Annotated in this window: 220 protein-coding genes, 1 tRNA gene, 2 pseudogenes, 1 riboswitch and 1 other annotated feature (2 of these 225 only partly in view); of the genes and pseudogenes, 76 read left to right on the forward strand and 147 right to left on the reverse strand. The window is 39.7% G+C overall.

The features are described 5' to 3' along the window. The 8 genes from SNAG_RS04875 to SNAG_RS04910 all read left to right on the forward strand — a co-directional run. On the forward strand, positions 1-740 hold the 3' portion of the coding sequence (locus SNAG_RS04875) for an NAD kinase (RefSeq protein ID WP_096407068.1). Its footprint begins 79 nt before the window's first position; only the last 740 of its 819 coding nucleotides appear in the window; its start codon lies off the left edge, out of view; it ends in the stop codon at positions 738-740. Next, a complete protein-coding gene (locus SNAG_RS04880) occupies positions 737-1,633 on the forward strand; it encodes an RluA family pseudouridine synthase (protein ID WP_096407070.1) in 897 nt (298 codons plus the stop codon). The genes SNAG_RS04875 and SNAG_RS04880 overlap by 4 nt, the downstream gene beginning before the upstream one ends. 43 nt (positions 1,634-1,676) lie before the next feature. Further along, positions 1,677-2,651, forward strand: a complete 975-nt coding sequence (gene pta / locus SNAG_RS04885; RefSeq protein WP_096407073.1) for a phosphate acetyltransferase — start codon at positions 1,677-1,679, stop codon at positions 2,649-2,651. Positions 2,652-2,733: 82 nt separating this feature from the next. Then, positions 2,734-3,912 (forward strand): A/G-specific adenine glycosylase, encoded by a 1,179-nt coding sequence (gene mutY, locus SNAG_RS04890; protein ID WP_096407076.1) that lies wholly within the window; start codon positions 2,734-2,736, stop codon positions 3,910-3,912. Between the two features lie 57 nt (positions 3,913-3,969). Continuing rightward, positions 3,970-4,674: a response regulator YycF gene (gene yycF, locus SNAG_RS04895; RefSeq protein WP_096407079.1), complete on the forward strand. Its 705-nt coding sequence runs from the start codon at positions 3,970-3,972 to the stop codon at positions 4,672-4,674. Further along, a complete protein-coding gene (gene vicK / locus SNAG_RS04900; RefSeq protein ID WP_096407081.1) occupies positions 4,667-6,016 on the forward strand; it encodes a cell wall metabolism sensor histidine kinase VicK in 1,350 nt (449 codons plus the stop codon). The genes yycF and vicK overlap by 8 nt, the downstream gene beginning before the upstream one ends. A gap of 1 nt (position 6,017) precedes the next feature. After that, the gene (locus tag SNAG_RS04905; protein WP_096407084.1) at positions 6,018-6,827 is read left to right on the forward strand and encodes an MBL fold metallo-hydrolase; all 810 of its coding nucleotides are present in this window, start codon (positions 6,018-6,020) and stop codon (positions 6,825-6,827) included. Positions 6,828-6,921: 94 nt separating this feature from the next. Next, positions 6,922-7,695, forward strand: coding sequence for a potassium channel family protein (locus SNAG_RS04910; protein WP_096407086.1), 774 nt, complete (start codon positions 6,922-6,924; stop codon positions 7,693-7,695). Positions 7,696-7,732: 37 nt separating this feature from the next. Here the strand turns inward: SNAG_RS04910 and SNAG_RS04915 are convergent, their stop codons facing one another. Beyond that, positions 7,733-8,080 (reverse strand): PedC/BrcD family bacteriocin maturation disulfide isomerase, encoded by a 348-nt coding sequence (locus tag SNAG_RS04915; RefSeq protein ID WP_096407089.1) that lies wholly within the window; start codon positions 8,078-8,080, stop codon positions 7,733-7,735. Positions 8,081-8,190: 110 nt separating this feature from the next. Further along, the gene (locus tag SNAG_RS04920; protein ID WP_096407092.1) at positions 8,191-9,909 is read right to left on the reverse strand and encodes a phospho-sugar mutase; all 1,719 of its coding nucleotides are present in this window, start codon (positions 9,907-9,909) and stop codon (positions 8,191-8,193) included. A 386-nt stretch (positions 9,910-10,295) separates the two neighbouring features. Here SNAG_RS04920 and SNAG_RS04925 point away from each other — a divergent pair, with 386 nt between their 5' ends. The 13 genes from SNAG_RS04925 (at position 10,296) to SNAG_RS04985 (ending at position 29,526) form a co-directional block, all read left to right on the forward strand. Beyond that, a complete protein-coding gene (locus tag SNAG_RS04925) occupies positions 10,296-11,450 on the forward strand; it encodes a DUF4352 domain-containing protein (RefSeq protein ID WP_096407094.1) in 1,155 nt (384 codons plus the stop codon). A gap of 77 nt (positions 11,451-11,527) precedes the next feature. Then, positions 11,528-13,429 (forward strand): ABC transporter ATP-binding protein, encoded by a 1,902-nt coding sequence (locus SNAG_RS04930; RefSeq protein WP_096407097.1) that lies wholly within the window; start codon positions 11,528-11,530, stop codon positions 13,427-13,429. Between the two features lie 3 nt (positions 13,430-13,432). Next, on the forward strand, positions 13,433-14,296 hold the full coding sequence (locus SNAG_RS04935) for an Rgg family transcriptional regulator (RefSeq protein WP_096407100.1): 864 nt from the start codon (positions 13,433-13,435) through the stop codon (positions 14,294-14,296). A gap of 80 nt (positions 14,297-14,376) precedes the next feature. Then, positions 14,377-15,555, forward strand: a complete 1,179-nt coding sequence (locus SNAG_RS04940; RefSeq protein WP_096407103.1) for an MFS transporter — start codon at positions 14,377-14,379, stop codon at positions 15,553-15,555. An 89-nt stretch (positions 15,556-15,644) separates the two neighbouring features. Continuing rightward, the gene (ligA, locus tag SNAG_RS04945; RefSeq protein WP_096407105.1) at positions 15,645-17,603 is read left to right on the forward strand and encodes an NAD-dependent DNA ligase LigA; all 1,959 of its coding nucleotides are present in this window, start codon (positions 15,645-15,647) and stop codon (positions 17,601-17,603) included. Between the two features lie 153 nt (positions 17,604-17,756). Further along, complete coding sequence (gene pulA, locus SNAG_RS04950) at positions 17,757-20,042, forward strand: type I pullulanase (protein WP_096407108.1); 2,286 nt, start codon at positions 17,757-17,759, stop codon at positions 20,040-20,042. Between the two features lie 195 nt (positions 20,043-20,237). After that, on the forward strand, positions 20,238-21,662 hold the full coding sequence (locus SNAG_RS04955; protein ID WP_096407110.1) for an NADP-dependent glyceraldehyde-3-phosphate dehydrogenase: 1,425 nt from the start codon (positions 20,238-20,240) through the stop codon (positions 21,660-21,662). A 274-nt stretch (positions 21,663-21,936) separates the two neighbouring features. Then, positions 21,937-23,832, forward strand: coding sequence for a 1,4-alpha-glucan branching protein GlgB (glgB, locus tag SNAG_RS04960; protein ID WP_096407113.1), 1,896 nt, complete (start codon positions 21,937-21,939; stop codon positions 23,830-23,832). Between the two features lie 161 nt (positions 23,833-23,993). After that, a complete protein-coding gene (locus tag SNAG_RS04965; protein WP_049536437.1) occupies positions 23,994-25,136 on the forward strand; it encodes a glucose-1-phosphate adenylyltransferase in 1,143 nt (380 codons plus the stop codon). Beyond that, positions 25,126-26,265 (forward strand): glucose-1-phosphate adenylyltransferase subunit GlgD, encoded by a 1,140-nt coding sequence (gene glgD, locus SNAG_RS04970; protein WP_096407115.1) that lies wholly within the window; start codon positions 25,126-25,128, stop codon positions 26,263-26,265. The genes SNAG_RS04965 and glgD overlap by 11 nt, the downstream gene beginning before the upstream one ends. Beyond that, positions 26,262-27,695, forward strand: coding sequence for a glycogen synthase GlgA (glgA, locus tag SNAG_RS04975; RefSeq protein ID WP_096407118.1), 1,434 nt, complete (start codon positions 26,262-26,264; stop codon positions 27,693-27,695). Before glgD ends, glgA begins: the two co-directional genes overlap by 4 nt. A gap of 61 nt (positions 27,696-27,756) precedes the next feature. Further along, positions 27,757-28,401, forward strand: coding sequence for a phosphoserine phosphatase SerB (gene serB, locus SNAG_RS04980; RefSeq protein ID WP_096407119.1), 645 nt, complete (start codon positions 27,757-27,759; stop codon positions 28,399-28,401). Positions 28,402-28,410: 9 nt separating this feature from the next. Then, positions 28,411-29,526: a glycerate kinase gene (locus SNAG_RS04985; RefSeq protein WP_096407122.1), complete on the forward strand. Its 1,116-nt coding sequence runs from the start codon at positions 28,411-28,413 to the stop codon at positions 29,524-29,526. On the opposite strand, the gene SNAG_RS04990 is transcribed toward SNAG_RS04985, so the two are convergent. Next, positions 29,523-29,969: a DUF1694 domain-containing protein gene (locus SNAG_RS04990; protein WP_096407125.1), complete on the reverse strand. Its 447-nt coding sequence runs from the start codon at positions 29,967-29,969 to the stop codon at positions 29,523-29,525. The genes SNAG_RS04985 and SNAG_RS04990 overlap by 4 nt on opposite strands. A gap of 76 nt (positions 29,970-30,045) precedes the next feature. Next, entirely contained in the window at positions 30,046-30,516 is a 471-nt protein-coding gene (locus SNAG_RS04995) for a hypothetical protein (protein ID WP_096407127.1), read from the reverse strand. 308 nt (positions 30,517-30,824) lie between these two features. Here SNAG_RS04995 and eno point away from each other — a divergent pair, with 308 nt between their 5' ends. The 21 genes from eno (at position 30,825) to SNAG_RS05100 (ending at position 50,345) form a co-directional block, all read left to right on the forward strand. Further along, on the forward strand, positions 30,825-32,129 hold the full coding sequence (eno, locus tag SNAG_RS05000; RefSeq protein ID WP_006151137.1) for a surface-displayed alpha-enolase: 1,305 nt from the start codon (positions 30,825-30,827) through the stop codon (positions 32,127-32,129). 124 nt (positions 32,130-32,253) lie between these two features. Beyond that, positions 32,254-32,748, forward strand: a complete 495-nt coding sequence (locus SNAG_RS05005; protein ID WP_000031471.1) for a YkgJ family cysteine cluster protein — start codon at positions 32,254-32,256, stop codon at positions 32,746-32,748. Between the two features lie 202 nt (positions 32,749-32,950). After that, entirely contained in the window at positions 32,951-33,787 is an 837-nt protein-coding gene (locus tag SNAG_RS05010; RefSeq protein WP_096407130.1) for an AraC family transcriptional regulator, read from the forward strand. Between the two features lie 183 nt (positions 33,788-33,970). Next, positions 33,971-34,885, forward strand: coding sequence for a peptidase (locus tag SNAG_RS05015; protein WP_096407133.1), 915 nt, complete (start codon positions 33,971-33,973; stop codon positions 34,883-34,885). A 127-nt stretch (positions 34,886-35,012) separates the two neighbouring features. Then, complete coding sequence (locus tag SNAG_RS05020; RefSeq protein ID WP_096407136.1) at positions 35,013-35,555, forward strand: ClbS/DfsB family four-helix bundle protein; 543 nt, start codon at positions 35,013-35,015, stop codon at positions 35,553-35,555. Positions 35,556-35,838: 283 nt separating this feature from the next. Then, positions 35,839-36,342 carry a hypothetical protein gene (locus SNAG_RS05025; RefSeq protein ID WP_096407138.1) on the forward strand — a complete coding sequence of 168 codons (504 nt, stop codon included), beginning with the start codon at positions 35,839-35,841 and terminating at the stop codon, positions 36,340-36,342. A 23-nt stretch (positions 36,343-36,365) separates the two neighbouring features. Then, complete coding sequence (locus SNAG_RS05030; protein ID WP_231906656.1) at positions 36,366-36,665, forward strand: hypothetical protein; 300 nt, start codon at positions 36,366-36,368, stop codon at positions 36,663-36,665. A 251-nt stretch (positions 36,666-36,916) separates the two neighbouring features. Then, complete coding sequence (gene imm40 / locus SNAG_RS05035; RefSeq protein WP_096407141.1) at positions 36,917-37,234, forward strand: Imm40 family immunity protein; 318 nt, start codon at positions 36,917-36,919, stop codon at positions 37,232-37,234. A gap of 155 nt (positions 37,235-37,389) precedes the next feature. Further along, complete coding sequence (locus tag SNAG_RS05040; RefSeq protein WP_096407143.1) at positions 37,390-37,812, forward strand: SMI1/KNR4 family protein; 423 nt, start codon at positions 37,390-37,392, stop codon at positions 37,810-37,812. A gap of 143 nt (positions 37,813-37,955) precedes the next feature. After that, entirely contained in the window at positions 37,956-38,648 is a 693-nt protein-coding gene (locus SNAG_RS05045; protein WP_096407146.1) for a YjjG family noncanonical pyrimidine nucleotidase, read from the forward strand. Positions 38,649-38,671: 23 nt separating this feature from the next. Further along, positions 38,672-38,965: a hypothetical protein gene (locus SNAG_RS05050; RefSeq protein ID WP_000448760.1), complete on the forward strand. Its 294-nt coding sequence runs from the start codon at positions 38,672-38,674 to the stop codon at positions 38,963-38,965. A gap of 122 nt (positions 38,966-39,087) precedes the next feature. After that, positions 39,088-39,843 (forward strand): DUF4336 domain-containing protein, encoded by a 756-nt coding sequence (locus SNAG_RS05055; RefSeq protein ID WP_096407149.1) that lies wholly within the window; start codon positions 39,088-39,090, stop codon positions 39,841-39,843. 11 nt (positions 39,844-39,854) lie between these two features. Then, entirely contained in the window at positions 39,855-40,508 is a 654-nt protein-coding gene (locus SNAG_RS05060; RefSeq protein WP_096407152.1) for a uracil-DNA glycosylase, read from the forward strand. Between the two features lie 9 nt (positions 40,509-40,517). Continuing rightward, positions 40,518-40,982 (forward strand): NUDIX hydrolase, encoded by a 465-nt coding sequence (locus tag SNAG_RS05065; RefSeq protein WP_001135757.1) that lies wholly within the window; start codon positions 40,518-40,520, stop codon positions 40,980-40,982. A gap of 12 nt (positions 40,983-40,994) precedes the next feature. Beyond that, positions 40,995-42,263 (forward strand): dihydroorotase, encoded by a 1,269-nt coding sequence (locus SNAG_RS05070; protein WP_096407154.1) that lies wholly within the window; start codon positions 40,995-40,997, stop codon positions 42,261-42,263. 41 nt (positions 42,264-42,304) lie between these two features. Next, positions 42,305-43,645 (forward strand): MATE family efflux transporter, encoded by a 1,341-nt coding sequence (locus SNAG_RS05075; protein ID WP_096407157.1) that lies wholly within the window; start codon positions 42,305-42,307, stop codon positions 43,643-43,645. Positions 43,646-43,824: 179 nt separating this feature from the next. Continuing rightward, entirely contained in the window at positions 43,825-44,793 is a 969-nt protein-coding gene (locus tag SNAG_RS05080; RefSeq protein WP_096407160.1) for a thiamine pyrophosphate-dependent dehydrogenase E1 component subunit alpha, read from the forward strand. Positions 44,794-44,809: 16 nt separating this feature from the next. After that, on the forward strand, positions 44,810-45,802 hold the full coding sequence (locus SNAG_RS05085) for an alpha-ketoacid dehydrogenase subunit beta (RefSeq protein ID WP_096407162.1): 993 nt from the start codon (positions 44,810-44,812) through the stop codon (positions 45,800-45,802). Positions 45,803-46,503: 701 nt separating this feature from the next. Continuing rightward, complete coding sequence (locus tag SNAG_RS05090) at positions 46,504-47,547, forward strand: dihydrolipoamide acetyltransferase (RefSeq protein ID WP_096407165.1); 1,044 nt, start codon at positions 46,504-46,506, stop codon at positions 47,545-47,547. A 45-nt stretch (positions 47,548-47,592) separates the two neighbouring features. Further along, positions 47,593-49,296, forward strand: a complete 1,704-nt coding sequence (gene lpdA, locus SNAG_RS05095; RefSeq protein WP_096407168.1) for a dihydrolipoyl dehydrogenase — start codon at positions 47,593-47,595, stop codon at positions 49,294-49,296. Between the two features lie 59 nt (positions 49,297-49,355). After that, positions 49,356-50,345, forward strand: coding sequence for a lipoate--protein ligase (locus SNAG_RS05100; RefSeq protein WP_096407170.1), 990 nt, complete (start codon positions 49,356-49,358; stop codon positions 50,343-50,345). Positions 50,346-50,421: 76 nt separating this feature from the next. Here SNAG_RS05100 and xerS read toward each other — a convergent pair whose 3' ends face one another. From xerS to SNAG_RS05145, 9 genes are all read right to left on the reverse strand, one after another. After that, positions 50,422-51,492 (reverse strand): tyrosine recombinase XerS, encoded by a 1,071-nt coding sequence (gene xerS, locus SNAG_RS05105; protein ID WP_096407173.1) that lies wholly within the window; start codon positions 51,490-51,492, stop codon positions 50,422-50,424. Between the two features lie 576 nt (positions 51,493-52,068). After that, complete coding sequence (locus tag SNAG_RS05110) at positions 52,069-53,619, reverse strand: ClC family H(+)/Cl(-) exchange transporter (RefSeq protein WP_096408849.1); 1,551 nt, start codon at positions 53,617-53,619, stop codon at positions 52,069-52,071. Between the two features lie 16 nt (positions 53,620-53,635). Further along, positions 53,636-54,415: a ribonuclease HII gene (locus tag SNAG_RS05115; RefSeq protein WP_096407175.1), complete on the reverse strand. Its 780-nt coding sequence runs from the start codon at positions 54,413-54,415 to the stop codon at positions 53,636-53,638. Then, a complete protein-coding gene (ylqF, locus tag SNAG_RS05120; protein WP_096407178.1) occupies positions 54,402-55,253 on the reverse strand; it encodes a ribosome biogenesis GTPase YlqF in 852 nt (283 codons plus the stop codon). The genes SNAG_RS05115 and ylqF overlap by 14 nt, the downstream gene beginning before the upstream one ends. Before the next feature lie 202 nt (positions 55,254-55,455). Then, positions 55,456-56,640 carry a hypothetical protein gene (locus tag SNAG_RS05125; RefSeq protein ID WP_096407181.1) on the reverse strand — a complete coding sequence of 395 codons (1,185 nt, stop codon included), beginning with the start codon at positions 56,638-56,640 and terminating at the stop codon, positions 55,456-55,458. A gap of 123 nt (positions 56,641-56,763) precedes the next feature. Beyond that, positions 56,764-60,417: a helicase-exonuclease AddAB subunit AddA gene (gene addA, locus SNAG_RS05130; protein ID WP_096407183.1), complete on the reverse strand. Its 3,654-nt coding sequence runs from the start codon at positions 60,415-60,417 to the stop codon at positions 56,764-56,766. Next, complete coding sequence (gene rexB, locus SNAG_RS05135; RefSeq protein ID WP_096407186.1) at positions 60,414-63,689, reverse strand: ATP-dependent nuclease subunit B; 3,276 nt, start codon at positions 63,687-63,689, stop codon at positions 60,414-60,416. Before rexB ends, addA begins: the two co-directional genes overlap by 4 nt. 106 nt (positions 63,690-63,795) lie before the next feature. Further along, a complete protein-coding gene (locus SNAG_RS05140) occupies positions 63,796-64,215 on the reverse strand; it encodes an EVE domain-containing protein (RefSeq protein WP_096407189.1) in 420 nt (139 codons plus the stop codon). Then, a complete protein-coding gene (locus SNAG_RS05145; RefSeq protein ID WP_096407191.1) occupies positions 64,208-64,669 on the reverse strand; it encodes a MarR family winged helix-turn-helix transcriptional regulator in 462 nt (153 codons plus the stop codon). Before SNAG_RS05145 ends, SNAG_RS05140 begins: the two co-directional genes overlap by 8 nt. Before the next feature lie 146 nt (positions 64,670-64,815). Here SNAG_RS05145 and SNAG_RS05150 point away from each other — a divergent pair, with 146 nt between their 5' ends. From SNAG_RS05150 to SNAG_RS05160, 3 genes are all read left to right on the forward strand, one after another. After that, positions 64,816-65,625 carry a Cof-type HAD-IIB family hydrolase gene (locus SNAG_RS05150; RefSeq protein ID WP_096407194.1) on the forward strand — a complete coding sequence of 270 codons (810 nt, stop codon included), beginning with the start codon at positions 64,816-64,818 and terminating at the stop codon, positions 65,623-65,625. A 143-nt stretch (positions 65,626-65,768) separates the two neighbouring features. Then, a complete protein-coding gene (locus tag SNAG_RS05155; RefSeq protein WP_096407197.1) occupies positions 65,769-66,677 on the forward strand; it encodes an ATP-binding cassette domain-containing protein in 909 nt (302 codons plus the stop codon). Between the two features lie 10 nt (positions 66,678-66,687). Beyond that, positions 66,688-67,440 carry an ABC transporter permease gene (locus SNAG_RS05160; protein ID WP_096407199.1) on the forward strand — a complete coding sequence of 251 codons (753 nt, stop codon included), beginning with the start codon at positions 66,688-66,690 and terminating at the stop codon, positions 67,438-67,440. A gap of 40 nt (positions 67,441-67,480) precedes the next feature. Here the strand turns inward: SNAG_RS05160 and SNAG_RS05165 are convergent, their stop codons facing one another. The 11 genes and pseudogenes from SNAG_RS05165 to SNAG_RS05215 form a co-directional block, all read right to left on the reverse strand. Further along, positions 67,481-68,359, reverse strand: coding sequence for a sensor histidine kinase (locus SNAG_RS05165; RefSeq protein ID WP_096407202.1), 879 nt, complete (start codon positions 68,357-68,359; stop codon positions 67,481-67,483). Further along, entirely contained in the window at positions 68,359-69,057 is a 699-nt protein-coding gene (locus SNAG_RS05170; RefSeq protein WP_096407204.1) for a response regulator transcription factor, read from the reverse strand. Before SNAG_RS05170 ends, SNAG_RS05165 begins: the two co-directional genes overlap by 1 nt. A 106-nt stretch (positions 69,058-69,163) precedes the next feature. Continuing rightward, positions 69,164-69,901: a TraX family protein gene (locus SNAG_RS05175; RefSeq protein ID WP_096407207.1), complete on the reverse strand. Its 738-nt coding sequence runs from the start codon at positions 69,899-69,901 to the stop codon at positions 69,164-69,166. 144 nt (positions 69,902-70,045) lie between these two features. After that, entirely contained in the window at positions 70,046-70,921 is an 876-nt protein-coding gene (gene aguB, locus SNAG_RS05180) for an N-carbamoylputrescine amidase (RefSeq protein WP_096407209.1), read from the reverse strand. A 9-nt stretch (positions 70,922-70,930) separates the two neighbouring features. Further along, positions 70,931-72,016, reverse strand: coding sequence for an agmatine deiminase (gene aguA, locus SNAG_RS05185; RefSeq protein ID WP_096407212.1), 1,086 nt, complete (start codon positions 72,014-72,016; stop codon positions 70,931-70,933). Continuing rightward, on the reverse strand, positions 72,013-73,140 hold the full coding sequence (nspC, locus tag SNAG_RS05190; RefSeq protein ID WP_096407215.1) for a carboxynorspermidine decarboxylase: 1,128 nt from the start codon (positions 73,138-73,140) through the stop codon (positions 72,013-72,015). The genes aguA and nspC overlap by 4 nt, the downstream gene beginning before the upstream one ends. Beyond that, positions 73,140-74,399 (reverse strand): saccharopine dehydrogenase family protein, encoded by a 1,260-nt coding sequence (locus SNAG_RS05195; RefSeq protein ID WP_000088775.1) that lies wholly within the window; start codon positions 74,397-74,399, stop codon positions 73,140-73,142. Before SNAG_RS05195 ends, nspC begins: the two co-directional genes overlap by 1 nt. Next, complete coding sequence (gene speE / locus SNAG_RS05200) at positions 74,396-75,256, reverse strand: polyamine aminopropyltransferase (protein ID WP_000366713.1); 861 nt, start codon at positions 75,254-75,256, stop codon at positions 74,396-74,398. The genes SNAG_RS05195 and speE overlap by 4 nt, the downstream gene beginning before the upstream one ends. Further along, on the reverse strand, positions 75,257-76,717 hold the full coding sequence (locus SNAG_RS05205; protein WP_096407217.1) for an aminotransferase class I/II-fold pyridoxal phosphate-dependent enzyme: 1,461 nt from the start codon (positions 76,715-76,717) through the stop codon (positions 75,257-75,259). 692 nt (positions 76,718-77,409) lie between these two features. Next, positions 77,410-78,262, reverse strand: a pseudogene (locus SNAG_RS05210) (CbrC family protein). 31 nt (positions 78,263-78,293) lie between these two features. Then, a complete protein-coding gene (locus SNAG_RS05215) occupies positions 78,294-78,800 on the reverse strand; it encodes a YfbM family protein (protein ID WP_096407220.1) in 507 nt (168 codons plus the stop codon). A gap of 120 nt (positions 78,801-78,920) precedes the next feature. On the opposite strand from SNAG_RS05215, the gene SNAG_RS05220 reads away from it, so the two are divergent. Continuing rightward, positions 78,921-79,940 carry a hypothetical protein gene (locus SNAG_RS05220; protein WP_096407223.1) on the forward strand — a complete coding sequence of 340 codons (1,020 nt, stop codon included), beginning with the start codon at positions 78,921-78,923 and terminating at the stop codon, positions 79,938-79,940. A gap of 32 nt (positions 79,941-79,972) precedes the next feature. Here the strand turns inward: SNAG_RS05220 and SNAG_RS05225 are convergent, their stop codons facing one another. The 12 genes from SNAG_RS05225 to SNAG_RS05280 all read right to left on the reverse strand — a co-directional run bounded on the left by SNAG_RS05225 (position 79,973) and on the right by SNAG_RS05280 (position 89,638). Then, positions 79,973-80,779, reverse strand: a complete 807-nt coding sequence (locus SNAG_RS05225; protein ID WP_096407225.1) for a hypothetical protein — start codon at positions 80,777-80,779, stop codon at positions 79,973-79,975. 33 nt (positions 80,780-80,812) lie between these two features. Continuing rightward, positions 80,813-81,124, reverse strand: coding sequence for a hypothetical protein (locus SNAG_RS05230; protein WP_096407228.1), 312 nt, complete (start codon positions 81,122-81,124; stop codon positions 80,813-80,815). 4 nt (positions 81,125-81,128) lie between these two features. Beyond that, positions 81,129-81,311 carry a hypothetical protein gene (locus tag SNAG_RS05235; protein WP_096407231.1) on the reverse strand — a complete coding sequence of 61 codons (183 nt, stop codon included), beginning with the start codon at positions 81,309-81,311 and terminating at the stop codon, positions 81,129-81,131. Between the two features lie 14 nt (positions 81,312-81,325). Further along, positions 81,326-82,198, reverse strand: coding sequence for a DUF4300 family protein (locus SNAG_RS05240; protein ID WP_096407233.1), 873 nt, complete (start codon positions 82,196-82,198; stop codon positions 81,326-81,328). A gap of 156 nt (positions 82,199-82,354) precedes the next feature. Beyond that, on the reverse strand, positions 82,355-84,094 hold the full coding sequence (locus tag SNAG_RS05245) for a glycoside hydrolase family 13 protein (RefSeq protein ID WP_096407236.1): 1,740 nt from the start codon (positions 84,092-84,094) through the stop codon (positions 82,355-82,357). Between the two features lie 176 nt (positions 84,095-84,270). After that, positions 84,271-84,762 carry a phosphoribosylanthranilate isomerase gene (locus tag SNAG_RS05250; RefSeq protein WP_096407239.1) on the reverse strand — a complete coding sequence of 164 codons (492 nt, stop codon included), beginning with the start codon at positions 84,760-84,762 and terminating at the stop codon, positions 84,271-84,273. A gap of 63 nt (positions 84,763-84,825) precedes the next feature. Beyond that, a complete protein-coding gene (locus tag SNAG_RS05255) occupies positions 84,826-85,707 on the reverse strand; it encodes a diacylglycerol/lipid kinase family protein (protein ID WP_000710098.1) in 882 nt (293 codons plus the stop codon). A 170-nt stretch (positions 85,708-85,877) separates the two neighbouring features. Beyond that, positions 85,878-86,237: a hypothetical protein gene (locus tag SNAG_RS05260; protein ID WP_000841611.1), complete on the reverse strand. Its 360-nt coding sequence runs from the start codon at positions 86,235-86,237 to the stop codon at positions 85,878-85,880. A gap of 29 nt (positions 86,238-86,266) precedes the next feature. Beyond that, positions 86,267-87,028, reverse strand: a complete 762-nt coding sequence (locus SNAG_RS05265) for a hypothetical protein (protein WP_096407241.1) — start codon at positions 87,026-87,028, stop codon at positions 86,267-86,269. A 173-nt stretch (positions 87,029-87,201) separates the two neighbouring features. Then, positions 87,202-87,864, reverse strand: a complete 663-nt coding sequence (locus SNAG_RS05270) for a DUF443 family protein (RefSeq protein ID WP_096407244.1) — start codon at positions 87,862-87,864, stop codon at positions 87,202-87,204. A gap of 59 nt (positions 87,865-87,923) precedes the next feature. Then, positions 87,924-88,595, reverse strand: coding sequence for a hypothetical protein (locus SNAG_RS05275; protein WP_096407246.1), 672 nt, complete (start codon positions 88,593-88,595; stop codon positions 87,924-87,926). Between the two features lie 71 nt (positions 88,596-88,666). Beyond that, entirely contained in the window at positions 88,667-89,638 is a 972-nt protein-coding gene (locus SNAG_RS05280; RefSeq protein WP_096407249.1) for a DUF6892 domain-containing protein, read from the reverse strand. A gap of 416 nt (positions 89,639-90,054) precedes the next feature. Between SNAG_RS05280 and SNAG_RS05290 the strand changes: the two genes are divergently transcribed. Genes SNAG_RS05290 through SNAG_RS05305 form a run of 4 tightly spaced genes read left to right on the forward strand, consistent with a single transcriptional unit; the run spans position 90,055 to position 91,299 of the window. Then, on the forward strand, positions 90,055-90,300 hold the full coding sequence (locus SNAG_RS05290) for a hypothetical protein (protein WP_001813542.1): 246 nt from the start codon (positions 90,055-90,057) through the stop codon (positions 90,298-90,300). After that, a complete protein-coding gene (locus SNAG_RS05295; RefSeq protein WP_000806926.1) occupies positions 90,297-90,632 on the forward strand; it encodes a DinB/UmuC family translesion DNA polymerase in 336 nt (111 codons plus the stop codon). The genes SNAG_RS05290 and SNAG_RS05295 overlap by 4 nt, the downstream gene beginning before the upstream one ends. 12 nt (positions 90,633-90,644) lie before the next feature. Further along, positions 90,645-91,013, forward strand: a complete 369-nt coding sequence (locus SNAG_RS05300) for a hypothetical protein (protein ID WP_000567222.1) — start codon at positions 90,645-90,647, stop codon at positions 91,011-91,013. Further along, entirely contained in the window at positions 91,000-91,299 is a 300-nt protein-coding gene (locus SNAG_RS05305; RefSeq protein WP_001072467.1) for a DUF5960 family protein, read from the forward strand. The genes SNAG_RS05300 and SNAG_RS05305 overlap by 14 nt, the downstream gene beginning before the upstream one ends. 117 nt (positions 91,300-91,416) lie before the next feature. On the opposite strand, the gene msr(D) is transcribed toward SNAG_RS05305, so the two are convergent. The 11 genes and pseudogenes from msr(D) to aac(6') form a co-directional block, all read right to left on the reverse strand. Then, positions 91,417-92,880 carry an ABC-F type ribosomal protection protein Msr(D) gene (gene msr(D) / locus SNAG_RS05310; protein ID WP_000420313.1) on the reverse strand — a complete coding sequence of 488 codons (1,464 nt, stop codon included), beginning with the start codon at positions 92,878-92,880 and terminating at the stop codon, positions 91,417-91,419. A gap of 119 nt (positions 92,881-92,999) precedes the next feature. Beyond that, a complete protein-coding gene (gene mef(A), locus SNAG_RS05315; protein ID WP_000417519.1) occupies positions 93,000-94,217 on the reverse strand; it encodes a macrolide efflux MFS transporter Mef(A) in 1,218 nt (405 codons plus the stop codon). Positions 94,218-94,602: 385 nt separating this feature from the next. Continuing rightward, positions 94,603-94,773 (reverse strand): hypothetical protein, encoded by a 171-nt coding sequence (locus SNAG_RS05320; RefSeq protein ID WP_000873143.1) that lies wholly within the window; start codon positions 94,771-94,773, stop codon positions 94,603-94,605. Positions 94,774-95,674: 901 nt separating this feature from the next. Then, entirely contained in the window at positions 95,675-96,085 is a 411-nt protein-coding gene (locus SNAG_RS05325) for a DUF7668 domain-containing protein (RefSeq protein WP_096407252.1), read from the reverse strand. A 77-nt stretch (positions 96,086-96,162) separates the two neighbouring features. After that, positions 96,163-96,291 carry an ADP-ribosylglycohydrolase gene (locus tag SNAG_RS05330; RefSeq protein WP_096407254.1) on the reverse strand — a complete coding sequence of 43 codons (129 nt, stop codon included), beginning with the start codon at positions 96,289-96,291 and terminating at the stop codon, positions 96,163-96,165. Positions 96,292-96,331: 40 nt separating this feature from the next. Next, entirely contained in the window at positions 96,332-96,949 is a 618-nt protein-coding gene (locus SNAG_RS05335) for an SAP domain-containing protein (RefSeq protein WP_096407257.1), read from the reverse strand. Between the two features lie 119 nt (positions 96,950-97,068). After that, positions 97,069-97,182 (reverse strand): annotated as a pseudogene (locus SNAG_RS05340) (ADP-ribosylglycohydrolase); the annotation flags it as partial. 11 nt (positions 97,183-97,193) lie between these two features. Continuing rightward, positions 97,194-98,000 (reverse strand): alpha/beta fold hydrolase, encoded by an 807-nt coding sequence (locus tag SNAG_RS05345; protein WP_096407260.1) that lies wholly within the window; start codon positions 97,998-98,000, stop codon positions 97,194-97,196. A 154-nt stretch (positions 98,001-98,154) separates the two neighbouring features. Next, positions 98,155-98,898, reverse strand: coding sequence for a CPBP family intramembrane glutamic endopeptidase (locus SNAG_RS05350; protein ID WP_096407262.1), 744 nt, complete (start codon positions 98,896-98,898; stop codon positions 98,155-98,157). A 178-nt stretch (positions 98,899-99,076) separates the two neighbouring features. Next, positions 99,077-99,685 (reverse strand): Type 1 glutamine amidotransferase-like domain-containing protein, encoded by a 609-nt coding sequence (locus tag SNAG_RS05355; protein WP_096407265.1) that lies wholly within the window; start codon positions 99,683-99,685, stop codon positions 99,077-99,079. A gap of 57 nt (positions 99,686-99,742) precedes the next feature. Beyond that, positions 99,743-100,171 (reverse strand): aminoglycoside 6'-N-acetyltransferase, encoded by a 429-nt coding sequence (aac(6'), locus tag SNAG_RS05360; protein WP_049479811.1) that lies wholly within the window; start codon positions 100,169-100,171, stop codon positions 99,743-99,745. Positions 100,172-100,212: 41 nt separating this feature from the next. Between aac(6') and SNAG_RS09765 the strand changes: the two genes are divergently transcribed. After that, positions 100,213-100,437, forward strand: a complete 225-nt coding sequence (locus SNAG_RS09765; RefSeq protein WP_157740116.1) for a hypothetical protein — start codon at positions 100,213-100,215, stop codon at positions 100,435-100,437. Between the two features lie 43 nt (positions 100,438-100,480). Here SNAG_RS09765 and rlmD read toward each other — a convergent pair whose 3' ends face one another. From rlmD to SNAG_RS05410, 10 genes are all read right to left on the reverse strand, one after another. Further along, on the reverse strand, positions 100,481-101,839 hold the full coding sequence (gene rlmD / locus SNAG_RS05365; RefSeq protein ID WP_096407267.1) for a 23S rRNA (uracil(1939)-C(5))-methyltransferase RlmD: 1,359 nt from the start codon (positions 101,837-101,839) through the stop codon (positions 100,481-100,483). Between the two features lie 74 nt (positions 101,840-101,913). Beyond that, the gene (locus SNAG_RS05370) at positions 101,914-102,888 is read right to left on the reverse strand and encodes a DUF1002 domain-containing protein (RefSeq protein ID WP_096407270.1); all 975 of its coding nucleotides are present in this window, start codon (positions 102,886-102,888) and stop codon (positions 101,914-101,916) included. An 86-nt stretch (positions 102,889-102,974) separates the two neighbouring features. Next, the gene (locus SNAG_RS05375) at positions 102,975-103,577 is read right to left on the reverse strand and encodes a lysozyme family protein (protein ID WP_096407273.1); all 603 of its coding nucleotides are present in this window, start codon (positions 103,575-103,577) and stop codon (positions 102,975-102,977) included. Continuing rightward, positions 103,577-104,551 (reverse strand): nucleoid-associated protein, encoded by a 975-nt coding sequence (locus tag SNAG_RS05380; protein WP_000356115.1) that lies wholly within the window; start codon positions 104,549-104,551, stop codon positions 103,577-103,579. Before SNAG_RS05380 ends, SNAG_RS05375 begins: the two co-directional genes overlap by 1 nt. 7 nt (positions 104,552-104,558) lie before the next feature. Beyond that, positions 104,559-105,815 carry a serine hydroxymethyltransferase gene (gene glyA, locus SNAG_RS05385; protein ID WP_096407275.1) on the reverse strand — a complete coding sequence of 419 codons (1,257 nt, stop codon included), beginning with the start codon at positions 105,813-105,815 and terminating at the stop codon, positions 104,559-104,561. Positions 105,816-105,876: 61 nt separating this feature from the next. Further along, positions 105,877-106,308 carry a GNAT family N-acetyltransferase gene (locus tag SNAG_RS05390; protein WP_096407278.1) on the reverse strand — a complete coding sequence of 144 codons (432 nt, stop codon included), beginning with the start codon at positions 106,306-106,308 and terminating at the stop codon, positions 105,877-105,879. Position 106,309: 1 nt separating this feature from the next. Then, the gene (locus SNAG_RS05395) at positions 106,310-106,912 is read right to left on the reverse strand and encodes an L-threonylcarbamoyladenylate synthase (RefSeq protein WP_096407280.1); all 603 of its coding nucleotides are present in this window, start codon (positions 106,910-106,912) and stop codon (positions 106,310-106,312) included. Continuing rightward, positions 106,896-107,732, reverse strand: a complete 837-nt coding sequence (gene prmC / locus SNAG_RS05400) for a peptide chain release factor N(5)-glutamine methyltransferase (RefSeq protein WP_096407283.1) — start codon at positions 107,730-107,732, stop codon at positions 106,896-106,898. The genes SNAG_RS05395 and prmC overlap by 17 nt, the downstream gene beginning before the upstream one ends. Continuing rightward, complete coding sequence (prfA, locus tag SNAG_RS05405; protein ID WP_001028810.1) at positions 107,732-108,811, reverse strand: peptide chain release factor 1; 1,080 nt, start codon at positions 108,809-108,811, stop codon at positions 107,732-107,734. The genes prmC and prfA overlap by 1 nt, the downstream gene beginning before the upstream one ends. Beyond that, the gene (locus SNAG_RS05410) at positions 108,808-109,398 is read right to left on the reverse strand and encodes a thymidine kinase (RefSeq protein ID WP_096407285.1); all 591 of its coding nucleotides are present in this window, start codon (positions 109,396-109,398) and stop codon (positions 108,808-108,810) included. Before SNAG_RS05410 ends, prfA begins: the two co-directional genes overlap by 4 nt. Positions 109,399-109,520: 122 nt before the next feature. Here SNAG_RS05410 and SNAG_RS05415 point away from each other — a divergent pair, with 122 nt between their 5' ends. Then, positions 109,521-109,703, forward strand: a complete 183-nt coding sequence (locus SNAG_RS05415; RefSeq protein WP_001117401.1) for a 4-oxalocrotonate tautomerase — start codon at positions 109,521-109,523, stop codon at positions 109,701-109,703. Between the two features lie 134 nt (positions 109,704-109,837). Then, positions 109,838-111,211: a tRNA uridine-5-carboxymethylaminomethyl(34) synthesis GTPase MnmE gene (gene mnmE / locus SNAG_RS05420; RefSeq protein WP_096407288.1), complete on the forward strand. Its 1,374-nt coding sequence runs from the start codon at positions 109,838-109,840 to the stop codon at positions 111,209-111,211. Between the two features lie 44 nt (positions 111,212-111,255). On the opposite strand, the gene dapA is transcribed toward mnmE, so the two are convergent. The 4 genes from dapA to SNAG_RS05440 all read right to left on the reverse strand — a co-directional run bounded on the left by dapA (position 111,256) and on the right by SNAG_RS05440 (position 114,346). Further along, entirely contained in the window at positions 111,256-112,191 is a 936-nt protein-coding gene (gene dapA / locus SNAG_RS05425) for a 4-hydroxy-tetrahydrodipicolinate synthase (RefSeq protein WP_096407290.1), read from the reverse strand. 51 nt (positions 112,192-112,242) lie between these two features. Beyond that, positions 112,243-113,319, reverse strand: a complete 1,077-nt coding sequence (locus SNAG_RS05430; protein ID WP_096407293.1) for an aspartate-semialdehyde dehydrogenase — start codon at positions 113,317-113,319, stop codon at positions 112,243-112,245. A gap of 339 nt (positions 113,320-113,658) precedes the next feature. After that, positions 113,659-113,731 (reverse strand) — tRNA-Thr (locus SNAG_RS05435). 105 nt (positions 113,732-113,836) lie between these two features. Next, positions 113,837-114,346, reverse strand: a complete 510-nt coding sequence (locus SNAG_RS05440; RefSeq protein WP_049489682.1) for a QueT transporter family protein — start codon at positions 114,344-114,346, stop codon at positions 113,837-113,839. Then, positions 114,344-114,440, reverse strand: a riboswitch (PreQ1 riboswitch). (Overlaps the previous gene by 3 nt.) Positions 114,441-114,468: 28 nt before the next feature. On the opposite strand from SNAG_RS05440, the gene SNAG_RS05445 reads away from it, so the two are divergent. Together SNAG_RS05445 and mscL are read left to right on the forward strand one after the other, a co-directional pair. Further along, positions 114,469-114,906 (forward strand): GtrA family protein, encoded by a 438-nt coding sequence (locus SNAG_RS05445; RefSeq protein WP_096407295.1) that lies wholly within the window; start codon positions 114,469-114,471, stop codon positions 114,904-114,906. Between the two features lie 79 nt (positions 114,907-114,985). Continuing rightward, positions 114,986-115,366 carry a large conductance mechanosensitive channel protein MscL gene (gene mscL, locus SNAG_RS05450; RefSeq protein WP_000910206.1) on the forward strand — a complete coding sequence of 127 codons (381 nt, stop codon included), beginning with the start codon at positions 114,986-114,988 and terminating at the stop codon, positions 115,364-115,366. A gap of 41 nt (positions 115,367-115,407) precedes the next feature. Here the strand turns inward: mscL and hemH are convergent, their stop codons facing one another. The 6 genes from hemH to pitA all read right to left on the reverse strand — a co-directional run bounded on the left by hemH (position 115,408) and on the right by pitA (position 122,959). Further along, a complete protein-coding gene (gene hemH / locus SNAG_RS05455; RefSeq protein WP_096407298.1) occupies positions 115,408-116,502 on the reverse strand; it encodes a ferrochelatase in 1,095 nt (364 codons plus the stop codon). A gap of 77 nt (positions 116,503-116,579) precedes the next feature. Next, positions 116,580-117,452 (reverse strand): class B sortase, encoded by an 873-nt coding sequence (gene srtB, locus SNAG_RS05460; protein ID WP_096407300.1) that lies wholly within the window; start codon positions 117,450-117,452, stop codon positions 116,580-116,582. A gap of 75 nt (positions 117,453-117,527) precedes the next feature. After that, positions 117,528-118,526: a class B sortase gene (gene srtB, locus SNAG_RS05465; RefSeq protein WP_096407303.1), complete on the reverse strand. Its 999-nt coding sequence runs from the start codon at positions 118,524-118,526 to the stop codon at positions 117,528-117,530. A gap of 16 nt (positions 118,527-118,542) precedes the next feature. Further along, on the reverse strand, positions 118,543-119,814 hold the full coding sequence (locus tag SNAG_RS05470) for a DUF7601 domain-containing protein (RefSeq protein WP_096407305.1): 1,272 nt from the start codon (positions 119,812-119,814) through the stop codon (positions 118,543-118,545). Continuing rightward, positions 119,814-120,365, reverse strand: a complete 552-nt coding sequence (gene sipA, locus SNAG_RS05475) for a PI-2 pilus system signal peptidase SipA (protein WP_061421058.1) — start codon at positions 120,363-120,365, stop codon at positions 119,814-119,816. Before sipA ends, SNAG_RS05470 begins: the two co-directional genes overlap by 1 nt. Continuing rightward, positions 120,365-122,959 carry a PI-2 pilus tip adhesin PitA gene (gene pitA / locus SNAG_RS05480; RefSeq protein WP_096407308.1) on the reverse strand — a complete coding sequence of 865 codons (2,595 nt, stop codon included), beginning with the start codon at positions 122,957-122,959 and terminating at the stop codon, positions 120,365-120,367. Before pitA ends, sipA begins: the two co-directional genes overlap by 1 nt. A gap of 358 nt (positions 122,960-123,317) precedes the next feature. Here pitA and pepT point away from each other — a divergent pair, with 358 nt between their 5' ends. Continuing rightward, on the forward strand, positions 123,318-124,541 hold the full coding sequence (gene pepT / locus SNAG_RS05485) for a peptidase T (RefSeq protein WP_096407310.1): 1,224 nt from the start codon (positions 123,318-123,320) through the stop codon (positions 124,539-124,541). A 36-nt stretch (positions 124,542-124,577) separates the two neighbouring features. On the opposite strand, the gene SNAG_RS05490 is transcribed toward pepT, so the two are convergent. The 5 genes from SNAG_RS05490 to SNAG_RS05510 all read right to left on the reverse strand — a co-directional run bounded on the left by SNAG_RS05490 (position 124,578) and on the right by SNAG_RS05510 (position 134,025). Continuing rightward, positions 124,578-128,123, reverse strand: a complete 3,546-nt coding sequence (locus tag SNAG_RS05490; protein WP_096407313.1) for a pneumococcal-type histidine triad protein — start codon at positions 128,121-128,123, stop codon at positions 124,578-124,580. A gap of 7 nt (positions 128,124-128,130) precedes the next feature. After that, positions 128,131-129,048: a metal ABC transporter solute-binding protein, Zn/Mn family gene (locus SNAG_RS05495; RefSeq protein ID WP_096407315.1), complete on the reverse strand. Its 918-nt coding sequence runs from the start codon at positions 129,046-129,048 to the stop codon at positions 128,131-128,133. 196 nt (positions 129,049-129,244) lie between these two features. Beyond that, on the reverse strand, positions 129,245-131,767 hold the full coding sequence (locus SNAG_RS05500; protein ID WP_096407318.1) for a pneumococcal-type histidine triad protein: 2,523 nt from the start codon (positions 131,765-131,767) through the stop codon (positions 129,245-129,247). Between the two features lie 255 nt (positions 131,768-132,022). Further along, positions 132,023-133,756, reverse strand: coding sequence for a phosphoenolpyruvate--protein phosphotransferase (gene ptsP, locus SNAG_RS05505; protein ID WP_096407322.1), 1,734 nt, complete (start codon positions 133,754-133,756; stop codon positions 132,023-132,025). A 5-nt stretch (positions 133,757-133,761) separates the two neighbouring features. After that, positions 133,762-134,025, reverse strand: a complete 264-nt coding sequence (locus SNAG_RS05510) for a phosphocarrier protein HPr (protein ID WP_000146948.1) — start codon at positions 134,023-134,025, stop codon at positions 133,762-133,764. A 362-nt stretch (positions 134,026-134,387) separates the two neighbouring features. On the opposite strand from SNAG_RS05510, the gene nrdH reads away from it, so the two are divergent. The 5 genes from nrdH (at position 134,388) to SNAG_RS05535 (ending at position 139,149) form a co-directional block, all read left to right on the forward strand. Next, positions 134,388-134,606, forward strand: a complete 219-nt coding sequence (gene nrdH, locus SNAG_RS05515; protein ID WP_000259239.1) for a glutaredoxin-like protein NrdH — start codon at positions 134,388-134,390, stop codon at positions 134,604-134,606. Positions 134,607-134,686: 80 nt separating this feature from the next. Further along, on the forward strand, positions 134,687-136,846 hold the full coding sequence (gene nrdE / locus SNAG_RS05520; RefSeq protein ID WP_096407324.1) for a class 1b ribonucleoside-diphosphate reductase subunit alpha: 2,160 nt from the start codon (positions 134,687-134,689) through the stop codon (positions 136,844-136,846). A gap of 24 nt (positions 136,847-136,870) precedes the next feature. Next, the gene (locus tag SNAG_RS05525; RefSeq protein ID WP_096407327.1) at positions 136,871-137,248 is read left to right on the forward strand and encodes a hypothetical protein; all 378 of its coding nucleotides are present in this window, start codon (positions 136,871-136,873) and stop codon (positions 137,246-137,248) included. Positions 137,249-137,278: 30 nt separating this feature from the next. Then, the gene (nrdF, locus tag SNAG_RS05530; RefSeq protein ID WP_000451379.1) at positions 137,279-138,241 is read left to right on the forward strand and encodes a class 1b ribonucleoside-diphosphate reductase subunit beta; all 963 of its coding nucleotides are present in this window, start codon (positions 137,279-137,281) and stop codon (positions 138,239-138,241) included. Between the two features lie 140 nt (positions 138,242-138,381). After that, a complete protein-coding gene (locus tag SNAG_RS05535) occupies positions 138,382-139,149 on the forward strand; it encodes a DeoR/GlpR family DNA-binding transcription regulator (protein WP_000917584.1) in 768 nt (255 codons plus the stop codon). A 64-nt stretch (positions 139,150-139,213) separates the two neighbouring features. Here SNAG_RS05535 and lacD read toward each other — a convergent pair whose 3' ends face one another. The 18 genes from lacD to efeO form a co-directional block, all read right to left on the reverse strand. After that, positions 139,214-140,194, reverse strand: coding sequence for a tagatose-bisphosphate aldolase (gene lacD / locus SNAG_RS05540; RefSeq protein WP_096407329.1), 981 nt, complete (start codon positions 140,192-140,194; stop codon positions 139,214-139,216). A 1-nt stretch (position 140,195) separates the two neighbouring features. Next, entirely contained in the window at positions 140,196-141,125 is a 930-nt protein-coding gene (locus SNAG_RS05545; RefSeq protein WP_096407332.1) for a tagatose-6-phosphate kinase, read from the reverse strand. 10 nt (positions 141,126-141,135) lie between these two features. After that, a complete protein-coding gene (gene lacB / locus SNAG_RS05550; protein ID WP_096407335.1) occupies positions 141,136-141,651 on the reverse strand; it encodes a galactose-6-phosphate isomerase subunit LacB in 516 nt (171 codons plus the stop codon). Positions 141,652-141,680: 29 nt separating this feature from the next. Beyond that, on the reverse strand, positions 141,681-142,106 hold the full coding sequence (gene lacA, locus SNAG_RS05555; RefSeq protein WP_096407338.1) for a galactose-6-phosphate isomerase subunit LacA: 426 nt from the start codon (positions 142,104-142,106) through the stop codon (positions 141,681-141,683). Positions 142,107-142,398: 292 nt separating this feature from the next. Next, positions 142,399-143,295, reverse strand: coding sequence for an aldose 1-epimerase family protein (locus SNAG_RS05560; protein ID WP_096407340.1), 897 nt, complete (start codon positions 143,293-143,295; stop codon positions 142,399-142,401). A gap of 107 nt (positions 143,296-143,402) precedes the next feature. Beyond that, the gene (locus tag SNAG_RS05565; RefSeq protein ID WP_044020842.1) at positions 143,403-144,878 is read right to left on the reverse strand and encodes a PTS galactitol transporter subunit IIC; all 1,476 of its coding nucleotides are present in this window, start codon (positions 144,876-144,878) and stop codon (positions 143,403-143,405) included. Between the two features lie 55 nt (positions 144,879-144,933). Continuing rightward, positions 144,934-145,239, reverse strand: coding sequence for a PTS sugar transporter subunit IIB (locus tag SNAG_RS05570; protein WP_000590577.1), 306 nt, complete (start codon positions 145,237-145,239; stop codon positions 144,934-144,936). Between the two features lie 37 nt (positions 145,240-145,276). Then, positions 145,277-145,753 carry a PTS sugar transporter subunit IIA gene (locus SNAG_RS05575; protein WP_172842390.1) on the reverse strand — a complete coding sequence of 159 codons (477 nt, stop codon included), beginning with the start codon at positions 145,751-145,753 and terminating at the stop codon, positions 145,277-145,279. 193 nt (positions 145,754-145,946) lie between these two features. After that, positions 145,947-146,636, reverse strand: coding sequence for a sugar phosphate nucleotidyltransferase (locus tag SNAG_RS05580; RefSeq protein WP_096407346.1), 690 nt, complete (start codon positions 146,634-146,636; stop codon positions 145,947-145,949). A gap of 11 nt (positions 146,637-146,647) precedes the next feature. Next, positions 146,648-147,526, reverse strand: coding sequence for a DMT family transporter (locus tag SNAG_RS05585; protein ID WP_096407348.1), 879 nt, complete (start codon positions 147,524-147,526; stop codon positions 146,648-146,650). Between the two features lies 1 nt (position 147,527). After that, a complete protein-coding gene (locus SNAG_RS05590) occupies positions 147,528-148,385 on the reverse strand; it encodes a phosphotransferase family protein (protein WP_096407351.1) in 858 nt (285 codons plus the stop codon). A gap of 16 nt (positions 148,386-148,401) precedes the next feature. After that, positions 148,402-149,424: a ribitol-5-phosphate dehydrogenase gene (locus tag SNAG_RS05595; RefSeq protein ID WP_096407353.1), complete on the reverse strand. Its 1,023-nt coding sequence runs from the start codon at positions 149,422-149,424 to the stop codon at positions 148,402-148,404. A 4-nt stretch (positions 149,425-149,428) separates the two neighbouring features. After that, complete coding sequence (locus SNAG_RS05600; protein WP_000638514.1) at positions 149,429-150,136, reverse strand: IspD/TarI family cytidylyltransferase; 708 nt, start codon at positions 150,134-150,136, stop codon at positions 149,429-149,431. Between the two features lie 363 nt (positions 150,137-150,499). Next, positions 150,500-150,670, reverse strand: coding sequence for a twin-arginine translocase TatA/TatE family subunit (locus SNAG_RS05605; RefSeq protein WP_096407356.1), 171 nt, complete (start codon positions 150,668-150,670; stop codon positions 150,500-150,502). Continuing rightward, positions 150,654-151,385, reverse strand: coding sequence for a twin-arginine translocase subunit TatC (gene tatC / locus SNAG_RS05610; protein WP_096407359.1), 732 nt, complete (start codon positions 151,383-151,385; stop codon positions 150,654-150,656). The genes SNAG_RS05605 and tatC overlap by 17 nt, the downstream gene beginning before the upstream one ends. After that, complete coding sequence (locus tag SNAG_RS05615) at positions 151,386-153,074, reverse strand: FTR1 family iron permease (RefSeq protein ID WP_096407361.1); 1,689 nt, start codon at positions 153,072-153,074, stop codon at positions 151,386-151,388. After that, a complete protein-coding gene (gene efeB, locus SNAG_RS05620; protein ID WP_096407364.1) occupies positions 153,049-154,263 on the reverse strand; it encodes an iron uptake transporter deferrochelatase/peroxidase subunit in 1,215 nt (404 codons plus the stop codon). Before efeB ends, SNAG_RS05615 begins: the two co-directional genes overlap by 26 nt. 5 nt (positions 154,264-154,268) lie before the next feature. Beyond that, positions 154,269-155,141 carry an iron uptake system protein EfeO gene (gene efeO / locus SNAG_RS05625; protein ID WP_096407366.1) on the reverse strand — a complete coding sequence of 291 codons (873 nt, stop codon included), beginning with the start codon at positions 155,139-155,141 and terminating at the stop codon, positions 154,269-154,271. A 185-nt stretch (positions 155,142-155,326) separates the two neighbouring features. On the opposite strand from efeO, the gene SNAG_RS05630 reads away from it, so the two are divergent. Next, on the forward strand, positions 155,327-155,626 hold the full coding sequence (locus SNAG_RS05630; RefSeq protein ID WP_096407369.1) for a YbaB/EbfC family nucleoid-associated protein: 300 nt from the start codon (positions 155,327-155,329) through the stop codon (positions 155,624-155,626). 37 nt (positions 155,627-155,663) lie between these two features. On the opposite strand, the gene SNAG_RS05635 is transcribed toward SNAG_RS05630, so the two are convergent. From SNAG_RS05635 to glmU, 7 genes are all read right to left on the reverse strand, one after another. Continuing rightward, entirely contained in the window at positions 155,664-157,427 is a 1,764-nt protein-coding gene (locus tag SNAG_RS05635) for a glycerophosphoryl diester phosphodiesterase membrane domain-containing protein (RefSeq protein ID WP_096407372.1), read from the reverse strand. Between the two features lie 8 nt (positions 157,428-157,435). Then, the gene (locus SNAG_RS05640; RefSeq protein WP_000413619.1) at positions 157,436-158,029 is read right to left on the reverse strand and encodes a 3'-5' exonuclease; all 594 of its coding nucleotides are present in this window, start codon (positions 158,027-158,029) and stop codon (positions 157,436-157,438) included. An 80-nt stretch (positions 158,030-158,109) separates the two neighbouring features. Further along, positions 158,110-158,604, reverse strand: coding sequence for a chromosome segregation protein RocS (gene rocS, locus SNAG_RS05645; protein ID WP_000021248.1), 495 nt, complete (start codon positions 158,602-158,604; stop codon positions 158,110-158,112). 76 nt (positions 158,605-158,680) lie between these two features. Beyond that, positions 158,681-159,373: a 5'-methylthioadenosine/adenosylhomocysteine nucleosidase gene (locus SNAG_RS05650; RefSeq protein WP_096407374.1), complete on the reverse strand. Its 693-nt coding sequence runs from the start codon at positions 159,371-159,373 to the stop codon at positions 158,681-158,683. Between the two features lie 15 nt (positions 159,374-159,388). After that, a complete protein-coding gene (gene macP, locus SNAG_RS05655; RefSeq protein ID WP_000517869.1) occupies positions 159,389-159,700 on the reverse strand; it encodes a cell wall synthase accessory phosphoprotein MacP in 312 nt (103 codons plus the stop codon). Positions 159,701-159,711: 11 nt separating this feature from the next. Then, the gene (locus SNAG_RS05660) at positions 159,712-160,257 is read right to left on the reverse strand and encodes an NUDIX hydrolase (RefSeq protein ID WP_096407377.1); all 546 of its coding nucleotides are present in this window, start codon (positions 160,255-160,257) and stop codon (positions 159,712-159,714) included. Positions 160,258-160,266: 9 nt separating this feature from the next. Beyond that, entirely contained in the window at positions 160,267-161,646 is a 1,380-nt protein-coding gene (glmU, locus tag SNAG_RS05665; protein WP_096407379.1) for a bifunctional UDP-N-acetylglucosamine diphosphorylase/glucosamine-1-phosphate N-acetyltransferase GlmU, read from the reverse strand. A gap of 155 nt (positions 161,647-161,801) precedes the next feature. Between glmU and SNAG_RS05670 the strand changes: the two genes are divergently transcribed. The 5 genes from SNAG_RS05670 to lysS all read left to right on the forward strand — a co-directional run bounded on the left by SNAG_RS05670 (position 161,802) and on the right by lysS (position 166,283). Then, the gene (locus SNAG_RS05670; RefSeq protein WP_096407382.1) at positions 161,802-162,602 is read left to right on the forward strand and encodes a glycoside hydrolase family 25 protein; all 801 of its coding nucleotides are present in this window, start codon (positions 161,802-161,804) and stop codon (positions 162,600-162,602) included. A 104-nt stretch (positions 162,603-162,706) separates the two neighbouring features. After that, positions 162,707-163,549 carry a DUF368 domain-containing protein gene (locus SNAG_RS05675; RefSeq protein WP_096407384.1) on the forward strand — a complete coding sequence of 281 codons (843 nt, stop codon included), beginning with the start codon at positions 162,707-162,709 and terminating at the stop codon, positions 163,547-163,549. Continuing rightward, complete coding sequence (locus SNAG_RS05680) at positions 163,549-164,031, forward strand: aminoacyl-tRNA deacylase (protein ID WP_096407388.1); 483 nt, start codon at positions 163,549-163,551, stop codon at positions 164,029-164,031. Before SNAG_RS05675 ends, SNAG_RS05680 begins: the two co-directional genes overlap by 1 nt. Further along, a complete protein-coding gene (locus SNAG_RS05685; RefSeq protein WP_096407390.1) occupies positions 164,031-164,654 on the forward strand; it encodes a histidine phosphatase family protein in 624 nt (207 codons plus the stop codon). The genes SNAG_RS05680 and SNAG_RS05685 overlap by 1 nt, the downstream gene beginning before the upstream one ends. A gap of 138 nt (positions 164,655-164,792) precedes the next feature. After that, positions 164,793-166,283 carry a lysine--tRNA ligase gene (gene lysS, locus SNAG_RS05690; RefSeq protein WP_096407393.1) on the forward strand — a complete coding sequence of 497 codons (1,491 nt, stop codon included), beginning with the start codon at positions 164,793-164,795 and terminating at the stop codon, positions 166,281-166,283. A 73-nt stretch (positions 166,284-166,356) separates the two neighbouring features. Here the strand turns inward: lysS and SNAG_RS05695 are convergent, their stop codons facing one another. From SNAG_RS05695 to SNAG_RS05715, 5 genes are all read right to left on the reverse strand, one after another. Then, positions 166,357-167,196 carry an amino acid ABC transporter substrate-binding protein gene (locus tag SNAG_RS05695; protein WP_096407395.1) on the reverse strand — a complete coding sequence of 280 codons (840 nt, stop codon included), beginning with the start codon at positions 167,194-167,196 and terminating at the stop codon, positions 166,357-166,359. Positions 167,197-167,205: 9 nt separating this feature from the next. Next, the gene (locus SNAG_RS05700) at positions 167,206-167,835 is read right to left on the reverse strand and encodes an amino acid ABC transporter ATP-binding protein (RefSeq protein WP_096407398.1); all 630 of its coding nucleotides are present in this window, start codon (positions 167,833-167,835) and stop codon (positions 167,206-167,208) included. 10 nt (positions 167,836-167,845) lie between these two features. Beyond that, entirely contained in the window at positions 167,846-168,487 is a 642-nt protein-coding gene (locus SNAG_RS05705; RefSeq protein ID WP_096407401.1) for an amino acid ABC transporter permease, read from the reverse strand. Positions 168,488-168,637: 150 nt separating this feature from the next. Then, positions 168,638-169,867: a tetratricopeptide repeat protein gene (locus SNAG_RS05710; protein WP_172842391.1), complete on the reverse strand. Its 1,230-nt coding sequence runs from the start codon at positions 169,865-169,867 to the stop codon at positions 168,638-168,640. Beyond that, the gene (locus SNAG_RS05715; RefSeq protein WP_096407403.1) at positions 169,857-171,023 is read right to left on the reverse strand and encodes an AI-2E family transporter; all 1,167 of its coding nucleotides are present in this window, start codon (positions 171,021-171,023) and stop codon (positions 169,857-169,859) included. The genes SNAG_RS05710 and SNAG_RS05715 overlap by 11 nt, the downstream gene beginning before the upstream one ends. Positions 171,024-171,167: 144 nt before the next feature. Between SNAG_RS05715 and SNAG_RS05720 the strand changes: the two genes are divergently transcribed. After that, positions 171,168-172,181, forward strand: coding sequence for a lactonase family protein (locus tag SNAG_RS05720; protein ID WP_096407406.1), 1,014 nt, complete (start codon positions 171,168-171,170; stop codon positions 172,179-172,181). A 35-nt stretch (positions 172,182-172,216) separates the two neighbouring features. On the opposite strand, the gene SNAG_RS05725 is transcribed toward SNAG_RS05720, so the two are convergent. From SNAG_RS05725 to SNAG_RS05775, 11 genes are all read right to left on the reverse strand, one after another. Next, positions 172,217-172,636, reverse strand: a complete 420-nt coding sequence (locus SNAG_RS05725; RefSeq protein ID WP_000068035.1) for a F0F1 ATP synthase subunit epsilon — start codon at positions 172,634-172,636, stop codon at positions 172,217-172,219. 10 nt (positions 172,637-172,646) lie between these two features. Further along, a complete protein-coding gene (atpD, locus tag SNAG_RS05730; RefSeq protein ID WP_096407408.1) occupies positions 172,647-174,053 on the reverse strand; it encodes a F0F1 ATP synthase subunit beta in 1,407 nt (468 codons plus the stop codon). 85 nt (positions 174,054-174,138) lie between these two features. Further along, complete coding sequence (locus tag SNAG_RS05735) at positions 174,139-175,017, reverse strand: F0F1 ATP synthase subunit gamma (protein WP_096407411.1); 879 nt, start codon at positions 175,015-175,017, stop codon at positions 174,139-174,141. A gap of 15 nt (positions 175,018-175,032) precedes the next feature. Next, positions 175,033-176,538, reverse strand: coding sequence for a F0F1 ATP synthase subunit alpha (gene atpA / locus SNAG_RS05740; RefSeq protein ID WP_096407413.1), 1,506 nt, complete (start codon positions 176,536-176,538; stop codon positions 175,033-175,035). A gap of 14 nt (positions 176,539-176,552) precedes the next feature. Then, on the reverse strand, positions 176,553-177,089 hold the full coding sequence (locus SNAG_RS05745; RefSeq protein ID WP_096407416.1) for a F0F1 ATP synthase subunit delta: 537 nt from the start codon (positions 177,087-177,089) through the stop codon (positions 176,553-176,555). Beyond that, a complete protein-coding gene (gene atpF / locus SNAG_RS05750) occupies positions 177,089-177,583 on the reverse strand; it encodes a F0F1 ATP synthase subunit B (protein ID WP_000366311.1) in 495 nt (164 codons plus the stop codon). The genes SNAG_RS05745 and atpF overlap by 1 nt, the downstream gene beginning before the upstream one ends. Before the next feature lie 18 nt (positions 177,584-177,601). After that, positions 177,602-178,318: a F0F1 ATP synthase subunit A gene (gene atpB, locus SNAG_RS05755; RefSeq protein ID WP_096407418.1), complete on the reverse strand. Its 717-nt coding sequence runs from the start codon at positions 178,316-178,318 to the stop codon at positions 177,602-177,604. 32 nt (positions 178,319-178,350) lie between these two features. Continuing rightward, entirely contained in the window at positions 178,351-178,551 is a 201-nt protein-coding gene (locus tag SNAG_RS05760) for a F0F1 ATP synthase subunit C (RefSeq protein ID WP_096407421.1), read from the reverse strand. Between the two features lie 231 nt (positions 178,552-178,782). Further along, the gene (locus SNAG_RS05765; protein WP_096407423.1) at positions 178,783-179,094 is read right to left on the reverse strand and encodes a CHY zinc finger protein; all 312 of its coding nucleotides are present in this window, start codon (positions 179,092-179,094) and stop codon (positions 178,783-178,785) included. A gap of 14 nt (positions 179,095-179,108) precedes the next feature. Next, on the reverse strand, positions 179,109-180,395 hold the full coding sequence (locus tag SNAG_RS05770; RefSeq protein WP_096407426.1) for a peptidase U32 family protein: 1,287 nt from the start codon (positions 180,393-180,395) through the stop codon (positions 179,109-179,111). Between the two features lie 136 nt (positions 180,396-180,531). After that, positions 180,532-181,230, reverse strand: a complete 699-nt coding sequence (locus tag SNAG_RS05775; RefSeq protein ID WP_096407428.1) for a GntR family transcriptional regulator — start codon at positions 181,228-181,230, stop codon at positions 180,532-180,534. 140 nt (positions 181,231-181,370) lie between these two features. Between SNAG_RS05775 and guaA the strand changes: the two genes are divergently transcribed. The 5 genes from guaA (at position 181,371) to SNAG_RS05800 (ending at position 187,716) form a co-directional block, all read left to right on the forward strand. Beyond that, positions 181,371-182,933 (forward strand): glutamine-hydrolyzing GMP synthase, encoded by a 1,563-nt coding sequence (gene guaA / locus SNAG_RS05780; RefSeq protein ID WP_096407431.1) that lies wholly within the window; start codon positions 181,371-181,373, stop codon positions 182,931-182,933. Positions 182,934-183,194: 261 nt separating this feature from the next. After that, positions 183,195-183,968 (forward strand): ABC transporter ATP-binding protein, encoded by a 774-nt coding sequence (locus SNAG_RS05785; RefSeq protein WP_096407433.1) that lies wholly within the window; start codon positions 183,195-183,197, stop codon positions 183,966-183,968. After that, positions 183,958-186,012: an FtsX-like permease family protein gene (locus tag SNAG_RS05790; protein ID WP_096407436.1), complete on the forward strand. Its 2,055-nt coding sequence runs from the start codon at positions 183,958-183,960 to the stop codon at positions 186,010-186,012. The genes SNAG_RS05785 and SNAG_RS05790 overlap by 11 nt, the downstream gene beginning before the upstream one ends. Before the next feature lie 32 nt (positions 186,013-186,044). Beyond that, positions 186,045-186,734, forward strand: coding sequence for a response regulator transcription factor (locus SNAG_RS05795; RefSeq protein ID WP_096407438.1), 690 nt, complete (start codon positions 186,045-186,047; stop codon positions 186,732-186,734). Continuing rightward, positions 186,718-187,716: a sensor histidine kinase gene (locus tag SNAG_RS05800; protein ID WP_096407441.1), complete on the forward strand. Its 999-nt coding sequence runs from the start codon at positions 186,718-186,720 to the stop codon at positions 187,714-187,716. The genes SNAG_RS05795 and SNAG_RS05800 overlap by 17 nt, the downstream gene beginning before the upstream one ends. A gap of 83 nt (positions 187,717-187,799) precedes the next feature. Here the strand turns inward: SNAG_RS05800 and ffh are convergent, their stop codons facing one another. The 4 genes from ffh to SNAG_RS05820 form a co-directional block, all read right to left on the reverse strand. Continuing rightward, positions 187,800-189,371, reverse strand: coding sequence for a signal recognition particle protein (gene ffh / locus SNAG_RS05805; RefSeq protein WP_096407443.1), 1,572 nt, complete (start codon positions 189,369-189,371; stop codon positions 187,800-187,802). An 11-nt stretch (positions 189,372-189,382) separates the two neighbouring features. Continuing rightward, positions 189,383-189,715 (reverse strand): putative DNA-binding protein, encoded by a 333-nt coding sequence (locus SNAG_RS05810; RefSeq protein WP_096407446.1) that lies wholly within the window; start codon positions 189,713-189,715, stop codon positions 189,383-189,385. Between the two features lie 141 nt (positions 189,716-189,856). Then, complete coding sequence (gene tuf / locus SNAG_RS05815; RefSeq protein WP_001040723.1) at positions 189,857-191,053, reverse strand: elongation factor Tu; 1,197 nt, start codon at positions 191,051-191,053, stop codon at positions 189,857-189,859. A 237-nt stretch (positions 191,054-191,290) separates the two neighbouring features. After that, positions 191,291-192,400, reverse strand: a complete 1,110-nt coding sequence (locus tag SNAG_RS05820) for an AI-2E family transporter (protein WP_000489820.1) — start codon at positions 192,398-192,400, stop codon at positions 191,291-191,293. Positions 192,401-192,504: 104 nt separating this feature from the next. Here SNAG_RS05820 and pbp3 point away from each other — a divergent pair, with 104 nt between their 5' ends. Further along, complete coding sequence (gene pbp3 / locus SNAG_RS05825) at positions 192,505-193,746, forward strand: D-alanyl-D-alanine carboxypeptidase PBP3 (RefSeq protein WP_096407448.1); 1,242 nt, start codon at positions 192,505-192,507, stop codon at positions 193,744-193,746. Positions 193,747-193,786: 40 nt separating this feature from the next. Here pbp3 and sdbB read toward each other — a convergent pair whose 3' ends face one another. The 9 genes from sdbB to SNAG_RS05870 all read right to left on the reverse strand — a co-directional run bounded on the left by sdbB (position 193,787) and on the right by SNAG_RS05870 (position 205,086). Continuing rightward, complete coding sequence (gene sdbB / locus SNAG_RS05830) at positions 193,787-194,332, reverse strand: thiol-disulfide oxidoreductase-associated lipoprotein SdbB (protein WP_096407451.1); 546 nt, start codon at positions 194,330-194,332, stop codon at positions 193,787-193,789. Positions 194,333-194,344: 12 nt separating this feature from the next. Then, positions 194,345-195,052: a thiol-disulfide oxidoreductase-associated membrane protein CcdA2 gene (gene ccdA2, locus SNAG_RS05835; RefSeq protein WP_096407453.1), complete on the reverse strand. Its 708-nt coding sequence runs from the start codon at positions 195,050-195,052 to the stop codon at positions 194,345-194,347. Positions 195,053-195,178: 126 nt separating this feature from the next. After that, entirely contained in the window at positions 195,179-196,039 is an 861-nt protein-coding gene (locus tag SNAG_RS05840; protein ID WP_096407456.1) for a methionyl aminopeptidase, read from the reverse strand. A 15-nt stretch (positions 196,040-196,054) separates the two neighbouring features. Further along, positions 196,055-197,332 (reverse strand): CBS-HotDog domain-containing transcription factor SpxR, encoded by a 1,278-nt coding sequence (gene spxR / locus SNAG_RS05845; protein ID WP_096407458.1) that lies wholly within the window; start codon positions 197,330-197,332, stop codon positions 196,055-196,057. Further along, positions 197,325-197,876: a GNAT family N-acetyltransferase gene (locus SNAG_RS05850; RefSeq protein ID WP_096407461.1), complete on the reverse strand. Its 552-nt coding sequence runs from the start codon at positions 197,874-197,876 to the stop codon at positions 197,325-197,327. Before SNAG_RS05850 ends, spxR begins: the two co-directional genes overlap by 8 nt. Before the next feature lie 16 nt (positions 197,877-197,892). Next, positions 197,893-199,152, reverse strand: coding sequence for a UDP-N-acetylglucosamine 1-carboxyvinyltransferase (locus tag SNAG_RS05855; RefSeq protein ID WP_096407463.1), 1,260 nt, complete (start codon positions 199,150-199,152; stop codon positions 197,893-197,895). A gap of 172 nt (positions 199,153-199,324) precedes the next feature. Next, complete coding sequence (pyk, locus tag SNAG_RS05860) at positions 199,325-200,830, reverse strand: pyruvate kinase (RefSeq protein WP_096407465.1); 1,506 nt, start codon at positions 200,828-200,830, stop codon at positions 199,325-199,327. Between the two features lie 66 nt (positions 200,831-200,896). Beyond that, positions 200,897-201,904 carry a 6-phosphofructokinase gene (gene pfkA / locus SNAG_RS05865; protein ID WP_096407467.1) on the reverse strand — a complete coding sequence of 336 codons (1,008 nt, stop codon included), beginning with the start codon at positions 201,902-201,904 and terminating at the stop codon, positions 200,897-200,899. An 80-nt stretch (positions 201,905-201,984) separates the two neighbouring features. Then, positions 201,985-205,086, reverse strand: coding sequence for a DNA polymerase III subunit alpha (locus SNAG_RS05870; protein ID WP_096407470.1), 3,102 nt, complete (start codon positions 205,084-205,086; stop codon positions 201,985-201,987). Between the two features lie 410 nt (positions 205,087-205,496). On the opposite strand from SNAG_RS05870, the gene SNAG_RS05875 reads away from it, so the two are divergent. Beyond that, positions 205,497-207,779, forward strand: coding sequence for a Xaa-Pro dipeptidyl-peptidase (locus SNAG_RS05875; protein ID WP_096407472.1), 2,283 nt, complete (start codon positions 205,497-205,499; stop codon positions 207,777-207,779). A gap of 516 nt (positions 207,780-208,295) precedes the next feature. Then, complete coding sequence (locus tag SNAG_RS05880) at positions 208,296-208,766, forward strand: arginine repressor (RefSeq protein WP_096407475.1); 471 nt, start codon at positions 208,296-208,298, stop codon at positions 208,764-208,766. 34 nt (positions 208,767-208,800) lie between these two features. Here the strand turns inward: SNAG_RS05880 and SNAG_RS05885 are convergent, their stop codons facing one another. From SNAG_RS05885 to SNAG_RS05985, 21 genes are all read right to left on the reverse strand, one after another. Further along, on the reverse strand, positions 208,801-208,965 hold the full coding sequence (locus tag SNAG_RS05885; protein WP_000502575.1) for a hypothetical protein: 165 nt from the start codon (positions 208,963-208,965) through the stop codon (positions 208,801-208,803). A 9-nt stretch (positions 208,966-208,974) separates the two neighbouring features. Beyond that, entirely contained in the window at positions 208,975-210,285 is a 1,311-nt protein-coding gene (obgE, locus tag SNAG_RS05890; protein WP_096407477.1) for a GTPase ObgE, read from the reverse strand. Positions 210,286-210,354: 69 nt separating this feature from the next. After that, the gene (locus tag SNAG_RS05895) at positions 210,355-210,489 is read right to left on the reverse strand and encodes a DUF4044 domain-containing protein (protein ID WP_000863864.1); all 135 of its coding nucleotides are present in this window, start codon (positions 210,487-210,489) and stop codon (positions 210,355-210,357) included. A gap of 30 nt (positions 210,490-210,519) precedes the next feature. After that, complete coding sequence (locus tag SNAG_RS05900; protein ID WP_162284807.1) at positions 210,520-210,711, reverse strand: PspC domain-containing protein; 192 nt, start codon at positions 210,709-210,711, stop codon at positions 210,520-210,522. A gap of 27 nt (positions 210,712-210,738) precedes the next feature. Beyond that, a complete protein-coding gene (locus SNAG_RS05905; protein ID WP_096407479.1) occupies positions 210,739-212,055 on the reverse strand; it encodes a glycosyltransferase family 4 protein in 1,317 nt (438 codons plus the stop codon). 8 nt (positions 212,056-212,063) lie between these two features. Continuing rightward, positions 212,064-213,116 (reverse strand): glycosyltransferase family 4 protein, encoded by a 1,053-nt coding sequence (locus SNAG_RS05910; RefSeq protein ID WP_443031040.1) that lies wholly within the window; start codon positions 213,114-213,116, stop codon positions 212,064-212,066. Between the two features lie 102 nt (positions 213,117-213,218). Beyond that, positions 213,219-213,548, reverse strand: coding sequence for a metal-sulfur cluster assembly factor (locus tag SNAG_RS05915; protein ID WP_025168449.1), 330 nt, complete (start codon positions 213,546-213,548; stop codon positions 213,219-213,221). A gap of 14 nt (positions 213,549-213,562) precedes the next feature. Next, positions 213,563-214,672, reverse strand: coding sequence for an RNA polymerase sigma factor RpoD (gene rpoD / locus SNAG_RS05920; protein WP_000201893.1), 1,110 nt, complete (start codon positions 214,670-214,672; stop codon positions 213,563-213,565). Between the two features lie 2 nt (positions 214,673-214,674). After that, entirely contained in the window at positions 214,675-216,435 is a 1,761-nt protein-coding gene (dnaG, locus tag SNAG_RS05925; RefSeq protein ID WP_096407482.1) for a DNA primase, read from the reverse strand. Positions 216,436-216,631: 196 nt separating this feature from the next. Beyond that, positions 216,632-217,390 carry an ABC transporter ATP-binding protein gene (locus SNAG_RS05930; protein ID WP_045591564.1) on the reverse strand — a complete coding sequence of 253 codons (759 nt, stop codon included), beginning with the start codon at positions 217,388-217,390 and terminating at the stop codon, positions 216,632-216,634. Then, the gene (locus SNAG_RS05935; RefSeq protein WP_096407485.1) at positions 217,387-218,253 is read right to left on the reverse strand and encodes an ABC transporter permease; all 867 of its coding nucleotides are present in this window, start codon (positions 218,251-218,253) and stop codon (positions 217,387-217,389) included. Before SNAG_RS05935 ends, SNAG_RS05930 begins: the two co-directional genes overlap by 4 nt. 65 nt (positions 218,254-218,318) lie before the next feature. Beyond that, on the reverse strand, positions 218,319-219,314 hold the full coding sequence (gene trpX, locus SNAG_RS05940) for a tryptophan ABC transporter substrate-binding protein (protein ID WP_096407487.1): 996 nt from the start codon (positions 219,312-219,314) through the stop codon (positions 218,319-218,321). Positions 219,315-219,431: 117 nt separating this feature from the next. Beyond that, positions 219,432-219,648: a binding site (T-box leader), on the reverse strand. 95 nt (positions 219,649-219,743) lie between these two features. Further along, positions 219,744-222,440 carry a phosphoenolpyruvate carboxylase gene (gene ppc / locus SNAG_RS05945; RefSeq protein ID WP_096407490.1) on the reverse strand — a complete coding sequence of 899 codons (2,697 nt, stop codon included), beginning with the start codon at positions 222,438-222,440 and terminating at the stop codon, positions 219,744-219,746. 23 nt (positions 222,441-222,463) lie between these two features. Continuing rightward, on the reverse strand, positions 222,464-223,687 hold the full coding sequence (gene ftsW, locus SNAG_RS05950) for a cell division peptidoglycan polymerase FtsW (protein ID WP_096407492.1): 1,224 nt from the start codon (positions 223,685-223,687) through the stop codon (positions 222,464-222,466). Between the two features lie 188 nt (positions 223,688-223,875). Next, positions 223,876-224,817 carry a peptidylprolyl isomerase PrsA gene (gene prsA, locus SNAG_RS05955; RefSeq protein WP_096407495.1) on the reverse strand — a complete coding sequence of 314 codons (942 nt, stop codon included), beginning with the start codon at positions 224,815-224,817 and terminating at the stop codon, positions 223,876-223,878. Between the two features lie 67 nt (positions 224,818-224,884). Continuing rightward, entirely contained in the window at positions 224,885-225,598 is a 714-nt protein-coding gene (locus tag SNAG_RS05960; RefSeq protein ID WP_096407497.1) for an O-methyltransferase, read from the reverse strand. Between the two features lies 1 nt (position 225,599). Continuing rightward, positions 225,600-227,402, reverse strand: a complete 1,803-nt coding sequence (pepF, locus tag SNAG_RS05965) for an oligoendopeptidase F (RefSeq protein ID WP_096407500.1) — start codon at positions 227,400-227,402, stop codon at positions 225,600-225,602. 18 nt (positions 227,403-227,420) lie between these two features. Further along, a complete protein-coding gene (locus SNAG_RS05970) occupies positions 227,421-228,377 on the reverse strand; it encodes a competence protein CoiA (protein WP_096407503.1) in 957 nt (318 codons plus the stop codon). A gap of 65 nt (positions 228,378-228,442) precedes the next feature. Beyond that, the gene (locus SNAG_RS05975) at positions 228,443-228,820 is read right to left on the reverse strand and encodes a type II toxin-antitoxin system HicB family antitoxin (RefSeq protein WP_096407505.1); all 378 of its coding nucleotides are present in this window, start codon (positions 228,818-228,820) and stop codon (positions 228,443-228,445) included. A gap of 26 nt (positions 228,821-228,846) precedes the next feature. Next, the gene (locus SNAG_RS05980) at positions 228,847-229,035 is read right to left on the reverse strand and encodes a type II toxin-antitoxin system HicA family toxin (RefSeq protein ID WP_096407508.1); all 189 of its coding nucleotides are present in this window, start codon (positions 229,033-229,035) and stop codon (positions 228,847-228,849) included. 230 nt (positions 229,036-229,265) lie between these two features. Further along, positions 229,266-230,686, reverse strand: the end of a protein-coding gene (locus tag SNAG_RS05985; protein ID WP_096407510.1) for a G5 domain-containing protein. Its footprint extends 3,001 nt past the window's final position; the window shows 1,421 of its 4,422 coding nt (coding positions 3,002-4,422); its start codon lies off the right edge, out of view; the stop codon is at positions 229,266-229,268.

Here is a 230,686-nt window from a genome sequence, read left to right on the forward strand (position 1 = left end):
AAAAACTCAAAAAACAGCATTTTATAATTAATGATACAAATCCCGATATCGTTATTTCGATTGGTGGAGATGGGATGCTTTTGTCTGCTTTTCACAAGTACGAGAACCAGTTAGACAAGGTTCGATTTGTAGGTGTACATACAGGACACTTGGGATTTTACACGGATTACCGTGACTTTGAGTTGGACCAGTTGGTTACCAATCTCCAACTGGATTCTGGAGCCAAGGTTTCTTATCCAGTCCTGAATGTCAAAGTGACACTTGAAAACGGTGATGTAAAAACCTTCCGTGCTCTAAATGAAGCGAGCATCCGTCGGTCAGACCGCACCATGGTTGCAGATATCATCATTAACCACGTTCCATTCGAGCGCTTTCGTGGAGATGGTGTGACTGTCTCAACGCCTACTGGGAGCACTGCCTATAACAAGTCCTTGGGTGGAGCGGTTTTGCACCCGACCATTGAAGCCTTGCAGTTGACGGAGATAGCGAGTCTTAACAACCGAGTCTATCGCACTCTGGGATCATCGATCATTATTCCCAAAAAAGATAAGATTGAGCTCTTGCCGACTCGTAATGACTATCACACGCTATCTGTTGACAATAGTACCTATTCTTTCCGAAATATAGAACGGATTGAGTACCAAATCGACCATCACAAGATTCACTTCGTAGCGACTCCAAGTCACACTAGTTTCTGGAATCGTGTAAAAGATGCCTTTATCGGCGAGGTGGACGAATGAGGTTCGAATTTATCGCAGATGAACATGTCAAGGTCAAAACCTTTCTGAAGAAACACGAGGTTTCTAAAGGACTGTTGGCTAAGATAAAGTTTCGAGGTGGGGCTATCCTAGTCAATGATCGACCTCAGAATGCGACTTATCTCTTAGATATTGGAGATAGGGTTACCATAGATATTCCAGCAGAGGAAGGCTTTGAAACCCTCGAAGCCATTGACCGTCCTTTAGATATCTTGTATGAGGATGACCACTTTTTGGTTTTGAATAAACCTTATGGACTAGCCTCCATTCCCAGTGTCAATCATTCCAATACCATTGCGAATTTTATCAAAGGCTACTATGTTAAGCAGGAATACGAAAACCAGCAGGTTCATATCGTGACCAGACTGGATCGGGATACATCTGGTTTGATGCTCTTTGCCAAGCACGGTTATGCTCATGCACGATTAGACAAGCAACTGCAACGAAAGTCTATCGAAAAACGTTACTTTGCCTTGGTTAAGGGCAATGGGGATTTGGAACCAGAAGGGGAGATTATTGCCCCGATTGCGCGTGATGTGGACTCCATTATCACGAGACGAGTTGCCAAGGGTGGAAAATACGCCCATACCTCTTACAAAGTTGTAGCGTCTTATGGAGATATTCACCTGATCGATATTCGATTGCATACTGGGCGAACCCATCAGATCAGAGTGCATTTTTCTCATATCGGTTTTCCCTTGTTGGGAGACGATCTCTACGGAGGAAGTCTAGACGATGGGATTCAACGACAGGCCTTGCATTGCCATTTCTTATCATTTTATCATCCTTTCTTGGAGCGTCAGCTAGAGCTCGAAAGCCCCTTGCCAGATGATTTTAACAATCTTATTACTCAGTTATCAACTAATACTCTTTAAAATCTATTTTGAGTATAATTTAATTTCTTAAAGGAGAAAACTCATGGAAGTTTTTGAAAATCTCAAAGCCAACCTAGTTGGCAAAAATGCTCGTATTGTTCTCCCTGAAGGGGAAGAACCTCGTATTCTTCAGGCAACCAAACGCTTGGTAAAAGAAACAGAAGTTGTTCCTGTTTTGCTTGGGAACCCGGAAAAAATCAAAATTTATCTTGAAATCGAAGGGGTTATGGATGGCTATGAAGTCATTGACCCTCAACACTATCCTCAATTCGAAGAAATGGTCACTACCTTGGTTGAACGTCGTAAAGGTAAAATGAGTGAAGAAGGTGCTCGTAAGATTTTGCTTGAAGATGTCAACTACTTTGGTGTCATGCTCGTTCACATGGGCTTGGTTGATGGGATGGTATCAGGTGCTATTCACTCGACAGCAGCAACTGTTCGTCCTGCGCTTCAAATCATTAAAACTCGTCCAAATGTATCCCGCACTTCAGGTGCCTTCCTCATGGTTCGTGGAACAGAACGCTACCTATTTGGGGATTGTGCCATTAACATCAATCCAGATGCAGAAGCTTTGGCAGAGATTGCTATCAACTCAGCTATTACAGCTAAAATGTTTGGCATCGAACCTAAAATTGCAATGTTGAGCTACTCTACTAAAGGCTCAGGTTTTGGTGATAGTGTTGATAAGATTGTTGAAGCAACAAAAATTGCGCACGATTTGCGTCCTGACCTTGAAATCGATGGAGAATTGCAATTTGATGCGGCCTTCCACCCTGAAACTGCAGCATTGAAAGCTCCAGGAAGTAACGTTGCTGGGCAAGCAACTGTCTTTATCTTCCCTGGTATCGAAGCAGGAAATATTGGTTATAAGATTGCAGAACGTCTTGGTGGCTTCGCGGCGGTAGGTCCAGTTCTGCAAGGTTTGAACAAGCCAGTAAACGACCTTTCTCGTGGATGTAACTCTGATGATGTTTACAAGTTGACCCTTATCACTGCTGCCCAAGCGGTTCATCAATAAGAAATAGGCCTCTTTCCTATAGGAAGAGGCTTTTTAGCGCTAAGAAAAGGACAGTTAGAAGCTTCTATGTTATACTAGATATATGTTAGATTTGAAAGAATACGGTGTTGACATGTGGCCAGAGGAGAAGATTTCCTCTTTCCGTGAGAAACTCCTCAACTGGTACGATGAAAACAAACGGGATTTACCCTGGCGAAGAAGTAAAAATCCTTATCACATCTGGGTTTCTGAAATCATGCTTCAGCAGACTAGGGTAGATACGGTTATTCCCTACTATGAACGATTTTTGGACTGGTTTCCAACTGTTGAAAGTTTGGCAAATGCGCCTGAGGAGCATTTACTGAAAGCTTGGGAGGGGTTGGGCTATTATTCCCGCGTACGCAATATGCAGTCGGCGGCTCAGCAGATTATGACAGACTTTGAAGGGAAATTTCCAAACACTTACGAAAGGATTTCTAGCTTGAAAGGGATTGGCCCCTATACTGCGGGAGCAATTTCCAGTATCGCTTTTAATTTACCCGAGCCAGCAGTTGATGGCAATGTCATGCGAGTTTTGGCACGCCTGTTTGAGGTCAACTATGATATCGGAGTTCCCAGCAATCGCAAGATTTTCCAAGCCATGATGGAAATCTTGATTGATCCGAAACGACCAGGGGATTTTAATCAAGCTTTGATGGACTTGGGCTCTGATATAGAGTCTCCGGTTAACCCTCGACCAGAAGAAAGTCCTGTTAAGGAATTTAGCGCAGCCTATCAGAATGGAACCATGGATCGATATCCGATTAAAGAACCTAAGAAAAAGCCTCTTCCAATTTATCTCAAGGCTTTGGTTGTGCGCAATGATCGAGGTCAATATCTACTAGAGAAAAACGAAAGCGAGAAACTGCTGGCTGGATTTTGGCATTTCCCCTTGATTGAGGTCGAAGAATTTTCTAGAGAAGATGATCAGCTAGATCTTTTTTCTCAAGTCAAAGAGGAAAGCAGAGCTTTTGGACCAAGCCCCCAAGAAAGTTTTGAGCAGGATTATGATTTGGAGGTTGTTTGGTCTCATCAAACTTTTGAACAAGTCAAGCATGTCTTTAGTCATCGTAAATGGCATATTCAAATCCTATCAGGTCAGGTGACAGGGTCAAAACAGTTCTCCGACAGAGAAATTCGCTGGCTCTCTCCTCAGGAGTTTTATGATTATCCACTTGCGAAACCTCAACAAAAAATTTGGCAGGCTTATAAAACAGCTCTTGGAGATGGGGACTGGGATTAGCCATTTGTGTCTTCTTTGCATTTTTTTGTTATAATAGAAAAAGAAAAAGGTGATCTTATGAAAAAAATATTAATTGTAGATGATGAGAAACCAATCTCAGATATTATTAAGTTCAATATGACCAAAGAAGGCTACGAAGTTGTAACAGCCTTCAACGGTCGTGAGGCAATCGAGCTATTTGAAGCCGAGCAACCCGACATTATTATCCTAGACTTGATGCTACCTGAAATTGATGGTTTAGAAGTAGCCAAAGCCATTCGCAAGACCAGTAGTGTTCCTATCATTATGCTCTCAGCTAAGGATAGCGAGTTTGACAAGGTTATCGGTTTGGAACTAGGTGCAGACGATTATGTTACAAAACCTTTCTCAAACCGTGAGTTGCAGGCGCGTGTCAAGGCCCTTCTTCGTCGCACTGAGCTAATCGCAGTGGATAACCAAGAAGAAGATACTAAATTACAAAGTCTTCAAATTAGAGATTTAGAGATTCTTCCAGATGCTTATGTAGCCAAAAAATATGGAGAAGAATTGGATTTAACTCACAGAGAATTTGAGTTGTTGCATCACTTAGCTTCTCATCTAGGTCAAGTTATTACCCGTGAACATCTCCTTGAGACGGTTTGGGGTTATGATTATTTTGGTGATGTTCGTACTGTCGATGTTACCATTAGACGTCTACGTGAGAAGATTGAAGACACACCAAGTAGACCTGAATATATCTTAACTCGTCGTGGTGTGGGTTATTATATGAGAAATAATGATTGAAGTAATTAGACAAATAATTTTAACCAGAGATTTCGTCTTTGTACTCATTTTAATTGGTTTTATCATGCTTGTTAGCTTTCTCTTGCTCGAAGGCCGTAGAGATAATATTCGACTCAAACAGTTAAATCAAAAGATTAAAGATTTAATTGCTGGTGATTATTCTCAGGTATTAGACATGCAGGGGAATACTGAAATCACTAACATTACGAATAACTTAAATGATTTGTCTGAAGTAATTCGTCTAACTCAAGAAAACCTTGAGCAGGAAAGTAAAAGATTGCATAGTATCCTATCATACATGACTGATGGGGTTCTTGCAACAAATCGTCGTGGTCAAATCACTATGATTAACGATATGGCTAAAAGACAACTTGGAGTTGAAAGTGATGACGCGCTCAATCAAAACATTTTAGAGTTGCTCAAGATTGAAGATGAGTACGAGCTTAGAGATTTAATTACGCAAAGTCCTGAAATGATGATTTATTCCCAAAATGTAAATGGGGAGTATATTAGTTTGCGTGTGCGTTTTGCCTTGATTCGTAGAGAATCCGGCTTTATCTCTGGTTTGGTAGCAGTTCTACATGATACGACTGAACAAGAGAAGGAAGAACGCGAGAGAAGGCTTTTCGTTTCCAACGTTAGTCATGAATTGCGAACTCCATTGACCAGTGTAAAATCTTACCTAGAGGCCTTGGATGAGGGTGCATTATATGAAGCTGTTGCTCCTGATTTTATCAAAGTATCTTTAGATGAGACCAACCGTATGATGCGAATGGTGACGGACCTCTTGCATCTTTCGCGTATTGATAATGCAACTAGCCATTTAGATGTTGAATTGATTAACTTTACAGCTTTCATTACGTTTATCCTAAACCGTTTCGATAAGATACGAGCCCAGGATCAAGAAAAGAAATACGAGTTGGTTCGTGATTATCCCATTACATCGGTCTGGATTGAAATTGATACAGACAAGATGACTCAGGTAATCGATAATATTCTTAACAATGCCATCAAGTATTCCCCTGATGGTGGGAAAATTACGGTTAGCATGAAAACTACTGATGACCAGATGATTTTATCTATTTCGGACCAAGGACTTGGAATTCCTAAAGAAGATTTACCGAAGATTTTTGACCGTTTCTACAGGGTTGATAAGGCTAGAAGTCGTGCCCAAGGTGGGACTGGTTTAGGTCTAGCTATAGCAAAAGAAATCATCAAGCAACACAATGGATTTATCTGGGCTAAGAGTGAATACGGCAAGGGTTCTACCTTTACCATTGTTCTTCCTTATGATAAGGATGCTGTAAAAGAAGAAGTTTGGGAGGATGAAGTAGAAGACTAGAATGAGTGAAAAAGGCTTTAAATACAGTATTTTAGCATCGGGTTCTAGTGGTAATTCCTTCTATCTAGAAACCCCTAAGAAAAAGATTTTAGTAGACGCAGGATTATCTGGTAAAAAAATTACAAGCTTATTGGGTGAAATCAATCGTAAACCAGAAGATTTGGATGCTATTTTGATTACGCATGAGCATGCTGATCATATACATGGTGTTGGAGTTTTAGCTCGTAAGTATGGCATGGATCTTTACGCCAATGAAAAGACCTGGCAAGCTATGGAAAATAGTAAGTATCTAGGTAAAGTTGACTCTTCACAAAAGCATATCTTTGAAATGGGGAAAACCAAAACATTTGGAGATATCGACATTGAGAGTTTTGGAGTTAGCCATGATGCAGTTGCTCCCCAATTCTACCGTTTTATGAAGGATGACAAGAGCTTTGTTATGCTGACGGATACAGGTTATGTTAGTGACCGTATGGCTGGCATTGTCGAGAATGCAGATGGCTATCTGATCGAGTCAAATCATGATGTTGAAATTCTGAGAGCTGGCTCTTATGCATGGCGACTCAAGCAACGGATTCTGTCTGACCTTGGCCACCTCTCGAATGAAGACGGTGCAGATGCCATGATTCGCACACTTGGGAATCGTACCAAGAAAATTTACCTAGGACATCTATCTAAAGAGAATAATATCAAGGAGCTAGCCCACATGACCATGGTCAATCAGTTAGCTCAAGCAGATCTAGGAGTAGGAGTGGATTTTCAAGTTTACGATACGTCTCCAGACACTGCAACACCTTTAACGGATATATAAAAATGAACACCAAGTGGTGTTCATTTTTAATGAATCGTAGTTTTAAATTTATGCTATAATAAATTCATAAGCGATTATAATGGAGAAATATAAATTGAAGAAGACTTGGACATTTTCAGATTACTATGACACAATCATATTATTATTAGCATTGATATCTGTGGTGCTAGTTATTTTTGGATTTATGGATGTTATAGATTTGCATAATCCGCCTTACAATATTATTGATTTAATGATTTGGATAGTGTTTATAGTAGACTATCTATGGCGTTTCTTTACTAGTAAAGAAAAATTTCGTTTCATTATTGATAATATTTTTGATTTATTGGCAATCCTTCCATCAAATGCTATTTTTACAGTTTTCCGTTTGGGACGTATTTTTCGTTTAGCAAAATTAACAAAATTAGTTAAACTTACAAGGTTATTAAGAATAATTGGCTTAAGTGGAAAATTAGAAAGAAAAGCTAGTAGATTACTACGAACGAATGGCTTGCTTTATATCTTATATGTCAATGTATTTATTGTATTTGTTGGAAGCTCAATCTTCTCAGTTGTAGAGGAGAAGGCTTTCTCAGATAGTCTTTGGTGGGCTATTATTACAGTAACAACTGTTGGTTATGGTGATATAGTCCCAAGTTCAATATTTGGGAAATGGTTAGCAGTAATCTTAATGCTAGTGGGAATTGGAACGATTGGGATGCTAACTAGCGCCTTAACTAATTTTTTTGTTAAAGAAAATTCTAATGAAGAATCCAAATTAGATGAACTACAGAATGAATTAGTTATGCAAAGGCGTTTAGTCGAGAAGCAGGCTGAAAGGATTGAAGAACTTCATAAAATGGTACAAGAATTGCTTAAAAAGTATTAGTTTAGAAAAAAACAAAAACCACTCAAACGAGTGGTTTTTATAATCCAGCAAATTCTTTGATTTCTTGAGCTGACATAGAAGAATCACAACGGACCTTAATCTCACCATTTTCAACATGAACGAATCCCGGAACAGTTGGGATACCATAGCGTGAACGGAAATCTTGCAAAGCATTGAGTTGGCTAGGTTCTTCGCTATTGATGAAGTAGATGTGTGCTTTGGTTTCAGCTACGACGCCTGCTAATGTACCAGCAAATTTACGGCAGTAAGGGCAAGTTTTGCGACCGATGAAGAAGGTTGCTGTTTCTTTCTTATCGAGTGCTTCTTGGGCGCGTGAAACTGTAGTCACTTCAAGGTCTTTAATATCTTCTAAAAACTGATTCATAAGAATACCTCTCTTTTTTTGATAAAACTAGTATGCCACAAAGTTTCTAAAATTGCTCGAATTTGATACGAAAAAAAGAAGAGATTGGTTTATCTCATCTTTTAGCTTGCTTATTTTACAAAGGCATTGATTTCTGCTTCGATGTTGGCAATCTTAGCTTGTGAATCTTCGTTGCTTTCACCCACAACGGCAATGTAGAACTTGATTTTTGGTTCTGTACCAGAAGGGCGAACTGCGATCCAAGAACCATCCGCAAGAGTGTATTTCAATACATCACTCGGAGGAGTCGTCAAGGCTGTTACAGTACCATCAGCAGCAGTAGAAGTTTGTGCTTTGAAGTCTTCTACAACAGTGATAGCTGTTGTGTTCCATTCTTTTGGAGCATTGTTACGGAACTTAGCCATAATCGATTTGATTTGTTCAGCACCGTCTACACCTGAGAGAGTTACAGAGATAGTCTTTTCAGCATAGTAACCATACTCTTTGTAGATTTCCTCGATACCGTCAGCAAGAGTCAAACCACGTGAACGGTAGTAAGCAGCAAGCTCAGCAACGACAAGAACGGCTTGGATAGCGTCTTTATCACGTACGAATGGTTTAATCAAGTAACCGAAGCTTTCTTCAAATCCCATCATGTAGGTGTGGTTGTGTTTTTCTTCGAATTCTTGAATCTTTTCAGCGATAAATTTGAAACCAGTTAAGACGTTGAACATAGTTGCGCCGTAGCTTTCAGCAATCTTCGTTACCAAGTCAGTTGATACGATTGATTTGCAGAGGGCTGCATTTTCAGGAAGAGTTCCAGCGTTTTTGTGAGCTTCCAAGATGTATTTAGCCATGATGGCACCGATTTGGTTACCTGAGAGGTTGAGGTAGCTGCCATCTTTTTGAAGAACTTCAACTCCAACACGGTCAGCGTCCGGGTCAGTTGCAACAAGAACATCTGCACCAACATTGCGTCCGAGTTCTTCAGCAAGGGCAAAGGCTGCTTGGCTTTCTGGGTTTGGAGATTTCACAGTTGAGAAGTCAGGGTCAGCCGTTGCTTGCGCTTCAACGACTTGAACAGAGTCAAATCCAGCTTGGGCAAGAGCACGGCGAGCCAACATTTCCCCAGTACCGTGAAGTGGAGTGTAGACAATCTTCATGTCTTTACCAAATTCTTCAATCAAGGCAGGGTTGATGTTAACGTCTTTAACTTCTTTGAGATATTCTGCATCGATTGCTTCACCAATAACTTCAATCAAACCAGATGCTTTTTCAGCTTCGACATCAGCAACTTCAACAGCAAATGGATTTTCGATGGCACGAATAAAGGCTGTCAAAGCATCCGCATCATGTGGAGGCATCTGTCCACCATCTTCACCATAAACCTTGTATCCATTGAACGGTGCTGGGTTGTGGCTAGCAGTGATCATGATACCTGCAAAGCAGTTGAGGTGACGAACAGCGAATGAAAGCTCTGGAGTTGGACGAAGACTTTCAAATACGTAAGATTTGATACCGTGTTTAGCAAGAACTGCTGCAGATTCAAAGGCAAACTCTGGTGAGAAGTGACGGCTATCGTAAGCGATGGCAACACCACGTTCCTTTTCATTTCCACCTTTTGACTCAATCAAACGAGCCAAACCTTCAGTTGCTTGACGGACAACATAGATATTGATACGGTTAGTACCAGCTCCAATCAATCCACGCATACCAGCAGTACCAAATTCAAGATTGGTATAGAAGGCGTCTTCCTTTGTCTTTTCGTCCATGTTTTCCAAATCTTGACGAAGGTAGTCTGGAAGTTCAGCAAAATCAAGCCATTTTTGATAGTTTTCTTGGTAAGTCATTGAGCGTCTCCTTTATTTTAAAATTGTTTTAATCGGCTTCATTATACCATGATTTAGGATTTTAGTAAAACGTTAGCATAGGCGCTATTAATCGAATCGAGCTTTTTTCATTTCCCTAAAAAAGGCTAAACAAGAGTTTATAACTAAACGGTTTCAAATTGAATTCCTAATAAATTTAGAAAAATATATAGAAAAAGTTTTCAAAGAAAAAACGTGACTTCCTATTGATTCTCTAAAACGATGCTTCTATACTTAAAATAAGTTTTTGAAAAAATTTAAGCTATTATTCTATAATTTTAAGTTTTTTTTAAAAGGTTCGGTTTCTATTTTGAATTTTATTATCGCTATGGTAGAATATAGTAAATAATAAAAGGAGAAATTCTATTATGAAAAAAATTCTTAAGCATTCTGCTTTGCTGGTATCAGCTTTAGCACTTGTTGCTTGTGGATCAACAAAGAAGGCAAGCGACAACGGTACTGCCTCAAACTCCAACTTTGAAGTATCTGTTAAAGATGGTATGTTTGTATTGCCTAAAGATGAAGATTCATCTTCAAGCTACCTTGCTCTTCAGGTTGAAATCAAAAACAACCGTGATAAAAAGTTCAGTTTCACTAGCCGCGATATCACCCTTTACAATGAAAAAGATGAAAAAGTAGAACCAATTCAAATCTATGAAAGCGACAGCAAGACTAAATTCATGTCTTATGGAGATAGCATCTCTAAAGGTAAGAGTGTAGCTGGTTATGTTGTTTATGAAGTAGACAAAGATGCTAAATATGAGCTTCATTTTGCACCTAGCTTTTACGAAGATATCAAAGAGGACTCTAAAAAGAATAACGACGTAGCTATCAAAGTTGATCCAAGCAAATACGAGGATCACATTGATGAAGCTAAAGAAGTAATGAAAAAATATGTTGATGCCGTTTACCTTAATGGAGAAAGCTCAGGTGGCGGAACAAACCTAAGTACATCTGATAACAAGGCTCAAGTCGTATCCCTTGCAGATGATAAAAAATCTTCTGATGGTGATGCTGAATTTACAAACGATGTGAAGGCTGATAGAGAAGAGTTCATCAAGAAATTTGTAGAATCATTCGGAAAAGGTTTCTACAACTACAAACCATCAGACGCAGAGCTTCGTACATTTGCTGAGGCGTATATCAAAGCAAACTCTAAACGAGCAAAAATTGATTACAAAGTTAAAACATACTTGCCAGACTACGCAGTTATCTATGTAAGACCTGAAACGATTGACTTGGACAACTTGAATGTCTATGAATTGAGCCGTAAATTCTACGACGAAAACAAAGGTAAGTACAGCAACTATTCAGAAGCTATGAAAGCTGGTGAGAAGTACATTTTAGAAAATGCTCCAAGCCAATTTGAATCAACTCCTCTAGATACTAGCAATAGTATGAGAAAAGAGGGCTATGAAATCAAAATGACGAAGAAGGATGGTAAATGGACAGTCGATACCTCTTCTAAGAACTATGATTTAAAAGATATGGCTCGCACATTCCGTGGAGGCATTGGATACTAAAATAAAAAGTTCGAGTTTATACTCGAACTTTTTTCATTGCAATTGTCTAAAATTGAAAAAGATAGTAAAATAGAATCATGATTATTTTACAAGCCAATAAAATTGAACGTTCTTTTGCAGGAGAGGTTCTTTTTGATAATATCAATCTGCAGGTAGATGAACGCGATCGGATTGCCCTTGTTGGAAGAAATGGGGCAGGAAAGTCGACTCTTTTGAAGATTTTAGTTGGAGAAGAGGAGCCAACTAGAGGGGAAATCAATAAGAAAAAAGACATCTCTCTTTCCTACCTAGCCCAAGACAGCCGATTTGAGTCTGAGAATACCATTTATGACGAAATGCTCCATGTTTTTGATGATTTACGGCGTACGGAAACACAACTGCGTCAGATGGAGTTGGAGATGGGTGAGAAAACTGGAGCTGAACTAGATAAACTCATGGCAGACTACGACCGTTTGTCAGAGAATTTTCGTCAAGCTGGCGGTTTTACCTACGAAGCAGACATTCGAGCGATTTTAAATGGTTTCAAGTTTGATGAGACTATGTGGCAGATGAAAATTGCTGAGCTTTCAGGTGGTCAAAATACTCGGCTTGCTCTTGCAAAAATGCTCCTCGAAAAACCAAATCTCTTGGTCTTGGATGAGCCAACCAACCACTTGGATATTGAAACCATTGCCTGGTTGGAAAATTACCTAGTCAACTACAGTGGCGCTCTCATCATTGTTAGTCACGACCGTTATTTCTTGGACAAGGTTGCAACAATTACGCTCGATTTGACCAAGCATTCTTTGGATCGCTATGTGGGGAATTACTCTCGATTTGTTGAGCAAAAAGAACAAAAAATGGCAACTGAGGCAAAAAACTATGAAAAACAGCAGAAGGAAATCGCTGCTCTGGAAGACTTTGTCAATCGCAATCTAGTAAGAGCTTCGACAACCAAACGTGCCCAATCGCGCCGTAAACAACAGGAAAAAATGGAGCGCTTGGATAAACCTGAAGCTGGTAAGAAATCAGCTAATATGACCTTCCAGTCTGAAAAAACATCTGGTAATGTTGTCTTGACAGTTGAAAATGCAGCCATTGGTTATGATGGGGAAATTTTGTCAGAACCGATAAATCTTGACCTTCGTAAAATGAATGCTGTTGCGATTGTCGGACCAAATGGTATTGGGAAATCAACCTTTATCAAGTCAATAGTAGACCAGATCCCTTTAATCAAGGGAGAGAAGCGTTTTGGTGCTAATGTTGAGGTTGGCTACTATGATCAGACTCAAAGTAATCTAATACCAAGTAATACTGTACTCGATGAACTTTGGAATGATTTTAAACTGACACCAGAAGTTGAAATCCGCAACCGCCTTGGTGCCTTCCTTTTCTCAGGAGATGATGTTAAAAAGTCAGTCGGAATGCTGTCAGGTGGCGAGAAAGCTCGTTTGTTGCTTGCCAAACTTTCAATGGAAAACAATAACTTCCTGATTTTGGACGAGCCGACCAACCACTTGGATATTGATAGCAAGGAAGTGTTGGAAAATGCCCTGATTGACTTTGATGGAACCCTTCTGTTTGTCAGCCACGACCGTTATTTCATCAACCGAGTAGCCACTCATGTTTTGGAATTGTCTGAGAATGGTTCGACTCTTTACTTGGGAGATTATGACTACTATGTTGAGAAGAAAGCAGAAGTAGAAGCGATTCAGACAGAAGAAGCTTCAACTAGCAATCAAGCAAAAGAAGCAAGTCCAGCCAATGATTATCAAGCACAGAAAGAAAGTCAAAAAGAAGCCCGTAAGCTCATGCGCCAAATCGAGAGTTTAGAGGCTGAAATCGAAGAGTTAGAAACTCAAAGTCAAGCCATTTCTGAACAAATGCTGGAAACCAATGATGCTGAAAAGCTCATGGAATTGCAGGCTGAACTGGATAAAATCAGCCATCGTCAGGAAGAAGCTATGCTTGAGTGGGAAGAATTATCGGAGCAGGTGTAAGAAATGGAACATCTTGGAAAGGTATTTCGTGAATTTCGAACAAGTGGGAAATACTCCTTAAAAGAGGCGGCAGGTAAATCATGTTCAACTTCTCAATTATCTCGCTTCGAGCTTGGGGAGTCTGATCTAGCAGTTTCTCGTTTCTTTGAGATTTTGGATAATATTCATGTGACTATTGAAAATTTCATGGACAAGGCTAGGGATTTTCAAAATCATGAACATGTTGCCTTGATGGCACAGATTATTCCGCTTTACTACTCAAATGATATTGCAGGTTTTCAAAAGCTTCAAAGAGAACAACTTGAAAAGGCTAAGAGTTCGACCAATCCCCTCTATTTTAAGCTGAATTGGATTCTGCTACAAGGACTGATTTGTCAAAGAGATGCTTATTACACGATGAGGCAGAGTGATTTGGAAAAGGTAGCAGATTATCTTTTTCAAACAGAAGAATGGACTATGTATGAGTTGATTCTTTTCGGAAATCTCTATACTTTCTACAATGTGGACTATGTGGCTCGAATTGGCAGAGAAGTGATGGAGAGGGAAGACTACTACAAGGAAATTGGTCGGCATCGAAAACTTGTTTTGATTTTAGCTCTTAACTGTTACCAGCATTGTTTGGAAAATCGATCCTTTGCGGATGCGGACTATTTTGAGGGCTATGTGGAGAAGTTAATTGGAAATGGTATCAAGCTTTATGAGCGCAATATCTTCCATTATCTCAAAGGTTTCGCCCTCTACCAGAGAGACTTGAAAGAAGAGGGTTGTAGTCAGATGCGGGAGGCCATGCATATTTTTGCTGTGCTTGGACTTCCAGAGCAAGTGGCTTACTATCAGGAACATTATGAAAAATTTGTAAATCCTTAAATTTCCCAAATAAGGGAAAAATAAAGAGACTCCTTTCAGTTTTGATACAATAGTTTCAAAATTTGAGAGGGGTTTTTTATATGAATCGACATGCAATCCAGTTGATTAGTCGTGGTGCTATTAATAAAATAGGAAATATGCTCTATGATTATGGAAACAGTGTTTGGTTGGCATCAATGGGAACGATAGGGCAGACTGTTCTTGGGATTTATCAAATTTCTGAACTCGTCACATCGATTCTGGTCAATCCCTTTGGCGGAGTGATTTCAGACCGATTTTCGCGTCGCAAAATTTTGATGACGACAGACTTGATTTGTGGCGTTCTTTGCTTAGCTATTTCTTTCATCAGAGATGATAGCTTGATGATTGCTGCCTTGATTTTTGCCAATATTGTTCAGGCGGTTGCCTTTGCATTTTCTCGTACAGCCAATAAAGCCATTATAACTGAGGTTGTAGAGAAAGACGAGATTGTGACCTATAACTCTCGCTTGGAGTTAGTTTTACAGGTTGTAGGAGTCAGTTCTCCGGTGCTTTCTTTTCTCGTTTTACAATTTGCCAGTCTCCATATGACGCTCGTTTTAGATGCCATTAGTTTTTTTATCGCATTTACCTTAGTAGCTTTTCTCCCAAAAAAAGAGACTCAGGAACAAGAGAAAAAGACTTTCAGCTGGAAAAATATTTTTGCTGATATGAAAGAAGGGATTCGCTATATTTGGCGCCAGCAAGAGATCTTTTTCCTTTTGGTAGTAGCTTCCAGTGTTAATTTCTTTTTTGCAGCTTTTGAATTTCTCCTCCCTTTTTCAAATCGACTATACGGGGTAGAAGGAGCTTATGCAACTATTTTAACTATGGGCGCTATTGGTTCGATTATCGGAGCTCTTCTAGCTAGCAAAATAAAGGCAGGTGTTTATAATCTTTTGATTCTATTGGCTTTGACTGGAGTTGGAGTTTTTATGATGGGGTTACCACTGCCAACTTTTCTTTCCTTTTCTGGAAATTTAGTTTGTGAACTGTTTATGACGATATTTAACATTCACTTTTTTACTCAGGTTCAAACCAAGGTTGAGGGGGAATACTTGGGAAGAGTACTAAGCACCATTTTTACCTTAGCCATCCTATTTATGCCGATTGCAAAAGGCTTTATGACGGTGCTACCAAGTGTCCATCTCTCTTCTTTTCTGATAATTGGAAGCGGTGTTATCATCCTGTCTTGTTTATCCCTCGTTTATGTGCGAAGTCATTTTAAAAAAGAGTTATAATTTCTCTTTTTTAGAAAATATTTCATTACGAATCATTTTTCAGTCCTTCTCTATTGTGAGGAGGGCTTGCTTTGTGGTAAAATGGGATTATGAATGAAAGAATGAATGAGTTAGTTGCCTTACTTAACCGCTATGCGACCGAGTACTATACGAGTGACAATCCCTCGGTTTCAGATAGTGAGTATGATTGCCTCTACCGAGAGTTGGTCGAATTGGAAGCCGCCTATCCGGATCAAGTTTTAGCAGACAGTCCAACTCATCGTGTTGGTGGTAAGGTTTTAGATGGTTTTGAAAAATACAGTCATCAGTATCCTCTTTATAGTTTGCAGGATGCTTTTTCACGTGAAGAGTTAGAAGCTTTTGATGCGCGTGTGCGAAAGGAATTACCTCATCCCACTTATATCTGTGAGTTGAAAATCGATGGTTTGTCTATCTCTCTTACCTATGAGAAGGGGATTTTGGTCGCTGGGTCGACGCGTGGAGATGGTTCTATTGGTGAGAATATCACTGAAAATCTCAAACGCGTTAAGGATATTCCTTTGACCTTGCCAGAAAAACTAGATATCACAGTTCGTGGGGAGTGTTACATGCCACGCGCTTCCTTTGAATTGGTCAACCAAGCTCGCCAAGAAAATGGAGAGCCTGAATTTGCCAATCCTCGTAATGCGGCGGCTGGAACTTTGCGTCAGCTGGATACAGCAGTAGTTGCCAAGCGCAATCTTGCGACTTTTCTCTATCAAGAAGCAAGCCCTTCTACTCGTGATAGCCAAGAAAAAGTCTTGAAGCATCTTGAACAACTTGGTTTTGTAGTTAATCCTAAACGAATCTTGGCTGAAAGCATGGATGAGATATGGGATTTTATCCAAGAAGTAGGACAAGAACGGGAACATCTACCTTACGATATTGATGGAGTGGTTATCAAAGTCAATGACTTAGCAGGTCAAGAAGAACTCGGTTTTACAGTTAAAGCGCCTAAGTGGGCAGTGGCCTACAAGTTCCCTGCTGAGGAAAAAGAAGCCAAACTACTCTCAGTTGACTGGACAGTAGGCCGTACTGGGGTTGTCACGCCAACTGCCAATTTGACACCTGTTCAGCTTGCTGGTACTACCGTTAGCCGTGCGACCCTACACAACGTAGACTATATTGCTGAAAAAGATATTCGCAAAGACGATACGGTTATCGTTTATAAGGCTGGAGATATCATTCCTGCTGTTTTGCGTGTGGTAGAGTCCAAGCGTGTTTCTGAAGAAAAACTAGATATTCCGACTAACTGTCCGAGCTGTGACAGTCAGTTACTTCATTTTGAAGATGAGGTTGCTCTACGTTGTATCAATCCTCGCTGTCCAGCCCAAATCATGGAAGGCTTGATTCACTTTGCCTCTCGTGATGCCATGAATATTACAGGCCTTGGTCCTTCCATAGTTGAGAAGCTCTTTGCTGCTAATCTAGTTAAGGATGTAGCGGATATTTACCGTTTGAAAGAAGATGATTTCCTCCTTTTAGAAGGTGTCAAGGAAAAGTCTGCGTCAAAACTGTATCAGGCTATTCAAGCATCTAAGGAAAACTCAGCTGAGAAGCTTTTATTTGGCTTGGGAATTCGCCATGTCGGAAGTAAGGCTAGTCAGCTCTTGCTCCAACATTTCCATACGATTGAAAATCTGGCTCAGGCAGATCCAGAGGAAGTGGCAAGTATTGAAAGCCTGGGTAGCGTAATCGCCCAAAGCCTTCAGACTTATTTTGCTACAGAAGGATCGAAGATTCTTTTAGACGAGTTGAAAGAAGCTGGAGTTAATCTGGACTACAAAGGGCAGACAGTAGTAGCAGATGCAGCCTTGTCAGGTTTGACAGTTGTATTAACAGGAAAATTGGAACGTCTCACGCGCTCAGAAGCCAAAAGCAAACTCGAAAGTCTGGGAGCTAAGGTAACAGGCAGTGTATCCAAGAAAACAGATCTAGTCGTAGCAGGAGCGGATGCAGGAAGCAAGCTCCAAAAAGCGCAAGAACTTGGTATTGAAGTTCGAGATGAAGCTTGGTTGGAAAGTTTGTAAAGAATAGCAGCCAGCTAGGTCTTAGATAGTCAGAAACTATCTCTCCTGAAGTGTTTTTACATAGATTGAGTCTATTGTCAGTCAGAGATTCAATCGCTGAATCTATCAGCACCACATAAAAAATTAAATTGAAATTAGAAATTAGGAAAAGAAATGTATAGATACCCAGTAGTCATCCATTTTCATCGAAAAAATGGGGATTATACTGCTTGTTCATTTAGTAGAAAACAGGCAGACAATGTTGAAAAATTGTATTATGAGAATGACTTTTTTGGAGCAAAGTTCTCTTTCACAGTTACAAGTCAAGAAAAGTTAGAAAACCTAAAATTCTCAGTTGAGATTGATGGAAAAATTAAGGAATATCCAGTGCGTTATAACTACTATCCGCTTCTGACAGAGGTTTGGATTTTAGAGGGTGACGAGACGGTTTATTATTCTGAAAACCCAGCCATTGCTAGTCCTTACTACAAAGATCAAAATCCATTTGCTTTTGATAAAGCAATCCATAGCGCTAGCTACGATCATCACTGGGGCTACCAAGGAGAACTAGGTTATAGTCTTTCAGATTATCAGACAAGCTTTAAACTTTGGGCTCCTACAGCTACAGCTGTACAGGTGGTTGTCTATGAAAATACCAGCAACGATGCTCCGATTTGGAAAACCTATAATCTAGAACGTGGGAATAGCTATTCATATAGTCATAAGTACAATACCATTGGTGTTTGGGGTCTAGATTTAGATGAAAATCTTGCTGGCAAGGCTTATCAGTATCAGATTGAATTCCCTCATCACAAGAGTTTGACAAGAGATCCTTATACAATTGCAACCAGTCCTGACGGAAAACGTTCTGTTATTCTCTCACACAAAGAGAGACAAGTAGATGGATTTGAAGTCAAACATGGGACAGAAGCTCCTTGGCGTTTGGAAAATCCATGTAAAGCTGTTATCTGTGAAATGCATATCCGAGATTTGACCAAATCTCCAACATCTGGAGTGGCAGAGCATCTCCGTGGAACCTTCCTTGGGGCTGCGCAGACAGGAACGACTAACCAATTCGGACAAGCAACCGCCTTTGACTATATCAAAGAACTTGGTTGCAACTATGTTCAACTTCAGCCTATCTTTGATCGCCATAAGGAGTACGATGAGGAAGGAAACGTAACCTATAACTGGGGCTATGATCCTCAAAACTACAATGCACCAGAACCAAGTTTCTCTAGCAATCCAGATGATCCAGGACAAGTCGTTCGTGATCTAAAAACGATGATTCAGGCCTATCATGATGCAGGAATTGGTGTCATCATGGACGTGGTTTATAATCACACCTTCTCAACGGTTGATGCGCCTTTCCAAACAACTGTACCAGATTATTACTACCGCATGAACCCAGATGGAACCTTCCAAAATGGTACAGGTGTAGGAAATGAAACAGCCAGTGAACATGAAATGTTCCGTAAGTACATGATTGATTCTCTCCTATACTGGGTGAAAGAATACAATATTGATGGTTTCCGTTTTGACTTGATGGGTATTCATGATGTCAAAACCATGCAAGCGATTCGTTGGGCGCTAGATGAGGTTGATCCCCGTATTATCACTTATGGAGAAGGCTGGGATATGGGAACAGGTCTTGCACCTTATGATAAGGCCAAGAAGGACAATGCCTACCAGATGCCAAATATCGGATTCTTCAACGATGATCAGCGTGATGCGATCAAAGGAGGAGAAGTTTATGGTGCAATCAAGTCAGGATTTGTAAGTGGTGCAGCCACCGAACCTATCGTAGCCAAGGCTATTCTTGGTAGCCGAGAGTTGGGTTCTTATCTGAGTCCAAACCAGGTTCTCAACTATGTTGAAGCCCATGACAATTACAATCTTCATGATTTACTAGCGACTCTTCATCCTGATCAAAGTTCAGACCAGATTATGCGCAAGGTTGAGACAGCGACAGCAATGAACCTTCTCATGCAAGGAATGTCCTTTATGGAAATTGGCCAAGAATTTGGTCGAACCAAGTTAATTCCGACAGGAGAACATGGACAACTGACTCCGGCAGACCGAGAACGTGCTATGAATAGTTACAACGCTCCTGACAGTGTCAACCAAATAAACTGGGATTTGATCAATGAAAGACAAGAAAGCATTGACTTTGTGCGTCAGATTATTCGACTGAAAACACAAACTAGCGCCTTTTCTTATCCTACATACGAGGAAGTTTACCGTCATGTCTTTGTCCACACGGCTGCAGAAAATAGCGGATGGATTGTTTACGAGATTCACGGGGGACCAGAACATCTATTGGTCGTATTCAATGCCAAGGGAACTTCCTTCTACTTTGAAAATGCAGGAAATCTAGAAATGCTTGTGACAAATAGTCGTTCAAAGGAGTCGAATGTAATCGACAATACTAGTGTCGCAGTGCTAAAAGTACTCTCTTAAATTCATAAACTAAAAAGGGTTAGATTGTCTAATCCTTTTTGTTATGTATAAGTTTTTAATGAGGAGTAGAATTAAGTGTCAAACTATTTGAAGAATCAAGTTTGTGAAAAAAATCTCAAAATTTTCACAAAAAGGGTTGTAATTTTCTGAAAATTTGTTAAAATAAGTTTTAATCATTTTCAGGAGGAAACGGATTTGACAAACTATCAGAATTTAGTAAACGGAAATTGGAAATCATCAGAGAATGAAATTACAACCTACTCTCCTATTAATCAGGAGAAGCTTGGTACTGTACCAGCTATGAGTCAGGCAGAAGTTGATGAAGTGATGAAAGCTGGTCGAGCAGCGCTATCTGCTTGGCGTGATTTGGCACCCGTAGAACGTGCGTCCTATCTGCATAAGACGGCAGATATTTTAGAACGTGACAAAGAAGTAATTGGAACGATACTTGCCAAAGAGGTGGCAAAGGGAATTCAGGCAGCTATAGGAGAAGTAGTCCGTACAGCTGATTTGATTAGATATACTGCTGAAGAAGGATTACGTATCACTGGTCAAGCCATGGAAGGTGGTGGCTTTGAAGCTGCAAGTAAAAATAAAATGTCCATTGTACGCCGGGAACCCGTTGGTATCGTACTTGCCATTGCTCCATTTAATTATCCTGTAAATTTATCTGCATCAAAGATTGCTCCAGCTTTGATTACAGGAAATGTCGTTCTGTTTAAGCCACCAACACAAGGATCAATATCAGGTCTCTTATTGGCCAAGGCTTTTGATGAAGCAGGTATTCCAGCTGGAGTATTGAATACCATTACTGGACGAGGTTCTGAGATTGGAGATTACATTATTGAACACAAAGAAGTGAACTTTATCAACTTTACGGGTTCAACACCAATTGGTGAGCGAATCGGTCGCCTGGCTGGTATGCGGCCTATCATGCTTGAACTTGGTGGAAAAGACGCAGCTATTGTATTAGAAGATGCTGATTTGGAACATGCAGCCAAGCAAATCGTAGCTGGTGCCTTTAGTTATTCAGGGCAACGTTGTACAGCTATCAAGCGTGTATTGGTCGTTGATAGTGTAGCAGACAAATTAGCAGACTTACTCCAGGCTGAAGTTGCAAAACTAACAGTTGGTAATCCTTTTGACAATGCTGATATCACTCCTGTTATTGATAATGCTTCAGCTGATTTCATCTGGGGATTGATTGAAGATGCTCAGGAAAAAGGAGCCAAAGCGCTTAGCCCAATCAAACGTGAGAATAATCTCATTTGGCCAGGACTTTTTGATTATGTCACAAGAGATATGAAATTAGCCTGGGAAGAACCATTTGGACCCGTTTTACCGATTATTCGTGTCGCAGATGTAGAAGAAGCGATTGCCATTGCAAATCAATCTGAGTTTGGACTTCAGTCATCTGTATTTACAAATGATTTTAAAAAAGCTTTTGAAATTGCTGAAAAACTTGAAGTGGGAACAGTTCACATCAATAATAAAACACAACGAGGACCAGATAACTTCCCATTTCTCGGTGTAAAAGGATCCGGTGCAGGGGTTCAAGGTATCAGATATAGTATAGAAGCCATGACAAATGTTAAATCTATTGTTTTTGATTTGATATGAAATAACCTTAAAAGTCAGGACAAGATTCCTGATTTTATTTTCAATATAAATTTACTATAAAAAGGGAATACGAACAATAGTATATAAATTGAAAAGAATATATGTGAATAAACATTATTTTTTGTCAAATAGATGAAAGTACTTAAAATCTTAAGATAATTTTTTGAAGGCTTTCATAAAAATATAACATTAATTACGGAAATCTCTTGAAAGTTCCCTTAAAAGATAGTATAATAGAAATATAGAAAACGCTTACAAAAAGAAAGGGGATTGAATGAACAAATTTGAAGCTTTAAGAACCTTTACAACTGGAGAGAATATCCATCTTCAGCATTATCTCGGAGCACATAGAGAGGAGCTTAACGGAGAATTAGGGTATACATTTAGAGTTTGGGCACCAAATGCTCAAGCAGTTCATTTAGTAGGTGACTTTACTAACTGGATAGAAAATCAAATTCCTATGGTTCGAAATGAATTTGGGGTTTGGGAAGTTTTTACTAGACTAGCTCAAGAAGGGCAAATCTATAAATACCATATCACTCGTGCAAATGGTCATCAGATTATGAAGGTTGATCCTTTGGCCCTCCGTTTTGAAGCACGCCCAGGTACAGGAGCTATTCTAACAAATATTCCTGACAAGAAATGGAAGGATGGTCTTTGGTTAGCACGTAGAAAACGGCTAGGTTTTTCTGAACGACCAGTCAATATCTATGAAGCGCACGCTGGCTCTTGGAAGAGAAATCCAGATGGTAGTCCCTATAGCTTTGCACAACTAAAAGAAGAGTTGATTCCTTATCTTGTTGAGATGAATTATACTCACATTGAGTTCATGCCTTTAATGGCGCATCCGCTTGGTTTGAGTTGGGGATATCAGCTCATGGGGTATTTTGCTCTAGAACATTGCTATGGCCGACCAGAAGAATTTCAGGATTTTGTTGAAGAATGCCATTTAAATAACATCGGTGTAATTGTGGACTGGGTTCCAGGTCACTTTACTATCAACGATGATGCTCTTGCTTATTATGATGGAACTCCGACTTTTGAATACCAAGACCACAACAAGGCCCATAACTACGGTTGGGGAGCTCTTAACTTTGACCTTGGGAAGAATGAAGTTCAGTCTTTCTTGATTTCTAGTATCAAACACTGGATTGAGTTTTATCATTTAGACGGTATTCGAGTAGATGCGGTTAGCAACATCATCTATCTCGACTACGATAATGCTCCATGGACTCCAAATAAAGACGGCGGGAACCTCAACTACGAAGGCTATTATTTCCTTCAACGTTTAAATGATGTGATCAAGTTAGAGCACCCAGATGTGATGATGATTGCAGAAGAAAGTTCGTCAGCTACCCAGATTACTGGTTCGAAAGAGTCAGGTGGACTTGGCTTTGACTATAAGTGGAACATGGGCTGGATGAATGATATTCTTCGTTTCTATGAGGAAGATCCTATTTATCGTAAATATGATTTTAATCTAGTGACTTTCAGCTTTATGTATGTTTTCAAAGAAAACTACCTCTTACCGTTTTCACACGATGAAGTCGTTCATGGCAAGAAGAGTATGATGCACAAGATGTGGGGCGATCGCTACAATCAATTTGCAGGCTTGCGCAATCTTTACACCTATCAAATTTGCCACCCTGGTAAGAAATTGCTCTTTATGGGAAGTGAATACGGTCAATTCTTAGAATGGAAATCTGAAGAGCAATTAGAATGGTCAAACTTAGAAGATTACATGAACTCTAAGATGAAACACTTTACTTCGCAGCTTAATCAATTTTACAAAGACCATCGTTGTCTTTGGGAGATTGATACTAGCTATGACGGTATTGAAATCATCGATGCAGATAATAGAGATCAGAGTGTCCTTTCCTTTATTCGTAAGAGTAAAAAAGACGAGATGTTAGTCTGCGTCTTTAATATGGCACCGGTTGAACGTAAAGACTTTACAATCGGACTTCCTGTCGCAGGTGTCTATGAAGAAGTTTGGAATACAGAATTAGAAGAATGGGGAGGAGTGTGGAAAGAACACAATCAAACGGTTCAAACTCAAGAAGATTTATGGAAGGATTATGAGCAGACCTTGACCTTTACCCTGCCTGCAATGGGAGCAAGTATCTGGAAGATCAAGCGTCGTTTGAAACCGACTAAGCAAAAAGAGTAGAATACTATTGATTAGGTAATGATGTAAGATGTTACTAGTTGGTTTACTTGGATTGGACTTGAAACACAAGAAAAATGGACTTCCTATTATTTTTATAAAAAGTTTGACTTCCGACCTTCTTACGATTTTAACGTTCACATGTCTATAAAAAGGAGTAGAAAATGAAGAATGAAATGCTAGCTTTGATCCTTGCGGGTGGGCAAGGAACACGTCTCGGAAAACTCACTCAAAGCATTGCCAAACCAGCGGTGCAATTCGGTGGGCGCTACCGTATCATTGACTTTGCGCTTTCAAACTGTGCTAACTCTGGGATTCACAATGTCGGTGTTATTACTCAGTACCAGCCTCTCGCCTTGAACAACCATATCGGAAATGGGTCCAGCTGGGGCTTGGATGGTATTAGTTCAGGGGTCTCAATCCTGCAACCTTATTCCGCAAGTGAAGGAAACCGTTGGTTTGAAGGGACCAGTCACGCTATCTACCAAAATATCGACTACATTGATAGTGTTAATCCTGAATATGTTTTGATCCTTTCAGGTGACCACATCTACAAGATGGATTACGATGATATGCTTCAGTCCCATAAGGATAACAATGCCAGTTTGACGGTAGCTGTCCTAGACGTACCTCTCAAAGAAGCTAGCCGTTTTGGTATCATGAATACAGATGCCAATAACCGTATCGTTGAATTCGAAGAAAAACCTGCGCAACCTAAGTCTACAAAGGCTTCTATGGGGATTTATATTTTTGACTGGAAACGACTTCGTAATATGCTTGTTGCTGCTGAAAAGAGCAATGTGGATATGTCAGACTTTGGGAAGAACGTTATCCCTAACTATCTCGAGTCTGGTGAAAGTGTCTATGCTTATGAATTTAATGGCTACTGGAAAGATGTTGGTACGATTGAGTCACTTTGGGAAGCCAATATGGAGTATATTTCACCAGAAAATGCCTTGGATAGCCGTAATCGTCAGTGGAAAATTTACTCAAGAAACTTGATCTCACCACCCAACTACTTTGGAGCACATGCACACGTTGAGGATTCATTGGTCGTGGATGGCTGTTTTGTAGATGGAACGGTTAAACGTTCGATTCTATCAACAGAAGCACAAGTACGTGAGGGAGCGGAAGTCGTTGATTCTGTCATTATGAGTGGGGCTATTATTGGCCATGGAGCAAAGATTACTCGTGCTATTATTGGTGAAGGTGCCATTATTGCAGACGGCGTAGAAATTGACGGAACTGACGAAGTACAAGTAGTAGGATACAATGAAGTAGTGGGGGTAGCAACAGATGAAGATTGATAAATATTCAGCCATTTTAGGAAACACAGTTGGTTTTCATGATATGTCAACGTTAACAGAACACCGTCCGGTAGCTAGCTTGCCTTTCGGTGGGAAATACCGTTTGATTGACTTCCCCCTTTCCAGTCTTGCAAATGCACGTGTTCGTAGTATCTTTGGTATTTTCCAACAAGATAATATCAGTTCTGTATTCGACCATATCCGTTCGGGTCGTGAGTGGGGCTTGTCAACACTTCTAAGTCACTACTATCTAGGAATTTACAATACTCGTGTTGAAAGCAGTACAGTTGGAAAAGAGTATTACCAACAGCTACTTACCTACTTGAGACGTTCAGGTTCAAACCAGACCGTTTCGATTAACTGCGATGTGCTGGTGAATATTGACTTGAATCAAGTCTTCCACCTACACAATACAACGAAAGGTCCGATCACAGTTGTATATAAGAAACTTCCGAAGAAAGACATTTCAGATGTGAATGCTATCTTGGAAATTGATGAAACTGACCATGTTCGTTCGCACAAACTCTTTGATAACAAATCTACGGATGAACTCTTCAACATGTCTACAGATATCTTTGTTGTGGATACTCCTTGGTTGATTGAACGACTTGAAGAAGAGGCTCAGAAAGAATATCCTGAAAAGTTGCGTTATGTTCTCCGCGATTTAGCTGCAAAAGAAGGAGCTTTTGCTTACGAATACACAGGCTACTTAGCGAACATTCATTCTGTTCAGTCCTATTATCAAGCAAATATCGATATGCTTGAATCTAAAAAATTCTACTCTCTTTTCTCACCAAATCAAAAGATTTATACCAAAGTTAAGAATGAAGAACCAACCTACTATGCGAATACTTCAAAAGTAAGTAATTCTCAGTTTGCTTCTGGTAGTATCATTGAGGGTGAAGTAGTTCAGTCAGTCCTATCTCGTAACATTTATGTTCACAAAGATAGTGTGGTGAAGGACAGCATTTTATTCCCTCGAGTTGTGATTGGTCAGGGTGCCCAAGTTGAATATGCTATCTTGGACAAGGGTGTTGAAGTTGCGGACGGTGTTGTCATTCGAGGAACAGCAGAACATCCAGTTGTAGTTAAGAAGGGTGAAACAGTAACAGAGGACATTTATTCATGAAAATTTTATTTGTAGCAGCAGAAGGAGCACCCTTTTCAAAAACAGGTGGTTTGGGCGATGTCATTGGCGCACTTCCTAAATCACTTGTAAAAGCGGGGCACGAAGTTGCAGTTTTCTTGCCTTATTATAATATGGTAGAAGCTAAGTTCGGAGACCAGATAGAGGATGTTCTCCACTTTGAAGTTAGTGTAGGGTGGCGTAGACAGTACTGTGGTATTAAGAAAACGGTCTTGAATGGAGTTACCTTCTACTTCATTGATAATCAATATTATTTCTTCCGCGGTCATGTGTACGGTGATTTTGACGATGGTGAACGCTTTGCCTTCTTCCAACTGGCTGCTCTAGAAGCAATGGAACGCATTGACTTTATCCCTGACCTTCTCCATGTCCATGATTACCATACAGCCATGATTCCCTTCTTGTTAAAAGAAAAGTACCATTGGATTCAAGCATATCAAGGAATCAGAACAGTTTTAACTATTCATAATTTGGAATTTCAAGGTCAATTTTCTGAAGGAATGTTGTGGGATTTGTTCGGTGTTGGCTTTGAACGCTATGCTGATGGCACCCTTCGCTGGAATGATTGCCTTAACTGGATGAAGGCTGGTATCCTATACGCGGATCGTGTCTCAACCGTATCTCCTAGCTATGCACATGAGATTATGACCAGTCAGTTTGGTTGCGGTTTGGACCAGATTCTTCGCATGGAGTCAGGTAAGGTTTCAGGAATTGTTAATGGAATCGATACTGATCTCTATAATCCAGAGACAGATGCTCTTTTAGACTATCATTTTGATAAGGAAGATTTGTCTGGAAAAGCTCAAAACAAAGCAAAATTGCAAGAGAGAGTTGGTCTACCAGTGCGAGCAGATGTTCCTCTTGTTGGGATTGTCTCTCGTTTGACGCGCCAAAAAGGTTTTGATGTTGTGGTAGAAAGCTTGCACCGTTTCTTACAGGAGGACGTTCAAATAGTCCTTTTAGGTACAGGAGATCCTGCTTTTGAACATTCCTTCTCATGGTTTGCTCAAGTCTATCCTGACAAGCTATCAGCAAATATCACTTTTGACGTCAAACTTGCTCAAGAAATTTACGCAGCTTGTGACCTTTTCCTCATGCCGAGCCGTTTTGAACCATGTGGCTTGTCACAAATGATGGCTATGCGTTACGGAACTCTACCATTGGTTCATGAGGTTGGCGGACTAAGAGATACAGTTCAATCCTTCAATCCGATTGAGGGAACTGGTACTGGATTTAGATTCGACAATTTAACACCATACTGGCTTAACTGGAGTTTCCAAACAGCCTTGGATGTTTATAAGTACCAGCCGGACGTTTGGAGAAAACTACAAAAACAAGCTATGGAATGTGATTTCTCATGGGATACAGCTTGCAAGTCTTATCTTGACTTGTACCATAGTCTAGTCAACTAATAGATAAAATCGTATGATTCTTTCATACGATTTTTGGGCTGTTTAGAAAAGAGGAGAGGTGATGACTCAAGTAATGGGGCTCTGTGTTATGGATGTTGATGGCACCCTGATAGAAGAGGAAGTGATTGATCTTTTAGGAAGAGAAGCAGGTTGCGAATCCGAAATTTCGCAGATTACAAGCCAGGCAATGCGAGGTGAATTGGACTTTGAAACAAGCTTAAGAGCAAGAGTGGCTTTGTTAAAAGGTCTTCCGATTTCGGTCTTTGATACTGTCTTCAAATCCATTCACCTGTTCAAGAATGCTCAAGAATTTATCTCCATACTTCAAAACAAGGGCATGCTAGTAGGTCTAGTGTCTGGTGGATTTACACCAATAGTTGAGAGATTAGCAAAATCCCTTGGTATCTCCTATTTCACTGCTAACCAGTTGGAAGTCAAAGACGGCTTTTTAACTGGAAAATTAGTCGGTGAAATTGTGACAGGTCAAGTAAAAAAAGCTACTCTTGAGAGATGGAGAAAGGAATTAGGACTTTCCAAAGAAAGAACGATTGCCATCGGTGATGGGGCTAATGACCTCTTGATGTTAAAGTCAGCAGGTCACGGCATAGCCTTTTGCGCCAAAGAGATCGTAAAAGCAGAGATAGCTTGTCATGTAGATACGAGGGATTTTTTGGAAGTTCTTCCTTTGATTGATTTCTTAGAATGAGAGGGAACTATGAAAATTGTAATTGCACCTGATTCTTTTAAAGAAAGTTTGACAGCAGAAGAGGTCGCTCAAGCTATAAAAAAAGGCTTCAAACAGTCAATAGCGGATGTAGAATGTCTGCTCTGTCCTGTTGGTGATGGTGGGGAAGGAACTGTGGATTCGATTCGCCATTCTCTTGAACTTGAAGAAAAATGGCAAGAGGTTACGGGACCTTTTGGTCTAAATGAAGCAATGCGCTACTTTCAAAAAGATCAAATAGCGCTCTTTGAAGTTGCTGACTTGGTTGGTCTTGGGAAGATTCAGCGGGAGAAACGAAATCCTCTTCGCATCCAAACTAGAGGTATTGGAGAGTTGATTCGCCATCTCATTAATCAAGGAATGAAGAAAATCTATATCGGTGTTGGTGGTACGGCAAGTAATGATGGCGGAATTGGTATTGCAGCTGCTTTGGGTTATCACTTTTATGATAAGAAGGGAAAAGAATTGCCTGCTTGCGGTCAGACTTTGCTTGAGTTCGAGTCAGTTTCAGACAGTGAGTTGTATAGGATTCCTGAAAATGTGAAAATCCGCATTTTAGCAGATGTCGTGAGCCCTTTATGTGGTCATCAAGGAGCGACCTATACATTTGGAAAACAAAAGGGCTTGGATCCTGCTTTGTTTGAGACAGTAGATTTGGCTATACAGCGGTTCTATGAAAAATTTTCACCATCAACCCTGTCTCTTAAAGGAGCAGGAGCCGGCGGTGGGATTGCAGCTGGGCTCTGTGCCTTTGCTGAGGCTAGTATCGTATCTGGAATTGACACTTGTTTGGACTTGATAGACTTTGACAAGCAGGTTGAAGATGCTGACTTGGTTATTGTTGGAGAAGGCAGGCTGGACAGTCAAAGCTTCGCTGGGAAAGCTCCTATCGGTGTAGCAAAAAGAACTCCTAAGGGAGTTCCTGTTATCGCTATTTGCGGTAGCCTTTCTGAGGATTTGCCTCCCCTACCATTTGAAAATATACAAGCAGCATTCTCTATCCTAGAGAAAAGTGAGCCTTTAGAAGACAGTCTGAAAAAAGCAAGCCTCTATTTGGAGCACACAGCTACTAATATTGGTCGTTTATTAAACATGAGAGGTCATTAACCAAACCATTTTTTCCAGATAGATTTTTTAGAGGCCTCTTCCTTTTTCTCTTCCCATAGGTTTGGAAAAGCCAGTCGAAGATCCTTCTCATCCACTTGAACAGGTTCGTTCGAATGGATAACTAAGCCTAAAGGAGAAGAAGCGTGATCCTCTGATACAATCGTAGCTTGACTATTGGTTTTCTTAGCTTCCTTTAGGTAGAATACTTGTTTGTCAAACTCGATAGTTGGCGAAATCTTCACAAAAAGAGTCTCTGTCTTTTCTTGAAAGTTTTCCAAAATCGTTAAAAATCCTTTTTGTAGCTGAAGGCTATTGGCTATCTCAACATCCGCATAACCTAGAACTCTTTCCTCGAAAGTACCGAGGTAGCGGCGTTGTTCGTCAGGGTTTAATTTCGGCCCACCATGAGCTTTTTCTAGTAGTTGTTTTGATAAATCTGTCATAGTTTGATTTTACCATAAATAACGTTGAAGTCCAAAATAAAATCTCCTTCTATACTTAGAAGGAGATCAATACTACTTAATTATTCTTCTTGATATATTCTAATATATCTGAAACTTTTTTATCAAGTTCAGAAAAAATAGTGAAATCTTTAGAAATCAAGTATTTATTAAGTTCTTCTTTGTTTGTACCTGTTTCAGAACTTCCGTCAGTCTTACTAATTAAATAAGAACCATTTGAATACAAAATTATATTCTCGCCAGAGGGAAGTTGTATAGTGTAAGATCCGCCACTGTCTTTTGAAACAAAACTACCATCAGGACCTTGGTATTGATAGGTTTTATCTTGGTCAAGATATACAAGCGAAACTCCATCTTCCTGTAAAATTGTAAAATCTTTGCCATTGGTTCCAATTTTACTACCATCAGTATAAGTAATAGTAGAAGTTCCGTCACTATTTTTTTCAACAATCTTGTTACTATTATGGGAGCAAGCTGTTAATAAAAAAACTGCTAAAAACAAAATAGTGAAAATGGATTTATTTTTCATTATTAGTCTCCTTAATTATTTGTCTTATAATATGGTAACAAATTTAAGTCAATTTTTAAAGTGATTTATCGATTTGATATAAAATTGTAAAATATTTTATCACTATTCATTCCTTAAATTGTTACTTATTAACACTATCCACTAATTGAGAGACAAAAATTTTTAACTAGAATTAACAGAATGATTTGAAAGCGATTACTTAACAAACTTAAGGAAAATTTGCACAAAGATAACGTTTTTTCTTGAAAAAGGTCTCTTTTTAAGGTATCATAGAGGTGTAAAAAATTTAACTCAAAGGAGAGTAAAAAATGTCAATTATTACTGATGTTTACGCTCGCGAAGTCCTAGACTCACGCGGTAACCCAACACTTGAAGTAGAAGTTTACACTGAATCAGGTGCTTTCGGACGTGGTATGGTTCCTTCAGGAGCTTCTACTGGTGAACACGAAGCAGTTGAACTTCGTGATGGTGACAAATCTCGTTACGGTGGTCTTGGTACACAAAAAGCTGTTGACAACGTAAACAACATCATCGCTGAAGCAATCATCGGCTACGATGTACGTGACCAACAAGCTATCGACCGTGCTATGATCGCACTTGACGGTACTCCTAACAAAGGTAAATTGGGTGCTAACGCAATCCTTGGTGTGTCTATCGCTGTAGCTCGCGCTGCTGCTGACTACCTTGAAATCCCACTTTACAGCTACCTTGGTGGATTTAACACTAAAGTTCTTCCAACTCCAATGATGAACATCATCAACGGTGGTTCTCACTCAGATGCTCCAATCGCTTTCCAAGAATTCATGATCGTACCTGCTGGTGCACCTACATTCAAAGAAGCTCTTCGTTGGGGTGCTGAAATCTTCCACGCTCTTAAGAAAATCCTTAAATCTCGTGGTCTTGAAACAGCCGTAGGTGACGAAGGTGGATTCGCTCCTCGTTTTGAAGGAACTGAAGATGGTGTTGAAACTATCCTTGCTGCGATTGAAGCTGCTGGCTATGTTCCAGGTAAAGACGTATTTATCGGATTTGACTGTGCTTCATCAGAATTCTACGATAAAGAACGTCAAGTATACGACTACACTAAATTCGAAGGTGAAGGAGCTGCTGTACGTACTGCTGCAGAACAAATCGACTACCTTGAAGAATTGGTAAACAAATACCCAATCATCACTATCGAAGATGGTATGGACGAAAACGACTGGGACGGTTGGAAAGCTCTTACTGAACGTCTTGGCGGTAAAGTTCAATTGGTTGGTGACGACTTCTTCGTAACAAACACTTCTTACCTTGAAAAAGGTATTGCAGAAGGTGCTGCTAACTCAATCCTTATCAAAGTTAACCAAATCGGTACTCTTACTGAAACATTCGACGCTATCGAAATGGCGAAAGAAGCTGGTTACACTGCTGTTGTATCACACCGTTCAGGTGAAACTGAAGATTCAACAATCGCTGACATCGCAGTTGCAACAAACGCAGGACAAATCAAGACTGGTTCACTTTCACGTACTGACCGTATCGCTAAATACAACCAATTGCTTCGTATCGAAGACCAACTTGGTGAAGTAGCTGAATACCGTGGATTGAAATCATTCTACAACCTTAAAAAATAATCGTTGATTTAACAACGTTTTAAGCCCCTCGGATTTTATCCGAAGGGCTTTTTATGTGCAAGACTCAAAAATGAAAAATAACTTATGGTATAATAGACAAAAACACTTGTATTAGAAAGAAACTATGTCTAAAGAAATTGATATTGAGTACTATCACCAGCTAGCCTTGCAAAAGCAGAAGGAGCATCGTAAAGTTTTAGCAAATCTAAAGAAAAAGCCACCAAAGAATCTAGATAAGATTGCCCAGCAGATTCACGAAGAAGTTTTTGCTGAGATCGATTGCACTGCATGTGCTAACTGTTGTAAGACCTTGGGACCCGACTTTAAAGAAGCCGATATTACTCGTATTGCGAAGTATTTTAAGATGAAATTACCAGCCTTTGAAGCAGAGTTTTTACAAGTTGATGAAGATGGTGACAAGGTTTTCAAATCCATGCCCTGCCCCTTTCTAGGAGGAGATAATCTCTGCTCCATCTATGATGTTCGTCCAAAGGCCTGTCGTGAATTTCCCCATACAGATCGTAAAAAGATCCATCAAATCAACCATTTGACGATTAAGAATACCTTGACCTGCCCTGCAGCCTATCTCTTTGTTGAGAAATTAAAGGATAAGTTATAGAAATTTACACCTTTAAATCTTGTACAAAGATTCTAGGGCGGAAGTATCTGATATCTGTTAGACTATAAATAGAATTGAACACGGTCTAAAAGCTGTTCGAAAAAGATAAAATTTCTAAGACTAGAATCTCTAGCGTCAATTTTTCTGTTTTCACTTTGCTTTTAAGGACTTTTGTATCTTGTGGAGGTAAGAAGAAACGAATATGATGCATCAATTCAATCAAACTATGGATTATTTGGAGGAGCAGCTGACTGGAGAAGTTGATATGAAAATATTTCATCAGTTATCGGGCTATTCTTACCCTCTCTTTAGCAGAATCTTTTCCATCATGGCAGATATGACATTAGCAGAATACTTGCGCAATCGCAGGCTGTCAGAAGCAGTGACAGACTTGCGGGAAAGCTCTGACAAAATCATTGACATAGCAATGAAGTACGGCTATGAATCTGCGGATTCCTTCAGCGCAGCCTTTAAGAAATTCCATGGGGCAACACCCTCAGAAGTTCGAAATGGAAAACCTTATCGGTTTTTTCCTAGACTTCAATTATCCTTAAAGATTACAGGAGGAAAGAACATGGATATCAAGATTCAAAAGAAACCTTCTTTTACTGTGGCAGGCGTCCTATTGGAAGCAATTGACAATAGCCAGTGTCCGTCTGCATGGGAGCAGCTCTATGCCAATCACAGCTTAGAAAGCCTAGAAAGTTTGGGTAGTGGCCAATCCTTTGGTGTCTGCTCGGATGTCAAAGAAGGTGAAATCATCAACTATATGGCTGCCTATGATGTGACGGATAAAGCTAAAGCAGAAGAACTGGGTTTGTCAATCAAAGACATATCTGAAGCTGAATATGCTATCGTACCAGTCAATGGGGCTATACCAACAAGCATCCAACATGCTTGGAAATATGTTCTAGAGATTTTTTTCCCAGAAACTGGCTATCGCCACTCAGGAGCGCCAGACTTTGAAGTCTATACTGAAGGAGATATGTCGTCCCCAGACTACCAAATGGAACTCTGGATACCAGTCATCAGGGACTAAATCATTTTCTGATTTTTTATAAAGATGCAAACTAAACTCTGTGGAAAGAATCTCTACAGAGTTTTTAATTGTTGACATTCATGTCCGTAAATCACAAATACCATATTTTTTGTTTGGATTTTATGGGGCATGAGTATCGTTTTCTCGGTATAATAGTCCCATAGAAGATAAGGAGGCATGAATATGCAGATGTATTTTGGAGATGTGTCGCTTTGCTATAGCTATTCATTGGCAATGGCACTAGAAACCTATGGTTATGACTTTAAAGCAGAGTTTTTAGAGGCAATTATGGTGATGGGAAATGGCGCTAGTATCGTGAAGGAAGATGAGGAGCACCCTCTAGTATTCTTTGATAATGGAATGCCAGACCTTTCCATCTCCCATTCCTTAAAAATACTAGGATTTGACTATGAGGATTTCTATCTAAAAGATGGAGCAGAAGTTAATTTGGAAGAGATTAAAGGAAAGTTGGAAACCTTTCTGTCCAATGGACCTGTCGTACTTGGACCTCTTGATATGGGACATTTGACTTACAATCCCAATCACACAATCCTTTATGGTGTGGATCACTTCGTAACCGTGTATGGCATTGATGGTCAATATCTCTATTTGCATGATCCAGCTGGTTTTGCCTGTATGAAGGTTACTTTTACTGACATTATAGAAGCTTGGAAGGCGGAGGATATTGACTATAAGCGTGGAGCTTACTCCATGTGGGGAAATTTTAAGAAGGTCAAGAGTCCTAGTCAGACTGAAATCTTTCAGGAAACTGCAAGGATTATGAAGAACCGATATCTGAATGGTCAAAGTAGTGTTTTGGAATGTTATGCAAAAGCAGTTGCTGAAAATGGCTTAAATACCGAGCAAAAACAATTGCATCAGTATTTCAGCTTTAATCTTGCTGCTGTTCGAAATCTCTATCTCAGTAAATTCTTAAAAGACCATGATCCAGAAGGGGCCAGATTAAAAGAAGAATTAGCTTCTTTATTTGGCCAGGCCCACATTTCATGTTTAAAAGAAGATTACCAAGAACTAGCTCACTTGCTCTATCAGATAGCAGAAGTAGATGGTCGCTTTAGAGATTTATATGTAAACTAGTGACTATAAGCATAAAATAACTAGTCAGTAAAAGCAGTTTTTCGTAAAATGAAGAACTGCTTTTTGATTATGGTATAATGAAGTAAGAAAATACCTTAACCTAATTGAAAATGAAGGGAGAACGTCTATGCCTAGACCAAAAACAAAAGAGGAATTAGTGCTAGCCTCTAAGGAAAACTATGAAAAGCTCAATCACTTTATATCTAAATTAAGTGAAGAGGAACTACAGACTCCATTTGATTTTTCAAAAGACCAGAAGAAAAAAGAAGCTCACTGGAAAAGAGATAAAAATCTGCGGGATGTCCTGATCCATCTCTATGAATGGCATCACTTACTTTTGACCTGGGTAAATTCCAATCAAAAGGGTCATGAAAGACCTTTTCTCCCTAAACCTTATAATTGGAAAACTTATGGAGAAATGAATGTCGCTTTTTGGAAGAAGCACCAGAGAACGTCCTTAGAAGAAGCGACCAAACTCCTCAATCAATCGCATAAAGAGGTTTTAGAGTTGATGGAAGGCTTCAGCAGTGACGAATTGTTCACAAAAGGTGTCTATAAGTGGACGGGAGGAACAAGTCTAGGCTCCTACTTTGTGAGTGCCACTTCCAGTCACTATGATTGGGCTCTGAAAAAACTCAAAGCTCATCAGAGAAATTGTAAGAATAGCTAGTTGAAGTGCTATTGAAATTCACCAAAGGTTCTTCTAAGCTTCGAATAGCTTCATTCTCGTGATTTTAGAGCTATTCTGGCTTTAGAATCCTTCAAAAATTAAAATTTAAGGCTATCATAGACTTAGAATAGCCCTAAAACATTTATTTTAATGTAATTCTAAACTTAGAATTACAATGATATTAAAGTAATAGAGCTGCTCGATGCTTAGAATGCCTTGATTCTGAGAAATCTTGACTATAAACTGATTCGAATGTTTTTTTCTGATATAGGATGATAGATAGATGGGTGAGATAATGAACATGCAAAAAGAGAAAGTTAGAAAAGAGTTGGTGTCCCTCTGTTTGGGAGAGTTCACAGCCGTCCTATCCTTTTGGTTTTGTTTTTTCCTTTTGAAAAATCGGCTTACTGATTGGAATAGTCTAGTAACCGCTCTCTATCCTTTGTCTTTACTGACATTTATTTTGCTTCAAGGTTCAATCTATTGGGCAATTTTGATTAGAAGACTGTCGAATCCCCAGTTTGGAAGTAGAAATGTTCCCAAACTATATGGTGGTTTCAGAATACTAGACCTTGTTTTACTTATTTTAGGCTTTCCTTTTATTGTATGGAATACACAGAGTTTCCAAGTGGCTACTATAGCCACACTAATACAGCTTTTTGCCCTTATCGAATGGGTTAATTATTTCCTTGTACGCCTATCTTATAGTTTGAACCCACTTGTTTTATGGAAACGAATTACTAAGGGAAAACTTGAAAAAAGCAGAATAGCCAAGGAGTTGGGGTAGAGGGAATGAATGGAGGAAATATCTTGGATAATATAATTCTACGGACTGAGTGGTTCGATGAAACAGAAAGATTTTGTGAAATAAGACTGGATTGTGAGACAAAATATCTAACAATTTATCAAGTATGCTACATTTTTGAAGAGAAGATGAGCAAGGTATATATTGCTATGGATGAATATATAAAAAATCCTCATCAAATGAAAGAGATTATTTTTCGAGACGATAGTGAGGGGGGAAGTGGGTATTTTAGTTTCTTACTAACTCCTATTCTTTATAAATACTCGATTGGAAAATTTAAAGTATTTCAGAAACAATTTACCTAGAATATTTTCGAAAAACTCTAATAGAGAAATTAAATTGCATCCATATTTGCAGTAGAATTGAAAAATTTATAAGATTTTAGAGATAAATATTAAAAAAATTATTTAAAAAGAGACATCATATGAAATAGTTTAATTCAAACTTTGGAGATTATAAATGAGAACTATTATTTTACAAATATATTATAAAAACATTGAACTGATTAGAGAGTGCCAACTTATTCTCATTGAAAGCAAAATAGGAGTCCAATCATATGAAACTAGATAAATTTAATTTTGAAAATAGAGGTCAGTCGCTAGCAGAATTGGGTGTTGCAAGTTATGCATATACATATCAAGATATGTTGGCCTATATAGACTGGATAGAGTTGAAAAAGTTTATGATTCTTGGTGGCGATGTCTATGTAGAAGGAGATCGGGGACTTGAGTTGACTTATGATAGCTGGTATTATTCTCCTAGAGATAATGATAGAGACTTACTCCAGTCAATTTCTGTAGCAAAAGATTATATCAACCAGTATGTAGATAGCAATGGAAAACATTTTTATTTTACAGTAGTTACTTCAGCATAGATGGAAATGATAGTCAAAAAGAATTGCTCAGTGTAAATAGAAATCATAAATATAAGTAAGATAGGAAATGGATCAATCGTAGTGAATTTAAGTCATGGAGAGGAAATTATTGGGAAAATAGAACTAGAGATTTTAATGATAAAATGAGGTGAAAGATGATTGTTGAATTGAAGAAAAAGATTGCTTCTAGCGAGGGTATAGATTTTGCACCATTTGGAAAGGGGATTTCTGATGAATTGATTATAAAAGCTGAGAAAAGATTAAATTTTACTTTTCCTGAAACATATAAGTGGTGGCTGAAAAATTATATGGGGGGAGAGATTTATGGAGAAGAAATATTTAGTATTTATGGATTAGATTTTGATACTGTTGTAGGAGGCGATCTTGTTTATATAAACGAGCTGAATCGAAAAGAAGGGTTCAGTAATTCTGAGCAATTAGTTATTTGTGAATGTGGTGATGGCATGTTCTATTTTCAAAATCAGGACGGTCTGACCAATGAATTACCTGTTTTTAAAGATGGAGAATACTATGCGGATAATTTTATAGAATTTCTACTAAAAAGAATAGACGAGTAGTATTAATAACCTATCCAGATGCAATAGAACCATATATATAACTCTCGAAGAAGGATTTCTGATTTCTTAGAGAGTTTTGTGTTTACGTATTTTCATTTATGCTATAATGTTCTTAATGAATTTTCAGAAAGGAAAACTTCAAATTGCCCTACAAATTTTTACTTTTTGATCTCGACCACACCTTGCTTGATTTTGATGCTGCTGAGGATGTGGCTCTGACACAACTTCTAAAAGAAGAAGGAGTTGCGGATATCCAAGCCTATAAAGACTATTACGTTCCTATGAACAAGGCTCTCTGGAAGAACTTGGAGCAAAAGAAAATCAGTAAACAAGAGCTGGTTATCACGCGCTTTTCTCGTTTGTTTGATCATTTTGGACTGGAGAAAGACGGTATTTTACTTGCTCAGCGTTACCAATGTTATCTTGCTCAACAGGGACAAACTTTTTCAGGCGCTCATGAACTCTTAGACAGTCTCATTGAGCGAGATTATGAGCTATACGCTGCGACAAATGGGATCACTGCCATTCAGACAGGACGTTTGGCTCAATCAGGTCTGGCTCCTTATTTCAACCAAGTCTTTATCTCTGAACAATTGCAAACTCAAAAACCTGATGCACTATTCTATGAAAAAATCGGTCAACAGATTACTGGATTTGATAAAGAAAAGACCCTGATGATTGGAGATTCCCTAACAGCTGATATTCAAGGTGGCAATAATGCTGGGATTGATACTGTCTGGTACAATCCCTATCATCTGGAAAACAAGACTCAAGCTCAGCCGACTTATGAAGTCCATTCCTACCAAGACTTACTAGATTGTTTGGATGCTATGTAGTACTTTTCCTAAGAGGTGATGATATGGAAACTAAAGTCATTGAAGAGATTGACAACTTACTAAACCTCATCGAGCAGTATCAGTTAAAAGGTGTGGTTGCTCAAGTAAATTCGTTAAAAGAGTTAAAGTATATCATAAGCAATCATATAGAGTTAAGTACTCGAGAGAAGATGAATATCCACTATTCACTCTTTCTCCCTAGGGGTGGCTTATCTGAACTCTACTATATGGATGCTAATCTTGAACGGATGATGTCTGTAAATAATCAACTTTCCTATGCTATTGATACAATCGAAAAGTTTCTAATGGCTGATTGATACTGTAAATACTAATGTCCAATACTAGGATGAATAACAGTATATATAAGAACTGTAAAAAGTGGTTTCCATAGCCACTTTTTGCTATAATAGAGGCAGTTAAAATGAAGGAATAGTAAACGATGTCAAAACCAGAACTTTCTCTTTATGAACCATTGTATACACTAAAGGAAGTTGATCAAAATATCTGGATAGCAGATGGTGACTTGATACAAATGGATATGAAGGTCTTCAAACTTCCTTTTCAGACACGTATGACGGTGATAAAGTTAAAGGATGGAAAACTCTGGATTCATTCTCCTATTGCGCCAAATGAGGAGCTCTTTACTGAACTGGACGCTTTGGGCAGAGTCGCTTACCTGATTTCACCAAATAAGATTCACTACGCCTATATTGCAGATTGGAAAAAAAGATATCCTTATGCACAAGCATGGTCTAGTCCAGGAGTTGAAGAGAGAGCGAACAGTCAGAATGTCAAGGTGGTATTCGATGCTCCCTTAACAGATAAGGCTCCTGACCTATGGTCTGATGAGATTGATCAACTTATTTTTAAGGGTAGTTCTGTGATTGAAGAAGTGGTGTTTTTTCATAAATCAACTAAAACACTCATTGTAACGGACCTTATAGAGAATTTTGAATCGGAAAAAATAGCTAGTCCAATCCGCAGAAGATTTTATCGTTTAGCTCGTGTAACAGCCCCTGATGGACAAACTCCTATCGATTATCGGATGACTTTTTTAGGAAGACAAAGGGAAGCAAGAATGTCTTTTTTCCGTATGTTAAACTGGAAACCTGATAAGATTATACTTGCACACGGTCTATGCTTTTTTGAGAATGGTATAGATGAATTAAAACGTGCTTTTAGATGGATACGGTAAAGGAGAGAAAGATGCAACACTCATCTTGGCATGCTTTGATTAAGGAGCAATTACCTGAGGGGTATTTCGGGAAAATCAATCAGTTTATGGAGCAGGTCTATGCGCAAGGAACTGTGTACCCACCTAAGGAAAAAGTTTTTCAGGCTCTCTTGACTACACCGCTTGAAGAGGTTAAGGTGGTGATTCTAGGGCAAGACCCCTATCACGGACCAGGTCAAGCGCAGGGCTTGAGTTTTTCGGTTCCAGATGCTATTCCAGCTCCGCCATCCTTGCAAAATATCTTGAAAGAATTAGCAGATGATATTGGAGTTAAAGCATCCCATGATTTGACAGCTTGGGCTGAGCAAGGAGTTTTACTTCTCAATGCTTGTTTGACCGTTCCTGCTGGTCAGGCAAACGGTCATGCTGGGCAGATTTGGGAGCCTTTTACGGATGCTGTGATTCGGGTGGTCAATAATCTAGACAGGCCTGTAGTTTTTGTACTCTGGGGAGCCTATGCACGCAAGAAGAAATCATTGGTGACAAATCCTAAGCATTTGATTATCGAATCAGCCCATCCAAGTCCTTTATCTGTTTACAGAGGATTTTGGAGTTCCAAACCTTTTTCCAAGGCCAATGCATTCTTAAGAGAGACAGGACAAGAGCCAATCGATTGGCTTAGATAAGGAGAAAATATGCCTCAGTTAGCGACGATTTGCTACATTGATAACGGAAAAGAACTACTCATGCTCCATCGCAATAAAAAGCCCAATGATGTCCATGCTGGCAAATGGATTGGTGTGGGTGGTAAGCTAGAGCGAGGAGAGACGCCTCAGGAATGCGCGGCGCGTGAAATCCTCGAAGAAACAGGTCTAAAAGCCAAGCCTGTGCTAAAAGGCGTTATCACTTTTCCTGAATTTACGCCAGATTTAGACTGGTACACTTATGTTTTTAAGGTTACAGAGTTTGAGGGTGAGTTGATTGACTGCAATGAAGGAACCTTAGAATGGGTTCCCTATGATGAGGTCTTAAGCAAGCCGACTTGGGAAGGTGACCACACCTTTGTTGAGTGGCTCTTAGAGGATAAACCCTTCTTTTCAGCTAAGTTTGTTTATGATGGGGATAAATTGTTGGATACCCAAGTTGATTTCTATGAATAAAGGAGAAAGCAGATGCTACTAATCAAAAATGGTCGTGTAATGGATCCCAAGTCTGGTTTGGATCAAGTCTGTGATGTTTTGGTCGAAGATGGAAAAATTGTCAAAATTGCGCCTGAAATTAAGGAAGAAGGAGCAGAGCTAATTGATGCTACTGGTCTAGTAGTTGCTCCTGGCTTGGTCGATATCCATGTTCATTTCCGTGAACCAGGTCAAACCCACAAGGAAGATATTCATACCGGTGCCCTAGCTGCAGCAGCGGGTGGTTTTACAACAGTTGTCATGATGGCTAATACCAGTCCAACCATTTCGGATGTAGAGACTCTTCAAGAAGTTCTCCAATCTGCTGCCAAGGAACAAATCAATGTCAAGACGGTTGCGACCATTACTAAGAATTTTAATGGCCAAGATTTGACTGACTTTAAGGCGCTTTTAGAAGCAGGTGCGGTTGGTTTCTCAGATGACGGTATTCCACTTGAAAGCAGCAAGGTGGTTAAGGAAGCCATGGAAGAAGCCAAAAAACTCAATACCTTTATCAGCCTTCACGAGGAAGATCCAGGTTTGAACGGCATTCTTGGGTTTAACGAAAATATTGCTAAAGAACATTTCCATATTTGTGGTGCGACAGGGGTGGCAGAATACGCCATGATTGCGCGTGATGTTATGATTGCCTATGCAACCAAGGCTCATGTTCATATCCAGCATTTGTCTAAGGAAGAAAGTGTCAAGGTAGTGGAATTCGCTCAAGGTTTGGGAGCACAAGTCACAGCAGAAGTAGCTCCACAGCATTTCTCTAAGACGGAAGCTCTCCTTTTGACACAAGGAAGCAATGCCAAAATGAATCCTCCGCTTCGTTTGGAATCAGACCGTCGAGCCGTTATCGAAGGTCTCAAGTCAGGTGTTATCACAGTTATCGCAACGGACCACGCGCCTCACCATGCAGATGAGAAAAATGTAGAAGATATCACCAAAGCGCCATCTGGTATGACTGGCTTAGAAACCTCTCTTTCTCTTGGTTTGACTTATTTAGTAGATGCTGGCGAGCTAAGCTTGATGGAATTGCTTGAAAAAATGACTGTTAATCCAGCCAAACTTTACAACTTTGAAGCAGGTTACTTGGCTGAGAATGGTCCAGCGGATATCACTATCTTTGACGCTAAGGTTGACCGCCTTGTGGACTCACACTTTGCTTCAAAAGCAGCTAATTCACCATTTATCGGTGAAACTTTAAAAGGGCAGGTCAAATATACTATCTGTAAGGGACAAATCGTTTACAAAAACTAGATGGGATTCTGCTCTATAAACTATAAGAATAGAGAGCGTATATGTATCGAACCCATCAATTTAAAGATAAGTTTATTTTATTTCTTAAGATATTTTTTCCTATCCTGATTTATCAGTTTGCTAATTATTCTGCCTCTTTTGTCGATACAACCATGACTGGGCAGTACAATACCATGGACTTGGCTGGTGTATCAACTGCAACGAGTCTATGGAATCCTTTCTTTACTTTTTTAACAGGGATTGTTTCGGCCATGGTTCCCATCATAGGCCATCATCTGGGACGGGGTAAAAAGGAAGAAGTAGCATCTGACTTTTACCAATTTATCTACTTGGCTTTCGGACTGTCTTTGGTCTTGCTTGGCATGGTAGTATTTTTAGCGCCACCTGTCTTAAACCATATCGGACTAGAAGCTCAAGTGGCGGCAGTTGCAGTTTCTTATCTTTGGTACCTGTCTATCGGGATTATTCCCTTGTTGCTTTTCAGTGTCATTCGATCATTGTTAGATTCTCTTGGTTTGACCAAGCTATCTATGTACCTCATGCTCCTATTACTTCCTCTTAATAGTGGTTTTAACTATCTTTTGATTTATGGAGCCCTTGGTTTCCCTGAGCTTGGTGGCGCAGGAGCAGGGCTAGGAACTTCGCTAGCCTATTGGGTTTTATTGGGCATTTCCCTGCTTGTTTTGTTCAAACAAGAAAGGTTAAAAGCGCTACATCTTGAAAAACGCATTCCACTAAATATAGATAAAATCAAGGAAGGTGTTCGATTAGGTCTACCAATCGGGGGAACCGTCTTTGCTGAAGTTGCCATTTTCTCCGTGGTGGGACTAATCATGGCTAAGTTTTCATCGCTCATCATCGCCAGTCACCAGTCCGCTATGAATTTTTCGAGCCTCATGTATGCTTTTCCTATGAGTATTTCCTCTGCTATGGCGATTGTTGTGTCTTACGAGGTGGGGGCTAAACGTTTTGAGGATGCAAAAACCTATGCTCGTCTGGGGAGAATAACCGCCCTTATTTTTGCTTGTCTTACCCTATCCTTTCTCTACATTTTTAGAAATCGTGTAGCAAGTCTATATGGGAATGACTCTCAGTTCATTGAAACAACTGCTGTATTTCTAACCTACAGTCTCTTTTTCCAGCTAGCTGATACCTTTGCGGCTCCGCTCCAGGGGATTCTAAGAGGCTATAAGGACACTATCGTTCCTTTCTATCTTGGCTTAATCGGGTATTGGGGAGTAGCGATACCTCTAGGATACCTACTAGATCAAGCAACTGACTTAGGGGCATTTGCCTACTGGATTGGGTTAATTGCCAGCTTGATTGTTTCTGGTTGTTTGTACCAATGGCGTTTGAAAACTGTAATGAAAAGATTGAGCTAATTTTAAGAAATTATCCTGAAAAACGACTTTGTGAAAAAATACTCTAACTAGAGAGAATCCCTGTTTTAACAGGGATTTATTTTTTTATATTGTGAAATTTTATTAGCCATATACTTTGACAGTGTATACTAAAAAAGGTAAAATAGTAAGAGTAAGTACAAAGTTAGAAAGGCAAGATTATGTCAACTTTAGATAAAAATCTTTTGCTAGAGATGTTCCGTAAGATGGAAGAAATCCGTCGCATGGACTTAAAAATTGCTCAGTTAGTGAAAAAGGGAAAAGTTCCCGGTATGACTCACTTTTCTGTCGGAGAAGAGGCTGCTAACGTCGGAGCGATGTTGGCTCTCAACCCAGATGACCTGATTACTTCCAACCACCGTGGTCATGGACAGGCTATTGCCAAAGGGATTGACCTCAACGGAATGATGGCTGAAATCCTTGGTAAGTATACTGGAACTTGTAAAGGTAAAGGTGGATCAATGCACATCGCCGACCTAGATGCAGGGAACCTTGGTGCTAACGGTATCGTAGGTGGTGGTATGGGGATTGCAGTAGGTGCAGCCCTTACTCAACAAATGAAAAACACTGGTAAAATCGTTGTCTGCTTCTTTGGTGATGGAGCGACGAATGAAGGTGTATTCCACGAAGCTGTAAATATGGCTTCAATTTGGAATCTTCCAGTAATTTTCTACTGTATCAATAACGGTTATGGAATCTCTGCTGATATTAAGAAAATGACTAATGTCCAGCATATTCACGAGCGTAGCGCCGCTTACGGTATTCCTGGTATGTTTATTCCTGACGGAAACAATGTAATTGATGTATACGAAGGATTTAAGAAAGCAGTTGACCATGTTCGTTCTGGTAAAGGCCCCGTCTTAATTGAAAGCGTAACTTACCGTTGGCTTGGTCACTCATCATCAGACCCTGGTAAATATCGTACACGTGAAGAAGTCGATGAGTGGAAGGAAAAAGATCCAATCGAAAACCTCCGCAAGTACCTTGTTGAAAATAAAATTGCTAGTGCAGAGGAACTTGAAAAAATTCAGGCTCAAGTCAAAGAAGCAGTGGAAGCATCTGTTAAGTTTGCAGAAGAAAGTCCATTTCCTCCACTAGAATCAGCTTTTGAAGATATTTACGCAGACTAAGGAGAAGTAGAGAAATATGGAAACAAAATTAATGTCTTTCCGCGATACCATTATCCTTGCAATGTCTGAGGAAATGCGTCGTGATGAAAATGTACTCTTGATGGGTGAAGATGTCGGTGTCTTTGGTGGAGACTTTGGTACATCTGTAGGTATGCTTGAAGAATTTGGACCAGAACGTGTACGTGACTGTCCAATTTCAGAAGCAGCTATTTCTGGTGCTGCTGCTGGTGCTGCTATGACAGGACTTCGTCCAATCGTTGATATGACTTTCATGGACTTTTCAGTTATTGCCATGGATAATATCGTCAACCAAGCAGCTAAAACTCGTTATATGTTTGGTGGGAAAGGTCAGGTTCCAATGACTGTTCGATGCGCAGCTGGTAACGGTGTCGGTTCTGCAGCTCAGCACTCTCAGTCTCTAGAGTCTTGGTTCACACACATCCCAGGTCTTAAGGTTGTAGCTCCAGGTACACCTGCTGACATGAAAGGACTTCTCAAGTCTTCTATCCGTGATAACAACCCTGTTATCATCCTTGAATACAAGTCAGAATTTAACCAAAAAGGGGAAGTGCCAGTTGATCCAGACTACACAATCCCACTTGGAGTTGGTGAAATCAAACGTGAAGGTACAGATGTAACAGTCGTTACTTATGGTAAAATGCTTCGTCGTGTGGTTCAAGCTGCTGAGGAATTGGCGGAAGAAGGAATTTCGGTTGAAATTGTTGACCCACGTACCCTTGTACCGCTTGATAAGGATATCATCATTAACTCAGTTAAGAAGACTGGTAAGGTTGTTCTGGTTAACGATGCCCACAAAACAAGTGGCTATATCGGAGAGATTTCAGCAATTATTTCAGAATCAGAAGCATTTGACTATCTAGATGCACCAATCCGCCGTTGTGCAGGAGAAGATGTGCCAATGCCTTACGCACAAAACCTAGAAAATGCTATGATTCCAACCGTTGAAAGCATCAAAGATGCAATCCGAAAAACTTACAACAAAGAATAAACCTACATAAGATAAATTATGTAAACAAATGTTCTTTTTAACTTTAACAACATGAGATACATTTTGTATCCAACTTATTTGCAAAGTTGCGACAGGCGGGAGTCGAATCGATACTATTCGACGAACGACTTAGTAAGTCTACTAGGTTGACCGCCTCATAGCGGTAACCGTAGCAACTTGAGATATGTTTTGTATCTAAGTTGATTGTAAAGTTTCGACAGAAGGGAGTCGAATCGATACTATTCGACGAACGACTTAGTAAGTCTACTAGGTTGACCGCCTCATAGCGGTAACCGTAGCAACTTGAGATATGTTTTGTATCTAAGTTGATTGTAAAGTTTCGACAGAAGGGAGTCGAATCGATACTATTCGACGAACGACTTAGTTAGTCTACTAGGTTGACCGCCTAATAGCGGCAACCGTAGTAACTTGAGACACGTTTCGTGTCCAAGTTACTTGTAGAGTTGAACACGGGCTAAAGTCTGTGTGAAAAAGATAAACTTTCCTAGAAACTAAAGTTTCTTCGTCAAGTTTCCTATTTTCACTTTGACTTTTTCGCCCTTTGCATCATGTAATTGAATTCGGACGGAGGTCTTCGAAAAAAAGATAGATTTCCTTGTGTGCATCGAACACATGGTCAATCTCCTATTTTTTCATTGCCCTCTTCGTCCTTAATATCTTAGTATAGAATTGGAGAGGTCATGGCTGATGACAAGCTAAGAGCGACTCCTGCGGCTAGAAAGTTAGCGGATGATCTAGGGATCAACCTCTACGACGTTTCTGGCTCAGGTGCAAACGGTCGTGTCCACAAAGAAGACGTGGAAACTTATAAAGACACAAATGTGGTTCGCATTTCGCCACTTGCAAAACGAATTGCCCTCGAACATAACATTGCTTGGCAGGAAATCCAAGGAACGGGTCACCGTGGTAAAATCATGAAGAAGGATGTTTTGGCCTTGCTTCCTGAAAATATCGAAAACGACACCATCAAGTCTCCTGCTCAGATTGAAAAAGTGGAAGAAGTTCCAGACACTATCACTCCTTATGGTGAGATTGAGCGTATTCCAATGACACCAATGCGTAAGGTTATCGCGCAACGTATGGTTGAATCTTACCTAACTGCGCCAACTTTCACACTCAACTATGAAGTTGATATGACTGAAATGCTGGCCCTTCGTAAGAAGGTTCTTGATCCGATTATGGAAGTGACTGGTAAGAAGACTACTGTAACAGACCTTCTTTCTCTCGCTGTTGTGAAAACATTGATGAAACACCCATACATCAACGCTTCATTGACAGAAGACGGCAAGACCATTATCACTCATAACTATGTCAACCTTGCGATGGCGGTTGGTATGGATAACGGTCTAATGACACCAGTTGTTTACAATGCTGAGAAGATGAGCTTGTCAGAGTTGGTCGTTGCATTTAAAGACGTGATTGGTCGTACCTTGGGTGGCAAATTGGCTCCAAGTGAGTTACAAAACTCAACCTTCACAATCAGTAACTTGGGAATGTTTGGTGTTCAGTCCTTCGGTCCGATTATTAACCAACCAAACTCAGCTATCCTCGGGGTTAGCTCAACAGTTGAGAAACCTGTAGTTGTCAATGGTGAGATTGTTATTCGTCCTATCATGAGCCTGGGGTTAACCATTGACCACCGTGTTGTAGATGGTATGGCTGGTGCTAAGTTTATGAAAGACTTGAAAACCTTAATTGAGAACCCAATCTCAATGTTGGTTTAAAAATACAGTATTTATTTTTAGAGATATAGATAAAGGAAGTAAGACATGGCCTTAGAAGTAATTATGCCAAAAGCCGGCGTGGATATGACAGAAGGACAAATCGTCCAATGGAATAAAAAAGTCGGAGAATTTGTAAAAGAAGGAGAAATCCTTTTGGAAATCATGACTGACAAAGTCAGCATGGAATTGGAAGCCGAAGAAGATGGATACTTGATTGCCATCCTCAAAGGAGATGGTGAAACTGTCCCTGTAACGGAAGTTATCGGTTACCTTGGTGAAGAAGGGGAAAACATCCCAACAGCTGGAGCGGCTGCTCCAGAAGCTAGCCCAGCGCCTGCAGTTAGTGCCTCAAACGACGATGGCAAGAGCGATGATGCCTTTGATATCGTTGTGATTGGTGGAGGTCCTGCTGGATATGTAGCAGCCATTAAAGCTGCCCAACTTGGTGGTAAGGTTGCCCTTGTTGAAAAATCTGAACTCGGTGGAACCTGCTTGAACCGTGGCTGTATTCCAACCAAGACCTACCTTCACAATGCTGAAATCATCGAAAACATCGGTCATGCAGCAAACCGTGGTATCGTCATCGAAAATCCAAACTTCACTGTTGATATGGACAAACTTTTAGAAACTAAATCTAAAGTTGTCAATACCTTGGTAGGTGGTGTTGCGGGTCTTCTTCGTAGCTACGGAGTTACTGTTCATAAGGGTGTTGGTACAATCACTAAAGACAAGAATGTCTTGGTAGATGGTTCTGAATTGCTTGAAACCAAGAAAATCATCCTTGCTGGTGGTTCAAAAGTCAGCAAGATCAACGTTCCTGGTATGGAATCATCACTCGTGATGACAAGTGACGATATCCTTGAAATGAATGAAGTTCCAGAAAGCCTCGTAATCATCGGTGGTGGTGTTGTCGGTATCGAACTCGGTCAGGCCTTCATGACATTTGGTTCAAAAGTAACTGTTATCGAAATGATGGACCGTATCGTTCCAGCTATGGATGCGGAAGTTTCTAAGAATCTTCGCTTGATTTTGGAACGCAAAGGTATGACTATCTTAACAAGTACAAAATTGCAAGAAATCATCGAAGAAAATGGTCAACTTCGTATCAAGGTTGAAGGAAAAGACGATATCATCGCAAGCAAAGCTCTTCTTTCAATCGGTCGTGTGCCAGACCTTGAAGGTATTGGCGATGTTGAGTTTGAATTGGATCGTGGACGTATCAAGGTCAACGAATACATGGAAACTTCTGTTCCAGGAATCTACGCACCAGGTGATATCAATGGTACTAAGATGTTGGCGCACGCAGCTTTCCGCATGGGTGAAGTTGCCGCTGAAAATGCCCTCAAAGGAAATCATGCTGTTGCCAAATTGAACTTGACTCCTGCAGCCATCTATACTCTTCCTGAAGTAGCAGCAGTAGGTTTGACTGAAGAACAAGCACGTGAGAAATACGATGTAGCCATCGGTAAATTCAACTTTGCTGCCAACGGTCGTGCCATTGCATCAGATGCGGCTCAAGGTTTCGTTAAAGTTATTGCTGATAAGAAATACGGAGAAATCCTTGGTGTGCACATCATTGGTCCTGCAGCCGCAGAATTGATCAACGAAGCATCAAGCATTATCGAAATGGAAATCACTGTTGAAGAAATGCTGAAGACTATCCACGGACACCCAACCTACTCTGAAGTGATGTACGAAGCATTTGCGGATGTTCTAGGAATGGCTATCCATTCACCTAAGAAAAAATAAAACGAAGATAGACTAGGCTGGAAAGATGTTTTCCAGTCTCTATCGTATAAAGGGATATCATGAAATATATTATCAATCATTCAAACGACACTGCTTTTAATATCGCCTTGGAAGAATATGCCTTTAAACACTTACTAGATGAGGATCAAATCTTCCTTCTTTGGATTAACAAACCTTCTATCATTGTTGGTCGTCACCAGAATACTATTGAAGAAATTAACCGTGATTATGTTCGAGATAATGGTATTGAGGTAGTCCGCCGTATCAGTGGTGGTGGAGCTGTTTATCACGATTTAAATAACCTCAACTACACGATCATCTCAAAAGAAGATGAAAACCGCGCCTTTGACTTTAAGAGTTTTTCAACTCCGGTAATCAATACCTTGGCTCAACTTGGTGTTAAAGCTGAATTTACAGGTCGTAATGACCTTGAGATTGACGGTAAGAAATTCTGTGGAAATGCCCAAGCCTATATCAATGGACGTATCATGCACCACGGTTGCTTGCTCTTTGACGTTGATCTGTCAGTCCTTGCTAACGCCCTCAAGGTTTCAAAAGACAAATTTGAGTCAAAAGGTGTGAAATCCGTCCGTGCTCGTGTAACCAATATTGTCAATGAATTACCAGAAAAAATCACAGTTGAGGAATTCCGTGATTTGCTATTGGAATACATGAAAAAAGAGTACCCAGAGATGACTGAATACGTCTTTTCAGAAGAAGAATTGGCGGAAATCAATCGTATCAAGGATACAAAGTTTGGTACTTGGGACTGGAACTACGGTAAATCACCTGAATTTAACATCCGTCGTGGAACAAAATTCACTAGTGGTAAAGTAGAAGTCTTTGCCAATGTTCTCGAATCAAAAATCCAAGACATCAAGATTTATGGTGACTTCTTTGGTATCGAGGACGTTGCTGCAGTAGAAGATGTCCTCCGTGGAGTGAAATACGAACGCGAGGATGTTCTTAAAGCACTAGAAACTATTGACATCACACGCTACTTTGCTGGTATCAGCCGTGAAGAAATCGCTGAAGCAGTAGTGGGATAAAAAGAAAAAAGAAGTTGCATATTTTAGCAACTTCTTTTTTTGAGATTAAATTTACATAATTATTATTACGCAACAATCATAAGCTGTCCAAAGCATTCTTTTGTTCATCATTTACGATATGGGTATAGAGGTCAGTGACTTGCGTGCTGGCATGTCCTAATTGGTGGCTGACCAAAACTTGCGATTTAGTTGCATCATAGAGTCTGGTTGCTAAGGTATGGCGGAGTTTGTGGGGAGTTACACGGACTTTAAAGTCCTCAGAGTACTTAGCAACCATCTTTTCAACGCTAGAAGCATCAATACGATTGGGAACGCCACGGTATAAGGTCAGAAAGAGTGCTGTATCCGTCTTTTCCGTCTTATAACGTTGATTTCGAATGGCTAGATAATTCTCTAGGTAAGGCTTAGCAAAGGCAGCGACATTGACCGAGTCACGTTTGCCACCTTTTCGAGTGACATCAATGACCATCATTTTGAGATTGAGATCTCTTAGATCCAGATTAACAGCTTCAGATAAGCGGACACCTGAGGCCAAGAGAAGGGCGATAATGGCCAAATCACGCTCTTTATTTTTATTGAATGATGAGAGAGCTCGATTAGAAAGTTGGTGAGGGTACTCTTGGTCGATATAAGTTAGAAAACCCTCTGTTTCATCACCTAAAAAGAGTTTTTGCTTGATGTTTTCAGCTCTGGCCGCAAGTGTTTCTTTCTTTTTCTTGGTTGAAACTTTCTTCATTACATTACGATAGAAATAGGGCTCTCCTTGGTCGTTTTCAACTTCCTCAGTTAAATATTTGTAAAGACTGGAAAGTGCTGACAAGGTCCGATTGATAGTTGTCTGTGAAACGCCCTGTTTGGTTGTATTAGCATTCAGCAAAGGTCGTTCTCTTAGATATAGGATAAAGGATTCCATATCTTTCTTTGACATGTTTTCCAAGACCGATAAAGGAATATCGGCCATTTTATCTGCGTTTGAAATCCCAGACTCTAAAACCCAGCTGAAAAATCGATCGTATTCCTTGAGGTATTCATACAAGGTTGTAAAACTATATGGGACAGCAAGCTTTGATTGGTAGTATTCCAGAACATACCAGGGCATGATTTGTTTTAGTTTGTCTATTCGTTCCAGTAAAATCTCACGTTTCATCTATTTTCTCCATAATTAAGTCTACTAGTAGTATAGCATAGACTTATATATTTTTCAAGAAAATTATAGTTTTTCGGAAAGATGATATATGTGTTTGGTGAAATTCTTGATTGCGCCCCTTGATAACCAAAAATTTTTTTAGAGCCAATTATCTTCAATTATGTACTTTATTTAAGTGAATACTGGAAATTTTTCAAATGTTCATTTTAGTGTTAGTGAAAATGACTATTACCAAAAACCTAAACCTTGATTGTTCAAGATTTTTAGACTTACAAGGAGTTTAATAAAGGTCGAAATTGTATTTTACATATCTAAGCCGCTAGATCAAAAAATGTACTTTATCTTTCCTTAAAATAAAGTACATTTTTTAGAGTGTGTACATTACGCCTTAAATTTAGCAAACCAAGGGTTCATCTACTGTCTAGGGAAAAGTACAAAAATTTAAGTTTTTAAAATAAAACAAAGACTTGGTTCTGTTTTTCATAAGAACCAAGTCTTTTGTGTATGATATGAATCTACAAAATTTCCACGCTTTTTATATTACATAATAAAAATTATGTAATATACATTCTTAATCTACAACAATAAATCTTTTACTTTTCCAATTTCACTTTTTGGAATAACTAGATGAATCATATCGCCCAGATACATCCTGGTTGAGCCATTAACTGTTTGGCTTTTACCATTATGGACTTGGGTGGTGATGAGTACATTTTGTGGTAAGTTGAGTTCATGGACTTGTTTTCCAGCTATTCTATCTGAAACAGGGATTTCGATAAGAGTTACTGCTCCGTCGTCTGTCACTTCTTCTGGCAGCATTTTCTCAAGCATGGCCTCGTATACTGGGGCACCCTTTAGTAAATCCATGATAATGTAGGCTACCAAGGTAACAAGTCCGAGAGGCATGAGATTTCGGATGTCACCAACCATTTCGGTTACAAGGATCATGGCTGTTAGGGGGGCCTTGGATATTGCTCCAAAGTAGCCACTCATTCCTAAAATGATAAATATTGGAAATTGTTCCTGACTGATAAGTCCAAGATTAACACAAATGACGCCAATTAGGGCACCAAGTAAGGAACCAAGGGCCAGAATTGGTAGGAAAATTCCACCTGGTAGTCCACTACCATAACTCATCATACTCCAAATAAAACGAATGAGGAAGTAGGCAAGTAAGACTTGAAAACTAAAGTGTTGCTCAGTTAAAGAAAGAACGATTTGATTCCCACCACCGAGAATTTGAGGTAAGAAAATTCCGACTGGTATGATAAGGATAAATGCTAGGATTGGATAATAAGCTTTATCCAAATGGATTTTTTGACCAAGCCATTCATAAATTTGACCAACATTGAGTACCGCTTTCTCATAGAGAAAACCAGAAAGCCCGAGAAAAACTCCCATAACCAGGTAAATCCAATACTGGTCTAGGGTCATGAGAGGAATATTGTCCGGCATATCTAGTACGGGTGTTAGGCCAAATATGAGTAGTGAGACAAAGTTTGCTACAATACTGGCTGCTAGAGTGGAAACCCAGAAAAATCTTGAAAAGTGATGATAGACTTCTTCTACTACAAAGAGAAGGCCTGCTATTGGGGCGTTAAAAGCTGCAGCTAAACCAGCGGCTGCTCCACTAGCAATTAAGGAACGTTCCTCAACTGGACTCGATTTGAGCCATTTAGCAATTCCCTTACCTCCAACTGCTCCAAGTTGAATACTCGGGCCTTCCCTACCTAGCATGAGTCCGCTGGCAATTGCTAGGGTGCCTAAAACATATTTCTTCCAGAGAACACTCCACCAATTAAGCGACATGAGTCCTTTTAATTCGGCCTCAACTTGTGGGATTCCTGAGCCTTTGATATCTTTCTCTGACCGAGTTAGTTTCGCACTGAGCCAGCAGATGAGTATGTAAAATAAAACAAGGACAAAAAGATTGCGCACTAGGTGCGCTTGATCTTGATAGAGGCCTTGTATTAGGTGGAAGCCCTTTTCAATTAAGAAACGAAAAGATCCAACGATTAGCCCGACAACTAGCCCGACGATGATTCCCCGCCCAACTTGGGATAATATGGTACTTGAAGCAAAGGCAAATTCTTTCTTGGAACGGAGTATTTCTGACTGTTTTTCCATAATCATTTCCTCCAACTTAACTTTCTTTGTTTGCTGCGACTAGTGATTTTATCGGTTCAAAACTGGAACGATGAATGGGAGTAACACCTAGTTTATCGAGACCTTCTAAGTGTTTTGCCGTTCCATAACCTGCATTAGCTGTAAAATCATAGCCGGGATATTGCTGATCATATTCCTTCATCAATTCATCCCGTGTCACCTTGGCCACTATAGATGCAGCTGCGATCGAGAGGGAGTTAGCATCTCCTTTGGTGATGGAGGTTTGTGAAATTGGTAACTCCAGTTTCATGGCATCTATCAATAGGTGCTCGGGTTGGGGACTGAGCTGGGAGATTGCTTCCTTCATGGCCAGTTTGGTCGCTTCATAGATATTGACTTGGTCAATGACTTGATTGTCCATGATTCCAATACCGATTGCTAAAGCTTGGTCTTGAACGGCTTGAAAAATTTCCAAATGTTTCTTTTTGGGGATTTTTTTACTATCGTTGAGGCCTCTGATTTTACAATTTTTAGGCAAGATTACCGCTGCAGCGACCACAGGACCAGCCAAAGGACCACGGCCGACCTCGTCAACGCCTGCTATTAAGCTTAATCCTTGTTTATAAAGTTCTTTTTCATAGGAAAGCATGTTTTCTAGACGAAGATTTTCCTCGAGTTCAGCCTGAATGGCTTTTTTTCGCTTGCTGATTTCCTTTTGAACTCCAGTTCGGCTATCTTTTTCCAGTTCAAGAAAAAGGGGATTGTCTAAGTCTTTGACCGTAGCAAGAAGTTCTTTGATTACTTTAATCGTCGTCATCGATATCGTCCAATGTATCTAAGGTATAGTTACCGAGTTTTCCATCACGAACTTCCTTGACGAAGAGGCTGTAAAAACGGTCGTAGTCGTCTCGGAAACCGAGGGCACGTGTCATATCCATGATGATAACAGGAGCTTCTTCTTCAATTTTCATTTGTTTGAAGCGTTCAGCTAGCTTATCTGGATAATGTTTTTTAAAATAATTGAGACCAAAAATGGTGACTTCATCCATGGGAAGCAACTGGTCTTTAATAGCTCCAGTTAGGGCTAGTTTGAGTGCGACAGCATCATCTTCAAACTTAGGCCAAAGAATCCCTGGTGTGTCTAGGATTTCAAGGTCTTTATTGGTTTTGAGCCATTGTTGTCCCTTGGTAACACCTGGTTTATTACCGACCACCGCAATCTTTTTCCCAGCCAAACGGTTCATCAGGGTTGATTTGCCAGCATTTGGAATTCCGATAATCATGGTACGCAAGGTTTCAATTTTTATACCGCGTTCTTTCTGGCGTGCAATCTTATCAGCCATAAGCTTTTTGGCTGCATCTGTCACAACTTTTACGGTAACTTGCTCTTTGGAATTGATAGCCAGTGTTTGAATTCCTTGTGATTCAAAATACTGACACCATTCTTTTGTCATTGCTGGATCAGCTAGGTCTGCCTTGTTTAAAATCAAAAGTTTGGGTTTATCGCCCACAATCTTGTTTAACATAGGATTTTGACTAGATAAAGGTAGGCGAGCATCCACCAAAATCGTCACAAAATCAATAAATTTTAAATTCTCCTGAACTTGTCGCCGAGCCTTAGACATGTGGCCCGGAAACCATTGAATAGTAGCCATAATAATTCCCCTTCCGACTAAAAAACGTAATAAAAACGTTTTCTTTCTTATCATCTATTCTATCATAAATGGTCCCTCTTTGCATAGGCTTTTGTCTACAAAAATGAGTATATATAGTAAAAATGTTTGCATAAATAATGTATTGTTATATCAAAGTATAAGAAAAACACCTAGAATCATTATAACTTGCTAGGTGTTTTTCTTATAAGATTATCCTTGAGAGAAAAGGGCAGACACAATTTGTGACAATCGTTTTACTCCAGAAAATCTGCGCTGGGGATAAATAATCAGCTCTTAAACAATCTTTTAAAAATTCAGCAGCTTGATCTGGAGCAATCTCAAACTCAAAGGCCTTCATCCTGTAGAAAAAATCGATTAGATGCTCAGTTAAGTAATCTTCTGAAAAGGGCACTTTGCCATATTTTCGATACTCCAGCAAGAGTCGAGAGAACCTGGATTTTTCATCTGGTAAATCACGAAAATAAGAATTTATTAGCAAAATTTGTTTTTGCTTTCGTTCAATAGGATCTTGGTTCGCAATTCGTTGCTCTTTCTCAAGCTCCTTTTGATTTTGTTTAGCCTTGATAGCCCGTTCGTCTCTATTTTTACCAAAGAGGATTTTCTCCCATTTTCGTTCTTCTGGTGTGAGAGTTTCTCTAAAGCCAAAGTAATCTTGATAGGCGCGTTCAGCGGGCCCCATGGCTAGAATGAGATTGTCAGCGTATTGCTTGGCGATTTTATCTCTTTTCTTACGTTCTTTCTCTGCTTGAATCCGTAAATGCTGCTCGTAATCTATTTTTTCCTTACCTAGCTTGACAAGGTAGAGTTGATCATCAGACTTTCCAAGTAGAAATGGTTTGATACATTTTTCAAGGACTTCTTCTAGACGTGCCTTCTTTTTTGGTTCTGCCTTGCTCCAACTTCCACCTTGAAAGACTTCTAGGAAAAGCTGGTAATCTTTCTCAGGCGCAAATTGATTGCCAAGATTGGCTTTGAAAACACCTTTTCCCCAAAACCATTTTAGAAGTCGTTCGTCAAAGTCGCTTTTATTAACCTTGATTTTTTCCTTTTTCTGAGCCTTTTTGGTTAGGTTTTCAACTTTTCTGAGTAGTCTTTCTTCCTCTTCCTCTTCCAGTTGCTGGTCTAAAGTCAGTCGATGAAAATGACGAACACAATCGCTACCAATCGGAAAGAGACGTTGGCCTGTAACTCCATTAAAGAGTTCGTAGGCGTATTTAATGGCATTTCCGCAGATACAATTACTTCGCCCAATACCATTAAAAATCAAGGAAACTTCATTCCATTCCTTGGTTGCTTGATCCCAAGTATCGGCTTTTGAAGCCTGTAAAACCGCATCGTGCAGAGATTTTCTAACTGGAAGTGGCATGAGGTCTCCTTTCTAATACTCAATGAAAATCCAAGAGTAAACTAGGAAGCTAGCCGCAGGCTGTACTTGAGTACGGCAAGGTGAAGCTGACGTGGTTTGGATTTGATTTTCGAAGAGTATAAATTATACTTTTACAACCTGAACCTCATCTTTGCCGAGTAAAATCAGGTATTTCTCAATATTTTCAGTCGAATAGGCTCGTGATAAGGCTTCTCCATAGAGCGCTAACTGCCCACGATAGCGGTCTATGAGTTGACTTGGTTGATCGTAACGGTCTGTTTTGTAGTCGAAAAGAACGATACGATTCTTATAAAGAAGATAGCCATCCAAGATTCCACGAACAACAAAGTCTTCCTGACTCTTTTGGTCGCGTTTGAGCATGGAGAAAGGTTGCTCACGATAGAGATAGTTAGTATTAGCGAGAATCTCCTGACCGAGTGGCGTATCAAAGAAAGCTAGGATTTTAGAAAGATTGATCTTGTCTCTAACAGCTGGGCTGGTTTGAACTTGTTGCAGAGTTTCTTCCAGAGTGGCAAGCGTTGGTTGCTGACTCAGGTCCATTCTCTGCATGAGTTCGTGTGTTGCACTACCAATTTCTGCTCCTGTTACCTTTTCTTTAGTAGAAAAATCTGGTAAATCAAAGCTAATTTTCTTGTCTACTGAGTGGCTGTGACCTGCAATCTCGACCCCTTCCATATCCATAACGGGTTCGTAGAATTTCTTGATTTGGCTTGGGGTTTGAACACTAGGAAGCTCAATAGCCGCACGGTGAAGAGTATTATAAACTTCCACCTCTTTCAGCATTTCAAGGGCTTCTTTGATGGTCTCAGACTGACGATTGTCTGCTTGAGAACTATCTTGTAGAGGACTCTTGTTTTCCAACTCTCCGATAGCTTCTCTGGTCAGCTGGTCTTCACCAACGAAACGGTAGCTAAAGTTGAGATGATCTTTGGCAAACACTTTAGTGATAGCCCAAACCCAATCTTGGAAATTCTTGGCTTGCAGTCTAGTATGTTTATCTAGTTTTCCGTTTTTAGCAGCTGGATATTCCTTGGCTTCTAGCTTTTCACGAGAGCCTTTACCGACAAGATAGAGCTTTTTCTCAGCCCGTGTCATGGCAACATACAGCAAACGCATCTGCTCTGAATAGTTAGCCAGTTGCAGTTCTTCTTCATTCTGCGTATAGGTAAGGCTAGGAATGGAGAGTTTAATGGTTTTAGGATAGTGTGCTTCCACTGCCCCTGTTTCCACCTTGGCAATGTATTTGACACCAAGCCCATTCTGACGACTAAGAATAACATCAGACATTGAGTCTTGCTTATTGAAGTCCTGATCCATGTTGAGGATAAAGACGTAAGGAAACTCCAGACCTTTACTCTTGTGAATGGTCATGAGTTCCACAGCATCTTTAGGCGGTGCGACGGCTACGCTTGCAAGATCGTGCTGGGCTTCTAGGACTTGGTCAATCATACGTATAAAACGCGACAAGCCCTTGAAATTACTCTTTTCAAACTGGTCAGCTCGTAGAGCTAGGGCATAGAGATTAGCCTGTCTAGCAGGTCCGTTTGGCAAGGCTCCAACATAGTCATAATAAAAACGGTCATTATAAATCTTCCAAATTAAGTCATAGAGAGAATGGGTTTTGGCATATAAGCGCCAAGAATCCAAGATATCCATGGACTTATTTAGTTTCTCAGCTAGTTCTGTATGAATTAACTCTTTCTGACTAGCTGCCAGTTTTTGAGCATTGACAAGCTTCTCGTAAAGATTCTCTTGGACTTTATCTTCTGATTTCTGAAGGGACAAGCGTGCCAACTCGTCCTCATCAAAGCTAAACATAGGAGACTTCATAAGGGCAACCAGAGCATAGTCTTGTAGAGGATTGTGGATGACACGAAGAGTGTCTAACATGACTTGTACTTCTAGGGATTGGAGATAATTGTTTTGCTCACCATCGGTTTTAACAGGAATCCCGTACTCAGACAGGGCGAGGAGAATCTGGTCATTTCGACTGCGACTGGAAGTCAAAAGGGCAATTTCCTTAAAGGCTACACCATTCTCTTGATGGAGCTTCAAGATTTCCTTGATGACTAAGCGCATTTCCCCTGTTAGTTTTGTTTCTAATTGGCTCTCTTCTTGCTCTTGCCCACTGTCGTCCTTATCGTAGAGGAGAAATTCTGCCTTGTTCTCAGGATTAGGCGTTAATTTGGTATTGGCAAAAACAAGCTGGTGCATGCTGTCGTAGTTGATTTCGCCGACCTCTTGGTCCATGAGGCGTTCAAAAACATCGTTGGTTGCCGATAGCACTTCTGAACTGCTACGGAAATTTTCCTTGAGGAGGATCAACTTGCCTTCTTGAGGATTTTGCGCATAGCGTTGGAATTTTTCATTGAAAATCTGCGGATCTGCCTGACGGAAACGGTAGATAGACTGCTTGATATCTCCAACCATAAAGCGATTGTGACCATTTGACAGCAACTCCAGCATCCGTTCTTGAATGTGGTTGGTATCCTGATACTCATCGACCATGACTTCATGGAATCGCTCCTGATATGCATCACGAACTTGTGGGAACTTCTCTAGAATTTCAATGGTGTAATGGCTGATATCAGCAAATTCAAAAGCATTTTCCTGGCGTTTACGTTCTCGATAAGCCTCCACAAAATCACTCATAAAGTTTTTGAAGGTCTTAGCTAGATCCCAGGTGTCTCCATGATAACGCTCTTGATAGTCGAGAATCGTTATCTGGTCCGCCAGTTGTCCTAGTTTAGCAAACTGGGCCTTTCTCTCTTCGTTGTAGGCATCAACAAGTGGCTTTAAATCGGCCTTACGACTGGAGTTAGCCAGAGCTCGACCATTTTTCTCCTTAGAGATGACGACAACACGCGTAAGCACTGCTTGATAAGCCTGGCTATCGGACTCCTGATTTAAGGAGCTAATTTCATCCAGAACCAGCTGCACATTTTCTAAATAGGCAGCTTTTGGAAACTCCTTGGCATCGTTATCCAGATGATAACGGAAGAAACTTTCCAAGTCCCAAAGCGCCTGCTTGATTTGCTCAGTTAGTTTGTCTTTTTCATTTGCAAAGTCAGCTTCTTCAAACCCTTTGAGGAAAGACTCGATCAGCCATTTTTGGGGACTGCTGGTGGATTGAAGGAAATCATAGATTTTGTAGACTTGCTGGCGCAGACCTCGTTCATCCTTGCCACGTCCAGCAAAGTTTTTCACTAATCGACTAAATTTCTCTTTATTTTCACCTTGGTAATGCTCTTCAAAAACCTGATGAAAAACTTCGTTCTTTAAGAGTAACTGTTCACTTTCATTTTGTAGAATACGGAAGTTCGGTGCGATATCAATCAGATAACCATGCTTGCCAAGGAATTTTTGTGTGAAAGAGTCCATGGTTCCAATGGCAGCGTTTGGTAGATCTGCCAATTGACGTCCCAAGTGTTGTTTGAGCTCGACATCATCGGTTTCTTGGATTTGTTGGCTGATTTTTTTCTCCAAGCGCTCTTTGAGTTCAGTAGCAGCCTTGACAGTAAAAGTCGAGATAAAGAGTTGGCTGATTTCTACACCACGCGCTAACTGATCCAGAATGCGCTCGGCCATAACAAAGGTCTTCCCTGAACCAGCAGACGCTGAAACTAGGATATTTTGCCCTGCGGTATAAATGGCTTCGATTTGCTCGGCAGTTCTTTTCTGTTCCTTGCTCGAACTTGCTTCTGCTTTTTGCAGTTTTTGAATTTCTTCCTCAGTTAAAAAGGGAATGGGCTTCATCGATTCAACTCCTCTCTCATTTTTTCAAACCAAGCTTGCTTGAGCTTTTCTCCGACCAGACGCTTTCCGTCAGCTAAGTCTAACCTCTCTAGGAAACGGGCTTGTCCCAAGTGGTAATTTGCTTCAAAACCTGTGATGGCTTGGTGTTGCTGGACGTATGGGGCAATGCTTCTGCCATTTTCGGTATAGGGATTAATGGCAAACTGGCCTTGTAAAATCTTCTCAGCTGCCTTCTTGTAAAGATGGGCATTGTAGTCCAATAAGAGCTGGAATTCCTCGTCTGTCAGCTGATTAGCCTTGTTTTGGTTATAAAACTCTCCCAAGTGACTGCTTTCTTTTTCTAAAAAGAGTCCTTGGTATTTCATTGATTTGCTGGCTTCTACTACTGCTCCTGCCAGACTTTTAACAGCTAATAAAGATTGGACAGGCTCAGCCATTTCCAAGTACATGGCACCGAAAAAGTTCTGCTCCCCTTCCTTTTTAAGGGCAGCAAGATAGGTTGGCAACTGGGAATTGAGCCCATTAAAGAAATGAGGAAACTGGAACTGGGTCAAACTAGACTTGTAGTCCACCACTCCTAGTGCTCCATCAGCTTTCAAGCGGTCAATGCGGTCAACCTTGCCTCGCACATGGACACTCCGACCATTATCCAATTGAATAAAGGCCTGGTCCTTACCGCCAAATATTGCCTCCTCTTGGATGGTTTCGATAGCTGGATTATGACAAAGGATGTGGCCCGTAGTTCGCGCGACATCAAGCAGAACTTCCTTGGTAAACTGCGCTTCCAAACTTTCCTGATAAATAGCCTCAAATTCGCGTTCTTGGCTGGTTTCTTGAATAGCTTGTTCCAGACGTTGGTCAAAGGAATCTTCATCAGGCAGTTTCAAGGCACGTTCAAAAATACGATGCAAGAAATTCCCGTGACTGCGAGCATCAGGACGAAGGCGCAATTCTTCCTGCAAACCTAAGACATAACGGAGGAAATAACTGTATTCATTGCGGTAAAACTCCGTCAAACCAGACGTAGACAGGTAAAACTCCTTGTCAGCTGGATAGAGAGCCTGCAAGGTCTCTTTCTCTAATGGTTTGCTGCTTGGGCTAGTTGGGAGTGCTGGATTTGTAAGACCTTTTTGATCAAGTTTTTTCCCCATCACACGCGCCAGAACCTTGACAAAGGTCACATCTTTTTCATTTTCACTAGAACCTGCCTGCTGATGATAGGCAACTAAGCTAGACAAGAGACTGTGATAAGAACCCATATCATCCTTAGACAGACCTTTGTGATGAATCTTCTTCTCTGTCCGATTAAATCCAAAACTCACCAGTTCTTGAAGATAGGCCGATTCCTTACTCTCATTTTCATTGAGGAGACTTGGAGCGGATAACACCAACTGCTTACGAGCAGCATTGGCTAAGGAAAGCATGGTATAGCGATTTTTCTTGAGGTTTTCACTACTTGCAATCAGTAATTGCGCTCCCTCCTCAGTTGCTTGATTTAGACTTTGTCTTTCTTCGTCTGTCAAAAGACTGGTGTTTTGCGCGATTTTTGGCAAATGATCCTGAGTCAGCCCGATGGCGTAGACAAAATCAGCTGTCAGAGGGGCAATCAGATCGTAACTTTGCACCAGAACGGTGTCCACTGTCGCTGGAATGGTACGATACTGGGATAAGCTCATTCCAGAATGGAGCAAGGCTAGGAAATCCTCTAGACTAACCTGTGTACCAGCGAAAACGGTCGCAAATTGTTCTAAAACATGGCAGAAAGCCTTCCAAACTTCGGCTTGTCTTTCCTGTTCTAGAGTTTCCATAGTAGCTGTCAATCCTTGCATCTGCTTGCTTAAAGTAGCATTTTTTAGAAAAGTATTCCACTTTTGCAAGAGATTTTCAGTCTTTTGCTTCCGACTCGCAAATAAGGTTTCAAGTGGCGCCAAAACTCGCAGACGAAGAGCATTTAGACGCTCTAAATCAAATTTTCCATGATGGGATTTTGTAAAGGTCTGCTGAAAAGCTGGCATGCCATTGATGCCAAGATAGCGGAGATATTGCTCAAAAGCATCAATATCAGCCTGGCTAAGGTCAGAATACAGACCAGTTCTGAGGAGATTAATCAAATCCTCCTGACGGAAACGGTAACGTTTCAAACGCAAAATAGATTCGACATACTGAGTCAAGGGATGATGAGCCATGGATTCACTTCTACCAAGATAGAAAGGAATCTGGTACTGGTCAAAAATAGTTTTCAGTGATAGCTGGTAAGATGCCACATCACCCAGCAAAATACGGAAATTCTTGTAACTCAGTTCTGGATGGTCATGTAATTTCTGACGAATGCTACGGGCTACTAATTCCAGCTCTTCTTTTTGCGTCAAACAAGACCAGATTTGCAGATTTTCACGGTCCTTCTCATCAACATCTAAAGCGAGTTCTGAAAAGTCATAAGAAGACTCCAGCAAACGAGAGGCCTTGTCAAAACTATCCATTTTCTCATGTGTCTGAGAACGATCCTGAGCAGGTGTTTGGTATTTTGCCCCCAAATGATGAAGAAACTCCACACTGGCTTGGTAGAGATTCCCTTCAGAGAACGGACTGGTATAAGCCTTCTTGCTTGCATAAGCCCCAATGACAATCTCGACACCTTTTCGATGGAGCAGATCCACTACACGCTCTTCCTCAGCAGAAAAACGGGTAAATCCGTCAATGATTAAGGCAATCTGACTAAAATCACTACTTACCTTGCCATTTTCAATAGCCTCAATCAAATGGGACAACTGACTTCCCTGAGCCAACTGACCTTGATTGAGATAGGTTGTTACTTTCTCAAAAATCAAGAGTAAATCTGCTCGTTTATCCTCATCCGTCAAACTTTCCAAGTCCAAAAAGCTCATCTGAGCAGTCGTCATCTCATGATAAAGTTCAACCAACTGCTGGATAAATTGAGGATCCTGCTTAATTGCACCATAAACACGTAAGTCCTTGGGATCGAGTTCCGCAAGGCACTTATAAAAAGCCATCCCAAGCCCGATGTCATCAAGACTGGTCTTGGCAGGCAAATCATTTAAAACCAGGTAACGAGCCATTTGAGCGAAACGCGTGACGGTAATCGCAAAAGAAGCCTGCTGGGACAAGCATTCCAGCACGGCGCGTTCCTTTTCAAATGAAAGAGAGTTTGGGGCGATATAAAAGACCCTCTTGCCTGCAGCAACTAGCTCTTCTGCCTCTCTCGTTAAAATTTCAGTCAAAGAAGTCCGAATATCAGTATACAGTAATTTCATCTCAGCCTCGTTTGCTTTATCAAAGTTTCTTACTCTATTATAGCAAAGTTCGCTTCACAGTCCAAATCCAAAATTCTAGTTGACAATCATTTAACTAGCAAATCAATCATCCTTCATCATCCACTTTCATATGCTGAAAGATATAGAGGAAAAAGTCTTTGGAAACTTCAAAATGCCCATAACGGAGTCGAGAACTATAATCTTTCCATTCAGGATGTTGTCTAGCTATTTCTATGGAGCAATCTTTGACTGGTTGATAATACTCGACATTTCGTCTAAAGGGGAAAAATCCTTCAAACTGCTCTACTTGATAGGCCTTGTCGTCTATAATTTTACCCACGGCCACAAAAGCCTGTAACTTGTCTTGACCGTTCATATCGTATTTTGGGCTATAGTATAAAAGATAGTCACCTTTTTTCATACGATTTAAGGAACCGCCCTTTCCATGACAGACCTGACAAAAATTCCCTTCAACTCCTCTTAAAACATGGTTCTTCGAAACAACTCCGACCCAATATCTAGGCATTTTTATCCTCCAACTCTACTAAAAAGCGATTAAAAACTTCTCTATCGTTAGATAGTTTTTCAAAAAATTCTTCATCAACACCTTCTACTAAAGGTAAAGCTTGATTGACCTTCTCCGCGCCAGACTTCGTCACTGAGACCAGTTTTGCCCGACTATCCTTTGGGTGTTGATCGCGTCTAATGTAGTCTTTCTTCTCCAGTAGCCTAACAATCTGGGAAACCGTCATGACATCCATACCAGTGAACCGAGCAATATCAACTTGCGTTACATATTCCTCTCTATTAGACAGAAACAAGAGCGAGGTTAAAACGATAAATTGGGGCAAAGTGAGGCCAACTGATTTCAAGACTCTTTTTAAGTTGCTTTCCCACTTGTTGTAGACTTTGATGAAAAGAAGACCTGTAGATTCTGTTTCATCATTTTTGTAAATTGAATTAAAGTAATACTTTGTCATTATCTCTCCTTAAATATTAAGTATACATATTATATAAGATTTTATTTTGTTTTTCAAGAAAAGGAGAGTCGAATGTTACAATTCTGTCAGACATTTCATAGTCTATATGCTATAATAAAAGCAAAACACCTAGAAAAGGAAGTCTTATGATTAAACTACTAGCCTTGGATATGGACGGAACCCTCCTCAATGAAGCCAAGGAAATCCCTCAAGCCCACATCACTGCCATTCACCAAGCCATTGAAAAAGGTGTCAAACTGGTTCTCTGTACAGGTCGCCCGCTTTTCGGTGTTCTTCCCTACTATAAAAAACTAGGACTGGACCTCCAGAATGAGTATGTCATTGTTAATAACGGTTGTTCAACTCACCAGACCAGTGACTGGGGTCTAGTTGACTGGCAAGAACTCAGTCCAGCCGACATTGAATACCTTTATGACCTAGCAGAAAAAAGCGACGTCCAGTTAACTCTTTTTGATGAGGAACATTATTTTGTTCTCGGTGGCAAACCTAATGAAATTGTTCAAAATGATGCCAAGCTAGTCTTTTCAGACCTGACTGAAATTTCCCTTGAGGAAGCAACTAGTGGCAAGTATCGCATGTTCCAAGGCATGTTTTTAGGAATAAAAGAGCAAACAGACGATTTTGAGCAACGGTTTGCGACAGAACTCTGCCAACGATTTAGCGGCGTTCGTTCGCAGCCTGTCATTTATGAAGCTATGCCACTTGGAACAACAAAGGCTACTGCTCTTTCTCGACTAGCAGCGATTTTGAAGATCGAGCCCTCAGACATTATGGCCATGGGCGATGCCAATAACGATATCGAAATGCTTCAGTTTGCAGGACTTGGCATTGCAATGGGAAATGCCAGTGACCATGTCAAATTCCTTGCTAATGACGTTACAGCCAGCAATGAAGAAGAAGGCGTTGCACGCGCCATTGAGAAGTATATTTTATAATTGAGAAGCCCAGTTCATGTCAACTGGGTTTTGTTTTTTTTTAAGAATCACAAAACTTTAGAAACTCTTTAGAATTACTTGATGTTTCTTTGATTTCTATAGCTTATACTAAAGTTAGAAAAATAAATCAAAAGGAGAAAATCATGAAAACAGTACTCGAAATTCATGGACTGACCAAACAATTTGGTAACCAAGCTATTCTTCAAGATCTTAGTCTAACCATAAAAGAGGGAGATATTTATGGTCTAATTGGAAAAAACGGAGCAGGTAAAACTACTCTTATCAAAATCATTACACAATTATTGTTTGCGGACAAAGGTACAGTTTCCCTCTTTTCTAGTCAAGAACAAAATGAGTGGACCAAGGCTCTATCTCGAGTGGGTTCTGTTATCGAATCACCTGTAGCCCATAATCACTTAACAGCTTATCAAAATCTGAAATATTATTGTATGATTCGTCATATTCCAAATGCTGATAAGGTGATTCATGAAACCTTGGACTATGTTGGCTTGTCAGATACAGGGAAAAAAGTCTTTCGTGATTTCTCACTAGGAATGAAACAAAGACTTGGTATCGCTATTGCTCTTCTGTCCAAACCCGACTTCCTGATCTTAGATGAACCTATCAACGGACTTGACCCAATTGGAATCAAAGAATTTCGTCTGATGTTTCAACGCCTCAATCAAGAAAAAGGCATAACCATTCTCGTCTCTAGCCATATCTTGTCAGAACTCTATCTCTTAGCTAATCGCTTTGGTATTCTGGATCAAGGTAAGATTATCCGTGAAATCAGCAAAGCTGAGTTTGAAACACTAAGTGAGGATTATATCGTGCTTAGAACAAGCGATAAAGAAAGAGCTTGTCAAGTATTGAAAGAACAAATCCAACTCCAGTTCAAGGTTGTCAATCCAGAAAATGAAATCCATATCTTTGGTCAGGAACAAGATGTCAAACAGATTCTTAAGCAACTAACTTTGGCCGATGTTGCTATTGACGAAATTTACTTTGCCCGTCAAAATCTAGAAGAATACTTCACCCAATTGGTAGAATAGGAGAAAAATCATGATACATACCATTCAAGCAGATTTTTACCGTCTTTTCCGCTCTAAAGGATTCTGGATTACAGAATTCATTCTCTTTGTACTTATGTTACTGGGTGCTACTATTGGCGCTACAGGGCATCTAATGTCAGTTCAGGCAGCACCACCTGAGCTTCCTACCCATGGTTGGAATGGGATTGAAGCTCTAATCAACGCGTCAAATAACGGCTCAAACCTCGTTTTCCTCTGTATTATTCTAGTGTGTTTAGTTCTTGGGGTCGATTTAATCGGCAAGCTTTATAAAAATAGTTTGACAGTTGGCGTTTCTCGTACAGAATTTTTCCTTGCTAAATTCTTTGTACTAGCAAGTATCGCTCTCTTACAACTCATCGCCAGCCTTGTGATTGCCTTTATTCCTGCTACTCTACTAAACGGAATTGGAACAATGCCTGATGGTTTTGCTACTAATCTCCTCTTAACCATTTTCCTTCAATTTCTTTGCCTCCTTGCTTGGCTTTCCATTGTTTCCTTCATTCTCTATGTTAGTCATTCTTATCTTGCGGTATTTATTGGTTATTTGGTCAGCTCTATCATCCTTTCTATGCCAATGCTTGTTTTCCCAGATATTGAAATTCTACGATATTTAATCCTAGAATTTGCCTATGCTATGACTACTAATAATCAATCTATTCTCTATACCATCACGGTTTGCGTTTCTGTCATACTTTTCTTCTCTCTCAGCAGCCTTACCGTTTTCAAAAAGAAAAGTCTGTAAAAAAATGACCTCCTCTAGGATATAGAGGAGGTTTCTTCTGTTAAAAATAAATAAAGGCTGAAAACCATTCTCCATCTGTGCTTAGTTTCATATCTGCACCGAGAAGATGGCATAATTCCTCAGTAATATAGAGACCTAAACCAGAGGATTCTTCTGTGTCTGATAGATTTTCAGAATAAAAACGATTGCTGAGATTGTCTATATTCTTGATAGGTTTTTTGACAAGATTATAGATTTCTAAAACAAGCCTATTTTCTTCCTTTTTCAAAGAAAGTCGAGCCTTCTCCTTGCCGTGCTTGAGAACATTTCCCAGGAGGTTTTGTATAATTCGGTCAAGCAAGTCCTCATCAGTCGTCGTTTTCAATCCTGGTTCAACGTTAAAATCAAGAACAATCTGTGAAGATTGAAAAACGTCGTAATAAGCTAAAGTCTTTTTCGTTATAAAAGTAGATAAATCAAGTTCTTCCAGTTTCGGTTTGACTGCTCCTTCCATCAAATGACGGTATTCGAGGAGAGCCTCCAAACGTTTGGAAACCAAATCCTGATGATGAGCTATTTTATTTAAGGTTTCTGAACTATTATCGGGGTGTTTTATTAGTTGCTGAGTATATCCTGAAGCGATTGTCAAAGGTGTCCGAATATCATGAGCGATGTTACTGATTGCCATATCTAGGGTGCGTTTTTCACGCTTCATGATTAGCTGATTTTGCTCCACTTCCTGAAATAGATTCTCAATTTGGTTATGTAGTCGCAAAATGGTCTTTGAAAAGAAATTTACACCGATCCTCTTCATGCTACCAGAGCGAATCTTTTCTTCTATTTGTCTGCTTAAATCTCTAATTGCTATATGATAGCGAATCAAAGAAATCGCCAAAATGATGTTAATGAGGAGCAATATAGATATCAAAATGTAAATCATTACTTATCTCCTTTTAATCGAACACCAACTCCCCAAATGGTTTCAATGTACTCATGATTTGGATCCAGTTGATGCAGTTTTTTACGGAGATTGCTTAGATGGGTGTTGAGCGTATTGTCTCCAGGCAGGTAACTTTCTTCCCAAATCAATTCATAGAGTTCTTCCTTGGTGAAGATTTTTTTAGGATGCTGGAGCAACATTTGGAGAATCTGGCACTCTTTCTTTGCAAGGCGAATGGTTTCAGTTGCGCTACTTATTTCAAAACTATCCGCATCAAACTGGATATTTTTAAAGTTTTGTACGAAGTTATCAATTTCTCTTCGATTTCCTGACTGATGTTCCCCACTTTGGCGTAATTGCACGGTGACTCTGGCAAAGACTTCGTCCAAATCAAAAGGTTTTACTACATAATCATTGGCGCCGTCTAGGAGATATTGGCTGATGAGCTTTTTATCACCTAAAGCAGTAAGCATGATGACCGGAGTCTGACTAGTTTGTCGAATAGCTTGCAAGACTTGATCGCCATTTTTCCCAGGGAGCATGATATCTAGCAAGACGAGATCAATGCCACCTTTGTCAAATTGCATGATACCTTCTGTCCCAGAAAATGCTTGAATCACCTCGTGTTCCTCTGCAAGAAGGGTTCTTAAGATTTCCTGGATTTCATTATTATCTTCAACTACAAGTATGTTCGCCATAAACCTCGTCCTTTCTAAAACTATTATAACATGTTTTGTTGGGAATTCCAGATACAGAAAAGCTCCTCTCACATTTTAAGCAAGAAGGAGCTAATGAATATTGAATCTACTTAACCAAATAAGCAATCAGGGTTATAATCCATAGATGAGTTGGGTAGAAAATATAAAAGAAATATTTACTCCAACTAGTTTCTTTTCCTCGCTGTCCATTATACAAGGCCATAAAAGGAAATACGGTGATAAAGAGCCAGTCAGAATTGAAAAGCATCATTTCCAGTGTTTGGTGCCAAGTGTCGTAAATTTGGATGGAAGTCACTAACAAGAAGGCCCACAGAAAGGCATAGAGGAGATTTCGCAAGCCCTTGCGATTTCGACAAGAGTAACTAATCAATAGAAATGGTAGCATGGTGATACCACCCTCAGTAAAAAGACAACCGAAAATCAAGAGCCCAGCAACTCCAATCCGACGCCACAACTTCTCCTTTTTATCCAACTCTTTTCTGGGAAAACCAATCCAAAGCATGGTAACACCGATGGCCAACGTCAAGAAAATATTATTAGTGACCATTACTCCCTTAGAGGCAAATAGGGCATTGAGGAGGCTATTTCCAGCAAACATGATAAGCGCACAACTCCAAAGGCGGATGAGGTAGTTTTTCAAATTTCGAGTATGGATGAAGCCTTCCATAGCCATATAGGCAAACCAAACTCCCACACAACGGGTCATAGCGTGAAGAATACCTTCCCACATAGGAGAAACGATCCCGGTGATATGAGGGATATGGTCCAGAACCATTACTGCCGCCATCAGATACTTCAACTGCGTCGCATTCCATTTTTTCATAATAAACCTCTTTCTTTTTGATCTACATAGAGTATAGCATACATTTCTACGTATAATCGTACACCCATCTTACATTTAAAAAGCCTATCTTACATTTTTGTAAGACAGGCGTGAATATTAAAAGTTTATTATGAAATTTACCTTCTAGTCCGTAATTCGTTGGTACATTTCTGGTCTTCTATCACGAAACAGTCCCCAGTTGAGGCGTTCACTTGCACCCTTGTCAAGGTCATAGGTCGCTAACAGAACAGCTTCACCTTGTCTTTCAGCTTTCTCTAAAATAGCTCCTGTTTCATCCGTCATAAAGGACGAACCGTAGAAGTCAAGACTAGAACTCTGTCCGCCATTTTCCTCACTAGGAGTGACTTCTTCCAAACCGTAGCGATTAGCTGCAATGACTGGGACAATATTTGCTGCTGCGTGCCCTTGCATGGTACGTTGCCAGTGACCACAACTATCTGTATCCAAGATAGGTTCCGAACCAATAGCTGTAGGATAAAAGAGCAATTCTGCCCCATTCAACGCAAGACAGCGCGCTGTTTCAGGGAACCATTGATCCCAACAGATGCCAATCCCAATCTTAGCGTAGCGAGTATCCCAGACCTTGAAGCCAGTGTTACCAGGCGTAAAATAAAACTTTTCTTGATAATAATGGTCATCTGGTATGTGGGTTTTCCGATAAACGCCCAGCACTTCACCATCTGCATCAATGATGGCGATTGAGTTATACAAGACATTGCCATCTTTTTCGTAGAAACTAATGGGTAGAACAACTTCTAGTTCCTTAGCAATCACTTTAAAATGCTGGATGGCGGTATTTTCTGTCACTGACTGGGCATACTGGTAGTAGTCATATTGGCGTTCCTGACAGAAATAGGGACGTTCAAACAACTCGGGTAAGAGAATGATTTGTGCACCTTGCTTTGCAGCTTGGCGAACTAAACGTTCCGCTGTTTGGATATTTGTTGCCACATCCTTGGCACATTGCATCTGGATCGCTGCAACTCTAACATTTCTCATCTTTTTCTCCTATTCTGGGATTTGTTGGGTGATACAGTGGATATTTCCACCACCTAAAAGAATGTCTCTGGCTGGAATTCCGACAACTTTACGGTCTGGGAAACACTTGCTGAGGATATCCAAGGCCACTTGGTCGTTTACATCCTGAAACTGGGGAACCAAGACAACCTTGTTAGCGATATAAAAGTTTACGTAGGAAGCCGCAAGCCTTTCACCTGCGTATCGCTCCTCTTCCCCTTCTTCATAGATGTAGCCTGGCAAATCCTCTCTGGTTACAACTTGATGCAGAGCTGGAATTGGAAGTTTATGAATGGTAAACTTCCGTCCTTTTGCATCTGTTTCCTTCTCTAAAAGGGCAAGGTCAGCTGCAGACATGGCATACTGAGGATCGTTTTGATCATCTGTCCAAGCTAAGACAAGCTCAGCAGGGCCAACGAAAGCGGCAACATTGTCAACGTGTTCATTGGTTTCGTCCTGATAAATACCATAAGGAAGCCAGATAACTTTTTCAGCGCCAAGGCACTCTAATAAGGTGTTTTCAATTTGCTCTTTAGACAGGTGGGGATTGCGTCCAGGACTGAGTAAGCAACTTTCAGTCACAAGAATGGTCCCTTGACCATCGCTATGGATTGCTCCGCCTTCCAGTACAAAAGGTTTGGCATCGTAAACAGGCATTTCCAATGCCTCAGCAAAACGACTGGCTACTTGGTCATCCTCTTCATAATCTTGATAAAGACCATCGACAGCGCCACCCCAGGCATTGAAAGACCAATCGACTGCCAATTTTGCTCTTTTTTCATTGACGAGAATGGTCGGCCCCGTATCACGCGCCCAGGCATCATTAGTAGGAATATCAAAATAAACAACCTTGTCTCCAAGATAGGATTGAGCTTCAGATAGATGGGCCTGCTCCACCAAAAGATAGACTCTTTCCCCTTCTGCTATGGTCTTGATAATCTGAGTAAATGCTCTTTTAGCAGCCTTTCCTTGGAAGGGCCATGAACCTGGTCGAGTTGGCCAGATCATGAGGGTGCCATGATGGGGTTCATACTCTGCTGGCATACGATAGCCTAATTTCTTTGGACTGTCCATCATGATAATCTCCCTTTAAAGTCTTGATAACCGAAGGCTTTGACTAAGCTGCAGTCTCCCTGCTCGTCCATGAGATAGAGACTTGGCAAGCCAATACCGTTAAAGGTATTATTTTTGACAAATGAGTATATTGCCATGTCTTCGAAATAAAGTCTATCACCGATTTGGACTGGATTTTCAAAGCTATAATCTCCAATCACGTCGCCCGTCAGACAGGTATTAGAAGAAAGTCTATAGGTATGGGCTTTTTCCTGCGGTTCAAATCCATTTCTCAAAGGTGGACGATAGGGCATTTCAAGTACATCTGGCATATGGCAGGTCGCGGAGGCATCTAAAACCAAGATCTCCATACCGTTTTCGACAATATCCAATACTTCCGTTGCTAGATAACCCGCATTGAGCGCAATAGCTTCACCCGGCTCGATATAGACCTCAAGATTGTAAGTTTCTCGGATACGCTTAATTTCAGAAATCAGCAAATCCACATCGTAGTCGTCTCTTGTGATGTGGTGTCCGCCACCCATATTGAGCCATTTTACCTCATGTAAATAAGGACCAAACTGCGCTTCTACTGCTTTCAAAGTTGTCTCTAAATCCTCTGAACCTTGCTCGCAAAGGGTATGAAAATGAAGCCCATCCACCAAGTCCAGCAAATCACTCGGTATCTTGTCTAGGGTAACTCCAAAACGAGAGCCAGGAGCACAAGGGTCATAAAGCGCGTGGTCACCCTGCGTTGAACATTGAGGATTGATGCGAAGACCGACACTGATACCTACTTCACGACAACGTTGACCATATTTTCGTAGTTGTCTCTCTGAGTTAAAAACAATATGATCAGATATTTGCAGTAGCTCTTCCATGTCTGCATCCTTGAAAGCAGGTGCAAAGACATGGACTTCCCCCGGAAACTCTTCTCTAGCTAACTTCGCTTCATAGAGTCCACTAGCCGTTGTACCAGAGAGATACTGGCTAATTAGTGGATAGGTTTTGTAGAGGGAATATGCTTTCTGGGCAAGCAAAACCTTGCAACCAGCTTCTTCTTGTACATATTGTAAAATGCGACAGTTGGCTTCTAACTTTGCTAAGTCAATGATGTAAGCTGGTGTTGGTACATGTTCTAGCTTCATTAGTCCACCATTTGTGGGTTTTCTACCACAACCCATGGCAATCCGTACTCATTCAAAGCTTCCATGAATGGATCTGGATCCAACTCTTCAAGATTGTAAACTCCAGGTTGTTTCCAAGTACCGTTCATAACCAATTTTGTCCCAATCATGGCTGGAACTCCTGTTGTGTAAGAAATAGCTTGTGAACCAACTTCTGCGTAACATTCCTGATGGTCGCAAACATTGTAGATGTAGATGGTCTTTTCAACACCGTCTTTGACACCTGTAAAGATACAACCGATATTGGTTTTACCAACAGTGCGTGGTCCAAGGCTGGCTGGGTCTGGAAGTAAGGCTTTCAAAAATTGGATTGGTACAATTTCTTGACCGTTAAAGTTAATGGTATCCGTACGAAGGAGCCCTACGTTTTCCAAGCATTTCATATGCGTTAGATAAGATTGCCCAAAGGTCATAAAGAAACGAATCCGTTTGACACCAGGAATGTTTTTGGCAAGTGATTCGATTTCTTCATGGTGAAGGAGATACATATCTTTTTGTCCAACTTGAGGGAAATCATACTCACGCTTGATAGACATAGCTTCGACTTCGACCCATTTTCCATCTTCCCAGTAAGAACCTGGCGCAGAAACCTCGCGGAGATTGATTTCTGGGTTAAAGTTTGTCGCAAATGGATAACCGTGGTCACCACCATTACAGTCTAAAATGTCGATATAGTGGATTTCATCAAAATAGTGTTTGAGAGCATAGGCTGAAAAGACACTAGTCACACCTGGGTCAAAACCAGATCCAAGCAGAGCTGTCAAACCTGCTTCTTTGAATTTCTCCTGATAAGCCCATTGCCATGAGTAGTCAAAGTAAGCTGTAAAACCAAGTTCCTTACAACGCTTCTCATAAATGGCACGCCACTCAGGATCTTCTGTATCCTCTGCCTCGTAGTTAGCTGTGTCGATATAGTGAACTCCAGTCGCTAAACAAGCGTCCATAATGGTCAAGTCTTGGTATGGTAAAGCTACGTTCAAAACAGCTTCTGGCTTGTAGCTTTCAATCAAAGCAATCACTTCTTCAACCTTGTCAGCGTCAAGGGCAGCTGTCTCAATCTTTGTACTTGTTTTGCCTTCTAATTTAGCCTTTAAGTCATCACATTTTGACTTGGTACGGCTAGCAATCATAATCTCTGTAAAGGTTTCGCTATCTTGACAAATCTTGGAAATAGCAACTTGGGCAACGCCCCCACATCCGATAACTAGTAAACGACTCATTTTTTTCCTTCCTCTTCTTCTAAAATGTCCTCAACATACTTGGGCAACATGAAGGCCCCCACATGTAAGTTTGCGGTGTAGTATTCTGTGAAAAGCTGACGTTTTTTCCAGCCTTCCTTGTCAAAATCTTTGACAGGGTGGTATTTTTTAGATGCAAATCCAAATAGCCAATAGCCAGCTGGACTGGTTGGGATATGGGCCTGATAAACCCGACTGATTGGAAATGCTTGATTGACCTTGCGGTGCATACTTCGACAAGCTGACTCATCCTCGTCAAAGAAGGGACTCCCATGCTGATAGATCATGATTCCGTCCTCTTTGAGAGCCCTATAACTATTGCCGTAAAATTCCTTGGTAAAGAGCCCTTCCGTATGTCCAAATGGATCTGTCGCGTCGTTGATGATAATATCGTAGTCATCTTCGCAGTTTCGCAAAAAGCGTAGCCCATTTTGGTAGTAAATGGTAACACGAGGATCATCTAGCCCTGCAGCAAAATCTGGGAAATACTCACGACAGACTTCAACCAGCATTTCATCCGGTTCCACAATATCGATTTGTTCCAATTCTGGATACAGTGTCAAAACTTGGGCAACACCACCGTCACCACCCCCAATAACCAAGACTTTCTTGGGATTTGGGTGGACAGCCATGGGTACGTGGACCGTCATTTCATTGTAAACAAAATCATCTGCATCTGAAAACAAGACGTGCCCATTTAAAATCAGTATTTTTCCAAAAGCTGGCGTATCTAAGACTTCGATATCCTGCCATTCACTTTTTCCAGCGTAGAGTTGCTTGGCAGTTCTCAAGGATAATTTCACATCTGGAGTATGAACTTCAGAAAACCATAAATCCATCTAGTTCTCCTTTCTCTTAATGACGTTGATGTGATTGACCTCTGGATCTTCCGTCCCTTGGAGGGAGCAACCACGTTCCTTTGCAAATTGGATATAGTCTACAATTTCTCGTGTAATACGTTCACCAGGAGCCAAGATAGGAATTCCTGGAGGATAGCACATGACAAATTCTCCGCAGACTTGTCCAACTGACTCGTCTAAGGTCAAACTTCTTCTCTCTGAATAGAAGGCTTCTTGCGGAGATAGCACCAACTCAGGTTGGATATATTCTCCAGCAATCAAGTCTTTCCCATCTCGTGAATATAGTCTCTTGATATCAGCTAAAGCACCGACCAAGCGTTCAATGTCTTGGATACGGTCACCAATTGAAATATAAGCTAAGATATTGCCGATATCCCCGAATTCAATCTGAATATCGTATTCATCTCGCAAGAGATCATAAACCTCAATCCCTGTTAGTCCAATACCCTGAGTATAAACGGACAGCTTGGTCACATCAAAATCACAAACCGACACACCGTCTATGAGCTCTTTTGAGTAGGCATAGTAACCACCGATAGCATTGATTTCACGACGAGCGTACTCGGAGAGCTCAATGACTTTCTCAAAAGACTCTTTTCCACGAAGGGCTAAGTTGCGACGAGAAATATCCAAACTAGCCATAAGTAGGTATGAGGCAGATGTAGACTGGGTCAGGTTGATGATCTGACGAACGTACTCAGGGTTCATCTGATTCCCGATAAGTAAAATGGAGCTTTGGGTTAAACTCCCGCCAGACTTATGCATAGAGACCGCAGCCATATCAGCCCCTGCATCCATAGCAGAAATTGGAAGCTTATCTGTAAAATGCAAATGCGCTCCATGGGCTTCATCCACTAAAACCAGTATGCCTGCTTCATGAGCCATTTCTGTTAAACCCTTGAGATCTGAACAAATTCCATAGTAAGTAGGATTGTTAATCAAAATGGCCTTGGCATCTGGATGCTCCTTAATTGCCTGCGCAACACGGTCATTTTCAAGACCTAAAGCGATGCCAATTTTAGGATCTACACTCATCTCGATATAGATGGGAATGGCACCACATAGAACCAGCGCATTGATAGCAGATTTGTGGACATTACGTGGCAGAATAATCTTATCTCCCGCCTTGCAGGTGGAAAGAATCATGGTTTGAACAGATGAAGTTGTTCCACCGATCATGAGAAAGGCATGCGCTGCTCCAAAAGCATCCGCAGCCAGCTCCTCTGCGTCTCGAATAATCGAAATGGGATGGCCTAAATTATCCAAGGGTTTCATAGAATTGACATCAATGCCAACACATTTTTCTCCCAACAATTCAACAAGTTCTGGATTTCCCCGTCCGCGTTTGTGACCTGGTACATCAAAGGGAACAATCCGTTTCTTTCTTAGCTTTATCAGACCTTCATAAATAGGGGCCTGATTTTGATCTAACTTTTTCAAGACATACTCCTTTACCGTATTTTTAGCTCCTCAAAATGATGAGGGCGACCAAAGGTTGACTTATGAAAAAAGAGCAGGTTTTCACCTGCTCTGCAATCTTCTGACGTGTTTATTTTGGTTTCTGTTGAGTATGTCTGTTCCCGATGTTTCCTAACTCTCTAGTAGCAAATATTACGTACTTTATTGATCGTTTCACAAGATGACGTGTGCTTTCACCACACTAAAATTTATGAATTAGGACAAGCGTCCTAACATCAACTTATAAAAGTAGGCTTTTAACCCTATCAATAATGTGGCTTTTCAACCACGCTTCGGCATTCAACCCTGCCTGTCCGTAGGCATTTTTTACTCGGGTTTATATTTGCTAGAAAACATCATCTCATTTTCTAAGCCTTATAACTATATCATGTTTATACAAGTTTGTAAAGTATTTTGTGAAAGCTTTTTTAAAAAAAATAATTTTTGTTCGTATTTTTAATATATCTAAAAATTAAAAACTATTTCAACTTTGCCTTTAAATAATAAAATAGGAACTAGGTTTGGTAGCTCCTATTCTTCATATGATGATTTAAAAGATAATAAAAGTATACTATGACACAATGCACCAGTTTTCATATTCTAAAATTAAATTAGAGATTAGACATTAAAAGAATATAAAGGAATGTATGTTAATGTAATTGTATCATTAAAACTTAATCAGCATCAACCCCGATCTGGTATTTTTGACAGTGAAGGCATCTAAAAAGGTAGCCACAAAGAGAGCCATCCTTAACCAAGTATTCTTCAATATCTTGATATTCTCCACGCTCTTCATAGTCTGCCAAGACTTGCTCGGCAATTCCCATGGCCTTTAATTCTCGAGTGCCAACTGTACCCAAATAAGCACAATAATCCTGACAACAAAAAAGCCAATTTTCTCCCTGCCAACTAGAGTAGCCAGGGGTCTGGCAAAAAAAGCACCTGGTCTTTTTCTGGATCCAATTCACCCTGACACTCAGCATCTTGAACAAATTCTGCATCGAATTTCTTTGCTGCTAGCCCGTTTGCAATACAAAATGGACAAAGATTTTTGATGTTGTCAATACAATAAGGCATCAAGTTATAATATATATTGCTTTCTTTCCCACAAGATGGACAAAGCTTGGCTTCTCCCTCTACAAAAGCTCCCGTTGATAGAGGATCTGGATGGTAGATAAAATGTGGCAAAGACTGTGATAGCTCTGTTCTCTGCTTCTTCTCTTCTTTTCTTAGAGGACGAGGAAGGGCAAAGCGATCTCCATGGCTTTGACTCATCTCTGCTAAGTGAGCTAATTTTTTAATTTGTTTTCGATCTGGCTTAGTGATTATTTTGGTAAATAAATCATAGGCACTAGCGTAGAGACCTAATTGCTCATAGAGATCTACTAAGACTTTCTTCGCTTCCAAATCATCAGACTTAGCTAATTCATCAACTAATTCATAAAGAGCTGAGACACTTGGTGGATTGCCCTCTTGGGCTATATATTGCTTCTTTAAAGTAATGTATTTTTGTAAATATGGATTCATAGGATTACCTTTCTAATGGATTATAAAAACCTTAACAAATAGTCACTAAGACATTTCCCTTGAAATCTAAGATTTTCTTGTAAAAGTCTTTCATTTTTACAAAGCTGGTTCGAATATCATCCTTGATTTCTTCCTCTTCATCAAGATAATCCCAAATATCGGGATACAAATCTGCCTTCTTGCATGCTTCCATGCTAAAGTCTGCCAGAGCCCTATCCATGTCAAAATTCTCTAAAGCTTGAACAATCTCAGCTATCTTTGAGTGTTCAGTATAGGATATATATTCTGAAACATTTTCTAAAGGGGTCACTCCCAAGACAGCTTCTCTCAAGGGATTGTCATCCAAAAATTCTGAACTACTAAATCCTGTCAAGACAAAGACCAAGGCATCCCACATTTTGTCGATATCTATTAAGATATCATGACTATCAGTGGAATCCTCAGCAAAGTCTAACAAGTCATCTTCTTGATTGGAAAGACCTTTTATTTGTTCTAATTCATTATATGCTAAATATTGATAATTGGCAATCATTCCCATGATGTTACTCCTTTGAATCAGTTAGTATCATATGGATATTTCTAGCTCTATTTCCCTAGAAAGTGCTATAATGTAGCTAACAAAATTGTCTCTAGCAATTGAAAAACGGGAGAAGTAGTCATGTTCACTAGTATTATTTTAGGGTTTTATGCTCTTTTCTTTCTATCTTTATCCTTTACTATCTATCTCTATATCAGACTTGTAGTTGCGGTCAGACAAGGGAAAGATGTCCCAAAATGGATTTATAAACTTGGCCATGCTGTTCAAGGAAGAATTCACGTTGACTATGAAGAAATCACTGATGCTAATGCCCTTAAAGAGATTCATTGGTTCTTACTAATCTATTTAATCGTAAATCTACTCGTATTGACTGTCTTCTACTATCATGGTAATAGCTTTCCTCAAGCCATTTATGAATGTTTGAAAAAACAATTTTTTATCGTACTTGTTAGTATGGTTTTAAAAAGTATTGGCAAATTTGTTGTACTGGCTATAAGAAAAAACTTTCATAACAGTCATGTCTATGCATCAACCAACGCTGTTATCGGGACAGCTTTTTTAACGAGTTATGTTTTTATGTTTTGCATGATGATGAGTGGTCTTCCGGCTCAACCTGTTCCAGTAACCATTCAAGATACTACTGTAATTATCGGTGAGAGCAAGGCTTCCGAGCTTTTGGACCAAGGCTTTAGCTTCGAAGATAAAAATCCAGATAGTTCCATCACCAATCCAAAAAACGACCACTTCTACTACGGTCAACTTCTCGAAGTCAAGCGGGATAATCAGTCCTTTGGCTTTATGAGCCTCACTCCCACAGGTAAAGATACTGATCAGCTCAAAAACTGCGTCATTACCTATTACAGAACACCTAAGGATAACAAGCAACTAGAAAAAATATCCATCAATCATGTCAAGCTAGCAAATCTCAAGCTCCAAGATTTTCAAACACGAAAATTAATCGATATCTTTGAAGTTAATCCTGCTGATTATAATGCCTCTGATAAGGATGACAACTTTATCTTAACCATCCAAACAGCAGATTACGACCTCTGGAAAAGGTACCGGATTGAAGCAAAGTTCAATTCAGATGGTTCGATTAATAGCTATGGAGTCAGGGCCCAGCATAGCATGTGGGAATAATACACCCTTATTTTCCACTTATCAGATAGACATTAGACTGAAAAAATATCATCGACAAGTTTATAGGTTTCGATGAAACGAAGGCCAAAAGAACCTTTATCTCTAGTGATTTCTTCATAAATATCTTCTAAATTTTGAGCAGGTGCCAACAACCAAAGACTGAAAGGTCTAAGTTTCACCTGTCCAATTTTTTCAATATTATCTAATAATTGGCCTAAATCTTTGTGATTGAACCAGCAATCTGTATCCAGAGCAAACTTCGTATTGTCCATCTTACAGGAGATTTGACTGGTCAAAAAATCATCGATGGTGGGCTTTTTTGTTTGTAAGAGGCGCGTGCAAGCTAGATGGTACTCAAGCTTTCTAGGACTCTGCTCAACCATAGATACAAAGACAAGACCATACTCATCTTCGAACTTAACAGCAAGGATATCTCCTTCTTCAAAGTAAGGTTTGCGTTTGGTTTTGGCTTTAGGGACCTTTAGAGGCCTAGGATTTTCAGTTAGCAACTGAACTGCAAGTTTTTCCAAGACCTTTTGCCTTTGCTTCAAAGCCTTTGAGTCTATTTCCAACCAAAATGGATCAGGACCTTTTTTGATAAGCTCCAAGGTTTTATCTCTGATATCGTCTGTCAGGTGACCAATCTTCCACAGTGAATAGGCAAGAGCAGTCCAATAAATTTCTGTAAAAAAGTCTGTTTGACAGTAATCTTTCTCCTCATCGAGGATATCCTTTATAATGTTCGCCACCTGTTCGCCGTCTCTATAGCGACCGACTACTTCATTGTAAATATCATAACCTTGATCACTGTCAATTATTTTAACGCCATCAATAGCCATACTCAACTCCTATATCTTATTAAATCTCAAAGCTTATTTAATCTTATGCTTATTCATTTTCTCTTGGAAAATATCTGTAAGAATTTGTCGCAATTCTTGAGCTTCCTTTTCGGGAAGTTGGCCTTCTTGTTCAGCTACAGCATACAACTCTGGATACTCGAGCGAGATTCTCTTAATCGTACGTGTAATCGCATGTTTTCTAACAAAAAATGGAATACGCTTAATGTATTCTTGAGGGATCAGCGCGATAATCTTGTCAGCAGTTTCTTTATCACTCAGTTTAGAAAAAGTTAATCCCTTTTTAATCATTTCTTGTTCTTGTTTCGTAAAATCTTGTAATTTCATATGTCTACTCCTCATCTTCCGTCACTTCCCAAACCTCAGCTTGGTAGGGTTCTCCATCTTCATCATATCGATTGATATAACTAATAAATCTTTCATTATTTCTTGGTCTCTGCTGGTTTCCTTTGATAACCCAAACAGCCCATACTCCGACTAAGACAATCATTATGAATACCAGTACTACTTCCATTTCAATGCCTTCCTTTAGAATTTAACCCACTTATCATTATCCATAATAAATGGCTTAGCTAGTCCTTCACCTATGTAATCCGCATATTTGGTGGATAGATACTTGTAACAGTCTTCCTTGCTCGCAAACTTAATAGCTTGATAAGGCTCTTCAAAAGTCAGTTTTTCTACAAATAAGAAACCATCATCAGCTGGCACTAAAATACCAACGTGTCCAACAAAAAGGAACTCTCCATCCAAATTATCGTGCAACACAACAGACAACATCCGAGCTTTATCATTGAATTGAAACTGGGAGAAGAATTTCTCCATCTTCTGCGCGTGAACTTTTACATCCGTAGTCGCTTCCGTCTTCACCCTAGAAAATAGAATATCAAACTCTTCCTTGTCTTTCGCATCAAACACCTTTCCCTTATCGATAGCATCATTATCCACAAAAAGTAGCTGATCATTCTTTTCAAGCTTTGGAATTGTGACCGAATTTTTCAAGAGCGCATAGCTATTGATGCGGCAGTTGGTTCCGACAAAGTCACCCTTTTTTTGATTCCATAGATTACTAATTTTCTCTACATCGTATTCTGTCTTCGTAAAGGAGGCAAAATTTCCACTTAAGCCAGTGGAGCCGACAGTCGCATTATAGTCTGTGACAAGATTGAAAAATGCCTCAACACTATTTGGGTCCAAGTGAGCTGATAAGAAAGATTTGACCTCTTCGGTACTGACTTGACCGTTTAGATTGGAATATGAAGCCGTCCAAGGAACTTTATCTGAGCTGGTCTGTGTCTGGTTTGCAGCTTCAGTGCTCGTATTATTTTGCTGACAAGCAGCCAATCCAAGAAATAAGGGCAAACACAGTCCCAAGGCTACTACTTTTCTCGTTCGTTTCATGAAATTTCCTTTCTAAAGCAAAAGTCTCTATTTTTCTTTAAACACTCTTCACTAATACCTCATCCGATAATCCGTGACTTAGCTTTATTATACTACATAAGTCAAAAAAAGACTGCACGAATCACCTATTCATAACAGTCTTTTTGAGTACGATTTTTATCGGATGATAAAACCTTTAGGCAAAATCGCCAGTTGCAGTCCCAATTCTTGGCAATGACTGGCTAGCACTACAGAATCACGGTCTACAAGATAGTTTTCACTTGATTGGTTAAAAATAGCTTGGACCTTTTGTCCATCATAATCCCATTCAAGAGCTAGCACGTCCGGCTTAATTTCTTTTAGGCTATAGGTGCCATGTTGGATAATGCCTGAAACCTCCTTACGAAGCTGAATCAACTTCTTCATAAAATTCAACATCTCATTGCTATCGGAAACACGTTCCCAAGGCATGACACGACGACAATCCGGATCTGGTCCTCCATCTAACTCCAACTCAGTTCCATAGTAGAAACACGGTGTCCCTCTTTGTAGAAAGAGGCAAGCTAGGGCAGACTTAACCAGTTGGGCATCTCCCTTGGCAGTAGCCAAAATGCGTTCCGTATCGTGAGAATCTAGAAGATTAAACATCACTTCCGAAATCTGTTGTCTATAGTACATTGATTGGCTATTGATTTCATTGATGAATTGAGGTGTCTTCTTAGTCCCTCGCAAGAAATAATCCTTGATGCTGTCGGAGAGAGGATAGTTCATGACTGCGTGGAATTCATCTCCATTTAGCCAAGGCTGAGAAGTGTGCCAGACCTCTCCAAGAATATAAAGGTCAGGCTTTTTAGCCAAGACAGCCTTACGGAAATCTCTCCAAAATTGATGGTCTACTTCATTTGCCACATCCAGGCGCCAAGCATCAATACCCAACTCTTCAATCCAGTAGGTCGCAACCTTTAACAAATAGTCCCTCACTTGAGGATTGGCCGTATTGAGCTTGGGCATATAGCTGGCAAAAGCGAAGGTATGATAAGGAAGTTTTCTTGGGTTTCCCAGCTTATTCTTGCTCACTGGAAACTCCTGAACATGAAACCAGTCTTTATATTCCGACTTTTCACCATGCTTGAGGACATCCTGCCACTGTGGAGACTGATCCCCGATATGATTGAAAACAGCATCCAGCATGATTTTCATGTCTCTCTGATGGGCCTCCTCCACCAGTTTACGAAAGGTTTCCTTATCTCCAAAATGATGGTCAATTTCGAAATAATCCGTCGTATTATACTTGTGATTGCTTGGGGATTCAAAAATCGGACAGAGATAAAGTCCTGTGACCCCTAAGTCTTGCAAGTAATCCAGATGGTCAATGATACCTTGTAAATCACCACCAAAGAAATCGCTCGTCTTTGGTTTGATAGAGGAATCCCAAGCCAGAGCCCCTTCTGGAGAAATCTCAGGATTGCCATTAGCAAAGCGTTCTGGGAAAATCTGGTACCATACCGTCTTTGCTACCCAGTCAGGAACATGACAAGCATCAATCTCATGAATATAAGGAATTTTAAATCCATTTCCTTCATAATGAAGATTTTCTAGCGTGTTTTCAACACATCCCTTATCGCCATAAAAAATACTCTGACCTTGCTTATCCTTGAGTTCAAAGAGATACTGGAGTCGCGCATAGCCAACCGTAACTTCCACTTGCCAGTAATCAAATAAGGCATCGGAAGTTACTTTGACCATCGCCTTGCTTGCTTCATAATGGTCCTCTAAAAAGATAAAAGTGTCTCCATAATGCAAATGGATACTTTCAATATCATCTTTCTTAGTCCGGATACGAATATGCATTATCTTTTCCTTATAAAGATAAGCATACTCCGACTCTGGTCTATGGTAAATGGCTGTTAATTCCATTGTTCTGTCTCCTAGTTTACTTTTATTCATCTTGCTGCGCAAACGTTTTCAAAGTCTTGATTCTAGTATACTACTTTAAAATTTTATTTTCAAGCCTTGTCTGTAGTTTTGAGTGGATTGTTTATATAAATAAAAAAGCAGCCAGTCTTACAACCTGCTACTTTTCAAATGATGATTTACAAATGTCTTTCCAGCCATTCTATCTTTTTAAAATCCTTATTGTTATTGTGGTCATTTCGATAGGAATCTTGGGAAGAAGCCTTGTAAATACTTAAATACTGTTCTAAACTTGGAACGCGAAAAGTGATGTTTTCAAGATGAATCAGCTCTATATCCGATTCCGAAACTCCTGCAAAATCAGGTAAAGAATCGATACTTCCAAACTCGACACTCAGATCATCTTTTTGGAATTCGTGCTCGTGAATATCTACCAAGGTATAGCCTAAGTGGTTCATCACTTTCATTATCTTGTCCCAGTCATAAATCCTGAGATGATCAGGCGCATCCCAACCTCTAGGGTCACCAGGCACATGAATATCAATGTCAGACGGCTGCCATTCTTCATTTGAACGGTATTCAAAACCCAAAGAGCCCATGAGCGTCGGAGTGATTCCGACTTGATTTAAATGAGAACAAATTGTTCGAAATTCATCAAATAGAGAATTCATTCCTCCTCCAATCATTGATATGAAACTCGATTTCGCAGTGAAAAATAAACTAATTTCTACCTTCTACTCTTTCGGTTTTGAAAATACTTCTACCCGCTGAGCTAGGACTTTGATTTCTACAGGTAGGTTATCCGATTTATCACCGTCAACATCTGACTCCAATTCACTATCTGAAGAGATCTTAATATTACGCGCTCTAATATACTCAATATTATCATTGCCGACAACATCTCCTTTTAGTAAATCAGGAATGACGGATAATTTTGAGAATATAGAAGCATCTTTTAGAATCAAAATATTGGCATAGCCATCTTTGTCTTCTTCAAAGATTTTCTTATCAGCGAAGTAATTTGTCAAGAGAACCAAAACATGACTAGCTTCACCAACATAATTTCCATTTTCAGTCTCAACCTTAATGTTAAAGACCTGATCCGTCATGACAGACTTCATGGTATTTACAGCATAGGCAAAGATACCAAATTTTGTTTTGTCCTCGATTTCAACATTGTGAATCGCCTCAGGCAGAGAACCGATACTAAAAATATAACCAAAATAGTTGTCATTTGCTTTACCGATATCAATCTTGTTGGTTAAGTTAAAATCGAGTTCATCTATCGCGCCATCGATATCTTGATTGATTTCCAACAGTTTCGTAATGAGGTTACCCGTCCCACCAGGGATAATCCCTAACTTAGGAATGTAATCTCTCTCAGCAATACCTGAAATGACTTCATTGACAGTCCCGTCTCCACCGAAAACAACCACTGCATCGTACTCCTCACGAGACGCTTCTTCAGCAAAAATTGTTGCATCCAACGCTTTTTCGGTAATTTTGGTTTCAACATATTCAAAGTATTCTTTTGCTTTATTCTCCAGCTTGACCTTATAATCCAAAGCCTTCTCCCCACCAGAGGTAGGATTGATAATTAACATTGCTTTTTTCATTGATTTTCTCCTTAATATTCGTTTGAAACCTTTATATTTCATTATATGAAACTAAATGTACCCCTATTATACAATGAAAATACAGAAAAGAGAAATCTGACGTACCGGAGATTGAGAGAATCAGTTCTAAAAAAAGTTAGATATGCTGAAAATGATAAATACCTTCTAGTTTATTTTTTTACCAATCGATTAAAATCAACCAAATATAAAATCCCAGAAATAAGAGCAAAAATTGCTGAAAAAAATGAAAGGAAGGGGATAAAACCTGTGATAGATGCAACTAAGAGAAACAAAAAACTTTTCTTACGACCGTTTGATTCTTTTCTATAAATGAAAATTGCAAGTATGGAACAAACAAGAAATATAAAACTAATTAAATTTACTGAGAAAGCCCATGCTGGTTTATCAACAAAATGAAGAGCCCCATTGATAAATCTTATCTCCCATCTATAGAAAAATGCAAATGCAATAATGGGAGAGCACGTTAAAGCAAAAATTCCATTAAAAAAAAATAAACTGTTTGATTTCATATTCAATCCTTTTCTGTACTTATCCATCGCTAATTAATAGATTCACTTTTTAAAAATTCTTTAGACTTCTGTACGATATAGAGCTGTTCATCTTCTTGAGCGAGTTTTCTAAACAACTCATTCGCCCTAGTCATATCTCCTTTTAATTTAGAGTTCAAAGCTTGATAGTAAATGATTTCCAATTGTTGATATTTAAATTCGTTTTCCAATTCTTCAAAGTAATCATTGGATTGATGAGCAATTGTTAAATCGTATAGAGCAAAACTCACGTTTTTTGTTCTCTCAGCTAGAGTTGGATCTGATATGGACATTTTATTTAATATAAGATCAAGCTGGTCCCTGGTCAGATTAGGGTTTGCAAGAACTGTCGAACGAACGAGGTAACTCTCTAAGAAATCCCTGTATTTCGGCTTCAGTTTTTGATCAGTCATTGCTTCAGAAGCCTCCTTAATGGCAGCATCGAAATCACCAATCATATAGGAATACCCAACAGATGTTAGCGTCACATCCAATTTTATAAGAGCTCTTTTTGCACTTTTGTTCAACTCAATGTATTGCTGCCATGATAGTAAATCTAAGTCCATATGCAGTAACTTAGTACCACTCCTTAAATACCCTCTTCTGATTAGAGCAATGAAAAGAAATAAGAGTGCATTTATGAATAAAATACAAAAGGTTTGAATAGTCCTATCTTTCACCATCCAAGCTATAAAAAGACTGAGAAGAACAGCCAAAACAATCACGACTTGTCTATAAAATCCATATTTCTTGCGTATTTCTAAATAATTCATTTTTACTCCTTTTCTAAATTACAATGTGGCATTACGAGAGAAGTTCTGAACCTTAAATGAGTCATTGAGCAACATAAACACTTTCTTCGCTATTACATAATTTTTTCTGATAAAATAGCCCAATGTGACCTGCAAAAGAGGATCATAAAATAGCTTTCATCTTTCATCTTAACTTATAACTTCTCTATTCTATCAAAAATAATCTCTTGCTTTTCGACACTTTCTCGGAGTGGTGACATGCCTAAAATCACTGTAAAAAGTCCCAATAATAGAATACTATTAATAACAAGTAGGGCTCCCTCTGTTCCATTAACTGTATATAGATAAAATGCAAAACATCCAAGAGTCGGAACAAGGATAAAAGGAAGAAGTTTGTAATGTTTTAATTGACGTTTATTTCCAACTGGTTTAAAGGTTATTTGATAGTTTGAAACTTTATTCTCAAGTCTTTTTTGGACGCTATGACGAGCTCTTATGGCAATGAACCAGAAAGCAAGATAAGCTAGGAAAATGAATAGGCCATATAAGCCTATCTTTAAAGGAAGGTTGTGACTAATCCCATTGTTTCTAAAAAAATTTGTCACAAGCCGATAGCCAGATCCCCCTATTGCTGTACCAATTGCAATCCCAATTGATTTACTCATAGTTGGAGCCACACTTTCAAAACGCGTATCTCTTTTATCTAACTTTTGCATTTTTGCAGTAATCTCATCAGGAATAGAACCCCAGAAATAGGATTTTGGTCTAACAGTCGTCAAATCTAGAATATACTTTTCTCCCTCTACTTCTACTATTTTGAAAAATACTTTATTCGTTTCTTTAAATTTTACTTTCATAGTCACCTTTAAATTCTTCTCAGAGTTAAAAAACTCTTTTCAATAACATTCCTAAATCGTTAGCCCCGTTTTTTAATAATAGTTAAACCAATTTTGACAGACATCTCTTTCGATGTTAACTGTATTGTGATCCCATAATTTGTTTTATCTGAGTGATTTATTCTAATTTGACATGTTGTTTCCTCTGGTAAATCATATTTGCTTTTCAGTTTATGAAAGAGTTCAGAGTGAGTGTCTGACTGGTAGATAATTTCATTAAGCTCTGTTGTACCAGTTTTTATCGTTCTTTTTATATTCAAGGAGTCAAAAACATCTCTTTTGACAACTAAGTTAAGAATCTCTTCATCAAATAAAGGGTCTATCTCCGAATCGTAATGCAACTTGCCATTAGAATAACTAACGGGAACCGTTTTTTTGTTTTCTCCGATTTGTATTCTATAGTCACCCTTACCCTCTGCCTTGGTAATGTCTAGGTCAATTTCATATCTTTTGACTTCGTCACCATTTTTTATATAGACTCTACTTTTATAAGCTTCCAGCCCATTAAAATCCTTCTGCTCTTGTTCCAAAAATTTAAACATGGGATCAAACGTTTTTTCAAAATCGTACTGTTCCTTTGTTCTATTTTGGGGAATGGTTTCGCTAACCAAACTACAAGCATTCAATGAAGGTGCTGTCATAAGAATAAAAAGAGCTCCAGTTAACCATAAACACCATTTAAACTTTTTCATATTTTATTTAATCCTTTTTTCGAGTCATAAAAGTAAGATTTTTTCAAAAATTTATAAATGTTTAGTTTAACTTACACTAGTTCTACATCAACTCCAGCTGCAGCAAAAGTTTCCTTAACTTGTTCAAAATTACTTGACATGATTGTCGCTTGTTTTAAATTTCGGAACTGCTTTAATTCAGCCAAACTAACCTCATTCAAATCAAAAATACTATCCTCACCATCCCACTGAGGAATCAGATTCATAAAGATTTCATTACCGCCATCCATATCAATCTCTTTTACAAGACTTGCATACTTCTGTGAAATCTGAAAATTTTTAAAGTATTCTAATGCAGGCTCGACAAGTTCTGTACTTTCTGTATCAATATCCAACTCGCTAAATTCCTCTGAAAAATCAAAAATATCAAAAGCTGGCTTTAAAACCTCTAAATCATACATCAATACTTGGATAATAGCTAGTTTAAAATTCAGATTATCAAAATGAAGATATTTTTCTTGAACAACTTTTGGATTTGATTTTTGACGTTCATGCTTGATTTCTGGATAGTAAGAAATGGTGAGTGGATATCTCATTACATCTGGTCTTCCATTAAAATTGGTTCCACGAGGGGTCCATAAAATAAAATTGAAATCCCCAGTTCTGTGTCTATCATAAAGAAAATAGGGAGGCTTCCCATCAGTGGATACTACGGCTTGACAAGGCATCTTGGGTAATTCTTCTTCCCCAAACATAGGTTTTACAACATCACCAAAGTAGAAACTGATAGTAGAAAGTAGATGCTCATCATCAATATAGACCCTGCATTTCTTTAAATGATTCTTGACAGAAAACGAATGTTCAAATACAATACCAGCATTGTCGTAAATGTACTTTATGTATTTATTTTCTTTTTTGACAACCTGATCAGGCTTTCCTAATACAGCTTCAATATCTTTCAAAGATAAAGGAAAAGACAAGCTGGTTCCGTTCATTACCATTGAATTGTCATGAAAATTGATTTCGAGGTTTTTAGGACTTTTCTTTTTAAAAAAACTAAACATTTGATTCTCCTATTTATAATTTGTTTATCTAAATGCATCAAATCTATTTTTCTAACATCAGAAAATTTACTGTATAAAATAAAGTTTTGCCGTATTTTTCGTCCGTAGGATTAAAAAAGCAGGAAGCCTTCTGAAAATTAATTACTCTTCACTAATAGACTTACCGCCTCTGCATGTGCTGAGAGCTTTCTTCTATACTAATAGACGAAAGGGTGTGAAAATGATTTTTAAATGATACTGTGGAACGGAACAGTAGCCCTAGTATTGACTACTGTCGTTTCTATTCATATTGGCTATTCTAGGACTGAGATGAAAAAATCTATAAATGCTCAGAATAAAATTGAACCCGCAAATCTCCCCAAAACAATGGTGAGTCATGTACTTGTATTATTCCGAAAAAATACACCTCTGGTGCAGTGAGACAAATTGGTGTATCTTATAGTGGCTTCGTAGATGAAAGCTATACTCTACTATCACTCTTTGATGATGTAGAACAAATTGAAAAAGATAATAGACTTCAGACAGCTATTGATGTTGTCAGAGAACAGTTTGGTTTTTTAGCCATACAAAAAGGAACCGTCCTAACTGAAGGTTCCAGAAATATTGAACGCAGTAAACTTATCGGTGGTCATTCCGCGGGTGGATTGGAGGGATTAAAATGAAACAAGAAAAAAATACAGTACAATTTTCAGAAATCCGTAGCAAAGGATGTAATGATATTGAAATGCTTGAAAGATTTTTACATGGAATCGTTGAAACAGCAACTTCAAAACTTCGTCAGAGAAAACTCAAAACAACTGAAATATCGATACGACTAGTACATGCTAAATCTGAAAACCGATTACCATTGGAATTTACATTTAGCATTAAGCCAACAAGCTCATCTGTGATAATCTATACTGAGGTAATCAATCGCTTTAAAGAATGTTACACAGGTGGGGGAATTCAAGGTTTTACGATTCAATTTGATAAAAATACCCTTGCCTCTGCATAGAAAGGATTTGATATGATTGACCGTTCATATTTACCATTTCAATCAGCAAGAGAGTACCAGGATACAAAGATGCAAAAATGGATGGGCTTTTTCCTATCTGAACATGCATCAGCACTCTCTGATGATACAAACAAAGTAACGTACATGTCTGACTTATCACTAGAGAAGAAATTATTACTCCTCAGTCAAGTATACGCCGGGCAGCTACGCACACGCATTCAAGTGATTGAAAAAAACAAGCGTGTTTCCTACACTGGAACAATACCAAGTCTGACCAAAGATTTCATTTTGATAAAAACTACAACAGGTCACATCAATTTGAAATTAAAAGACATTATTAGTATTGAACTTGTCGAGGAGGTGCTCTATGAATCAGCTTGAGTTTCAGCGTAATCACCTACAAATGGACTATTATAGCGAGAGCTACCAAGATTTTGAACGTGACTTCTACCGCTACTCTAACATGAATATTCCATTGACCTTCCTAACTGATGATATCCTAAAAACAATGGCGACTTCACGTAAGAATTACTTTGTCCTCAATAAGGAAAAGTCCAGAGATAACCGCGATCACTTCTTCATATTTGAAGTAAGTACCGTAGATGAGAATCCGCTAATCTATCATTATACATATAAGAAAACTACAATATATTTAGCAGAAAAATAGGAGCAGTTCAATTGACTGTTCCTATTTTTAATATTCATAAAATCTAAAGTCTTTATACTCTTTAACAATGGAGTCGCCAACCAGAACAGACTATACTGACCAGCGACTACCTTAAATTTAATGTTTCAGATTTATTTTCTTATCTCTAATTTCATAAACTACATCTGCTACATTTTCGAGTAATCGTTTATCGTGGGTGATAAACACGATAGTTCCGGTGTACTCCTTCATTAGTATTTCCAAAGCCTCTAAACTTGGTATGTCAAGGAAGTTACTGGGTTCATCCATTATTAGGATGTTATATCTACCCATGAGCATTTTAGCAAGCAACAATTTTATAATTTCTCCACCGCTTAAAACAGATAAACTTTTTCCAATATCGTTCTGTTTGAACCCCATAGATGCTAGCACTGAACGAATTTCTGATATATTGTAGTCACAATCCTTCTGCATAAACTCCATAACATTCTGATTACTGTTGTACTTGTAACCATTCTGTGCAAAGTAACCTATTTTTGCCTTAGGCGAAATAGAAATTCCTTCTTCATGGTTTAAGATCATTTGGATTAAAGTTGTTTTTCCGATTCCATTACCACCAGTTAACGCCACTTTTGCTCCTAACGGAATTTGAAAAGATGCATTTTCAAACAGAGCCTTATCCCCAAATACTTTATTAATTTCTGCACCGACTATAGGGTATGGATTATGGAGCTCCAATGCTTTACTTTGCCTGAAACGAATTCTGCGAATGCCTTCCGGAGCTTCTACTTTTCCTAAGGCCGCAATCCTGTGCTCTAGGGTTTTAGCAGCATTATACATCTTTTTTTCCTTACTTCCTATTGATTTTTGATGAGCTAAACGCCCTCCGTCTTCAGTACTTTTTTTCTTTGAAGAACCTTTTGCCTTCTGTTCTATTTTACGAGCCTGTTTTCGCTTTTCCTCCGCAGCCCTTTCCAATCGGGCACGTTCCGCAATAAATTGTTCGTATTCTGCAGCTTGGCTCTTACGTTCTTCCTCTTTCTGACGAAGATAATCAGAATAGTTTCCCCAATACTCAGTGATTTTGCCATCTTTCAGTTCCCATATTTTATCTACTATTTCATCAAGAAAATAGCGGTCATGGCTAATAACTAACAGTGCACCTGTAAAATATTTTAGCTGTCCTATTAGAAAATCAATTCCTTCACGGTCTAAATGGCTCGTAGGTTCATCCGCTAAAATACCATGAACCTGTGCCGATAAGGCCTGTGCTATTTTAAGCCTTGTTTCTTCACCACCGCTCATAGTCTGTATATTTAATTGCTCAACACCTAGCTTGCCTACAAGTGCAAAATCTTTTTCCTCCTGCAGAGTTACTTCGTCCAACTGGGGAATATAGGCAAGTTCACCCAGACGATTCATTTTACATCCTGGGGGAGTTAATTCTCCTAAAAGTACCCTGAGTAAAGTGCTTTTTCCAGCACCATTTGCTCCTACTAAACCAATACGGTCATAATCATATACTTCTAATTCATTTATATCTAAAACATCGCGTCCTTTGAATTCCACACGAATGTCTTTTGCTTTTAATATTAATTCCATAACATTTCCTCCTGTCTATAATCGCATGCTTTCATTTGCTTGTATGCAGGGAAAACCCTGCGATTTTAGCAGGAAGAGTTACATGAAAATAAGATACATAAATATTCCTCCAATATTGTTTATTTTAAATCTAATTTTCTAACCTCAGTTATCATTTGGCAAACTATAGCAATGCCAATAATTAAAATACCTGATAGTAAAAACCAATGATTTACACCGATTTTATCAGCAAAGAATCCAGAAAGAATTAACCCAATTGGCATAGCAAGTGACATGATACTTCCGATCAAAGAAAATACACGTCCTAAATATTCAGGCTTAATTTTCTCCTGAAAAAGAGCTGTTTGCACACCGCTATAAAATGGCACCGAAAGCCCCATTATTGCACAGCAAACTACGAATATTACAAATCCATTTGGAGGAAGTATTCCCGAAACGGCTAAACTGGTCCCCATTATAAAAAATGAACTTGTTATTAGTAATACATGCTTTTCGAAGCCCCCTAATCTTCCTAATAATAAGCCTCCTGCTAGCATCCCAAATGCAAAGGAAATTTCCGTAATAGAAATATGCACAGGCGTTCCATTAAAGTGTTCCATGCTTATTAAAGGAAATAGTGCATTGATTGGCATATAAACAAAAGTATATAGTGTTCCTAAGAGTAATAAGGCAAACAATCCTTTGTTTTGTCTCAGAACCACAACTCCTTCTTTCATCTCCCTTATGAAATTTGGTTCTAAACTTTGCACTTGATTACCCAGCTTAGGTATACGTACAATTGCTACCGTAATAGATGCAATCACAGCACCCAATACGTCGATGGCAATAATAGCATTTAAATCCCAAACGGAGTATAAGAGTGCTGCAACTGCCGGACTAACAATATAGCTTATAGACTGCAAAGACTGACTATAGCCTGCGCATTTCGTTAGCTGTTCTTCTGGTACTAAAAGTGGTGTAACCGCATTGAGTGCTGGGGTATGAAAAGCTGTTCCAATGCTACGGATAAACAATACTATCATAATCATCCAGACAGGTAGCTCCATACAGAATGCAACAATAGCAAGCACTGCACCAGCTGCTGCGATAATTAAATCGGCACCAATCATTATCTTCTTCCTATCATGACGATCCACTAGCACACCAATGGCAGGTCCCAAAATCGCATAGGGTAAAAAACCTACTAATGAAGCCATAGACAAGACCATCGCAGATCCTGTTTTTTCTGTAAGGTAAAAAATAATCGCCATTTGCAGGATGGCACTAGTGATTAATGATACTGCTTGCCCTGCCCATATTGCATAAAATTTTCGTTTCCAATTGTTGTATTTTTCCATTTATATTATCTCCTGCATATTATTTTGCTTGAATTTCTATTTTGAATAGCATTCTAGGCAATAAAAAATGCAGGCCAAACCCCACAATGTGGCTTTTGGTCTGCATACATACAATTTGGAAACATTCATATTAAAGACATAGTTAAATAAAGGTATAGTTAAATAACCAATATCCTCACCGTAACTAATGAATGCTCAATATCGTATAAATAAGCACAACAAAAAAGCCTATCATCGGGTATAGATTCTGCTTTTTTTATTGCCAGCTTATCTTAAACGCATTGAGGCTGTCATAGTTTCGGTTCCTCCTACATCTTTGTTTATATCAATTTATAGTATAACACAACAAGATGATATGTTCAATATAAAAGTTATGGAATGAGACTCATACTTCCAATTCGATGCCAGATTTAAAGGATATGACGAAGTTTTCTTCATAGACTGTAACGCTCTGGATTATCTTCCTTAGTAGCAAGCGATTAGCTTTCACAAAATCTTCTGTTTGTAGTTTTAAAAATTCATCAGGATTTTCTAACTCAACCTCAAAATATTTCATTTTACATTCCCTCATTTCATTTATTGATAAATTGAGTTTGCAAAAAAGAGTGGACAATTTTTGTCTACTCTTAACCTTTAAAATAGTTTTTTTTAATCGATTTGAAGTTGCCTAAATTATTACTTATTCGGTAAAATGAAGTATTGCTTTCAACAGATTTCCTTCAACTACACTTCACTTGATTCAAACAAGGTGGGTACATTTCTATTCCCACAAACTCCTTGTCAATGGAAACAAACACGTACCCACAGGGTAAATGGAAATAGAAACTGATAATTTCTAGCTATCACTTCTACTCATTCCAAAAATTTTCTCACTCTGATACTTACCCACCATAAAGCAAAAAGCCTTGCAATCAAGGCTTTCATTATCCCTTTCGTTCAAAGGTTTCTAAGCTTTTACGAGCAGAGCGACACACTCAGCGGTTCGCTATCTCCGTTCTGTCTGCGTGCTAGCACTTGTCAATCACGGACAGCTATCGCATGGGCGGAAGTAAATGCTAATCTTCGTCGTTTTACTCCTTGACTAGCAAACTTACCGCCTCAACATGATGCGTTTGCGGAACTCAATAGGTTTGGGGAGTTCAAAGCTCAATTGGAGCTTTGAAGCCTTCTTGCCTTAAAATGAAAAGGTGAGGGGATTAGCTACGTTTCACTAACAAACTCACACACTCAGCGGTTCGGACTTACCGTATCATCAGCGAGAAACAAAGTCTTTTCCATCTTCTAAAGAATCAAACACGACAAAATCTTTAGAATAATCATTTTGGTACAATTCCAATAGATACATCTTTCAATCTCTCAATATTTGAAAAACTAACCGATATTTTAAGCAACTTACAATCAAATTATCTAGCCTTTATATACGCATTTATCATATAACGAAGATAATTAAGTGTGGTTTATCCAGGATCAACATCTATAGAAGTTATTTTGTAACCATCATTATTGTATAAAAATTCCAATTGTAGGGTTAAATCTACTAATTCAGAATCGGAGGTCATCTCATATTCAACAATAAAGCCAGTTTGATCATTAAATTCATAAACTTGTAGTTGGGAGTACTCATAATTCGGATGGAAATTACAATCTACACCATATTCATCAATTTTATCAAAATCATTTAATTGTAATGAATCGTCAATATATTCAAGTAACTCTCTTACATCATCAACTTCTGAACCATCAACACAATTCAAAATATCTCTATAATTATTTAGATGAATTGCTCTTAAAATCTTTTTAAGTATTTCAATTACTTTTTCTTCATCTAGGTAGTTTTCTTTGTACTCAAAATCATCGAATATTCCCATGATAATACTTCCTTTTTTTTGTAATCAACTTTAAATCTTATGAATATTAAAAATGTTTCACTAGCAAACTCACACACTCAGCGGTTAGGACTTACTGTATCATCCGTGAAAAAACAATCCTCACGAAATAAAGGAAAATCCTTCGTTTTGATATTGTTCCATTCGTAAACCGAACCGACAATATCTCCAATAATTGCTCCTAGCATGGTATTCCTCCTTACAAACTATTAGTTTAGACTGACATTTCTACTTGTCATACTCTTTTATCTTATCTGCATATTTAGTTAAAAGATTCTTTGAATAAATTTTTGCATTACTTGAATTTCTAACTTCTTTCCAAAGAATAGAAGCTACTTTTAGTTTATTCGAGTAATTGTGACTATTTTCATCTGCACAAAAATCCTTAAAAAACTGATTCCATTGACAAACCGAATGGTCATACTTGGCATAATCTGAATCTCCATAATAGACTTTTAGCATATCTTGGATTGTAAAACTCAAATCATCTTCTCTTTTTACTTTTCTCCAAGCTGTCGCCATATCAGCAGTAAATTTAAAGGGCGAAACATCTGTTAAAGTTGAGAAATATTCTCTAAAGTATGCATTAAAGGAGAATCCACATTCAAGTAAGGGCGTATCTAAGGCAACGACTTCTACTTGTTTCTTTTTCCTTTTTATTGATGATTTTTTAATCAAATTACCCTTAAAGTACTGCTCAATAATATGATTGAGTTCTTGTTTTGTACCTCTATATTCAAGTCCTAATGACCTGCATATCTGTGAAAGTTCATCACGATACCAGTAGTATTTATTAAACTCATCAAAGGATGTGATTTTATCAAACTCAGGTCTGCTCTCTATCAATATAACACCTCCTTAAAAACAGTTTAGGTTTTCATTCCTAAATAATGGTATTTTGGTTTCTTTATTTTGAGGATTAGCAATGTTTCACTAGCAAACTCACACTCTAAGTGGTTCGGACTTACCGTATCATCTGTAAAAAAGCAGTCTTTCCGAAATAAAGGAAAATCCTTCGTTTTGATATTGTTCCATTCGTAAACTGAATCTACAATGTCTCCAACTATTGCTCCTAGCATACGTTTCCTCCTTATGGCATATCAGATTCGTTACACATTTCTAATGAGTCACTCTTTAAAAATGGCACCACCAAATCAATCCACTCATAAGGCAGGTAAGCTGATAAATAGCCGTGGTTATAGCCCTTTGCTTCATACAAAATTGTATTTGAATGTAGCTGATGAAATAATTTCGCTGATTCTTTCACACAGTTCAATTCTTTTTCACCATAAATATACAGAACCTGAGCCTTGCTAGCAGAAATCATATTTTTCAGCTTGTAACATCCCATATAGCTTTTGTAAATGGTCACCAATGTTTTGACAGGGGTCCTTGGCAGATCCTCCAAATAATAAGCTTTTATTTCCTCTGGATAAGTCAGTTTAGGATAGAGTTTGTTCATCATGCTTAACTGAAGTTTGCAAGAGAATTTATTGAACATCAGTTTACCAAATAGAGACACTAGAAAGATGCTGATTTTAGCTAACCTTGGTTGAGGAATACAGAGGCTTCCATCTATGATAGCCTTCTCAGCAATTTCACTGTCTAAAGACAAAAGCTCCATGGCAATTTGACCACCAAGTGAAACACCACCGATTGCAAACAATTTCCCACCGCAGTTTGCTTTGATATAGTCTAGAATCTCCAAAGCAGAATCTTCCGTAGAAACATAATCAAGTTGATATTCCTCGCCGTGGCCATTCAAAGTGGGTAGAATAATACGGTATTCTTTTGACAAGATTCGTGCTTGACGAAGATAATTCCACCAAGAACTGCCACCACCATGTATCAGTATAATAGGAGGCAAATTCTTATCACCAAATTCATGGAATTTCATGTTTAAACTCCTTACTGTAGGGATTTCACTAGATAAATACTTGTTAAATCAGTTTGAACAAGCAGTGATGCCTCATCAAATAGAAAAGTCTCTAACATTGATTATCTAGAATGACCACACGTTACTTTCAATAATGGATATCCTGATCTAAATTTTAAAATGTTGTTTCCTTACTAATTCTATTACTAGCCAATATCGTATAAATCAAATAACCAATAAAAATGATAATAAAAATAAGATTAATTTTTAACACAAAATAGAGATTTAACAAATTTGCGAACGCATGAAATAATATACAGTATCCCACAGATTTCGTTTGACGGTAAAGAAGCCCTAAAACAAAACTTAAAAATAATGTATATATAAAAAATAAAATAAAAGGAAATCCTTGATGACTTTCTCCAACTATAAACCATAAAGGCAGATGCCAAATTCCCCAGATTGAACCTACAATCAAATTAGATTTCCAATAAGTATATTTTTTATCAAGTAAAGGTTGTAATATTCCTCTCCATCCCAATTCTTCATGTCCACCACCAAAAAAAATTAATTGAATAAAGAATAGTGGCATCAGATAAATGGATACTTCATTTAATTCTAAGGAAGATAAAGAGAATAGTATCAAAATTGCTAACAAATGAATAATGAAATAAATACTACTACTTTTTCTTTTAGTAAATACAAAATGTTTAAATTTTATATTATTCCTTTTCAAATAAAAACCACTTGCAATAGCTGGTCCAAGTGCACCAACTATATGTAATATTCTTCCTATAAATGTCTCTAATCCCAAAATATAAGATTGCGTAAAGATGGCAAGAAGCCCCCAAGATATATAAGTAATTCCAAATGTAAAACAAAGATAATTTTTTAAATTCTTTTTGTCAATTTCTGTCATTTTATTTTCCTTATTTTGATTATTTTATATGTAATATTTGTTACTGCTTCTTAGTTTCTCTCGATTATAACTACCTATATTCTATCATAAAAACACAAAAAAGCCTTACAATCAAGGCTTTTCACTATTCATTTCTTCAATACTTTAGTTTCGTAGATTCAGATTCGCATGATTAAAACTAGTCAATTTTCTCAATAATGTTTCCAAGTCTATCCAATACAAGACAGGAATGATCATTTAGTGGAATTATGGGAACACTGACGAGTTCTTCTGCTCTATCCTTATTAGCTTTATCATTCCAGGAATCATAATGGACACTAATTAAAAACTGACTAAAGACTCCTAATCCATTTTTTATCTTTATCTGATGATATGAATTATCATTAGGTGAGACATAGACTTTTTCTCCTAATAATAGGGCTCCTGCAGAAAACCCTATAACTTTTGCCCCTTTATTAAGCATATGATCGATATAATTTTTGAACTCCTGATTGACATAAGTAGCTATATATTTTTCCGTATTTCCTCCACCGATGATGATTAGATTAGCATCTAAATAGCTATCAAAATCAATCTGCTCAGTGTCCAAAAGTAAGTAATCAGTGTTTAGATTAGAAAATTGACTTTGGAAAACATCCGTGTACTTTTTCATATAGGGTTGCCAATTATCTCGAAAAACTGTAAAAATAACAATTCTTTCAATCTTCCTTGATGACACAATTTTATTAACAACCGTATGGTTCTTTATCGGCGGATTTCCACCCATCAAAAAAATTTGTTCGTCCAATCTTTCACACTTTCTAAAGATACATAAAGTTTAAACAAGTTTATTCACGTTTCTAAATTATAATTTCTTCTTAAAATGAATAATTCTATTTGCCTCCTGAAATCCAATATTGAGATGAAATCTTATAGAATCCGTATTGGTTAAAGTACAGTCACTTGCAAATTCCTTACATCCTTTATTTTTCGCCCATTCCTCACATTTTGTGCAGAGATTTTTAGCAATATCCTTTAAACGATATTCCTCGTCGACAATAATCCCTTCTAAGAATCCAACAGGACTATATTTACAACCTTCAACATAATCAAATCTGAGTGAACATAGTGCTAGACCTACAATTGTATCACCTTCAACTTCAGTAAAGATTGCAGTATTTTTGCCATTCGTATATTTTTTTACTTCATCAAAAGCTTCTTTATCGGTCAATTGGGGCCATAATTGTTTTATTAGTTTAGCCGTTTTTATAGAATCTTTTGTTATTCCATCCATATTGATGTTCCTCCGAAAATTACAAGCAAATGTTTCGAATCATGCTGTTACTTTGTTACTCATTGATTGATACCAATACCATCTCCTTCTACTTTTCGACTGTCTCAGATCGGAAGAGCAGAGCCATGCACTCAGCGGTTCGGACTTACCGTATCATTTCGTCGGTTTCCCTCCTCATTCTACGAGTCCTATCCCATGGGCGGAGCATCTACTTCAACTTCGCTGATGCCTCAGCTCGTACAAGCAGTGATACCGCCTCAACATGATGCGTTTGTGGGACTCAAAAGGTTTGGGTGAACCTTTTGAGGTTTAACTACGTTTCACTAACAAACTCACACACTCCACGTGATGCGTCTGTGGAAACAGATCCACCGGCTGGACTTTCTTCAATTCATAACCCAATTCTTGGTAGAGTTTGATATCACGCGCCATGGTTGCGACATTGCAGGAGATATAGGCAATACGGTCTGCTCCTGTTTGAGCGCTTGCTTTGATAAAGCTCTCGGTCAAGCCCTTGCGTGGTGGGTCGACCAATATAACGGTTGGGTGAATACCTTCCTTGAGCCAATTCTTCATAGCATTTTCAGCAGTATCACAGACATAGTGGGCATTTGTGATATTATTTAATGCAGCATTCTTCTGGCTATTCTCAACTGCTTCTGGGATGACCTCAACTCCATAGACTTCCTTGACATGCTTGGCGACTGATAAACCAATGGTTCCAATACCCGAATAAGCATCGATAACCACATCATCTGCTTTTAACTCCGCAAAGTCAATGGCTGTTTGATAGAGTTTCTCCGCCATTTGAGTATTGACTTGGTAGAAAGCTGGTCCAGAGATTTGGAAGCTATTCCCCAACATTTGGTCCGTAATGTAATCTTGACCATAGAGAACTCGCCATTCTTTCCCAAAAACCGCATTGGTATTTCGGTCGTTGATATTTTGCATGACAGAGACAATCTCTGGGAACTGCTTGATGATTTGTTCAATCAATTGCTCCACTCGGAAAATTTTAGGACGTGTAGTCACTAAAATAACCATGATTTGTCCTGAATGATGCCCACGACGCACAACAAGGTTCCGAATCAAGCCAGACTGTTCCTTTTCGTCATAAGGTTTCAAGTCATAGCGACGAAGCAAATCTCGAAGAACTACCACAACTTGGTCAATAGCAGGATCCTGGATAAAGAAATCTTCAAGGGGCATGAGATCGTGCGAATTTTTACGGAAAAAGCCAGTTTCCAAGACACCATTCACTCGACGAACGGGCACCTGTGCCTTATTTCGGTACTTGACTGGATGGTCCATACCAAGAGTTTCAGCAACCTCTACATCGGTAATACCAGCAATCTTGTAGAGACTGTCTTTGACTTGCTTGGTTTTAAACTTGAGCTGCTCTGGATAGGCAAGATGCCCCAAGTCAGCAATTCCTGAACGTAGATAAGCTAGGTCAAGGTCTTGGTTACGATGCGGAGAATGTGTAAGGTATTCTTCAACCTTCCCAAAGCCAATCTTCTTATTGACTTTAAGAACACGCATGAGGATTTTCTCAGTTGGTAGAGCATTTTCTACAAAGAAAACCAAACCATCTACCTTGGCAACCCCAGCACCTTCATGGGTCAAATCAACAATTTCAACTTCTACAATATCATTTTTCTTTAACATATTTTTCACTTTCTATCGGCCGACAAAAAAAGACGGCAACATTTCTGTTACCATCTATTATATCATGAAATGACCTAAGCACCAAAACTCTTGAAGAAGTTGACAATGGCTTGCCAAAGAGAACTAAAGAAGTTGCCCCCGTCTTCTAGCGCTTTATTGGCATCAAAGTTGAGATTGATATTTTTAAAGCTATCTCCAGCTTGGGAAACAATGCTATCCTTGAGGTCTTTTAGGGTTTTAGTGAAATCAGCATTATTCAAGATGTCACTCTTCGAGAGGTTAAGTGCAAAATTGATGATGATATTGACCTGGTTTCCTGTTATAACCTGATCAAGTTTGTAGTTTTTTAGCGTGTCTTCAACGATTTTGCGGACATCTTCTTCTGTCAGATTTCCTTTGGCTTCTTTTGCCTTTGCAATTCCTGCCTTGATATCTGCCAAAGCCACATTGAGCTTATTGGCGTCGTAACCTGACTTGTCCTTGTTTTCAGCATTGATATCTGACAAGGCCTTTAACTCTTCTTGAGCCAAGTCTTTATTGGCTTGTGGTACTTTAGCTCCATTGGCCTCTAACGAGTAGTAAATCCCTGCTAGGGCACTCTCACCTGTAACTGGAATAGGAGCTGCAACTGTGATTTTGGCATGCTCTACTCCCAAGGTCACTGCTGCATTACGGTACATATCCTGCGTCACCTTGGTGATATTTTCAGGCGTTTCAATCTTGACCTCTAGAGGCGACTTATCACCTAGTTTTTGAATCTTAGCTGACGAATAGAGCTGTAGACTAGCATCATTAGCCACATTCATGATTTTCGAATAGATATCAGGGGTCATTGTTTTGATATCTTTGGTGTCTTTTGAAACGTCATAGCCAAGTTTGCTAAGAGTTTTGTTTTTCTGGTCTTCAGATAGTGAAGAGCCAAGAACATATTCAGGTTGTACATAGGTTTCATCGATTACTTTTTGAACATCTGTTGCTGCGTGGACGCTTGTCATAGCTGTTGCGGCCCACAATACTGCAGCACTTGTTAGAAAGAATTTCTTTCTCATGGGATATTCCCTCCTTTACCTTTCTAGGGTAATAAAACAATCTTAAAGAAAGCTTATAGTGAAAAACACCTGGTCAAACCAGATGCTTAAAAGAAATTAAAGAATTTCATGATGTACAGGTTAAAGCGTACCTGTCTCGAGTAGTAATAATTTCCACCATTTTCATAGAGTTCGGCTCCGTGAAAGATAGAAATGGGGTTGATATAGGTGTAGGTCTTCCCTGTAGTATTACCTAGAATTGGAGCGACCGTTTCTCGGGAGTAACGCTTGGCTAGTGCCAAAGTATTTTCCTTGCCATTCTGAGCAACAAAGTCTATATAGGCAGGTCCAAAATTATAGGCTTGAACGGCTGTCCAGACATCTACTCCTTTGCTCTGTGCCAAATAGAGGTTATCTGTTAGTGTCTGTATCCCTTGGCGAATACTAGAGGCATCGTCATTGATGGTATTGGTAGCGCCACTAGCAGACTCACTAGACTGCATGACATCCCGCTCTTTTCCCTTCGTTTCGGTATAAATCATGGCGAGCACCAACTCTTCATTAGCTGGAGTATCTCTTTCACTGAGGATTTCCCGAACCATAGGTTGGTAAGTCATGACTTGTTTAACATCCTGATGGATATGATAAGCTTTGTATCCTGCGAAAAGGAAGACTGCTAGCACAAGCACTCTTCTTATAAATTTAAACATTATTTACTTTGAATATCCTCGATATTTTTGATTAAGATAGAATAGGTTCCATTGTCATTTTGGATAAACTCAACAGACTCGGCATCTTGATAGACGTTATTGGGAACGATGAGTTCGATTCCGTTTGACAAGGAAAGTTTTTGGTTTTCAAATTTCTTGAGCTGACGACTGGCATCAATTTCATCAAACTGGACTGGTTCTGGTACAGCTTCCTTGACTTGGTCGATAAAGCTCAAACGAGCTGTCAGATTGTTATCAAAAAGGTCGTTAGCCAATTTTTCAGGTGACAGTTCATTGCTTTCTTCAAGATTGTTGAAAATCGCTGATTTGACCTTAGATTGAAATTGAAAATCATCTGTGTTAAAGGACTCTGCAATTCTCTGAGCCGTTTTTTCCAGTTCCTTGATAGATTTCTTTGGTGAAATCTTGGGAGCAACGGCTAGGAGATTTTCTGAAAAGTAGTTCAAAAAAGTCCCATTGTACTTGATTCGTTTTTCGATGAGATGGTACTTGCGACTTTGAAGATTAACCACCAAGGCCTCGTCAGCTCCTGTTCCAAATCCAGGCAGGTTATTCTGAGTTAGCTTGATTGGATTATCAACTTCTCCACCGAGGTGGGTCAAGGTCTCACGTAGAGCAATTCGCAAGAAAGCGAAATGTTCAACGCCTTCTTTAGAAAACTGAACAAAAACCAAGTCATTGGTCTTGAGGTTTTCAGAAATGCTGAACTCCTCTTTCCAGAGATTAGCCAGTGTTACTGATGTCTCCAATAAATCATCTGTGATGTGATTGAAGAAGGGATTTTCTTCTTCGAAAATCCCAGTCTTGGCTTCATCTGAATACACACGTTCGATTTTTTTACGTAGGTATTCCTCGATTTTTGGAGTGATATTGAGAAACTTATCCGCTAGAAACAGCTCGGTATCATCTGGGCTGAACTGATGGATAATAGCTTTCTTAATATAAATGTCCATAAAAGTATTAGTCCTCGTATAGTGGGAAGGCATCTGTCAATTCTTTGACTTCACTTCTCACTTCTTCTAATACAGCTTCATTTTCTGCATTCTTAAGAGTTTTAATGATGAGTTCAGCCACTTTACGGCATTCTTCTTCACCAAATCCACGTGCAGTGATGGCTGCTGCTCCGATACGAATCCCACTTGTCTTGAATGGTGACAAAGTTTCGTAAGGGATTGAGTTTTTATTTAGGGTAATATTAACCTCATCCAGCAAGTTTTGAGCCACTTTTCCGTTTTCAACAACCTTAGTAACATCGACTAAGAAGAGGTGGTTTTCAGTCCCGCCAGAAATGATACGGAAGTCAGGGTCTTGCAAGAAGACAGCTGCCATAGCCTTGCTGTTTTTGATGACATTAGCAGCATATTCCTTGAAGGCCGGATCTAAAACTTCTTTGAATGACACCGCCTTAGCAGCGATAACATGCTCCAAAGGTCCACCCTGAATACCAGGGAAAATAGCTGAGTTGATTTTCTTCGCTAGGTCCTCATCATTTGTCAGGATCAAGCCACCACGAGGTCCACGAAGGGTTTTGTGGGTCGTTGTCGTTGTGATATGAGCGTATGGAACTGGACTTGGATGTAGACCAGCAGCGACCAAACCAGCGATATGAGCCATATCTACCATGAGCTTAGCCCCGACAGCGTCTGCGATTTCACGGAATTTTGAGAAGTCGATAATTTGAGAATAGGCTGAAGCACCTGCTACGATTAGTTTAGGTTTTACTTCTTGGGCTTGTTTCAAGATGGCATCAAAGTCCAAGAGTTCTGTTTCAGGATCCACACTGTAAGAAACAAAGTTGTAGGTTTGACCAGAGAAGCTAACAGGAGCCCCGTGGGTCAAGTGCCCACCAGCAGCCAAATCCATTCCCATAACCGTATCACCAGGCTCAATCAAGGCCATGTAAGCCGCACAGTTGGCTTGGCTTCCTGAGTGAGGTTGGACATTGGCGAATTTAGCACCGAAAATTTCTTTTGCACGTTCAATAGCTAGAGTTTCTACCACGTCTACTACATCCGTTCCACCATAATAACGGCGTCCTGGGTAACCTTCAGCGTATTTATTCGTCAAGATAGACCCTTGAGCTGCCATAACAGCCTTGGAAACCACGTTTTCCGAAGCAATCAACTCAATGTTGTTTTGTTGGCGTTCTTCTTCTTTGGCAATAGCATTCCAGAGATCAGCATCGTATGCTTTAAAATCGTCTTTATCAAAAATCATAGGTCTTCTCCTTTTTAGTGTGACTGGTCCTTTAGTTTGTTTTTACAAGAAAGAAAATAAACTAAAGAATGCGAATAAACCGTTTCTGCACTTTATCACAAGTATAACCAACTTTTTCATAAAATGCATGAGCACCCTGACGGTGATCGGCAGAATTTAAGCGGATAAACTCATAACCCCGTCTTTTTGCTTCTTGATCCAACCCTTGCAACAAGGATTTACCGATACCTAGCCCTTGTGCTTGAGGTGAAACCGCTAAGCCTAAGATATTAAATCCTGCTTTGGAATAAAGGGATTCATAAGCTTCAGCATGGACATATCCAAGTAGGACATGGCTGGCTGCATCCTCATAGCCAAGTAGGAAATGATGGGAATCCTGAGATAGTCTAGCTAGTTGACTAGCTGTGTCCTCCGGACTAAAAGAATAGCCCAAAACCTCTTGGTTAATCTCACATATAGCATTCACATCTGTTTCTTGCAAATCTCTTAGCATCTCATTCCTCCTCAAAAGAAATCTCTGGCAACCGAGCAAGAATATCCTCTTGCTTAATGGTCCCCTGGCGTAAGATTTTCACCTTGTCTCCAGACAAATCCAAAATCGTCGAATCCTGTCCAGTTAGAAAAGCGTCGTCCTCCAGACCCAGAACCTCTTGGTCAAAATCCTCTAGAATTTGAGCAAAGGTCACTCCACTTGCCTGACCTGAAATATTGGCAGACGGCCCAATCAAAGGACCTGTCTCTCGAATCAAATCAAGTGTAATAGGGTGACTCGGCATCCGAAATCCAACAGTTGCAAGACCAGAATTGACCCAAAAGGGAACTCGGTCATTGGCTTCGAGGATAATGGTCAAGGGACCTGGTAAAAAGGTCTCTACAAGCTTTTGGAGATAAGTTGGCTGTTTCTTTGAAAAGTGCAAGATGTCCTCTAGAGAAGCAACATTAAGATTGAGCGCCTTGTCTCTAGGACGACGTTTGAGTTGGTAAACATGGTCGACAGCTTTTTCATCTAAGGCCTTAGCAAATAGGCCGTAAACCGTCTCTGTAGGCAAAACAACAGCTCCGCCCTTTTCCAACTCTTGTCTAATCCTGTCCATCATCAACTACAACCATCCTATCTTGACCAAATTGGTCCTTGAGTGTTTGCACCCGTTTTTCAGGAAGATGTTTCCTAAAAAGCGCAGGAACACTTTGACCTTGCTTGTATCCAATTTCAAGGTAAATCTTACCACCATCTGTGAGATAGTCTTTTGCATCTTCCGTAATTCTACGGTAAATAGCTAGGCCATCCTCATCTGCAAAGAGAGCTAGATGAGGCTCCGAATGCAAAACATTCAAACTGACCTCTGACTCATCTTCACGAGAGATATAGGGTGGATTGGATACAATTATATCATATTTTTCAGAAATTTCTGCAAAACAATCAGATTTTTTAAAAAATATATTAAGATTTTGATTTTTGGCATTCTCAGATGCAAGCTGCAAAGCCTCTTGTGAAATATCTGCTGCTGTCACTGACCAATCTGGTCTGTTTTTTGCTAGTGCGAGGGCTATGGCACCACTTCCAGTTCCAATATCTAGGACCTTAAGATTTTCCTCAGGATTTTCAGCTAGGATAAGTTCCACCAACTCCTCTGTCTCTGGACGAGGAATCAAAACCCGCTCATCCACTTTTAACTGCATTCCAAAGAAATCTGCGTGACCAATGATATACTGAGCTGGTTTGTGGGCCGTTAACTGCTGGTAAATTTCCTCTACAAATTGTTTTTCTTCCTCTGTTACTTCTTGCTGGAGGGCAAAGACGAAATCTGTAAAAGAGAGTTTTTTCAGGCTACGATAGACAAAAGAGAGGCTTTCTGCTTCCTCTCCTTGTCTTATCAATTCTTCTTCAAAATCTGAAAATAATTGAGCTAATTTCATTATTTGTTTAATTCTTCTAATTTCTGTGTTTGATCGTAAAGGACCAAAGCGTCCACAACTTCATCCAATTTACCAGACAAAATGGTATCTAGTTTCTGGAGTGTCAAACCAATACGATGATCTGTGACACGATTTTGTGGGAAGTTGTAAGTACGAATACGTTCTGAACGGTCACCAGTACCGATAGTTGACTTACGCTCAGCGTCTTGCTCATCTTGTGCAATCTGAGCAAAATGGTCAGCCACACGCGCACGAATAATCTTCATAGCCTTCTCACGGTTTTTCTGCTGGGTACGTTCTTCCTGCATCTCAACCTTGATATTGGTTGGCAAGTGAACGATACGAACAGCAGTCGCAACCTTGTTGACGTTCTGTCCACCAGCACCTGATGCGTGGTAGATGTCAACACGAAGGTCTTTTGGATCAATATCGTATTCTACTTCTTCCACTTCAGGCATGACTAGAACTGTAGCTGTCGAGGTATGAACACGGCCTTGACTTTCTGTCACAGGGACACGTTGCACACGGTGGGCACCAGACTCATACTTGAGTTTAGAGTATACAGACTGACCAGAAACCATGGCAACGACTTCTTTGAAACCACCGACACCGTTCATAGAAGCTTCCATGACTTCAAAGCGCCAGCCTTGGGCTTCAGCATATTTTTGGTACATAGTTAGGAGGTCACCAGCGAAAAGCGCTGCTTCGTCACCTCCAGCTGCTCCACGGATTTCAAGGATGATGTTCTTGTCGTCGTTTGGATCTTTTGGAAGGAGCAAGATTTTTAGTTTTTCTTCGTATTCTTCTTTTTCAGCCTTGGCATCCTTGAGCTCTTGCTTGGCCATTTCTTCCAAGTCCGCATCTCCGCCTGATTCTTTAATCATCTCTTCTGCATCAATGATGTTTTGGAGGACTTGTTTGTACTCACGGTAGGCCGTTACTGTATCACGAGTAGAAGCTTCTTCTTTCGAAAGCTCCATGAAACGCTTGGTGTCTGAGACGACATCTGGGTCACTCAGCAATTCTCCTAGTTCTTCATAACGGTCTTCTACAGCTTGTAGTTGATCATAGATGTTCATTTTTCTTCATTCTCCTTATTGATTTCAGGGGCAAAATAATGTTTACGGCAAACCGAGATATAGGTTTCATTGCCACCAATCTGAATTTGTTCACCTTCATAGGTAGGTTTTCCATCCAATGTTCGTAATACCATGGTCGCCTTTTTCTTACAATATTGACAGATAGTCTTAATCTCATCGATTTTGTCTGCTAATAGTAAGAGATGTTTGGAACCTTCGAAGAGTTCATTGCGAAAGTCATTCTTCAAACCAAATGCCATGACAGGGATGTCTAACTCATCGACAACACGAGCTAGGTCGTAAACATGGTGACGCTTGAGAAACTGGGCCTCATCGACCAAGACACAGTAGGGTTTGATTTCCAAATCTCGGATTAAGCCATAGATATCTGTATCATCTTCAATCGCAAGTGCAGGTCGTTTCATGCCGATTCGACTCGACACATAGCCAACACCATCACGCGTATCCAGAGCCGAAGTCATAATCACAACTCCCTTTCCTTGCTCCTCATAGTTATAGGCTACCTTAAGAATCTCAATCGTTTTACCTGAGTTCATAGTCCCATAACGATAATACAACTGTGCCATGCTTCTATTTCACGTCCATTTCTAAATTTTTGCTACATTCTAGTATATCATAATTTTCTGAAGCTTTAAACGGCAAAATGTGGTAAAATAGAAGAAATCAAAAACTAGTGGAGGAAGCTATTATGCCATTTGTTCGCATCGATTTGTTTGAAGGACGTACGCTCGAGCAAAAGAAAGCTCTTGCTAAGGAGGTTACTGAAGCAGTTGTCCGCAACACAGGAGCACCTCAGTCTGCTGTTCATGTCATTATCAACGACATGCCTGAAGGAACCTATTTTCCTCAAGGTGAAATGCGTACCAAATAAGCAAGCTTAAGCAAATTTGCTTAGGCTTTTTCAATCTTTAAGTAGCTTCCATTGAAGAAATAACCTAAATTTGTTACAATTTGAAGAGATGTTTGGATACATATCCTAAGAAAAGAAATACAAAAGGAATTAGTATGATTACACGTGAATTTGATACCATAGCTGCCATCTCTACTCCACTAGGCGAAGGAGCCATTGGTATTGTCCGCTTGAGCGGAACTGACAGTTTTGCTATTGCACAAAAGATTTTTAAAGGCAAGGATTTGAGTAAGGTTACCAGCCATACTCTTAACTACGGGCATATTATTGATCCTTTGACTGGTAAGGTCATGGACGAGGTTATGATTGGAGCTATGAAATCTCCAAAGACCTTCACTCGCGAGGACATTATCGAGATTAACACCCACGGTGGAATTGCTGTGACCAATGAGATCCTCCAGCTAGCTATCCGTGAAGGGGCTCGGTTAGCAGAACCTGGTGAATTTACCAAACGGGCCTTTCTAAATGGACGTGTAGACTTGACGCAAGCTGAGGCGGTGATGGACATCATCCGTGCCAAGACAGATAAAGCCATGAACATTGCAGTCAAACAATTGGACGGTTCCCTTTCTGATCTCATTAACAATACTCGCCAAGAAATCCTCAATACGCTTGCCCAAGTTGAGGTCAATATTGACTATCCTGAGTACGACGATGTTGAAGAAGCCACTACTGCAGTCGTCCGCGAGAAGACTATGGAGTTTGAGCAATTGCTAACCAATCTCCTTAGGACAGCCCGTCGCGGTAAAATCCTTCGTGAGGGAATTTCAACTGCCATTATCGGACGCCCCAACGTTGGAAAATCCAGCCTTCTCAACAACCTCTTGCGTGAAGACAAGGCTATCGTGACTGATATCGCTGGTACAACACGTGATGTTATTGAAGAATACGTCAACATCAACGGTGTCCCCCTTAAATTGATTGATACAGCTGGAATCCGTGAAACAGATGACATCGTGGAACAAATCGGTGTCGAGCGTTCCAAAAAAGCCCTCAAGGAAGCTGACTTAGTTCTACTGGTGCTCAATGCTAGTGAACCACTAACAGCACAAGACAGACAACTCTTAGAAATCAGTCAGGATACCAACCGCATTATTCTACTTAATAAAACTGACCTACCTGAAGCGATTGAAACTTCGGAACTACCTGAAGATGTCATCCGTATTTCAGTTCTTAAAAATCAAAATATCGATAAGATTGAAGATAGAATCAACAACCTTTTCTTTGAGAATGCTGGTTTGGTTGAGCAAGACGCCACTTACTTGTCAAATGCCCGCCACATTTCCTTGATTGAAAAAGCTGTTGAAAGCTTGCAAGCAGTTAATGAAGGACTAGAACTGGGGATGCCAGTTGACTTGCTTCAAGTTGACTTAACTCGTACTTGGGAAATTCTCGGAGAAATTACTGGGGACGCTGCTCCAGATGAACTCATCACCCAACTCTTTAGCCAATTCTGTTTAGGAAAATAAGAAATCCATGATCGTTCTAGCGGTCATGGATTTTATTGTCTTTATTAGTAATCTGGTCTTAAGACACCTGTTACAGTTGCCTTTGTGGCTTCGTAGTCGCCATCTACAACAACCTTGATAATGCGTTTGGCATCTTCTTCTGGTGCTGGAACTAGAGGTAATCGAGTTGGTCCAGCTTCAAATCCCATATAGTTCAGAACTGCCTTAACTGGAGCAGGACTTGGATAAGAGAAGAGGGCATTGACCTTAGGAATGAACTTGCGCTGAATAGCTGCGGCTTTCTTCATGTCGCTTTCTGCAATGGCAGTCAACATCTCGTGCATCTCATCTCCATTTGTATGGGAGGCAACAGAGATAACCCCATCTGCACCAAGGTTCATGGCATGGAAGGCATCACCATCCTCACCAGTATAAATCAAGAACTCTTCTGGCTTGTGCTCAATCAAATAAGCCATATTTGCCAAGCTGGTACATTCTTTAACACCGATGATATTTGGGTGGTCAGCCAAACGAAGCATGGTTTCAGGAGTTAATTCGACAACCACACGCCCTGGAATGTTATAAATGATAATCGGCAAATCTGAGGCATCAGCAATAGCCTTGAAATGCTGATACATGCCTTCTTGAGAAGGTTTGTTATAGTAAGGTACGATTGCAAGCCCAGCTGCAAAACCACCAAATTCTGCAACTTCTTTGACAAACTCGATCGAGTCACGTGTGTCATTGGTACCTACACCCGCAATCAAAGGAACACGTCCCTTGACAACCTTTTGTACAGCAGCAAAGAGTTGCAACTCTTCATCGTGGGTCAAGGTTGGACTTTCAGCAGTCGTTCCAGCCAGCAAAATCCCATCTGTATGGTGATCCAACAAATGCTCTATAAGGGCTGGAATGGCATCAAAGTTGATGGAGCCATCTTCATGGAAAGGAGTGATGAAGGCAGTAATGATTTTACATTCTTTTAGATCTTGGTAAGACATGAGAAACACCTCTCTATTTCAAAGAAGGAGTTCATTCGAACTCCTAAACCATTATTTCAATTCAAATTTCAGCTCAGCTGTTGGACGGACCAAACCACGCTCATGAAGCGTTTCTGCGATCTGTACAGAGTTCCAAGCAGCACCTTTGAGGAGGTTATCTGAAACAACCCACATGTGAATTCCTTTTTCAGCATCCAAGTCCTTACGGATACGACCGACAAAGGTATCACGTGAACCAACAGCATTGATAGCTTGAGGATAGATTTGATGCGCTACATCATCTTCAAGAACTGCACCTGGGAAGGATGAGATAGCTGCTTTCACTTCTTCGATTGGCGCAACTTCTTTTGTTTCGATGTAAACAGACTCAGAGTGAGCTGACAAGACTGGAATACGAACACATGTTGCAGACACTGCGATAGACTCATCTTCCATGATTTTCTTGGTTTCCTTGGTCATCTTCATCTCTTCGTAAGTGTAATCATTGTCTGTGAAGACATCGATCTGAGGAAGAGCATTGAAGGCGATTGGATAGTGTTTCTTATCACCACCTGAAGGCAAGATTTCCGCTTGCAAATCACGTGGATTGACACCGTCATTCAAGACTTCACGAAGTTCACGTTGTGTTTCAAGAATCGCTCCCATACCTGCACCTGAAACCGCTTGGTAAGTAGAAACGATGATACGGTCCAAGCCCCATTTTTGACGAACAGGCTCAAGAGCCACCATCATTTGGATTGTTGAACAGTTAGGGCAGGCAATGATTCCGTTGTGGGCATCAAGTGCATGAGCATTTACTTCTGGGACAACCAATGGTACATCTGGGTTTTGACGGAAGTAAGATGTGTTATCAACCACTACAGCACCAGCCTTAACTGCGTAGGGAGCATACTTAGCTGATGTCGAACCACCTGCTGAGAAGAGTGCAATATCAACACCCTCAAAAGCTGTTTCAGTTGTTTCCTCAATCGTAATGTCCTGGTCTTTAAATTTCAAAGTCTTACCAGCTGAACGTGCGGAAGCAAGGTAACGAATTTTATCGATTGGAAGTGTTGATTCTTCCAACATTTTTATCATCTGAGCTCCGACAGCACCTGTCGCGCCGACTACAGCAACTGTATATCCCATAAATAACCTCTTTCGGAATTTTCTAAAAATTTCTATAATAGATGTATTATACTACTTTTTCAAGAAATTGAAAAGCATTTTTAGACTATATTTTCTGAAAACTAAAAATCCCTAGTCATTGACTAGGGACTAAGAGGCATCTTCATGTGATGAGCAGGTTCACACAACTCATCAAGGTCCGCTCCTGCGTTATGACCTCCTTATGCTCAATAGCAGTCCGAAGACTACCTATCGACTCATCGCAGGTTTTATTCTACTATGCTTTGCTGACTTTGTCAAGGCTAATGCGGGGGAAATATAAAAAACTCTCGAATATCAAGAGTTTTCATGTCTATCTAATGCTAATTGCCGGGATTGAACCGGCGACCTCATCCTTACCATGGATGCGCTCTGCCAACTGAGCTAAATCAGCTTACCTAAAAAGTATACTATAGTTCTATGTTCTTGTCAAGCGCTCTCTTTTAAATTTCTGAAATGAAAAAAGCTAGATTTAGCAAGAATCTAGCTTATAAACTTCTTATTTTGTAAGGTCGATTCGCTGTCCCAGTTTTCCGATTAGGATTGCACCAACGATAAGCGATGCAAACTCTCCAATCCCTGTAGAAAACCAAGTAAAGAAGAATGGAGCTTCAGCAACGATATGAAGTTCAGCTGCAATGGTAATCATTGAAATGGAGAAGAGGATTGAAAAGAAGAAATGATCTTTTCGAATCAATCCGTTAAAGAGGTAATCTTTGCTGTATTTTGCAAAGAGCCATACACCTAGACTAAGGAAAACTAGAGTAGATCCCCCGCCGACAAAGACATCAATTATGCCAAAACTAAAGAAATTAGCAATCATACAACCAATCGTCACACCGATGATGTATTTAGGATTGTAAAAAGCCAAAAAATTCATCATCTCAGAAATGCGGAACTGGTAAGCACCGTAGCTAATAGCATTTAGTGGTGGGGTAATGGTCAAAACCACATAGATAGCAGCAACAATAGCAATATCTGCCATGTCACGAACAGTTAAATTTTTCATGTTTTCTCCTTTGGCGGTTTCCCGCGTAAAATATGCTTGGTGAAAGAAGCTAAGCACCAAGGGTTGAGTGAATCAACCTTACTAGTATAGCACATTAGCCAGCTTTATGCTATACTAAAATCATGAAAAAACGAATAAAAGCTTTCTTTAATAACGAAATACTCTCCTACCTATTTTTTGGTGGTGCTACGACTTTGGTTTCTATTGTATCACGTTTGGTTATTTACCATATCAGCCACCAGGAAATCCTCGCAACTGCCCTTGCAAATATTATCGGGATTCTCTTTGCCTTTCTCACAAATGATACAATCGTCTTTAAACAAGAGAGAAGAAATTGGCCGACTCGCCTGGCTAAGTTTTTCTTAGCTCGTCTCTCTACACTTGGTCTTGACGTTCTTTTAACTTATATCTTTGTTACAACCTTTCCTGACATTATTGGCCAGTTTGTCGAATTTAATATAGATAGAGTTAATACGATTGAAACTATCCTAGCACAAATTTTGATCATCATTTTAAACTATATTTTCAGTAAAATCTATATTTTTAAAGGGAACAACTGACCACTTTGAGCGTTCAAGTTGCTTTTTGTCACAATTTAGGATATAATAAATTAGAAAATTAGGAAAGGAATTTATGAAAATGTTAAAGGATCTTAAAGAATTCTTGCTTCGTGGTAATGTCGTTGACCTCGCTGTCGGTGTCATCATTGCCTCTGCATTTGGTGCTATCGTTACTTCATTTGTTAATGACATCATCACTCCACTTCTATTGAACCCAGCTTTGGAAGCTGCGAAAGTACAAAACATCGCTGAGCTTGCATGGAATGGTGTTACATATGGTAAATTCTTGAGTGCTATTATCAACTTTCTCGTTGTAGGTACTGTGCTTTTCTTCGTTATTAAAGCTATGGAAAAAGCGCAAAACCTTCGTAAGAAAGAGGAAGTGGTTGAGGAAGCACCTGCTGCTCCAACTGAACTTGAAGTTCTTCAAGAAATCAAAGCTCTTCTTGAGAAAAAATAAAACAGATAAAGGATTTAGCTTAAAGCTAAATCCTTTTTTCTTTACTCTTTTGGTAACTTCCCAGCTTTTTCGAGCATTTTCTTAATTAAGTAAGGCATCTTCACATTTTCACGGCCTTTTTTCTCAATGAGCTTTTTGACAAATTCTGGCATCTGAAGGTCGTCTGTCTCCTCCATAATGTCCTTGGTAGTTGCTGAAGGCGCTAACTCATCGAAGGTTTCTTCTTCTGGGAGAAAAGCTTTAAATTCCTTGTTTTCGTTGGCTCGTATAGTAGCAACTAAAGCGTCAATTAAACGGCTATCCGTATTGGGCATAGGTGGACGATGGTAGGTGACACCTATTTCTTGACACAACTCATAACATTCTACATCGTTGTCAAACAAGACTTCAATGTGCTCACTGATAAAACTAATCGGGACAAAAATATAATGCTCTGGATGTTGCTTTTGTTCTCGTAAATATTCTAAGACATCTGGCTTGATCCAAGGGATTCCAATATCGCTTTCGCTCTGCCAAGTATTGGTATACTGGTCGGCTTTTAGGCCGAGTTGTTCAGCGATTAGCTTGCTATTATCGAAAATCTGATCAATATAAGGATCTCCATAATCCAAGGCAAAAATGGGGACACTGTGGGCTGAAAAGATTACCTTGAAGGATTCTTCTCCTACCTGATTTCGTAAAATTTTGCTAATCTCATCTGTCCAGAAGTCCAGCAAAGGCTGTTGTTGATACCAGTCCTTAATAACTAAAAATCGGATTTGTTGGCTTTCCAAAAACTTTTCATACCCCATGACTGAGTAAAATGAATAATGAGGTTCCAAAATCAAACAGATACATTCTTCAACACCATCAGCTTCCATCTGCTTGATCACGTCTGTAATAAAGGGCCGAGAAAATTTGTTGGCAAAGTAGATCCCATACTCCTCACCCAATCGTTCTCTAACTAGAGCGACCTCTTCTCGCGTAATCCGCTGCAAGGGCGTCCCATCGATAAGGACATAGTTGTCATAGAGAGTCTGAATCTCGTGGTCTTGTGGTCTAACACCACGACGAATGTTTGTAAAAAATTCCGCTACTCCTTCAAAACTAATCTCCTCTGGAGATCCAAAGGTCATCATTAATATAGCTTTTTTCATGTTATCATCCTTATGTTATTATTTTCACTATCTATTCTATCATGAAAGAAAAAAATAGTAAACGCTTCCGACGTCTACTATTTCTTTTGTTCTTTTGTTTTTCTATCTCGTCTCATGATTAGGATGATAACGACAAGGAGTAAAATAACGATAATCAGGAGGAGAAAGGCAAGGATATAAATCCAATGACTGGGAATTCCGTGATCGAAATACCGTGTTCCTACAGCTTCTCCACTTTTATCTTGAGCTGCTTTTGCTGGCGTATCCGTTATTTTAGCTAAGAGGATATGTCTTCCGTTGGTAATGTTAAGGAAACAGGTGCTTAACAAAACAATCTTGTCCGTTGAGGTCAAGGAGACATCTCGCTTGTACTTGGCTTTACTTAGCAGATATTGATAGTAGGCCTGGTGTTCCTCATCGTTGGAACTCAAAGTTCGGTAAATCTCCGTGTCATAGGCATCTACTTCTAAAATCCCAAAAATCTCCAGACCACATTCACGACCATTGTAGTAGATAGAGCCATAGCGATGCTTTTCAAAAAAATCTTGATCCGCAAATTTTTGAATCTCCCCAAACATAGCACCAGAAGCCATGGAGTGACCATAAATGATGGTGTTAAAGTCAGTAAAGTTGGGATTAAAACGATAGTCTAGGAATATAGAACCTGACACAGTATAATCGCCAAAAGCATTGCGGTCAAGGTATTTGACATTGTCCTGACTCTGCAAGAGGGGATAGTCTACCTTTGTCCCATCAAGGCTAATCCAACCACAAACATCCTTGTTGAGGTGCTGCAGGGTTTCAAAGCCCGTACTGCTGGCATCCTTTTCAATGGGATTATAATGATCGTAGTCACTCGCAAGAACTCTATCAGCTGTAAAAAGACAGAAAAAAGCTAGAAAAAGGGATAGAATGACCTTTATGGTTTTGTGACTCGTACTTGTTTTCATATTTCCTTCTTTCTCCTTTCTAGCCTTGAAAATAAAAGAGCAAGAGAGGCTGTCCCTTTCTCTTTTATTAGTAGTTTAGTCAGTAATGGTATCTGCTCCTTCTTTTGCTTCTCTTCTACGACGCAAGATCAAGTAGAGGATGATGAGCAAGAAGATCAATAGCAAGAGCAAGATAAACAAGATGATGTACCATATCCACAAAGGAATCGATGAGAGAAATCGTCCGAGCGATGAATCATCAAAGACACTGTAAGGGAATGGTTTTGATTTTTTCGTATGGAAGGTGTTCTTTGGAACCGTATCCGTAATCTTGGCAACTACGATATGTCTCCCATTTGTTACGTCTAGGAAACAGGTACTGAGAAGGATGATATGGTCATTTGGCCCCAGTGTAATGTCTCGTTTGTGAATGGCAACTGAGAGTAAGTGATCGATATATTCTTGACGCCGATCATCCCCATTAATACCTGGATCGTAGATGTTAAAGTCATAGGCGTCTACCTCGAGCATCTCAAAGATCTCAAGACCTTTTTCAACACCATTATAGTAAATACTGCCGTAGCGATGCTGGTCAAAAAATTCCTTATCAGAAAACTTTGCTACATCTCCAAACATAACCCCATTTTCTACATGGTGACCGTAGATGATGGTATTAAAGTCTTCGAACTTGGATTCATTTCGAGCCTCAAGGAAAATAGCCCCTGTAGCTGCAAATTCACCCTTGGAATCCTTGTTCAGGTATTTTTCATTGTCTTTGGCTTGGACTAAGGGATAGTCGATATTGGTGCCATAGACATTGATCCAACCGAGAACCTCTGGATTGACTTGCTGTAGCTTGTGAAAGCCAGAAAAACTAGCAAGCTCATCCTTCTCACTGGTACTAAAAGGTCTATAAGCCTCATACTCACTTGATGAAGCCTGAGAATAGACCTGATTGGCATCCCAAAGGGCGTAGAAACCAAAGAGAAAGACTAAGGCTGCCAAGAGGAGCAGGATATGATTTATCAATGCATCTACAGCAAGGACCAGACGCCTAGACAAACTCCTTTTTGGTTTCTCACGCTTGATTTTCATCGGTCAAACCACTTGCTTAAGCTTGTCTGCGTTTTTTAGACAAAACAACAAATCCAGCCAAACCAAGACCAATCATCAAAATGAAAGGAAGGTTGTCAATCAAGAGACCAGTAGGGGTAACGTCTTGAACGCTATTAGTAATTGTGTTTTTATTTACTTTTTCACCAATAAGAACGCTGTTTTGGGTGAAATCAGCTGAAATTCTACCTGATTGAGTGTTAGATTTACCATTTTCCCAATAAGCAGCTGAAGCTGTATATCCCTGAGATCCTGTTTCAACTAATTTATAGCGAGTACCTGCAGGAATAGTGTCAAACACTAAGGATTGATCGTGATGCAATGTGATTGTTGTTTCTTTTCCATATTCAAAAGTTTTAGAAATATTTCCAATCTTTCCTTCAATAGAAGTTTTATCTTCTGTAGATGCTTTAGTGAAAGTAAGCTTGAAAGTGAAATCTTTCGATTTATCTGCAGTAGCACCTGACACAACTTTTTTAATTACTAATGATTTAGCATTAGGATCATAATGTCCAAGGTGAGGATCGTTAGGGTAGGAATTGTTAGGATCTGTTATCTTACCAGCATTTTTACGATAGATATTTGTAAACAAATCATATTTAAACATAATCCCTTTTTCAGATGGCTTCACTTTAGCTGTAGCCTCTGTTGTATCTTGTTTAAAGTATACAGAAGATATGTACACACCACTACCACTATTTACTTTATTTTTTACAATAACATGCATTTCATAGCTACGATTATCAAAGGTCATTGAGTCAATTGCAACACCATCTTTTTGCATTGCTCTCCAACCTTCATTTTGTTTTTCAGCAACAGTATAGACATATTCTCCAGCGTGAGTATAGGTCACATTTTCAAAAATATTTCCAGTGTTTTTCTTAATACTTGTTTGACCACTCGACAAAACATCTGTTCCTGAATAATCTACTGTTTTATCTGCTATTTGACCATTTGTGGCATTGACTGTTTCATATGGAACTCCGTTATTGGAGTTACCAGTTTTGGGTTTGAAAGTAAAGGTAAAGTGAGCATAAGGTGTAGTGATTCCTTCCGCAATATTCAACACCTTGTTAATGGATACTTGTGCATTTGTTTCTCCATTGGACATTGCGGTTGCGTCAGAGTTTTCATCCGCAAATGTTGGCAATCCTCTAAAGACCGACAAGGCGGTTACAGCTGCAATACTTGCAGTAACTAATTTTTTCAAAAATGTTTTTTTCATGATTATTCCTTTTATTTTTAAATTTCTTTTTTCATAAATTGTCATCAAAAGCCCCGTCGCCTTAGGACTGTTACCACCTTGCCATGGGTATCCTGTATAGGAATGGTTCCAAAAGCACGACTGTCTACAGCCGTTGTTCGATTGTCTCCGAGGACAAAGAGTTGTCCTGCTGGGACTTTCATGGGGAAGGTAGCCCCTTCCTTATAGAGCAGCGTTTCTTTGTAGATATCCTGCTCTTGTTGAGGAGAACCGTTGATGATGAGACCATTTTCGTTTATATCGATCGTACTTCCTTCGGTTGCAATGACACGCGCCACTCTTTCCTTACCCTTATAACTATAGACGAGCAGATCACCAATCGAATAACGTTTATCCAACCTATAGTAGACAATCAAGTCGCCATCTTTTAAAGCTGGCTTCATGCCATCGTCATTGTATCTCAATAGTCCAAAGACAAAAAAGTAAAGGGTGGCCAGTACAAATCCAACCATCAGAAGCTTACTGACTAAGTAGAGGATATCTCCCCATACACTCGGCGGAGACTTATCCCGATTGACTTGTGTTACTGTTTTCTTATGTTTCTTTTTAAGTAGCATTATTTTCTCCTATGTACCACTAGATATCCGAGCAGGATTGTAAAGAAGATTCCCCCTAGAGGAAGGATTATTCCTAACACGAGTGTACTGCTGAGGAAGTCAATCCCAGTCTCGGGTATACTATTTTTATTGTTAGTGACTGTTGCAGCCTTATCTGAATCAAGAGTTCCCTCTTTGTTTTCATAGGAAACCTGATAACCTCGAGAAGAGCTAGCTTCTTCTTCGATGCTGAAATGGCTACCGAGTGGAAGTCCATCAATTTTGATTGTGTGGTCTTTCTTGAGATCAACAGACGATTTACCATTAGTAAATTGTAGGGTTGTTCTTTGATTATCTACTGTTGCGCTATAGGACCCATTCAATGGTCTATTTTGAGCATCCTTTAAGTTAATGGTGATTTGAAAGGATTTTAATAGATTGGCAAAGGCTCCCGTTACTTTCTTAGTGACTGATAAACTCGGAAGCTTGTGATTCGTCACAGTGCTGGTTTCATCTATATTCAAATCTCCTTCTTGATTCTCATATGTAACGTGGTAACCATTCGTTGATGCCGCTTCTTCTTCAACCTTGTAATGGGTTCCTCGAGGAAGATAACTTAGAACACCTTTCCAACGTTTCCGTTTGCTGACACGGATCTCCGCTTCTCCATTCACAACAGTTATCTCGCCGAAAGTTCCATTCAATGGTTTAGAATCAGGTGAGGTTAGTTTTACCTTAATCCTAAACTCTTTATTCAAGTTATTTTCAGATTTCAACACTTTCTTGATGGTCAGACTTGGTAATTGTTTATAGATGACTTTAAAGGAAGGTTTAGATTCTGTACCAACATTTTTAATTTCTTTAGTAAATGCGGGAACATCAGGTGCTATTAAATCGTATTGATATCCTTTAGCAACTTTTTCAAAGTTCCTCGTTTCATTAAAGATATTTGTTCTAACATTTACATTAGTCTTTCGATAGTCTTGATTATCAGAACCTCCGTTCTTGTTCTTTTGAACCAGTTTGAGTTCAAGATTACTTGGTTGATTAGCTGTTATAACTGTTCTCGCACCCGTCACACCCTGCCATTCAACTTCCACTGGAACCGTTAATGGATCCGAAGGCTTGAAGGTTGGTTTGTCAGAGTAATCTTTGGTCTTGGTTTGAGAGGTGCCTATTCCATAGGAATATGTGATACTGGCACCTTTATTGGAATAGAGTTTATTGACATCAGCCCCCTCAGCATCACCAGCCTCTATCTTCTTATCACCAGCAATAGCATCTAAGGCTTCTTGGCTTGATGTAACAGTGAATTTGAGGACATATCTAGCGCCATCTTCCAAGGAATAATTAGGAGAAAAATTAGCCGTAACCTCCACTAAACCTTCTGAGCTTGTCTTGGTTTCAAAAGTTACTTGCTCTTTGCTTAATGTTCCACTGCTACCATCTTTCTCTTTAACGACACGAAAATCTGAAGATCCATTCGGTAATAACTGAACATACTTAGAAAGAACATCCTTGATGGTCACGTGGTGGATCCCCAGTGGCAGAATCTTATCAGTGATATCTTTGAAACTGTCCCGTAACTGGTCTTCATTGTTTGCGGATAGGATTTCATTAGGAATGGAAGAATTGTGGTACCTGATATAATACTGCAGACTAGTAATACTGTCGACATTGTTTGAATAACGAAATTTAATGGAATAAAAACCATCAAGTTTTGGAGCAAGACTATAGGCTAGATTATTGATAGATACATCTAAATTATTCCAGAACCATTCAGGCGCCGTTTCTGATCCATCTTGATTATTATAGTTATAAACAGTATAACCACTGTCGTTGTAATACATATTGGCAAAACCATCTGATAGAACAATAACAACCTTCTTGGCATTTGGTCTTGCACTATCTATCAATTGATTAGCAATACGAATACCCGCGCTAATATTGGTTCCTGTACCGATTCCTGATTCAGTCCCTATTGATTGACCACCAGCAATTCTCATATTACTGACTGCAGTCTTTGAACCACTAGCATCGTTATTCCAATTTAAAATTGTATCCGCATCATCCCATGGGGATACACCATCATAAAATGCTGTTCTCTCTTCATACGGCCAATACCGATACCCCCACTCCCATTTTCGGTAGTAGGAATTCCATGCTTGTTCCGCAAACTTATTATCAATCTTTCCACCAAAACCTACTATGGATAACCGATTATTTGAATTGGATAAAATCGTATCAATTAAGCCCTGACGATTTCGAGTTCCTTTAAGGGTATTTTTTAAAGCATCCAATCTTGTAATTGTTCGGCCAGTAGAAGAAGGAACATCTCTCTTATTCATACTTCCTGACAGGTCTGCTACTAAAACAACATCCAAGGGATCCGTTTGAGTCTCAGTTCCCAGTTTGGATGTGATATCCAATGACAACTCATACTTGTCATCCTGTCCTGGTATCGGAGTAATCGTTTTATGAAGAGTTGTCTGAGGTTCTGTAGTAGAATCTGCATTTAACAGACTTATCGGAGCACACAAAAAGAGAATAGCTAACAGTGTAACTAAACGGCGCGCAATAATTTGAACTTTCTTAAAATCGAAGCGAATGTTCATTTTATTCTCCTTAATTATTTTGCTTTTAAATCTATTGTTATATCAATCTAAACATTTGCAAGACAATTGTACAATAAAGTTCACGCAGTGTCAATTAATATGATTAATTTTATATTATGTTAATTAATAAAAGAGTATGATTCTTCTTTGTCTTTCAAACTATTCTATGGTAAAATGAAAAAAGAATAAAAAAATCTCATAAAATATCAATGCATATATTTTATTCTAGAATATCCAAAATTTCATTTAAAAGTCTATTGAATTTGAATTATTATATTTTTTCAAAATTCATGAAATTTTCAGAATAAGGTTTTTTCCGAAGTTTGCATTCTATTTTATGATTGTTAAAGGAGTTTTTATGACTTATCCGAACCTTTTAGATCGTTTCTTGACCTACGTTAAGGTCAATACGCGTTCTGATGAACACTCTACTACTACTCCAAGTACGCAAAGCCAGGTAGATTTTGCGACCAATGTTCTTATTCCTGAAATGAAACGTGTCGGTCTGCAAAACGTCTACTACCTTCCAAATGGTTTTGCTATTGGTACCTTACCAGCTAATGATCCAAAGCTCACTCGCAAAATTGGCTTCATCTCCCATATGGATACTGCTGATTTTAATGCAGAAGGTGTGAAGCCACAAGTCATCGAAAATTACGATGGTGGAGCTATCGACTTGGGTGATTCTGGATTTAAACTAGATCCTTCTGACTTCAAGAGTCTTGAAAAATATCATGGCCAAACGCTTATCACAACTGACGGCACAACCTTGCTGGGCGCTGATGACAAATCAGGTATTGCTGAGATTATGACCGCTATCGAGTACTTAACTGCTCATCCTGAAATCAAACACTGTGAAATTCGTGTTGGTTTTGGACCTGACGAAGAAATCGGTGTCGGTGCCAATAAGTTTGATGCAGAAGACTTTGATGTAGACTTTGCCTACACGGTTGATGGTGGCCCACTAGGGGAGCTTCAGTATGAGACTTTCTCAGCAGCTGCTGCTGAACTCCATTTCCAAGGGCGCAATGTCCACCCTGGTACTGCAAAGGGTCAAATGGTCAATGCCCTTCAGCTAGCGATTGATTTTCATAATCAACTTCCAGAGAATGACCGACCTGAATTGACTGAAGGTTACCAAGGTTTCTATCATCTTATGGATGTGACAGGTAGTGTCGAGGAAGCGCGTGCAAGCTATATCATTCGTGACTTTGAAAAGGATGCCTTTGAAGCACGTAAAGCAGCTATGCAGTCTATTGCTGACAAGATGAATCAAGAACTTGGGAATGATCGCGTTAGCTTGACTCTGACAGACCAGTACTACAATATGAAGGAAGTCATTGAGAAAGACATGACACCTGTTACCATTGCCAAAGCTGTAATGGAAGATCTAGGGATCGCGCCAATTATCGAACCAATTCGTGGTGGAACAGATGGGTCTAAGATTTCCTTTATGGGGATCCCAACTCCAAATATCTTTGCAGGTGGTGAAAACATGCATGGACGTTTTGAATACGTCAGCCTTCAGACTATGGAGCATGCGGTGGATACCATCATTGGCATTGTATCTTATAAAGACTAAAAAAGACGAGGTAGCTCAGCTACTTCGTCTTTCTTTTTATTCTACTGGTTTTTCTTGATTTCCGGTACTTGTTGTAGATTCTGTTGTTTCCTTTTCTGAAGTTGATTCAGCTGGTTTAGAATCTGTTGTGTTGCTTGGTTTGTTTTCGTCACTTGCTTTTTCACTGTTAGATTCTGCAGCTACTGATGTTTCAGTTTCGGTACTTGTCTTATCACCATTTGCTTCAGCATTTGTTGCTGGATTTTTTTCTTCACCTACGCTTGATTTTGACTTGATTTCTTGATTCAAGACTAGAATAGCTTTTGTCAATTCAAGTAAAGCGGCTTTATCTTTACTCTTAGCAGATAGCTGATCTAGTAAAGCATCAACCTTATCAAAGTCCTCATCAGAACCCTTATTGTTTTCTAAATAAGCATGAAGCGACATAAGAATATCGTAGAGTTTTTGATAGAGTACAAGTGTCTGAGGATCTTGTTCAGCATTTTCCTTTTCTTGTTGAAGGGCGCTAGCGATACGAGTCAAGACGTCTTTCACCTGACTATTTACTTCATCCAAGTCAGCATCAGCCTTGTTTGTGGCAGCTTTGAGATTTTCTACTTCTTCTGCCAAGGATTGCCTGATTCCTTCTTCTTGGATTTGTTCCAAGAGTTGATTTGCCTTACTCAAAAGACTTTCTACTTCTTCCTTGCTAACATGATTGGCATGTTCTTCAGGCATAAAGTCTCCGTACAATTCTTTCAAGAAGCCATAAATAGCTGTCTTAGCACTTTGATTATCAACTTTCTCAGTATCTAGAACTGTCTGAGTCGATTTGGCAGTAGTTGGTTGGGCTTTCAAAGCTTCTTCCACTTCTTGTTTTGCCTGATAGATGCTTGGGAATAATTTGTTCAATTCTGCTGCCTTAAGGAAGGATTGAGATTGATACAAGGTCCAAGTCAACTGAGCCACTTTGTTTCGAAGTTTATCATTTAAACGACCGTCATTTACGTGTTCGTAGAAATACTTGATGTATTCTACAGTTGTAACACCTGTTCGATCATTAAAGTCTTGCAAGGCTTGAAGTTGTGATTCAACAGCTGCTAAACCAGCCTCATCTTTAGCTAATTTAGCTTCTTGAAGTTGAACGAGAAGATCTTTCTTTGGAAGTCCATAAGAGTCTGTATCCAGTGTATTGATTTTATCAATCAAGGCTTGATATTTTTTATCTAAAGCACTTGTTTCAGTAGGCTTGACACTCTCATCAATATGGATATATTGCTTATCAAAGAGATCAAGTGTTGCAAGATAACCTGCTGTAGAGTTAGTTGCCAGTTTCTTCATGTTTTCAGTAAACTGACCTAAGGCTAACTCAATCTGTCTTTGTTCAATAGGCTTGTCTTTATAGATACTTCTGCTATCAGCTAAAAGTTGATCAACTTTCGCCAAGACTGCCTTCTCATCAAAAGCTCCAGGTTGATAATTGGATTGTAGGGCTGGAATCTTGTTTTTCAAAGCCACTTCATATCCCTTAGTTTGAACCTTGATGTAGTGATTATGGTCGCCATGAGGAATCACAAAACTACCATTTTCAACCTGCAAACTATAAGGTGACACATTGTCACGTAGGGCGGTAGTATAAAGTTCATTTAAGAAATCAAGTTCAGTATCACCCGTCTGCAGCGGTATACGAACATGCTCTTTTCGTACAGCATAGGGATGAATATGAGTTGGATCGTAGGCTTGGTCTGGATTTCCAAAGACAAAGAATCCGTTTGAAATTCTAATCGCTTCAAGTGGAACTCCGTATGTTTTAGAAATATAAGCAATCTTTTCTTCATCGCTAGCATCTCTTGAGAAAGACTCTACCGTTTTAGCAAGAGGTTTTACAGGCTCTGCATCATGATGTGTTTTCAAATGATCCTTAGCAGCCTTAATTTGCTCTGCTGTCAAATCCTTCTTGAAGAAGTAATGATTGTGGTCACCATGACTCATGACAAAGCCTTGTTCATCCTCACTGATGACACGATTAGCATCAAAACCGTGATCATGGTCTTCATCATGATGGTGTCCATGATGATCTTCATCGTGATCGTCATCATGAGTTGGATTTGGTGTTGCTGTATTTGCCCCTTTCAAGTGGTCTTGCGCTGTCTTGATTTGATCAGCAGTCAAATCCTTCTTGAAGAAGTAATGATTGTGGTCTCCGTGACTCATGATAAATCCTGCTTCATCTTCAGCAATAATACGATTGGCATCAAAGCCATGTCCACCTTCTTCATACTCCTTATGTGAAGTTCCTGGATTGATTGGAAGAGATGGCGAAGGTGTTGTTAGACCATTATTTGGAAGAGTCGGTTGTCCAATTTGATTCGACTTAGGAATGTAATGGAAATGATCACCATGTCTTACAATATAAGCTGTAGCAGTTTCTTCGACAATATCTTTAGGATTAAAGATATAACCATCAGATGTTGAAGGAATTTCCTTATTTAACGTTGAAGAAGCATTATTCAATATAGATGGATTACTTGGAAGACTTCCTAGACTAGACGCTACTTCATGAGGTTTTTCATTTGTAGAGACCGTAGAACCAGTTCCACCGATAGGCACCATTCTGGCAATCTTTTCTTCTAAAGGAGAGAGTTTGCTGTAAGGAATAAAGTGATAATGATCGCCATGCGGAATCGCAACTCCATTTGGCGTACGGCTGATAATCTTAGCAGGGTCAAAAACCAGACCGTCTGATTCACTGTAACGTTGGTCACTAGGCGAATCATAGAGTTCTTTCAAAAGACTTTGGAGATTTTCAGCTTTATTTGCTGGCTTACTAGTTGAGCCTTTTGCTACAGATTGCGTGTTATTGTCACTATCTGCTGAAGAATAGCTTAACTGGCTCGGTTGCGTATTTTTGCCAGCTAAATAAGCTTGAGCAGCTGCTAATTCGCTAGCAGACAAGGAACTCTTTGGAATGTAGTGGTAATGTCCACCGTGAGGAACGATATAAGCATCACCAGTATCTTCTATAATATCAGATGGATTAAAGATGTACCCATCATCGGTAGTATAGCGTCCTTGTGATCGTGCAAGTGTCACAGCACTGTTAGAAGTTGGCGCATCGTGAGTATGACCTTGTTTTTGGCGTTCAATTTCGTCCTTCGTACGAACGTTATCTGCATGTGCCGCATCCTTAAGGTAAACATAATACTTACCATCCACCTTGATAATGTAACCACCTTTGATTTCGTTGACAATATCAGCGTCTTTGAGTTGATAGTTCGCATCTTTCATCAAAAGTTCTTCACTGAAAATCGCATCAAAAGGAACTTTTCCATTGTAATAATGGAAATGATCACCGTGTGAAGTCACATAACCTTGATCGGTAATTTTCACGACAATTTGTTCTGCCTGAATATCTTCCTTTTTGCTAACTTGATCTGGTGTCTGAGTCTCTGTTTTTTGAGAGTCTTGTTTCCCATCAACATAAGACACACGGTTATTATCTTTGTTTCCTTCTACCTGGTGTTGGTTCAGTGCATAGATGCAAAGACTTAGGGAAAGGACTAAAGCCGATCCCGCCACAAGATACTTTTTCTTCATTTTCATCATCTCCTCATTTTAATTCTTCTGCAAGAACTTTCATATTTTCTTCTAGATTTTCTAAGTAAGTTTTGTCATTTTCGGGGTCTGCTTCCAAAGGATTCAGTGTTTTCAGACTAACCCCTGTTGATTTGATCAAGGTTTCAGCAACTTTAGAAGAGGCATTGCTCTCAGTAAAGATGGTTTTAACCTTATAGGTTTTGACAAATTCTTGGATTTCTGTCAACTGTCTCGGACTCGGCTCTTGTTCAGGGGAAATTCCTGCTATACCAAGTTGTTTCAAACCAAAGCGTTTAGCCAGGTAAGAAAAGGCTGTGTGTTGCGTAACAAAAGTCTTTTGACTTGCTTTTTCAAAAATAGGCTGGTACTTCTTAGTCAATTCTTGGGCTTTAGTAATAAAGTTTTTAGCATTCTTTTGATACGTTTCCTTATTAGCACTGTCAATCTCCGAAAGTTTATCCGCAATAATCTGCGCTTCTTCGCCTGCTTTTTCAGGATCTAACCAAGTGTGAGGGTCGTAAAGTGTTTTTTCATCAATCCCATCACCAGCTTCTACATCTTCTAAACCTGGTACACGTTCCAAGGTCATCCCTTCAGACGCTTCTAAAACTTTAACTTTTGATTTTTTCAAATTTGGATCCAGACTTCCCGCCCAAGACTCCAGTGTATGCGAGTGGTAGACAAATACATCCGCGTCATAAATAGCAGCAATGTCATTCGCTGAAGGTTCATATGAGTGAATTCCACTACTTGACTGAATCATCCGAACATCATTCAAGTCACCTGATACCTCTTTGACCATGGCATAGACTGGATAAAAACTTGTTACAATCTTCATCCCTTTTGCTTCTTGTTTTTCTTTTTGACTACATGCTCCTAAGACAAGAGCCAACAAACTGGCCATCAATAATAGGATCGTTCTTTTTTTCATCATTACTCCTTAACTAGTATTTAACCATTTAATTAACTAGTAAATAGTTTATCTTTATTTACATTATATGTCAAGTTATTTTGCACATTTTCATGAAAAAAATGAGAACTAGAACTCACATTCTGCTCTCATTTTTCGATTTTATCTTTTCTAGCTCTCCTATCCTGTTTTTAGGAGTTAGAAAATGTTGCTACGACTACTTACTCTCCCTTAACAAAGCCAATAATTTTTCAGCTTCTGCCATAATAGTATTGTTGTCTTGGGCGCCAAATAGCAAGTTATTCTTTAATCCCGTGAGAGTTTCTTTGGCATTAGACTTGATAATTGGATCCTGGATTTTTCCAAGTAAATCTTCAGCCTCTCTCAGTTTTTCTTCAACCTTTTCAGTTTCAACCTGAGGTTCTTCTGATTCCTCTGGCGATTCTTTTTCTGGCTCCTCAGTTGGTTTTGGAGACTCTGGTTTCTCACTCTGAGGTTTCTCTTCGCGAGGTTTTTCTTCCTCAGGTTTTTCTGTCCGAGGTTTCTCTACTGATGGTTTTTCCGTATGATTGTTATCAGCTTGACCATTTTGGTTTCTTTGAACATGGTCACTTGCATTACCCCATCCACTATCTGAATGTGGACGTTCGTTTGGATGTTCAACATAGTACTTCACAGTCGCAAAGAGGTCCTCTAGAGTATAGCCCTTAGGAGCCTCATAAAGACCTTCGTCAAACCACTCAAATTTGATGTTATGGTAATGGTCATAATGAGGAATAATCAAGCTTCCGTTTTTGACTTCCACAGTATGTTGGAGATTGTAAGGCATACGATCAAGTGGCACCTTCTTAGCTGCTTTCACGCGGTTGTAGATAGCTTCTGCTCCTTTAGCCTCCGTATTTCCTGAATTCTGATGGTCTGTCGAAGGAGGCGTTAAACCTTTCTCTTTAGCATAAGCCTGGGCTGCCGCTCTTTCAGCTTCAGACAAACTATCTTTCTTAATCCAATGACTATGGGTCATATGTGGAGTTACATAGGCATCCCCCTCATCACTTGTGATATCACGGGGATCAAAGATATAACCATCTTCTGTTGTATACTTGCCTGCCAACTTGGCTACTTGAATCTCATCATCTGTATAAGCTATTTGCGCATTCGGTTTTCCTAAACGTTCTGGATGACGAATCGGTGCTAGGAAGGTAAGAATATCATCAACTAACTTGACTTTATCGCTTGAGACATCATTGAGACGTTCCAAGAGTTTATCTAAAGCGTCAAAATCAGCTTGGCGTCCTTTATTATCAAGTAAGTCTTGATGAACTCTTGCTAGCAAATCATAAGCCTTATTGTAAAACTCTCGATTACCAGATGGGAGGTTGGTTTTCTTAGCTCCGAGCTTATGAGTTAAACTTTCTTGCTCGGCCAGTTTGCTATCAATGGCTGCTGCTGTTTCTGCTGAAAGTTCCTTGGCAGGAGTATAACGTGAGATTCCATTCTCCTCAAATACATAGCCATCAGCTACTTTTCGAATCGCCTGTTTAACCAATTTTCCGTCAATTGGATTGCTTGGAGCTGGTTGAGGATTTGGTGCAGGTTGCGGGCTTGGACTAGGTTCCGGAGTCGGTTGTGGACTTGGTTGTTCTGGTCTTGAATCCGGCACCCAGTGGTTCGAACGATAGCGAAGCGGGATGATGCGAGCGATTCGTTCTTCCAATTCAGACATTTGTTCATAAGGAATAAAGTGGTAATGGTTACCATGAGGGACAGCTACACCTCTGGCGGTTCGACTTGTGATTTGCGCCGGGTCGAAAACAAGGCCATCAGATTCTACGTGTCGTTGGCTCAAAGGCAGTTTGTAGAGCTGTTTCAAAAGACTATCAATGTCATCACTTTGACTTGCTTGACTGTTAGTATTGCTGTTGTTACTTGTATTAGTATTTGTAGTTCCTGGATTGCTTACAGAAGGTACCCAGTTTATTCTTGGAGTGTTATCGCTATTTTGTCGGCGATAGGTTCTTGAACTTGACAGATTGCCCCGACCAGATAGGAAGGCTTCTGCAGCAGCCAATTCGCTGGCTGATAACTCACTCTTAGGAATGTAATGGTAATGATCGCCATGAGGAACGATATAAGCATCACCAGTATCCTCTATAATATCAGATGCATTAAAGATGTAACCATCATCTGTGGTATAACGCCCTTGCGAACGTGCCAGAGCTACAGCACCATCGTTTCTTGGAGTCCCACCTTCACGATGTTGACTATGCTCTTGTTTTTGTCGATTGATTTCTGCTTTCGTACGAACATTATCCGCATGGGCAGCATCCTTAAGGTAGACATAGTATTTTCCATCTACCTTGATAACATATCCACCCTTAACCTCATTGACAATATCCTCATCTTTTAGCTTATAGTTTGGATCCTTCATCAGCAACTCTTCACTAAAAATCGCATCATAAGGGACCTTCCCATTGTAATAATGATAGTGGTCTCCATGTGAAGTGACATAGCCTTGGTCTGTTATCTTGATGACGATTTGCTCCGCATTGATTCCTTCACGCTTGCTAACTTCATCAGGAGTCAAATTCTCCGTTTTTTGCGTCGCTTGTTTTCCATCTATATAGGAAACACGATTATTTTCCTTAACCGTTCTGGCTTGATAAAGTCCCAACTCGTAAGAACAAACACTTAAAATCAAAGCTGCCGCAGAACCAGCAAGGTATTTCTTATTAACTTTCATCGAAACTCTCTTTCTTTTTGATATTTCTAGTTGCAATTCATTTCTAAACTGCAGAAACTCCTCTCTATTACTTAACTGGTTAATAGTTTACTCCTAAATTTGCAACTTGTCAAGGATTTTATGAACCGGTTAAGTATTTTTTTATTCTGCCCCACTACTTTGTCTTCGAAAGGCTTCATATAAAGCAGTTTTCCTTGATATTTCTTTAAAAAATATCAAAAAAACCCCTGCAACTGAGTTGCAGGGACTTTTCGATTAATCAAAATTAACGTATTCTTTTTGAAGTTCAAGAACTTCTTCCATTGTTGAGCATTCTGTAAGGGCACGGTTTGCGTACTCTTCCATCTTAGCTGTGTCAAGTTTCTTCATCAAGCTACGTGTACGAAGTACAGATGTTGCTGACATAGAGAACTCATCCAAGCCCATTCCGACAAGAAGTGGAACAGCTTGTTGGTCACCAGCCATCTCACCACACATACCAGCCCATTTCCCTTCAGCGTGAGCTGCTTTGATCACATTGTTGATCAAGCGTAGGATTGATGGGTTGTATGGTTGGTAAAGGTATGAAACTTGCTCGTTCATACGGTCTGCTGCCATTGTGTATTGGATCAAGTCGTTCGTACCAATTGAGAAGAAGTCAACTTCTTTGGCAAATTGGTCTGCAAGCATAGCTGCTGCAGGAATCTCGATCATGATACCAACTTGGATATCATCCGCAACTGCAACACCTTCAGCAAGAAGGTTTGCTTTTTCTTCGTCAAAGACTGCTTTCGCTGCACGGAATTCTTTCAAGAGCGCAACCATTGGGAACATGATACGCAATTGACCGTGAACAGACGCACGAAGAAGGGCACGGATTTGTGTGCGGAACATAGCATCTCCAGTCTCAGAGATAGAGATACGAAGGGCACGGAATCCAAGGAATGGGTTCATTTCGTGAGGCATATCGAAGTAAGGGAGTTCCTTATCTCCACCGATATCCATTGTACGAACGACAACAGGTTTACCGTTCATTCCTTCAAGTACAGCCTTGTAAGCTTCGTACTGCTCATCTTCTGTTGGGAAGTCTTGAGAATCCATGTACAAGAACTCTGTACGGTAAAGACCAACAGCTTCAGCACCGTTGTCATTGACACCTTCAACGTCTTTTGGAGTACCGATGTTGGCAGCCAATTCAAAGTGTTTGCCATCAGCAGTTACTGTTTTAGCATCTTTCAAGAGAGCCCATTCAGCTTTCTGTTGAGCATAAGCTTCACCAGCAGCCTTGAATTCAGCCGCTTGCTCATCAGTTGGGTTGATAATAACCTCACCAGTGATACCGTTAACGGCAAGGATGTCACCGTCTTTTACGATTTCAGTGATGTTGTTTGTACCCAATACTGCTGCAATTTCAAGTGTACGTGCCATGATAGCTGAGTGGCTTGTACGCCCACCAATGTTGGTTACAAAAGCTTTTACAAAGTTTTTGTCCAATTGAGCTGTATCAGAAGGAGTCAAGTCATGTGCAATGACAATCACTTCTTCATTAATAGAAGCTGGGTTTGGCAATTTTTTACCAAGAAGGTTTGCCAATACACGTTTTGTCACGTCGCGGATATCCGCCGCACGTTCTTGCATGTATGGGTTGTCTTCCATACCTTCAAAGATAGTGATAAACATGTCTGTAACTTCTTTCAGACCTGCTTCTGCATTCACTTTCTTAGCACGGATTGTTTCCTTGATTTGGCTGATCATTTCTGGGTCAGCAAGGACCATTAAGTGAGCGTCAAATACTTGAGCAGCTTCTTCACCGAGCGTACCTACTGCTTTCTCACGAATAACAGAAAGCTCGTCTTGTGATGCTTTTAGAGCAGCATCAAGGCGAGCTTCTTCTGCGTTTGTATCTTCGACTGTAACAGTCTCAAATGACAAATCCGGTTGAACGAGTAGATATGCTTTTGCAACTGCAACACCGTCTGATGCTGCGATTCCTTTAAGCATTTCTGTCATTTTCCTTATGCCAATCCTTCTTTTTCCATAGTTTCAGTGATAGCAGCGATTGCGTCGTCAGCATCTGCACCTTCAGCTGAAATTGTAACGTCAGCACCTTGGCCAACACCAAGACTCATAACACCCATGATAGATTTAAGGTTTACTGATTTACCTTTGTATTCAAGAGTGATATCTGAAGCAAATTTGCTAGCTGTTTGAACCAACAATGTTGCTGGACGTGCGTGAATACCTGTTTCTGCCACTACGTGGAAATCTTTAGAAGCCATAGTTTGACTCTCCTTTAGTTATTTCTTTTTTGAGTTATATGTGATAACCCTTACAAGACTGTATTATATCACCTTCTAGATAATTTTTCAAGTGTTTTATGGACTTTCTTCTATTTCCTTTCTGATAACTTGCTGAAAATCTTCTATTTGTCTTACCAATATACAGTATATAGTTTTTTTGTTTTGATAAACTTTGATAGTTCAATGAAAACCCAATTTTACACTCTGACAAAACACTATATCTTGTGCTTTGTTTTTGAAACTGTAACTTTTTAGCACAAGATTTAGTTTAAAAAGTTTGACAAAGTTTTTTTTTCTGATATACTAAGAAAGTAATCAATTTTGAAAGAGGAGTTACGAAAATGGTAACCGTTTATTCTAAAAACAACTGTGTCCAATGTAAGATGACCAAGCGTTTCTTGGACAGCAACAATGTGGCTTATCGTGAGATTAATCTTGACGAGCAACCTGAGTACATCGATCAAGTTAAAGAGCTCGGTTTCAGCGCAGCTCCTATTATCCAAACACCAACTGAAGTTTTTTCAGGTTTCCAACCAGGAAAACTAAAACAGTTAGCATAATCTTAGTACATCATCCAGAAGAAACTGCTTCTAGGGCTAACTTAGAAGCCTTTCTTTTGTAATTAGATAAGGGAAATTTTATGGGATTAAAACATCTTGAGGACGTGACCTACTTCCGTCTCAATAACGAAATCAACCGTCCTGTTAATGGACAAATCATGCTTCATAAAGATAAAGAAGCCTTGGATGCCTTCTTTAAAGAAAATGTAGTTCCAAACACTATGGTTTTTGATTCAATCACTGATAAAATCAACTACCTCATTGAACACAACTACATTGAAACAGCATTTATCAAGAAATACCGCCCAGAATTCTTGGAAGAATTGTCTCAATTTATTAAAGATCAAAACTTCCAATTCAAGTCTTTCATGGCTGCCTATAAGTTTTACAATCAATATGCCTTGAAGACTAACGATGGGGAATACTATCTTGAAAGCATGGAAGACCGTGTCTTCTTTAACGCACTTTATTTTGCTGATGGTGATGAAGCTGTTGCGATTGATATTGCCAATGAAATCATCCATCAACGCTACCAACCTGCTACTCCTTCCTTCTTGAACGCTGGTCGTGCTCGCCGTGGGGAGTTGGTATCTTGCTTCTTGATTCAAGTAACGGATGACATGAACTCTATCGGACGTTCCATCAACTCTGCCCTCCAGCTTTCTCGTATCGGTGGTGGTGTGGGAATTACCCTCAGCAACCTTCGCGAAGCGGGTGCACCTATCAAAGGTTATGAAGGAGCTGCTTCTGGTGTCGTTCCAGTTATGAAACTCTTCGAGGACAGTTTCTCTTACTCCAACCAATTGGGTCAACGTCAAGGGGCTGGTGTAGTCTACCTCAACGTCTTTCATCCAGATATCATCGCCTTCCTTTCAACCAAGAAAGAAAATGCCGATGAAAAAGTTCGTGTGAAGACCCTCTCACTTGGAGTTGTGGTACCAGATAAATTCTACGAATTGGCTCGTAAAAATGAAGAAATGTACCTCTTCAGCCCTTACTCTGTAGAGCTTGAGTATGGTGTGCCATTCAACTATATCGATATCACTGAAAAATATGATGAATTAGTAGCAAATCCAAAAATCCGCAAGACAAAAATCAAGGCGCGTGATTTGGAAACTGAAATCTCTAAATTGCAACAAGAATCTGGTTACCCTTATGTCGTCAACATTGATACAGCTAACCGTGCAAATCCTGTTGATGGAAAGATTATCATGAGTAACTTGTGTTCTGAGATTCTTCAAGTTCAAGAACCAAGCTTGATCAACGATGCTCAAGAATTCCTTCAAATGGGAACAGACGTTTCATGTAACCTTGGATCAACTAACGTGGTCAACATGATGACCTCACCTGACTTTGGTCGTTCTATCCGTGCGATGGTTCGTGCTTTGACTTTCGTTACAGATAGTTCACACATCGTAGCTGTCCCTACTATCGACCACGGAAACAGTTTGGCTCACACCTTTGGTCTTGGTGCCATGGGGCTTCATAGCTACCTTGCCCAACAACTCATCGAATACGGATCTCCTGAGTCAGTTGAATTTACAAGCATCTACTTTATGCTTATGAACTACTGGACCTTGGTGGAATCAAATAATATCGCCCGCGAACGTGGTATCACCTTCCACAACTTTGAAAAATCAGATTATGCCAACGGAAGCTACTTCGACAAGTATGTAACTGGTGAATTTGTTCCAAAATCAGACCGTGTTAAAGAACTCTTTAAAGATGTCTTTATTCCAAGTGCTGCTGATTGGGCTGAACTTCGCGAAAAGGTTCAAGCAGATGGTCTTTATCACCAAAACCGCCTTGCTGTAGCGCCAAATGGTTCTATCAGCTACATCAACGATGTTTCTGCTTCTATCCACCCGATTACACAACGTATTGAAGAACGCCAAGAGAAGAAAATCGGTAAGATCTACTACCCAGCTGCAGGTTTGTCAACAGATACTATCCCTTACTACACTTCTGCTTACGATATGGATATGCGTAAGGTGATTGATGTTTACGCTGCTGCAACAGAGCACGTGGACCAAGGGCTTTCACTCACTCTCTTCATGCGTAGTGACATTCCAAAAGGTCTTTACGAATGGAAGAAAGAAAACAAACAAACGACACGTGACTTGTCAATCCTTCGTAACTATGCCTTTAACAAGGGAATCAAGTCAATTTACTACGTTCGTACCTTTACAGACGACGGTGGAGAAGTCGGTGCTAACCAATGTGAAAGCTGTGTGATTTAACGAAGTCTCACTGAGGTAACTAACATGAAAAATTTAATTTTAGAGTCTATTAAAATTATAAAAGATGTTAAATGGGATTATGCTAGAATGGCTCAGCTTACAAAATTATGGGGTGGACCTAAAAAAGCAGCTGCTTCTCTAACAGTTATACTTCTTTCTTTGGGAACTGCTCTAGGTGCAATAGCAACTGTCAGTTTTCAAAAAATATATAAACATTTCCTTTCTAAACTTCAAACTAACAAGAATATAAACTCACCAAACGACGAAAATAAACAAATGATTCAACAAAAAACGGATGAGTACTTAACCGAAGTACAAATTAGAAAAGAAAACAATCAAAGTACAGACGATATTGATGAAGAATATAACAATTCTATGAAAGAACTTTTAGATAGCCACTAAGAATGATTAATTCAAAAGGATTTTTACAAAATGGAAACTTACTACAAAGCCATTAACTGGAATGCCATCGAAGATGTTATCGACAAATCAACTTGGGAAAAGTTGACGGAGCAATTCTGGCTCGACACTCGTATCCCCTTGTCAAATGACCTTGACGACTGGAGAAAACTATCAAACAAGGAAAAAGACTTGGTAGGAAAAGTCTTTGGTGGTTTAACGCTTCTTGATACCATGCAATCTGAAACAGGGGTTCAGGCTCTTCGTTCTGACATCCGTACACCGCATGAGGAAGCTGTTTTTAACAACATCCAGTTTATGGAATCTGTCCACGCAAAATCTTACTCTTCTATCTTTTCAACCTTGAATACCAAGGCTGAAATTGAAGAAATCTTTGAATGGACCAACACCAACCCTTACCTACAAAGAAAAGCAGAAATTATTAATGAGATCTACCTCAATGGTACGCCTCTTGAAAAGAAGGTTGCCAGCGTCTTCCTTGAAACCTTCCTCTTCTACTCTGGTTTCTTCACACCGCTCTACTATCTCGGTAACAACAAACTAGCCAATGTTGCGGAAATTATCAAGTTGATTATCCGTGATGAATCTGTTCACGGAACTTATATCGGTTACAAATTCCAACTTGGTTTCAATGAATTACCTGAAGAAGAGCAAGAAAAGCTCAAAGAATGGATGTACGACCTGCTCTACACTCTCTACGAGAACGAAGAGGGCTATACAGAAAGTCTCTATGACGGTGTTGGTTGGACTGAGGAAGTTAAAACCTTCCTTCGTTACAATGCCAATAAGGCTCTTATGAACCTAGGACAAGATCCACTCTTCCCAGATTCAGCTGATGATGTCAATCCTATCGTTATGAACGGTATTTCAACAGGAACTTCTAACCACGACTTCTTCTCTCAAGTCGGAAATGGTTACCTCCTTGGTGAAGTTGAAGCTATGCAAGACGAGGATTACAACTACGGTTTAGACTAATTTGGCCAATCATTCAAAATATCATGGTTGTTTTAAACAAACCATGATATTTTTTTTTTTTGTTTTATTTTGTTTTTTTCTATTTGATTGATTGAGCGTTTTATGGTAAGATAATAATAGTAGAAATCGAGGTGATAAGGATGCTAAAGCAAGAAAAACTAGATAGTATTCTAGAAGCAGTAAACACAAAAGGCACTATTACTGTAAAAGAGATTATGGAGAGTCTTGATGTGTCAGATATGACAGCTCGCCGCTATTTACAAGAACTAGCAGACAAGGATTTGCTGGTCCGTGTGCATGGTGGCGCTGAAAAACTTCGTACAGGTTCTCTCTTAAACAACGAACGCTCAAACGTTGAAAAACAAGGCTTGCAGATTGCTGAAAAACAAGAAATTAGCCGTTTTGCAGGTCATTTGATTGACGAAGGTGAAACTATTTTTATCGGGCCAGGAACAACCTTAGAATGTTTTGCTCGTGAGCTCCCTATCGATAACATTCGTGTTGTAACAAACAGTCTTCCAGTTTTTCTCATCCTAAACGAACGAAAATTAACAGATTTGATCTTGATTGGCGGAAATTATCGCTCTATCACTGGTGCTTTTGTAGGGACACTTACCTTGCAGGATTTGACAAACCTTCAGTTTTCTAAGGCATTTGTTAGCTGTAATGGTATTAAGGATAAGGCAATTGCTACTTTCAGTGAAGAAGAGGGCGAGGTACAACGAATCGCCTTGAACAATGCCAATAAAAAATACTTACTGGCAGACCACAGTAAGTTTAATAAGTTTGATTTTTACACCTTCTACAATATCTCAGAGATTGATACCATCGTTTCAGATGCCAAACTGAGTCAGGAGACATTTGAAGATCTGTCGAAACAAACAACCATTCTTTTATCTAAACCATAAAACTATCCCCACCGATTGGTGGGGATTTTTGTAAGTATTAAAATTTCAGTCTTTAATGGTTTTATTACACACGTTCAGTCCATGAAGTCGCTGTTGTTTTAAGAACTTTGTTGAGTTCATCAATGTTCTCAAATCCAGTTGTACGCAACCATTCACGAGCTGCAGCTTCACCGTCTTTGATGTAAGCTTCAACTGATCCTGCCCATGTTGCACGGCCGCAAAGAACACCGTTGAAGTTTGCGCCTGATTCGTGGGCAAAGACAAGTGTTTCTTGGAAGAGTTTAGCTGACACACCTGCACTCAAGTAGATGTATGGCAAGTTAGTTGCTTCATCTTGCGCTTTGAAGAAGGCTGCTGCTTCTTCGCGAGTATGGACGATTTCTCCATCACCAAAGCCTTCAACGTATTTGACGTTGACTGGAACTTCCACTTTCAAAACATCGATGTTGAAGCGTGGGTCTGAGAAGACCTTCATAGCACCGATAACCTTGTGTGGCTTCACTTTTGCGTATTCTGCAGAACCTGCGTCAGCAATTTTTTCATCGTAAGCCAAAATTTCGAGGAAGAACGGAATGTCTTCTGCCACACACTCTGAACCGATACGTTCGATGTAGGCTTGTTTTTCTTGGTTGAGTTCTTCAGCGCTGTCTACGTCATAGTAAAGCAAGAACTTCACAGCATCAGCGCCTTGTTCTTTGATGCGTTTTGCAGACCAAACATCCAAGCAGTCAGGCAAGCGTTTAGTGCTTGTTGTATCGTAACCAGTTTTTTCATAAGCAAGGAGAAGACCAGCATTGGCATCAAGCGCTTTTGTAGCTGGAAGTCCGTACTCAGGGTCAAGGAGCATAGATGATGCGTATTTGGTCAATTCATCTGCAACCAATACTTTAAGTTCTTCCATTTGAGCAACTGTTGGCTCTTCTGTTTGGTATTGAGCCATAAGGCGTTTCAAAGCACCACGTTGGTCAAAGGCAAGAGCTGAGATAATGCCGTTCTCGTCAGAGAGTTTTTGCAAGCATGCACGTTTATTTTCTGTTAAAACCATTTTATACCTCTTTTACTATTAATTGATCATATAAAGCTTGATAGTTGGCCATATTGACATGACCTGTCATCTTTTCTTGGGCATTGAGCATACCAAGGACATTGGCCTTGATGAGGAGTTCTTGATCAGATTCCTTATGAAGAAGACCTGATGAAATACCTGCAACAGTAGAATCTCCAGATCCAACTGGGTTAACTACTTGAATTCTCGGAATATCTACCTTGTAGAAAGTATCACCATGTTTTGCAAAAGCACCATTCGCACCAAGCGAAACGATTATCCACTCAATCCCTGCAAATAGAGGCTCTTGAAGAACTTCTTTTAATTCATCCAAATCTTCTGAAACTTCTTTTCCAAGAAGCTGAGACAATTCTTCGTTATTTGGTTTGATAACTGTTGGTTTGTGTGGTGATTCAAGGACAGCCTGAAGAGCCGCACCTGAGCAATCCAGAACAACTGGTTTCTCTGCTTTATTAGCAAGCTCTACCAAGTTTGTATAATAGTCAACTGGAAGGCCAGCTGGAAGACTACCAGAGATAGCAACTACTTCCACAGTGTCGAGAAGATTTTTGAAATGAGCCAAGAAATCTTGCCCTTCTTGTTCAAGAACTTCGGGTCCTTTCTCAAGAATTTCTGTTTGGTTGTCACCATGTAGAATGGCGATACAGTTACGAGTCTCTCCTTGAATCGAGAAGAAACGTTTCGTTACTTTATCATCGATATGCCCTACTAAAAACTCACCAAGTTTGCCACCGACCAAACCAGTAGCAGCAACAGAATCACCAAATTCTGAAAGAACTCGCGTAACATTGAGACCTTTCCCACCAGCTGTTTTCGTTACATCCACCACACGATTGACAGTATCAATCTTTAACTCATCCAAAGGATAAGAAATATCAATGGATGGATTCATTGTGACTGTTAAAATCATGCGTCACCTCTTAGTCGTGGTATTCACCGCGATCCCATTTTTCAAGGAATTCTGTAAAGAAGTTTGCATCTGCTTGATGAGCATTGTGAGTTTCAACATGCTCAATTTTAGCGATCAATTTTTTGTTTTCTTCAGATGGCTTGTATTCAGCATTGATGAAAGCTTCAATGATATCACACATGAGCAATTCACCAGTAATCTTACCACCGAAACCGATAACGTTGGCATTGAGTTCTTCTTTAGCATAAAGTGCTGTTGTCATATCACGAACCAAGGCAGAGCGTACACCTGGAACTTTATTAACAGCATTATTGATACCAACACCAGTACCACAGATACATACTCCAAGATCAGCTTGACCGCTTGTAACGGCTTCACCAACTTTTTTACCAAAGATTGGGTAGTGAGTACGAGCGTGGTCATAAGTACCAAAGTCGATGACTTCATGTCCTTTTGATTTCAAAAATTCTGAAACCGCCATTTTTTCATTTGTTACGATGTGGTCACATCCGATTGCAATTCTCATTTTATCTTACCTTTCTTACTGTAATCTAATTAACACATTTTGTTCAACATGTCGACACGAATCTGGTGACGTCCACCGTCGTATTTACCATTAACAAAACCTTTAGCAATGTTTTTGGCCAATTCGTCACCAACAAGTTGTACACCCATAGTGATCATACGTGAGTTGTTGTGTCCACGAGTCATATAAGCTGAACGTTCATCAGAAACTTCTGCAGCAACCATTCCTTTGATTTTAGTTGCGACCATGAAAGGACCAGCACCATAAGCATCAATCACGATACCAAGATTTTGTTCTTCTTTGTTTACTTCTGCAGCAACAGCAAGAGTCACATCAACAAAATCTTGACCTTCAGCTGTAACATCCACAACGTGGAAGTTTTCTTTTTCCAAGAAGTCTTTCACAACTTCTTTCAATCTCAAACCTGCAGCATCTGCACCGATAACAATAGACATATTGTATACTCCTTTTTATTATTCTAGGCTAGTAAAGACTTTTATAGTTAGCAGTTTACTTACAAAAGGCATTCTAGCAATTTATTGACAAATTTGATTGAATGAGATGAATAACACCTTATCCAAGTCCAGGAAATCAATTTCCTGGAAACAAACTTTCTCCTCGAAAGAGAATATAACAAATGATTATTTGTTTGTTACAAACATCATTTGTTGCTTACAAACATAATATACTCCTATTTTCATAAAAAGTCAACAGAAAATGTTTGTTTTTGTGTTATATTTTTTAAAATTATAAGATTTCGATCTCAAAACCAATCTGATCAACTTGACCCGGTTCTAGGAGTCGAACATTCTTCTTCTCTTCTAAATGATTTCCTTCTTCAAGTGAAGTTGATAAGCCTGACCAGGGTTCAAAAGCGATGAAAGGACCTTTATTCAGGGTAGACCAAATGATGAGATTTGAGAACTCTTGGAAGTGTACTTTTAATCCCTTCTCATGCTTACGAGAACGAAGGGCAATTGTTCTGGATTGCAACTCATCCAAAGTCACTGCATCAACACTAAACAGATCGTAACTGAGATTCACTTCCTTTTGTGAATCCAACCATGGACTTCTATCTTGGAAGTCTAACATTCCTGTTTCTGGAAAAGGACGTGGAACAGAGCAAGTTTCTTCTTTCTCAAACTCTAAATAGTAATCTTCATAGACGTCATCATCAAGTAGAGGACAATTAAATCCTGGATGTCCTCCTATAAAGAACGGCATTACTTTATTCGTTTCTTTATTGAAAATCTTGTATTGAGTACGAACAGTCTTGCCAGTCACTAGATAAGTGATTTCAAGGCGGAAATGATAAGGATAGTTTTGATAAGTATTCTCATCATCTTCGATAGCAAAGGTTACGCTGTTTTCTGTTTGTTCAACTAATTCAAATTCCTTTTTACGGACCAAACCATGACGCGGAATGCTTCCTTTTGTTTCCGTTCCATCTGCGTGACTATAGAAGGCTGTATCCTCTCTCAAAGAGCCACAGATTGGAAAAAGTACTGGAGCTTGCCCACTCCAATAAGTTGCATCTCCTTGCCACAAATATTCAATGCCATCTCGGTCCTTAATTGACGACAAGGCGCCACCTAAGGTGTTAAACTGGACCGTTAACTGGTCAGATTTCACTTCAATTACCATAATATCCTCCAACTAATTTTAGTTTTTTATATAAAAAACTAGGTTGCCACTCCCAATGTCGGAAATTGACAACCTAGTTTTCACAATTTACATTTTATAGGAGCGAATTATTTAGCATTTGCTGCGTATTCTTCGTTACGTTTGATCATTTGTTTTCTATACCAAGCAAAGATACCTACATAGAATACAAGGAAGACTGCTGCACCAAGGATTGCTTTGATATCACCTGTTGTAGCATTACCAATTGCCCAACCAAATAGTTTTTCAATTGGTCCTTCAAGAGTTGAGTGAGTAATTAATTGAGATTGGTTCACACCTTCTGGGAAGGCACCTACACCTTTAGCAAGTTCAGTTGCAAATGGAGCGATAAGAGTACCTGAAAGAAGGAAGAGTGGCAACAAGAGTGTTCCAAAGATGATCATACGGAGCAATTTACCACGAGTAACAACCAAGAGAGCTGGAGTTACACCCATGGCGATGATACCTGCAAGAGGCAAGATACCATTTCCTACGTTAGAAAGAAGCACTGCTTCAATCAACATGATTGGTGCAAGTACGTTGGCACAAGCCCAGATTTCAGCACGACCAGCGATGAAAGGCCAGTCAAGACCGATGTTGAATTTACGTCCTTGAAGGCGTTTAGTAGCAACGTTTGTAATACCTTGTGAAAGTGGTTCTACGGCTGCGATGAACCAAGATCCGATAAGTGAGAAGAGCTCCAAGCAGACACCGGCAGTCAAACCAAGGCTCAACCAACCTTTAATAACAAGTTCCCATGAAGATGCATCTTCTACTCCAGCAACTGGATGTGGAGTTCCCATCAAACCAATAACGATACCAAGAATGAAACCGATGAAGAATTTAGATCCCCAGAAACCGATTTTTTTGTTCAATTTTGCAGCGTCAAAGTCATATTTATCAAGACCTGGCAAAACTTTATCAAAGATCTTATCCAAGACCATGATAACTGGGTTCATCATGTAGTTCATGTGAGTTGAAGTCATTGGTGATGAACTTGGTGCGTTAAGAAGGTCATCGAAAGTTGGTTTCATCAAGTCAGAGTTGATAATCTTCAAAATACCAACAAGTACAACTGCTGCTGTCGCGATGAAGAGTGAAACCCCTTGGCTTACACCATTGTTGTCAGCATACCATTTGATCAAAAGACCAGTGATTGACAAGTGCCAGATATCGAAGATATCGACGTCAAGTGTGTCCGTTTTCTTCATAGCAAGCATCACAACGTTGACAATCAACATTACAAGCAAGAAGTAAAGTGTCCAAGCAGATCCCCAAGTGATGGTAGCGAGTGGTGCCCAACCAACGTCAGTGATGTTCAATTGAATACCAGTGTTTTCAACGAATTTCGCAAGTGATGCTGAGAAAGCTCCGTTGAGCATACCGATAATGGCACCGATACCTGTAAGGGCGATGGCAAGCTTGATACCACCTTCAAGCGCTTTGGAGAATTTAACTCCAAAAAGTAGGGCCAATACTGTCAAAATGATCAGCATGATGATAGGGCCACCCATAGCCAAGATAGGTTTAAAGATATCGTTGGCCAGATTGATAATGACATCCATAATAGTTCCTCCCGTTTTTCTAAGTTATATGAATGTTAACAAGATAAAGAATAAATTAGCTTAGTCCGTGTTCTTTAATAGCTGCTTCAATATTGTCAAATACTGGAGCGCTCATTGCAGGAATACGGAACAAGATTGGTCCAGCTTCGATTACTGGAATACCTGGTTCAAAACCAAGATCTGTTGCAGCGATTGGAGTAAAGATATCGTAACCTTTCATAAGGTCTTCGTTCACATCTTTAACCATGACTGCATCACAGTGAACGTCATACCCACGGCTTGAAAGTTCTTCTTCTAGAGCACTTTTAATTTGGTGACTTGAGTTAACACCTGCACCGCAGGCAGCAAGAATTTTAATCATTAGGATTTCCTCCGATTTAATAATTTTAATGTACGATTTAAGCAGTTGCTTCAGAAATGTAAGTGTAGAGAGCTTCTGGTTCAGAAATTTTTGCCAGATCTTCTAAGTGACCATTTCCAGTAAAGAAGTCCATCAACTGAGCAAGAATATTGGTTTGACTCGAACTTGAGTTGTTTATGATAAAGAAGAGTAGAGATACTTCGACTTCCTTATCAGGAGCAATCATATTGTGAAAAGTTACTGGTTTTTCTAATCGAACAACCACTACTTTCTCAGCAAGATTATGAACAATATCTGTATGAGGAATCGCTACATTTGGCAAGTTCTTTCCCAGAAATTCCATATCTAAGCCAGTTGGAAATGACTTTTCACGCGTAATCAAGGCTTCACGATAAGTTGGAGTCACTATTTCTCGTTCTTCCAACAGGGTTGCTACCTGATCAAAGAGTTGTTCTTGATTATCCGCTTCTAAGCAAAACACGAGGTCTTTGTCAAAGAAATGATCTAATCCCATAACATTTTCCCTTCTTTCAATTAACTTTTATGCTATAAGTATAACACTATATGAAATCGTTGTCAATAATTTTTTGTTTTATTTTGTTCATTTTTTTATAAATTGTGTTTTGTTTGATAAATACAATCAATATCAAACACTCCTTCGTTTCAACTACAAAAAAAGAAGGCTGAGCCTTCTAATTTTGGATTGGTTATTTAATAGAAGATAAAATCTCTTCTAGTTTTTGATAGTCTTTGACACTATCGATTTCATAGATGCTATTACCTTCTAATTCTTCTACATATACATCTAGTTCTTTAATGTTATCTTTAACCATATTGTCCCAGTAGAGATCAACAAATTCTCCACTTTCATAAGCTTTGTCAATAAAGTCAACAATCTTCTCAGCAGTTGGTGCATCCCAGAATGATACACCACTCAAAATACGGCCTGCCTTACTGTCAACAATGATATCTTGAACCTTATAGTCATCACCATAAACTAGGAACCATTCGTTTGTACAGTCTTCACGATAAACACTGAAATAGGTAGAACGTTTAAGATCGTTTCTAAACATATTTTTGAAAAGATAGTTATCTGCATCAATGACATAGCTGTTAGCTAAGTCTTCTTTAACGAGATAAAGTGAGTAAAAATTGTTGTAATCTGCGTACTTGTCATTAAAGACTAAACGAACACCATATTTTTCTTTTAAGTAGTCAAATTGTTCTTTGAGATAGCCGACAACAATGATAATCTCATCAATTCCTCGCTCTTTCAAAAATTCAATTTGGTATTCTACCAAAGGTTTTTGGTTGACCTTAACCAAGGCTTTAGGGGTATTTTCAGTCATAGGGCGCAGACGAGTTCCCAACCCCGCTGCCAAGATAATTGCTTTCACGCTATTCTCCTTTATTCTTTAATAATAATATAAACACCAGCCATGACAACAAGCGATGTAATAATGGTCACCATATCGAGTGGTGTACCTAAAAGCATTGCTGAGAACAATACTGTCCACACGACATAGCTTACGTTCAATCCAGTTGCTTTTGCAGGTTGTAAACGGTTGATAGCAATATAGTAGGCTAAGTATGAAATCATATTACATGCTGCAAAGACTAACATCAAACCGAGCAATTGCCCATCTGCTACTTCTGCAAATGAATGATGAGAAAAGAGGACAATGACAAGGTATGACAAGAATGAGGTTACTTGGCGGATTAATAGTGCTTCGATTTCACTCAAGTCACTTTCCATGGCGTAGGAACTAAGAACACTTTCACTTCCCCAGGCGATGGCACAAACTAATGCACAGAGAATTCCGATATAAAAAGAATTGACCTGCTCAACTTTGTAAGTCTGGGCAATAATACCAGCGATAATCAATAAAATACCAAAAACAGTATTCTTAGATACCTTGTGTTTCAAAATGAAAAATGCTAGTAAAACAGAAACTGCTGGATAGATAGCTGATACTGAAGACGCAAGTGAACTACCGATATACTTAACCGCGTAAAGATTGGCCTGCATTCCTATAGGTCCAGCTAGCAAGGCTCCGATAATAACACTGACATTTCGAATATTTAGAAAGATTGACAAGCGAACTTTCCCTTCTCTAATTAAGAGAAAAGCTAATAAAATAAAGATACTCAAAAAGTCATGTGCCGCTGCCACCACAAAGGGTGATAGATTTGTAAAAATTGAAAAGATATAAGCACTAATCGTTAGACCTAATCCCCAGAATATACCAGAGAGCAGACCAAAAGAAACACCATTTTTATTCTTCATCCTAACCTCCATAATAAGTTAAACCTTCGACAGCTCTTTGGTAACGGTTGATACCATAATCTCCAAAGTCAGCTCCTTGAGCTTCTTTGTACACTGTCCACAAACTCCAGATAGTATCTTGCAAGATTTTATAGATACGAATCTTCTCACGTGACACAGGCGTTTTGTCACTTTCATAGTAGGAAAGGAAAGCATCTTCCTCTTGCTTTGTAAATTCAGACTCTAAAAAAAGTGCTGCCAAGTCCCACATTGGATCATTCATGGAAGAGTATTCCCAGTCAATCAAATACAAGCGGCCTTGAGGTGACTCGATAAAGTTTTCTGGAACCAAATCGATATGACAAGACTTTCTGTCAACACCCAAATCAGCCAATCTTTTCTCTAGCAAGAATACTTCTTTTCTCACAGCTTCATAATTGGCGTAAGGGATATTTCCCTCAATCAAGGATTCATATTTGCTGATTTCCTCAAAAGGAGCAAATTCTCCTCTTAGTTCTTTGCCTGATGCATGAATAGTCTGTAAAATTGGGGCAATCTTTTCAAATTTGGTCTTAATTGAAGTGGAATCAAGCGTTGTGGCAGAATCAATGTACTCATTTACCTTGATTCCTGACTCAATATCAAAAAGATAATTCTTGACATCAAGATCCAAATCTTTCAACAATTCAAGATTGTATTTTTCATCTTGACGATTGATGAGCTTTTCGGTTCCTTTTCCGAAAAATTTAACGATATACTGCTTATTGGTTGTCTTGGCCAAATAGTTTTGGTTGGTCATGCCTCCCAGTTGTTCAACGCTGAGGACTTCCTCTTCTTCAGATAGTAAAGAAGAAATTTTTTCTTTGATAATTTTCTCCACAATTAGCCTCCTTCTCTTACACTTCCCACTTAAACACTGTTTTGAAAGCAGTATTTAGGTCTGTAGCAAAGACACGATGAATGTCCTTGATTTCTCTCACGGGTTCTTCAACATAAAGGATATTTCTCAGACGATTTGCAAACTTTTTAACTTCCATCATCTGTATTGCATTTTCAAAATCAATCCGTCCAGATCGAGATGAACCGACCAATAATAAACCTTTTTCTAAAGAGTCTCGCGTATTGATATTAACCTTGTACTCGCTCACTCCCATCATGAGAATTGTTCCCTGAGGTCGAATGTAACGAATCAAATCATTGATAGCTGGGCCTGTACCATCACCACCACAACACTCAAATCCATGATCAAAGGTCAAATCTTCTGGAATATTATCAGTAATGTAGCACTCTTTTGCAAAAGAGAAGAGCTCTAGTTTTTCCCAATGGCGGCCAATTACGATAATCTCTGCTTCTGGTAGAGTGTAATTGATAATATTGGCAACCACAAAAGCCAAACTACCATCTCCAATAACAGCGATTCGCTCTCGTTTGCTGTGGGCAAGATTTAAGAAACGATCCATGGCATGCATACCCACACTCACAAACTCGGTAATGGCAGCGACTGTGTCCTCAATGTCATTATAAGACACAACACGATCTTTTGGTAGAGAGACAAATTCTCTCATAAAGCCATCATAACCACTAGATAGGAAGTAGGTTCCAGTCATGTAGTTTTCGTAGAATTCCTTGTCACTCTGCATAGGCGGTTGATTTGGAATCATAACTACCTTTTGACCGACTTCATAAGTCCCAGTCGGATCTGAAATAACAGTTCCACAAGACTCGTGAATCATAGCCATAGGAAGTTTTTTAGCCAATATCTTTGGATCACGCTTCCCTTGATAGTAACGTTGATCCGCATGACAAACCGCCATATAATTTGGACGAATCAGGATATGATTTTCCTGATCAATGTCCTCTTCTTGGTATTTTACATTGATAAATTTTGGTTTGGTCAGTTGATAAATTTGATTAATCATAGCCTTAGTCTTTCTCAATCATGCTTTTCGCGATTTTCAAGTCCGTCACAGTTGTGATTTTAAGGTTTGAATATTCCCCTTTAGCTAGGGCAACGTCTTTCCCTTTTATAACAAAAATCTTACATGCATCCGTCAGGATTTCCTTTTCTTGATCAGATAGGGAACCATACAAATCCATGAAATCCTTGCAGCGGAAGGTTTGAGGTGTTTGACCTTGATAAAGGTGAGCACGATTTGGAATATCCGTGATAAACTGACCATTGGTGCTTTCAACAATGGTATCAACCGCTTCTACTACTGTGTCAACCGCATCATGATTTTGGGCGAGTTTGATATTGTCCTGAATCATGCGAAGTGTGATGAAGGGACGAACTGAGTCGTGGGTAATCACAATATCTTCTGGAGTAATTGGACGATAGGCATCAATGGCTTCTATAATCTTCTCGATACTAGTATTGCGATCAGCACCACCCTTGGTAATGATGATGCGGTCCTTGTGGAGAGAAAGATACTTGTCAACCAAGTCCTCAGCGTGTGACACCCAGTCTCCATGAACTCCAACCACAATTTTTTCAATACTTGGTTCTAAGACGAATTTTTCAATTGTGTGGATCAAAATAGGTCGATCACCCAACTCCAAGAATTGTTTTGGTAAATTACTGATTCCCATGCGCGTGCCAGTTCCTCCGGCTAAAATTCCTGCATAGATCATATATTTTCTCCTTTGTTTATTCTAAAAAACTCATTACCATCTATTATATCACAATCTATCTTTATCATGAAGAAAAGATAGAGCACCATTTAGTTGAACTAAGACACTATTTATCGTAAAAAGTGAACAATTTGTAACTAAATCTGAAAAGTTCATAACAAACTAAGAAATAAAAATAGATTATCCTCTATATTCTCCGTTTAACGTTCGGTTAACATAGAGTTCTTTAGAATATAATATAAACCTTAAAGAAAACTTAAACACATTTTTTTAAATACAAAAATAAGCTAGGAAACTGTTCAAATTTGTCTACACAGCTACAGTTCCTAACTTTCTTGTTTTTATCTATGATTATGGAATAGATTACTTTTCCTGATCTTGTTCACCAGATCCTTTAACTGCCTTTTTAAACTCAGACAGCATTTTACCAATTGATTCACCCAGTTCCGGTAAACGTTTTGGTCCAAAGATTAAGAGTGCACCTAGAACGATGATAATCAATCCTGGAGCACCGATATCACGTAAGATTCCCATTCTTTTCTCCTTTCATTTTTTTCTTTATTATCCTCTTGCTAATTACAATACTAAGCTCATAGAGCGAGATTAAAGGAATTGTCATGGCTAGATCACTAATAAAATCAGCTGGTGTCAAAATAACAGCGAGTACCAATAAAATAAAGTAGGCATAACGTCTATAGGTAACTAAGAGCCCTGGTCCAATCAAGCCAATCGTCGTTAAAAAAGCGATGATGACTGGCAATTCAAAGATGAAGGCCAAAGGGATAGTTGTTTGAAAAACAAAGTCTAAGTAGTTCTGCGCTGTTAATTGAGTTTCAAATAATCCTTCCCCGAGCCCTAAAAGCACTTGAAGTAAGGCAGGCGTTACAAAGTAGAAACCAAAGGCTAGGCCAAGTAGAAAGCAAATAAAACTAGCTGGAATATAGGCAAAGATTGCTCTTGCTTCTTCGATTTTCAACCCTGGTTTGACAAAACTCCATATCTGATAAACTGTAAAAGGAAGCGTAATAGTAAAGGACATTAGGCTCGCTAAGCGAAAATAAATCCACAAAATATCATTTGGACCTAATACAATCAACTTTTGATTAAAGGACTGAGTTAGATAGTAGTAAAGCTGATCTGCAAACAATAAAGCTCCACAGAAGACTATAAAAAAGCAGGCTATAACAACAATAAATCTCTTTCTAAATTCTACCAGATGTTCAATAATTGTCAATTCTTTTGTATCCATCTACTTTTCACCCTGTCTCAATGTGACCGCCAAAACAATTATCAAAAAGACTAGCTGACTTCCTAAACCTTCCCAACTTGGATAGATGCCCAATAGGTCGATAGTAGGGAAACCTGGTACTAAGTGGTTAGGTGCCATATTGGTCAGCTGGAGAGCATGTAGGCTAACACCTAGCATCTTGAAGGCAAGAGCATAAATCATCCACGTCAGTAGGAAGAAGACCTTATGAGGTAGGAAGAATTGACTCGCCTTGTTCATCAGAAATGCAATAATCAGCAAGACTAACAAAGCTAGAGAAATTCCTAGGATAAACTCAAAACGAGATATTCTCGGTAGAATTCCTACGTAAAAAAGAATGGTCTCTGCCCCTTCACGAAAAACAGCTAGAAAACTTAGAGCAAACATGGAAATGAATGAACCTGTCTTGGTCACCGTTTTCATCTGGGAATCCATAAAGTCATTCCATTTTTTGACCGAGGATTTACTGTGAAGCCAGATACCGATCAAAATCATCATCACTACCGCAAAAATCCCAACTGCCCCTTCGATGATTTCACGATTGGAGCCTGATGTCACTGCTGGAAAGGCAATTTGCAGGATAAAAGCAATAAGGAGACTAGCCATGATTCCAGTGATAGCACCACCATAAACCCACTTGAGTCCTTTGCGCATCTTGGCTGCTTTTAGAGTTGTGACCAAGGCCATGACGATTAAGAGAGCCTCTACCCCTTCTCTCAGGAGAATGAGCATAGCATCAAAGGCATTGTAACGTGCACTGGTATCAATTTGTGATAAATCTGCAATCAGTTTTTCTAATTTTTCTTGATATTCCTTCTCACTTCCCTTGACCATAATCACAGGACTTTCACTTTCAACTCGTGTATAGAGGGAAGGATTGGTCGTGCTAACAGAACCCTCAATCGTTGGCCAGATAGTGATGAATTCCTTCATACTAGCTGCTCCTGATGCTTGGTCGCCAGCTTGGAATTGTTCCAATGCCTTCTTCAAAAAGGCAATACCGTCTTTGAGACTTAAATCAGAAGATGCTTCTGCGACTTCTTTTCCAGTTACAAAATCATCAATAGCCTTTTTTAAGTGCTCAAAGGAAGTCTGGATGGAGTTAAAATCAGTAGGCTCAGTTTCTATGCTACTACGCAAGAAGGAGATAGCTGTTTCAACACGTCCATAATGGGCCGTACTATTGTCACGAACCACACTTTCATTGATGGTCCAAGTGGAATTCATCTTTTTATAGGCTTCTCGAATTTGCTCTATGTCTTTGGAAGAAATTGCCTTATCCAAAGTCTCAAAACGTGGTTTTAGTCGACTAACAAGCTTTTCTTTTTCAGCAACAAGATCTACCGGATTTTGCTCTTTCTCAAATGCAAGAAGAGCAGATGAAATCTGTGTCAGATTTTCTTCATTAATCTCTCCTGACAGAGCAAGCTTTTCCTTGACGATCTTACCAGCTTCCGAATCAGAATGTTCTACTTTTTCAAAATCCGTCGCCATTTCTCTAACAAGAGCTTTGGCTTCTGCTTGATTTCCGTTTTTTATAGCTTTAGAGGCATCCGTTATCTTTACAAAATATGAACTCAGGCTTTCCTGTGCGCTAACGGGAAAAACAGCTAACAAGAGAAAGGACAAAGCTAAGAAACAAATGTTAATCTTCCAATAATTTTTGACCAATATAGCCTCCTTTCTCTACTCCACCAAAGCAGGCAAAGAGACCACTACCGATGTGGGTTACATACTCATTCATCTTGTCTGTAGCTCCGAGGTTGGTTTGAACCTTGACAAAATGATCTGGATCCTTTTGGAAAGAGATAAAGAGTAAACCTGTGTCAAATTGTCCAGTTTTTTCATCAATGCCATCTGAGTATGAATAGGATCGGCGTAAGAGAGGCTTATCTACCTCTTTGGCTAATCGAACATGCGAATCATCAGGTAAAAGACTTAAATCCACTTCATCAAACTCATTCTTCTTACCAAAGGGAGCGCCACTTTCCTTGTAGCGACCAAAGGTATTTTCTTGCTCTTCAAGATTGGTTCGATCCCAAGTATCGAGAAACATTTGGATGCGGCGAACGGCCATATAGGATCCATTTTCCATCCAGTCCTTGCTATCAGCCCAGACAACTCGGTCAAAATCCTTCTCTTTGGTCACATTAGCTGTTCCATCCTTGAAACCAAAAAGGTTACGTGGTGTCTCCAGACGATCTCCAATAGCAGCAAAACCAGATTGGCTCCAACGGAGGGTCACCGCATTTCTCCCTTTACGGATAAGGTTGCGAATAGCATGAAAAGCAACTTGCTCGTCATCTGCACAGGCTTGGATAACAATATCTCCCCCAGTATATTTTTCACGTAGTTGCTCTTTTGGGAAGGGAGGTAAATCCTTAAAAAGTTGAGGACGTTTTTGCTCTAATTTCATCTTTTTCAGGAAACTAGCAGATACACCAAAAGTCAGCGTTAAACGATGAGGATTTAGCCCCACGGTTTCTCCAGTGTCACTAGGTGGCAAGAGGGCATTCTGACCATCTTTTTTAACCAATTCCCCCTCGACCAACTTGGAACTATAATCCGTCCAATCCTTGAACAACTGGATAATCTTATCCTTATCCGTCGTATGCAAGTCCAAAACGACAAAATAGATATTTTTTTGCATGGGCGTACTAATCCCAGCTTGATGCTTGCCATAAAAGTCAATCTTTTCATTACCGTACGAGATTTTTTCCTGACTTCCTAGCTTAGGAGCGAAAAAAGCAGAAGCCCCAGAGAGTCCTAGCGCTAAACCAGCCCCTCCAATTCCTGCTTTTTTTAGAAATTCTCGACGGTCCATTTTCTTTTCAAAAAACTTTTCGTCTTTCTTTGTCATACTACTTATTCTCCATCAAGAAACTTGCCCATTTGTGATAGAGGTTCACCAAGTTTTGTCACGGCTTCAGCCAATTCCTTGGTGTCTTCTTTTGTCAAATCAGTATAGAGTTTGTAGTGTTCCTTGTCTGTCATGTGTTTATCCAGCAAACTATTAACAGACTTGAAATCTGCTTCCAATTCTTTAACTAAATCAGCATCTGATTTTTCTAGTAAAGGTTTAAAGAGTTGGAAAATCTTCTCAGCACCTTCAATATTGGCACGGAAGTCATACAAGTCTGTGTGAGAATAAATTTCTTCCTCACCTGTAATCTTGCTTGTCGCTACTTCATTGAGCAAGTCAACTGCTCCAGTCAACATAACCTTGTAGTCCACATCCACAGTTGCAATCTTAGCCTTCAATTCTTTGATATCATTGACTAATTGATCGCCATAACTTTCAGTTCCTTTAGTTGTATTTTCTTCCCAAAGGATACGCTCGATACGGTGGAAACCTGACCAACCTTCCTCTGTCTTGTTTTCGTCCATATAGTCTGCTAAACGGAAATCAATCTTGACATCTGACTCACCAAAACTTTCGGCAATCGGTTCTGAACGCTCATAAGACATACGAATCAGTGGATAAACCTTCTTAGCCTCTTCTAATTTGCCTTCTTTCAACAGTTTGACAAAGCCTTCCGTATCTGTCAACAGTTTATCAATTTGCTCTTGTACAAAAGTCTTATAGTCAGCAGTAGTCTTATCAAGCATTTTTTGCTTGTCTTCAGACAAGGCTGTTACCTTAGAGGAATCACTTGTGTTGCTTGGCTTAGATTGATTATTAGCACAAGCAGTCAATAGCAAGGCTGAAGATAAAAGAACGAAACCTAGTTTTTTCATTATTTACTCCTATCATTTCAGGGATCCTGAATTTATTTTACGTTTCATTATATCATGTCTTCTCTCATTTTTCAATAAATTGTCAGAAAATTTAATAATTCAAAAATTAACTATTATTAGACTTTTAATCCTAAAATTGTTAAAATAAAAAGGAAAATAATAGAAAAAGGAAACTGTAAACCGCTATGATGAATATGCAAAACATGATGCGTCAAGCACAAAAACTTCAAAAACAAATGGAACAAAGTCAAGCAGAACTTGCTGCTATGGAATTTATTGGAAAATCTGCTCAAGACCTTGTCCAAGCAACCTTAACTGGTGATAAGAAAGTTGTAAGCATCAACTTTAACCCAGCCGTTGTTGACCCAGAAGACCTCGAAACTCTATCTGACATGACCGTTCAAGCTATCAATGCTGCGATGGACCAAATCGACGAAACGACTAAGAAGAAACTTGGTGCTTTCGCTGGAAAATTGCCTTTCTAATCCATAAGAAAAGAGAAACGAATGTTTCTCTTTTTTCTTAGAAGTCAAAAAATCCCATGGCTTTCTTTAGAATCAAATCAGTATATTCAGGGTCATCCTGAGCCATCAATACCTGTGACTGTACCATTTCTAGGTCATCTGTTATCATACCGTTGGCTCCTAGACGAATAGCTTTATCGAAAGCGTCAGAACCATTTACGGTCCAAACGTAGAGACTCTGATCAGTAGTCCAAAGTTTATTAACAAAGTATTCATCCAAGGTTGAATATTCCATGGTATAACCAGTTGCCTTGGTTCTTGGGAAGATACTGTTATAAGGCATAATAAAGTAGGACGGAATTTCAGAATCATAAGTCAACACTTTATCAATCACATGATAGTCTAGTGATTGCATCTGATGTCCATATTTCTTGATAGTCGCTCCATACTTTTCGAGGAAATGGTCCATCATTTGCGGACTATCTTTTTTACTGGTTTTAATCTCAATCAGCAATTTTTGGTTTAATGCATTGGCGCGTTCCAGATAAGCATCGAAACTGGAAATTTTTGTCTGATAACCATTTTCCGAGATTTGAATATTGGTTAATTCTTCGAGTGTTAAATCTTGAGGGGCAGCATTGATTCCTGCTAAATTTTTGAGGTTGGCATCGTGCATCATTACAAACTGACCATCTTTGGTTTCCTGGACATCCATTTCAATCAAATCTGGTTTTAGTTGAGCTGTTTTCTCTAACGACTCGACTGTATTCTGAACTCCGTTTTTATTGGAAACTCCTCTGTGAGAAATAACCAAAGGGGTACTCGTGTCAGGAGACTCAAGATAGATATAACCCTCTAAAGCAAAAACGATACTAGCGCAGGCTATTACCCCCCATCTCATCAAATGGTCTTTCTTCCTTCTTGGCATGATTTCAAGTTCTTCACCAGTTAAAAATGAAACGAATTTAACGAGAAAATAAGTCAAGGTCATATAATGGAAGTTCTTAATCAAGACATAATTGATTATCCCTAGGACTAGGGATTCTTTATGAGTTAATTCATCCATTACAACTTGAGCAAACAATATGGGAATCAAGAGTAGAAAGAAAAAGAGGTAGGTTTTAATGATAATGAGGAGCAAGTTCCAAGCATAGAAGATAACGTGTTTTTTTGTCTTTTGCAGACTATATTTCACTCCCTCTCTCACTGTTTTCTTTTCAAAGAGAATCTTGGGAAGAGCAAACATGAAACGAACTGAAATATAGAGTAAAATCCAAGCAGAGGACAGAATCAGCAGACCAACTAGCCAATACTTATCTTCAAGGTAGGTAACGATAAAATCTGGAATAATAATCTTATTAAGGTAATAGATTTTTAAAATTTTCCTGATGAAAGGAAAAAGCATAGCTACGTAAAAGAAGACAAAGGCCATTTTACAGAAACTGAATCGTTTCATAAATAGAAAACTCTGTTGACAGACTTTTCGACTATACTCAATCAAGGTTCTCTTTTCATGGTAGAGAAGGTGACGCGCCCCAATGAATAAAAGACAAATCTGAAAATAAGCAACCAAGAGATTGACTGCAATTAAGATGAGAAAGGCTAAACTGACAAAAGGTGAGCCTTGAATAATAGCAAGAAAGTTATTGTAAGAAATAAACAAATAGCCTGTTTGTCTGAGCAACATCCCTGCAATCCAAGAATTCAATGGCAACCAGACAAACTCAACCATCATAAATATCAAGAAAAATAGAAATAAAATCTTATCTAGGTTATAGTATATCTTCCTAAAACCTAGCTTCTTAGGTTTTTCAGGTTTCATAGGCACTCCTAGTCTAAAAATTGGGATAAATCTAAGCTACCGAAAGGATTATTCATAGAAAAACTACTCTGGTCTTCTATTAATAGCTTTCCTTCATCCGATTCCAAAAAGGCTTCATAAACACGCGCTGTCATACGCGCATCTTCTAAACTATTATGCGATTGTCCTTTAAACCCTAAAAAATTCGCCACAGTTTGCAATTTGAGATTGGCTATGCCGTGTAGATCAGAACTACGGCGTTCAAAAGCCTCATCATATAGGTCGACCTTATACTGGTCACGATAGTCCAAACCGTGCTCCAAGAGAATTGGTAAATCACTCTTAGCTGCATTGTAGCCAACGATTGGTGATTTGCCAACAAAGGCCTGAAAATCTTTTAAAACTTGCTCTACTTTCGGCGCATCTTTCAAGGTTTCAGCTGTGATCCCAGTCAAACCATTGATAAAACTCTTCAATGGGGCTGTAGTATAAACATAAGAATCAAAAGCAGCACTTTCTTGTCCATCTTGAAAGCGGACTGCTGATACTTGAATTAAATGGGTAACCCCATCGTGTTGATTAAACTCTAAATCAAAGGCAATATAATCTCGTAATTTTTCCATCTTTTACCTCAATTTCGACTCATTTTAACTATAAATAATAAAAGAAGCCATTAGGTTAGTGAATAACCCAAACAGCTTCTTTATTTTCCTCCAAACAAGCGAGCAAAAAAGCCTTTTTTAGTTGCTTGGACTTCTTCTTTTGCTTGGTCCAACTCTAGTTTCAAGGTTTCTTGATCCTTCATGGCTTGAAGAGTTAACTGTTGTTGTTGATCCAACTGTTTGTCCTTCTCTGCAATCTGACGGTCTTTGATTCGCATCTGCTCATCTTTTTCTGCCAACTGCTGGTCCTTGGCCTTGAGTTGCTCGTATAATCGAAGAATTTCAGCATTCTTCTCATCGACCAAGATTTCCATCAGTTCGCGTTGTTTTACATCGTCACTGACTGGCTCATCTTCAAAAATCGTTTTTTTGTAGATTTCTTCAAGCTTGATTAAGCCACTTCGAGTAACTACAGTTACACCTTTGTCATTTTTTTTCGTGTCCTCTTCTGGAAGTTCTTTGACACGATTGTTGATTGCTTGACGAGATAGTCCTAAGACCTCTGCAATCTCACTGACGGTCATTTCAATACTCATAATATCCTCTGAAACGTTTTCTAGCTTTTCTTTATTTAAATCTTATCATAAGCTAGATAAACTGTCAAATTTCCGCTTAATCCAAAGCCTTTAAAAAGGCTAGTAAGACTTGGGCAGAACGACGTCCAGCTTCAATGATGAACTCATCAAATGAGATAGAGGCCTCGTGATTGGCATTGTCACTCATAGCTCGAATGACTAGGAAAGGTAGGTCAAGAGCCTGAGCTGCCTGAGCAATGGCTGCACCCTCCATCTCAACAGCTAGAACATCTGGAAAGTGGGATTTGATACTAGCAATCTTATCATCTCCAGCTATAAAACTGTCTCCTGTAGCAATCAATCCTAGGTGCCATGTCTGCTCTAATTGAGATAAAATTGTTTGAATCCTAGTGATAAAGTTCTTATCGGATTCAAAGTAAAGAGGCTGACCAGCCATCTGACCATAAGCATAGCCAAAAGCAGTCACATCCACATCATGATAGACAAGTTTATCCGCAATCACGACATCACCAACAGCAATCCCTTCTGCAAGAGCACCTGCTGATCCTGTATTGATGATAGCTTCTACCTGAAAATGGTCAGCAAGAACAGCTACACTCATAGCCGACATGACCTTCCCAATCCCACTCTGAACTAGGACAACTTCTGTCTTGCCAATAGTGCCAGTATAGTAGGTATTTCCCAAGAACTGGACTTCTTGAGTTTTGTCCAAATTCTGAGTCAGATATACTAGCTCTTCTGGCATGGCAGCAATGATTCCAATTTTCATTTCATGTCCTTTCAATTACAAGAGTTTCATCGCCAAAACTAACAAAATCAAGAGTAGGATGACTGCAAATAAGATGCGATTGAGTTTCGAATTAAAAACATTTCTCTTCGTGTTCTCAATACGACGGCTCTTATGAATCGTTGGTTCTACTTCGATTGTAAGTGTATCTTGACTAAAACCGTGGTCTCTAGAACGTGAATAACCAAAATGTTGTGATGCAGTAGGCAGGATTTTGGTTTCCTCATCATCTTGAAGAGGTGGTCCTGAGATTTTCTCACCACGATTGGCACGTTCAATCATTTCATCTGTTAATAAAGGTTTTCCCATAGGTTGCTCCTCTATTTCTTTTGTAGTTCCCAGTACTGTATTGCCATGATAGTCTTAGCATCACAGATATAACCTGACTGGATCAGGTTCTTGGCCTCCTCTAGACTCACTTCTAGAACCTCCAAGGTTTCATCATCGTCTTGTGGACGAGGATTATCTACCTTAGTCAAATCACTTGCTAGGTAGAGTTTCAATTTTTCATTACAAAAACCAATCGCAGAATAGAAATCGTACAACAGTTCCAACTTAGCCGTGTAGGCAACTTCTTCTTCCAATTCACGAAGAGCCGCTGCCATTGGATCAGCATTTTCACCAGTTTCCAGTTTTCCTGCGGGAATCTCATAAGAAACAGCCTCGATGGCCTTTCGATATTGCTTAACGAGTACAATTTTATCCTCAGCTGTCACAGCTAGAACACAAACAGCTCCATTGTGAAAAATTAAATCACGTTGGGCAGTACCTTTGCCTTCTGGCAGTTCTACCTGATCTTGCACCAGTTTAAAGATAGGGCCTTGATAGATTTCTTTTCGACTAAGCGTTTTTTCTTCAAATTCCATAATCGACTCCTACTGGTTCTTAGGATGATGAGGCAAGCGCCTTGCGTACTCATCCTTGTTAACTTGTCGTCCACGTCCAACTGCGATAGCATCCGCAGGTACATTCTTGGTAATGGTTGAACCCGCTCCAACCAGAGAATTATCTCCAAGTTCTACAGGAGCGATGATGGTTGAATTTGATCCAACAAAGACATTGTTGCCAATCACAGTTTTATATTTGTTTTTCCCGTCATAGTTTACTGTAATCGTACCAGCACCAAAGTTAACATGGCTACCTACTTCACAGTTGCCGATATAGGTTAAATGACCTGCCTTGGTATTTTCACCGATCGAAGAACCTTTAACTTCTACGAAGTTTCCAATATGAACTTGGGCAGCTAAGTTTGAACCTGGACGGATATGGGCATAAGGACCAACAGTCACGCCGTCTGCAACCGTACTTTCCTCAATCATAGAGTTCGTAATCACAGCCCCAGCTCCAATATTACTATCCACAATATAAGTTCCATTTGTTAAAATAGTCTCCGCACCAATTTTCGTTTGACCTTTCAAGGTAACATTAGCTTCGATTTGGACCTCAGGAGCAATCTCAACATCAATATCGATGTAGGTTGCTTCTGGATTGACAAAGCTGACGCCATTAACCATGTGAGCGTGATTGATACGGCGACGCATCACTGCTTCCGCAGTCGCAAGAGCTACACGGTCATTTACCCCAAGACTTTCATCAAAGTCTTTCAGAGTATAGGCACCAACCTTCTCACCAGCCTCACGGAAGATACCAATCACATCAGTAATATAGTATTCTCCTTGGGCATTGTTGGTGTTGATATTTTTAAGAGCTTCAAAAAGACGTTGGTTATCAAAAACGTAAGTTCCTGTATTGATTTCCTTGATTTGTTTTTCAAAATCTGAGGCATCTTTTTGCTCAACAATACGAAGAACTTCTGCATTATCGTTGCGGACAATGCGACCGTATCCAAAAGGATTTGCCGCTTCAGCTGTCAGGATAGTCGCAACATTCTTGTGATTGATATGGAAATCCAAGAGATTTTTCAAGCTTTCACCCGTAATCAGAGGCGTATCCCCAGCGATAACCAAGGTATGACCTGAGCAATTTTGCAAAATTGGCTCTGCCATCATAACAGCATGACCCGTTCCTAACTGTTCTGACTGAGTTACAAAGTCTGTCTGTCCAGTCAAGACTTGCTCAACTAACTCAGCCTTGTGACCCACTACAGTAACTGTTTTTTCAGGTTGAATAGCACCAACGCTACGAAAAACATGTTCCAACATTGAAATTCCTGCTACTTTATGAAGTACCTTAGGAAGATCTGATTTCATGCGAGTACCTTTACCCGCTGCTAAAATAATGGCATAATTTGACATAATCTTCTCTTTTCTCTAGAAATTCACTTATATTATACCATATTTTATTTTCTAAGGAGCAAACAAACAAGGAAATAGGGATAAGGGACTGTTATACTCACTTTTTTCGACGTTTTCTTTGATTTTTTTATTTATTTACGTTAAACTAAATAGATATGAGAAAAAAGATTAATCCAGCTATTATTTTTACTTTATTTACTATATTTATAGCTATTTTGATCCTCAATAAACCAACTTATGAAGACCATCCAGTCAAGTCAAAGCCAAATGCTGTCCAGGTTGAAAATCAGGCCTTGCATAATCTTGACAAACCTATTATTGATGTCTCTGGTTGGCAAAGACCTGAGGAAATCAACTACGATACCTTGTCTCAAAATATTTCAGGTGTTATTGTTCGCGTTCACAATGGGGCTCAACATACTGAAAAAAATGATGCGGCTTATGCCAATGGTGTCGATAAAGCCTATAAAAGTCATATTACAGAATTTCAAAAGCGTAATGTCCCAGTTGGAGTCTATGCCTACCTAGCTAGCCCCAGCAAGGAAGAAATGGAAAAAGCCGCTGAAGTTTTCTATAATGCTGCTTCTCCTTACAACCCTAGTTACTATTGGTTGGACGTTGAAGAAAAAACAATGTCTGATATGAACGAAGGGGTTGAAGCCTTTCGTGCTAAACTGGAATCTTTAGGTGCTAAAAACATCGGCATCTATATTGGAGTTTACTTCATGCAGGAACACAGTATCAATACAGATAAATTCACTGCTATTTGGATTCCTTCTTACGGAACAGACTCTGGTTACTTTGAAACAACACCCAATACCAGTTTAGACTACGACCTCCATCAATACACTTCAAAAGGAAGAATTGCTGGATTTGAACATCATTTAGATATTAATCTGATTTCTACTTTGAAGGAAAAAGAAGAAACCTTCAGAAAGCTATTTTTAAGACCATAAAACAAGTGAAAATCGTAACTTTTTCACTTGTTTTTTCATTTTTTTGCCGTCTGTGTTATAATTGTTAGAATAGAGAAGAATTTTATGAAATTGAGGATTTTATTATGTTTTCATGGATTACACGAGTTATTAAAGGAATTGTCATTGCCCTTGGATTTATCTTGCCCGGAATTTCTGGAGGAGTTCTGGCTGCTATTTTGGGTATCTACGAGCGAATGATTTCTTTTCTGGCTCATCCCTTTAAGGATTTTAAAGAGAATGTCCTTTACTTTATCCCAGTAGCTATCGGGATGTTGCTCGGAATTGGGCTATTTTCATATCCAATCGAGTATTTGTTAGAAAATTACCAAGTTTATGTTTTATGGAGTTTTGCAGGAGCTATCATCGGTACAGTACCTAGCCTCCTTAAAGAATCTACTCGAGAGTCTGATCGTGATAAGATTGACCTAGTCTGGTTCTGGATCACCTTTATCCTTTCAGGAGTCGGGCTCTACGCGCTAAACTTTGTTGTTGGCTCACTCAATGCCAGTTTCGCTAGCTTCATCTTAGCGGGGGCTCTGTTGGCACTTGGTATCTTGGTACCTGGTTTAAGTCCGTCAAATCTACTCTTGATTTTGGGACTGTATGCTCCTATGCTAACTGGTTTTAAAACCTTTGATTTATTTGGAACCTTCCTTCCTATCGGAATTGGTGCAGGTGCAACCCTCATCATTTTTTCAAAATTAATGGATCACGCCTTGAACAACTACCACTCCCGTGTTTATCACTTTATCATCGGCATTGTTCTTTCAAGCACTCTTTTAATTTTGATTCCAAATGCTGGAAATGCTGAAAGTATCCAATACACTGGACTTTCCATTGTGAGCTATGTTCTCGTTGCCTTCTTCTTTGCGCTTGGTATCTGGCTTGGTATCTGGATGAGTCAATTGGAGGATAAGTATAAATAATGGCAAAAAAAGTCAAGATTAAAAAAACCTTGGTCGAACAAATCTTGACCAAGGCAGGTATTGACCATACTGGTATTCAAATCAATGCGCTTGAAGGAGAACTTCCTCCTGAATACGACCGAAACCAAATCTTTAAAACCTTGGCTCTTTTGGGAGATAAAACAGGACCGATTATTGGAATTGTTCCCATAACAGAACATCTCGCCGAGAAAAAACTAGCAAAAGTTTCTGGCAATAAAAAAGTGAGCATGATTCCGCAGAAAGACTTAGAAAAAACGACAGGCTACATTCATGGGGCAAATAATCCCGTCGGCATTCGCCAAAAACACAATTATCCAATTTTTATTGATCAGACTGCTTTGGATTTGGACCAAATGATCGTCTCTGCTGGGGAAGTCGGGCATAGTATCATCATACGCCCTCGAGACTTGGCCAGCTTTGTGAAAGCGGATTTTGCTGACATCTTGGAGGAAAACAACTGATGAAACTCTATTTTGTTCGTCATGGTCGCACCCTCTGGAATCTTGAAGGACGTTTTCAAGGCGCTAGTGGCGACTCGCCCCTTCTTCCGGAATCCATTGACGTCCTAAAACAACTGGGCCACTATCTCAAGGAAATACCTTTTGATACGATTTATTCAAGTGATTTACCCAGAGCAGTCAAATCTGCTGAAATTATCCAAAGTCAACTCCAGACCCCTTGTCCTTTAAAGAGCATTCCTGACCTACGTGAATGGCAACTTGGAAAACTAGAGGGATTAAAAATCGCTACGCTCAATGCCATCTACCCACAACAAATCAAGGCCTTTCGCTCCAATCTGGCTCAGTTTGATACGAAGATGTTTGAAGCAGAGTCCCTTTACAGTACTACCAAGCGGACTATTCAGTTTATCAAATCTCTGAAAGAGAGCAAGGCTGAAAGAATCATGATCGTGGGTCATGGCGCAAATCTCACTGCTAGCCTACGGACACTTCTAGGTTATAAAGAGGCTCACCTTCGCAAAGATGGGGGCTTGGCCAATGCTAGTTTGACAATTTTGGACACTGAGGATTTTGAATCCTTCACTCTCGAAAGATGGAATGATACTTCCTATCAAAGAAAATAATGAAACTTGATCCCAGCGGTCAAGTTCTTTTTAGTTTTCAAAGAATATCCGTGAATTTCTCTGCTATTTATGATAAAATGGGAGTATCGCAAAAAATGACTCATCGTATCAAATTTTGAGTAAAATTAGGAGGAACCCATGTCTACAGAACATATGGAAGAACTAAATGACCAGCAGATCGTTCGCCGTGAAAAAATGGCTGCGCTCCGTGAACAAGGAATCGATCCCTTCGGAAAACGTTTTGAACGTACTGCTAACTCTCAAGAACTAAAAGACAAATTTGCAGAACTTGATAAAGAACAATTACATGAATTAAACGAAACTGCTACTATCGCTGGACGCTTAGTAACTAAACGTGGTAAAGGAAAAGTTGGCTTTGCCCATCTTCAAGACCGCGAAGGTCAAATCCAGATCTACGTTCGTAAAGATGAAGTTGGTGAAGAAAACTACGAAATCTTTAAGAAGGCTGACCTAGGAGACTTCCTCGGTGTCGAAGGTGAAGTCATGCGTACAGATATGGGAGAGCTCTCTATCAAGGCAACTCATATCACTCACTTGTCTAAAGCACTTCGCCCACTTCCTGAGAAATTCCACGGTTTGACAGACGTTGAAACCATCTATCGTAAACGTTACCTTGACTTGATTTCTAACCGCGAAAGCTTCGAACGTTTTGTTACTCGTTCAAAAATCATCTCTGAAATCCGTCGTTATCTAGATCAAAAAAACTTCCTTGAAGTAGAAACACCTGTCCTTCATAATGAAGCCGGTGGTGCTGCTGCTCGTCCATTTATCACTCACCACAATGCCCAAAACATTGACATGGTGCTTCGTATCGCGACTGAGCTTCACTTAAAACGTCTTATCGTTGGGGGTATGGAACGTGTCTATGAAATTGGTCGTATCTTCCGTAACGAAGGAATGGACGCTACTCACAACCCTGAATTCACTTCTATCGAAGTTTACCAAGCTTATGCAGACTTCCAAGATATCATGGACTTAACTGAAGGTATTATCCAACACGCTGCTAAGGCAGTTAAGGGTGATGGTCCAGTTAACTACCAGGGCACTGAAATTAAGATCAACGAACCATTTAAACGTGTTCACATGGTGGATGCTATCAAAGAAATTACTGGTGTAGATTTCTGGCAAGACATGACTTTCGAGGAAGCTAAAGCTATCGCTGCTGAGAAGAAAGTTCCAGTTGAGAAACACTACACTGAAGTTGGTCACATCATCAATGCCTTCTTTGAAGAATTTGTTGAAGAAACCTTAATCCAACCAACTTTTGTCTACGGACATCCAGTAGCTGTGTCTCCACTCGCTAAGAAAAATCCTGAAGACGAACGCTTTACTGACCGTTTCGAGCTCTTCATTATGACCAAGGAATACGGTAATGCCTTTACCGAGTTGAACGATCCAATCGACCAGCTTAGCCGTTTTGAAGCACAAGCAAAAGCTAAAGAACTTGGGGACGATGAAGCTACAGGTATCGACTACGACTACATTGAGGCTCTTGAATACGGTATGCCACCAACAGGTGGTTTGGGTATCGGTATCGACCGTCTCTGCATGCTCCTCACTGATACAACCACTATCCGTGATGTCTTGCTTTTCCCAACAATGAAATAGACTCTTATCCTCTGGTACTTGCCAGAGGATTTTTCGATACAAAAAGAGACTGAGGTAAACTCAATCTCTTTTCTTATTCTTGATTTTTAACTTGACTGGTGGCTACATCTTCTCCAAACCATTTCTGGCTGATTTCCTGAAATTTTCCTTCTTGGTATAGCGAGATAAAGGCTTGATTCAGAGTAGCTAGCAAAGTTTTATCAGCAGGTCTAACACCCACTGCAAAAGACTCACTTTCAAATCCAGCTGAAAAGACATTGTAGTCATTTAATATACCTTCAGACTGAAGGTAGTAATTGGCATAGACACGGTCAATCAACAGGGCATCAATCCGATCATTCTTCAAATCAATCAAGGCTTCATTGAAACTTTGGTATTGATTTGCCTTCTGGTCTTTTACTTGACTTTTTAACAAGTCTGGCTGCGCTTCAAAGTCTAAATAACCAGAAGAACCTGCCTGAGCTCCCAAAACCTTGTTACTCATATCTTTGACTGACTGGATGTTCTGAGATTTCTTAGAAACTAAAACTTGCTGATTTTCCATATAAGGTATGGTAAAAGCAACCTTCTCTTTCCGTTCATCTGTAGCTGTATAGCCATTCCAGATAGCATCAATAGTACCGTTTTGTAGTTCGGTTTCTTTCATATCCCAGTCGATGGGTTGAAATTTAATCTGAATTCCTAGCTTTTCAGAAACAGCTTGAGCTAAGTCAATATCAAAACCTGCATACTGGCCATTCTTTTCCTCAAATCCCATGGGAACAAAGGTATTGTCAAAGCCAATAGTAATGCTACCCTGCTTTTGATATTTGACCCAATTATCCTGATTTGGGTCACTTGCCTTCTGCGTACAAGCCGTCAGGAAGAAGCTAAAGAACAGAGCAAGTACAAGGGCAATTTTCTTTCTCTTCATAGGCACCTCCTACTTCGGCTCAACCTTAAGGATCTGATCAGCAATATTTTCGGCAAACTGAAGATCGTGGGTCACAACAATCTGGGTCATCCCACGCTCTTTATTTTGAAGGATAAGTTTTTCTACTTCTAATCGTAGCTCTGGGTCTAAAGCCGATGTCGGCTCATCATATCCGATAATTTCAGGATCAATCATCATGGCACGCGCTAAGGCAACACGCTGTTTTTGCCCACCTGAAAGTGAGAATGGAAAGGCATCTGCATGTCCTGCTAACCCAAGTTGTTCTAACAAACCACGCGCCTTCTTCTCAGCAACTTCCTTCTCCATACTCATCGTTTTTATGGGCGACAAGGTTAAGTTATCTAGAACTGACAAATGCGGAAAGAGTTGAAAATCTTGGAAAACAAATCCCAGAAGATTGCGCTTTTCTAGTTCATCTATAGCTAGCGATTCGCCGTTATAGTAGATTTCCCCAGAATCGATGGTTTCCAATCCAGCTAGCATACGTAACAAGGTGGTCTTTCCGCCTCCTGATGGACCTACGATTGCAAGGATTTGCTTTTCAGGAATTGATAGGCTGAAATTGGTTAAGATTTGTTTGCCACCAAAGGCCTTGTTAATGTTTCGTAATTCTAACATAGCAATCCTCCTATCTGTAATAACTGTACTTCTTCTCAAGTTTTTTCGCTACAATGGTTACAAGACCAATCATAATTAAATAAATCGCTCCAGCTAAAAACATAGGAACAAGACTGGCGTCCCGATTGGCTGCTGTCCGACTAGCCAAAATCAAATCTGAAATCCCCAAAGCATAGACCAAAGAAGTATCCTTGACCAAACTCATGATTTCATTAAAAACACTCGGTAAGACGATCTTTGTCACCTGAGGAAGTATGATATAGCGAACTGTCGCAACTGGACTAAACTTCAACACTTTTGCAGCCTCGTACTGTCCTTTCGGAATAGTCTCAATACCTCCACGAAAGATTTCTGCAAAGTAGGCAGCATAGTTGAGCACAAAGGCGATAACAGCTGCAGGAAGACGATCCAAACGAATGCCAATACTAGGCAACACATAGTAGATAAAGATTAATTGCAAGAGCAAGGGAGTGCCTCGCATCACCCATATATAGATATTAATCAGATAATGGAGGGGTTTACAATGGATTTGCAAGGCAAAAGCGATGATAATCCCTAAAGGAATTGAAAAGATTAAGACCAGAGCAAAGACTTGAAGAGTCATACTTGCACCGTTCAATAAACTTGGTAAAATCTCGAATATATAAGACATACTACACCTCCTAAAAAATAATTATTCTTATTATAGCATAAATAAACAATTTAGCAAGAGAAAATATGTGAAAAATTCTATTGTTTTCAGAAAATATAAAACTGTATCTATCCAAAGTGATGAGATACAGTTTTATATTATAGGGAATTTTTAAAGCGTTTCTATGAGTTCTTGCATCTGAACATCATCTGGAATCAGTTTTAAATATGCTTCTGCTTGCATCTTAGCTTCTTCGAAATAACCCAATTCACGCAAAAGATAAGTATATTGCTCCAGAAACTCTGGATTGTCCTTGAGGTCAGATGACAATTCTTGATAGAACTCATAAGCCTTATCTAAATCCTCGATTTCCTGATAAGAACGGGCAATCATCCACTTGGTCAGAAGGTTTTCGGGTTCTTGACTTTGAAGAGCGATAATATCCTCAAATCGCTCTTGTTCCATATAAATGGTTGCGAGTCGAAGGAAAATCTCCTCAAGATCTTCTGCATCTTCTTTTGCAATAAGGAGAAAGTCCTCCGCTGCCTTAGCATCATGCAATTCATAAGAAAACTGAGAAGCCGCTAACAAGAGCCGAGTTTCAAATGGATTTTTCTCCAAACCCTGTTTAACGATACGAAGGGCTTCTTCCACCTGATGTTCCTTGTGCAAGGCTTGACTATAACCATACTCATATCCTTCAAAATTAGGTGAAATGGTATCAATCTGCTTAAAGTAAAGAACAGATTTTTGATACTCTTCTTGATCAAAGTATAGACTGGCCAGTTCAAAAGCGGTTTGGTCATCGTATTCTAACTCTAGAGCCTTTTCTAAAAATTCTGTAGCTGCTTCAAACTTGCCTAACTGAGCATATGCGTAGCCGATTCGTTGGTAGGTTGATAAGCCCGTTTGTTCGTAAATATAGCGGTTGTCCAACTGAGCGTAGCCTTGAATGGCTTCCTGATAGTTTCCTAACTCGCTATCCAACTCAGCCAAACCAAAAACTAATAAGGCATCATCTGAGTAATTTAAGGCTTCCAGTAACTTTTCGCGTGCTACATCTGTCAATCCTTCCAACTGATAGAGGTCTGCCTTCAAGGCCAAGGCCGATACATACCAATCACTATCTGGTGAGATTTCCTCAAGATAGGCAAAGGCTTCCTCAACATTGCCATCCTCGCTAGCAATGCTTGCTAGGTTTAGATTCACTTCTGGAAATTCTGTCACAATTTTTAGATAGATTTCCTTGGCTTGTGGATAAAAGCCAATTCCCTCAAGATAATTTGCTAATTCATAGAGAACTTCGGTCGAATCAGTTTCAAGTGCTTTACGAAAATACTGATCTGCTTTACTTAAATCCTGTTCATCCAAAGCCTGGAGCATGCGTTGACTATTGTTCACTCTTGATTTCCTCCCCTTCTTCTTCATACAAACCGCTGACCTTTTTGTACCAGTTAAAGATAGCAGAGATAACCACCTTAGCAGAGGCATAGACAGGGATTCCCAGCAAGACTCCCCAAATACCAAACATAGAACCTGAAGTTAGGAGAACAAAGAGAACATTGATAGGATGAATATTGAGTTGACTACCTAGAATAAGAGGTGAAACGAAGCGACCTTCAATCGTTTGTTCTACGATAAAGACTATCACAACTTTCAATAGCATGACAGGTCCGGCTATTAAACCTAAAACAAGGGCAGGAAGCATGGCGAGAAAACTACCTAGATAAGGGACTAGATTGAGAATACCTGCCGTTACACCTAGAGTGACAGCGTAGCGTAGACCGATAATCTTAAAGAAGATAATAAACATGATGGCTACAATAATAGCTACTGTAACCTGTCCTCTAACATAGTTTGACAGTTGTTTATTGACATCTGATAGGACTTCACCTACAGGTTCTTTTAACTTGTTTGGGATGAATTTAGTTAGGTAATCTCGCAAGCCTTTCCCATCTCTCAAAAGATAAAAGAGCATGAAGGGTACGATAATAACCGCTACAATAACTTGGGAAACGCTACTGATAAAGGCGCTAGCCCAGTTAACAGCTTGAGAAGAGATTTTGCTCGCCCACATGGTCGCCTCACTAGAAACATTAGCAAGAACTTGCTCCAACTGTGGTCTAAAATCATCTGGCAAGCGTTTGGTTACAAGATCATTGATAACACGGTCAGCATCTTCGAGATAGCTAGGCACATTCTTTGCAAAATTTAAGACCTGGCGTTGGAGATTTGGAATAGCGACTGCCAGCCCCCAAATGATAAAAATTCCAATAATGACAAAAACAATACTGATAGCAAGCACACGATTAATTTTGTGCTTCTCCATCCAGTCAACAATCGGATTGAGGAGGTAATAAAGTAAACCAGATAAAATAACTGGCAACATGACAACCCCTAAAAAGTCTAAAACGGGTAAAAAAATAAAACTAATCTTACTTAGAATGAAAATGTTTAACCCCAGTAACAAGGTTACTAAAAATACAGTGATAGCTTTGTTATCTAAAAACCACTTGAAGAACCAGGATAAGCTAAAATGTTTCTCTTTATGTTCCATAAATACATCCTTTCTGTCATTCTCTCATTATACCATTTTTAATCTAAAATAACTCTTTTTTAAAGTGCTTACATAGATAAGACTGATGCTTCATGGCAGTTATTTTGTGGTATAATGAACTTATCATTATTAAGAGGTATGGACATGAAAGAAACTGTTTATTTTGGAACTTACACTCGTCGCTTATCTAAAGGGATTTACAAGGCAGATTTTGATACAGAAACAGGCCAGCTTGCAAACCTTGAACTTTTTGCTGCTGAACCCAGTCCGACCTACCTTACCTTTGACCAGAAACAACACTTATACACCGTAGGAAGTCAGGATGGCTTAGGTGGCATCGCTGCTTACAAGACAGATGGCGCTTTGCTAAATCACGTGGTTGAAGAAGGCGCTCCCCATTGCTATGTGGCAGTGGATGAAAAGCGTAGCCTCGTGTACGGTGCCAACTATCATAAAGGTCAAGTTCTAGTTTATAAACGTCAAGCGGATGGTAGCCTCATCCAAACGGATTTAGATCAGCATAGCGGACAAGGTCCTCATGAAAACCAAACTTCCCCACATGTACACTATACAGACCTAACACCTGATCAGTATCTCGTGACATGTGACCTTGGTACGGATGAAGTAACGACCTACGATGTTAGTCCAGAAGGAAAACTAAGTAAACTCAATACTTATCAAAGCCAGCCTGGAGCAGGTGCTCGTCACATCGTTTTTCATCACCACTATAAGATTGCCTATCTCATCTGCGAACTGAATAGCACTATTGAGGTCTTGATTTATGATGGTGTTGGTGAGTTTGAACGCATGCAAGTTATTTCGACCTTGCCGGACGGGTATACGGGCTTTAACGGTACTGCTGCTATACGTCTTTCAAAAGATGGTAACTACCTCTATGCATCCAACAGAGGCCATGATTCCATTGCAGTCTATACAATCCTCGCTGATGGTAGTCTGGAATTATTAGAGATTGTTCCAAGTCACGGTAAAACACCACGTGATTTTGATATCACACCTGATCAGGAATTTTTGATTGCTGTTCACCAAGATTCTGATAATGCAACGGTCTTTAAGCGCAATCCTGAAAGTGGTCGTCTTGCAGAGCTTTCTAACGACTTCCATGTCCCAGAAGCAGTTTGCATCAGTTTTTCTAACTAAGATAAAAAAATGAACTTGAGTTTCAAGTTCATTTTTTATAGTTTATTTCTAACATTAATACGGTTAATGGCACGTTGAAGAGCAATCTTAGCACGTCGTTCTTGGTCTATTAAGTGCTTTTCATGGGCTTCTTCGATTTCTCGTTCGGCGCGAAGTTTGGCACGTTCCGCACGACTGATATCGATATCACGAGCACGCTCTGCTGAGTCGGCTACAATGGTAATAATGTCATTGGCAATCTCGATAATCCCTCCGTTCACTGCAATCCAGTTTACATGAGTATCATCATCGATTCGCTTTACCTTTACTTCATCAACCGCTAAAACCGCAATCATATTTTCATGTCGTGGCAAGATCCCCATCTCACCATCCAGAGTTCGAACCGATACAAAGCTGGCATGGTGATCATAGACGAGGCCATCTGGTGTCACGATCTGGACAGTTAACTGAGCCATAGGTCACCTCTTAAAATCCCATTTTCTCTGCCTTAGCAATGACGTCTTCGATTGAACCGACACCACGGAAGGCATCTTCTGGTAGCTGGTCATATTTCCCTTCAAGGATTTCCTTAAAGCCACGAACCGTTTCCGCTACTGGTACATACGAACCAGGTTGGCCAGTAAATTGCTCCGCAACGTTGAAGTTTTGTGACAAGAAGAACTGGATGCGGCGGGCACGCGCAACCAAGGTTTTTTCTTCATCAGAGAGTTCATCCATACCAAGGATAGCAATGATATCTTGCAATTCATGGTAACGTTGAAGAACACGTTTAACTTCCGCAGCTACAGCATAGTGCTCCTCACCAACAATCTCAGGTGCCAAGGCACGAGAGCTTGAAGCAAGTGGGTCAACGGCTGGGTAAATCCCCAACTGTACCAACTTACGTTCCAAGTTAGTCGTTGAATCCAAGTGAGCGAAGGCTGTTGCTGGCGCAGGGTCAGTATAGTCATCCGCAGGCACGTAGATAGCCTGGATTGAGGTTACAGAACCCTTCTTAGTTGACGTGATACGCTCTTGCAATTGACCCATCTCCGTTGCAAGTGTTGGTTGGTAACCAACGGCTGAAGGCATCCGACCCAAAAGGGCAGATACTTCTGAACCAGCCTGAGTGAAACGGAAAATATTGTCAATAAAGAGAAGCACGTCTTGGCCTTCTACATCACGGAAGTATTCAGCAATTGTCAAACCAGTAAGGGCAACACGCATACGTGCTCCTGGTGGTTCATTCATCTGACCAAATACCATGGCTGTTTTCTCGATAACGCCTGATTCTTTCATTTCCCAGTAAAGGTCGTTCCCTTCACGAGTACGTTCCCCAACACCGGTAAATACGGAAATCCCACCGTGTTCTTGGGCAATATTGTGAATCAATTCTTGGATTAAGACGGTTTTACCAACTCCGGCACCACCGAAGAGTCCGACTTTCCCCCCTTTAAGGTATGGGGCAAGAAGGTCGATAACCTTAATCCCAGTTTCAAGAATTTCAGAAGAGGTAGACAATTCATCAAAAGTTGGTGCTTTTTTATGAATTGGCTGACGCTCAGCGTCTTCAGCAAAAGGAGCATCCAAGTCAATGGTATCTCCCAAAACATTGAAGACACGTCCCAAAGTTTCTTTACCTACTGGAACAGAGATTGGACGGCCTGTGTCCAAAACTTCCATTCCACGAGTCAAACCGTCTGTTGATTCCATGGCGATCGTACGGACCATACCATCACCCAACTCCAAGGCTACTTCAAGGACGATTTTTGTTTTTCTTTCGTCATTCTTGTAGACGACAAGTGCATTATTAATCTCAGGAAGTGGTTCCCCTGCTGCAAACAACACGTCTACAACGGGTCCGATAACCTGAGCAATTTTACCTGAACTCATCTCCTTCTCCTATTCTATATAAGATACTGTCGGTTCCTAGTTTATCTAGGTCCAAAGTTCATTTTGATACCTACAGGGTAAAGCCTTATTCTAAGGCGCTAGCACCTGCTACAATTTCTGTAATTTCTTGTGTAATCGCCGCCTGTCTGGCACGGTTATACTGGATTGTCAAATCATTGATGACTTTCTTGGCATTATCAGTCGCTGTCTGCATAGCTGTCATACCTGCGGCATTTTCAGCTGTCTTGGCATCGATAATAGCCCCGTAAATCATACTTTCAGCATACTGTGGCAACAATTGCTCCAAAATTTCATCTCGGCTTGTTTCCAACTCAAATGTCAAGCTATACTCCTCGTCTGCTTCGTTCGGATCGAGGTCTACAATCGGAAGCATTTGCTCCACACGCATTTGGCTGGTGAGCGTATTAACGTGGTGATTGTAGCAGACATAGAGTTCGTCAAAAAGTTCATTTTGATACATTTCAATCGTTTTTGAAATAATTTTACGAACTTCATCAAAGCTAGGTTGGTCAGCCAAGCCTCGTAATTCATAGATTGGTTGAATGCCACGAGCCTTGAAAAAGTCAGCTCCCATACCACCAATACAAATGACTTCAAAGTCATCTCCATTTGGATGATATTCTTCTTTCAACTCCATAACAGTTTTAAGGATGGAAGCATTGTAGCCTCCGACCAAACCACGATCCGAAGTGATGACAATATAGCCTGTCTTTTTAACTGGACGACTAATCAACATAGGATTGTTCGAACCACCAGCTCCATTTCCGTGAAGGATATCTGTCAAGAGTTTACGAACCTTTTGAGAGTATATTTGAAAGTTTCGAGCTGCTTCTTCAGAGCGACCTAACTTAGCAGCTGATACCATTTGCATGGCATTGGTGATTTGACTAGTATTCTTGGTTGAGGCGATTTTTGTTTTAATATCATTTAGAGATACTGCCATCTGACACCTCTATTCTTATTGGAAGCTGGATTGATTGAGAAACTCGGTAATCGCAGCATCCAAGACTGCTTCTTCTGGCAAGTCTTTTGTTTCACGAATGGTTTCCAAAATCTCTGGATGTTGTGCATCAAAGAAGATATGGAACTCTTCCTCAAAGCGAACAATGTCATTTACAGGAACTGTATCCAAGAATCCGTGTGTCAAAGCATACAGGATCGTCACTTGTTTCTCAACAGGCAAAGGCTTGTGAACAGGTTGTTTCAATACTTCTACCGTACGACGACCACGATTCAACTTAGCTTGAGTAGCCGCATCCAAGTCAGAACCAAACTTAGTGAAGGCTTCCAACTCACGGTATGAAGCAAGGTCGATACGAAGAGTACCAGCAACCTTCTTCATGGCTTTAATCTGAGCAGAACCACCTACACGAGATACAGATGAACCCGCATCAATAGCTGGGCGAATACCTGCATTAAAGAGACCATCTCCAAGGAAGATTTGTCCATCTGTAATTGAAATCACGTTGGTTGCGATATAGGCAGAGATATCTCCTGCTTGCGTCTCAATAAATGGTAGGGCTGTGATTGATCCACCACCAAGCTCGTCAGAAACTTTAGCTGAGCGCTCAAGCAAACGGCTGTGGAGGTAGAAAACATCCCCTGGGAAGGCTTCACGACCTGGTGGACGACGAAGCAAGAGGGAAAGCTCACGATAAGCGACCGCTTGTTTTGAAAGATCATCATAAACAATCAAAACATGCTTCCCTTGGTACATAAACTCTTCTGCCATAGCAACTCCAGCATAAGGAGCTAGGAAGAGCAATGGAGATGGTTGTGAAGCAGAGGCTGTCACAACGATTGTGTAGTCCAAGGCACCGTAATGACGAAGTGTTTCTACTTGCGTGCGGACTGTTGATTCTTTTTGACCAATGGCTACATAGATACAGATCATATCTTGACCTTTTTGGTTCAAGATGGTATCGATTGCAATGGTTGTTTTCCCTGTCTGACGGTCACCGATGATCAGCTCACGCTGACCACGACCAATCGGTACAAGGGCGTCAATAGCTTTCAAACCTGTTTGCAATGGTTCTGATACAGACTTACGCTCCATAACACCAGGAGCTGGTGCTTCTACTGGACGAGTCTTGTCAGTATGGATTTCTCCGAGACCATCAACGGGACGACCAAGTGGGTCCACAACACGTCCAATCAAGTTATCACCGACAGGAACTTCCATGATTTTACCCGTACGACGGATAGTGTCTCCTTCACGGATATCCGTGAAGTCACCGAGAATGATGATCCCAACGTCTGTAGACTCCAAGTTTTGCGCCATCCCATAAGAGCCGTTTTCAAAAATCAACAACTCTCCACTCATGGCATTTTCAAGACCGTGAGCACGCGCAATTCCGTCCCCGATATAGGTTACAACACCTGTTTCAGACACATCAAAATTGGGTTTGAAATTTTCAATTTGTTGCTTAATTAAAGCGCTGATTTCTTGTGCGTTAATTGCCAAAAGAACACCACTTTCTATTTCAAATTTTCTTTAACAACACGAAGTTGCTGTTTAATACTCACATCAATTGTCTTGTGATTGGCAAAAATGACAAAACCACCAATGAGACTTTCATCGATTTGTTCTTTGATAGTCCGAACTTTCAGAGACATTTTTTTCTCAATCAAAGGAAGCAATCGCGCCTTCTGAACATCTGTTAATGGATGAGCGGAGGCAATCGTTACTTCAAATCGATTCGTTTCTTTTTCAAGTCGACTTAAACAATCTACAATTACTTCATAAAATAAATTTGCTCTGTGATTGTATAGCAGCACCTGAATAAAGTTTTGCATTAATGGTGACATTGAGTCTTGGAAGAAACGAACGGTTTTTTCCTTATCCGACTCATCTACTGCCACTTGAGCTAAAAAAGAAGGCAAGCCTGTTTCTTCTGCGACTTGCTTGATTTGAGCTAAGTCAGAAAAGATACGGTCTTCTTCTCCCTTTTCAATCACCAATTGGACAAAAGGCATGCTGTATTTTTCAATTACCTTTACTGTCTTTTTGTCCATTAAGCTTCTCCTAGCTGATCGATGTACTGATCAATGAGTTCTTTATGGGCTTGTCCGTCAAGGTTTTGTGAGATGATTTTACCAGCGAGACTAATCGTCAAATCTGCTACCTCACCCTTAACGCTTTGTAAAGCTTCCGCTTTATTTTGAGCAATTTCTTGGTTAGCTTTTTCTTTCAAGCGTCCTGCTTCCAGTTTCGCCTCAGCCAAAATGTCAGCTCTACTTTTCTCAGCTGTTTCCTTTGCATTCTCGATAATTGTCTTAGCTTCCGAACGGCTACCTGCCAACTCAGCTTCACGTTTGCTAGCGAGTTCTTCGGCCTTCTTACGGGCAGCTTCTGCTCCGTCAATATCTGAAGAAATTTTTTCAGCACGTTCATCTAAAATATTGGTAAGATTTCCCCAGGCATATTTTTTCACTAAAAAAATTAATAAAAGGAAGGAACCAGCGATAAGAATAAAGTCACCAATAATGGTACTAATAGTTAAATCCATCTTCTAATCCTCCTCTACTTACTCTTCCTCAGCATTTATCTTCTTACCAATGTACATTGATGACAACATGGTAAAGACATAGGCTTGAATACATGAAATGAAAATCGAAAAGGCTGTCCATAACATGTTTGCGATAAAGGCAAAAGGATACCAATAAAAGGCATTTTGTGCTAAGGCTAGTAACAAGCCAGCCAAGACTTCACCGGCAAAAATATTTCCGTATATCCGAATTGCCAAAGAGGCAAAATTGGTGAACTCTTCTAAAAGGTTCATCGGAGTCATAAAGCCAGGTGTAACAAATGCTCTCAAATATTCTTTAACGCCTCTACGACGAACTCCTTCTACATGGGCGATCAAAGTGATCAATAACGAGAGGGATAAATCGTATCCAAGGTTAGCTGTTGGGGAAGTCCACAAGTTATAACCGTTTGTTGTTTGTACTTTAGCCATTAAACCAATATTATTGGCTACCAAGATAAACAAAAATAGAGAAAACAAGAACAAGGAATAATCCTTCATATAAGTTTCCCCAATATTTCCCTTGGAAAAGCTAATCACAAAATCATAAATCATCTCAAGAGCATTTTGTTTACCCTTTGGACGGATTGTCATTTTACGACTAGTCCAGTAAACAAAAGCAAAGACCATCAAAACAGTTACAAGAGACATGGCAAGTAGGGTCAAATCAAAGGATATAGGTCCAATATTTAAGGTTGGATTCACACTTTCTTCCATGGTTTGACACCTCTTTTTCTAAATAGAGTGATCTATTTGATAACGAATGACATCGCCAAGGTTACAAAGAAGGTACCTTCAACAAAAGCAACCCCAAGAATCAACAGACTACGTAATTGGTCGATAATTTCAGGTTGGCGTGCAGCAGATTTGAACAGACTGCTCACAATCATTCCTTCAGCGATTGAAACACCAAAACAGGCAAAACAAAGACCCAAAAATGTTAAATTCATAATGAATTCTCCTTTTTTATTTAAATTTACTTCCTTAGTTTAGTCCTAAAATTTGTTTTTGTCAACTTTTTACTAACATTGAAAGCGTTTAAGATAATTAATTTCTAATTTTACTTTTTTTGGTACTATAATATAGAAAAGTTTTCCTTTTAAGGGGAGAAATCCCGTATTTTTTTAATTCTTCTGAAACAAAATGAAAGACCCAAGCTTAAAGCGTGGATCTATTTTTGTCTATTTAAAATAAAATGAATGATGTAGTTTGCAAGCTGGATTAAATGGACATGAGCAGAATGGACAAGCTATCTGCTTTTGATATTCTTGAAATGTCATAATCCTCTTACAAGCTCCACATAAAATTGGTTTATCCTTAGAAAGTTTTAGGGGATAGGGAGAAAATACATGTTTCTCCACAGCATTGTGACACTGATAGCATGCGTAGTATTTTTTGCATTCATAACACTGGAGGGAAACAATATCCTTTTCACTATGATAATGAACACATCTGCTTTCATCATCTACCAATAAACCTTGAGCTTGTATCATTCCCTTTTCCTTATCTAGGCACGAACTGTAACACTTGTCCCGTCTTCCTTATAGAGATTGATAAGACCTTCCTTGAGAGCACGAACCATGTCACCTGCTTGTACAGGTTGTGGAACCTTGATTGTCAAGAGTTCCATTGGATTTGGAGCACGATCGATTTTATTTCCCTTGGCATCGTGAAGATCCTCAATATAGGTTTCAAAATGTCGGAAACCTGGTCCATAAAACTCAACTTGGTCGCCTTCATTGATTACGTTCCGTTGACGAATAGTTGCTGTCTGGGTAGCATCATCATAAGAAACAACTTCCGCAACAAACTTGTACTCAGGGATCTTACGACGTGCACCAAACAACTGTTCATTTTCTGTAGGTGTACCATAGTAGAAACCTGTTGCCAATTCACGTTGGGCAACCTTCCACATCTCATCCACCAAGTCCTGTTTGATAGCTTCAAATTTCTCAGGGCTTTCGAGATAAGCATCTACAGCCGCCTTGTAACAGTTAGTTACAGTTGAAACATAGTGGATAGACTTCATACGACCTTCAATCTTGAGACTGTCTACACCATTTTCAATCATATCTGGAATATGATCAATCATAGACATGTCAACGGCTGACATCGAAAATTCTTCTGGGATTTCACCCTTAAGGCTCTTACGTTCTTGACCAAAAGGCATGTCATAGAGATCGTATTTCCAACGGCAAGACTGAGAACATCCCCCACGGTTAGCATCACGCATACTCATGTGGTTTGATAGCGTACAGCGACCTGAGTAGGAAATACACATGGCTCCATGGACAAAGGCCTCAATCTCAACATCTGTACGTTTGCGAATCTCTGCCAATTCCTCCATTGAAACTTCACGAGCCAAAACCACACGAGTTAGACCAAGTTCTTTCCAGAACTCTAGAGTTTCATAGTTGGTTGCACTGGCTTGAGTTGAAAGATGGATTTCAAGACCTGGTGCTTCGGTTGCTGCAATCATAATCAAGGCCGGATCTGACACGATAACTGCGGCAATCCCGATGTCACGCAACTTACGGAACCATTCTCCAGCACCAGCTTCGTTTCCTTCGTGCATAACCATGTTAGCAGCCACATAGACCTTGGCACCGTACTTTGCAGCAAACTGAACGCCTTCTTCCATCTGTTCAAAGGTAAAGTTCCCAGCACGGCTACGAAGACCATAGGCCTGTCCACCGATGAAGACTGCGTCCGCACCATATTGAACAGCTACTTTCAGCTTCTCTAAAGTCCCTGCAGGTGATAAAACCTCAGGACGTTTTAATGTTTTTGTCATTTTTTCTCCTATTTGCAATATAAAAGTTTGACGTTTTTCCTTCTCATTTTATAGTAAATAATAGATAAAATCAAGCCTAGGCAAATTGTTTTGACAATTCTAATCTTCTTAGAAACTAAAAACTAGTCTTTTAAGACTAGTTGTTTTCAAGATAAAATTCAAAACGTTCACCCACATACTGACTCTTAACATATTCAAAAGCCGTCCCATCATCGAGATAGGAAACCTGAGTCAAGGCTAAAATGGCATGCCCCTTTTCGACTTCTAGATAGTGAGCAATCTTTTCCTTAGCCAATCTCGCATAAATGGTCTGTTGGGATTTGCCAATTCGGTAACCATGTTGCTGCAAGGTTTGGAAGAAATGACTGGTTACTTCTTCTTTTTTAAAATTCTTAATAAACTTTTCGGGAATAGAAGCAACTTCATAGACCAGTGGAACTTGATCGGCGTAACGCACCCGTTCCATACGGATGATATTTTCAGTTGGTGAAATACCTAGCTTTGCCACTTCCTGCTCATTGGGAATGGTTCTCCTATAGGAAATCAGCTGACTAGAAGGAACTTTCCCTTGGGATTTGACAATCTCCGTAAAACTAGTGGTGCCCCGCATTTTTTCTTGGACACGAGTGCTAGAGACAAAGGTCCCACTTCCTACACGACGCTCCAAAACCCCCTCCTCAACTAAGAGAGAGATGGCTTGTCGCAAGGTCATCCGACTGACTTGAAACTGGTCTGCAAGATCCCGTTCACTTGGCAGTCTTTCTCCTATCATCCAACGATGCTCGTCGATATCTTTTTTTATCTGATCGTGGATTTTCATATAAGCTGGTAACATGATTCTCACTTCTTTTCTTTATTTTCTCCATTGTACCGTATTTGCTAAGAAAAAGTCAAACTTTGCCTTGTTTAGTTGGTAATTCGCCCCTATTTGTGATAGAATATTGAAAAAGATATTTCTTTTGAGAAAGGAAAATGATGAGCAAGATTTCAACTGATTTGCAAGATGTCGAAAAAATCATCGTACTGGACTATGGTAGCCAATACAACCAGCTAATTTCACGCCGTATCCGTGAAATTGGTGTTTTTTCAGAGCTAAAAAGCCATAAGATTTCAGCAGCAGAGGTTCGTGCGATTAACCCGGTAGGGATCATTCTCTCAGGTGGACCAAATTCTGTTTATGAAGAGGGATCATTTGATATTGACCCAGAAATTTTTGAACTTGGTATTCCAATTTTGGGAATCTGCTATGGTATGCAACTTCTTACCCACAAACTTGGAGGTAAGGTTGTCCCAGCAGGTGATGCTGGAAACCGCGAGTATGGTCAATCCCCACTTACTCACACTCCTTCTGCCCTCTTTGAAGGGACTCCTGAAGAACAGATAGTTTTGATGAGCCATGGCGATGCTGTTACAGAGATTCCAGCTGATTTTGTTCGTACTGGAACTTCTGCTGACTGTCCTTATGCAGCTATTGAAAACCCAGAAAAGCACATCTATGGTATCCAATTTCACCCAGAAGTGCGCCATTCTGTATACGGAAATGATATCCTTCGCAACTTTGCACTTAATATCTGTAAGGCTAAAGGCGACTGGTCAATGGATAACTTTATCGAGATGCAGATTCAAAAAATCCGTGAAACTGTTGGAGACAAACGTGTCCTTCTCGGTCTATCTGGTGGTGTTGACTCTTCTGTCGTTGGCGTTCTTCTCCAGAAAGCAATCGGCGATCAATTGATCTGTATCTTTGTAGACCACGGTCTTCTTCGTAAAGGGGAAGCAGACCAAGTTATGGAGATGCTTGGTGGTAAGTTTGGATTGAACATCGTCAAAGCAGATGCTGCCAAACGTTTCTTGGATAAATTGGCAGATGTTTCTGATCCTGAACAAAAACGGAAGATTATCGGTAACGAGTTTGTTTATGTCTTTGATGACGAAGCAAGCAAGCTCAAAGATGTGAAATTCCTTGCTCAGGGAACGCTTTACACTGACGTGATTGAGTCTGGTACAGATACTGCTCAAACCATCAAATCACACCACAACGTTGGTGGTCTTCCAGAAGATATGCAATTTGAATTGATTGAACCATTGAACACTCTTTATAAAGACGAAGTTCGTGCCCTCGGTACAGAGCTTGGTATGCCAGACCACATCGTATGGCGTCAACCATTCCCAGGGCCAGGACTTGCGATCCGTGTCATGGGTGAAATCACTGAAGAAAAACTAGAAACTGTTCGTGAGTCTGATGCAATCCTTCGTGAAGAAATTGCCAAAGCGGGACTTGACCGCGATATCTGGCAATATTTCACTGTCAACACAGGCGTTCGTTCAGTAGGTGTTATGGGTGATGGTCGTACTTATGATTACACAATCGCCATTCGTGCAATCACTTCTATCGATGGTATGACAGCTGATTTTGCTAAAATTCCATGGGAAATCCTTCAAAAAATCTCTGTTCGTATCGTAAACGAAGTTGACCACGTCAACCGTATCGTCTACGATATTACAAGTAAACCACCTGCAACCGTTGAGTGGGAATAGAGTTAATGAGTTAAAAAGTCCTAGAAATATTGATTTCTAGGACTTTTTTTCAATTTTGAAATTCGATGGTTTCAAGGTTGTAGAAATCCCTCCCCCCTACTTCTCTTTTTAAATCCTTAAAATCATGCTATAATATAATAAGTATAAGTCCAATAAACTGACTATAGAAGTCAGCGATAAAGATTTCTTACATCATCCGTAAGTGTTATTCTACTCTGATTCATACTATAATGAAAGTAACAAAAGATGGAGGTGTTTCACATGGAAACCATTTTACGAGTAGAATCATTAAAAAAGCATTATGGGAAAGAGCCCAATATCACAAAAGCCTTGGACGGCATATCTTTTAAAGTTATAAAAGGCGAATTCCTAGGGATTATGGGGAGTAGCGGTTCTGGGAAAACAACCCTTCTTAACTGTCTCGCTACTATCATCAAGCCAACTGACGGTTCCATTCAAATGCAAGAAAAGGATTTAGGTCAGTTAAAAGGGAGTCAGTTAGCTGATTATCGTGGCAGGGAAATTGGCTACCTCTTCCAGAATTTTGAGCTCTTGGACAATCTTACAGCCAAAGAAAATATTTTACTCCCCTTGTCTTTGCACAAGGTCGATGCCAACGAAAGCAAGGTTCGGTTAGAATTGCTTTCCCAATATCTGGATATTTCTGAACTTCTGGATAAGTTCCCATCTCAATTATCAGGTGGTCAACGGCAAAGGGTAGCTGCTGCTCGTGCCTTGATTTTAGACCCTAAGATTGTATTTGCGGATGAGCCCACAGGGGCTTTGGATTCAAAAAACGCAACCATTTTGATGCAAAAATTATCCGAAATGAATCAAGTGGAAGAAACCACCATTCTCATGGTTACCCACGATTCAGTTGCAGCCAGCTTTTGCAACCGCATCTTGTTTATCCAAGACGGAAAACTATTCCATGAAATCCGTCGTGATTATCCAAGAGAAAGTCAAGAAGACTTCTACCACAGAATACTAAAGGTTATGGCAGCCCTAGCTGGAGGTGATGGCAATGTTTTCTAAATTAGTCTCAAGAAATAGCAAGAGAGATCGAAAGAATAACAGCTTGTATTTTAGTTCTATGGTTCTTTCCATCATCTCCTTTTACATCATCCTTTCTTTGTCTCATCAAGATGTGATGATCTTTCTCAAACAAATAGAAAGTGATGCTGTAAATAAACTCTTTAGCATGATTCCCATTCTTTATGTAGCAACGCTCTTTATCCTCTTTTTTCTAGTCTACTTCGCAAGCAGTATGCAGATGGAAAGGAGAAAACATGAATTTGGGGTTTATCTCACACTAGGCATGCGGAGAGGTAAACTGTTCTTACTGCTCCTACTCGAGGATTTGAGAAACAGTGTCCTTGCCCTTGGAATAGGCCTTCCTATTGCCATCTTAATTTCGGAACTAATTAGTCTAATAACAGTCAAAATTGTTGGGTTGGGGATTATTGAACATCAATTTTCTCTATCTACTACAGCTCTACTCTATACAGTCATCGGCTTCCTAGCTGTTAAATTAGTCGTCTTTGTTCTTTTAAGTGCAAAAACAGCCAATAAGGAAATCGGAGATCTTCTTGCCTTTTCTCCTTCTGGTATGAAGAAACTACTTCCCAAGGGGGTATACCTTCTTGCTTCCGTCCTCGGAATCTTGCTTCTCGGAACAGCCTATTACTTGGGGATGAGTGGACGTGCTTGGGAAAGTGTCATAACCATGGGCATCACTGTTTTCCTGGGAACTCTAGGAACTATCCTACTCTTCTTTGGTATGCGTTTATTTATAGACATTCTAGTCAATCTTGGTAGCCATCGAAAACTCCATACCTATAATTTTAGACAGATTCAGGAATTAGTTATCCAGCGCTCAACTATACTGGCCATCTGCTCCCTCTTAATCTTCTCTGCCTTGTGCCTCTTTGGAGCAGGTGTTGCCATTGCAAGCGGCAATTCTGGTAATCAGGCTCATGTCTTAGATTATACATTTAGAGATAGCAAGCAGGAATCAGATGAAAATCTTGATGTGAATACAGTTAAAAAAGAGCTTGAAGCAGCAGGACTAGCATCACAGTTTTCAAAGATTCTACAAATCAAAGTCGGGAAACCAAAAGAAAACGAGTCCGTGGCCTTTGAACAGTTTATCAAGGTATTAAAAGAGCAAAGAGACAGTAAAAACAAGGAAATCTTAGTCCATAATTTCCAGAAGTATAGAAGTTGCCACCTTTTGCCGCTCTCTGAATACAATGAACTTAGAAAAGCTGCCAATCTCCCTCCTTTAGAATTAACTAGTAAGGAAGCCTACTTGTATATGGGGAAAGATTTTCTCCCAGATGAGAATCTTGTCAACTCTGTCCTAAAGACAAATCCTCAAATCAAAGTCATGGGAAATGATATAAAATTGATTGGAGATGTGCAGTCTTTACCAATTGTAACGGACCGTGAAATTACCCTCTCTGTAGCACTCATTCTTCCAGATGAGACTTTTATGAGTTATACTGACAGTAAATACTCAAACTATGTCAGCGGTATCTTGGCTCCTGAGCTAGTCAAGGAAAAAGGCCTGATGAGAGCTATCTCAGATACCAATGAAAAGCTAGATCAAACCTCTCTTGGTTATGAAAGCTATATACAAAATATGGGAAGACAATTATTTTACATTATCTCTGCCAGCTATATCACTATCTATCTGGCTATCATCTTCCTTGTTGTCGCTAAGACAATCATCGGCGTCCAGTTTTTGATGGGACAAAGACAATCCTACAGACGATACCAAACCTTGATCCATCTTGGAGCTAACTACGAAACTCTTTGTAAATCTTCAGAAAAACAAATCAACTGGTATTTCGGTCTGCCAATAGCCCTTGCACTTCTCAGTAGTAGCTTCGGAGTGAGCTCCCTCCTCACAGGAATAGTACCCGCTAGCGCAAGAATGGTTATGGGGCAAAAATTTATCACAGCCATGCTGATAGTACTGCTCTTAGCTGGATTTGAAGTCATCTATATCAGAATTGTAAAGAAAAATAGCAATAATTACTTGTTGTCCTTAATGGAACCCAAAAGAGATGAATAAAGTAGAATAAAATAGGAGAAGGAGGAGCCGATATGAAGCATATTCTGGTTATTGAAGATGAAGCCTTGATTCGAGATGAAATTGTCATCTTGTTAGAGAAAGCGGGTTATCAAGTTGATAAGTTGACTGACTTCAAAGATACAAGCCAGCAAGTGTTGCAATACGCTACGGATCTAATCATACTGGATTTGAATTTGCCGGGAGAAACAGGTTTTCATATTTGTAAAAATCTCAAGTCCAAACGCTCTGTGCCCATATTGGTTCTCACCTCTCGTGAACAATTAAAAGATGAAATCCACGCTCTGAAATTAGGGGCAGATGAGTACCTAACAAAACCTTTCAAGAAAGAAAGATTTTTGGCACGTATAGAAAATATCTTGAAACGCTATGAAGGTAGACAAAATCTACTTGAAAAAGATAATTTCCTGCTGGATAGAAATACCTATACCCTTTATATCAATGGACACTCGATTTTACTCCCCCAAAATCAAGGGAAATTGTTAGAAACCTTATTGGTTACTAATGCACCCGTCGTCACAAAAGAAGAACTAAGCATGAAACTCTGGAACACAACTGAGTTCATCGATGAAAATGCCCTACAAGTAAACATTGCAAGGCTCAAAAAGGTGATGAAACAGGCTGGCATTGCCCTTCAAGTCAAGTCCGTCAGAGGCATCGGTTACAAATTGGAAGAGGAAAGGCAAGATGAAACAGAATCTTAAATATTTGGCTGCCTATCTGCCCTGGTTACTTGTTCTTTTAGCATTTGATCTATTTACAGCTGTCCTGCTTTGGCTTTCAGACGTGAGAAAGTTTCAAGTCCTCATCCTCCTCTATCTCTTAGCTTCAGTCCTACTCTTTTTTATCCTATCATTCCTACTTATAAGAAAAGAAAGAAAAAAAGCAGCTACTTATAAGGCTTTCATAGACAATCCTAAGATGGATACGGAGCTGGAATTATTGCGTTTATCAAGTGCCTCAGAGAAAGAAAGCATCGAAGAAATCGCAAATGCGCTTTACCAAAGGCAAGCGGAAATAGGAAAACTCAACTCATTACTAGCCGAGTACGAGGACTATGTTGAAAAATGGGCTCATGAAATCAAACTCCCTCTATCGCTTCTTTCCCTCCTTTTGGACAACCAAAGTGACCAGCTGCCAAAGGATACAGCTTTTAAGTTGGATTATGTAAAAAATCAAATCCAAGGAAATGTATCACAGATACTATTCTATTATAGGGTTAAAAGTGAAAAAAATGATTTTCTATTTGAAGATGTCGACCTCCAAGAGTGTATTCAGGATCTTTTGGAAAACTTTGCTCCCTTGATTAAAGAAAAGAATTTTACGATTCATCTAGAAAATATACAGGGAAACTACTACACCGATCAACGCAGTTTTGAATTTATCCTGTCTCAAATACTAGCCAACGCCCTTAAATATAGCTCTGATAAGCCAGAACTCAGGATTTCTATGTCAAGAGACAAGGGGCGCACAAGTCTGATTATTAGGGATAATGGGTGTGGAGTTAAAACTTGCGATCTCCCTCATATCTTTGAAAAAGGATTTACTGGTGATTCAGGTGATACAAGGAAAAAATCAACAGGTATGGGGCTCTATCTTGTCAAACAATTAGCAGATGCTTTAAAAATTGACATCGCAGTAAAATCCGAATGGATGCATGGATTTGAAATCTCTCTTTCTATTTAGTAAATGTTTCGATTAGGAAAATTGCCTAATCATAGAAAGCACATATTTTATATCAAAAAGGAAAGCACTTCTGCTTTCCTTTTTTATTTGCGTTTTTTCTTAGCTTTTTTCATTTTGTTAGCCATGCGTTTCATTGACTGCTTCATAGCAAATTCGCCGATTTTACCTTTTAGTCCACCACCAAACATCTGGCTCATATCTGGCATTCCTGCTCCTCCGAGAGCTGACATATCAGGCATACCACCTTGCCCCATCATGCCTTCTAGGGCAGACATATCCATTCCTCCCATATTTGGCATATTTTTAGGAAGGTTATTTGGATTGATGCCCATTTGTTTCATCATCTTGTTCATATCACCAGACATGACCCCTTGCATGAGCTGTTTGGCCTGATTAAAGTCCTTGATGAATTTATTGACTTCGACAAAGGTATTTCCAGAACCTGCAGCGATACGACGGCGACGACTTGGATTTAACAGTTCAGGATTTTCACGTTCCTCAGGAGTCATAGAAGACACGATGGCACGTTTGCGCGCAATCTGGCGCTCATCCACCTTCATATTTTGAAGAGCTGGATTGTTAGCCATCCCTGGAATCATCTTGAGCAAGTCTTCCATCGGCCCCATATTTTGCACCTGATCCAATTGATCAATGAAATCATTGAAATCAAAGGTATTTTCGCGCATCTTCTCAGCCATTTCAAGAGCTTTTTGCTCATCGTATTCTTGAGAAGCTTTCTCGATCAAGGTCAGCATATCCCCCATACCAAGGATACGGCTTGACATACGATCTGGGTGGAAGGTTTCGATATCTGTAATCTTTTCACCCGTACCAGTGAACTTGATTGGTTTTCCAGTGATGTGACGAACAGATAGGGCCGCACCACCACGAGTATCCCCATCAATCTTGGTAAGAATAACCCCAGTCACTTCTAACTGAGCATTAAACTCACGGGCAACATTGGCCGCTTCCTGACCGATCATGGCATCAATGACGAGCAGGATTTCATTTGGTTGAGCCAAGGCCTTAACATCACGAAGCTCATTCATCAAGAGCTCATCAATCTGCAAACGCCCTGCCGTATCAATCAAAACATAGTCGTTGTGATTAGCCTGCGCTTGCTCCAAACCTTGTCGAACAATCTCAACAGCTGGTACTTCTGTTCCAAGAGCGAAAACAGGAACATCAATCTGCTGTCCAAGCGTCTTCAACTGATCAATGGCAGCTGGGCGATAAATATCTGCAGCAATCATCAAAGGACGAGCATTTTCTTCCTTCTTGAGTTTGTTAGCCAGCTTACCAGCAAAGGTTGTTTTACCAGCCCCCTGCAAACCAACCATCATGATAATCGTAGGAATCTTTGGTGACTTGATAATTTCAGCTGTATCAGATCCTAAAATAGCTGTCAATTCCTCATCAACGATTTTGATAATCTGTTGTGCTGGATTAAGGGTATCAATGACCTCGTGTCCGATTGCACGTTCACGAACCTTCTTGATAAAGTCCTTTACAACAGGCAAAGCAACGTCGGCTTCCAGCAAGGCCAAACGAATCTCTTTGGTTGCTTCTTGGACATCAGTCTCAGAAATTTTTCCTTTTTTACGTAGATTTTTAAAGACGTTCTGTAAACGTTCTGTTAAACTTTCAAATGCCATTTTTCTTCCTCTTATTCTCTATTATCAATGCTTGTTAAAATTTCTATCTGCTCCTGTAAAAAATTATCCTTTGGATAACGCCCCAAGATCTGATCAAAAATCTGACTGCGGACAATGTAGTCTGAATACATGTGCAATTTCATCTCATAGTCTTCCAGAATCTTTTCTGTCCGCTTGATATTGTCATAGACAGCTTGCCGACTAACACCGAACTCTTCAGCAATCTCCGCAAGACTGTAATCATCTGCATAGTAGAGTTCAATATAATTCATCTGCTTATCTGTCAAAAGCGCAGCATAAAATTCAAAAAGCGCATTCATGCGATTGGTTTTTTCGATTTCCATAACCTTTATTATACCAAAAAAACTATCATATCGCTATACTAGAAGACCTTCTAAGATAATTTGAATAAAAAAAGAACCTTGCAAAGCAAGATTCTTTTAGTGTCTGACTTAAATAATTGTTCTTCTGGGAACTAAATCGAATTAAGCTTCGATTTCTGTAACCATACCTGAACCAACAGTACGTCCACCCTCACGGATAGAGAATGTAGTACCTTGTTCTACGGCGATTGGGTGGATCAACTCAACGTCGATAGTCACGTTATCACCAGGCATTACCATTTCAGTACCTGCTGGAAGTTCGATTGAACCTGTAACGTCAGTAGTACGGAAGTAGAATTGTGGGCGGTAGTTGTTGAAGAATGGAGTGTGACGTCCACCTTCTTCTTTAGTAAGGATGTAGACTTCACCTTTGAATTTAGTGTGTGGGTTGATTGAACCTGGTTTAGCGATAACTTGTCCACGTTCGATTTCGTCACGTTGAACACCACGAAGAAGGACACCTACGTTATCTCCAGCAAGACCTTCGTCAAGTTGTTTACGGAACATTTCAACACCAGTAACAACTGCTTTTGAAGTTTCTTCTTTGATACCAACGATTTCGATTTCATCGTTGACACGAACAGTACCACGGTCGATACGTCCTGAAGCAACTGTACCACGTCCAGTGATTGAGAATACGTCCTCGACTGGAAGAAGCAATGGTTTGTCAGTGTCACGTTCTGGTTCTGGAATGTACTCGTCAACAGTGTTCATCAATTCCATGATGATGTCTTCGTATTTAGAGTCACCTTCAAGAGCTTTAAGAGCTGAACCTTGGATAACTGGAAGATCGTCACCTGGGAAGTCGTATTCTGACAAGAGGTCACGGATTTCCATTTCAACCAATTCAAGCAATTCTTCGTCGTCAACCAAGTCAATCTTGTTCATGAAGACGATAAGGTGTTTAACACCAACCTGACGTGAAAGAAGGATGTGCTCACGAGTTTGTGGCATTGGTCCGTCAGTTGAAGCTACTACAAGGATAGCTCCGTCCATTTGAGCGGCACCAGTGATCATGTTTTTAACGTAGTCCGCGTGTCCTGGAGCGTCGATGTGAGCATAGTGACGTTTTTCAGTTTCGTACTCAACGTGCGCAGTGTTGATGGTGATACCGCGTTCGCGTTCTTCTGGAGCAGCATCGATAGACGCATAGTCTTTAGGTTGGTTAACTGATGAAGGCAAGCGACGTGCCAAAACAGTTGTGATAGCTGCAGTTAGGGTAGTTTTACCGTGGTCAACGTGTCCGATAGTACCAATGTTAACGTGTGGTTTACTACGATCGTATTTTTCTTTTGCCATTTGAGTAAAAGCCTCCAATAAAATATATTTTATAGATAGACAGTAGGCAATACAGTCTAACTTTCCTTACTATTTTATCAAATTTCAGCTAAATTGCAAGTGTTTTACACATATTTTGTTAATTAATCTAAATCTTATGGGATCCCTTTCTTACGCTTCTTATCAAGATCCTCTGTTCTATCATATTTTAGTTTTAAAGCTTATTTATATAAGTAAAAAACCAGGTTTCCCTGATTTTTAAACTGATTCTGTTTTTTCTTGTTCTTTGGCTTCCTTATGATTTTCATACAATTTCGCAAAGAACTTAGTAATTTCTTTTAAGATAGAATAGCTAGGTACTGCTACTACCATACCAATCACACCATAGATATTACTTGATAGTAAGAGAAGGACTAAAATGGTGATTGGATGAACTTTCATAACCCCTCCAACGATACGAGGGTAGAGAATATTGCCATCAACCTGTTGAATAATCAGCATATAGACAACTGCAATTAACATCCGTTGAGGATCAGTGAATACATTTGCAATAATCATCGGAATCAAACCAATACTTGGACCAACATATGGAATCAGATTGGCAATTCCAGAAAAAATAGCAAAGACTAAGGCATACTTCAAACCAATAACACTGTAACCCACATAGGCCAAACATCCGATTATGACGGCATCAATCGCAATTCCACTGATATATCTTGCCACAGTAGCATTCAAATTTTTCAAGAGACTGGTTAGGTTCAGCTTGTCATGTTTGAGAACTGTTCGTTCCAACATCGGTAAAAATTTGTTGCCATCCAGTAGGAAATAGATCAAGAAGACTGGTGTCATAATAAGAATGAGGATTGTACTAAATAAAGCAGAAAGGACACTTCCTAAGCTATTGCTGACGCTATTAAGGATATTTTGGAGAATATCAACATAGGATAGATTTAACTGTTGAATGGTTTTTTGGATATCAATATTTTGGAAAATAGGATTCATCGATAAATCAATAACCAAATCCTGCAGTCTGCTGTAGATATTTTGGCTAGAGATAATCAAACTTGTCAGCTGGTTGATTAAAATAGGTAAGAGATAAACTACACCAACCACGATGGCTCCAATCAAGGCGCAAAGAGTGACCAAGACACCAATCAAACGATTAATCTTACATCTTTTCTCCAAGAAGGTTACGATTGGATTTGTCAGGTAGTAGAAAAATCCCCCCAATAAGAATGGAATCATAATCGTATTGATAACTGTGACAAAGGGAGTAATGATGGACCCCATCTCTCTCCAAAGATAAAAAATAATGGTTAATAGTAAGATTTCGGCTGTCCAAAAAAATAATTTGTTTCTACGGAACATAACTATCCTCCTTCTATCTATTTTACCATATTTCTGAAAAAGATAAGTTGGCTTTAGTAAAAAAGCGAGAATATTTTTTTGCTTTATGATAAAATAAAGCTAATATGAAAAAAATAATTATATCCTTACTAACACTTCTTACTTTTGGCACTATCTCTACTGTTTCAGCTCAAAGTTTTGATGTTGCTGCTAAGCACGCTATTGCTGTTGAAGCAACAACAGGAAAAATCCTTTATGAAAAAGATGCGAGTCAGCCTGTCGAGATTGCTTCTATTACAAAACTTGTTACTGTCTATTTAGTTTATGAGGCCTTGGAACAAGGAACAATCAGCCTATCAACCCCTGTTGATATTTCAGACTATCCATACCAGCTCACCACCAATTCAGAAGCAAGTAACGTCCCTATGGAAGCTCGAAATTATACTGTTGGACAACTATTAGAGGCTACAATGGTATCCAGTGCAAACAGTGCTGCAATTGCGCTAGCAGAAAAGATTGCCGGTTCTGAGAAAGACTTCGTTGACAAAATGAGGGCGAAACTTTTGGAATGGGGAATCCAAGATGCAACTATTGTAAACACAACTGGATTAAACAACGAGACTCTTGGAGATAACATCTATCCAGGTTCTAAGAAAGACGAGGAAAATAAACTTAGTGCTTACGATGTTGCCATCGTTGCTCGTAACCTCATCCGAGATTATCCGCAGGTTTTGGAAATCACCAAAAAGCCAACTTCTACCTTTGCAGGACTTGAAATCCACTCAACTAACTCTATGTTGGAGGGGATGCCAGCCTACCGAGGAGGAATTGACGGTTTAAAGACAGGAACAACTGATAAGGCAGGAGCTTCTTTCGTTGGAACCACTGTCGAAAAAGGGATGCGTATCATTACAGTTGTTTTAAATGCCGATCAACAAAACGGCAATCCTTATGCACGATTTACAGCTACTTCTTCTCTTTTAGACTATATCTCTGCAAACTTTAGCCTTCAGACTATTGTTAAAAAAGGTGAAACTTACAAAGATAGTAAGGTTACTGTCCTTGATGGAAAAGAAGACAGCGTGCCTGCAGTTGCTAAATCAGAGATTGCAGTCGTCCAACGAGTTGGAAGCGGAACTACATCAGCTCTTCAATTCACACCAAAATCAAAATCAGAAACTGCTCCTTTGGAAGAAGGAAAGGTTGTCGGTACCCTAACCTATGATGACCAGGATTTGATTGGTCAAGGCTACCTCACTTCTAAAAAACCATCTTTTGAAATGGTTTCTGAAAAAAAAGTTGAAAAAGCCTTCTTCTTAAAAGTTTGGTGGAACCAATTCATCCGCTTTATCAATGAAAAACTATAAAAAAATCGCGATTCTTCGCGATTTTTTCATATTCTTTAATTTATTTCATCTCTTTAAATGCTGCTTCTGCGTCAGCATTGCTAATAGCACCAAATTGGATTTTTCCAATTTTTCCTTGACTATCAATCAAGTATTCTGTTGGAATACTACGAATTTGGTAGGCTTGGAAGGTAGTTGCCTTGGTATCATATAGAACTGGTATATCCTTGTAACCTTGTTCTTGGTACCATTTTGGAAACTCTTCAACTGTTTTTTCACCTTGTAGTCCTGGTGCAACGACACTTAGTATTTCAAAGTCCCGATCTTGTTTTGCAGCTAATTCCATCAACTCTGGCATGCTCTTTCGACAAGGTCCACACCAAGAGGCCCAGAACTTCAAATAGACCTTTTTGCCCTTATAGTCTGATAACTTGACTTCTTTGCCATCCATAGACTGCAGGGTGAAGTCTGGCGCGTCCTTTCCTACTGCGATTTGTTGTACAGCAGGCTGTTTTGGACTGCTTGTCTGTTTGGTTTCTTTTTCACCACAGGCAATCAACAACAATAAAGACATGAGGCTCAATCCTGCAAAAATAACTTTTTTCATCTTTTTCTCCTTTTATCCAAGAATTCCTGACAAGGCATTTAACTGCCCTAGCATCAATAACAAGCCCATCAAAATAATCAAAGCTCCCCCAATTTTCTTTAGTAGAATCATATGGGGTTTTAATTTACTAAAGTAGGGCATGATCCAACCCGAAGCCAAGGCCAAAACGATGAACGGTAGGGCCATTCCCAATGTGTACACTAAGGTTAGTATAGCTCCTTGCCAAGCACCATTCCCTCCTGAAGCTGCAAGAGCCAAGACCGAACTTAAAACTGGTCCGATACAAGGGGTCCAACCAAAACTAAAGGTTATCCCAAGCAAGAAGGCTGACAGATAGTGATTCGACTGTGATTTTTTGAAGGTGACTGTTTTTTGCACTTCCAGTTTATTGAAATGCAAAATTTCCATCTGGTGTAGGCCCAAGAGGATAATGACTGCTCCCATAAGATAACGAAACCAGTCAGCATAGAGCATATGCCCTAGGAAACCAGCTCCAAATCCCAAAATGAAGAAAATGAGGGAGATGCCAGCAATAAAGCACAAGGTCCGAATTAAGCCTGACCATGCAACCTCTCTTCCGAAAAATCGAAAGCTTTTCGAATTTCCCTGATCATCCAGTAAAATACCTGCATAGACTGGTAGCAAAGGGAAGATGCAGGGTGAAAAGAAAGACAGAATGCCAGCTAAAAAAACGGATACTAGAAATATAATCGACTCCAACGAATTACCTACTTTCTCAAAATTCTAATCTTATTTTACTACAAAAGAAAAAATTTGTGACAACTTTGCTACGCTTGTCTATTTTATCTAAACTGAATATAAAAAAGGAGCTAAGCTCCTTTCGTTTTAATACGTTCCTTCTTCACCTTGACTGGTCAAGATAACAGGACCGTCTTTTGTAATCACAAACTGGTGTTCATATTGACAAGATAGGCCGCCATCGATGGTTTTATGAGCCCAGCCAGTCTTCATATCTGTATCAATTTCCCAATCCCCAGTATTGATCATGGGTTCAATGGTCAGCACCATTCCTTCACGGAGACGGAGACCACGACCTGCAACACCATAGTTAGGGACCATTGGCTCCTCGTGCATAGTTGGACCAACTCCGTGACCAACCAAATCACGGACGACACCATAACCGCGACTTTCAGCGTATTCTTGAATGGCCGCACCGATATCGCCAATACGGTTTCCAACGACTGCTTGCTCAATCCCTTTGTACATAGCTTCTTTGGTCACGTCCATCAAGTTCTTCACTTTTTCAGACGGTGTACCAACCGCATAAGCCCAGCATGAGTCTGCTAAACCGCCAGTATAGCTTTGGGTGTATTTTTTCATTTGCTCAACATTGTTAAAGTTGAGTTTAGATACATTGAGGTCGGATTTGGCAATCGGACCACCCAGTACCATGTCTACCTTGAGCAAATCGCCATCTTTCAAGATGTAATGACGTGGAAAAGCGTGAGCTACTTCATCGTTGAGAGAGCAACAGGTGGCATAGGGGTAATCCATGACTGCACCATCTACTCCAATCTGTAGAGGAAGGAAATTTTCCTCTTTACAACGACGACGAACATACTCTTCTACTTCCCACATATCCACGCCTGGCTTAATCAAATCACGTAAGCCGATATGGATACTAGCTAGGAAATCACCAACCTTGTCCATGGCTTCGATTTCACGTGCTGATTTTAAAGTTATCATTTTTTCTCCTAGATTCTAATTGATTTTCACTGTAACATTTGCTTTTGATACAATCTGATGACCATGATAAATATCGTAATCAATAATAGCAGAGCGTCTTGTGTGATGAATAATGCGAGCCTGAATACGAAGAGTATCATCAATCTGAACAGCCTGCAAGAAATAAATCAACATCTGCTCTATGATGAGATTGCGCCCACTATTCACAACGAGGTCTTGGGTCATGTGATTAAGGATTTCAGCCAAGACTCCATTAGCAAGGACACCATTTTTCTCCAACATGAAGGGCTCAACAGTAATGACGACTTCATCATGATGATAAGAAAGTTTTTGCCCGATTTGCTCTGAAAAAGTCGGCAAAGCTGAAACCTGAGAACGGCTCATCTTTTCCATGACATCTCGTCGTGTTACGACCCCAAGTAGAGTCTGGTTACTTCGAACAACGGGAACCATCTCAAAGTCTTCAGCTATCATTCGTTGGCTAACATTGGCAATATTAGTCGCCAAACCTGTTACGAAGACACTTCGCGTCATCACCTTGTCAATCGTTGTACTGGGTGACTTATCTCCCGCGTCACGCATGGTAACAACTCCGACAACCACTTGGTGTTGGTTAATGACTGGGAAACGGCTACTTCTGTTCTTACGTACCAAATCTAGATAGTCTTTGACTGTATCCGTTTCTCTCAAAAAGCCATACTCATGACTCGGACGATAGAGTTTTTCAACTGTTAAAATGTCAGTTTTAATCTGAACATTTGAGAGAGCTTTGTTAATCATGGTTGCAACTGTAAAGGTATCATGCTTACTTCTCAGAACAGGGATACCTTTTTTATTGGCAAGAGTCAATACATCATCTTGGACATGGAAACCACCAGTTACAAGGACTGCATTCTCATTTTCAAGCGCTAAAAGTTGAATGCGAGTACGGTCACCTACAATCAAAAGGCCACCATCATGGAGATAAGAGAGGATATTCTGCTCAGTCATGGCGCCAATAGAAAATTTACTAAATTCTCTCTCTAACCCTTCCTGACCTGCTAAAACCTCAGAGCTAGTCACTTCTGCGATCTCTGCATAGGTTAGCCGTTCGATAGCTACTTTTTTTGACTTGACACGTATGGTTCCACTGCGGGGGCGAGTCTCAACAATTCCCCGATTTTCAGCTTCTTTGATAGCCCGATAGGCTGTTCCATCACTGACACCTAGGTGATTTGAAATACTACGAACACTAACTCTCTTCCCAATTGGTAACTCTTCCAGATAAGACAAAATTTCCTGGTGTTTACTCATTGAACTCTCCTTTTACGTAACGAAATTCAAGATAGTCCCTCATTTTTCGTGTATAGCGATCACTTCCCTTAAACTGTCGGACAAGGCTAAAGCCCGATTTTAAGGCTACTTTTTGGCTAGCTTGATTCTCCAGATGAGTGATGATGGATAATTGTTTTAAACCAAATTCTTCAAAGGAAAGTTGACAGAGTTTGCTAACAGTCTCTGTCATAAAACCTTGCGACCAAGCATCTTTTTTTAAGAAATAACCGATTTCTGCTTCTTTCTTGATTTCGTCGATTTTTTCAAATTTGATGGAACCAATCATTTCCTGATTGTCTTGATTACAAATTGCCCAGACACCTAGAGGAGCCTTCATAAAATAGTTGGCAAGAGCATATTGACTCTCCTCTAAACTTGCTTGACTGGGAAAAATAAATTGCAGATTTTCTGGATCAGAAGCAATCTCATAAAAGGCTTTACTGTCACTAAAAAAGAAAGGACGCAAATACAAGCGCTCCGTTTCAAAGAAAGAAAACATTGCTAATTTGGTCCAAATATTCATAATCACCTCAATGGTTTTAGTCTTCGACGAGTGTAATATCTGCTCCAAGACTACGTAATTTTTCAATGATATCTGAGTAGCCACGAAGGATAAACTCAATATTTGTAATTTCGGTCTGGCCTTGAGCCATCAATCCAGCAATGACAAGTGCGGCACCTGCTCGCAAATCTGTAGCTTTAACACTTGCTCCATGCAAGCTACGACCACCTTTATAGATAATGTGATCATTCGTAGTCGTAATATCCGCATCCATTTTTGCTAACTCAAAAACATGGTTGACACGTTTTTCATAAATGGTATCAATAATCGTTCCACGGCCTTGAGCTGTTAATAAAAGTGGCGTGATAGGCTGTTGCAAATCAGTTGCAAAACCAGGATAAGGAGCAGTTTTAATATTGATTGCCTTCAAGTCTGACTGCTCTTCAACGAAAATACTATCCTCAGAGACAGTCATACGAACGCCCATTTCCTCTAGTTTGGCGATAAAGCCTTCAAGATGCTCATAAAGAACGTTGTTAATACGAATTCCTTTACCAACCGCAGCAGCAAGTGAAATATAAGTTCCAGCTTCAATACGGTCTGGAATGACTTGGTGACGAGTCCCATGAAGCGTCTCAACACCATCAATAATGATAATATCAGTACCGGCACCACGAATATGGGCCCCCATGTTGTTCAAAAGGGTAGCCACATCAATGATTTCTGGTTCACGGGCCGCATTTTCAATGACAGTACGTCCCTTTGCTTTGACCGCGGCAATCATGGTGTTAATCGTTGCACCAACGCTAACGGTGTCCATGTAAATACTTGCTCCATGAAGACCCTTACCTTGGGCAGATAAATTCATATTATCTCCCTCGTAGCTCACCTTAGCCCCCATAGCTTCAAAGGCTTTTAAGTGAAGGTCAATCGGGCGAGGACCCAGATCACATCCACCAGGAAGTCCAACCGTAGCTTCGCCAAAGCGCCCTAAAAGACTTCCGTAAAAATAATAAGAAGCACGTAAGCTATTAATCTTGCCATACGGCATTGGAATGTTTTGAACGCCTCTTGGATCAATCTCCAAGACATCGTCATAACGCTTAACAGATGCCCCCATGATCTCCATGATTTCGACAAGACTAGCAACGTCTGAAATATCTGGAACACAATCTAAAGTGACAATATCATCTGCTAAGATAATAGCTGGAATAAGCGCAACGACACTATTTTTAGCACCACTAATGGTGATCTCACCTTGCAATGGACGTCCACCATTGATGACAATTTTTCTCATGTTATACTCTTTCAAAATTTACTAAAAAGGTCTTTTCATTCTATTATACCATAATTTTCAATTTTTTCCCATTACTCTTGATTATTTCCTGCCTCTTTTTTTATTTTTGTTCACAAAAAAAGACCCATCACACAAGCTTTGGAGCTTGATATGATAGGCTTTAAAAGTTAGATTAACGTACTGTACGGATACGCATTGTGTTTGTACGAGCAGCTTCTCCAAGTGGCACACCAGCAACGATAACGATATCGTCGCCAGATTCAACCAAGCCTTGTTCAACTGCAATCTTTTCAGCAAGATCAAACATATCGTCAGTATTTGAAGGACGTTCAGTTGTTACTGGAATAACACCCCAGTTCAACATCAATCCACGTTCAGTCAATTCATCGAAAGTGATTGCCAAAATGTCAGCATTTGGACGGTATTTAGAAATCAAACGTGCTGTGTGACCAGTCTTAGTAAGGGTAACAACCAATTTGATATTCATTGAGTTAGTAGCATCTTTAACAGCTGAAGCCATAACTTCTGTCTTAGAGTTACGCTCGAATGCATCTGAGTTCAAACGACCATATTCATTAAGAAGAGTTTGAGCGTTCTTGTCGATTGTAGCCATTGTTGTTACTGATTCAAGTGGGTATTTACCGTTTGCAGACTCACCTGAAAGCATTGTTGCGTCAGTTCCGTCGATAACAGCATTGAACACGTCTGATACTTCTGAACGAGTTGCACGTGGTTTCTCAGTCATTGTTTCAAGCATGTTTGTTGCAGTGATAACAACTTTACCAGCAGCATTCACTTTAGTAATGATCATTTTTTGGTAAACTGGAACCATTTCGAATGGTACTTCGATACCCATGTCACCACGAGCGATCATGATACCATCAGCAGCTTCGATGATCTCATCCAAGTTATCGATACCTTGTTGGTTTTCGATTTTCGCGAACAATTGAACATGTCCGTTTCCAGTTTCTTCACAAATTGCACGAACTTCATTCACGTCTTTAGCAGTACGTACGAATGAGATCGCGATGAAGTTGATACCTTGCTCAAGACCAAAGCGGATGTCGTCGTTATCACGTTCTGCAAGAGCTGGGAAAGGAATTTTAGTGTTAGGGATGTTTACACCTTTTTGTTTTGCAACAACGCCATCATTTTCAACTTCTACTTCAAATTCACGAGTTGCATCGTCTTTAGCGATAACACGAAGACCAAGTTTACCATCGTCAACCAAAACTTGACGACCAACTTCAACATCATCATAGATATCAAGAGCGCCAGCAACGTTCAAAGCAATCACTTCACGAGTTGATTTGATACCTTGTTTGGTTGCAACACGGATTTTTTCACCAGTTTTATAAGAGTACTCTTTTGCATCGCCTTCGAACAATTCAGTACGGATTTCAGGACCTTTTGTATCCAGAAGGAAACCAACTTTTTTACCTGCAAGTTTTTCAGCAAGTTTAACAGTTGCCATACGGTCACCTTGTTCTTGGTGGTCACCGTGTGAGAAGTTGAAACGGAAAGTGTTTGCTCCAGCTTCAATCAGCTGAGCAATATTTTTAGCTGAAGCTTCAACGTCAAGTTTTTCTCCCCAGTATCCGTCATCACCGAATTTTTTACCACCACGGATTTCTACCGCAGGACCCAAGGTTGCAACGATTTTTACACGTTTGTTCATGATTTTTTGTGACTCCTTTATATAATTCGACCTTTTTGGTCATTTTACTAGATTAATAAAAGTTGATTAGGACAAGCTCTTGTTCAAAGCAGAAAGTTCAAGATCAGCTTTATGTGGGTTGTTAACAACGATCTTACCATCAGCTGTTAGGCTAAACAAAGCTCCTTCTTCTGCTGTTCCAAGAATTGGGTTTTCAACCATTTTCTCGTTACGGATACCAACAGCGACACCACCGATTCCTTGTTTAAGAAGTTTAACAGCGTGTGCACCCATGCGTGATGCTAATACACGGTCACGAGCGGTTGGTGATCCACCACGTTGGATGTGTCCAAGTTCAGTTACACGAAGGTCACTAGTGTCTCCAGCTTCCTTGAGTTTTTTACCAAACTCATCGGCAGACATAACTCCCTCAGCCAAAACAATGATGTTGTGTTTCTTACCACATTCATAACCAGCTTTGATGCTTGCAACGATATCTTCCATCTTGAAGTCTTCTTCAGGGATGATGATTTCGTCAGCACCAGTTGCGATACCTGCCCAAAGAGCGATATCTCCAGCGTTACGTCCCATTACCTCAATAACAAAGGTACGACGGTGACTTGATGAAGTATCGCGAATCTTGTCGATCGCGTCCATAGCAGTTGTAACTGCTGTATCAAATCCGATTGTGAAGTCCGTACCAACGATATCATTATCAATTGTTCCTGGAAGACCGATAGCAGGGAATCCATGCTCAGTCAAGCGCATAGCTCCGTGATAAGAACCGTCACCACCGATAACTACGACACCTTCGATACCGTGTTTTTTCAATTGCTCAATCCCTTTAAGTTGACCTTCGAGTTGTGCAAACTCAGGGTAACGAGCTGAGTGAAGGAAAGTACCACCACGTGAAATGATGTCTCCTACTGAAGCAGCATCAAGTGGATAAATTTCACCAGCAACCATACCAGCGTATCCATCATAGATACCAAAAACTTCCATTCCTTCTGAGATTGCTTGACGAACAACCGCACGGATGGCAGCATTCATACCAGGGGCGTCTCCACCACTGGTCAAAACAGCAATACGTTTCATTTGGTTATGCTCCTTTTTCTTTTTACATTCTTACTGATTATACCACATTTAATTGGAAAATTCTTCTATTTTCCGTATTTTTAGCGATAAATCGTTTTCATAACAATTCCCTCTAATTTTTCCTGTAAAACTGGGTCTTTTTTTACAAAATGTTGGGAGGAAACAATTGTCTTTTCTTCCTCAACATACCTGATAATAACAGGAATAGAGCCTTTATGTTGTTCTAAGATAGTTGAAATTTCTTTATCGTTGTCGTGATTTTTAACTTGAATCCAGAATCGTTCAGCGACTGCTTCTTTCAAATCTTGTGCAATCATTTGCAGACGACCATCTCGGGATTGAACTTTGCCATTGATGTAGTAGAATTTCCCTTCAGATAAGATGGAAGCGAATTTTCGATACTGATCTGAAAATACAGTCACATCCAGTTTAGACTTACTATCGTGAACCTGTAGAAAAGCCATATTCTCGCCTTTCTTAGTTCGAATGACTTTTATTTTTTGCACTTCAACTAGAAGTGTTGCTTGACACCCCTCAGTGAGAGTAGCAATGGGCGTTGTCGGATAAAGGGCCTGTTTGGCAAGTGTTTGCAAAGGATGAGCGCTGATACCAACCCCGATTAGTTCCTGCTCCTTGTAAAATTTCTCTGCTTCCGTAAAATCATCCGCCTCAGTCCAGCTATAGCTTGCATCTGCAAAGAGACCACCCAACTCCTCAACAAAAACAAATAAGTTAGGTAAGTTCACTAAGATTTTCTGGCGATTTTTGTCAAAGTCATCAAAGAGCCCTAGTTCAACCAAAGGAGTCAAAAGCGACAGTTTCTTGTAATTCTTGGGAAGACGTGTGACAAAATCTTCAATGCTTGAGAAAGGACGATTTTCAATAATCCAGTAAGACAAATCTCTTGGCATCCCTTTAATGGCTTTCAAACCAAGATAGATTGTCTTCTGGGTAATTTTATCATGAAAGGGAATGCTGTTGATGGCTAAAGGTGCTACATCAAATCCCATCTGCAATGCATCTACAATGTAATCACTGCTAGAATAATTCAACATGACTTGAAAGAAAATAGCAGGATAGTGCGTCTTGAAATAAGCAAGTTGGAAAGCAAGGGCTGAGTAGGCATAGGCATGGGATCTATTAAATCCATAACCTGCAAACTTTTCCATCACTGCAAAAACTTGGTTGGCTTTCTCTTCTGAATGACCGAGTTTTACTGCTCCAGCGATAAAATCTTCCTTCATCAGATGCATCTCTTTAGCATTTTTCTTACCCATGGCACGTCTGAGAATGTCGGCTTTGCCAAGACTGAATCCTCCAAAGCGCTGAGCTACCTGCATGACTTGCTCTTGATAGAGCATAATACCGTAGGTTGATGACAGGATGTCTTCCAAGGCAGGGTCTAACACCGACACCTTTTCTTTACCATGCTTACGAGCCACAAAGTTATCAATATAATCGCTAGCGCCTGGTCTATTGAGGGATGTCGTTGCTACCACTTCTTCGAAGACTTGTGGTTTGACCCGTTTCAAGAGTCGAATGGCGCCTGGTTGTTCAAATTGGAAAATACCTTTCGTATTTCCAGCTGCAAAGAGGGCTAAAGTTTCACTGTCTTCCAGATCAATCTCTTCGATTTTTAGATGAACACCCTCTGATTCCGCAAGCAATTCCTGCATTTTTTGTACGAAAGTCAGGTTACGTAATCCGAGGAAATCCATTTTTAGAAGTCCATTGGCTTCAACGCCATGAGCATCATACTGGGTGATCAGCATATCCTCACCATATTTTAGAGGAATATAGTCAGTCAAGTCTTGGTCACTCATAACGACTCCAGCCGCATGGATAGAGGTTTGACGAGGATAACCTTCGATCTTACGAGCAATCTCAAAAGCTTTTTGGTATTCAATCTTGCTATTGATGACCTGCCTAAATTGCAAATTCTTTTCATAGGCCGTCGTTAGCGTATCTCGGAAACTGATTTTTTTCGTAATATTTGTTAATTCGTACTCTGGAACACCATAGCGTTTAAAAACATCACGAATTGCTTGTTTTGCTCCAAAGGTCGAATAAGTGACAATCTGTGCAACGTGTTGACTGCCATAGCGATCACGAACATAACGAATGAACTCTGGTCTATAAAGGTCTGGAATGTCAATATCAATATCAGGCATGGTGTAACGCTCGCGATTTAAAAAGCGCTCGAAAATCAGGTTCTTCTCAACCGGATCAATCCCTGTAATATCCAGTGAGTAAGCCACCAGACTACCAACCGCAGAACCACGCCCCATTCCCATATAGTAGCCTTGGGAACGTCCAAAACGCAACAAATCCCAAACAACTAGGAAATAGTCATCAAAGCCCATATCATGAATAACAGCCAACTCTTCATTCAGTCGCTCATGATAGAGAACTGAGGTTAACCCCTTGGCTATCAAGCCTTGTTCAGCCCTCTCTCTAAGTTCTTCTACTGCCGGCCTTTCAGGGTTAAAGCGAGGGAGTTTTAAACTTGGATCAAGTTGATAGCTAACATTCTCTATCAAACCTTGAAGATTGGCAAGTGCCTGAGGAAAGCGATTTTTAAATCTTGCTTCTAAGTCTGAGGCTGGTAGAAAGATCCCTTGCTGTGAATGCACATCCACTTCTCTCAGACTGACATTATCCTTGACTGCCGACAAAATCTGCAAAACCTGTAGGTCTTCTTTGTCAAAGGAGTTAACCTGATACAGTGGAAGAATGGGTTTTGTAAAGACTTCTTGAGGAGCATCTGGACTGACACCGATAAAATAATCATGCCCCAAATCCAGCTGCTCGATTTCATCAAAATAAGGAACAATAACAGCAACATCCTCAAGGTGACTTGTAAAATCAGACCAATTTTTTCGTCCAGTCATTTTTAAAGTGGATAACTTCATCAACTCTTGGTAACCTTTAGTAGATAGAGCTAGAAAACGGAAAGAGATCGCCTTTTCGTCTGTAATCAAGGTCATTTCAAGACCAATTAAAGGTTGGATTCCATATTTTCGAGTCACCTCTAAAAAGTGATAGGCTCCATAAAGATTATCCACATCCATGATAGCAAGGTGAGAATAGCCATAATCTTTAGCTGTATGTACATATTTTTCAATCGAAACCACACTTTCCATAAAACTGTAAACAGTCTTGGTATCGAGTTGTGCAATCATTCCATCTCCTCCTTGCTTTAAATATAGTACTATTATACCATTTTAAGTTCCATAATGAACTGGCTCAGACTCTTTCTTTCAAAACCTTGTTGAAATTTTTTCAACTGTTCATCCATTATGTTTCTTGAAAATGAAAATTAAGAAGAATAAAATATCTATATCTTATAATATTTTTAATAGTAATTTTGGACATTTTTATGCTAAGTGACGAATATTGAAATAATATTCCTTATGCAAATTTACATATAAATATCTTTAAGGTGGCTTTTAATTAGAAGATTTATTCAATATTTTATAATAACTTGCTTAAAGTTCATTCCTGTTTTTTAAATTTATTTCATTTGAGTTTATTTATTCCATTTTTCCTCTTTTTTTGATATAATAAATTTATCACTTCAAAGGAGAGCGCCATGCGTTTTAATCAATTCAGCTACTTGCCCACTCCTCGTTCTCAACTATTAGATGAATTAGAGAGTCTTGGCTTGAAGCTATCATCTAAACTGCCTATAAAAAGACAGTTTGAAGACTTCATTCGTTGGAGTTTCTTCACCTATACTAATACCGATTACGCTCTATCTACCCTAGCTGCAGATAGAGAAACGGATCTACTGACCTTCTTTCAGTCTGATAAAGAGCTGACAGCTGATATTTTCTATACCGTAGTTTTTCAACTTTTAGGCTTCAATTATCTTATTGACTTTGAGGATGCTGAGAAATTTCGTAAAGAAACTAGATTTCCTGTTATTTATGGAGATTTGATTGAAAATCTCTACCATTTGCTCAATACTCGAACCAAAAAGGGAAATACGCTCATCGACCAACTTGTTAGTGATGGACTTATTGCAGAAGACAATCACTACCACTACTTTAACGGCAAGAGCTTGGCAACCTTCTCTAGTCATGATGTCATTCGTGAAGTTGTCTATGTAGAGAGTCGTGTGGATACTGATAAAGACGGTCTCCCTGATTTAGTCAAGGTCAGCATTATTCGTCCTCGCTATGATGGACAAATCCCTGCAGTTATGACAGCAAGTCCTTATCACCAAGGGACCAACGACAAAGCCAGCGACAAGGCTCTCTACAAGATGGAAGGAGACTTGGAGGTCAAACCTGCCCATATTATTGAACTTGAGAAGCCTGAGGTTGATTTTGTCGAGCCTCTTGGTCAAGCCGAACTCGTCTCTGAGTCTGAAGAAAAGCTAACTCACATCAATAGTTCTTACACTCTCAACGATTACTTCCTCCCAAGAGGATTTGCCAATCTCTATGTTTCGGGTGTTGGTACCAAGGATTCCCAAGGGCTCATGACCAATGGAGACTATCAGCAGATTGAAGCCTATAAAAATGTCATTGATTGGCTTAACGGTCGTTGTCGTGCCTTTACGGACCACACGCGCAAGCGTGAGGTCAAGGCTGATTGGTCCAATGGCAAAGTTGCCACAACTGGCCTTTCTTATCTAGGTACCATGTCCAATGGTCTTGCGACCACTGGAGTTGATGGCTTGGAAGTGATTATCGCAGAAGCAGGTATTTCCTCTTGGTACAACTACTATCGGGAAAATGGCCTGGTAACCAGTCCTGGAGGTTATCCAGGTGAGGATTTTGACTCACTTGCTGAATTGACCTACTCCCGCAATCTCTTAGCCGGTGACTATATCCGTGCTAATGAAGCCCACAAAGCAGATTTAGAAAAGGTAAAAGAAGAATTAGATCGCAAGACTGGTGACTACAATCAATTTTGGCATGACCGCAACTATCTACTAAATGCTCATAAGGTTCAAGCTGAGGTCGTCTTTACACATGGTTCCCAGGATTGGAACGTCAAACCACTTCATGTTTATCAAATGTTTCATGCTCTTCCAGCTCATATCAACAAGCACCTCTTTTTCCATCATGGTGCCCATGTCTATATGAACAACTGGCAGTCGATCGACTTCCGCGAGTCCATGAATGCCTTGTTAAGTAAGAAATTGTTAGGACTTATAACAGACTATCAACTTCCTACTGTCATCTGGCAAGACAATACCGAACCTCAAACATGGCAGAGTCTTGATGACTTTGGCAAGCAAGATGAATTGCATACTTTCTCACTTGGAACTGAAGAAAAAGTGATTCAGAACCACTATGAACAAGAAGATTTTGAGCGTTATGGAAAGACTTACCAGATCTTCAACACAGAACTTTACCAAGGAAAAGCCAATCAGATCACCATTGACCTTCAAGTAAGTCAAGACATTCATTTAAATGGTCGAGTTGAGCTGAAACTTCGTATCAAATCAAGTACAAACAAGGGGCTCTTATCAGCCCAACTGCTAGAACTTGGGCAAAAGAAATATCTACAGCCTTATCCAGCGGTTTTAAGTGCTAGAACCATTGACAACGGTCGCTACCACATGTTAGAAAATCTCTGTGAACTACCATTCAATCCAAGAGCCCAACGTGTCCTCACCAAAGGTTACCTTAATCTTCAAAATCGAACCAATCTTTTGACGGTTGAAGAAATCCAACCCAATAAATGGATGGACTTCAAGCTAGAGCTTCAACCAACTATCTACAAACTTAAAGAAGGAAATACTCTCCGTTTGGTTCTCTACACGACTGACTTTGAGATTACAATTCGAGATAATACAGACTATCACCTGACTGTCGATCTTGAACAGTCTACTCTTATTATACCTTGTCAAAAGGTATAATATACCAGACTTTCAATATGGAAGTATTCCAAGGAAAAGGCAGTCAAATTATCCATTGAACTTCCTGTAACCAAAGATTTCCACTTGAACAGTCAAATTAAACGTAAATTTTGTATCAATTCCAGTTCAAATAAGAATCTTTATAAGTCTACAGATTGAACTTGGACAAAAGATACTCCCCCCAATCAACATGTGTCACCATTTATCATACACGCTACTAGACCACATGTTGGAACTCTCTGTGAATTGACATTTAGAGGAAATTCACAACAAGCCGTGACAAAATGCTACCCTAATTGGATGATTCACTGTCATTAAAGAACATCAATGTAGATGAACGGATTGCTACCCAGTTTATCTGCACGCAACTAGTGACAAGTTAAAAGAAGGAGATTCTCTCCCTCTAGTTCTTTATCCTACTGACTGTGAAATCATCATACGTGACAATACCGCCTACCACCAGACTGACGTTTTCGTTCAGTCCACGCTGTACCTTTTAAAAGGAGTACTTACTTTATGAACAAATCAGAACACAGACACCAACTTATCCGCGCCCTCGTTTCAAAAAATAAAATTCATACCCAAGCAGAATTACAAGCCTTACTAGCTGAGAATGATATCCAAGTCACACAAGCAACTTTATCACGTGATATCAAAACCATGAACCTTTCAAAAGTTCGGGAAGAAGACCAATCCTACTATGTTCTAAATACTGGTTCTATTTCTAAATGGGAGAAACGTTTAGAAAACTATATGGAAGATGCTCTTGTCATGTTACGTCCTGTCCAGCACCAAGTCATTCTAAAGACTCTTCCAGGTTTGGCTCAGTCATTTGGAGCTGTCATTGATGCCCTAGATTTCAACGATGTTGTTGCTACACTATGCGGTGATGATGTCTGCATGATCATCTGCGAAGATGCTACAAAAGCACAAGCATGTTTTGAAAATCTTAAAAAATATGCTCCGCCATTTTTCTTTAGCGAATAGAACAAATCCCGTGATTTAAAATCACGGGATTCTTTTATTCATTTGAAAGTGTTTCTTCTTTCTTCATACGTGCCAATCTAAGAGCACGTTTGGGATTGAGACGATTAAACAATTCTTCTAGTTTCTTTTCATTCCATACGTCTGCTGCAGAAACAAAATTTCCATCTGCATCTCGGAATGATATCGGTTTATCTCCCATATCAATCTCCTAGTCTACAAATTCAAACTCAAACTTGCCGATTCGTACCAAGTCTCCATCCTTAGCTCCACGCGCACGAAGGGCTTCGTCAACCCCCATACCACGTAATTGACGAGCAAACTTCATGACTGACTCATCACGGTCAAAGTTGGTCATGTTAAAGAGTTTCATGAGTTTTTCACCAGTAAGTACCCATGTTGCATCGTCATCACGGCTAATTTCAAAGGCTTTTTCTTCCTCATCAAAGCCATAGTAAGCTTCTTCTTCCATATCAGACTCGTCGTAGAGCAAGAACAAAGGAGTTTTATCCAACAATTCAGCTGTCGCATCCAAAAGAGTAGCCAACCCTTGCTTGGTTAAACCAGAAATCGGGAAGATGGCTGGTAGTTCTTCAAACTCGTCGTAGTTAGCTGCCAATTTCTTCTTGAAGGCTTCCAGATTTTCCTGACTTTCGGGCATGTCCATCTTGTTAGCCACGATGATCTGCGGACGTTCCATGAGACGAAGGTTGTAGGATTCCAATTCTTTATTGATAGCAAGGTAGTCCTCATAAGGATCACGTCCTTCACTAGCTGACATATCAATGACATGGAGGATAACTCGAGTGCGTTCGATATGTCGAAGGAACTGAGTTCCCAAGCCAACACCTTGACTAGCCCCTTCAATCAAACCTGGAAGGTCTGCAACAGCAAAGGACTCACCTGACTGCGTACGGACCATCCCTAGATTAGGGACAATAGTCGTGAAGTGGTAGGCACCAATCTTTGGTTTGGCTGAAGTAATAACACTAAGCAAAGTTGACTTTCCGACAGATGGGAAACCGACTAAGCCGACATCCGCCAAGATTTTTAATTCCAGTTGCAACTCACGTTCCTGACCCGGTTCTCCATTCTCAGAGATTTCAGGTGCAGGATTTTTTGGCGTGGCAAAACGGATATTTCCACGACCGCCACGACCGCCATGAGCCACGATAAATTCTTGACCATGTTCAATCAAGTCTGTAATGACTTTTCCTGTTTCCGCATCACGTACAGTCGTTCCCTGTGGTACGCGAACACGAAGATCTTCTGCACCACGCCCATGCATTCCTTTGGTCATCCCCTTTTCACCGGATTCGGCCTTGAAATGACGGTTATAGCGGAAATCCATCAAGGTGCGTAAGCCTTCGTCTACTACGAAAACGACGTTCCCTCCACGTCCACCATCACCACCCCAAGGACCACCATTCGGGACATATTTTTCACGGCGAAAGGCAACCATGCCATCACCACCATTACCAGCCTTGACTTTGATCTTGGCTGTATCTAAAAACATACTCATATTTTTTCTCGCTTTAAAAAGGCTGGGAAATCCCAGTCATTAGTTATTGTTTCTGTCTAAACAACTTGCTTAGAATCTGCTAAAAGCTCCAAGCGCCGTTGCAAAGATACCAGCAAGGGTCACAAACAACATGATAAGCACGACAACAAGTGTCACCTTTTCAAACATTGTTTTTTTACGGTTACCATTATCTCCAAAAGCCATAGTTTCTCCTTTTCACTCTATAATTTTAATTTAATATTCTGTAGAAACAGGTGCAATTGCCCACAAAATCAAGTAAGCAAGAACCCCTGCTCCATAACAAAAGGCTAGAACTCCCCAAATCACACGGACAATCGTCGGATCAATATCAAAATAGTGGGCCACTCCTGCGCAAACGCCTCCAATTTTTTGATCTTTACCGCTTCTCATAAATTTTTTCGCCAACTTTTATTTCTCCTTTTTTACTTTTTGTTAATCTTTCCAGTAGTCTCGCATACTGGACAACTGTTTTTTAGACGCTTTCAGAATGCGTTTAGATTCTTTTACCGGGACGCTGACTGCTTGTTGAGGGAGATATAAAATAGTTTTTAGAAAACGTTGACTCATAGGTTCTCCATCGAGCAATTCTTGTTCAAAATTATTTGAAATAATGGCATCAAGGTAAAGCTCATGAACTCGTTTCCCAAAATTCTCAGCCGAAATCTCATACAACTTGTCCGCCAACTTTTGCTCATCCATATCTGGAGTGGCAATCAAAGCCTCCAAGATGGCACCTGCAAGATCCTGTTCTCCATAGTAGAGAGTTCCAAACATCTTGTCATTGATCAGATTATCCAGATAAGGATTGCCATGAGCGATGACAGGCGTTCCACTAGCTAGACTCTCTAGATAAGTCAACCCTTGGGTTTCACTAGTGGATGCAGAGATAAAGAAGTCTGCCGACTTATAGTACAAGGCTGTTTCACTTGGAGCGATCATACCAGTAAAAATCACCTGATTTTGAATTTGCAACTGGACGGCTTGTTCTTTCAGACTGTCCAAATAAGGACCGTCACCAGCAACAACCAGTTTCACCTTGTCTTCTTCTTTCAAAACCTGCGCAAAAGCGGCTAGAACCGCTTGGATATTCTTCTCATAGGAGATACGAGAAAGACTCAGTAACATTTTCTCGTCTTCTTTTATTCCAAGTTTAGATCGAAGGGAAGCTAAATTCTCTTCCTTAATCTCAGGGCGTTCAAATTTAGCTAACTCAATACCAGTTGGAATAACCCGCTTTTCAACCTTGACCTTGTACTTAGAGAGAAGGTCCCGAACGATCTCACTAGGACAAATCACTCCATCAACATCGTGAAGAAAGCCCCGTACCAGATATTTTACCATACTTGGACGAATCAGCATACCCTTCGCAATATAATGCACGTAATCTTCGTACTGGGTATGATAGGTATGGATAACAGGAATTTTTAACTCTCTCGCAATCCAAATCCCTAACAAACCTAGTGAAAACTCTGTTTGAGTATGAATGATATCTAGCTGATACTGTTTAGCAATTTCAAGCGCCTTTGTAAAGCCACGATAAGCAAAACGTCGATCCTTAAATGCAAAGAAGGGAACACTCGGTATTCGGATAATTTGCCAATCCTCGTAGCGATTCACATCTTTATCTGTTGTTGTAAAGATAAAAACTGCATGTCCTTGCTTCTCAAGCTCTGTCTTTAAGGTTCGAATACTGGTCGCAACCCCAGAAACCTGAGGAAAATAAGTGTCTGTAAATAAACCAATTCGCATAAATTACCTCACTTTTTGCCCAAAGCCGCCTGCTCCCGATAGAACTTCAACCAGATTTCCAGTAAATGTTCCTCGGAGTACTCTTTAGAAATTTTTCTAGCTTTTTCTTTCAAGTCTTTCAACTTTTCAGGACGATCTTTGTATTCGAGAATAGCTTTTCTCATCTCTGAAACATCACTTGTAGCACGATAATTCCCTTCGAGAATGACCTTGTATAAATCTAAATCCCTTAGCATTATCGGTGCTTCACAACTAGCTGCCTCTAAGATGGTCATAGGGAATAGTTCATTGTAACTTGGTAGCAAGAAGAGATCCGCTAAAGCATAGAGCTCTCGCATTCGCTCTGGAGGAACAATACCTGGAAAAATTAGATTTTTAGGTGGATTGTCCATGATTTTTTTATAGCGTTCATAACCATCTGTCATCCCGCCAAATGAAAAACCCCCAGCCCAGATAAAAGTAATTTCTGGCAATTCCTCAGCAAGACGGATAAAGTCATCAATCCCTTTACGTTTCTGAACCTGACCCGCACCAACAACAACAAACTGATCCTCAGCTAAATCCATTCCCTGACGAAGTTTTGCTACTTGGTCAGCTGGCAGTGGATGCCATTTTTCCTTATTTACAAAGTTTGGAATATAAGTTACTTTTTCACGTGGAATACCAGCTGCCACCAAATCCTCGATAAACATGGGATTAACCACCACCAAGTGTTCCATCCGGTTGTAAAATGAAAAAACATAACGTTTGATAATTCCCTTTAAGAAAAATGGAATTTTCAAACTCCCCTCAAGCGTATCAGGCAAAAAATGCACATAGCCAATTTTTCTCCCAGATCGCTTCTTTTGAAATGTAGATAAATAATAAGGGAAATCAATGGTATGAAAGTGAGTTACATCTGCCTCAACAGGAAGATTCTCCGTAACAATCAACTGGTCTTTGGCATCACGGTGAAGGAGACTAACCAATTCTCGATAAGCTCCTGATACTCCTTGACCAGCTACTTTTTCACTTGAACTTAGCATATTAATACGCAATTTTTCGTTTTCCATACCTTTCATTATACCATTTTATTTCTAGAAAATCAGCAAAAGAAAGAGAGACCAGAGGAAAAAGGAGGAATTTATCCTATTTTCCAATCGTCTCTCATATTTTTCTGCTGTTTATTTAATTCCTAGGGCGATACGCGCATAGCGACTCATTTTCTCAACAGTCCAAGCTGGATACCAGACCAATTTAACTTCGGTATTGGTTACCTCAGGAACATCTGTCATCGCATCGTGAATCTGGTCTGTCAAGAGATCTGCCAATGGGCAGCCCATAGTTGTCAAGGTCATATCAATTTCAGTGTGACCAGTCTCACCATCAAAACGAATTTCATAAATCAAACCTAAGTTGACAATATCAATTCCCAACTCAGGGTCAATTACTTCTTCCAAAGCATTTAAAATGCGGGTTTTGATAACCTCAATTTGCTCTTCTGTATAAGCCATGTTCATCCTCACTCTTAATCTTCAATAAAATCACGAAGCGGTTTGCTGCGACTTGGTTGACGTAGTTTTCTCAAAGCCTTGGCCTCGATCTGACGGATACGTTCACGAGTTACGTTAAAGACTTTACCAACATCTTCAAGGGTACGCATTTTCCCATCGTCCAAACCGAAACGAAGGCGCAGAACGTTTTCTTCACGGTCTGTGAGAGTATCCAAGACTTCATCCAACTGCTCACGCAAAACGATACGAGTTGTGTAGTCTACTGGATTTTCAATCACTTCGTCTTCGATAAAGTCCCCAAGATGGCTATCGTCCTCTTCACCAATCGGTGTTTCAAGTGACACTGGCTCTTGGGCGATTTTCAAGATTTCACGCACCTTGTCAGGTGTCATATCCATACGTTCAGCGATTTGTTCAGGAGTTGGATCTTGACCCAATTCTTGAAGGAGATTACGCTGTTCTCGGACAAGCTTATTAATGGTTTCAACCATGTGGACAGGGATACGAATGGTACGAGCCTGGTCAGCGATGGCACGGGTAATCGCCTGACGAATCCACCAAGTTGCATAAGTAGAAAACTTAAAACCTTTTGAATAGTCAAACTTGTCAACGGCCTTCATCAAGCCCATGTTTCCTTCTTGAATCAAGTCAAGAAACTGCATGCCACGCCCTACGTAGCGCTTAGCGATCGAAACCACCAAACGAAGGTTGGCTTCGGCAAGACGTTGTTTGGCTTCGATATCACCAGCCTCAACTGCTAAGGCCAATTCTTTTTCTTCTTCGTTGGTCAAGAGAGGAACAACCCCAATTTCCTTCAAATACATACGGACAGGGTCATTCACCTTAGCAGAGGTTGAGCCAATCAAGTCCTCATCACTGAGTTCTGGCTCTTCTTCTGTACTAAGGACACGTGCACTTGGATTCCCTTCGTTATCCGTGATAGAAATTCCAGCATCCTGAATCCGTTGCAAAAGGTCTTCAATACCATCTGCATCTAAAGTAAAAGGAATAACTAGACTTGAGTTGATTTCATCGTCTGTTGCTGTTCCTGTTTTTTTGTGGTTACGGATAAAGTCTGCTACTTGCACATCAAATGTAGTTACTTCTTTTTGTTTTGTTGCCATTATTACTCCATTCTTCTCTTTTGGGAAATCAATCGTTGCAATTCTTCCAAGGCTGTGTCTGTATCTCCTAGATGACTAGCTTCCTGCACTTTCTTTTTAATCCTTAAATTGTCCTTGCTGAGGAGGGCACGGTTACGAGTCGCTTCGACTTCAGAAAGTTCTTGAGGCGACATCTCAGCTGGCAAATCTAGACCAAGAACATGGTACCAGGCATTTTCAACCTCAGGAGTCTGATGAGACAGTTCCTCTGATCCGATTTCTCCCTCTACACTTAATAATTCGTAAAGAATCTGAAATTCTGGGGTATCAAAGAAAAAATCTCCTCTTAATCGATAGTCATTTAACACAACTGGATTCTCAGCCATCCTATAAAGGAGATGAGCCTCTGCTCTCATAACTGCTGTCAGTTGCCGCGTCACAGGCAAACTAATCGCTACTGGCGTAGGATGCTCCTTGACTCTCTCCTGCCTTTGAACAATCCGACTTTCATTTACAATCTGTTCTACTTGCTGGTAATCAAAGGAAGGTAGGTTATCCGCCAGAATGTGGATGTAAGAATTCTGGGCAGTGATAGACTTTTCTTTGGCGATTAAGGGCGCAATCTTTTCAATGAACTCAATTTGCGCCTGCAAGTTGTCACTATTCACAGGTTTGAGTTGGTGAATATAGAACTCTATAGGACTAATCCGAGTCTTAGTTAAGAGGTAAGCCAGGTCTTCAGCAGAATTCTTTTGCAAATACTCATCTGGGTCCATGGTATCAGGTACTCGAACAACTTCCACTGAGAAATCTTTTAATTCTTCCAGAGCTTTGGCTGTCGCTGCCTGTCCTGCCTTGTCACCATCATAGCTGAGAACTATCTTTTTGGTGAAGCGTTTAAGGTGATCAACATGCTCCTTGCTCAGCGCTGTCCCCATGGAAGCCACAGCATTTTCTATACCAGCACGGTAGGCCGCGATAACATCCATGAAACCTTCCATCAAGTAGAGTTCTGCTACCTTTCCAGTTGCTTTTTTAGCCTTGTCCAAATGATACAATTCGTAACTCTTGTTAAAAATTGCAGTCGAGCGACTATTTTTATACTTGGCAGTCTGATTATCCGTTTCTTGCCAGATACGACCTGAAAATGCAATAACCTGCCCCTTGTCATTGGTCAAAGGAAAGATGATCCGACCAAAAAAAGTATCATAAAATTGATTACTATCTGACAGATAAAACAAGCCCGAATCCAATAAATCCTTTTCCTCAAACTTGCCAGATAAACGTTGGTAGAGATAGTTTCTCTCGGCTGGAGCTAGTCCAATTTGGAAGTGCTTCAGGACATCTTCCGTCAATCCACGTTTGTAGAGATAAGCCCTTGCTTCTTCTCCCATCTTAGTCGTCATGAGGATTGCATGGTAAAAGCGTGCTGCTTCTTCATGCATATCATATAGAGCTTGATGAGGAGAAAGCTGTTGAGGACGAGACTGGATAGGCATAGCTAGTTGAATACCGACACGCTCACCTAAGAGCTGAACGGCTTCCATAAAGGATACACCTTGGTATTCTTCGATGAACTTAAAAACATCTCCTGAGCGCCCACAACCGAAACAATGGTAAAATTGCTTGTCTTCAACAACGTTGAAAGAGGGGGTCTTTTCACCATGAAAAGGACAGAGCCCTAAATAGTTCCGTCCAGCCTTTTGTAAAGAAATCACGTCACCTATGATTTCCACAATGTTGGCATTGTTTTTGATTTCTTCAATGACTTGTTTGTCAACCATACACAATACCTCCATCTTATCATAGTTTCACGTTATCTAGTATAGCTTATTTCTGAAAAAAAGTAAACCATTTCATACACTTTCCGTAATTCTCTTTGCCTTATTTTTCTTGATAGAATGGGAAGATAAAAAACTCAGAAACACTGACGTGTTTCTAAGTTTTTCTTCTCTATTTTTTGACGAGAAATTCTCTACTTTACTCAAATAATTGATAGTAGTCTGAAATCTTCATTTTTGCTTTTTCTTCTTTGTTCAAATCTTGGATGATACGACCTTCTTTCATGACAATCAGACGATTTCCATACTTCAGTGCATCTTCCATATGGTGGGTAATCATGAGGGCAGTCAGCTTATCTTTTGTGACAAATTCATCCGTTAATGCCATTAAAGCCACGCTGGTCTTGGGGTCAAGTGCTGCTGTGTGTTCATCCAACAAGAGCAACTCTGGTCGTTTCAAGGTTGCCATCAAGAGACTCAAGGCCTGACGTTGACCACCTGATAGAAATTCAATCGGAGTGTCGAGATGTTTTTCAAGGCCATTTCCCACTTTTTCAATGGTAGCCTGAAACTCTTCTCTATGACTTGATAGTCTTCTAGGCAGGAGCCCTCTCTTCTCACCACGAAACTTGGCAATCAAAAGGTTTTCTGCAACGGTCATACGAGGAGCCGTACCCATTTTAGGATCCTGAAAGACACGAGACAAGTACTTAGCTCGCTTTTCTGGTGAAAAATGCGTCACATCCTCGCCCATGATACGGATACTTCCACTTGTTAAAGGTAGGGTACCTGCAATAGTGTTAAAAAGCGTTGACTTTCCTGCTCCGTTTCCACCTAGTATTGTAATGAAATCATGTTCAAAAATCTCAAGAGAAACATCATTTAGAATGATTTTTTCCTCGTCAAAGCCATTCGTAATGACTTTGGTAGCATTTTTTAATTCTACAATTGCTGTCATTTGCTAAACTTGACTCCTTTCAGGTATTTGCTTTTGAAGGTTGGAATCATAAGGCAAGCTGCCAAAATCAAGGCGCTATATAGTCGTAAATAGCTCGTGTTAAATCCAAGAGCAATCACTCCCCATACGAGGAACTGATAAGCAATAGACCCTACAACGATGGTCATGAGTCGCTCTGCCAGGGTCAAACTCTTGAACAATACTTCACCAATAATCAAGCTAGCAAGCCCTACGACAATCACTCCAATTCCTCGAGAAACATCTGCATATCCTTCTTGTTGAGCAATTAAGGCCCCTGCAAGCGCGATAATCCCATTTGAAAGAACCAAACCCATGAGTTCCATACGTCCTGTATTGATACCAAAGCTACGAGCCATATCGGGATTATCTCCTGTAGCGATGTAGGCCTGACCTAGTTTGGTATCTAGGAAAAAGAGCATGAGACCAATAACAAAGGCAACAAAGATAAAGCCAGTCAGGAGTTGATTGAGGTCTGAATCGAAAGGCAAGACATCCTGAATTTGCTTGGTTCCAAGAAGACCCAGATTGGCACGTCCCATAATCATGAGCATGATGGAATGGCAAGAAGTCATGACCAAAATCCCTGATAAGAGAGTTGGTATTTTACCTTTGGTGTATAAGAGACCTGTTGCCATACCAGCTAGGCAGCCCGCTCCTACTGCAGCCAAGGTCGCTAAAAATGGATTGACGCCTTGTGTTATCAAGGTTACAGCTACTGCTCCCCCTAGTGGGAAAGAGCCCTCAGTCGTCATATCCGGGAAATTCAAAATTCGAAAAGTCATAAAGATTCCCAAACCTAGAATCGCCCAGACCATTCCCTGAGAAATAATGGATACTATCATAATCTTTCACTCATTTCTTTCTTTAGTAAAAACGGGAGGAGATGTCCCCAACTCCTCCTTTATCTTTATTCAATCACTTGTCCTGCTTCTTTTAGAACAGACTCAGGGATTGTGATACCAAGTTCTTGCGCTAGTTTTTTATTGATAACCGACTTACCAGTTGAGAAGACATTAACTGGCGTATCAGCTGGTTTTTCACCTTTCAAAACTTTAGCAATCATCTTACCAGTAGCCACTCCAAGATCGTGTTGGTCAACTACTACAGATGCTAATCCACCTGCTTCTACCATGGCAGTAGCACTTGGGTAGATCGGTTTTTTAGCTGTTTGGTTGCTTGATACAACTGTTGGGAAGGCTGATGCAATGGTGTTGTCAATTGGAACCCAGATTGCGTCGACCTTGCTGGTCATAACATTAACAGTTGAAGCAATTTCGTTAGTGGAAGGAACGGCAAAGGTTTCGACTTTCAAACCTGCTTTTTCAGCATAAGCCTTGAATTCCTCAACTTGTGATTTTGAGTTATCTTCGCTACTTGAGTAGAGAGCTCCGATTGTTTTGACATTTGGTGTCAAAGTTTTAATCAATTCCACTTGCTGTTCAGCTGGGTTATGATCTGACACCCCTGTGATGTTGCCACCTGGTTTTTTCAAATCTTTGACCAAGTTAGCACCGATTGGGTCTGTAATAGCAGCCATGATAACAGGTAGGTCTTTTGTAGCACTAGCAAGTCCTTGAGCAGCTGGTGTTGCAATCCCAACAACAACGTCATTTCCATTTGCTACCAATTGTTTACTCATGGTTGCAACCTTGCTCTGATCTCCTTCAGAGTTCATAAAGTCGATTTTTACTTGGTCGTCCTTATAGCCTTCTTCAGCAAGTCCATCTTGAATTCCTTGATAAATCAAGTCCAAGGATGGATGACTAACAAATTGAAGGACACCAACCTTAGCGACCTTTTGCTCTTCTTTAGCTGCTGGCTTGTTCATTGATGAATAAATCAAGCTAGCCACTACCAATACTGCTAATCCAGCGATAATTCCAATCAAACGTTTATTTTTCATTTTTCTTTCTCCTTAATCCTTTTACCTTAACTTTTTAAATCACATCATCAAGCGATGCCATCGTTTAAATTCCATCATCATCCTCCTAATAGAAAAAGTCCTCACACAAAAAACTTGTGTGAGGACGTCGATGCGCGGTGCCACCTCAATTATAGGGAATATCCCTATCGCTCTTTCTCGCATTCACGAGTTGCACTGTAAGGTGTGCTCACCGAATTTTTATGATTTCAAATTCTTTATAACATTCAGCCCAATTTTCATCACTTTCATCTATCTGTTTCCACCAAGCACAGACTCTCTAAAAAACTTCAATGATTACTTTCTGAATGTTTAAATTATATCATTTTTCAAATACTTGTCAAGACTATTTTTAGAATTTTTTAAACAATTCAAAAACTTCCCCTAGAAAAAGAGGAAGTTTAGAAAATATCAACCTGAATTACGCAAACCGGTTGCAATTCCGTTAATGGTTGTATGAATCAATCTTTCTTCGTCTGCTGACAATTCACCACGACGTTGACGTTTAATCAACTCCAACTGGATATAGTTGAGGATATTAAAGTAAGGCATACGATAGTTTAGACTGTCTTTTAGGTAAGAGTTTTCTGCCAAGAGTTCGTCATAACCTTCAATAGCTAAAATAACATCCTTGGTCAATTGCCATTCATCTAAAATAGTGTAGTAGATAGCTTGCACTTCTTCGTCTTCACAGAGCTTAGCATATTCAAAAGCAATGTTCATGTTAGACTTAGATAAGACCATGTCCACATTGGAAAGAAGAGATTGGAAGAAAGGCCAGTTCTGGTACATATCACGAAGGAACTCGATATTCTTTGGATCTTGATCTATAAACTCTTTAAAGCTTGATCCCACACCATACCATCCAGGGAACATGACACGACTTTGTGACCATGAGAAGACCCAAGGAATGGCACGCAAACCGCCAATTTCAGTGATGGTCTTACGAGCGGCTGGGCGAGAACCGATATTAAAGCTTGAAATAGCCTTAATCGGACTGGACTCAAAGAAATAGTCATAGAAATGTTCATTTCCAAAGACCAAATCACGGTAGATATCGTAGCTGCGATCCACTACTTGATCCATAATAGCTTCGTAACGGTTTGATGTGTTGGTATCACTCTTCTTCTTGGTAATCATACGGTTAATGGCTGCAGAAACCAACATCTCAAGGTTGTAATAAGCAGCGTCTTTGTTACCGTATTTGTTTCCAATCACTTCTCCTTGCTCAGTCAGACGGATACGGTCCTTTATAGACTTGAGCGGTTGAGATGTAATGGCTTCATATGTTGGACCACCACCACGACCGACAGTCCCACCACGACCGTGAAAGAAAGTGACTTTAACGCCAAATTCATCACCGATAGCAGTCAGTTGTTGTTGCGCCTTGTACAGGGTCCAACACGATGACAGGTAACCACCATCTTTGTTACTATCAGAGTAACCAAGCATGATTTCCTGATAGTTATCTTTTGAAGCAATCCATTTTTTAGCCAAAGGAAGAGAGAAATATCTTCTCATGGTTTCTTCCGAATGGTCTAAGTCCTCGATAGTTTCAAACAGGGGAACAATCTGAACTCGTGCTTTTTGGGCATCAACCAAGCCGACTTCCTTGAGCATAATTGCTAGCTCTAGCATATCGGATACACTTGTTGCATGTGAGATAATGGTTTGACGAATGACATTTTCACCCAGTTTATCCTTCAACTTGCGGGCAGCTTTAAAGATAGACAGTTCCTTTTCAAGAAGTTCTGACTTTTCAGCATGAGTGGCTGAGAGGATACGAGGGTCTTCTTCCAACTCTTTTAAGAGAAGGGCGCATTTTTCGTCTTCAGAAAGGTCGCTATAGTGATCATTGATACCAGCAGATTCAAGCAATTCTGCTACACAGGCTTCATGAACACTAGAATCTTGGCGCATATCAATAGAAGCAAGGTAGAAACCAAAAATTTCGACAGCTTGCATCAACTCGACAAATTCTCCTGAAATCAGGTATTCCCCTTTGTTTTCAAGGAGAGAATCGCGAATGGCCAACAAATCTTGATAAAATTCATCTGCAGTGGCATATCTAGGCTGAAGTTCCTTGTCTTCAATGAGATAAGCCTTGGTTGCCTGCATCTTAGCTTGGATATCAAAAAGAGCACGACGATAGAGTTCTTTTTCGCGATAAATCGAGTTATCCTGTGACTTAAGAGCCATCTCACGAACCTTGTCGCTGACATTCACAATACTGGTTGAGAGTGAGAATTCACGATAGAGGTTATAAATCTTCTCATCGTAGTAATTCATAATGACTTCACACTGGGTCAAGGCAGATTTATTGAGGGTTTCAGCAGTTACGAAAGGATTTCCATCACGGTCTCCTCCGATCCACATCCCCATGGTAATCGGTTTTGGATGCTCAAGCTCGATACCTTGTTCTTTGGCCAATTTTTTATACTCAGCCGTCAAACGGGGAACAGCATTCAAGAATGAACTTTGATAGTACTCCATCACGTTGGTGATTTCGTTGGTTACTTTCAATTTCTTCTCGCGAATCATGTCCGTCTGCATAATAATCTCAATATAACGACGGAGATCCGTGTGCCATTTTTCTTTGTTAATCAAGCCTAGTTTGACATCACGGTACTTACGCAAAAGATTATGGATGTGATTGGTCAAATCCAACATACTCTTACGTTGGACCTGCGTCGGATGGGCAGTCAGAACAGGCACAACATTCAGCTGTTCCAAAATTGTAGCTGCATTTTCTTTTTCAGCCACCATTTTAATGGTTGTAGATAGTTTCCCTAGATAGTCTTGGTCCACATTGTTTTGGTGATTGATCTCATAAGCCAAATCCACATCCTCAGAGATATTGATCAAGAGTGGAAGGATTGAGAAATAGCGTGAAATGTAAATCATTTCTTCATTCGAAAGACTGGTCACTAGGTCATTGAGCCCTTGATAATTCTCGCTAGTTGATAATTCCTTCAACTGGATAATCTTTTCAAAGGTTTCTGGCGCTAGCATATTTTTTGTGATATCTTCTAATAGCTCAGTCAGAATCAAGACTTCTTCTTGGACGACTGCTTTATTACTATAGTTTTCTAATTTTTGAAGAGACATATACTTTCCTTTCCATACAATCCTTACAGACTTTCATCGGTTTGATTCTCGTATTCTCTGATAAGCTTGGCACGTTTTTCGCTGGCATCAATGTTCAGTACAAGCGCGATGGCTACGGATAATACCAGTAGACTGTTCCCACCTTGTGAAAGGAAGGGGAAGGTTACCCCTGTAGAAGGAATCAACCCTGAAATCCCACCGATATTGACAAAGACCTGAACAAGGATCATCCCTCCGACACCAATAGCAACCATGGAGTTAAAGGGATCCTTTGCTCGAATACCAACCAAGATGATTCGCAAAATCAAGAAGAAGAGTAAAGCCAAAATCATACTGGCTCCTACGAATCCAAACTCTTCGATGACAATCGAAAAGACAAAATCCGTATGGGCTTCTGGCAGATAACCACGCTTCTCGATAGAATTTCCCAGTCCCAGTCCGAACCAGCCTCCATTTACCATGGCATAGTAGGAATTTGCGAGCTGGTGTCCTGCACCTGCTAGGTCATTAAAGGGATTAAAGAAGGCACTAAAACGTTTAGCAACGTACCCAAATAGTGGGATTTTAGAAAACTTTTCAACCCCAACAAAGCGAATGACAGACAAGACTAACATTGAACTCCCTGCCAAGAGAGCCAGAATGGTCGAAAACCAACGATAAGCGATCCCACTTACGGTATACATGATGAGCGCCACCAGGACCAAGATGGTCGCATTTCCCAAGTCTGGGAAAATCCCCAAGCTACCAATCAGAACCAGCAGAACAAAACGCCAGTCATTAAAAGCTCGAGGTAGCCACTGATTCTGTGTCAAAACCTGGAAGTCATAAACTGCAATCTCATCTTGTTGTTTTGAAAATCGATGTGCCAGGTACCAGATGATGATAATCTTAAGGTACTCCGCAGGCTGAATCGTTACAGGTCCTACAGAAATCCATCCGTATGCTCCATTGACAGGTGTTCCGACCAGTCGCGCCAGAGCTAAAAGAATCATCTCCACAATCATTACGATAAAGATGAGACGCCCGTTTCTTAGGAAACCTAATTTTAATTTATAGATTAAGGCAATCAGAATCAAACTAGCTATCCAGAAGATCCCCTGGTTTCGTACCAATTGAAAGGCACTTTTCCCTTCTTCGATCAAGGTTGCACTCGTTGTCGAGTATACCACAATCAGCCCCAAAATCGATAAAAGGAAGTAAGGAATCAAAATGGAATAGTTTAGTAGGTGCCTTTTACTAATTTTCATATTTCACCACTCTAATAGGAACAGAAGCTTCTGTTCCCAATTCCGTTTTATTTTCTAGTTTTGATTGCTATTATACCATTTTTTCAGAAAGAAAAAAACTCTTATCCTTTAATCCTTCGAATTTTACTCATTTTCTAGTTTCAAGCATAAAAAATACAAACCTCTTTTGAGATTTGTATTTTAAGTTCTTAGTTAGATGAAGAGCTGCTGCTTGAGCTTGAGTCACCACCACCGATATATTGGGTGAAGATGTTTTGGAAGGCTTGATCTTTAACCTTGATGTTTGCTGCTTGCAATTCTTTACCAATTACTCCTTGAACAAAGGCTGAATCATTTTGTTTCTGAGTCAAGATGATGGTCTTCAATTTTTCTTTGTAATCCTCTATATTAGAAGATTTTTCTGTTTTCTTCGTTACTTTGATGATGTAGAACTGACTGCTGTAGGCTTGTGTTCCAGTAGCTGTAATCACATCAGAAATCCCGTTCACATCCAAGGCAAAGGCTGCTTTCTTGACTTGTTCTGGAAGCTCTGTAGAAGCAGAGTCAAAAGTGATTTCGCCACCATTTTCTTTTGTTTTGTTGTCGTTAGAGTTGTCTTTTGCTAATTGAGCAAAATCCGCACCTTCTGCTTTGGCTTTTTCAAGCACTTCTTTTGCCTTGTCTTCATTGTCCATACGAATGATTTGAGCTGTTACATCTGGTGTATAAGACTCAAAAGCCTTTTGGTAGGCTTCGTCTGTCAATTCGCTCTCAGCGGCCTTCTTAACAGCCAATTCAACCAATTTGCTTGTACGAATTTGTGCTTTACGAGTTTCAGGAGTCATACCTGCACGTTGAAGCACGCTGTTATAGCTATCACCGTATTTCTTTTGTTCTTCAGCAACGGCGTCATCCACATCTTTATCCGTTACCTCTGATCCATATTGTTGTTCAAATACTTTTTGGATGGTCATATTGAGCAAGACTTGTTGCGCAGTTGGATTATTCTTTACTTCTTCAAAGAATTGTTGTTCTGTAATCACATCACCCTTCATGCTGATCAAATCTTTTCCTTCAGAACTGTTTGAACAAGCTGCAAGTGTTGCTACTGATAAAAGTGTGATGGCTCCTGCCATAAGTTTTTTCTTCATGTTTACTCCTTTTACGGTAAGTGTTACCTTATCTATTTTACTATAATTTCTTAAATTTTTCTGAAAATCAGTCACTCTCAGGAAGTCGGACATCTGCTACATTTTTTCTTAGCATGAGAATGCCGTCTCCAAGTGGAACTAGAGTTGCTGTTAGACCTGGATTGTCCAAAGTCGCGTCAAAAAGTCTTTGCAAACCACGGTAAATGGTTCGTTGACCACGGCGGACTTCCATGATGTCCTTAGCAACATCTCCTCCTTGGAAAATATCATCCAAGACCACCACTCCACCGACTTCCAAGTGTTTGAGGATTTCTGGTAAAAAGACGATGTACTTGGACTTGGCTGAGTCCATAAAGACAAAATCATAAGTTTCTGTCAGACTAGATAAAACATCGACTGCATCTCCCTCTAAGAGGGTGATTTGCTTGCGGCTATCAAACTGAGAAAAGTTTCCCTTGGCAAAGCCGATCATCTCAGGATTACGGTCAATGGTTGTAATCTTAGCATCTGGCGCATGCTCCGCCATCAGGAGGGCAGAAAAGCCAATTGCCGTTCCAATCTCCAAAATGTTCTTGGGCTGCATGGTTTCCATGAGAAAACGGAAATAAGCAACTGTTTCATGGGGAATAATGGGAATATTTTCCTTGCGAGCGAAAGTCTCCAATTCTTTCAAGGAACCTGACACCTGCTTTTGACGCTGGCGCATGAGTTCTACGATGTCTTCTTTGACGACGGGACGACGCATATTGTGATTGGCATTTTTACTATAAGACTCTACCATCTTAAGCTAGTCCCAATTTTTCAACAAGGGCTTCAAACTCGTTCAAGCGACGTTCAAAGACTGCAAAGGCATCGTTGAGGTAGTCTTCTTTCTCCATATCAACACCCGCTTTTCTCATGACATTGAGTGGATAGTCTGATTTACCTGCCTTGAGGTAGTCGATATAGCGGTCACGATCTTCTTGACTACCATGGACAATCTTCTCAGCTAAGGCTGAAGCGGCTGCAAAACCTGTTGAATACTGATAAACATAGTAGTTATAGTAGAAGTGTGGAATGCGCGCCCACTCGTATTGGATCTGAGGATTATCTTCCTTGCTGAGTCCATAGTACTCTTGATTCAAGTCAGCGTAGAGTTTATTAAGGAAATCACTTGTCAAGACTTCTCCATTTTGATCTGCTTGATGGATAGCATGTTCAAACTCAGCGAATTGAGTTTGACGGAAGACTGTTCCACGGAAACCGTCCAAGAAGTTATTGAGGATTGCAAAGCGTGTCGCATCGTCTTCTACTTCTTCTAACAATTTCTCCGTCAAGATGTTTTCGTTGGTCGTTGAGGCAATCTCAGCCAAGAAGATAGAATAATCTCCGTAAACGTAAGGCTGAGTTTCACGAGTATAGCTAGAGTGCATACTGTGACCTGTTTCGTGTACAAGGGTAAAGAGATTGTCTAGATTGTCCTGCCAGTTGAGGAGCATGAAGGCATTGGTATCATAAGAACCACCAGAGTAGGCACCAGAACGCTTGCCTTGGTTTTCATAGACATCAATCCAACGCTCGCTAAAGGCACGTTTGACTCGACTCAAGTAATCGTCACCCAAGACCGCCAAGGCTTCTTCTGCCTTTTTCAAGGCTTCCTCATAAGTAAAGCTGTATTCTACTGAAGATAGCGGTGTGTAGACATCGTACATCTTGAGATCAGAAATCCCCAAGATTTTAGAACGAAGTTCAAGGTAACGATGCAAGAGTGGCAAATGCTTGCGAACTGCTGCTACTAGATTGTCATAGACACTTTCTGGAACAAAGTTTGCTGCGAGGGCTGCATGGCGAGCACTCTTATAGTTGCGAACTTTTGCGCGGTAGTTTTGCACTTTAACATTTGTCTGCAAAGTCTTAGCATAAGTGTGTTGGAATTGCTCGTATGTCGCATAAAGGGCTTCATAGGCACCACGACGCACTTCACGGTTTTTAGACTCCATCAAACGGATGTAAGTACCGTGTGAGAGTTGTACTTCATTGCCTTCGTCATCAAGAACGTATGGGAAGCTAATATCCGCATTATCCAAAATAGCAAAGGTTTCACTAGCAGCGCCAAAGATTTCTCCTGCTCCAGCAAGCAATTCTTCTTCACGTTGCGAAAGAACATGGTCTTTCTTTTGCAAGAGCTTGTCAAAAAAGTGCTTATAAACTTGGAGTTTTGGTTGAGCTTCTAGGAAGGCCGCATACTGCTCCTCACTAATCTCCATAAACTCAGGTTCATAGAATGAAAAGGCTTGTTCTAACTGACTGTATAAGGTCATAGCCTTAGCATAGTACTCCTGATACTTGGCTTCACGCGTGTCTTGGTCATTTTTCATATGTGCATAGACATAAAGTTTTTCAACTTGGCGTTCCAAGTCAAGTGAGAATTCTGTAATCTCAAGCAAACTGTCTGCTCTGTCCAAGAGATGCCCCTCATACTGGGCTGCTGTTTGTACTTTTTCAGTTAAGTCTTTCAAGGCTTCTTCCCAAGCTTGATCTGTTGGGTAGATTGTTGAAAGATCCCATGTATCTTTTTCATTTATTTCATGTCGTTGTAATACCATAAGATTCCTCCATCCTTTCTATTTTACCACATTTTTTGAGAAATATAAGTGATAAAAGGCTGGTGGATAGAGCTTTTGGCGATTATTTTTCGGATTTTTTTGATAGTAAGCCTGAAAATTTCTATAATAGCTAGTCAAATCCGTTTCAATCTGCAAAAAATCACCTGACTCTATCGGTCTGACCTGGGGATACCAGTCGTCCAGTTGATGGTTTAATAGATTGTCTCTTTGATAATAAGCTTCCTCCTGCTTCTTCATCCAGTAGGACGTTTGGTAGTACAACTGCTGGCGAATGTAGTGACAGATAGTGGAATCTTGCACAACTGCAAAACGAGGTAGTTTTTGTTTTTGATAAGGAAATCGTAGGATTTCCAAGAGATTTCCTTGACCATAGGGAAATTCTTTGACCTGAAAATGAAGCTTGCCACGTAGGTCCTGATGCAAAAGATATTTGAGTCTCAAAACTTGTTTTTTGAAATCTAGTTCCCAAACATAGAAACCCATATTTTGACTAAAATAGAGAAATCCCCTTTGCAGTTGTGTTAATCGCTCCTTTAACCAGAGTTTTTCTCCCAGTAGCCAAATAACTTTGTAGCCCTGACTACGGTAGCCTTGACTTCTGTCGCCTAAAAGCTTTTGAGACAAGGGACTGCACTGAACCTCCAGAGCTAGTTTCTCATTGACGAGAACATCTGCTATCTGCTGAATCTCGGGCAGACTATATTCTAAGGCGACCTGATTGTCCTTCTTGGCCCAGTGATAAAGGGCCTCTTTGTTGCCCATGTGTTCTGGACTTTCATTCTCGAAAATAGCCATGCAATCCCTTAACCTTTCATGGGCAAAATGCGTCCGAATACTCTGTCCTTGGCGTAATCGTAGTCTGCCCCCACAGGCTGGACAAGTATAAGCTTGCTTGGTAACATCTTTTTCGAGAGCATTCACCAAATTTCCCTTGGCATCTCTGGCTACAAACATGGTCTACCTCCTTTTCTCATTTATTCGAAAAAAACTAAAAAAGACTGGAATTCCAGCCTTTTCGGTTAAAGCTGCAAGCGACTTTCTAAAGCCTGCGTCAATACTTCAGAATAGTTCACTTTTTCACGATCTGCCAATCTGACCAACCACTTTGAAACCGTGACATTCTTTCGAATCGCCTTATTATTTTTCACAAAAGGCAATGGATTTACTTGAATCAAAGTTACAAATCCATCAGGGGCTTTCAACTTAGCAATGTCACTAGGAGCAGGCAAAGCCAGTCCTTCGTCAATATAAGAAGCTAACACACTTTCAAGCATTTCATGAGCATTTTTCATGGCAAGTTCAATAGTTGCCCCCTCTGTCCCGCCTCCAAATTCAGGGAATTCATCCCAATATCCTTTGCCTTCCCTATGAAAAATAGTAGGATAAGATTTTAGCATAACACACCTCCACTGTTCCAAATCTACTACAAGCCCAAATCTTTTAATATTTTTCTCTCTAAACCTTTTCCTAGATCCTCATTACCATGAACTGAAATAGTGACAAGATAGGGGATCCCTTCTTTCTTAAAATGATGATGACTTTCTCTCTTACGTACTTCAATCCATCCATTTGCAAGAGCTAATTTTACCATTTCCTTACCTATAATGGGCATTTATAGTCACCTTTCTAATTTAAATTATACTTATAATGCGTATATATGTAAATCCTTCTACCTTATCTATTCGGAAAAGTATGAATTTTCTTCAACTCACTACAGTTGACAAAGAGCTATTTTTTATATTAAAACAAGTGTCAAAATAAGACAGTAACCTTGAATAGTTACTGTCTTATCTCATTATTTTTTAAAGCCTTGATAGATTTGACAAATGATAGAAAAGAGACTTATAATCTGGTAACCTTAGAAATATAGTATGGCGTTTTATTTATTCCACCATCATACTTCTTATTATTTTTCTTCAATAGGTATTTCTGATAAGGTGTAGCAACCCCATCATTAAGATAAGTTTTTACTTCAATGCCATTATCAGAAACTACCCATTTGTTACTTGGTTCAATATGTAGCGGAGAAGCATATCCTCCTCGCCCACCTTTGGCAACTTCATAGAAAGCTTTGTCTGCCTGTGAATAAAACCATTCTATCGGAAATTTTTTATCATTAGCCAATTTACGCCATTGTTTCTCAGTATAATCCTTCAAAGGTACACTTACTTTTTTAGCAGGCGCGTGTAAAGCCTTAATAACATCTTCCAGTTGATAGGTTTTATCCCCTTTATATGTATTGTAATAATCTATTAATTCACCTGGGTTAAACTGGCGCACATACAAAGAGTCAGCGTTCATAACAGCTTTAGATTTTACCAGTTTAGAAAATTGATAAACATGACCATTGTAAATAATTTCTTTAATAGCAAGTTCATCATCAACAGGCACTTTACTTATCGGCTCATTACTTTCTACAAATGCCCAACCTTTATCTTTATTAAAAATTACAGCTCTTGTTAACTTCTCCGGCATTCGTTTTTTGAAATCATAAATCCAGTCACCAACTTCTTTTGGTAAATCTTTAACTGGACGACCTGGTAAATAAAGAATAAATTCTTTTCCAGGAGATTTCGCATTTGCTATTCCATAAGGTTCAGTTGTATCAATTTTCACACCATTAACAATCTTTGTTTCTCCCGCCTTAGGATAGTCCAAATCAGCTAAAGTCATCTTGTATTCATAGTCATTAACTTTAACTAGATTTTTAAATTTACCTGTAAATTTAGAAAGATACATTTGACCATTTGGATAAGTTGAACCAGTAACTCCACGATTCATATCAAGGAAAGTTCCTTTGACACTACCATCTTTGGAAATGGACATTCCTGTGTACCATCCTCCGGCACCACTAGTAAAGATGAATGGTTTAGTTAGTTTTTCAAATAATTCTTCTGGATTGCGAACTAGTTCAACCTTATAATCATTTCCTAAATCAAGCTCATATTTTTTATATATTAATTTACCATCAAATAAGGTTAATTCATAATTTAATTCCTTGAATCCTTCGAGATTAAATCCCAGAGTTTTAGCTTGCTTCAAAATTTCTAATTCAGCCTTTAAGGTTAGATAACCAAACTCTTCGATGGAAATTTTTTTATCATTTATAGAAATAGTTGATGTAATAAGTTTATCATTTTTTCCAGTAATTAGATCTTTCTTATCCTCCACTGAAAGGCTTGTTCTCGAATACGAAGATTCTATTCCTAACCCTGCATTAGCAGAAATAGAAACTGTATCTATTCCTAATATTTTGGGTTTTA

Source organism: Streptococcus sp. NPS 308, from assembly GCF_002355895.1.
In the GTDB taxonomy this organism is placed as follows: Bacteria; Bacillota; Bacilli; order Lactobacillales; family Streptococcaceae; genus Streptococcus.

Bases quoted from the DNA above. Each gene is read 5' to 3' on its own strand.
- SNAG_RS04880 (WP_096407070.1), top strand. From the start codon at position 737: ATGAGGTTCGAATTTATCGCAGATGAACATGTCAAGGTCAAAACCTTT.
- pta (WP_096407073.1), top strand. From the start codon at position 1,677: ATGGAAGTTTTTGAAAATCTCAAAGCCAACCTAGTTGGCAAAAATGCT.
- mutY (WP_096407076.1), top strand. From the start codon at position 2,734: ATGTTAGATTTGAAAGAATACGGTGTTGACATGTGGCCAGAGGAGAAG.
- yycF (WP_096407079.1), top strand. From the start codon at position 3,970: ATGAAAAAAATATTAATTGTAGATGATGAGAAACCAATCTCAGATATT.
- vicK (WP_096407081.1), top strand. From the start codon at position 4,667: ATGATTGAAGTAATTAGACAAATAATTTTAACCAGAGATTTCGTCTTT.
- SNAG_RS04905 (WP_096407084.1), top strand. From the start codon at position 6,018: ATGAGTGAAAAAGGCTTTAAATACAGTATTTTAGCATCGGGTTCTAGT.
- SNAG_RS04915 (WP_096407089.1), bottom strand. From the start codon at position 8,080: ATGAATCAGTTTTTAGAAGATATTAAAGACCTTGAAGTGACTACAGTT.
- SNAG_RS04920 (WP_096407092.1), bottom strand. From the start codon at position 9,909: ATGACTTACCAAGAAAACTATCAAAAATGGCTTGATTTTGCTGAACTT.
- SNAG_RS04925 (WP_096407094.1), top strand. From the start codon at position 10,296: ATGAAAAAAATTCTTAAGCATTCTGCTTTGCTGGTATCAGCTTTAGCA.
- SNAG_RS04930 (WP_096407097.1), top strand. From the start codon at position 11,528: ATGATTATTTTACAAGCCAATAAAATTGAACGTTCTTTTGCAGGAGAG.
- SNAG_RS04935 (WP_096407100.1), top strand. From the start codon at position 13,433: ATGGAACATCTTGGAAAGGTATTTCGTGAATTTCGAACAAGTGGGAAA.
- SNAG_RS04940 (WP_096407103.1), top strand. From the start codon at position 14,377: ATGAATCGACATGCAATCCAGTTGATTAGTCGTGGTGCTATTAATAAA.
- ligA (WP_096407105.1), top strand. From the start codon at position 15,645: ATGAATGAAAGAATGAATGAGTTAGTTGCCTTACTTAACCGCTATGCG.
- pulA (WP_096407108.1), top strand. From the start codon at position 17,757: ATGTATAGATACCCAGTAGTCATCCATTTTCATCGAAAAAATGGGGAT.
- glgB (WP_096407113.1), top strand. From the start codon at position 21,937: ATGAACAAATTTGAAGCTTTAAGAACCTTTACAACTGGAGAGAATATC.
- SNAG_RS04965 (WP_049536437.1), top strand. From the start codon at position 23,994: ATGAAGAATGAAATGCTAGCTTTGATCCTTGCGGGTGGGCAAGGAACA.
- glgD (WP_096407115.1), top strand. From the start codon at position 25,126: ATGAAGATTGATAAATATTCAGCCATTTTAGGAAACACAGTTGGTTTT.
- glgA (WP_096407118.1), top strand. From the start codon at position 26,262: ATGAAAATTTTATTTGTAGCAGCAGAAGGAGCACCCTTTTCAAAAACA.
- serB (WP_096407119.1), top strand. From the start codon at position 27,757: ATGACTCAAGTAATGGGGCTCTGTGTTATGGATGTTGATGGCACCCTG.
- SNAG_RS04985 (WP_096407122.1), top strand. From the start codon at position 28,411: ATGAAAATTGTAATTGCACCTGATTCTTTTAAAGAAAGTTTGACAGCA.
- SNAG_RS04990 (WP_096407125.1), bottom strand. From the start codon at position 29,969: ATGACAGATTTATCAAAACAACTACTAGAAAAAGCTCATGGTGGGCCG.
- SNAG_RS04995 (WP_096407127.1), bottom strand. From the start codon at position 30,516: ATGAAAAATAAATCCATTTTCACTATTTTGTTTTTAGCAGTTTTTTTA.
- eno (WP_006151137.1), top strand. From the start codon at position 30,825: ATGTCAATTATTACTGATGTTTACGCTCGCGAAGTCCTAGACTCACGC.
- SNAG_RS05005 (WP_000031471.1), top strand. From the start codon at position 32,254: ATGTCTAAAGAAATTGATATTGAGTACTATCACCAGCTAGCCTTGCAA.
- SNAG_RS05010 (WP_096407130.1), top strand. From the start codon at position 32,951: ATGATGCATCAATTCAATCAAACTATGGATTATTTGGAGGAGCAGCTG.
- SNAG_RS05015 (WP_096407133.1), top strand. From the start codon at position 33,971: ATGCAGATGTATTTTGGAGATGTGTCGCTTTGCTATAGCTATTCATTG.
- SNAG_RS05020 (WP_096407136.1), top strand. From the start codon at position 35,013: ATGCCTAGACCAAAAACAAAAGAGGAATTAGTGCTAGCCTCTAAGGAA.
- SNAG_RS05025 (WP_096407138.1), top strand. From the start codon at position 35,839: ATGGGTGAGATAATGAACATGCAAAAAGAGAAAGTTAGAAAAGAGTTG.
- imm40 (WP_096407141.1), top strand. From the start codon at position 36,917: ATGAAACTAGATAAATTTAATTTTGAAAATAGAGGTCAGTCGCTAGCA.
- SNAG_RS05040 (WP_096407143.1), top strand. From the start codon at position 37,390: ATGATTGTTGAATTGAAGAAAAAGATTGCTTCTAGCGAGGGTATAGAT.
- SNAG_RS05050 (WP_000448760.1), top strand. From the start codon at position 38,672: ATGGAAACTAAAGTCATTGAAGAGATTGACAACTTACTAAACCTCATC.
- SNAG_RS05055 (WP_096407149.1), top strand. From the start codon at position 39,088: ATGTCAAAACCAGAACTTTCTCTTTATGAACCATTGTATACACTAAAG.
- SNAG_RS05060 (WP_096407152.1), top strand. From the start codon at position 39,855: ATGCAACACTCATCTTGGCATGCTTTGATTAAGGAGCAATTACCTGAG.
- SNAG_RS05065 (WP_001135757.1), top strand. From the start codon at position 40,518: ATGCCTCAGTTAGCGACGATTTGCTACATTGATAACGGAAAAGAACTA.
- SNAG_RS05070 (WP_096407154.1), top strand. From the start codon at position 40,995: ATGCTACTAATCAAAAATGGTCGTGTAATGGATCCCAAGTCTGGTTTG.
- SNAG_RS05075 (WP_096407157.1), top strand. From the start codon at position 42,305: ATGTATCGAACCCATCAATTTAAAGATAAGTTTATTTTATTTCTTAAG.
- SNAG_RS05080 (WP_096407160.1), top strand. From the start codon at position 43,825: ATGTCAACTTTAGATAAAAATCTTTTGCTAGAGATGTTCCGTAAGATG.
- SNAG_RS05085 (WP_096407162.1), top strand. From the start codon at position 44,810: ATGGAAACAAAATTAATGTCTTTCCGCGATACCATTATCCTTGCAATG.
- SNAG_RS05090 (WP_096407165.1), top strand. From the start codon at position 46,504: ATGGCTGATGACAAGCTAAGAGCGACTCCTGCGGCTAGAAAGTTAGCG.
- lpdA (WP_096407168.1), top strand. From the start codon at position 47,593: ATGGCCTTAGAAGTAATTATGCCAAAAGCCGGCGTGGATATGACAGAA.
- SNAG_RS05100 (WP_096407170.1), top strand. From the start codon at position 49,356: ATGAAATATATTATCAATCATTCAAACGACACTGCTTTTAATATCGCC.
- xerS (WP_096407173.1), bottom strand. From the start codon at position 51,492: ATGAAACGTGAGATTTTACTGGAACGAATAGACAAACTAAAACAAATC.
- SNAG_RS05110 (WP_096408849.1), bottom strand. From the start codon at position 53,619: ATGGAAAAACAGTCAGAAATACTCCGTTCCAAGAAAGAATTTGCCTTT.
- SNAG_RS05115 (WP_096407175.1), bottom strand. From the start codon at position 54,415: ATGACGACGATTAAAGTAATCAAAGAACTTCTTGCTACGGTCAAAGAC.
- ylqF (WP_096407178.1), bottom strand. From the start codon at position 55,253: ATGGCTACTATTCAATGGTTTCCGGGCCACATGTCTAAGGCTCGGCGA.
- SNAG_RS05125 (WP_096407181.1), bottom strand. From the start codon at position 56,640: ATGCCACTTCCAGTTAGAAAATCTCTGCACGATGCGGTTTTACAGGCT.
- addA (WP_096407183.1), bottom strand. From the start codon at position 60,417: ATGAAGCCCATTCCCTTTTTAACTGAGGAAGAAATTCAAAAACTGCAA.
- rexB (WP_096407186.1), bottom strand. From the start codon at position 63,689: ATGAAATTACTGTATACTGATATTCGGACTTCTTTGACTGAAATTTTA.
- SNAG_RS05140 (WP_096407189.1), bottom strand. From the start codon at position 64,215: ATGCCTAGATATTGGGTCGGAGTTGTTTCGAAGAACCATGTTTTAAGA.
- SNAG_RS05145 (WP_096407191.1), bottom strand. From the start codon at position 64,669: ATGACAAAGTATTACTTTAATTCAATTTACAAAAATGATGAAACAGAA.
- SNAG_RS05150 (WP_096407194.1), top strand. From the start codon at position 64,816: ATGATTAAACTACTAGCCTTGGATATGGACGGAACCCTCCTCAATGAA.
- SNAG_RS05155 (WP_096407197.1), top strand. From the start codon at position 65,769: ATGAAAACAGTACTCGAAATTCATGGACTGACCAAACAATTTGGTAAC.
- SNAG_RS05160 (WP_096407199.1), top strand. From the start codon at position 66,688: ATGATACATACCATTCAAGCAGATTTTTACCGTCTTTTCCGCTCTAAA.
- SNAG_RS05165 (WP_096407202.1), bottom strand. From the start codon at position 68,359: ATGATTTACATTTTGATATCTATATTGCTCCTCATTAACATCATTTTG.
- SNAG_RS05170 (WP_096407204.1), bottom strand. From the start codon at position 69,057: ATGGCGAACATACTTGTAGTTGAAGATAATAATGAAATCCAGGAAATC.
- SNAG_RS05175 (WP_096407207.1), bottom strand. From the start codon at position 69,901: ATGAAAAAATGGAATGCGACGCAGTTGAAGTATCTGATGGCGGCAGTA.
- aguB (WP_096407209.1), bottom strand. From the start codon at position 70,921: ATGAGAAATGTTAGAGTTGCAGCGATCCAGATGCAATGTGCCAAGGAT.
- aguA (WP_096407212.1), bottom strand. From the start codon at position 72,016: ATGATGGACAGTCCAAAGAAATTAGGCTATCGTATGCCAGCAGAGTAT.
- nspC (WP_096407215.1), bottom strand. From the start codon at position 73,140: ATGAAGCTAGAACATGTACCAACACCAGCTTACATCATTGACTTAGCA.
- SNAG_RS05195 (WP_000088775.1), bottom strand. From the start codon at position 74,399: ATGAGTCGTTTACTAGTTATCGGATGTGGGGGCGTTGCCCAAGTTGCT.
- speE (WP_000366713.1), bottom strand. From the start codon at position 75,256: ATGGATTTATGGTTTTCTGAAGTTCATACTCCAGATGTGAAATTATCC.
- SNAG_RS05215 (WP_096407220.1), bottom strand. From the start codon at position 78,800: ATGGGAATGATTGCCAATTATCAATATTTAGCATATAATGAATTAGAA.
- SNAG_RS05220 (WP_096407223.1), top strand. From the start codon at position 78,921: ATGTTCACTAGTATTATTTTAGGGTTTTATGCTCTTTTCTTTCTATCT.
- SNAG_RS05225 (WP_096407225.1), bottom strand. From the start codon at position 80,779: ATGGCTATTGATGGCGTTAAAATAATTGACAGTGATCAAGGTTATGAT.
- SNAG_RS05230 (WP_096407228.1), bottom strand. From the start codon at position 81,124: ATGAAATTACAAGATTTTACGAAACAAGAACAAGAAATGATTAAAAAG.
- SNAG_RS05235 (WP_096407231.1), bottom strand. From the start codon at position 81,311: ATGGAAGTAGTACTGGTATTCATAATGATTGTCTTAGTCGGAGTATGG.
- SNAG_RS05240 (WP_096407233.1), bottom strand. From the start codon at position 82,198: ATGAAACGAACGAGAAAAGTAGTAGCCTTGGGACTGTGTTTGCCCTTA.
- SNAG_RS05245 (WP_096407236.1), bottom strand. From the start codon at position 84,094: ATGGAATTAACAGCCATTTACCATAGACCAGAGTCGGAGTATGCTTAT.
- SNAG_RS05250 (WP_096407239.1), bottom strand. From the start codon at position 84,762: ATGAATTCTCTATTTGATGAATTTCGAACAATTTGTTCTCATTTAAAT.
- SNAG_RS05255 (WP_000710098.1), bottom strand. From the start codon at position 85,707: ATGAAAAAAGCAATGTTAATTATCAATCCTACCTCTGGTGGGGAGAAG.
- SNAG_RS05260 (WP_000841611.1), bottom strand. From the start codon at position 86,237: ATGAAATCAAACAGTTTATTTTTTTTTAATGGAATTTTTGCTTTAACG.
- SNAG_RS05265 (WP_096407241.1), bottom strand. From the start codon at position 87,028: ATGAATTATTTAGAAATACGCAAGAAATATGGATTTTATAGACAAGTC.
- SNAG_RS05270 (WP_096407244.1), bottom strand. From the start codon at position 87,864: ATGAAAGTAAAATTTAAAGAAACGAATAAAGTATTTTTCAAAATAGTA.
- SNAG_RS05275 (WP_096407246.1), bottom strand. From the start codon at position 88,595: ATGAAAAAGTTTAAATGGTGTTTATGGTTAACTGGAGCTCTTTTTATT.
- SNAG_RS05280 (WP_096407249.1), bottom strand. From the start codon at position 89,638: ATGTTTAGTTTTTTTAAAAAGAAAAGTCCTAAAAACCTCGAAATCAAT.
- SNAG_RS05295 (WP_000806926.1), top strand. From the start codon at position 90,297: ATGAAACAAGAAAAAAATACAGTACAATTTTCAGAAATCCGTAGCAAA.
- SNAG_RS05300 (WP_000567222.1), top strand. From the start codon at position 90,645: ATGATTGACCGTTCATATTTACCATTTCAATCAGCAAGAGAGTACCAG.
- SNAG_RS05305 (WP_001072467.1), top strand. From the start codon at position 91,000: ATGAATCAGCTTGAGTTTCAGCGTAATCACCTACAAATGGACTATTAT.
- SNAG_RS05320 (WP_000873143.1), bottom strand. From the start codon at position 94,773: ATGAAATATTTTGAGGTTGAGTTAGAAAATCCTGATGAATTTTTAAAA.
- SNAG_RS05325 (WP_096407252.1), bottom strand. From the start codon at position 96,085: ATGGGAATATTCGATGATTTTGAGTACAAAGAAAACTACCTAGATGAA.
- SNAG_RS05330 (WP_096407254.1), bottom strand. From the start codon at position 96,291: ATGCTAGGAGCAATTATTGGAGATATTGTCGGTTCGGTTTACGAATGG.
- SNAG_RS05345 (WP_096407260.1), bottom strand. From the start codon at position 98,000: ATGAAATTCCATGAATTTGGTGATAAGAATTTGCCTCCTATTATACTG.
- SNAG_RS05350 (WP_096407262.1), bottom strand. From the start codon at position 98,898: ATGACAGAAATTGACAAAAAGAATTTAAAAAATTATCTTTGTTTTACA.
- SNAG_RS09765 (WP_157740116.1), top strand. From the start codon at position 100,213: ATGCTGTTACTTTGTTACTCATTGATTGATACCAATACCATCTCCTTC.
- rlmD (WP_096407267.1), bottom strand. From the start codon at position 101,839: ATGTTAAAGAAAAATGATATTGTAGAAGTTGAAATTGTTGATTTGACC.
- SNAG_RS05370 (WP_096407270.1), bottom strand. From the start codon at position 102,888: ATGAGAAAGAAATTCTTTCTAACAAGTGCTGCAGTATTGTGGGCCGCA.
- SNAG_RS05375 (WP_096407273.1), bottom strand. From the start codon at position 103,577: ATGTTTAAATTTATAAGAAGAGTGCTTGTGCTAGCAGTCTTCCTTTTC.
- SNAG_RS05380 (WP_000356115.1), bottom strand. From the start codon at position 104,551: ATGGACATTTATATTAAGAAAGCTATTATCCATCAGTTCAGCCCAGAT.
- glyA (WP_096407275.1), bottom strand. From the start codon at position 105,815: ATGATTTTTGATAAAGACGATTTTAAAGCATACGATGCTGATCTCTGG.
- SNAG_RS05390 (WP_096407278.1), bottom strand. From the start codon at position 106,308: ATGCTAAGAGATTTGCAAGAAACAGATGTGAATGCTATATGTGAGATT.
- SNAG_RS05395 (WP_096407280.1), bottom strand. From the start codon at position 106,912: ATGATGGACAGGATTAGACAAGAGTTGGAAAAGGGCGGAGCTGTTGTT.
- prmC (WP_096407283.1), bottom strand. From the start codon at position 107,732: ATGAAATTAGCTCAATTATTTTCAGATTTTGAAGAAGAATTGATAAGA.
- prfA (WP_001028810.1), bottom strand. From the start codon at position 108,811: ATGAACATCTATGATCAACTACAAGCTGTAGAAGACCGTTATGAAGAA.
- SNAG_RS05410 (WP_096407285.1), bottom strand. From the start codon at position 109,398: ATGGCACAGTTGTATTATCGTTATGGGACTATGAACTCAGGTAAAACG.
- SNAG_RS05415 (WP_001117401.1), top strand. From the start codon at position 109,521: ATGCCATTTGTTCGCATCGATTTGTTTGAAGGACGTACGCTCGAGCAA.
- mnmE (WP_096407288.1), top strand. From the start codon at position 109,838: ATGATTACACGTGAATTTGATACCATAGCTGCCATCTCTACTCCACTA.
- dapA (WP_096407290.1), bottom strand. From the start codon at position 112,191: ATGTCTTACCAAGATCTAAAAGAATGTAAAATCATTACTGCCTTCATC.
- SNAG_RS05430 (WP_096407293.1), bottom strand. From the start codon at position 113,319: ATGGGATATACAGTTGCTGTAGTCGGCGCGACAGGTGCTGTCGGAGCT.
- SNAG_RS05440 (WP_049489682.1), bottom strand. From the start codon at position 114,346: ATGAAAAATTTAACTGTTCGTGACATGGCAGATATTGCTATTGTTGCT.
- SNAG_RS05445 (WP_096407295.1), top strand. From the start codon at position 114,469: ATGAAAAAACGAATAAAAGCTTTCTTTAATAACGAAATACTCTCCTAC.
- mscL (WP_000910206.1), top strand. From the start codon at position 114,986: ATGTTAAAGGATCTTAAAGAATTCTTGCTTCGTGGTAATGTCGTTGAC.
- hemH (WP_096407298.1), bottom strand. From the start codon at position 116,502: ATGAAAAAAGCTATATTAATGATGACCTTTGGATCTCCAGAGGAGATT.
- srtB (WP_096407300.1), bottom strand. From the start codon at position 117,452: ATGAAAACAAGTACGAGTCACAAAACCATAAAGGTCATTCTATCCCTT.
- srtB (WP_096407303.1), bottom strand. From the start codon at position 118,526: ATGAAAATCAAGCGTGAGAAACCAAAAAGGAGTTTGTCTAGGCGTCTG.
- SNAG_RS05470 (WP_096407305.1), bottom strand. From the start codon at position 119,814: ATGACAATTTATGAAAAAAGAAATTTAAAAATAAAAGGAATAATCATG.
- sipA (WP_061421058.1), bottom strand. From the start codon at position 120,365: ATGCTACTTAAAAAGAAACATAAGAAAACAGTAACACAAGTCAATCGG.
- pitA (WP_096407308.1), bottom strand. From the start codon at position 122,959: ATGAACATTCGCTTCGATTTTAAGAAAGTTCAAATTATTGCGCGCCGT.
- pepT (WP_096407310.1), top strand. From the start codon at position 123,318: ATGACTTATCCGAACCTTTTAGATCGTTTCTTGACCTACGTTAAGGTC.
- SNAG_RS05490 (WP_096407313.1), bottom strand. From the start codon at position 128,123: ATGAAAATGAAGAAAAAGTATCTTGTGGCGGGATCGGCTTTAGTCCTT.
- SNAG_RS05495 (WP_096407315.1), bottom strand. From the start codon at position 129,048: ATGAAAAAAAGAACGATCCTATTATTGATGGCCAGTTTGTTGGCTCTT.
- SNAG_RS05500 (WP_096407318.1), bottom strand. From the start codon at position 131,767: ATGAAAGTTAATAAGAAATACCTTGCTGGTTCTGCGGCAGCTTTGATT.
- ptsP (WP_096407322.1), bottom strand. From the start codon at position 133,756: ATGACAGAAATGCTTAAAGGAATCGCAGCATCAGACGGTGTTGCAGTT.
- SNAG_RS05510 (WP_000146948.1), bottom strand. From the start codon at position 134,025: ATGGCTTCTAAAGATTTCCACGTAGTGGCAGAAACAGGTATTCACGCA.
- nrdH (WP_000259239.1), top strand. From the start codon at position 134,388: ATGGTAACCGTTTATTCTAAAAACAACTGTGTCCAATGTAAGATGACC.
- nrdE (WP_096407324.1), top strand. From the start codon at position 134,687: ATGGGATTAAAACATCTTGAGGACGTGACCTACTTCCGTCTCAATAAC.
- SNAG_RS05525 (WP_096407327.1), top strand. From the start codon at position 136,871: ATGAAAAATTTAATTTTAGAGTCTATTAAAATTATAAAAGATGTTAAA.
- nrdF (WP_000451379.1), top strand. From the start codon at position 137,279: ATGGAAACTTACTACAAAGCCATTAACTGGAATGCCATCGAAGATGTT.
- SNAG_RS05535 (WP_000917584.1), top strand. From the start codon at position 138,382: ATGCTAAAGCAAGAAAAACTAGATAGTATTCTAGAAGCAGTAAACACA.
- lacD (WP_096407329.1), bottom strand. From the start codon at position 140,194: ATGGTTTTAACAGAAAATAAACGTGCATGCTTGCAAAAACTCTCTGAC.
- SNAG_RS05545 (WP_096407332.1), bottom strand. From the start codon at position 141,125: ATGATTTTAACAGTCACAATGAATCCATCCATTGATATTTCTTATCCT.
- lacB (WP_096407335.1), bottom strand. From the start codon at position 141,651: ATGAGAATTGCAATCGGATGTGACCACATCGTAACAAATGAAAAAATG.
- lacA (WP_096407338.1), bottom strand. From the start codon at position 142,106: ATGTCTATTGTTATCGGTGCAGATGCTGCAGGTTTGAGATTGAAAGAA.
- SNAG_RS05560 (WP_096407340.1), bottom strand. From the start codon at position 143,295: ATGGTAATTGAAGTGAAATCTGACCAGTTAACGGTCCAGTTTAACACC.
- SNAG_RS05565 (WP_044020842.1), bottom strand. From the start codon at position 144,878: ATGGATGTCATTATCAATCTGGCCAACGATATCTTTAAACCTATCTTG.
- SNAG_RS05570 (WP_000590577.1), bottom strand. From the start codon at position 145,239: ATGATTAAAATTCTTGCTGCCTGCGGTGCAGGTGTTAACTCAAGTCAC.
- SNAG_RS05575 (WP_172842390.1), bottom strand. From the start codon at position 145,753: ATGGGATTAGATCATTTCTTTGACAAAGACCTCGTGTTTTGCTTAGAA.
- SNAG_RS05585 (WP_096407348.1), bottom strand. From the start codon at position 147,526: ATGAAGAATAAAAATGGTGTTTCTTTTGGTCTGCTCTCTGGTATATTC.
- SNAG_RS05595 (WP_096407353.1), bottom strand. From the start codon at position 149,424: ATGATTAATCAAATTTATCAACTGACCAAACCAAAATTTATCAATGTA.
- SNAG_RS05600 (WP_000638514.1), bottom strand. From the start codon at position 150,136: ATGATCTATGCAGGAATTTTAGCCGGAGGAACTGGCACGCGCATGGGA.
- SNAG_RS05605 (WP_096407356.1), bottom strand. From the start codon at position 150,670: ATGGGAATCTTACGTGATATCGGTGCTCCAGGATTGATTATCATCGTT.
- tatC (WP_096407359.1), bottom strand. From the start codon at position 151,385: ATGGATACAAAAGAATTGACAATTATTGAACATCTGGTAGAATTTAGA.
- efeB (WP_096407364.1), bottom strand. From the start codon at position 154,263: ATGACAAAGAAAGACGAAAAGTTTTTTGAAAAGAAAATGGACCGTCGA.
- efeO (WP_096407366.1), bottom strand. From the start codon at position 155,141: ATGAAAAAACTAGGTTTCGTTCTTTTATCTTCAGCCTTGCTATTGACT.
- SNAG_RS05630 (WP_096407369.1), top strand. From the start codon at position 155,327: ATGATGAATATGCAAAACATGATGCGTCAAGCACAAAAACTTCAAAAA.
- SNAG_RS05635 (WP_096407372.1), bottom strand. From the start codon at position 157,427: ATGAAACCTGAAAAACCTAAGAAGCTAGGTTTTAGGAAGATATACTAT.
- SNAG_RS05640 (WP_000413619.1), bottom strand. From the start codon at position 158,029: ATGGAAAAATTACGAGATTATATTGCCTTTGATTTAGAGTTTAATCAA.
- rocS (WP_000021248.1), bottom strand. From the start codon at position 158,604: ATGAGTATTGAAATGACCGTCAGTGAGATTGCAGAGGTCTTAGGACTA.
- SNAG_RS05650 (WP_096407374.1), bottom strand. From the start codon at position 159,373: ATGAAAATTGGAATCATTGCTGCCATGCCAGAAGAGCTAGTATATCTG.
- macP (WP_000517869.1), bottom strand. From the start codon at position 159,700: ATGGGAAAACCTTTATTAACAGATGAAATGATTGAACGTGCCAATCGT.
- SNAG_RS05660 (WP_096407377.1), bottom strand. From the start codon at position 160,257: ATGGAATTTGAAGAAAAAACGCTTAGTCGAAAAGAAATCTATCAAGGC.
- glmU (WP_096407379.1), bottom strand. From the start codon at position 161,646: ATGTCAAATTATGCCATTATTTTAGCAGCGGGTAAAGGTACTCGCATG.
- SNAG_RS05670 (WP_096407382.1), top strand. From the start codon at position 161,802: ATGAGAAAAAAGATTAATCCAGCTATTATTTTTACTTTATTTACTATA.
- SNAG_RS05675 (WP_096407384.1), top strand. From the start codon at position 162,707: ATGTTTTCATGGATTACACGAGTTATTAAAGGAATTGTCATTGCCCTT.
- SNAG_RS05680 (WP_096407388.1), top strand. From the start codon at position 163,549: ATGGCAAAAAAAGTCAAGATTAAAAAAACCTTGGTCGAACAAATCTTG.
- SNAG_RS05685 (WP_096407390.1), top strand. From the start codon at position 164,031: ATGAAACTCTATTTTGTTCGTCATGGTCGCACCCTCTGGAATCTTGAA.
- lysS (WP_096407393.1), top strand. From the start codon at position 164,793: ATGTCTACAGAACATATGGAAGAACTAAATGACCAGCAGATCGTTCGC.
- SNAG_RS05695 (WP_096407395.1), bottom strand. From the start codon at position 167,196: ATGAAGAGAAAGAAAATTGCCCTTGTACTTGCTCTGTTCTTTAGCTTC.
- SNAG_RS05700 (WP_096407398.1), bottom strand. From the start codon at position 167,835: ATGTTAGAATTACGAAACATTAACAAGGCCTTTGGTGGCAAACAAATC.
- SNAG_RS05705 (WP_096407401.1), bottom strand. From the start codon at position 168,487: ATGTCTTATATATTCGAGATTTTACCAAGTTTATTGAACGGTGCAAGT.
- SNAG_RS05715 (WP_096407403.1), bottom strand. From the start codon at position 171,023: ATGGAACATAAAGAGAAACATTTTAGCTTATCCTGGTTCTTCAAGTGG.
- SNAG_RS05720 (WP_096407406.1), top strand. From the start codon at position 171,168: ATGAAAGAAACTGTTTATTTTGGAACTTACACTCGTCGCTTATCTAAA.
- SNAG_RS05725 (WP_000068035.1), bottom strand. From the start codon at position 172,636: ATGGCTCAGTTAACTGTCCAGATCGTGACACCAGATGGCCTCGTCTAT.
- atpD (WP_096407408.1), bottom strand. From the start codon at position 174,053: ATGAGTTCAGGTAAAATTGCTCAGGTTATCGGACCCGTTGTAGACGTG.
- SNAG_RS05735 (WP_096407411.1), bottom strand. From the start codon at position 175,017: ATGGCAGTATCTCTAAATGATATTAAAACAAAAATCGCCTCAACCAAG.
- SNAG_RS05745 (WP_096407416.1), bottom strand. From the start codon at position 177,089: ATGGACAAAAAGACAGTAAAGGTAATTGAAAAATACAGCATGCCTTTT.
- atpF (WP_000366311.1), bottom strand. From the start codon at position 177,583: ATGGATTTAACTATTAGTACCATTATTGGTGACTTTATTCTTATCGCT.
- atpB (WP_096407418.1), bottom strand. From the start codon at position 178,318: ATGGAAGAAAGTGTGAATCCAACCTTAAATATTGGACCTATATCCTTT.
- SNAG_RS05760 (WP_096407421.1), bottom strand. From the start codon at position 178,551: ATGAATTTAACATTTTTGGGTCTTTGTTTTGCCTGTTTTGGTGTTTCA.
- SNAG_RS05765 (WP_096407423.1), bottom strand. From the start codon at position 179,094: ATGATACAAGCTCAAGGTTTATTGGTAGATGATGAAAGCAGATGTGTT.
- SNAG_RS05770 (WP_096407426.1), bottom strand. From the start codon at position 180,395: ATGACAAAAACATTAAAACGTCCTGAGGTTTTATCACCTGCAGGGACT.
- SNAG_RS05775 (WP_096407428.1), bottom strand. From the start codon at position 181,230: ATGTTACCAGCTTATATGAAAATCCACGATCAGATAAAAAAAGATATC.
- guaA (WP_096407431.1), top strand. From the start codon at position 181,371: ATGAGCAAGATTTCAACTGATTTGCAAGATGTCGAAAAAATCATCGTA.
- SNAG_RS05785 (WP_096407433.1), top strand. From the start codon at position 183,195: ATGGAAACCATTTTACGAGTAGAATCATTAAAAAAGCATTATGGGAAA.
- SNAG_RS05790 (WP_096407436.1), top strand. From the start codon at position 183,958: ATGTTTTCTAAATTAGTCTCAAGAAATAGCAAGAGAGATCGAAAGAAT.
- SNAG_RS05795 (WP_096407438.1), top strand. From the start codon at position 186,045: ATGAAGCATATTCTGGTTATTGAAGATGAAGCCTTGATTCGAGATGAA.
- SNAG_RS05800 (WP_096407441.1), top strand. From the start codon at position 186,718: ATGAAACAGAATCTTAAATATTTGGCTGCCTATCTGCCCTGGTTACTT.
- ffh (WP_096407443.1), bottom strand. From the start codon at position 189,371: ATGGCATTTGAAAGTTTAACAGAACGTTTACAGAACGTCTTTAAAAAT.
- SNAG_RS05810 (WP_096407446.1), bottom strand. From the start codon at position 189,715: ATGGAAATCGAAAAAACCAATCGCATGAATGCGCTTTTTGAATTTTAT.
- tuf (WP_001040723.1), bottom strand. From the start codon at position 191,053: ATGGCAAAAGAAAAATACGATCGTAGTAAACCACACGTTAACATTGGT.
- SNAG_RS05820 (WP_000489820.1), bottom strand. From the start codon at position 192,400: ATGTTCCGTAGAAACAAATTATTTTTTTGGACAGCCGAAATCTTACTA.
- pbp3 (WP_096407448.1), top strand. From the start codon at position 192,505: ATGAAAAAAATAATTATATCCTTACTAACACTTCTTACTTTTGGCACT.
- sdbB (WP_096407451.1), bottom strand. From the start codon at position 194,332: ATGAAAAAAGTTATTTTTGCAGGATTGAGCCTCATGTCTTTATTGTTG.
- SNAG_RS05840 (WP_096407456.1), bottom strand. From the start codon at position 196,039: ATGATAACTTTAAAATCAGCACGTGAAATCGAAGCCATGGACAAGGTT.
- spxR (WP_096407458.1), bottom strand. From the start codon at position 197,332: ATGAGTAAACACCAGGAAATTTTGTCTTATCTGGAAGAGTTACCAATT.
- SNAG_RS05850 (WP_096407461.1), bottom strand. From the start codon at position 197,876: ATGAATATTTGGACCAAATTAGCAATGTTTTCTTTCTTTGAAACGGAG.
- SNAG_RS05855 (WP_096407463.1), bottom strand. From the start codon at position 199,152: ATGAGAAAAATTGTCATCAATGGTGGACGTCCATTGCAAGGTGAGATC.
- pyk (WP_096407465.1), bottom strand. From the start codon at position 200,830: ATGAACAAACGTGTAAAAATCGTTGCAACCTTGGGTCCTGCGGTAGAA.
- pfkA (WP_096407467.1), bottom strand. From the start codon at position 201,904: ATGAAACGTATTGCTGTTTTGACCAGTGGTGGAGACGCCCCTGGTATG.
- SNAG_RS05870 (WP_096407470.1), bottom strand. From the start codon at position 205,086: ATGATTGCACAACTCGATACCAAGACTGTTTACAGTTTTATGGAAAGT.
- SNAG_RS05875 (WP_096407472.1), top strand. From the start codon at position 205,497: ATGCGTTTTAATCAATTCAGCTACTTGCCCACTCCTCGTTCTCAACTA.
- SNAG_RS05880 (WP_096407475.1), top strand. From the start codon at position 208,296: ATGAACAAATCAGAACACAGACACCAACTTATCCGCGCCCTCGTTTCA.
- SNAG_RS05885 (WP_000502575.1), bottom strand. From the start codon at position 208,965: ATGGGAGATAAACCGATATCATTCCGAGATGCAGATGGAAATTTTGTT.
- obgE (WP_096407477.1), bottom strand. From the start codon at position 210,285: ATGAGTATGTTTTTAGATACAGCCAAGATCAAAGTCAAGGCTGGTAAT.
- SNAG_RS05895 (WP_000863864.1), bottom strand. From the start codon at position 210,489: ATGGCTTTTGGAGATAATGGTAACCGTAAAAAAACAATGTTTGAAAAG.
- SNAG_RS05905 (WP_096407479.1), bottom strand. From the start codon at position 212,055: ATGCGAATTGGTTTATTTACAGACACTTATTTTCCTCAGGTTTCTGGG.
- SNAG_RS05910 (WP_443031040.1), bottom strand. From the start codon at position 213,116: ATGAAAGGTATGGAAAACGAAAAATTGCGTATTAATATGCTAAGTTCA.
- SNAG_RS05915 (WP_025168449.1), bottom strand. From the start codon at position 213,548: ATGGCTTATACAGAAGAGCAAATTGAGGTTATCAAAACCCGCATTTTA.
- rpoD (WP_000201893.1), bottom strand. From the start codon at position 214,672: ATGGCAACAAAACAAAAAGAAGTAACTACATTTGATGTGCAAGTAGCA.
- dnaG (WP_096407482.1), bottom strand. From the start codon at position 216,435: ATGGTTGACAAACAAGTCATTGAAGAAATCAAAAACAATGCCAACATT.
- SNAG_RS05930 (WP_045591564.1), bottom strand. From the start codon at position 217,390: ATGACAGCAATTGTAGAATTAAAAAATGCTACCAAAGTCATTACGAAT.
- SNAG_RS05935 (WP_096407485.1), bottom strand. From the start codon at position 218,253: ATGATAGTATCCATTATTTCTCAGGGAATGGTCTGGGCGATTCTAGGT.
- trpX (WP_096407487.1), bottom strand. From the start codon at position 219,314: ATGAAAAATAAACGTTTGATTGGAATTATCGCTGGATTAGCAGTATTG.
- ppc (WP_096407490.1), bottom strand. From the start codon at position 222,440: ATGTCTCTTCAAAAATTAGAAAACTATAGTAATAAAGCAGTCGTCCAA.
- ftsW (WP_096407492.1), bottom strand. From the start codon at position 223,687: ATGAAAATTAGTAAAAGGCACCTACTAAACTATTCCATTTTGATTCCT.
- prsA (WP_096407495.1), bottom strand. From the start codon at position 224,817: ATGAAGAAAAAACTTATGGCAGGAGCCATCACACTTTTATCAGTAGCA.
- SNAG_RS05960 (WP_096407497.1), bottom strand. From the start codon at position 225,598: ATGGTAGAGTCTTATAGTAAAAATGCCAATCACAATATGCGTCGTCCC.
- pepF (WP_096407500.1), bottom strand. From the start codon at position 227,402: ATGGTATTACAACGACATGAAATAAATGAAAAAGATACATGGGATCTT.
- SNAG_RS05970 (WP_096407503.1), bottom strand. From the start codon at position 228,377: ATGTTTGTAGCCAGAGATGCCAAGGGAAATTTGGTGAATGCTCTCGAA.
- SNAG_RS05975 (WP_096407505.1), bottom strand. From the start codon at position 228,820: ATGCTAAAATCTTATCCTACTATTTTTCATAGGGAAGGCAAAGGATAT.
- SNAG_RS05980 (WP_096407508.1), bottom strand. From the start codon at position 229,035: ATGCCCATTATAGGTAAGGAAATGGTAAAATTAGCTCTTGCAAATGGA.